The 172,811-nt window shown below is 39.9% G+C and carries 161 protein-coding genes, 3 tRNA genes, 1 other RNA gene and 2 other annotated features (1 of these 167 running past the window's edge); of the genes, 138 read left to right on the forward strand and 27 right to left on the reverse strand.

Annotation, left to right across the window (positions count from 1 at the left end; translation table 11 throughout):
• Positions 1-96, forward strand: a binding site (T-box leader); it begins 129 nt to the left of the window's first position.
• 220 nt (positions 97-316) lie between these two features.
• A complete protein-coding gene (gene ileS / locus IW510_RS01850; RefSeq protein ID WP_202056183.1) occupies positions 317-3,100 on the forward strand; it encodes an isoleucine--tRNA ligase in 2,784 nt (927 codons plus the stop codon).
• A gap of 70 nt (positions 3,101-3,170) precedes the next feature.
• Here the strand turns inward: ileS and zwf are convergent, their stop codons facing one another.
• Together zwf and IW510_RS01860 are read right to left on the reverse strand one after the other, a co-directional pair.
• A complete protein-coding gene (gene zwf / locus IW510_RS01855; RefSeq protein WP_202056184.1) occupies positions 3,171-4,691 on the reverse strand; it encodes a glucose-6-phosphate dehydrogenase in 1,521 nt (506 codons plus the stop codon).
• Positions 4,692-4,706: 15 nt separating this feature from the next.
• Positions 4,707-5,354 (reverse strand): metal-dependent transcriptional regulator, encoded by a 648-nt coding sequence (locus tag IW510_RS01860; protein WP_202056185.1) that lies wholly within the window; start codon positions 5,352-5,354, stop codon positions 4,707-4,709.
• Positions 5,355-5,607: 253 nt separating this feature from the next.
• On the opposite strand from IW510_RS01860, the gene gltB reads away from it, so the two are divergent.
• From gltB to hisE, 16 genes are all read left to right on the forward strand, one after another.
• Positions 5,608-10,116 carry a glutamate synthase large subunit gene (gene gltB, locus IW510_RS01865; protein ID WP_202056186.1) on the forward strand — a complete coding sequence of 1,503 codons (4,509 nt, stop codon included), beginning with the start codon at positions 5,608-5,610 and terminating at the stop codon, positions 10,114-10,116.
• A gap of 1 nt (position 10,117) precedes the next feature.
• Positions 10,118-11,563 carry a glutamate synthase subunit beta gene (locus IW510_RS01870; RefSeq protein ID WP_202056187.1) on the forward strand — a complete coding sequence of 482 codons (1,446 nt, stop codon included), beginning with the start codon at positions 10,118-10,120 and terminating at the stop codon, positions 11,561-11,563.
• Positions 11,564-11,851: 288 nt separating this feature from the next.
• A complete protein-coding gene (locus IW510_RS01875) occupies positions 11,852-12,160 on the forward strand; it encodes a TIGR04197 family type VII secretion effector (protein WP_202056189.1) in 309 nt (102 codons plus the stop codon).
• Entirely contained in the window at positions 12,157-12,507 is a 351-nt protein-coding gene (locus tag IW510_RS01880) for a DUF3958 family protein (RefSeq protein WP_202056191.1), read from the forward strand. Before IW510_RS01875 ends, IW510_RS01880 begins: the two co-directional genes overlap by 4 nt.
• Entirely contained in the window at positions 12,508-14,196 is a 1,689-nt protein-coding gene (locus tag IW510_RS01885) for an EndoU domain-containing protein (protein WP_202056193.1), read from the forward strand. It abuts the gene before it with no gap.
• Between the two features lie 10 nt (positions 14,197-14,206).
• Entirely contained in the window at positions 14,207-14,575 is a 369-nt protein-coding gene (locus IW510_RS01890; RefSeq protein ID WP_202056195.1) for a hypothetical protein, read from the forward strand.
• Positions 14,576-14,948: 373 nt separating this feature from the next.
• Positions 14,949-15,233: a hypothetical protein gene (locus IW510_RS01895; protein WP_202056197.1), complete on the forward strand. Its 285-nt coding sequence runs from the start codon at positions 14,949-14,951 to the stop codon at positions 15,231-15,233.
• A 275-nt stretch (positions 15,234-15,508) separates the two neighbouring features.
• Positions 15,509-15,746, forward strand: a binding site (T-box leader).
• Positions 15,747-15,833: 87 nt separating this feature from the next.
• Positions 15,834-17,027 carry an ATP phosphoribosyltransferase regulatory subunit gene (hisZ, locus tag IW510_RS01900; RefSeq protein ID WP_202056200.1) on the forward strand — a complete coding sequence of 398 codons (1,194 nt, stop codon included), beginning with the start codon at positions 15,834-15,836 and terminating at the stop codon, positions 17,025-17,027.
• The gene (gene hisG / locus IW510_RS01905) at positions 17,017-17,655 is read left to right on the forward strand and encodes an ATP phosphoribosyltransferase (protein WP_202056206.1); all 639 of its coding nucleotides are present in this window, start codon (positions 17,017-17,019) and stop codon (positions 17,653-17,655) included. The genes hisZ and hisG overlap by 11 nt, the downstream gene beginning before the upstream one ends.
• Before the next feature lie 3 nt (positions 17,656-17,658).
• Positions 17,659-18,951 (forward strand): histidinol dehydrogenase, encoded by a 1,293-nt coding sequence (gene hisD, locus IW510_RS01910; RefSeq protein ID WP_202056210.1) that lies wholly within the window; start codon positions 17,659-17,661, stop codon positions 18,949-18,951.
• Positions 18,948-19,532 carry an imidazoleglycerol-phosphate dehydratase HisB gene (gene hisB / locus IW510_RS01915; RefSeq protein ID WP_202056211.1) on the forward strand — a complete coding sequence of 195 codons (585 nt, stop codon included), beginning with the start codon at positions 18,948-18,950 and terminating at the stop codon, positions 19,530-19,532. The genes hisD and hisB overlap by 4 nt, the downstream gene beginning before the upstream one ends.
• On the forward strand, positions 19,533-20,159 hold the full coding sequence (gene hisH / locus IW510_RS01920; RefSeq protein WP_202056212.1) for an imidazole glycerol phosphate synthase subunit HisH: 627 nt from the start codon (positions 19,533-19,535) through the stop codon (positions 20,157-20,159).
• On the forward strand, positions 20,137-20,859 hold the full coding sequence (hisA, locus tag IW510_RS01925) for a 1-(5-phosphoribosyl)-5-[(5-phosphoribosylamino)methylideneamino]imidazole-4-carboxamide isomerase (protein ID WP_202056218.1): 723 nt from the start codon (positions 20,137-20,139) through the stop codon (positions 20,857-20,859). Before hisH ends, hisA begins: the two co-directional genes overlap by 23 nt.
• Positions 20,853-21,611, forward strand: coding sequence for an imidazole glycerol phosphate synthase subunit HisF (gene hisF, locus IW510_RS01930; RefSeq protein ID WP_202056220.1), 759 nt, complete (start codon positions 20,853-20,855; stop codon positions 21,609-21,611). The genes hisA and hisF overlap by 7 nt, the downstream gene beginning before the upstream one ends.
• Positions 21,608-21,934, forward strand: coding sequence for a phosphoribosyl-AMP cyclohydrolase (gene hisI, locus IW510_RS01935; protein WP_202056224.1), 327 nt, complete (start codon positions 21,608-21,610; stop codon positions 21,932-21,934). Before hisF ends, hisI begins: the two co-directional genes overlap by 4 nt.
• Entirely contained in the window at positions 21,927-22,238 is a 312-nt protein-coding gene (gene hisE / locus IW510_RS01940) for a phosphoribosyl-ATP diphosphatase (protein ID WP_202056226.1), read from the forward strand. Before hisI ends, hisE begins: the two co-directional genes overlap by 8 nt.
• A gap of 94 nt (positions 22,239-22,332) precedes the next feature.
• On the opposite strand, the gene IW510_RS01945 is transcribed toward hisE, so the two are convergent.
• Entirely contained in the window at positions 22,333-22,734 is a 402-nt protein-coding gene (locus IW510_RS01945; protein ID WP_202056228.1) for a DUF4828 domain-containing protein, read from the reverse strand.
• Between the two features lie 227 nt (positions 22,735-22,961).
• Between IW510_RS01945 and IW510_RS01950 the strand changes: the two genes are divergently transcribed.
• From IW510_RS01950 to IW510_RS02005, 12 genes are all read left to right on the forward strand, one after another.
• On the forward strand, positions 22,962-23,426 hold the full coding sequence (locus IW510_RS01950) for a helix-turn-helix transcriptional regulator (protein ID WP_202056230.1): 465 nt from the start codon (positions 22,962-22,964) through the stop codon (positions 23,424-23,426).
• A gap of 750 nt (positions 23,427-24,176) precedes the next feature.
• Positions 24,177-24,902 carry a DNA/RNA nuclease SfsA gene (gene sfsA, locus IW510_RS01955; protein WP_202056595.1) on the forward strand — a complete coding sequence of 242 codons (726 nt, stop codon included), beginning with the start codon at positions 24,177-24,179 and terminating at the stop codon, positions 24,900-24,902.
• Positions 24,903-25,085: 183 nt separating this feature from the next.
• Positions 25,086-26,087, forward strand: a complete 1,002-nt coding sequence (locus tag IW510_RS01960) for a Gfo/Idh/MocA family protein (RefSeq protein ID WP_202056231.1) — start codon at positions 25,086-25,088, stop codon at positions 26,085-26,087.
• 173 nt (positions 26,088-26,260) lie between these two features.
• Positions 26,261-27,421 carry a DEAD/DEAH box helicase gene (locus tag IW510_RS01965; RefSeq protein ID WP_202056232.1) on the forward strand — a complete coding sequence of 387 codons (1,161 nt, stop codon included), beginning with the start codon at positions 26,261-26,263 and terminating at the stop codon, positions 27,419-27,421.
• A gap of 47 nt (positions 27,422-27,468) precedes the next feature.
• Positions 27,469-30,171 carry a sigma 54-interacting transcriptional regulator gene (locus IW510_RS01970; RefSeq protein ID WP_202056236.1) on the forward strand — a complete coding sequence of 901 codons (2,703 nt, stop codon included), beginning with the start codon at positions 27,469-27,471 and terminating at the stop codon, positions 30,169-30,171.
• 160 nt (positions 30,172-30,331) lie between these two features.
• The gene (locus IW510_RS01975; RefSeq protein ID WP_202056237.1) at positions 30,332-30,649 is read left to right on the forward strand and encodes a PTS sugar transporter subunit IIB; all 318 of its coding nucleotides are present in this window, start codon (positions 30,332-30,334) and stop codon (positions 30,647-30,649) included.
• A 48-nt stretch (positions 30,650-30,697) separates the two neighbouring features.
• Positions 30,698-31,015: a PTS lactose/cellobiose transporter subunit IIA gene (locus IW510_RS01980; protein WP_202056238.1), complete on the forward strand. Its 318-nt coding sequence runs from the start codon at positions 30,698-30,700 to the stop codon at positions 31,013-31,015.
• Between the two features lie 132 nt (positions 31,016-31,147).
• On the forward strand, positions 31,148-32,548 hold the full coding sequence (locus IW510_RS01985) for a PTS sugar transporter subunit IIC (RefSeq protein WP_202056239.1): 1,401 nt from the start codon (positions 31,148-31,150) through the stop codon (positions 32,546-32,548).
• 223 nt (positions 32,549-32,771) lie between these two features.
• Complete coding sequence (locus IW510_RS01990; RefSeq protein WP_202056241.1) at positions 32,772-32,990, forward strand: hypothetical protein; 219 nt, start codon at positions 32,772-32,774, stop codon at positions 32,988-32,990.
• Between the two features lie 27 nt (positions 32,991-33,017).
• Entirely contained in the window at positions 33,018-33,221 is a 204-nt protein-coding gene (locus tag IW510_RS01995) for a DUF3188 domain-containing protein (RefSeq protein ID WP_394701585.1), read from the forward strand.
• Positions 33,208-33,621, forward strand: a complete 414-nt coding sequence (locus IW510_RS02000) for a DUF3284 domain-containing protein (RefSeq protein ID WP_202056247.1) — start codon at positions 33,208-33,210, stop codon at positions 33,619-33,621. The genes IW510_RS01995 and IW510_RS02000 overlap by 14 nt, the downstream gene beginning before the upstream one ends.
• Before the next feature lie 82 nt (positions 33,622-33,703).
• Positions 33,704-34,885, forward strand: coding sequence for a GNAT family N-acetyltransferase (locus IW510_RS02005; RefSeq protein WP_442896385.1), 1,182 nt, complete (start codon positions 33,704-33,706; stop codon positions 34,883-34,885).
• Between the two features lie 48 nt (positions 34,886-34,933).
• Here IW510_RS02005 and IW510_RS21430 read toward each other — a convergent pair whose 3' ends face one another.
• The gene (locus tag IW510_RS21430) at positions 34,934-35,065 is read right to left on the reverse strand and encodes a hypothetical protein (RefSeq protein WP_269091991.1); all 132 of its coding nucleotides are present in this window, start codon (positions 35,063-35,065) and stop codon (positions 34,934-34,936) included.
• Between the two features lie 250 nt (positions 35,066-35,315).
• On the opposite strand from IW510_RS21430, the gene IW510_RS02010 reads away from it, so the two are divergent.
• Positions 35,316-35,387 (forward strand) — tRNA-Arg (locus IW510_RS02010).
• 156 nt (positions 35,388-35,543) lie between these two features.
• Here the strand turns inward: IW510_RS02010 and IW510_RS02015 are convergent.
• Complete coding sequence (locus IW510_RS02015; RefSeq protein WP_202056249.1) at positions 35,544-36,113, reverse strand: NAD-dependent epimerase/dehydratase family protein; 570 nt, start codon at positions 36,111-36,113, stop codon at positions 35,544-35,546.
• Between the two features lie 274 nt (positions 36,114-36,387).
• On the opposite strand from IW510_RS02015, the gene IW510_RS02020 reads away from it, so the two are divergent.
• Positions 36,388-36,753, forward strand: a complete 366-nt coding sequence (locus IW510_RS02020) for a winged helix-turn-helix transcriptional regulator (RefSeq protein WP_202056252.1) — start codon at positions 36,388-36,390, stop codon at positions 36,751-36,753.
• 188 nt (positions 36,754-36,941) lie between these two features.
• On the opposite strand, the gene IW510_RS02025 is transcribed toward IW510_RS02020, so the two are convergent.
• Positions 36,942-38,423: an aspartyl protease family protein gene (locus tag IW510_RS02025; RefSeq protein WP_202056254.1), complete on the reverse strand. Its 1,482-nt coding sequence runs from the start codon at positions 38,421-38,423 to the stop codon at positions 36,942-36,944.
• Positions 38,424-38,553: 130 nt separating this feature from the next.
• On the opposite strand from IW510_RS02025, the gene IW510_RS02030 reads away from it, so the two are divergent.
• The 3 genes from IW510_RS02030 (at position 38,554) to IW510_RS02040 (ending at position 41,031) form a co-directional block, all read left to right on the forward strand.
• On the forward strand, positions 38,554-39,315 hold the full coding sequence (locus tag IW510_RS02030) for a response regulator transcription factor (protein WP_202056257.1): 762 nt from the start codon (positions 38,554-38,556) through the stop codon (positions 39,313-39,315).
• Positions 39,316-39,428: 113 nt separating this feature from the next.
• On the forward strand, positions 39,429-40,385 hold the full coding sequence (locus IW510_RS02035; RefSeq protein WP_202056259.1) for a sensor histidine kinase: 957 nt from the start codon (positions 39,429-39,431) through the stop codon (positions 40,383-40,385).
• Positions 40,386-40,551: 166 nt separating this feature from the next.
• Positions 40,552-41,031 (forward strand): hypothetical protein, encoded by a 480-nt coding sequence (locus IW510_RS02040; protein ID WP_202056262.1) that lies wholly within the window; start codon positions 40,552-40,554, stop codon positions 41,029-41,031.
• Positions 41,032-41,081: 50 nt separating this feature from the next.
• Here IW510_RS02040 and IW510_RS02045 read toward each other — a convergent pair whose 3' ends face one another.
• From IW510_RS02045 to IW510_RS02065, 5 genes are all read right to left on the reverse strand, one after another.
• Positions 41,082-41,378 (reverse strand): GyrI-like domain-containing protein, encoded by a 297-nt coding sequence (locus IW510_RS02045; protein ID WP_202056602.1) that lies wholly within the window; start codon positions 41,376-41,378, stop codon positions 41,082-41,084.
• Positions 41,372-41,932 carry an AraC family transcriptional regulator gene (locus IW510_RS02050; protein ID WP_202056264.1) on the reverse strand — a complete coding sequence of 187 codons (561 nt, stop codon included), beginning with the start codon at positions 41,930-41,932 and terminating at the stop codon, positions 41,372-41,374. The genes IW510_RS02045 and IW510_RS02050 overlap by 7 nt, the downstream gene beginning before the upstream one ends.
• Before the next feature lie 11 nt (positions 41,933-41,943).
• Positions 41,944-42,441: a GyrI-like domain-containing protein gene (locus IW510_RS02055; protein WP_202056265.1), complete on the reverse strand. Its 498-nt coding sequence runs from the start codon at positions 42,439-42,441 to the stop codon at positions 41,944-41,946.
• Positions 42,442-42,626: 185 nt separating this feature from the next.
• On the reverse strand, positions 42,627-43,385 hold the full coding sequence (locus IW510_RS02060) for an alpha/beta fold hydrolase (RefSeq protein ID WP_202056266.1): 759 nt from the start codon (positions 43,383-43,385) through the stop codon (positions 42,627-42,629).
• 263 nt (positions 43,386-43,648) lie between these two features.
• On the reverse strand, positions 43,649-44,887 hold the full coding sequence (locus tag IW510_RS02065; RefSeq protein ID WP_202056269.1) for an aminopeptidase: 1,239 nt from the start codon (positions 44,885-44,887) through the stop codon (positions 43,649-43,651).
• Between the two features lie 360 nt (positions 44,888-45,247).
• On the opposite strand from IW510_RS02065, the gene IW510_RS02070 reads away from it, so the two are divergent.
• Positions 45,248-45,817: a TetR/AcrR family transcriptional regulator gene (locus IW510_RS02070; RefSeq protein ID WP_202056274.1), complete on the forward strand. Its 570-nt coding sequence runs from the start codon at positions 45,248-45,250 to the stop codon at positions 45,815-45,817.
• Positions 45,818-45,982: 165 nt separating this feature from the next.
• Here the strand turns inward: IW510_RS02070 and IW510_RS02075 are convergent, their stop codons facing one another.
• The gene (locus IW510_RS02075) at positions 45,983-46,426 is read right to left on the reverse strand and encodes a flavodoxin (protein ID WP_202056276.1); all 444 of its coding nucleotides are present in this window, start codon (positions 46,424-46,426) and stop codon (positions 45,983-45,985) included.
• Between the two features lie 253 nt (positions 46,427-46,679).
• Entirely contained in the window at positions 46,680-48,704 is a 2,025-nt protein-coding gene (locus IW510_RS02080) for an alkaline phosphatase family protein (RefSeq protein ID WP_202056281.1), read from the reverse strand.
• A gap of 184 nt (positions 48,705-48,888) precedes the next feature.
• Here IW510_RS02080 and map point away from each other — a divergent pair, with 184 nt between their 5' ends.
• The 38 genes from map to IW510_RS02270 all read left to right on the forward strand — a co-directional run bounded on the left by map (position 48,889) and on the right by IW510_RS02270 (position 97,698).
• On the forward strand, positions 48,889-49,653 hold the full coding sequence (gene map, locus IW510_RS02085; protein ID WP_202056286.1) for a type I methionyl aminopeptidase: 765 nt from the start codon (positions 48,889-48,891) through the stop codon (positions 49,651-49,653).
• A gap of 116 nt (positions 49,654-49,769) precedes the next feature.
• A complete protein-coding gene (locus IW510_RS02090) occupies positions 49,770-50,684 on the forward strand; it encodes a YihY/virulence factor BrkB family protein (RefSeq protein WP_202056604.1) in 915 nt (304 codons plus the stop codon).
• Positions 50,685-50,817: 133 nt separating this feature from the next.
• Positions 50,818-51,960 carry a glycosyltransferase family 4 protein gene (locus tag IW510_RS02095; RefSeq protein WP_202056287.1) on the forward strand — a complete coding sequence of 381 codons (1,143 nt, stop codon included), beginning with the start codon at positions 50,818-50,820 and terminating at the stop codon, positions 51,958-51,960.
• Positions 51,961-52,257: 297 nt separating this feature from the next.
• On the forward strand, positions 52,258-53,040 hold the full coding sequence (locus tag IW510_RS02100; protein ID WP_202056289.1) for a glycosyltransferase family 2 protein: 783 nt from the start codon (positions 52,258-52,260) through the stop codon (positions 53,038-53,040).
• Complete coding sequence (locus IW510_RS02105; RefSeq protein ID WP_202056293.1) at positions 53,040-53,876, forward strand: glycosyltransferase; 837 nt, start codon at positions 53,040-53,042, stop codon at positions 53,874-53,876. Before IW510_RS02100 ends, IW510_RS02105 begins: the two co-directional genes overlap by 1 nt.
• Complete coding sequence (locus IW510_RS02110) at positions 53,873-54,574, forward strand: glycosyltransferase family 2 protein (RefSeq protein ID WP_202056294.1); 702 nt, start codon at positions 53,873-53,875, stop codon at positions 54,572-54,574. Before IW510_RS02105 ends, IW510_RS02110 begins: the two co-directional genes overlap by 4 nt.
• Positions 54,575-54,695: 121 nt before the next feature.
• The gene (rfbA, locus tag IW510_RS02115; RefSeq protein ID WP_202056300.1) at positions 54,696-55,562 is read left to right on the forward strand and encodes a glucose-1-phosphate thymidylyltransferase RfbA; all 867 of its coding nucleotides are present in this window, start codon (positions 54,696-54,698) and stop codon (positions 55,560-55,562) included.
• Between the two features lie 22 nt (positions 55,563-55,584).
• The gene (gene rfbC, locus IW510_RS02120; protein ID WP_202056302.1) at positions 55,585-56,157 is read left to right on the forward strand and encodes a dTDP-4-dehydrorhamnose 3,5-epimerase; all 573 of its coding nucleotides are present in this window, start codon (positions 55,585-55,587) and stop codon (positions 56,155-56,157) included.
• 87 nt (positions 56,158-56,244) lie between these two features.
• On the forward strand, positions 56,245-57,273 hold the full coding sequence (gene rfbB / locus IW510_RS02125; protein WP_202056305.1) for a dTDP-glucose 4,6-dehydratase: 1,029 nt from the start codon (positions 56,245-56,247) through the stop codon (positions 57,271-57,273).
• 387 nt (positions 57,274-57,660) lie between these two features.
• Positions 57,661-58,500: a dTDP-4-dehydrorhamnose reductase gene (rfbD, locus tag IW510_RS02130; protein WP_202056307.1), complete on the forward strand. Its 840-nt coding sequence runs from the start codon at positions 57,661-57,663 to the stop codon at positions 58,498-58,500.
• Between the two features lie 126 nt (positions 58,501-58,626).
• On the forward strand, positions 58,627-59,001 hold the full coding sequence (locus IW510_RS02135; RefSeq protein WP_202056308.1) for a GtrA family protein: 375 nt from the start codon (positions 58,627-58,629) through the stop codon (positions 58,999-59,001).
• Positions 59,002-59,151: 150 nt separating this feature from the next.
• Positions 59,152-60,543 carry a phospholipid carrier-dependent glycosyltransferase gene (locus tag IW510_RS02140; protein WP_202056313.1) on the forward strand — a complete coding sequence of 464 codons (1,392 nt, stop codon included), beginning with the start codon at positions 59,152-59,154 and terminating at the stop codon, positions 60,541-60,543.
• A gap of 134 nt (positions 60,544-60,677) precedes the next feature.
• Positions 60,678-63,521, forward strand: coding sequence for a GBS Bsp-like repeat-containing protein (locus IW510_RS02145; RefSeq protein WP_202056322.1), 2,844 nt, complete (start codon positions 60,678-60,680; stop codon positions 63,519-63,521).
• Positions 63,522-63,824: 303 nt separating this feature from the next.
• Entirely contained in the window at positions 63,825-64,640 is an 816-nt protein-coding gene (locus tag IW510_RS02150; protein WP_202056325.1) for an ABC transporter permease, read from the forward strand.
• A 13-nt stretch (positions 64,641-64,653) separates the two neighbouring features.
• Positions 64,654-65,934, forward strand: a complete 1,281-nt coding sequence (locus tag IW510_RS02155; RefSeq protein ID WP_202056327.1) for an ABC transporter ATP-binding protein — start codon at positions 64,654-64,656, stop codon at positions 65,932-65,934.
• Entirely contained in the window at positions 65,931-66,875 is a 945-nt protein-coding gene (locus IW510_RS02160) for a class I SAM-dependent methyltransferase (protein ID WP_202056333.1), read from the forward strand. The genes IW510_RS02155 and IW510_RS02160 overlap by 4 nt, the downstream gene beginning before the upstream one ends.
• Position 66,876: 1 nt before the next feature.
• On the forward strand, positions 66,877-68,253 hold the full coding sequence (locus tag IW510_RS02165) for a hypothetical protein (RefSeq protein ID WP_202056334.1): 1,377 nt from the start codon (positions 66,877-66,879) through the stop codon (positions 68,251-68,253).
• A 34-nt stretch (positions 68,254-68,287) separates the two neighbouring features.
• On the forward strand, positions 68,288-70,711 hold the full coding sequence (locus tag IW510_RS02170) for a glycosyltransferase family 2 protein (RefSeq protein ID WP_202056335.1): 2,424 nt from the start codon (positions 68,288-68,290) through the stop codon (positions 70,709-70,711).
• 270 nt (positions 70,712-70,981) lie between these two features.
• A complete protein-coding gene (locus tag IW510_RS02175; protein ID WP_202056337.1) occupies positions 70,982-71,128 on the forward strand; it encodes a hypothetical protein in 147 nt (48 codons plus the stop codon).
• Positions 71,129-71,496: 368 nt separating this feature from the next.
• On the forward strand, positions 71,497-72,942 hold the full coding sequence (locus IW510_RS02180; RefSeq protein ID WP_202056340.1) for a YfhO family protein: 1,446 nt from the start codon (positions 71,497-71,499) through the stop codon (positions 72,940-72,942).
• Positions 72,943-73,436: 494 nt separating this feature from the next.
• Complete coding sequence (locus IW510_RS02185; RefSeq protein ID WP_202056343.1) at positions 73,437-75,575, forward strand: glycosyltransferase family 2 protein; 2,139 nt, start codon at positions 73,437-73,439, stop codon at positions 75,573-75,575.
• Between the two features lie 199 nt (positions 75,576-75,774).
• A complete protein-coding gene (locus tag IW510_RS02190; protein ID WP_202056345.1) occupies positions 75,775-75,927 on the forward strand; it encodes a hypothetical protein in 153 nt (50 codons plus the stop codon).
• 147 nt (positions 75,928-76,074) lie between these two features.
• On the forward strand, positions 76,075-76,992 hold the full coding sequence (miaA, locus tag IW510_RS02195) for a tRNA (adenosine(37)-N6)-dimethylallyltransferase MiaA (RefSeq protein WP_202056347.1): 918 nt from the start codon (positions 76,075-76,077) through the stop codon (positions 76,990-76,992).
• Between the two features lie 14 nt (positions 76,993-77,006).
• Positions 77,007-78,248: a GTPase HflX gene (gene hflX / locus IW510_RS02200; RefSeq protein WP_202056607.1), complete on the forward strand. Its 1,242-nt coding sequence runs from the start codon at positions 77,007-77,009 to the stop codon at positions 78,246-78,248.
• The gene (locus IW510_RS02205) at positions 78,245-79,498 is read left to right on the forward strand and encodes a methionine gamma-lyase family protein (protein ID WP_202056351.1); all 1,254 of its coding nucleotides are present in this window, start codon (positions 78,245-78,247) and stop codon (positions 79,496-79,498) included. Before hflX ends, IW510_RS02205 begins: the two co-directional genes overlap by 4 nt.
• 273 nt (positions 79,499-79,771) lie before the next feature.
• Positions 79,772-80,155 (forward strand): MerR family transcriptional regulator, encoded by a 384-nt coding sequence (locus tag IW510_RS02210; RefSeq protein WP_202056354.1) that lies wholly within the window; start codon positions 79,772-79,774, stop codon positions 80,153-80,155.
• Between the two features lie 35 nt (positions 80,156-80,190).
• Entirely contained in the window at positions 80,191-81,531 is a 1,341-nt protein-coding gene (gene glnA, locus IW510_RS02215; protein WP_202056358.1) for a type I glutamate--ammonia ligase, read from the forward strand.
• 384 nt (positions 81,532-81,915) lie between these two features.
• Positions 81,916-85,596 carry a pyruvate:ferredoxin (flavodoxin) oxidoreductase gene (gene nifJ, locus IW510_RS02220; protein WP_202056365.1) on the forward strand — a complete coding sequence of 1,227 codons (3,681 nt, stop codon included), beginning with the start codon at positions 81,916-81,918 and terminating at the stop codon, positions 85,594-85,596.
• 181 nt (positions 85,597-85,777) lie between these two features.
• Positions 85,778-86,668, forward strand: a complete 891-nt coding sequence (gene cdaA / locus IW510_RS02225) for a diadenylate cyclase CdaA (protein ID WP_202056366.1) — start codon at positions 85,778-85,780, stop codon at positions 86,666-86,668.
• Positions 86,665-87,777 (forward strand): CdaR family protein, encoded by a 1,113-nt coding sequence (locus tag IW510_RS02230; RefSeq protein ID WP_202056367.1) that lies wholly within the window; start codon positions 86,665-86,667, stop codon positions 87,775-87,777. The genes cdaA and IW510_RS02230 overlap by 4 nt, the downstream gene beginning before the upstream one ends.
• Positions 87,778-87,809: 32 nt before the next feature.
• Positions 87,810-89,168, forward strand: a complete 1,359-nt coding sequence (gene glmM / locus IW510_RS02235) for a phosphoglucosamine mutase (RefSeq protein WP_202056369.1) — start codon at positions 87,810-87,812, stop codon at positions 89,166-89,168.
• A 487-nt stretch (positions 89,169-89,655) separates the two neighbouring features.
• The gene (locus IW510_RS02240) at positions 89,656-90,513 is read left to right on the forward strand and encodes an SAM hydrolase/SAM-dependent halogenase family protein (RefSeq protein ID WP_202056370.1); all 858 of its coding nucleotides are present in this window, start codon (positions 89,656-89,658) and stop codon (positions 90,511-90,513) included.
• A gap of 17 nt (positions 90,514-90,530) precedes the next feature.
• Positions 90,531-91,082 (forward strand): ECF-type riboflavin transporter substrate-binding protein, encoded by a 552-nt coding sequence (locus IW510_RS02245; protein ID WP_202056371.1) that lies wholly within the window; start codon positions 90,531-90,533, stop codon positions 91,080-91,082.
• Positions 91,083-91,268: 186 nt separating this feature from the next.
• Complete coding sequence (locus IW510_RS02250; RefSeq protein ID WP_202056608.1) at positions 91,269-92,978, forward strand: ABC transporter ATP-binding protein; 1,710 nt, start codon at positions 91,269-91,271, stop codon at positions 92,976-92,978.
• On the forward strand, positions 92,975-93,808 hold the full coding sequence (locus IW510_RS02255) for an energy-coupling factor transporter transmembrane component T family protein (RefSeq protein ID WP_202056373.1): 834 nt from the start codon (positions 92,975-92,977) through the stop codon (positions 93,806-93,808). The genes IW510_RS02250 and IW510_RS02255 overlap by 4 nt, the downstream gene beginning before the upstream one ends.
• Positions 93,809-94,188: 380 nt before the next feature.
• Positions 94,189-96,000, forward strand: a complete 1,812-nt coding sequence (gene glmS / locus IW510_RS02260; RefSeq protein WP_202056377.1) for a glutamine--fructose-6-phosphate transaminase (isomerizing) — start codon at positions 94,189-94,191, stop codon at positions 95,998-96,000.
• Positions 96,001-96,218: 218 nt separating this feature from the next.
• Complete coding sequence (locus IW510_RS02265) at positions 96,219-96,509, forward strand: hypothetical protein (RefSeq protein ID WP_202056378.1); 291 nt, start codon at positions 96,219-96,221, stop codon at positions 96,507-96,509.
• Positions 96,510-96,729: 220 nt separating this feature from the next.
• Positions 96,730-97,698 carry a hypothetical protein gene (locus tag IW510_RS02270; RefSeq protein WP_202056380.1) on the forward strand — a complete coding sequence of 323 codons (969 nt, stop codon included), beginning with the start codon at positions 96,730-96,732 and terminating at the stop codon, positions 97,696-97,698.
• 424 nt (positions 97,699-98,122) lie between these two features.
• Here the strand turns inward: IW510_RS02270 and IW510_RS02275 are convergent.
• Positions 98,123-98,194: transfer RNA gene (locus IW510_RS02275), tRNA-Arg, on the reverse strand.
• A 59-nt stretch (positions 98,195-98,253) separates the two neighbouring features.
• Here IW510_RS02275 and rpoN point away from each other — a divergent pair.
• Together rpoN and IW510_RS02285 are read left to right on the forward strand one after the other, a co-directional pair.
• Positions 98,254-99,579 carry an RNA polymerase factor sigma-54 gene (gene rpoN / locus IW510_RS02280; RefSeq protein ID WP_202056382.1) on the forward strand — a complete coding sequence of 442 codons (1,326 nt, stop codon included), beginning with the start codon at positions 98,254-98,256 and terminating at the stop codon, positions 99,577-99,579.
• An 88-nt stretch (positions 99,580-99,667) separates the two neighbouring features.
• The gene (locus IW510_RS02285) at positions 99,668-100,450 is read left to right on the forward strand and encodes an LPXTG cell wall anchor domain-containing protein (RefSeq protein ID WP_202056384.1); all 783 of its coding nucleotides are present in this window, start codon (positions 99,668-99,670) and stop codon (positions 100,448-100,450) included.
• A gap of 292 nt (positions 100,451-100,742) precedes the next feature.
• Here IW510_RS02285 and IW510_RS02290 read toward each other — a convergent pair whose 3' ends face one another.
• Positions 100,743-101,249: a helix-turn-helix domain-containing protein gene (locus IW510_RS02290; protein WP_202056386.1), complete on the reverse strand. Its 507-nt coding sequence runs from the start codon at positions 101,247-101,249 to the stop codon at positions 100,743-100,745.
• 166 nt (positions 101,250-101,415) lie between these two features.
• Between IW510_RS02290 and IW510_RS02295 the strand changes: the two genes are divergently transcribed.
• From IW510_RS02295 to IW510_RS02370, 16 genes are all read left to right on the forward strand, one after another.
• The gene (locus tag IW510_RS02295; protein ID WP_202056389.1) at positions 101,416-101,745 is read left to right on the forward strand and encodes a DUF771 domain-containing protein; all 330 of its coding nucleotides are present in this window, start codon (positions 101,416-101,418) and stop codon (positions 101,743-101,745) included.
• A 114-nt stretch (positions 101,746-101,859) separates the two neighbouring features.
• Positions 101,860-102,024, forward strand: coding sequence for a hypothetical protein (locus IW510_RS02300; protein WP_202056391.1), 165 nt, complete (start codon positions 101,860-101,862; stop codon positions 102,022-102,024).
• Positions 102,021-102,230: a hypothetical protein gene (locus IW510_RS02305; protein WP_202056393.1), complete on the forward strand. Its 210-nt coding sequence runs from the start codon at positions 102,021-102,023 to the stop codon at positions 102,228-102,230. The genes IW510_RS02300 and IW510_RS02305 overlap by 4 nt, the downstream gene beginning before the upstream one ends.
• Before the next feature lie 36 nt (positions 102,231-102,266).
• Positions 102,267-102,527 carry a hypothetical protein gene (locus IW510_RS02310; protein WP_202056396.1) on the forward strand — a complete coding sequence of 87 codons (261 nt, stop codon included), beginning with the start codon at positions 102,267-102,269 and terminating at the stop codon, positions 102,525-102,527.
• Positions 102,527-102,769 (forward strand): hypothetical protein, encoded by a 243-nt coding sequence (locus IW510_RS02315; RefSeq protein ID WP_202056398.1) that lies wholly within the window; start codon positions 102,527-102,529, stop codon positions 102,767-102,769. The genes IW510_RS02310 and IW510_RS02315 overlap by 1 nt, the downstream gene beginning before the upstream one ends.
• The gene (locus IW510_RS02320) at positions 102,770-103,201 is read left to right on the forward strand and encodes a hypothetical protein (RefSeq protein WP_202056399.1); all 432 of its coding nucleotides are present in this window, start codon (positions 102,770-102,772) and stop codon (positions 103,199-103,201) included.
• 14 nt (positions 103,202-103,215) lie between these two features.
• On the forward strand, positions 103,216-103,569 hold the full coding sequence (locus IW510_RS02325) for a hypothetical protein (RefSeq protein WP_202056401.1): 354 nt from the start codon (positions 103,216-103,218) through the stop codon (positions 103,567-103,569).
• 340 nt (positions 103,570-103,909) lie between these two features.
• Positions 103,910-105,229 carry a Rep family protein gene (locus tag IW510_RS02330; protein ID WP_202056402.1) on the forward strand — a complete coding sequence of 440 codons (1,320 nt, stop codon included), beginning with the start codon at positions 103,910-103,912 and terminating at the stop codon, positions 105,227-105,229.
• Positions 105,230-105,234: 5 nt separating this feature from the next.
• Positions 105,235-105,450 (forward strand): hypothetical protein, encoded by a 216-nt coding sequence (locus IW510_RS02335; protein ID WP_202056403.1) that lies wholly within the window; start codon positions 105,235-105,237, stop codon positions 105,448-105,450.
• Positions 105,451-105,462: 12 nt separating this feature from the next.
• Positions 105,463-107,457, forward strand: a complete 1,995-nt coding sequence (locus IW510_RS02340; protein WP_202056404.1) for an oligosaccharide repeat unit polymerase — start codon at positions 105,463-105,465, stop codon at positions 107,455-107,457.
• Positions 107,457-108,590, forward strand: coding sequence for a site-specific integrase (locus IW510_RS02345; RefSeq protein WP_202056406.1), 1,134 nt, complete (start codon positions 107,457-107,459; stop codon positions 108,588-108,590). Before IW510_RS02340 ends, IW510_RS02345 begins: the two co-directional genes overlap by 1 nt.
• 173 nt (positions 108,591-108,763) lie before the next feature.
• Positions 108,764-109,072 carry a TIGR04197 family type VII secretion effector gene (locus IW510_RS02350; RefSeq protein ID WP_202056408.1) on the forward strand — a complete coding sequence of 103 codons (309 nt, stop codon included), beginning with the start codon at positions 108,764-108,766 and terminating at the stop codon, positions 109,070-109,072.
• Complete coding sequence (locus tag IW510_RS02355) at positions 109,073-109,435, forward strand: DUF3958 family protein (RefSeq protein WP_202056410.1); 363 nt, start codon at positions 109,073-109,075, stop codon at positions 109,433-109,435.
• Entirely contained in the window at positions 109,425-111,035 is a 1,611-nt protein-coding gene (locus IW510_RS02360; protein WP_202056413.1) for a hypothetical protein, read from the forward strand. Before IW510_RS02355 ends, IW510_RS02360 begins: the two co-directional genes overlap by 11 nt.
• Before the next feature lie 13 nt (positions 111,036-111,048).
• Positions 111,049-111,432, forward strand: coding sequence for a hypothetical protein (locus IW510_RS02365; RefSeq protein WP_202056416.1), 384 nt, complete (start codon positions 111,049-111,051; stop codon positions 111,430-111,432).
• A 75-nt stretch (positions 111,433-111,507) separates the two neighbouring features.
• Complete coding sequence (locus tag IW510_RS02370) at positions 111,508-111,870, forward strand: hypothetical protein (RefSeq protein WP_202056419.1); 363 nt, start codon at positions 111,508-111,510, stop codon at positions 111,868-111,870.
• A 157-nt stretch (positions 111,871-112,027) separates the two neighbouring features.
• Here IW510_RS02370 and IW510_RS02375 read toward each other — a convergent pair.
• The 3 genes from IW510_RS02375 to IW510_RS02385 all read right to left on the reverse strand — a co-directional run bounded on the left by IW510_RS02375 (position 112,028) and on the right by IW510_RS02385 (position 115,768).
• Positions 112,028-112,100 (reverse strand) — tRNA-Thr (locus IW510_RS02375).
• A gap of 166 nt (positions 112,101-112,266) precedes the next feature.
• Positions 112,267-113,772: a helix-turn-helix domain-containing protein gene (locus IW510_RS02380; protein ID WP_202056421.1), complete on the reverse strand. Its 1,506-nt coding sequence runs from the start codon at positions 113,770-113,772 to the stop codon at positions 112,267-112,269.
• Between the two features lie 481 nt (positions 113,773-114,253).
• Positions 114,254-115,768, reverse strand: coding sequence for a helix-turn-helix domain-containing protein (locus IW510_RS02385; RefSeq protein ID WP_202056429.1), 1,515 nt, complete (start codon positions 115,766-115,768; stop codon positions 114,254-114,256).
• 225 nt (positions 115,769-115,993) lie between these two features.
• Here IW510_RS02385 and IW510_RS02390 point away from each other — a divergent pair, with 225 nt between their 5' ends.
• The 18 genes from IW510_RS02390 to IW510_RS02475 all read left to right on the forward strand — a co-directional run bounded on the left by IW510_RS02390 (position 115,994) and on the right by IW510_RS02475 (position 136,775).
• Positions 115,994-117,004 (forward strand): sortase domain-containing protein, encoded by a 1,011-nt coding sequence (locus IW510_RS02390; protein WP_202056431.1) that lies wholly within the window; start codon positions 115,994-115,996, stop codon positions 117,002-117,004.
• Between the two features lie 497 nt (positions 117,005-117,501).
• Positions 117,502-118,467 (forward strand): ribose-phosphate diphosphokinase, encoded by a 966-nt coding sequence (locus tag IW510_RS02395; protein WP_202056434.1) that lies wholly within the window; start codon positions 117,502-117,504, stop codon positions 118,465-118,467.
• 142 nt (positions 118,468-118,609) lie between these two features.
• Positions 118,610-119,509 carry an EamA family transporter RarD gene (rarD, locus tag IW510_RS02400; RefSeq protein ID WP_202056443.1) on the forward strand — a complete coding sequence of 300 codons (900 nt, stop codon included), beginning with the start codon at positions 118,610-118,612 and terminating at the stop codon, positions 119,507-119,509.
• A gap of 74 nt (positions 119,510-119,583) precedes the next feature.
• Complete coding sequence (locus IW510_RS02405) at positions 119,584-120,729, forward strand: cysteine desulfurase family protein (RefSeq protein ID WP_202056444.1); 1,146 nt, start codon at positions 119,584-119,586, stop codon at positions 120,727-120,729.
• Between the two features lie 82 nt (positions 120,730-120,811).
• On the forward strand, positions 120,812-121,153 hold the full coding sequence (locus IW510_RS02410) for a DUF1831 domain-containing protein (protein ID WP_202056447.1): 342 nt from the start codon (positions 120,812-120,814) through the stop codon (positions 121,151-121,153).
• Positions 121,154-121,361: 208 nt separating this feature from the next.
• Positions 121,362-121,742 carry a helix-turn-helix transcriptional regulator gene (locus IW510_RS02415; RefSeq protein ID WP_202056449.1) on the forward strand — a complete coding sequence of 127 codons (381 nt, stop codon included), beginning with the start codon at positions 121,362-121,364 and terminating at the stop codon, positions 121,740-121,742.
• 43 nt (positions 121,743-121,785) lie between these two features.
• On the forward strand, positions 121,786-122,277 hold the full coding sequence (locus IW510_RS02420; protein ID WP_202056454.1) for an AraC family transcriptional regulator: 492 nt from the start codon (positions 121,786-121,788) through the stop codon (positions 122,275-122,277).
• A 536-nt stretch (positions 122,278-122,813) separates the two neighbouring features.
• Positions 122,814-124,202: an extracellular solute-binding protein gene (locus IW510_RS02425; RefSeq protein WP_202056457.1), complete on the forward strand. Its 1,389-nt coding sequence runs from the start codon at positions 122,814-122,816 to the stop codon at positions 124,200-124,202.
• A gap of 67 nt (positions 124,203-124,269) precedes the next feature.
• Entirely contained in the window at positions 124,270-125,148 is an 879-nt protein-coding gene (locus tag IW510_RS02430; protein WP_202056459.1) for a carbohydrate ABC transporter permease, read from the forward strand.
• Positions 125,145-125,957 carry a carbohydrate ABC transporter permease gene (locus IW510_RS02435; protein WP_202056461.1) on the forward strand — a complete coding sequence of 271 codons (813 nt, stop codon included), beginning with the start codon at positions 125,145-125,147 and terminating at the stop codon, positions 125,955-125,957. The genes IW510_RS02430 and IW510_RS02435 overlap by 4 nt, the downstream gene beginning before the upstream one ends.
• A gap of 73 nt (positions 125,958-126,030) precedes the next feature.
• Positions 126,031-127,056, forward strand: a complete 1,026-nt coding sequence (locus tag IW510_RS02440) for a LacI family DNA-binding transcriptional regulator (RefSeq protein ID WP_202056464.1) — start codon at positions 126,031-126,033, stop codon at positions 127,054-127,056.
• Positions 127,057-127,153: 97 nt separating this feature from the next.
• A complete protein-coding gene (locus IW510_RS02445; RefSeq protein ID WP_202056466.1) occupies positions 127,154-129,472 on the forward strand; it encodes a glycoside hydrolase family 65 protein in 2,319 nt (772 codons plus the stop codon).
• Positions 129,451-129,648, forward strand: coding sequence for a hypothetical protein (locus tag IW510_RS02450; RefSeq protein ID WP_202056468.1), 198 nt, complete (start codon positions 129,451-129,453; stop codon positions 129,646-129,648). The genes IW510_RS02445 and IW510_RS02450 overlap by 22 nt, the downstream gene beginning before the upstream one ends.
• Positions 129,649-129,691: 43 nt before the next feature.
• Positions 129,692-131,875 (forward strand): glycoside hydrolase family 65 protein, encoded by a 2,184-nt coding sequence (locus IW510_RS02455; protein ID WP_202056471.1) that lies wholly within the window; start codon positions 129,692-129,694, stop codon positions 131,873-131,875.
• Positions 131,863-132,495 (forward strand): beta-phosphoglucomutase, encoded by a 633-nt coding sequence (gene pgmB / locus IW510_RS02460; RefSeq protein ID WP_202056472.1) that lies wholly within the window; start codon positions 131,863-131,865, stop codon positions 132,493-132,495. Before IW510_RS02455 ends, pgmB begins: the two co-directional genes overlap by 13 nt.
• Positions 132,496-132,707: 212 nt before the next feature.
• Positions 132,708-133,829: a tRNA 2-thiouridine(34) synthase MnmA gene (gene mnmA / locus IW510_RS02465; RefSeq protein WP_202056476.1), complete on the forward strand. Its 1,122-nt coding sequence runs from the start codon at positions 132,708-132,710 to the stop codon at positions 133,827-133,829.
• Positions 133,830-134,033: 204 nt separating this feature from the next.
• A complete protein-coding gene (locus IW510_RS02470; protein WP_202056478.1) occupies positions 134,034-134,405 on the forward strand; it encodes a DUF1033 family protein in 372 nt (123 codons plus the stop codon).
• 282 nt (positions 134,406-134,687) lie between these two features.
• Complete coding sequence (locus IW510_RS02475; RefSeq protein WP_202056482.1) at positions 134,688-136,775, forward strand: DNA topoisomerase III; 2,088 nt, start codon at positions 134,688-134,690, stop codon at positions 136,773-136,775.
• 225 nt (positions 136,776-137,000) lie between these two features.
• On the opposite strand, the gene IW510_RS02480 is transcribed toward IW510_RS02475, so the two are convergent.
• On the reverse strand, positions 137,001-137,822 hold the full coding sequence (locus IW510_RS02480; RefSeq protein WP_202056484.1) for a VanW family protein: 822 nt from the start codon (positions 137,820-137,822) through the stop codon (positions 137,001-137,003).
• A 649-nt stretch (positions 137,823-138,471) separates the two neighbouring features.
• On the opposite strand from IW510_RS02480, the gene IW510_RS02485 reads away from it, so the two are divergent.
• From IW510_RS02485 to rlmN, 6 genes are all read left to right on the forward strand, one after another.
• A complete protein-coding gene (locus IW510_RS02485; protein ID WP_202056485.1) occupies positions 138,472-140,871 on the forward strand; it encodes an FtsK/SpoIIIE family DNA translocase in 2,400 nt (799 codons plus the stop codon).
• Between the two features lie 459 nt (positions 140,872-141,330).
• On the forward strand, positions 141,331-141,747 hold the full coding sequence (locus IW510_RS02490) for a YjdF family protein (protein WP_202056486.1): 417 nt from the start codon (positions 141,331-141,333) through the stop codon (positions 141,745-141,747).
• A gap of 139 nt (positions 141,748-141,886) precedes the next feature.
• On the forward strand, positions 141,887-142,588 hold the full coding sequence (locus IW510_RS02495) for a GntR family transcriptional regulator (protein WP_202056487.1): 702 nt from the start codon (positions 141,887-141,889) through the stop codon (positions 142,586-142,588).
• Between the two features lie 257 nt (positions 142,589-142,845).
• Positions 142,846-143,595, forward strand: a complete 750-nt coding sequence (locus IW510_RS02500) for an ABC transporter ATP-binding protein (protein ID WP_202056489.1) — start codon at positions 142,846-142,848, stop codon at positions 143,593-143,595.
• Positions 143,585-145,414, forward strand: a complete 1,830-nt coding sequence (locus IW510_RS02505) for an FtsX-like permease family protein (RefSeq protein ID WP_202056490.1) — start codon at positions 143,585-143,587, stop codon at positions 145,412-145,414. The genes IW510_RS02500 and IW510_RS02505 overlap by 11 nt, the downstream gene beginning before the upstream one ends.
• Before the next feature lie 384 nt (positions 145,415-145,798).
• On the forward strand, positions 145,799-146,875 hold the full coding sequence (gene rlmN, locus IW510_RS02510; RefSeq protein ID WP_202056492.1) for a 23S rRNA (adenine(2503)-C(2))-methyltransferase RlmN: 1,077 nt from the start codon (positions 145,799-145,801) through the stop codon (positions 146,873-146,875).
• 69 nt (positions 146,876-146,944) lie between these two features.
• On the opposite strand, the gene IW510_RS02515 is transcribed toward rlmN, so the two are convergent.
• The 3 genes from IW510_RS02515 to IW510_RS02525 form a co-directional block, all read right to left on the reverse strand.
• Positions 146,945-147,481 (reverse strand): GNAT family N-acetyltransferase, encoded by a 537-nt coding sequence (locus IW510_RS02515; RefSeq protein WP_202056494.1) that lies wholly within the window; start codon positions 147,479-147,481, stop codon positions 146,945-146,947.
• Positions 147,482-147,729: 248 nt separating this feature from the next.
• A complete protein-coding gene (locus IW510_RS02520) occupies positions 147,730-148,497 on the reverse strand; it encodes a DeoR/GlpR family DNA-binding transcription regulator (RefSeq protein WP_202056496.1) in 768 nt (255 codons plus the stop codon).
• Between the two features lie 18 nt (positions 148,498-148,515).
• Positions 148,516-149,277: a hypothetical protein gene (locus IW510_RS02525; protein WP_202056498.1), complete on the reverse strand. Its 762-nt coding sequence runs from the start codon at positions 149,275-149,277 to the stop codon at positions 148,516-148,518.
• A 205-nt stretch (positions 149,278-149,482) separates the two neighbouring features.
• Between IW510_RS02525 and ulaG the strand changes: the two genes are divergently transcribed.
• The 16 genes from ulaG to IW510_RS02605 all read left to right on the forward strand — a co-directional run bounded on the left by ulaG (position 149,483) and on the right by IW510_RS02605 (position 162,048).
• The gene (gene ulaG, locus IW510_RS02530; RefSeq protein ID WP_202056499.1) at positions 149,483-150,547 is read left to right on the forward strand and encodes an L-ascorbate 6-phosphate lactonase; all 1,065 of its coding nucleotides are present in this window, start codon (positions 149,483-149,485) and stop codon (positions 150,545-150,547) included.
• Between the two features lie 110 nt (positions 150,548-150,657).
• Positions 150,658-151,116 (forward strand): PTS sugar transporter subunit IIA, encoded by a 459-nt coding sequence (locus IW510_RS02535; RefSeq protein WP_202056500.1) that lies wholly within the window; start codon positions 150,658-150,660, stop codon positions 151,114-151,116.
• A 15-nt stretch (positions 151,117-151,131) separates the two neighbouring features.
• On the forward strand, positions 151,132-152,601 hold the full coding sequence (locus tag IW510_RS02540; protein WP_202056501.1) for a PTS ascorbate transporter subunit IIC: 1,470 nt from the start codon (positions 151,132-151,134) through the stop codon (positions 152,599-152,601).
• A gap of 43 nt (positions 152,602-152,644) precedes the next feature.
• Positions 152,645-152,944: a PTS sugar transporter subunit IIB gene (locus tag IW510_RS02545; protein WP_202056502.1), complete on the forward strand. Its 300-nt coding sequence runs from the start codon at positions 152,645-152,647 to the stop codon at positions 152,942-152,944.
• A gap of 134 nt (positions 152,945-153,078) precedes the next feature.
• Positions 153,079-153,717, forward strand: a complete 639-nt coding sequence (locus IW510_RS02550) for a 3-keto-L-gulonate-6-phosphate decarboxylase UlaD (protein ID WP_202056504.1) — start codon at positions 153,079-153,081, stop codon at positions 153,715-153,717.
• A gap of 4 nt (positions 153,718-153,721) precedes the next feature.
• Positions 153,722-154,579, forward strand: a complete 858-nt coding sequence (locus IW510_RS02555) for an L-ribulose-5-phosphate 3-epimerase (RefSeq protein WP_202056505.1) — start codon at positions 153,722-153,724, stop codon at positions 154,577-154,579.
• A complete protein-coding gene (locus tag IW510_RS02560; RefSeq protein ID WP_269091993.1) occupies positions 154,572-155,276 on the forward strand; it encodes an L-ribulose-5-phosphate 4-epimerase in 705 nt (234 codons plus the stop codon). Before IW510_RS02555 ends, IW510_RS02560 begins: the two co-directional genes overlap by 8 nt.
• A gap of 528 nt (positions 155,277-155,804) precedes the next feature.
• Entirely contained in the window at positions 155,805-156,764 is a 960-nt protein-coding gene (gene comGA, locus IW510_RS02565; protein WP_202056508.1) for a competence type IV pilus ATPase ComGA, read from the forward strand.
• Positions 156,718-157,761, forward strand: coding sequence for a competence type IV pilus assembly protein ComGB (comGB, locus tag IW510_RS02570; RefSeq protein ID WP_202056512.1), 1,044 nt, complete (start codon positions 156,718-156,720; stop codon positions 157,759-157,761). Before comGA ends, comGB begins: the two co-directional genes overlap by 47 nt.
• Before the next feature lie 17 nt (positions 157,762-157,778).
• Positions 157,779-158,078, forward strand: coding sequence for a competence type IV pilus major pilin ComGC (gene comGC / locus IW510_RS02575; protein ID WP_202056611.1), 300 nt, complete (start codon positions 157,779-157,781; stop codon positions 158,076-158,078).
• Positions 158,053-158,502 (forward strand): competence type IV pilus minor pilin ComGD, encoded by a 450-nt coding sequence (gene comGD, locus IW510_RS02580; protein WP_202056514.1) that lies wholly within the window; start codon positions 158,053-158,055, stop codon positions 158,500-158,502. The genes comGC and comGD overlap by 26 nt, the downstream gene beginning before the upstream one ends.
• A complete protein-coding gene (locus tag IW510_RS02585; protein WP_202056516.1) occupies positions 158,477-158,800 on the forward strand; it encodes a hypothetical protein in 324 nt (107 codons plus the stop codon). Before comGD ends, IW510_RS02585 begins: the two co-directional genes overlap by 26 nt.
• Positions 158,766-159,218, forward strand: coding sequence for a competence type IV pilus minor pilin ComGF (gene comGF / locus IW510_RS02590; RefSeq protein WP_202056523.1), 453 nt, complete (start codon positions 158,766-158,768; stop codon positions 159,216-159,218). The genes IW510_RS02585 and comGF overlap by 35 nt, the downstream gene beginning before the upstream one ends.
• A gap of 46 nt (positions 159,219-159,264) precedes the next feature.
• A complete protein-coding gene (comGG, locus tag IW510_RS02595; protein WP_202056524.1) occupies positions 159,265-159,597 on the forward strand; it encodes a competence type IV pilus minor pilin ComGG in 333 nt (110 codons plus the stop codon).
• A gap of 221 nt (positions 159,598-159,818) precedes the next feature.
• Positions 159,819-160,826, forward strand: a complete 1,008-nt coding sequence (locus IW510_RS02600) for a class I SAM-dependent methyltransferase (RefSeq protein ID WP_202056526.1) — start codon at positions 159,819-159,821, stop codon at positions 160,824-160,826.
• 34 nt (positions 160,827-160,860) lie between these two features.
• Positions 160,861-162,048, forward strand: coding sequence for an acetate/propionate family kinase (locus IW510_RS02605; RefSeq protein WP_202056527.1), 1,188 nt, complete (start codon positions 160,861-160,863; stop codon positions 162,046-162,048).
• A 52-nt stretch (positions 162,049-162,100) separates the two neighbouring features.
• On the opposite strand, the gene IW510_RS02610 is transcribed toward IW510_RS02605, so the two are convergent.
• The 5 genes from IW510_RS02610 to IW510_RS02630 all read right to left on the reverse strand — a co-directional run bounded on the left by IW510_RS02610 (position 162,101) and on the right by IW510_RS02630 (position 165,540).
• Positions 162,101-162,898 carry a DUF2785 domain-containing protein gene (locus IW510_RS02610; protein WP_202056528.1) on the reverse strand — a complete coding sequence of 266 codons (798 nt, stop codon included), beginning with the start codon at positions 162,896-162,898 and terminating at the stop codon, positions 162,101-162,103.
• Positions 162,899-163,102: 204 nt separating this feature from the next.
• Positions 163,103-163,576 carry a universal stress protein gene (locus tag IW510_RS02615; protein ID WP_202056531.1) on the reverse strand — a complete coding sequence of 158 codons (474 nt, stop codon included), beginning with the start codon at positions 163,574-163,576 and terminating at the stop codon, positions 163,103-163,105.
• 87 nt (positions 163,577-163,663) lie between these two features.
• Positions 163,664-163,933: a hypothetical protein gene (locus tag IW510_RS02620; RefSeq protein ID WP_202056534.1), complete on the reverse strand. Its 270-nt coding sequence runs from the start codon at positions 163,931-163,933 to the stop codon at positions 163,664-163,666.
• A gap of 81 nt (positions 163,934-164,014) precedes the next feature.
• A non-coding RNA gene (gene ssrS / locus IW510_RS02625) (6S RNA) lies at positions 164,015-164,206 on the reverse strand.
• 56 nt (positions 164,207-164,262) lie between these two features.
• On the reverse strand, positions 164,263-165,540 hold the full coding sequence (locus tag IW510_RS02630) for a replication-associated recombination protein A (RefSeq protein WP_202056535.1): 1,278 nt from the start codon (positions 165,538-165,540) through the stop codon (positions 164,263-164,265).
• A gap of 450 nt (positions 165,541-165,990) precedes the next feature.
• Between IW510_RS02630 and IW510_RS02635 the strand changes: the two genes are divergently transcribed.
• The 7 genes from IW510_RS02635 (at position 165,991) to dtd (ending at position 172,668) form a co-directional block, all read left to right on the forward strand.
• On the forward strand, positions 165,991-166,623 hold the full coding sequence (locus IW510_RS02635; protein WP_202056536.1) for a DNA-3-methyladenine glycosylase: 633 nt from the start codon (positions 165,991-165,993) through the stop codon (positions 166,621-166,623).
• Positions 166,624-166,626: 3 nt separating this feature from the next.
• Positions 166,627-167,115 carry a DUF3013 family protein gene (locus IW510_RS02640; RefSeq protein WP_202056537.1) on the forward strand — a complete coding sequence of 163 codons (489 nt, stop codon included), beginning with the start codon at positions 166,627-166,629 and terminating at the stop codon, positions 167,113-167,115.
• Between the two features lie 16 nt (positions 167,116-167,131).
• Positions 167,132-168,079, forward strand: coding sequence for a 50S ribosomal protein L11 methyltransferase (prmA, locus tag IW510_RS02645; protein WP_202056539.1), 948 nt, complete (start codon positions 167,132-167,134; stop codon positions 168,077-168,079).
• A 1-nt stretch (position 168,080) separates the two neighbouring features.
• Positions 168,081-168,833, forward strand: a complete 753-nt coding sequence (locus tag IW510_RS02650) for a 16S rRNA (uracil(1498)-N(3))-methyltransferase (protein WP_202056541.1) — start codon at positions 168,081-168,083, stop codon at positions 168,831-168,833.
• A 9-nt stretch (positions 168,834-168,842) separates the two neighbouring features.
• Positions 168,843-169,478: a deoxyribose-phosphate aldolase gene (locus tag IW510_RS02655; protein WP_202056542.1), complete on the forward strand. Its 636-nt coding sequence runs from the start codon at positions 168,843-168,845 to the stop codon at positions 169,476-169,478.
• Between the two features lie 518 nt (positions 169,479-169,996).
• Entirely contained in the window at positions 169,997-172,210 is a 2,214-nt protein-coding gene (locus tag IW510_RS02660; RefSeq protein ID WP_202056544.1) for a RelA/SpoT family protein, read from the forward strand.
• Between the two features lie 11 nt (positions 172,211-172,221).
• Positions 172,222-172,668, forward strand: a complete 447-nt coding sequence (gene dtd, locus IW510_RS02665; RefSeq protein ID WP_202056545.1) for a D-aminoacyl-tRNA deacylase — start codon at positions 172,222-172,224, stop codon at positions 172,666-172,668.
• Positions 172,669-172,811: the final 143 nt, after the last annotated feature.

Below are 172,811 nucleotides of genomic sequence, written 5' to 3' on the forward strand. Positions count from 1 at the left end.
TTGACGTGTGATTACGATAGCAATCATCAGAGGGAATCATTTACTGAATAAGTGATTCTAAATTTGGGTGGTAACGCGAGCACTTTCGTCCCTTGGGATGGAAGTGCTTTTTTGTTTTTTCCTGATGTATCAGGAAAAAATTTTTATGTTTCTCAAAGAAGCAGAATTTGGAATATGTATAGATACTGTAAAGACCTTATGCACGAAAACTAACTGTTGTTTTAAGTGCAAACAAAGGAATCATTGGTTAAAACTATTTCTTTAACAGAATTTATATACAACGAAGAGATATTTATTTGAAAGTGAGGAAATACGAATGAAAATGAAAGAAACACTGCAGCTTGGAAAAACAGCATTTCCAATGCGTGGTAATCTTCCGAACAGAGAAGTCGAATGGCAGAAGGATTGGGAAGAAAAACAAATCTATGAAAAAAGACAACAATTAAATGAAGGAAAGCCTTCTTTTATTCTTCATGATGGACCGCCCTATGCGAATGGGAATATCCACCTTGGACATGCATTGAATAAAATCAGTAAGGATATCATCATCCGTTCAAAATCAATGTCAGGTTTTCGCTCTCCTTATGTTCCTGGTTGGGATACGCATGGACTGCCAATTGAGCAGGTTTTGACAAATAAAGGTGTGAAGCGCAAAGAAATGACTTTGGCTGAATACCGCAAGAAATGTGAAGAATATGCACGCTCTCAGGTAGATACTCAGCGCGCTGATTTTAAACGTTTAGGTATCGGTGGCGATTGGGAGAATCCATATATCACGCTTGAACCTTCTTATGAAGCAGCAGAGATTCGTGTATTTGGTAAAATGGCAGAAAAAGGCTATATCTACAAAGGCCTGAAGCCTATTTACTGGTCACCATCCAGTGAGTCTTCTTTAGCAGAAGCAGAAATCGAATACCATGATGTGAAATCACCATCAATCTATGTAGCCTTCAAGATTGTAGATGGAAAAGGGGTTTTGGATACAGATACGTCATTAGTCATCTGGACAACCACGCCTTGGACCTTGCCTGCAAACTTAGGTATCTCTGTTAATGCGGATTACCAGTATGTCGTTGTAAAGGCTTATGGTAAAAAATATGTTGTAGCAAAAGATTTGCTGGATCAGGTCAAAGAAGCAATCGGCTGGGATGACGTGGAAATCGTTGAAACAATCAGCGGAAAAGACATGGAATACATGACTGTGCAGCATCCTTTCTATGACCGCACTTCTCTAGTAATGCTAGGCGATCACGTGACACTTGAAGCGGGTACCGGGCTCGTTCATACGGCTCCCGGCCATGGTGAAGACGATTATATCGTAAGTAAAAAGTATGGTCTTGAGGTTCTATCACCAGTTGATAACCGTGGGGTATTCACTGATGAAGCACCTGGATTTGAAGGAGTATTCTATGATAAAGCGAATCCGATGATTACTGCTTTACTGGATGAAAAAGATGCATTATTGAAGCTGGACTTCTTTACGCATAGTTATCCTCATGACTGGCGTACGAAAAAGCCGGTTATCTATCGTGCAACACCACAATGGTTTGCCTCAATCGATAAATTCCGTCAGGATATCCTTGATGAAGTTGAAAAAGTTGATTGGATTATTCCATGGGGAAAAACTCGTCTATACAATATGATTCGTGACCGTGGCGATTGGGTAATCTCTCGTCAACGTGCTTGGGGCGTACCATTACCAATTTTCTATGCTGAAAATGGAGAAGCAATCATCACACCTGAAACGATTGAGCATGTAGCAAATCTATTTGCTGAGCATGGATCAAATATCTGGTATGAAAAAGAAGCAGAAGAATTATTACCAGCTGGCTTTGCCCATGAAGGCTCACCAAATGGTAAGTTTACAAAAGAAACAGATATCATGGATGTATGGTTTGATTCAGGGTCATCACATGAAGCTGTTCTTCGTCAACGACCTGAGCTGACTTTCCCTGCTGATATGTACCTTGAAGGCTCTGATCAGTATCGCGGTTGGTTCAACTCAAGTATTACAACCAGCGTAGCAATCAATGGTGTTGCGCCGTATAAAGCAGTCCTATCACAAGGCTTTACGCTGGACGGTGAAGGACGTAAGATGAGTAAATCATTGGGCAATACAATTGTTCCTGAGAAAGTAATCAAGCAGATGGGTGCAGATATCTTGAGACTATGGGTCAGCAGTGTTGATTCTGAGTCTGATGTACGTGTATCAATGGACATCTTAAATCAAGTATCAGAAGTGTACAGAAAAATCAGAAATACGATGCGTTTCCTGTTGGCAAATACAAGTGATTTTGAACCGGCAGAGCATACCGTACCATTTGAAGAGCTGCGTTCTGTTGATAAATATATGACCGTGAAGCTCAATCAAGTCATTAAAGAAATTCGTGAAAAAGGGTATGAGAAGTATAACTTCATGCAGATTTATCGTTCTGTCATGAACTTCCTAACGGTTGACCTTTCTGCCTTCTATCTGGATTTTGCTAAAGATGTGGTTTATATTGAAGCAGAAAATGACTACCAACGTCGTTGTATGCAGACAGTATTCTATCAAACGGCTGTAGCGTTGACTAAACTGTTGACACCAGTCATCCCTCATACTTCAGAAGAAATCTGGAGTTTCTTGAAGGAAGAAGAAGAGTATGTTCAGCTTTCTGAATTCCCAGGCTATGAAGAATTTCCAAATCAATCTGAGTTGATGGATACTTGGGAAGCGTTCATGGATTTCCGTGACAATGTATTAAAAGCTTTGGAAGAAGCGCGTAACTCTAAGCTAATCGGTAAATCACTGGAAGCCAAAGTTACTGTTTATCCAAATGAACAGGTTCGTGCATTATTAACGGCAGCAGATGCAGATATTGCACAATTGCTAATTGTATCAGCCTTTGAACTGGTTGAAGGGGATGCACCTGCAGAAGCTGTAGCATTTGAGGATATGAAGGTTCTTGTTGAGGCTGCGCCGGGTGAAACCTGTGACCGTTGCCGTTCAGTAAGAACAGATGTAGGTTCAGATGAAAAACTGCCTACCCTGTGTGGACGTTGTGCGAAAATTGTTGAAGAGAACTATCCTGAAGCAGTAGCAGAAGGATTTGAAAGCTAATTATTTTGTGAACTAAAAAGAAACGACGCATCGCTCAAGCTTGAGTGATGCGCCTTTTTTTATCTTTAGTTTAGTCCAGCTGACCGCGTTCACGGTACCAAACATCCGGCTCCCAGGTCCATTCGAAGCCATCAGCTTCTAAAAGCTTAAAGGCTGCTTCCGGTCCCATTGTACCTGCTGCATAGTTAGGGAAATCAACAGTAGTTTTATCCCATGCGTGGCGAATAATATCAACGATTCTCCATGATTGCGCAACCTCATCCCAATGAGAGAAGTTTGTCCCATCGCCATTCAAGCTATCAAGTAATAGCTTTTCATAAGCTTCAGGGCTGTTCTCCGTCATTTCTGCACTATGGCGGAAATCCAGCTTCACAGGTGCTGTTGTAAAGCCCTGACCAATTTCTTTACCATTTAGGGTCATTGAAAAGCCTTCAGTTGGTTGAATATAGATAGTCAGAACATTTGGCGGTAAATCTGTTTTCTCTGCACATTCTTCAATATTGTCCTTGAATACATTGACAGGTACTTGCTTGAAGACGATATTGATTCGAGTACCTTTTTCTGTCAAGCGTTTCCCTGTACGGATGTAGAAAGGAACACCGGACCAACGGAAATTGTCGATATAGAATTTACCGGCAGCGAAAGTCTCAGTTTGTGAGTTTTCCGAAACATTCGGCTCCTCACGATAACCTGCAAAAGAAGAATCATCCAGCTCTCCGGGACCATACTGGCCACGAACAAAGTTCTTCAACGCTTCTTCCTCTGTATAAAGTCTGATTGCTTTTAACGCCTTTACCTTTTCAGAACGAATCTCTTTTTCAGAAAATGTAACAGGCGGCTCCATTGCCAGTAAAGCCAATACTTGAAGAATATGGTTTTGTACCATGTCTTTCAATGCACCGCTTTCTTCATAATAGCCGCCGCGATCTTCCACACCAAGGCTTTCAGCGAAAGTAATCTGTACGTTATCAATGTAACGGTTGTTCCATTGTGATTCAAAAATATTGTTGGCAAAACGAATGGCTGAGATGTTTTGAATCATTTCTTTTCCTAAGTAATGGTCGATACGGAAAATATCTTCCTCGGGAAAGACAGCTCGAATCTCATTGTTCAACTGATGCGCACTTTCGTAGTCTGTTCCAAAAGGCTTTTCAATAATTAGTCGGTCAAAGCCGTTATCGGTTAGTATATTTTGAGATTTCAAGTGATTCACAATCGTTCCGAAGAACTGCGGAGCCATTGCAAGATAATAAATTCTATTGCCTTGAAGCTGATATTTTTCGTCCAGCTCATCTGATAAGCTTTTCAATGTATCATAGTGCTCTGTATCATTCACATTATGAGATTGATAGTAGAAATGACTGACGAAGGCTGCAATCTCCTCCTCGGTTGGCTTCAAATCAGTGATTGTATCACGGACAATTTCACGATAATAGTCATTAGACCATTCTCTTCTCGCTGTTCCAATCACAGCAAAGTGTTCACCTAGATTTCCTTTTCGATAGAGTCTAAAAAGAGAAGGATAGAGCTTTCTCTTTGCGAGGTCTCCCGTGCCTCCAAATATTGTAAACAATGCTGTCTTTTCGTTCATACTTTTCCTCCCCTTCTATAATGGATCAACAAATATGGTGCTGGCGGCCTTATAGCTGACAGCCAGTTTCTTTTCAGAATTACTGATGGTAATTGGTCCTTCGTAAGCAGCAATTTCATCAATTGAAAATTCATCATGGATATTCAAATTGATGGAAACCAGATAATCCAGTAAATCCTTTTCATCCAAAACACGAGCAATCCGGATGTTGGTTCCTACCGGATAATCAACCAGTGTTTCATGACGTTCTTCATGAACCGGCTCTCCTGCTTTGGGAATCACTCCGCCATGGGGACAAAATTTCGGATTCCCCAGATAATCTGACAGACGGTCTGCCAGTGTTGGTGAAGTCACGTGCTCCAAGACCTCCGCATCATCATGAACTTCATTCCAAGAGTAATTCAGATGTTCTACTAGAAAAACTTCCCAGAGCCGATGCTTACGAATAAGCGTGCTCGCTTTTGTCAGTCCCAATTCAGTAAGCTGAACCCCTTGGTAAGGGGAATGGTGGACAAGTTTCTCCTTGACCAGCTTTGAAATCATCTCACTGACTGAAGCTGCCGACACATTTAATCCCGAAACAATGTGCTTGTTGTTGATTTTATTCTCATCTCCGCCTAATTCGAAGATAAGCTTGAGGTAATCCTCACGATTTGGTGTCATATTTTTCATCCTTTCTCAGGAGTCATCAAAAACAGTTTATCAGAAAAGAGTCTATTTGACTATTTAATAAGATACTAATATGAAAACTTTAGCTTCATTTTCTGTTCTTTTCAAAAATTCATTGAATTGATAATGTTACGCGCGTTATTTTTTCTGAAATTTTCACGTTAGTATTGTAAAATTTACTAGAACCATGTAAACTATTAAAAATAAATTAGAATTTTCAAACTATTTAAAAAGAGGAATGATGTGAATGGGAACACAGACCACGAGTAGAAAGAATTTGATGTATGATCCTTCTTTTGAAAAAGATGCCTGCGGAATGGGATTTATCGCGCAAATAGATGGAATAGCTTCCCATCAGCTGATTGATCACGCACTGACGATGCTGGAAAGAATGAACCATCGAGGAGGGACTGGTGCAGAGCCGGATACTGGAGATGGTGCTGGAATTTTGATGGCTATGCCGGATACCTTCTTTCAGAAGAAAGCCGCTGCTGAGAAAATTACACTGCCTGATAAAGGAAATTATGCGGTTGCCATGTTGTTTTTACCGGAAGAAGAAACTGAGAAACGTGCATTGCTGAAATCTGTAACAGGAGAAATCGGTGCTGCCGGTTATCGGGTACTTTGGGAAAGAGACGTTCCCTTTGCTTTTGAATACTGTGGACCTGGCGCACAAAAGGTTATGCCGGGATTTGTTCAGCTTTTTATTGAAAAGCCAATTGATGTAAAAGCAGGAAGAGCGTTTGAGGACTGTCTTTTTCAGCTGCGCAGAGACATCGAAAAAATTTATTCTCCTGATGAACTGGCTATCTGCAGCCTATCCTCAAAAACGATTGTCTATAAAGGAATGCTTCATGCGTACCAAGTTCGTTTATTTTATCCGGATTTACAGGATAAGACAATGGAAAGTCATATCGCACTGATCCACTCACGTTTTTCAACCAATACCTTCCCAAGCTGGGATCGCGCACAGCCTTTTCGCTTTTTAGCACATAACGGTGAAATCAATACGCTTCGTGGTGCTGAAAATTGGATGCATAGCCACCATGTCGAGGTTTACAATGAAGAAAACTCTGATTCTGCCAAACTGGAAAATTGTATGGAGCACCTGTACCGCAATGGTCGGGATATTCCCCATGCTTTGATGATGATGATTCCTGAGGCATGGTCCAAGGAAGCAAATCTAAAGGATGAAACAGCAGCCTTTTATGAATACAACTCCAGTTTTACAGCACCATGGGATGGTCCGGCAGCTTTATGCTTCACGGATGGAGACATGGTTGGTGCTGCATTGGATCGAAATGGTTTGCGCCCATCGCGCTATTCAATTACTAAAGATAATTTCATCGTGGCTGCTTCTGAGTCTGGAGTAGTTGACTTAGAACCATCAAGAGTTGTTGAAAAGGGTGTATTGGGCCCTGCAAATATGATCGTCGTCGATACCGTTGCCGGGAAATTTTACCGTAACGAAGAAATCAAGGAGCGCTATGCTTCAAAGTACCCTTATCGAGAATGGTTGAATGACCAGCTGTTGACTATCGACCAGCTGAAAGCACCGAAAAAGGAGTCGAAAAATCAGTTTTCCGAAGCTGAGCTGAACCGCTTGTGGAAATTGAACGGCTATACGGATGAAATCATCCGTATGACCATCCTGCCAATGGCAGAAAAAGGCGAAGAGCCGGTTATTTCGATGGGCTATGATTCGCCTTTAGCGGTACTGAGCGAAAAGCCTCAGTCGCTATTTACCTATTTTAAACAGCAGTTTGCACAGGTAACGAATCCGCCAATTGATGCAATTCGGGAAAAGCTGGTCATTGGAACGGAAATGTTTTTAGGTCGAGATGGTAATCTTTTAATCGACCAGCCGGAAAACTGTAACAAATTAAAAATAGAAAGCCCTGTTTTATCCACAGAGGACTTCCTGAAAATAAAAAAACTGAATGTTCGTGGTCAGAAAAGTGCGGTGCAATCGATTAACTATCCTCTAACACCGGAGGTTCCAAATCGTTTACAGCGAGCGCTGGATAATATGTTCAAAGAAGCAGAAGAGAAAATTGATAGCGGAGCAACAATCATTATTCTCTCAGACAGAGACTGTGGTGAAGGTAGAATGGCTATCCCGATTTTGTTAGCTGTTTCCGGTTTGCACAACTATCTTGTTGAACAAGGAAAACGAGGACTGGTATCGATTGTTGTCGATTCAGCAGAGGTCTGCGAGGTTCATCATTATGCGATGCTGATTGGGTATGGGGCAAGCGGTATCCATCCTTACGGTACTTATGAAACCTTAAAGGATTACCATTTAGCGGATAATGTGGAAAAATATCGTCAGGCTGCTGAAAAGGGCATTGTGAAGGTGATGTCTCGTATGGGAATCTCAACGATTGCCGGTTATCATGGTGCACAGTTATTTGAAGCGGTTGGTCTTTCCGAGAAAGTCATTGAGCAGTTCTTTACAGGAACGGCAAGTCGTATTGGCGGATTATCTCTAAATCAGATTGAGCAAGAATACCTTGCACGCTATGAATCGGCTTATGGAGAGAAGGAGCAAGACTTCCTGCCATCAGGGGGCAGCTTCCAATATAAAGCAGATGGTGAGCATCATTTGTTTAATCCGCAAACCATCTATAATTTCCAGCAGGCAGTTCGCCAAGGAGATTATGCACTGTACAAAAAATACGCGCAGGAGCTGAACAAGGAAGAGTTGGAAACACCAACGACTCTAAGAGCCATGTGGGCGTTCAATAGCGAGCGTCAGCCGGTAAAACTAACTGAAGTAGAGCCTGCCGAAACCATCGTCAAGCGTTTCAAGGTGGGCGCGATGAGCTATGGTTCCTTAAGCCAAGAAGCGCATGAATGTATCGCTGAAGCAATGAACCGAATCGGCGCCAAGTCAAATAGTGGTGAGGGCGGCGAAAACCGCAATCGTTTCAAGCCAAGGGTGAATGGTGTCAATTTGAATAGTAAAATTAAGCAGGTTGCCTCAGGGCGCTTCGGTGTAAATGCTGAGTACCTGATGAGTGCAGAAGAGCTTCAGATTAAGGTAGCGCAAGGTGCAAAACCGGGTGAAGGCGGACAGCTGCCTGGGAATAAAGTCTTTCCATGGGTAGCAGAAATTCGCGGCTCAACACCAGGTGTTCGTTTGATTTCTCCACCACCACATCATGATATTTATTCTATCGAAGATTTGGCCCAGTTGATTTATGATTTAAAAACAATCAATCCGTATGCGAAAATCAACGTCAAGCTGGTATCAAGTACAGGAGTCGGTACGATTGCTACAGGAGTAGTCAAAGCAGGAGCAGATGTTGTTGTGATTTCCGGCTATGATGGCGGAACAGGAGCATCACCTAGAAATTCTGTTAGAGATGCAGGGCTTCCATGGGAAATGGGGCTGGCGGAAGCACATCAGACACTATCGTTAAATGAGTTACGCCAACGTATGACACTGGAAACCGATGGGAAACTGATGACTGGTAGAGATGTTGCAGTTGCTGCTTTATTAGGGGCAGAAGAGTACAGCTTTGCCTCATTGGCGCTGGTTGCAGTTGGCTGTGTGATGATGCGGGTTTGCAGCTTGAATACTTGCCCGGTTGGTGTAGCAACCCAAAATCCGGAGCTGCGGAAGTTCTTTGCCGGAAAGCCTGAGCACATTATTAATGCGATGATGTTTATCGCTGAGGATCTTAGAGAGATTATGGCAGAGCTAGGCTTCAGAACAATCGATGAAATGATTGGTCACACCGAACTTTTGAAGCCAAAATTTGTAGCAAAAGGCAAAGCAAAATCGTTGGATTTCTCAAGAATTTTGGGACATACATTTGGCATCGAACGGAAGTGTGAGGATCCGTTTCAGGAGAAGCGCCAATGGAAAGAGCTGGATGCATTTGCCGGCGCAGCAGTTAAAAATAATCAAAAAATCTATGTAGAAGAAACAATCAATAATGTCAATCGTTCAGTTGGTGCTCGTATGGGCGGCTGGATTGCAGAACGCTTTGGTAATTATGAGTTGGAACCTGGCTTGATTAACTATCACTACAAAGGTATTGCCGGTCAGAGCTTCGGAGCATTCATCACCCAAGGAATGGCATTGAAGCTGACAGGAGAAGCCAATGACTATGTAGGAAAAGGGCTGAGTGGTGGCCGCTTGGTTATTGTGCCCCCTGAGGATGCTGGCTATCAGGCTGAATCCTCACCGATTGTGGGAAATGTCGCTTGTTTTGGTGCGAACAAAGGCGAGGCGTATTTTAGAGGACGCGGCGGCGAACGTTTCTGTGTCCGTAACAGTGGAGCAAAAGTGGTCGTTGAAGGTGTCGGTGACCATGGCTGTGAATATATGACTGGCGGTGTGGCAGTGATTCTAGGGGAAACAGGTCGCAACTTTGGCGCCGGAATGTCCGGCGGTGTTGCCTACATTTATGATCCAAACGAACAATTTGCACATCGTTGTAACATGGAAATGGTCGAACTGTTCCGTTTGGGTGAATCAGGTGACGACCTTATATTGAAGGAACTGTTGGAAAATCATTATCAGTATACCCAGTCAGAGAAGGCTGAAAGTATTTTGGCTGATTGGGAAAATCAACAGCAGCATTTCATCAAGGTCTATCCAAAGGAATACCATGAAATGGTGACTGTTACTGAAAAGCTTCGTAAAGAAGGCTTGTCTGGAGAACAACTAGTAGAAACGGCATTTGAAGCTGTCATTGGTGCCCAAAATGCACCGCAGAAACCAACAGTAAAGGAGCGTGGCTAACATGGCCGATCCATTCGGATTTTTAAAATATGCTCGTAAGGAAAACCCTTATCGTCCAATTGCAGAGCGTATCAATGATTGGGAAGAGCTGCAGGTTCCATTAAAAGAAGATGAACGCCAAGAACAAGCAGCTAGATGTATGAACTGCGGGATTCCTTTCTGTCACACCGGTGTCTTTTATGGTGGAAAACGCGCTGTATCTGGCTGTCCAAATGATAATTTGATTCCTGAATGGAATGACCTCGTTTATCGTGGTGAGTTCAAAAAGGCTTGGGAACGTCTAAGCAGAACAAATCCAATACCTGAAATGACTGGGCGTGTCTGCCCGGCGCCATGTGAAAAATCTTGTACAGAGGCGCTGAATGGCTCCGGTGTGTCTATCCATGACAATGAGCGCTTCATTATTGATACCGCATTTGAGAATGACTGGGTAAAACCAACAGGACTTCCAAAGGAAAAGACAGGCTTTAAAATTGCTGTTATTGGAAGTGGACCGGCGGGGCTTTCTGCCGCTTGGCGATTGAACCAGCTTGGTCATGAGGTCACTGTGTATGAACGTTCTGACCGCTTTGGCGGCTTGCTGATGTATGGGATTCCTAATATGAAGCTGGATAAAAAGGTTGTTCAGCGCCGCATTGATGTCATGATGGAGGTCGGTATCCGTTTTGTCGGAAATACAGAGATTGGTGTCGATATTACGGTAGAAGAATTGTATCAACTGTTTGATCGGGTAATTGTCGCTACAGGTGCGGGTGTGCCGAGAGACTTGAAGGTTAATGGAAGAGAAGTTCAGGGTGTTCAATTTGCTGTGGATTACTTAACAGAAGCAACGAAAGACGTACTGAAGCATGGAACGGAAGCAACCAGTAAAAAACTGGCAGGCAAGCATGTGGTAGTGATTGGCGGCGGTGATACAGGGAATGACTGTATCGGTTCAGCAATCCGTCAAGGCTGCGCTTCTGTGAGACAGCTGGAGATTACACCGAAGATGCCAACAGATAGAACATCGACGAACCCATGGCCTGAATATCCCTTTACAGATAAAGAAGGCTACGGACAGGCAGAGGCACATCATGTGCAGGAAGAAGAACTGACCCTGTATCAAACCTCCACTACCGCTTTTATTGGCGCAGAACGAGGGCAGGTCATCGGCTTGGAAACTGTTCAGGTCGATCAAAGCTTCCAACCAATCGAGGGAACAGAGAAGACTTTGAAAGCTGATTTAGTTTTATTGGCGATGGGCTTTATTGGTCCGGAAAAAAATCTGCTTGACCAATTAGAGGTAGCAGAAGTCTATGATGACTATACAACCAACAATGAACGTGTGTATGTAGCCGGTGATGCCAAAAGAGGGCCAAGCTTGGTTATCTGGGCAATCCGAGAAGGGCGCTTGGCAGCAGAAAATGTCGATCAATCACTACGTGCTCTTGTGGCGCAGGCACAATAAGAATTCCGGTTCTTCAAAAAAGCTGGATGAAGAGTACCTCGTTGCTATAGTTGAGTGGGTATAAAAATAAGCCTTTAAATCCTTTGTTTTTCAAGGGTTTAAAGGCTTTTCCTTTACTTGTGATAACATGTTGATAGTAGTTTGCACAATAACTAATAACCCCCTAATTTTTAAACTTGTTTAAGTAAGCAATAAATTCTTATCTCAAAAAAATATTATTTATATCATTGTTTGCCTATCTGCACTTATGGTAAAGTTTTTATGTACCATTAAAAAGGGAGGTTTACTATGAGTGGAATAGCAGAAGTGAAAAGTAGTTCAGTGGTTGCTGGACAGGTTGCGACAAAGATTGCGAATTCCTTGGACAGCGCTGCCGATGGCGGGGCGATTTTAAGCGATACGCAAACAACGGTTGGTGGAAATATGAACGCACAGGAAGCCATTCAAGCCATGTTGGGTGGTCAGAATAACATTGTGCAGGCCATCGGACAGGCATCAAATAATTTACAAAGTATTGCGAATGAATTTGAAGCCGCAGATCAAGCGGTAAGAAAATTGATATCCATTCCTTCACCTATAGGAGGGGGAGGCAGATGACGCAGTCGTTGGAGGATATTCAACAGGATGAGCGGTTGTTGGAGGAAGAACTGGATCAGGTGACGGAAGGAAGAAAGCATCTGAGACAGCTTGAAGAAGAATACGAAGAATTTTTCCATTACACCTCGACCTTGTTTTCAGAGATGCAGGAGCAGTTCCGACAGACTGATTTCACTTGGTATTTAAGCGAGCAACTAGATGGCTTACAGCATCGTGAGACTCATATTTTCGGCGAGTTGGATGAGGAACGGCAACAGTGGGATAGGAAACAACGAGATATTGAGGATACCCAAAGTGAGCTTTCTTATGCGCGCGAAAGCATACTTGCTAACGAGGAGTATCTATGAATGAGTGTTAACATGTTTGTAGGAGCTTCCCAAAGTCAGGCAGCCAGTGTCTTAGCCAAAAGCCAACAAGATCAGCAGGCCTATGAAAATATGTTACAGGCACTACAGCATTTCATTGGTGAGGATCGATTGAATTCTACGGCCTATAGAAATGCAAAAGGATTTTATAGTGCTGTGTTGATGCCGCTGGCAAAAGCGGGTATTCTACTCTCGGAAGCGGTCGGAGAAGCCTGCCAGAAATTCGTACAGGACTATCAAGGAACCGTGGATAGTGGTGACTTGAAGTCAGAGGAACTCGAAGAAAAGATTCAACAGTTGAACGGGCAAATTAGCCATTTGGATGCTATTCGTGCAACGATTGAAGGCAAGGATTTAGCGGACAATTTCAAAATCCGACAATTAAATCAAAATAGTCAGGCGAAAGGCCTGTTAGAAGATGCCAGAGATATGCTGCAGAAAAAATTGGATAAGCTATTGGACTTCCATGGGACTTCTCCGGCTATTTTTTCAGCTATTTCAGAATTGGAAGCAATGGTAAGTCAAGGAGCCGCTCAAGCGGGTACTTCATTTACCGGCAGTGGGTTCTCGATTCCAACAGACTTAGGCTGGACAGCAACAATTGCAGAGAAGTGGCAAACCAGAGCGGAGAACATCAAGAAAAAAGAAAAAGAATACCACGAGAAGAAAATCAAGGAACTTGAAAAGCATAATGTATATGCATGGCCGTATGAAGACCCGGAAACCAAAGAAATAAAAATCATGTGGTTTATCGATAAAGACGGCGTGAGGGTGTTTGATAAAGAATTACAGGAGTATGTTGAAAGATACGGCAAGAACTTAGAAGGCATTTATGAAGTGGTCGACTGGGAGAAAATCTATGAACTGGACCTAGCCGCACGAAGAAGAGGTGATGGCAAGAATTACCTTAACTCGAACCAGCTTCCTAAAGGTTGGGAATGGTCCGGTCAAGCAAATGCACATATAGAATCTGCCTATTGGATGGCAAATAAAACAGGACTGTTAGATTTAGCCTTAATGGCCGGCTTGGTTTATTTGAATAAAAAGACAAAGGTTTCAACTTCTAAAAATGTAGCGAATGTGTTGGATGATGCCGCAGATACTAAGCATGCCAGCGGGTCTAATGATGTATTATCAGGTAGCAAAAATGGAAAGAATTATACATTAGACAAAAGCAAGAGTACTGGAAATGTTGCTTACAAGAAAGTTAGTCAGCCTAACAACTTTACTATTGGTCCTGATGCTAAAGATCACTTAGTTAATTCGCAAGGACTTGTTCGTAAAAAAGGAAAAGGGGTTATAGGAGGGCATAATATGGATGCTTTTTATGGAGAGCTAAGGGCGCAAGGGTTTAACGTTGACGACTGCATTATAAATAAAAAGCCACATCCTACAGTAGAAGGGATTTATGAAATTGAATATAGAGTACCAAAAGAAGTGAAGGGAAAATTAGTTCTTGATGAGTACAAAAAAATTCCTGAACCAAAAACAGTTTATGATCCTAATGTATTTTCTAATGATCAAATATATCAATGGGGTTCAGAAGCAATGCAAAGTGGGACAATAAATGGAAGAATAGTAAAAGGTTCTTCTAATGATATAGGGTTTACAGGGTACTTAGATGCTGTAACGGGTGAGCTGACAAATTTTCATCCATCAATGAAGAGATAGGAGAATTAGTATGTATAAATTAGTAGAAGATAAGTTAGAAAAAGAAAATTTGATTCGTCAGTATTTTGTTTTAATCGGAGACTATATTGAAGATTTTATGTTCAGATTTTTGAACAATGAATCTTTCAGAATAGATGCTATGGCTATTCTATTTAAAGAAGATTTGGATGAAGAAGATGATGAGGAAGAGCTACAAGAAATAAAAGATAATCAAGTTTTACTTGTCTCTGAATATCCTGCATCACCTCAAGATGAAAAAGCATATTATTCTTATGAAGAAATTGGAGATCATATAGAAACCTGTCTTAATGAAAATTATAAGGAAAATATTAAATTTCAAGAAATCTTTAAAGAGCTTAAAGCCAAGTTAGAGTCATAAAAGAGAAAATCACATTCAGTTAAAATGATAAATTGCTAAAACGATATTAGTGGAGGGATACTCCAAAATATTGTTTTTTAATCCAAAAATTGAATGACAGGTAGCTAAGTGCCAGTAGATTTTTTCAATTCCTACTTACCTAGGTCAGGTAATAATTATTGTTGATGTCAAAGTTGCTGGTTTAATTTACGTAGATAAAAGGCTGAAGGTCTCAACTTCTAAAAATGTTCAGTGGAAGCCAGCATCACTTGAGGATATCATCTCTAGCCCTGAAAGACTATATAAAAGTACAGAAAATGAGATTAAATCAATTTTAGTACTTGAGAGGAACAGCAATACAAATTGACTAAATGAGAAGAGAGGTAAGAATAGTATGATAAGAGTTGGAGAATCATTTGACTTGTTTCTAGAAACATTGAAGCATTCTAATTCGGAAGTTTTAAATCTATCAGATGAATTGATTGAATATTATCTGCTTGAAGAATTTGCTATAGAAGCTCCTTCTTTTCTTAGTGAAATTACATTGAGTAGATTATTGAATGAAGGTATTATAGATAACAATATTTTAGAAAAAGGCAAGACTTTACAAAAGATGTATCTTTCAATGGATCAAATGAAAAATTGGGATAGTTCTTCTATAAAAGAAAGTTCAGAATGAAGAAAAATAACTACTCTTTCAACACAGATTTTTGAGCTAGTTCGTCAAAAATGGACAGAAGAAGAAATAGAATATTTAAAAACATTATAAAAAGATACTTTACTGTCTGATTTTAATAACCAATACTCATTTTCGAGCAGGTATAGTCACCCTGTTTACTTGTTTCTCGAAGCTAGATACTTTTATCAAACTTTTTTTGCCAGATTCTTTGGGAAAGCTGTTGACTATTTTGGCTATCCATGATAAAGTTTTTAGAAATAAATGAGAATACGATGAAAAAAATAATGATCAGAATAGTAAGTGATTTTTGCTGCTTCAGAGAGTTTCCGGTTGGTGCAAGGAAATAGCCGCTTGTCATTGAACACGCCTGTAAATTGTTTTTCTGAATAATTATTGTAGGAAAAATCGGTACTGCCCGTTATCGCTTTTAGTCTTAGACTAACAGAGTTTTTCGCTGAGAGGCGGAAATGAATCTGAGGTGGGACCACGTGAAAAAAGTTTCTCGTCCTCTTGGCTTATTTGCCAAGAGGACTTTTTGTTTTTTTAGAGTTAAGGAAATGAACTGAGGATTACGAAAATGAGCAAAAGGAGTTGTTATACATGAAATGGAATCGAAGTTTACCTTCCGGCACTAGAGATAAGCTGTTTCGTGAAGCAAACGGCGCATATCAGCTGGAACAGCAGGTCAATACAATTGTTCGAAATCGAGGCTATCAGAGGGTGGATACGCCATTGATTGAGTTTGAAGATGTGTTTCAAGTAGATGAGATTGAAGGCGTGCTTTATCGCTTTTTTGACAAGCAAGGGCGTTTGCTTGTGTTGCGTCCTGATATGACGATGCCTATTGGTCGTGTTGCTGCAACGGCGGGTATTCAGCCTCCTTTAAAGCTGTCCTATAGCGGTAGAGTCTTTCGGTTTAATAATGAAATGACTGGCGAGCAAAATGAATTGACGCAGGCTGGCATTGAGCTGATTGGTTTTTCATCTGCTAAGGCTGAACTGGAATGTATTTCCTGTGCTGTAGAAATTCTAAAGGAGCTGAATATTCCTAATTTTCATTTTGAGTTAGGTCATGCGGGAATTTTCAATGAGGTTGCTTCTTATTTGCAACTGAATGCAGAGGAAAAAAGAAGTCTGAGAGAACTGTTAAGTAACAAAAATTTAAGCGCATTGGATGAATTTGTTAAACAGCATCCAAGTGAGCTGAATGAGTTCATCAGTGCATTACCTAAGCTGTTTGGTGAAGTAACACCTGTTTTAAACGAGGCAATGGACTTGCTGCCTGAGGGCGTGGCATTTGCTTCAGTTCTTGAAGAAATCAGCGGGATGGCACGATTGATTGAAGAGACACTTCCGGATATTTCTTTGACAGTGGATCTTGGCTCAGTTGCATTGATGGATTACTATACAGGGATTTTGTTTAATGGCTACGCAGATTTGATACCGGAAGTATTCTTGAGGGGCGGACGCTACGATCATCTGGTGGAGCAGTTTGGTCATACTCGAATTCCGGCAGTTGGATTTGGAATCAATCTCGACACACTGGTTTCTTTACAGTATCGGTTAGATATTTTAGCAGAGTTAAAAAATCCTAAAATATTGGTACATGCTTCATTAAATGAACTCGCTGCAGCTCAGGACTTTGTCCGTCAGACAGAAAATAGTGAGCTTTCTCTTTTTGATACATGGGAAGAAGCTTTGGCCTATGGAGAAAAGTGGTTTTATGATGAAATTATTCTGATTCAAGGAGAAGAGCAGATTCGAGTAAAGGTGGGTGCGCAGGATGAAAAATAATTTGACGATTGCCCTCACGAAGGGCAGACTGGAGAAGCAGACATTGGCATTGTTTGAGCAGGCAGGCATCGATGTGTCTTTTATGAAGGACAAACAACGAAAACTTGTTTTTCAAAATGCTGACCAGACCTTGACTTTTCTACTGGTAAAAGCTGCAGATGTGACCACCTATGTTCGCCATGGTGTTGCTGATTTGGGTGTTGTTGGCAAGGATGTGCTATTGGAGCACCCGCACGGCTACTACGAAATGCTGGATTTATCGATTGGAGAATGCAAATTTTCAGTAGCTTCTACCGAGGATTATCAGCCAAACGACCATAAACGAAAACGGATTGCAACCAAGTACCCAACGATAGCTTCAACACATTTCAGAAGCAAAGGTGAAGATGTCGATATCATTAAGATTGAAGGTTCGGTAGAAATTGCGCCGGTTCTCGGCTTAGCTGATGCGATTGTTGATATTGTTGAAACAGGTACGACATTGAAGGAAAATGGTTTGCAGATTTATGAAGATATTTGCCGCATATCTGCTCGGATGATTGTTAATAAGGCTACATTGAAGCGAAAACGTCAGGAAATTTTTGAGCTGTTTGAACAGCTTGAAGCTGTAATTGGAAAAGAGGGATAAGCAATGAGATGGCTATCAGGAACAAAACAAGACATACTTTCTGAACTGGATAAGGAAAAGTATACAAGACAGTCAGACAATCAGCAGATTGAGGCTGCTGTGAAAGAAATCATCGAGACAGTTGTCGCATCCGGGGATCAGGCGTTGATTGAGTATTCTAAAAAATTTGACCGAGCAGTTTTAACAGAATTGGAAATATCACAGGAACAGCTTGAGCAAGCCTACTTACAACTTGATGAAGATGTGAAGCAGGCGTTGGAAAAGGCCAAAGAGAATATTATCAGCTACCACAAAAAGCAAAAGCAAAATGATTTCATGGATAGCGAAAAAAGTGGAGTGTTTCGTGGACAGTTAGTGCGTCCTCTGCAACGAGTAGGGGTTTATGTTCCGGGAGGCACAGCGGCATACCCTTCTTCGGTGTTGATGAATGTTCTGCCGGCGAAGATTGCCGGCGTTGAAGAGGTTATCATGGTTACGCCGCCATCAGTGGAAGGAGTACCTGCAATTATCCTCGCAGCCGCAAAAATCGCCGGAGTGGATCGAGTATTTCAGATTGGCGGTGCACAAGCAGTTGCTGCATTGGCTTACGGAACAGCGACTATTCCCAAAGTAGATAAAATTGTTGGACCTGGAAACATCTATGTTGCGACAGCGAAGAAGCAGGTGTTTGGTATCGTTGGTATCGACATGATTGCCGGACCATCGGAAATTGGCGTTTTGGCTGATAAAGAGGCGAATCCTGCTTTTATTGCAGCGGATTTACTTTCACAGGCAGAGCATGATGTATTGGCTAGAACCTTTTTGGTCACTGATTCCAAAGCACTTGCTGAAGAAGTGGAGAGAGAGCTTGCCGAACAACTGATTACTCTTCCGAGAAAAGAAATTGCTGAGCGTTCGATTGTCGATCACAGCTGGATTATTTTAGCGGAGACTGAAGCAGATATGTTTGCTATTATGAATGAGATTGCGCCGGAGCATTTAGAAGTTCAGATGAATGATCCGATGAGTCGGCTGTATGAAATCAGAAATGCCGGTTCGATTTTCTTGGGTGCTTATACTTCCGAGCCGGTTGGCGACTATCTATCAGGAACGAACCATGTCTTGCCGACAAGTGGGACGGCCAAGTTCTATTCACCGTTGGGAGTTTATGATTTTATCAAATATAGTCAGGTCAGTTATTATACAAAAGCTGCTTTAGCAGAGGTTCAGGCAGATATTGCGTTACTTGCAAGAAAAGAAGGTCTTGAAGCACATGCACGAGCTGTTGAATATCGTTTTAAGGAGGAGAACCAATGAGAGAAGCAAGCTTAACAAGAAAAACAGCAGAAACATCTATTGAACTATCATTGAATTTGGATGTACAGGAGCCGGTTCTAATTGATACGGGCGTTGGTTTTTTTGATCATATGCTGACATTGTTTGCTCGTCACAGTAGAATGTCATTAGATGTTAAAGTAGACGGAGACTTGGATGTAGACAGCCATCATACAGTCGAGGATGTTGGGATTGTTTTAGGTCTGTGTTTGAAGGAAGCACTGGGAGATAAGGCAGGGATTAATCGCTATGGCACCAGCTTTGTTCCGATGGATGAAACATTAGGGATGGCTTCTCTTGATTTAAGCGGCAGAGCCTACTTAGTTTTTGATGCCGATTTTGACAACCCCAAGCTTGGTGCGTTCGATACAGAGTTGACAGAGGAGTTCTTCCAAGCCCTGGCATTTAATACTCAAATGAATCTGCATTTAAAAATTCTACATGGAAAAAATACGCATCATAAAATTGAATCACTATTTAAAGCAACTGGCAGAGCACTGAGGGAAGCAGTCACCTTCAATCCCGATATACATGGGATTAATTCCACGAAAGGAACGTTATAGATGATCGTCATTATTGATTACGATACCGGAAATACACGAAACGTCCAAAAAGCGTTGGATTACGTTGGGCTGGAGAATAAATTATCAGCGGATACAGATGAGATTGCTCAAGCAGATGGCTTGATTTTACCTGGTGTGGGCGCATTTTCTTTGGCGATGGAAGCGTTGAATGAACGAGGCTTGACTGAAGCAATTAAGCAGGCGGCAAAAAATGGTACGCCTATCCTAGGTGTTTGCTTGGGCATGCAGCTGCTGCTTGAGGGAAGTATGGAAAACGGGTTTACCCGAGGCTTGGAGCTGATTGAGGGAATCTGTGAACAGCTGCCGGCTGAAAAAGGCTTCCCTGTGCCTCATATGGGCTGGAATGAGCTGATAATTACAAACGAAACGCCACTGACAAAGGAGCTGTCAGGTGAATATGTTTATTTTGTCCATTCCTATTATGCCGACTGTGACCCAGATACTATTGATGCCCTTGCACAATATTCATTGAAAGTGCCTGCAATGATTTCAAAGGGGAATATCTTTGGTACACAATTTCATCCGGAAAAGAGCGGCGAGGCAGGACTCAAAATACTGAAAGGATTCAAGGAGGTCGTGGATCATGTACGTATTACCGGCAATTGATATTCGAGAGGGCGCAGCAGTTCGATTAGTGAAGGGAGACTTCTCACAAAAGACCATTGTTAATGAGGACCCGTTGGCACAGGCTCATATCTTTAAGGCAGCAGGCATTAAGTTTCTTCATATTGTTGACTTAGATGGAGCGTTGGACGGGACAACGACCAATGCACCTTTGATTGAAAAAATAAAAAAAGAAACAGGCTTGATGATTGAGGTTGGCGGCGGTATCCGTTCGATGGAGCAGGTGGAACAATATGTGGCGATCGGTGTTGATCGAATCATTATCGGCTCAGCAGCATTGAAAAATCCTGAGCTGGTCAAAGAAGCGGTTGAAAAGTATCAGGAAAAAATTGCTGTGGGAATTGATGCCAAAGACGGCAAGGTTGCTGTGAGCGGCTGGTTGGAAGTCAGTGAAACCGATTATCTGACGATGGCAAAAGAAATGGCGGCAATTGGCGTGCAGACGTTGATTTATACAGATATTTCTAAAGATGGTACGCTGACAGGACCAAGTGTGGCACATTATCAAGCGTTGCAGCAGGCTGTCCCAACAATTGATATTATCGCTTCAGGAGGAGTTAGTAACAAAAAGGATTTAGAAGAGCTCGCTGCAATTGGTGTCTATGGCGCGATTGTTGGCAAGGCTTATTATGATGAACGAGTAACACTGGAAGAACTGTTGGAGGTGGAAGCCTCATGCTGACAAAACGAATTATTCCCTGTCTGGATGTGACAGATGGTCAGGTGGTTAAAGGGGTTAACTTTGTTAATCTGCAAAGCATCGGTGATCCTGTAGCCATTGCACGCGCCTATAACGATCAGGGGGCAGATGAGCTGGTTTTTCTGGATATTACCGCGACCAGTGATGAACGGGAAACGATGGTTGATGTTATTGAACGAACGGCTTCAGAAGTATTTATTCCTCTGACTGTAGGTGGTGGTATCCGCTCTGTTGAGGATATGAAGAAGATGCTGCAGGCGGGAGCAGATAAAATTTCATTGAATTCGGCAGCAATCCAAAACCCGCTTTTGATTAAAGAGGGGGCTGAGAAATTTGGGTCCCAATGTATCGTCGTGGCAGTTGATGCTAAACGAACAGATTCGGGCAGCTGGCATGTGTTTGTCAAAGGTGGTCGAGAAGATACCGGTTTGGATGTTATTGAGTGGGTCAAGCAGGCGGTTGAGCTAGGAGCAGGCGAGATTTTGCTGACAAGTATGGATGCAGATGGCACGAAGCAGGGCTATGATTTGGCATTGAATCAGGCAGTCTGTGAGGCAGTGACTGTTCCGGTTATTGCTTCCGGCGGCTGCGGCAATCAAGAAGATATTTTAGAAGTTTTTGAGCAAACAGAAGTTACAGCAGCTTTAGCAGCAAGTATTTTCCATTATGGCGAAGTGAAAATTCCTGATTTAAAAGAATTTTTACAGGATAAAGGAGTGACAGTACGCAGATGAAACTAGATTTTTCAAAGGGCTTAGTTCCGGCAATCATTATTGAGCACCAGACGAATGACGTGCTGATGCTGGCCTATATGAACGAGGAGAGCTACAATAAAACACTTGAAACTAAAACGACGTGGTTCTATTCCCGTTCCCGCAACTCATTATGGAACAAAGGCGAAACTAGCGGACATGTCCAGCACGTGAAAAGTATAACTACAGATTGCGACAAAGATACGTTGCTGATTCGTGTCGAGCAGGTCGGTCCGGCTTGCCATACAGGGGCTCATAGCTGTTTTTTCAATGTCATTCTTGAGGAGGAAACAAACAATGCTTGAATCACTATATAATGAAATTCTCGAAAGAAAAGAGCAGCCGAAGGAAGGCTCATATACCAACTACTTATTTGATAAAGGATTGGATAAAATTCTGAAAAAAGTTGGAGAAGAAGCCACCGAGGTCGTTATCGCAGCAAAAAACGATCAAGAAGAGCTTATTTCTGAGACCGCTGATCTTGTGTACCATATGCTGGTTTTACTGGCGGAAAAAAATATTCCGCTATCAGAAGTGGAAAAAGAGCTTGAAAAGCGACAAGGCAAGCTAAGCGTGACTAAAGACAGAAAAGAAATTGAAGAGTTATAAAAAACGTCAGGAATCTGAAATGATTCCTGACGTTTTTTATAGTTGTAACTGACATACGCCTGTTTTTCCTGTTTTATAAACAGTCGTTGACAGTTTAATCTTCCTTCATTAATTTCTCTACAGGCACAACAGCTTCTAATAGATAGGTACTATCATCCGCTTCATCATAGAGTGTTGTTGGAACATCAGATTTCGTCTCGATAATCAAATGGAAACCGAAGGAATCCTGAATGGCTAACCGTTTCATATTCCACTCGATGAGCGCAAACTCCAATTCCTTTCCATCCAGACGAATAAGCAGCTTATCGTCGATTGTCAGCTGATGCTGTGTCGCCTTTTTCTTATCAACAAACCACCACTGTCCTTGGTATACCTTTATCAAATCAGCTGTTGACCGATTCTCATCCAACTTCTTTTTACCGTGCTTAAAAAGTAATGAACTGGCAATACCTGTAACGACAGAAGCCCCAAGCAAAAATGACCAATGCTTTTTCAATTTTTCAACCTCCGGCTTTTCTTTTTATGATAGCATGAATGAAGAAAAAATGATGAGAACAATAACGCATCATTAACAAAATTTAAGAATGTTGAGAAAAATCAGAGAAATTGTCTATGGTACTGATGAAACGGAAGAATTTATGTGAATTGCCTGCGCAACAGCAACTGTTGCGTGCCTTTTTGGAGGCAGGAAGGTAAAGTCGAAGCAGGAGGGAAAACGAAAAAATGGATTTAGGTCAAAAAATGAAACGTAAAAGAAATGAATTGGGCTTGACCCAGCAAGAGGTTGCAGATAAGGTTTTTGTCACTCGCCAAACCATCTCAAAATGGGAATTGGGGAAAAGCAGACCGGACCTTATCTCACTAAAATTATTAGAAGAGCTGTTGCAGGAAACATTCTTGGATCAGCCGGAAAAGAGGGAATTTAAGATGAAAGTAACAAAGAAAGATATTTTGATGACGTTGCTGTTTGGTGTGGTATTTTTACCAGTGCGGTTTTTAGTTACATGGCTCAGACCGAAGATTAGTACCCCGCTGATGAAGTTCATTATAGTACCAATTCTTTTGGTAGCAGGAACGTTGTATTTACGTTCGTTAAATACACAGGCATTTTCTGTGATTTGGGTATTTATCTTGTGTTTCTATTATTCAATCGTGAGCTATTACACAGGATCAAAATCATCTGATTGAGCAACAGGTAAGAGGTTAATACAAAGAGAAGGAGCTGAGGCATTTTTATGTCATAGCTTCTTTTTTGCATCGTATGAAGGGATTATAAAAATTTTATGGCTGTGAATTCGGTGATACCTAGGATTGGGAAGGGAACCATCGGAATATTGTCTAGCTTTACGAGCAGCTACCGTATTTAAGAGGAGCACAAAACTTTTTAGGAAAAAGTTTTGTGTGATTGACGTCACGCATACCATTCGACTAAAGTAACAGACAAGTCGAACTGGCATAGCTTCTCTCAACAATAAGCCAAAACGTGTCTCATGGTAAAGAACACTATGTTTCAATTTTGTCTTATTGTTCGGAAGCTGGACAAGCTCGTTCAGCTTTTCTGTTTGTCTAGCTTCACGAGTCAGCTCACTTGACGATAAGATAAACTGCCTTCAGTGAACATAATACAAAATTTATAATGTGTATCTACGGTTCTCATTTTACTGCGATCCTCGATACAAAACGTTACACTTGGTCCGTTTTCCTATATCGCGCATGAGCTAAGCGACTCGTTCAGCTTTTCTGGTTTGTCTAGCTTCACGAGCTAGCTTCTCTCAACAATAAGGCAAAATGTGTCTCATGGTAAAGAACACCATGTGTCAATTTTGTCTTATTGTTCGGAAGCTGGACAAGCTCGTTCAGCTTTTCTTAATCTGCTACAACTTAGTTGTCCAAAGTCTGTAAAATGTGGTATTGTGATGAGGAAAGGGTGTTCGTATGATTGTTTATCCAGAGGTTCATTTGGCCCGTTTTTTGAGTAGACCCAATCGCTTTATTGCTGAGTGTGAGTTGATAGAAACTAATGAGCAGGTAACGGTTCATGTAAAAAATACCGGCAGAGGGAAAGAAGTGCTGTTATATGGTGCTGAGGTGGCGCTGAGTCATCAACCTTCGCCAAAAAGAAAAACAGCGTATGACTTAGTGGCTGTAAAAAAGGCAGAGCAATGGTTCAATATTGACAGCCAAGTGCCTAATGCACTGGCAGCGCAAGGACTGTTAGATGGAGAGATTATTTTGCCGGAGCTGAATGGTCAAATCAGCTTTTTAAAGCGTGAACAACGATATGGTGATTCGAAATTCGATATTTACATCGAAACAGATACTGGACAGAAGGCATTCGTAGAGGTAAAGGGGATGACTCTGGAAAATGATAGAATCGGGGCCTTTCCTGATGCACCAACGCTTAGAGGCTTAAAGCATGTCAAAGAATTAACGAAGGCTATTGCTGAGGGTTATCAGTGTTACATACTGTTCATTGCTCAATTTGAACAGATTCGTGTAGCGACAATCAATAAAGAGATGCAGCAGGCACTGGCGGAAGCAATTTTTGTCGGACAGCAAACTGGATTAAAGGTGCTTGCCTACAATTGTAGGGTGCAACCGGAATCGATTCAGGTGTTGCGACCCATCGCTTTTGATTTGAATCAGGCATTTATTCAGCAGTAGCTGATGTTCGAGCTCTGAAATCAGAAGCATGAAACGTAAATGCAGTATATTTTATGGTTTTATCATTCTCAGATACTAAATAGTTGTGGAGTCAGTCGTTTCTGAGAGTGAAACTATGCAGCAGCGATGCGGTATAGGAAAATAGATGTAGTACATGAGTGTTAAAAGAAAGGTGAGGATAACATGATTCATTTAGGCGTAATTGGAACAAATTGGATTAGCGACCAGTTTGTACAGGCAGCATTGGAGACAGGAAAATATGATTTGGCAGCTGTCTATTCAAGAAAACTGGAAAGTGCACAGAAATTTGGCGAGAAATATGGAGATGTGGAATATGCAATTGATTTGAACACATTTTTTGATATTGCGCACATGAGCACCGTCTATATTGCTTCACCAAATGCGTTGCATTTTGAACAGGCAAAGCAGGCAATCTTAGCAGGAAAAAATGTTATTGTAGAGAAACCGGCATTTTCAACACCTGCTGAAATGGATGAAATTATCACATTGGCCAATCAACAGCGTGTGTTCTTTTTTGAAGCAGCTCGAAATATTCATGAAAAAAGCTTCAAAAAGATTGGCGATTTGTTGCCATTGAAGAATGAGATTATCGGGGCAAACTTTACCTATATGAAGTATTCTTCCCGTTATGACCAAGTACTGGATGGACAGGAACCAAATATTTTTTCTCCACGCTTCTCCGGCGGCGCTTTGATGGATTTGGGTGTATACCTAATCTATGCAGCAGTTGCTTGGTTTGGTGTCCCGAATGAAAGCCATTATTTTGCGCGGAAAATTCGCACAGGAGTTGATGGATTGGGAACAGCAATTTTACGCTATGATCGGTTTGATGTAACAATCCAAGCTGGGAAAATCGGTGATTCTTCTCTGGATTCAGAAATTTATTTTGATAACGGCACATTACTTTTAGATGGAATCAATGCAATTTCAAAAGCCGAATTTCATGATAGAAACCAGCAACGGACAGAGGTCATTTCATTGACAACAGAAGAAAATCCAATGGTTGAAGAAGCGGCAGATTTTGCTCATGTCATTGAAAACCCGGAAGATAAAAACTGGGGTATCGCTTATGAAGAATGGGTTGAGCTGGCTCGCAATGTTAATCAGGTAGTAACCGATTTAAGAGCTAGTGCGGGTATTGTATTTGATGCTGATAAAAAGTAAAATAGGAATAGGCTATTAGTGCGTAAAACATGAGATAATGCAGAAAAGTCTGCTTGCTCATGGATGTTCATAGCAGCTAAAACTAATAAATGACAGGGTTGTGACTTGATTCGAAAGGGATACATGTATTTCTTGGATGATTGTCACAGCCTTGCTCTTGAAAGAGGATACATATGGATTTATTTAAACAGCTGCCAGAAGGCTGGCAGAAGCAATGGCAGGATTCTGGTTTTGATGAACCTTCAGCGATACAACAGCTGAGCTTCACACCCTTGTCAGAAGGGAAAAACGTCAGAGGTATTTCACCTACAGGCACAGGGAAAACCCTGGCTTATTTATTGCCGCTTTTATTGAATGTAGAAAAACAGGCAGGGAGTCAATTGCTGATTCTTGCGCCTTCTCAGGAGCTGGCTGTACAAATTGGACAGGTCGCACAGGAATGGGGTAAAACACTGGAGCTGAAAACCCAGACGTTAATTGGCGGAGCCAATGTGAAACGTCAGGTGGAGAAGCTGAAGAAAAAACCGGAAGTTTTGATTGGAACGCCGGGAAGAATTCTGGAGCTGATTCGCTCGAAAAAAATCAAAAGTCACCAGCTGAAAACAATTGTTATGGACGAGGCAGATTTACTGCTTCAAAAAAGTGAGCTGGATTTGACGAGACAGATTTTACAAAGTGCACCAGTAGATTACCAGCTGGTGTTTTATTCTGCAACTGCCGATACAATTGAAAAAGAGGTAAGTGAGCTGGCAGCAGAGGTCTTGACTGTTGATGCAGTAAATGAGGATAATTCCGCCGGTAAGATTCAACATTTTTACATAGAAGTGCCTTTTAGAAAGCGAAAGGACTTTCTTCAAAAGATGCTTCATATCCCATCTTTCTATGGTATGGTATTTTTCAATCAGTTAGCTGATTTAGGGGCAATTGAGGAGAAGCTGACCTATGAAGCTCTTCCAGTGGTGGGGCTTGCCTCGGACCAGAACAAACAAATGAGAAAGCTGGCGATCACTCAATTTTCTCAGAGGCGGGCAAAAATGCTTCTGACGACAGATGTCGGAGCGAGAGGACTGGATTTTCCTGCAATTGATTTTGTAGTTAATGCAGATGTTCCTCAAGATAGTGTCAGCTACGCCCATCGTGCCGGCCGAACAGGACGAATGGGTGCTGAAGGCGCAGTTGTGACCTTTATCAATGAGCGGACGAAACGAGACTTCCAGCGTTTGATGAAGGCTGTCGGGCAAACGGCGGAGGAGCTGTTTGTTTACGATGCCGGGTTCCATAAGGAGAAGAAAGAGGATCGACGGCCGACAGGAAAAGAGAAAAAAGGGAAATGATTGTTGACTGTTGTGTTTGGATTCATCGGGCATAAGGGAGGCTAAGCATGAAATCCAGAAAAGAAGAAATTTTAACCTTGCTGCAAAAGAAGAAAATTGGTATGACAGCAGCCGATATTGCAGAGAAGCTGCAAATTGATCGAAGCAATGCAAGTCGATACTTGAGTGAGCTTTCAAAAGAGAAAAGAATTCTTAAAGGAGAAGGCAGACCTGTCATCTATTCTGCAACCCTTGAAGAGGACGAAGAAAAGATTCATGTAGACAATTCGAGTGAGGTTTCCTTTGAAAATCTTGTGGGTGCGAACGATTCATTGAAAGTCAGTATCCAACAAGCAAAGGCAGCGATTCTTTACCCGCCAAGAGGGCTCCATACGATTATTTTCGGAGAAACAGGAACAGGGAAATCCTTGTTTGCGGAATGTATGTATCACTTTGCGGTGGATTCCAAGACATTGCCGCAGAATGCACCATTTATTTCCTTTAACTGTGCAGACTATGCACAAAATCCGCAATTGCTTTTTGGGCATATTTTTGGCGTGAAAAAAGGCGCCTACACGGGAGCTGAGAATGACAGTCCGGGCTTAATCTCTGAGGCAGATGGCGGCGTGCTGTTTCTTGATGAGATTCATCGCCTGCCTCCGGAAGGACAGGAAATGCTGTTTACGTTTATCGATAAAGGTATTTATCGTCCCCTTGGAGAAAGTGGGAAGACCTATAATGCTTCGGTGCAGATTATTGGTGCAACGACAGAATCCTCCGAGAGCTTTCTGACCACATTTAATCGACGAATTCCGATGGCTATCACCTTGCCAAACCTGGAGGCACGTTCTCTTGATGAACGCTACGACATTATTGCTCTGTTTATTAAACAGGAAGCGAACCGACTGAATCAGCGGATTAACATTGAGAGAGAAGCTGTGCTTGCTTTCATGCTGTATGACGCAGAAGGAAATATCGGACAGGTAAAACGAGATTTGAAGCTGGTGTGTGCAAAGTCTTTCCTGCACTATCGGACGCACAACTCTGCATCTTTAATGATTCGTAAAAAAGATTTGCCACTGCAGGTGCAAAAAGGCTTGCTCAAGATAAAAGAGGTTGCCGATCGATTGGATCGTTTTGTCGATGCAAAAAATAATTATCTGACCTTTGAACCGGGAACAAATGAAGTTGTCTGGTCTAGGGACCCGGCACGAGATATGCAGGTTTATAACGAAATTGAAGAAAAAGTATCAACACTTTCTCAAAACGATTTAGAAAATGTAGACTTGGAAGAGCTGATTTCTACAGATATGGATGCGTATTTCCAAACCTATGTAGAGGAATTGACACAAAGCTCCATTCATAAAGAGCTGCTGCCTGAAAGTATCTGGAAGCTGACTAATCGTCTCTATGACATTGCTGAGAAACGCTTGTCCCGAACCTACAATGAGAACGCTCGCTTTGCGTTTGCTTTGCATCTGCAGAGCACGATTGATCGAGTGCGAGAAGGGCATATGATTGTCCATCCGAATTTGAACAATATACGCAAGCAAATGAAGGATGAATTCCAAGTAGCCATCGACCTGTCAGCAATTATTGAAGAAGAAAATGATATTGAGATACCTTTCGATGAGATTGGCTTCATCAGTATGTTTCTTTCTATAGATGTAGGAAACAAGGAAACCATCGAAGTGAATAATGTTGGAGTCGTTGTTTTGATGCATGGGGATTCCACTGCATCCAGTATGTTGAAAACAGCACAGGAGCTGTTGGGTATATCTACAGGGAAAGCGATGAATATGCCGCTGACAATGGAAGTTCAGACGATGTACGAAAAGCTGCGCAGCTATGTTTCTGAGCATCAGGAAGCACTGAGCAACGGAATGCTGCTTTTGACTGATATGGGTTCATTGAACTCCTTTGGTAATATGATTTACGAGGAAACCGGGATTCGAACAAAAGCGATTTCGATGACGAGTACGATGATTGTTTTGGAAGCGATTCGGATGGCCAGTGTCGGCAGAAGCTTGGAGGATATCTACCAGAATATCCAGATGTCCTTTGAAGGAATTATTCGTGAGCAATTCCGCAGCAGTCTGAAGAATCCTAACCAAGTGAAGAAGGCGGTTGTAGTCACCTGCTTTACAGGAGAAGGAGTTGCAGCTAGGCTGTATCAAAGAATTCTTCCGGTTATTGATGAGGATAAGGTGGAAATCATCCAAATGCAGTTTTTGGAGAGAGAAGCCTTCAAGAAGCACATTGACAGCTTGATGGAAGAGTATGAAATCAAAGCAATTGCGGGAACCGTTGATGTGGAATATCAAAACATTCCGTTTTTCTCTGCGTATGATATTTTTGATGACGAGAAGTTGAATGTGCTGAAGCGAATTGCCGGAGATGAGGTACCAACAGAGAAAATTGTTAAGTCCCTGAGTGATACAATCACAGCGGTAGATTCCTTGCATAAGCTGATTGTGATGCTGCAAAAGACAGTTCATCAAATTCAGACCGATATGCACATTATCGTTGAGCCGGGTGTAGATGCCGGGATTGTGATTCATCTGGCCTTTCTAGTAGATTCGATTCTAAAGGGCGAAGAATCGAAATCTTTTGATGGCTTGACGGAATTTGTGAAGAAGAACCGTTTGGAAACAGATGTTGCCAGGACGAATCTGATGGTCATTGAAAAGGCTTATCGTATTTCAATACCGGAAACCGAAGTGGCTCATCTGACAAAAATGTTTTTAGAGAATAAAATCAGGAAATCATGATTTTACACACAAAAATTAGTGTGTAAGTGTGAAAAAAGAGTGTGTACCTACAAGTGATATAGACCAAATCCTTGCTATTAAAGGGTTTGGTCTATATCTTTTTTTGGCACGCTTCTTGCTTATATAAATGTGTAATTAAAAATTTTAAGGAGTGAACAACATGTCAAAAAAAACGATAATGCTGGTTTGTTCAGCAGGAATGAGCACAAGCTTACTAGTAACAAAAATGCAAAAAGCCGCTGAAGCGCGTGGAATGGATGCAGACATCTTTGCAGTATCAGCTTCAGATGCAGATAACAACTTGGAAGCGAAAGATGTAAATGTATTGCTTTTAGGCCCACAAGTACGTTTCATGAAAGCTCAATTCGAACAAAAACTTGAACCAAAAGGAATTCCTTTAGACGTAATCAACATGGCTGACTACGGCATGATGAACGGTGAAAAAGTTCTGGATCAAGCAATCGCTTTGATGAAATAATTAACAAATAAAGACCAAAAAATATCAATAATCGAAGGAGAAATGAAAATGGAAGAACAAAACTTAGAAGCTATCATGGGTCTGATTATGTATGGCGGAAACGCGAAAAGTGACGCAATGGAAGCAATTGCTGCAGCAAAAGAAGGAAACTTCGAAGAAGCTGACCAAAAAATTGCAGATGCGGAAGCTTCTCTTGTTGAAGCACATCATTCTCAAACAGGTCTATTGACTCAAGAAGCACAAGGAAACAACATGACAGTGACATTATTGACAGTTCACAGTCAAGATCACCTAATGACTTCAATTGCTTTCACAGATTTAGCAAAAGAAATCATTGACGTTTACCGTCGTATGGACAGTAAATAATCGCTACATTCTTTTTTGAACGGAAGAGTGATAGAAAACAGATGAAAACTTTTTGAACGGAGTTTTATCTAATGGCTTGATTTAAAGGGGAAAATCTCTTTAGATAAATAATTGTTTATAGGAGGAAATAAAATGAACGGATTAGTAAGCTGGATGGAGAAATACATCCTGCCGGTTGCTGCTAAGATTGGGTCAGAGAAACATTTGGTTGCCTTACGTGATGCTTTTATCACAATGATGCCTGCAACTATGGCCGGTGCAGTCGCAACTCTTTTAAATGCCTTTATGCGTGATTTTCCAAATACGTATATCGGAGCAGATAATGCAATCACAAAATTCTTCACACCTGTGATTTCAATCAACGGTTTGGTATGGACGGGGACACTAGCTATTATGGCGGTGGTATTCTCAGTTTCATTTGGTTACAACTTAGCTAAAGCCTATGGAGTTGATACATTATCAGGAGCAATCGTTTCTCTTGTTGCTTTCATTATGGGGATTCCACAAACTGCAACAGCTACTTTGGCTTTGACTGGTGAATTATCAAAAGATGCTGCTGACATGATTACTGAAGCAGGTGGTACAATTACTACTGCTGATGGTGTTTCAAGTATTGCAGCAGGTGCGTGGGGCTACTTCCCATTCAGTAAATACATGGGTGGTACTGGATTATTTACAGCAATGATTTTCGGCTTTATTTCAGTTATTATTTTCGCTAAATTGATGCAAAAAAATGTTATTATCAAAATGCCGGATTCAGTTCCACCAGCAGTATCAAAAGCATTTGCCGCTATTATTCCAGGGGTTGCTGCTTTGTATGTTTCAGGTTTGATTTATTACTTGTTCGAACGTTTCGTTGGTATGCCTTTGATTGACTGGATTTCTGAATCTATCCAGGCTCCGTTACTTGGTCTATCTCAAGGTTACGGTGCAGTATTCATTATTGTGTTACTTGTACACGTTCTTTGGTTCTTTGGTTTGCATGGTACAAACATCATGGGACCAGTATTACAATCTATCTATGGTGTAGCAATGGTAGAAAATTCAAATGCTTACCAAACTGGCGAAGCAATTCCTTACAAATGGGTTGCAGGTTCATTTGAAGCATTTGTATGGCCTGGTGGAGCAGGGGTAACATTAGTACTCTTGATCACTATCCTGATTTTCTCTAAACGTGCAGATTACAAAACAATCGGTACTTTAGGTATCGGACCTGGTTTGTTCAACATCAACGAGCCAGTAATGTTCGGTTTACCAGTAGTATTGAACCCATTATTGGGTATTCCATTCATTCTTGCACCAATCGCAACAGCAACAATTGCTTACTTTGCGACAATGGCTGGTTTGGTTAATCCAGTAGTAGTAAACGTTATCTGGGTAATGCCAACAGCATTGAGCGGATTCTTAGCTACTGCAGGTGACTGGAGAGCAATCGTATTGACATTAGTCAATCTAGCTGTTGCTTTCGCTATCTGGGCACCATTCGTTATTGCAGCGAATAAAATGGATCCAGCTTTAGGTGAAAAAGAATAATCACTTAAAACATTGAGCATGGGACAATCGTCTTGGTAGATGGTTGTCCCACTCTTAAAATTTTAGTATCATGACTTTAAAAGAAATTGAAAAACTGACTTTCTTTTGAGATATCGTATCCAGAAGTTTGTTTTCTGCTTGAAGAGTCGTAATGTATAGAAAGAGCTTCGGCTACTTCTATCTTGATTTAATCTTACATAAATTTTGAAAGGGGAACATACAAATGATCGGAATTAGTTCAGCAATGCAACAGGACGCAATCAAAGAGTTATTGAACAACTATGATGGAGGAGACTTCACATATACTTTTAAAGAAAAACAAGGAATCAAATTGGTTTTTGACGTAACTGGGGATGCAGCAGCAGCAGCAACAAAAGCAAAAGAAATGATTAAAGCACAACCTTGGGGGAATGTTCTTTACTTCCAAGCAGCAGTTGTGTAAGCTATTAATTAGATAGGACTGGTAATCATGTTAAAAAATGGACTGTTCTTGATGAGTATAGGGTTGTTGATTTTTGTATACAGTGCAAATGCAAGGACCGGAAGTTATGATTTTCTAAGCATTATCACTGCAGCATCATTTTTTGGGGCTGGATTATTTTTCTTCTTAAAAGGAAGAAAACGAGAGAAACAGGAACAACATACTGAGGTGAAAAAGAATGGAAATCGTTAAAAAATTGAATGTACCAGCCACCTATTTTTATGACAAAGTAATTGAATCTATTTTATTTGATGTCAATCGAAGTACTGGTAAGAAGTTGAAGCCTATGCAGCTAAATAATTTTGAATATGTGAAGGAATTTTCTAAAAACAGCCGAGCAAAAATCAAAATTGAAAAATTGGTGGAAAATGAAGCCTATGCTTATAAAACATCTACAGTGAAAAATGAGTATTATGCTGAGTATAAGATAAAGCCTGTAGATGATAAGTCGTGCGAGATTCACTATACAGAAAAAATGGAATCTTTTGGTACAATGCAGAAAATGAATGATGCAGCTGTTGGATTACTGATGGGCTTTCTTAAGAAAAGACAGTTCAAAAAAATGCTTCAGCAAATAGAAAATTCTTACTAAATGAAATAGTTGGGGAATGGAACAGTGCGCGTAGCTCAGTGTTCCTTCCTTTTTTGTTCTTTTGGAAAGGGGCCGATTAACGGTGGAAAACTTACGGAAAATGACAGCAGAAGACACACAACAAATGTTTGAGCTTGCAGCATATGCGTTCAATTCAGAAACAACAGAGGATCGAAAAAAGCGATTTGATTGGGTCACGGAGCATTCTGAATGCTATGGTTCGTTTGACGGCAACCAGCTTACCAGTCAATTGCTGGCGACGCCATTTATAACAAACTTCCATGGTGTAGAGTATAAAATGGCAGGGATTGGTTGTGTATCTTCTTATCCGGAATATAGAGGGCAAGGCGGAATTACTGCTTTGATGAAAAAAATGCTTGCAGATTTGGCAGAGGAAAAGACAGCATTATCTTATCTGGCACCATTTTCTTACCCCTTTTATCGCCGTTATGGCTACGAGCAGATTTTTGAACAAATTGAATATACGATTGAGCCACGAAATTGGCCGAATATTCGTGCGGTAGCTGGAAGTGTTCAGCGTGTCGATTGGTCTCAGGCGAAGGCGACGATTCAATCGATTTATAGCCAAGTCGCAGAGGTACAACGTGGTGGACTCAAGCGCGAAGAGTGGTGGCAGGAATACAAGTTCGCTTTAGGGAAAGAGCATCGCTTTGCGATCTATAAAAATGAAGAGGGACAGGCAGAAGGATACCTTGTCTATCAAACCAATGTTGAACGATTTACGATTGTTGAATGGCAGTCGTTGAGTAAAAATGGTTATTCTGCGCTGGCAAGATTTGTTGGTTCCCATAATGGTGCGACGCATCAGTTTTACTTCAAAAAAGGCTTTGCAGGTGAAGACCTAAGCTGGTTGATTCCATCACCGTTATTGGATATGCAGCTTAAGCCATATATGATGGGACGGATTGTGGATGTTCAAACATTCCTTTCTGCTTACCCATTCCACCTGCCTGACGGGGAAAAGGTCTTTTATTTAGAAGTGGCTGATGAATTTGGTCCTTGGAATGAAGGCGTCTGGGAGCTTAAGATGTTAGATGGAAAAGTAGCGCTGAGCAAAACAGAAACGCCGGATGAGGAAGCAGTCTTAAAAGCTTCGATTCAAACCTGGACACAGCTATTTATGGGGTATCGTTCCGGAGAGACCCTTCATTTTCATCAACAAATTTTCGGTAAGGAAGAACAGCTTCAAGAATTGGCAGAATTATTGCCGACAGGGAAACCAATTTTAGAAGATTATTTCTGATAAGAAAACCGCTTGACCCATTGTGTTGTAATGGGTCAAGCGGTTCTTTTATTTCTCAGTTTTCTTTTCGTCATTTTTTTCTTTTTCTTCTTTTAATGCTTGCTTGAATATCTCTTCTTTTTCCTGCTTGTAGTTGTCTTGACGTTCAGCAAAAATCTTTTCTTTTGATTTATCAGTCATGATGTATCACTCCTTTGATTGCTCTTTCCCCAATCATAGCACTGGGAATGAGGCTTTGCGATTTTTTTGCTTGAGGAGCAGAGAGAAAGACGGATTTTCACCTATCTCTAATTGACAGAAGTTGTTTCGCCAAGTAAAATATAACTTGCAGGATTTTTCTTGCTTTTGCTGAAATAACTGTTAATAGTAGTAAGTAAAACAGCCATTTTCTTGGCACTATATCGTTATTTCGAAAACTGAATAACAAAATGCCCCCGTAGTTAAATGGATATAACGGACCCCTCCTAAGGGTCAATTATCAGTTCGATTCTGGTCGGGGGTGTTGCCAAATGTATGCCGAAAATCTTCGCTTGAGAAGGTTTTCGGCATTTTCCTGCTTTAATGGTTAGATTCTTTGAAATGATTGAATCAGCTATGGTTATGCAGTTCATTAATCATTTGTCAGTATTTTACATTCTTATTCCATTCTGTTCAATTTCTAGCTAGTCAGCTGATCGACTAATTCTTTCGCAAGGTCTTCAACCCGTACAGGGCGCAGACTCTTCATAAATAGTCCAAAGAATTTTAGAATAGGAGCCATTTTTGCCATACTGTCATTGCGATCTTTACCGTATACAAGCGTGGGTTCAACATAAGCAATTTTTTTGCCACTGTCCTTTAGCATTGAAAGTGTGTCTGATTTGATAGCAGTGAATGATTTTGGTCCCAAGGTTCCGCCGATAAATCCGATGGTTTCAATATTTAGGTCTACTGAAAGCTTAAGCATGACTTCTGCCGGGAGCTTATTGATTCGTATCAGTTCATCGGGATCTTTCTCCGGACGACCGACAAAATCGACGATACAGTCTACGTCCTTAGGTAATACTCGCTTAACAGAATCAAAATTAGTGACATCTGCCCGTACATTTTTTATGCGTGGGTGCACCAATTCATTTTTGCCTGAGCGTGATACGACATAGAATACAGCTTCACTGTCTCTACTAATCCATTCCTCTGTAACGGCTCTTCCAATGTATCCATTTCCTCCTAATAAAACGATGTTTTTCATGTTATCCTCCTTGTAGACTTATGGTCTTAATAATAATTTTTTGTGATGCGTTTTTCATCGACTGCTTTAGTCTTTGTTAGAGTAATTTTCTATCAATACTAGCGGTAACCGTTCACTATACTGTTGTTTGTAAATACAGTTATGACAATCGATCTTCTTTTGTATGACCTGTCTTTACTTCCTTCAGTATAAATATTATACTTAGTATGAAAATCGATAACAAGTACGCAGATTAAATGTACCAAGTATCATAGAGTGTACTAAGGAGGCTATTATGGATAGTGTAGAAGAAAAATTTATCCAATCATTGATTGATTTACCCGCGAATGAAAACTGCCCCATAAGAAAATCATTAGAGTTATTCAGTGGGAAATGGCGGACATGGGTTTTATTCGAACTCTGTAAAAAACCAGCTTATCGCTTTGGAGAACTAAGAAAAGCAATCCCTAAAATCACTAATACAATGTTAACGACAACCTTGAGAGATTTGGAGCACATGGGAATAATTGAAAGAAAGCAATTTAACGAAATACCTCCACATGTAGAATATTCCCTAACTGAAAGTGGCTACGCATTAGCACCGGTATTTATTGAAATAGCGAAGTGGGCTGATAAGTATTTGCCTGAAGAAACGGACTAAGCTGTACAATATACTTAGAATGATAGTGCTGTATTATCAGTGGATTATACAGGAGCCGAAGCATTGATAAGCTTCAGCTATTAAAGTTGAAATAGAAGTTTACAGAAGTCATAGATAATACCTCGACGGGCTGAAATCATTCCAGCTCTTCGAGGTATTTTTTGGTTGATCGAATAATTTGCACTAATTTATTTTGAGAAAGTCATAGTCATTGCATCAAAATCAATGGTCCATTTATATTGCTTCAAATAGTTGTGGCTAATCAAGGCATCTGTGACAAAGCCAGTCTCATCAAACATATCTAGTGTATCACCGGTAAAGTAGTAGCCGCGTCCGTTTTCCTGTTGCAAATCTCCAAGTCCATAGGAATCAACATCATAGGAAGCCTCTTGGAAATCATTGCCGCCCATACCGCCGCCAACTGCATCTCCCAGTTCAGGCATCGGAATACCGGTAAGATTCATTGTTTCTTCGGGTAAAATCATTCCTGCACCATCGCCCGCTGCAAGCCCTGAATCAACAAACATGTTCAAATCGCTGTAACCGTTGATAGCGCCCTTTGCAAACATAAAGTGTGTGTTGGCGAGAGTAAAGGGAATGGTTTCGGCAATGTTCTCTGATTTTTGCTCTTTTTCCAATTGACTCTTACCAGCTTCATCTCTTGGACGTAACACAAGCTCACCGGTGGTATAATCCATTGTTGGAATGAATTGCTGCAGTACATTTGTACCGATGATGGCATGGATATTTTCCACCTCAGGGATGACATCAGCAAATCCATCAAATGGACCAAGCATGACAGGAACATTTGTGATATCTATACCGCCCATTTTTAAGGACTCAGCTTTACCTAAACCGATGTCAGCAGTATTTCCACCGGCAAATGTTCCTGTATCCTGTGACAAAGTCTCAATACCTAAGTCGGCTGCTTTGTCTTGATCAATGACCAAGCTGCTGCCTCCTGTATCGATGACAGCATTCATTTTTACACCATTGACTTCGATTGGAATGACCGGTAATGGGTCAGTGATAGTAAAGGGAATAGAGGTCTGCTCTTTTCCATTCCAATCCATATCATACGGTGTGCTGGTACCAAAAGCCTGCATCATATCAAGAAGTGATTTATTCGGATCATCGTCTTCCAAAGAAAGTTCTTGGGATTTACTATATTGGTTTGTCTGGTAATAGACCATCAGCAAACCGCTTTGTGCTTTTTGCCCAAAGGTATCTGGAGCGGTATCAAGAAGCTCGTTGTACTGTTTTTCTGCTTGTTCGTATTCACCATTCAAATAGCTAAGCTGTGCGGCCAGATAAAGGACTCTAGGATCAGGAGAGCTTTCCTTCATAAGGGTTTCAACCAGCGCTTCTGCTTCTGAAAACTCACCCAAAGCAAATAATGCTTCTGCGTAGTTTATCGCTGCAGCCTCATTATCCGGCGCTTCTTTGTATTTCTTTTCTAATGTATGTACTTGCTTTGAATAGTAGTTTCGAGTATGTTCGATAGTCTCTGTATCGAAAGCAGTACTGCTTGTTGTTTCTTCCGTTTTGTTTTCCTTCGCTGAAATCTGTTGTGAAGAAGCATTTTGTGAATCGCAAGCAGTTAGAGTACTGGTCAAAAAGCCTGCACATAAAAGGGAGCACATTACTTTGGCTGTTAATTGTTTGTTCATGTTATTCCTCCGTTTCTTTAAGTTAGCCTTAGTATAGAGAATCAAATCAAAATATAAGTAAAGTGAAAGTTAAATGTAAAAAACACTTTGCTTTCGTTTTATTGGTATGATAGTATGAGTAAAAATTTGGATGGAGGATAAAACAATTAAAGAGAATCAATTAGCGACCTCTGAAAAAATTCTGCTTGTTGATGATGAACAAGGATTGTTAACGCTGGTAAAAATTACCTTGAATAAGGAAGGCTATCGGGATATTACCACTGTTGAGACAGGAGCAGAGGCACTTCAGGCGATAGAAAGAACCCACTATGACCTTATTCTTTTAGATGTGATGCTGCCGGATTATTCGGGGTTTGATCTATGTACAGAAATTCGACGATATACCACTGCGCCGATTATCTTTTTGACTGCACGAACGAGCGATTATGACAAGCTGTCCGGATTTGCGATCGGCGGCGATGACTATATAACAAAGCCTTTTAACACGATGGAGCTGGTTGCACGAGTCAAAGCTGTTTTTCGTCGTCGTTTGTTGGATATTGCTTCTGTAAAAGAATCGATTGGCGCAAAAGAGGTGTATCAGTATGGTTCGATTGCATTGGATATGTCCGGCGCAGTTCTTAGAGTCGGTGAGACTGAGGTAACTTGTACAGCGAAGGAGCTTGAGCTGATGGCTTTTTTCTGTGCGCATCCCAATAAGGTGTTTACGACAGCGCATCTGTATGAAGCTGTCTGGGGAATATCAGAATTCGGCGATGAAAAAACAGTGACGATTCACATTTCTAAGCTAAGAAAGAAATTGAATGATGAAAAGAAGCCTTATCAAATCATTACAAACCTGCGAGGAATTGGCTATAAGTTTGTCCCGCCAACAGGAGCTGTTGAAGAATGAAGAGTCTGCATGTACGGTTCGTCTTATACTGCACAGTCGGTTTGCTGCTTTTCTTAGTATATTTTATTTTTTTATTTACCTTTCTCAATAATTTGGTTTATCCTGAGGGATTTATGTTGCTGTCTTATGAAAACATTTCAGGAATGACGTTCTTCATTTTCCTTGTTTGTTTTGCATCCGGCGGGCTTCTCTTCAGTCTTCTTATTGTTCAACCACTTTCACGAATCATTCGTGTTATTAGTGAACAGTCAAAGGGAAAATACGAGACAGCTGCCGCCGCTTTTATGAAAAATGGGAAGGTAAAATGGTATTACTTTCTTTATCAAGAGGTCATGTTAAATTTAGTAAGCTTAGGGAGCCATCTTCAAAAAGCGGACTTAGAACAGAAAGAAATGGAGCAGGCTAAAAATGAATGGCTTGCAGGCGTCTCCCATGACTTGAAAACACCTCTTTCTTATATAAACGGCTACTCATCCCTATTGTTAAATCAAACGCTTTACTTCTCAGAGCAGGAAAAAGCAACCTATCTGAATGAAATATACCAGAAAGGAAGCTATATAGAGTCGTTGATTAATGATTTGAATCTTTCCTTCTTTTTCGATGGCGCTGAAAAAATGCAGCTGAGGTATTCTCAGATAGAACTGGTGGCTTTTCTGCAGCGCACCTTAGTGGATGCAGCGAATGATCCAAGAGCAGAAAAATTTTTATTTGAATATAACACCCCGTTGGAAAGAAGAGACGTTGTACTTGATGAACGCTTGATGTATCGAGCGCTTTATAATTTACTGATGAATGCTGTCGAGCACAATCCTGAAGGAACAACGATAGCTATCAATTTTGAGGAGATAGCGGATGGCTTAGTCATTCAAGTTTCCGATAACGGTATTGGGATGGATACAGCTACCTACAGCCGTATCTTCGACAAATATTTCAGTAGTACGAAGCAGAAGCAAGGGAAGGGCCTGGGATTATTTGTAGTGAAGCAGATTGTTGAAGCATTGGGAGGAACACTATCCGTTGTCAGTGAGGTAGGAAAAGGAACGACTTTCTGTATTGAGCTTAAAAGCTGATTCACACCGTTGTAAAAAAATTTGCTCTGTTCGAAGAATGCGACCTTGAAGGAGCGGTTAATTTAGTTACTCTAAAAAGATTGCTTTTTCTATCTTATTCTTATCATGGTATAATTGCAGTAATGTTAAAAAATGGACATTGATTTACAGAAAGGGAGGATTTGTGGTGGACACCCAAGTTAATCCGATATTGGCGCAGCAGCTAAAAGATTTGCTGACTGTTGCGTATGATGAATATTATAGTAAGAATGCTGATTATTTGAAGCTTAGTGAAAAAATCAGCTCTGAGATGGGCAGTTTTTACATGAAAGAATTTGCTAATCTGACGTTCAGAGATACCAGGGTTTTTCCATTTGAGCTTGGTAACGGGTCATTTATCGGCTATCTTTTATGGTCGAAAGAGTTGGAAGTCTATGGGACAGATTCCAGTCGTTTTTTCATATTGCTGACGGGCTTTGGCTTTATTTCCGGAATTGAGATTTTTGATAAAGGGGAAGTGAAATCAACCCAATGGCAGGATCTTATAGGAGCAAAGACAGTGAATGAGTTGTTGAACAGTTTGAAAGAAATCAACGAGAAGGCTGATTTTACAGCCGAGAGTCCGTTGATTCAAAAATATGTTGAACTATTAGAAGAGAGACAATAATAAGAAAACCGCCTTTTTATGATAAGGCGGTTTTTATTATTTTTACTTAACTAACTACCGGTAACCGGAATCCATGTTTCCAATGAATTGTCTTGACCATAGACTTCTAAATCCGGTCCAAAGGCGAACTGATAGCCGCTTGAGGGCAGCCAATCCATAACGATTTGGTGCTGGAATTTCTGCATTTCTTCAGGGCTTGCCATCCTATGAGGAAAAGCAGCCCAAGTCGCTGCCGGAATAATCAGCTCTTCATAATCATCTGGTGTTGGAGCGGTTGTTGCCACGGCAATATAATAATCAAACTCACTTTTGTTGAGATTTGGATTATAGTCACTGACCCCTAACAGCCTAACGGTTCAGTATTCATAAGCGCGAGGATATCAGGGATTTCACCACTTTGCTGAACCTGCTGCCAGAAAGCGGGTAATTCTCTATAGCTTGCGCCATTTTCCATTGTTGTAGGCAGCTTCTTCCCGGCAATCTTAAAGGCTTCCGTGTGGACAATACGATAATCCAGGCTGTTGGCTCCTTTAATGGATAGTTCGAAGGAGAGAGGAGGGTACGCTTTAATCAAGACACTGTTTTTTTTCAACTCTTTAGGTGTAACACCGTGAAACGCTTTAAATGCTCGATTAAAAGAGGTTGGTGAGCTATAGCCGTAATTGTAAGCAAGGTCGGTAATTTTGCTGTTTTGACTAATCAGCTCTTGTGCGGCCTTTGATAAACGACGGCAGCGTATATATTCAGAAAGAGACACACCGGCAACCATCAAAAATAAGCGCTGGAGATGATAGGTAGAATAGCCCATCCTTTTCCCCAATTCATCATATGAGATTTCCTCTTCAAGATTATTTTCAATAAAAAGAACAAGTTCATTTAAACTGTCAAACCAATTTTTCATGTATTCTCTCCTTAGATTTTTTCTTTTACCGGAACCCAGATTTCCACATCGTCGCCTTGACCGTAGACTTCCAAGTCAGGTGCTGCAGAGATCATTCGACCAGACGCGTAACCTGTATTAAGTAATGTATAGTTCGAGTTCGGCGCCCATTTTTTGACGATGGCCATTTGTGTTTTTCCTGAGGTCTTTCTTGTGCAGGGGAAGACAGCCCAAGTCATTGCCGGAACCGTGTAGGTATCCATCTCTTGCGGTGCTTTCTGAGTTGTTGCAGCAGCAATATAATAATCAAATTTTTTCGGGTCCGTGCTATCTACATTATACACACTGGCACCAATCAAACCAAAGGGCTTTTTATCAATCAGCGGAACCAGCTGTTCATTTTTACCTTCTTTGATAATTTTTTTCCAGAAGGCCGGGCAATCCCTCATTCCTTTCATCCACGCATTGGTTGAGTGGATAGCGTAGCCTGCGAGGGTAAATGCTTCTAATTTTTCAATTCTATAATTCATAATTACTCGCTCCTTTTCTGTTTGTCTTTGTTGTATACAGTGTAACAAAGGAGAAAAGAGAAAACTTTACATTTTCTGTGAAGCGATGTAATGTTTTGTATAAAAAACGGCAGGCAAGACATTGAATCTGTCTTGCCTGCCTCTAGTGCGTAAGCTTGTTTTATTTTGCTAATCGTCTGCCTTGTTCAGCTTTTCTTATCAAGAAATTCCTTAACCAGTTTAGCTGTTTCTTCGGCATTTGTTGCCATTGATGGATGTCCACCTTTAGGGAATAGATGATAGCTGCCATCAGCTATAAGGGAGCACATTTCTTTGTATTCTGCTTCCAAATTATCTCTGAGTAACGCATCCTCCAGACTGCCTATCAGTAATGTCGGAACCTGTAATTGTTCAATCGGATGGTGGAAGGGTGGGATATTCTCATTTTGATAGCTGAATAAACAGGCTGTGTCTAAGTCCACAATTTGTTCCCAGTCATCTCCCTGACACCATTCGTAGAATTGTCGACTCATGGGGTCTTGTCTGGCGAAGGTTCGATCTTCCATTAGATTTTTAAAGAAGTTTTTGTTTAATGTTCGCCCGTCAAAGCTGTCTGCAATTACCTTTTCAATTACATCAGGCCGTTCCAGTGCAGCATTGATTGCTGTCCACGCACCGCCGCTGGTGCCCAGTAAATTCACTTTCTCATAGCCTAGGTGGTCAATCAAGGCAAGTACTTGAAGTGATTGGGTGTACCACAAATCTTTTGGAAACTGAGCGATTCGCTCAGAGCGTCCATTGCCGAGAAAATCAAGGAGGATGACATGAAAGTGTTCTGTGTAGAGGGGCAGCAGTAAATCGAACATTTTAGCCGATGCTGTGTTTCCGTGTAGGAGAATCAGCGGCGGACCGTTTCCGATTTCCTCGAAATAAATTTGTTTTGATTGATACGTAAAGTACGTCATGGTTTTGCCTCCTAATTTTTATTAGTTATCAGGTATTAGTAAGGCACAAATGGTTATTGCCTCACTGTTAGGCGTTTATCCAAATTCCCATGATGAATCCCTCCTCCTGTAGCGTCATCCTTATTATAACGTGAGTCTGGATAGAAGGGTACAATACATGCGTATCTTTTTAAAAGCAGAAGTTTCTCTATCTTGATTTCAATAAAGAAAAAACACCGAAAAGTCTCAGAAGAGAAGCTTTCCGGCGTTTCTAAATTTTTGAATTATGCCCAGTCGCCGTTGCGGAAGACTGGTACTGTCGTGCCGTCTTTTTTGATACCATCAATATTCATTTGAGCAGAGCCTACCATGAAGTCTACGTGTGTTTGACTGCGGTTTAGTCCGGCAGCAACCAGCTCTTCTTCACTCATGGAGGTTCCATTCTGAATATTGAACGCGTAGGCAGAGCCAAGCGCCAAATGATTTGATGCATTTTCATCAAATAATGTGTTGTAGAATACTAAGCCTGATTGTGAAATAGGAGAGGGGTCAGGAACTAAGGCAACCTCGCCTAAGCGTTTTGCTCCATCATCTGTGGCTAGTAACCGTTCAAGAACTTCCTGCCCTTTTTCAGCAGAGAAGTCTATTACCTGACCGTCTTTAAACGTAAATTTCATACCGGAAATGGTTGTTCCTGCATAGCTTAATGGTCTTGTGCTGGAGATGTAACCATCAACACGACGAGAATCAGGTGCAGTAAATACTTCCTCAGTCGGCATGTTTGCCATGAAAAGATCCCCATGGGCGTTGTGACTCCCCGGACCTTCCCAGATATGATTTTCCGGTAATCCTATTGTTAGGTCTGTTCCCGGAGCAGTGTAGTGTAATGCTGTAAACTGTTCCTTATTCAGCTCACCAGCTTTGGATGTTAGAAGCTTGTCATGTTTTTCCCAAGCTGCAACAGGGTCTTCCTCGTAAACTCTGGTTGTTTTGAATATTTGATCCCATAGCGCATCCACTTGCTCTTCTTTTGAAGCCAGGTCAGGAAAGACCATAGCAGCCCAGTCAGCGCCGGAAGCAGCTGCAACAACCCAGCTGATTTTATTTGCCTGAGTCATTTTTCTCAGCTCTAGCATAGATTTTCCTGAAACAGCTTGATATAGCGCTACTCGTTCAGGATTGACACCGGCAAGAGCATTAGGGTTGGAAGAAACGATATTGATTCTGCTCACTTCTCGTTCAATCCAATCATTGATTTGGTCTACTTTATATGAGGGGATAGCTTCCAGATATTTTTGCTCCGCGTGAGTAAGGAATTGTTTTTGAAGGGCATCATCAGTCCATTGAACAATTACTTCACCAGCACCTAACTTATAAGCTTCCTCGGTGATTGCCCGAGCTAACGGCGCCTGATCGACAGCGATTTGAAGAACGATTGTCTGTCCCTTTTGAACATTCACACCGGTTTCTGTAATCAGACGAGCATATTTTTGTAATAAATTATCAAAGTTTGGTAAAGTCATAAAGCATCCTCCTTGTTGAATATAGGTTGAAAAATTTTCGTATTCAAGAAGTAGAAACAGTCGTTAATACTTTCTCATTGAAAGAGGAAGTTTGCCACTTGATTTTTGTTGCTCGTTTCCTTTTTCTGTTTGAAAATACTGGTCGTTTCTATCTCTAATCTAAAATATCATAACATGTATAAAAAACAAACTCAATTGAATTGAAAGAGGAATCATTGTAGGCTCTAAATGAGAAAGAAGGAATATAAAATAATGAGAAAACAATAGTAGTATTTTGCAGAAATCTGTAATCGTGTTACAATAACGTTAGGTGTAGAATCAGGAAGCTTTGTTAGAGAATAGGTAGAGAGGATTGAGAATATGGCAAGAAAAAAGACGATCACAAAAGACCAAATACTGAATGCTGCCTATGAAGTAGTAGCGACTGAAGGTTTTTCTAAGTTTACTGCCAGAAATATTGCAGCAAAAATGAAATGTTCAACTCAACCAATTTATTTAGAATTTGAAAATATGGACGATTTAAAAGAAGCGTTATTTGATAAGATTCATCATTATCTTTCTACAGAAGTGTTTCCTGTGGAGCACACTGGAAACTTGATTGTTGACTTAGCTTTAAACTATGTTCATTTCGCAAAAAATGAAAGTAAGCTGTATCGTGCACTCTATTTGGAGGAGTATGGCGGCGGGCAACGCATGCAGGAGTTTTCGTATAATTATTTTTCAAGTGCAGTAAAGCAAGATCCTGAATATAGTGCACTTAACGAGGTTCAGATCAATTCTTTACATATGGGGACATGGATTGTGGCGACTGGAATCGGCTCGTTAATGACATCAGGGATTATTACTCCAACAGATGAACAAATAGAAGATATCTTGAAGGAAAGTATCCGAACAATCATGGAGCGGGAAAAACCGATTGATATCAGATAAAATAGATTAGTCAAATGTACTGAGTGGGATTCATTAGGGTCTCGCTCTTTTTATGTCCAACTATAAAGAAGAGATAACAAAAAAGAAGACAGCTCCACTGACAATTGTCAGTGGAGCTGTCTTTTAGTTTGATAGAATAAAAGAACAAGTATAGCTTAATAAAAATTAAGAAGCTGCTTCAACTAGTTTTTTAGCAAAAGCTTCTAGATTTTGGATATCTTCTTCTTCGGCAGCTAAGTCGACTTTTACACTGTCAGCTCCTTTTACCGCACCGATTTTGGCAAAGACAGCATCAAAATCATCAATTGATTTACAGAATTCTTCATAGAATGTATCACCTGAACCGCAGACACCGTAAATTTTTCCCTTTAGGTCTACTTCCTGTAAATCTTCATAAAAGTCAACGATTTCATCAGGCAGCTCGCCGTCTCCATAAGTATATGTCGCAACAACACAGATATCTGCCGCAGTAAAATCTTCTGCGTCCACTTGAGTGCACTCATCGATTTCTACATCAATATTTAAATTTTCAAATGCTTCTGCTACGATATCAGCAATTTCTTCTGTATTTCCAGTCATACTTGCATAAACGATTTTAGCTAAGGTCATTTTGCTCCTCCTTAAAATTAGTACAGTGTTGATTATAACAGAAAGGCATTCAAGATGTAAATTGGAAAAACTGTTTGTAGAGGTTTAGTTATGAATCAATAGTGGGAGAAACGCTTAGTTACCAACTATTTTCAGATGAAAATTCAGTAAAAATTTATTTACATAAAGTATGCTTTTGTAAGGTATGTTTTTGCTAATTAGGTACAGATAAAAAACACAGGAAATCATTATAAGATTTCCTGTGTTTTGTTGATTAGTTAATTGCGCCATCTGTAACAGTGGTTTCGTTTGTCTCGACAACTGACTCAGAGCTGGCTTCTTCCGCTTTATTTGCTTCGGCGGAAACTTCTTCCGTCGCTTCGGAGCTCTCAGCACTGCTGGTCGAGGAATTTTCCGCCTCTTTTTTAGACTTATAATCATTTGGATCGAAATTCAAAATGTGGTCATTATAGAAATCTGATTGTTGTGAAAGCTGATCACGAACGCTTTGTAATGTATTCGTTTCAACAACAGTCTCTCTATCTGAAAACAGATTCGTTCCGATTCCAAGACGTTCTCCAAGTATATTGGCACCAAGGCTGGCCAATGTTGTTGGAAATAGGTCAAAGCTGGCGAATTCTCGATTGGTGCGTCTGCTTTCCTCAGCCTCAATCGGAGAATTGACATAAAGATTAAAGATGGTACGTGCATACCCATTCAGGTATTCTTCAGTAAATTTCTGATCCATCGTTAAATGGTCTCCGGTGATAACAATCGTCGTATTTTCATAGAACGGCTGCTCTTTACACCAATTAACAAAATCAGCAACTTGTTTACTAGTATAAGAAATAACATTTGCATACTGACTGTCATATGGTGTTGGCTTGTTCTCAACAAAGCCGTCTGGAAAATGAGTATCTGCTGTCAGCATTGTCAGGTTGAACGGTGCTCCCTGTTCAGAGAGCTTGGTTGCTTCATCTTTAGCAAAGGTAAATAGTTTTTCATCCTCGAAGCCCCACCATTTTGCATAGCCAACTGGTAAGAGGCCAAGCTCAATTGATTTTGGATAATCAAGAATATTGTAATTACCATGCTGTTCAAGATAAGTTCTGCGACCGCCAAAGCTTGCATCCGATCCCATGACAAATGTTTGATTGTATCCTTGTTCATTAAGGATATCACCTAATGAGGTGATTCCCGGAAGAAATGATTCACCGTCACTGTAGGAATCTTGATCCCCAAAATTATTTTTATCAGAAGTAGGTGCCTTAAGAGGGACCCCTGATGTTTGAGAAACGATACCGGCAGCCGTGTAGTCAGTTCCCGGTACTTGATATGCACCACCGACTTGATCGGTGTTAGAGAAGTTGATGCCGCCTTCATCAATCAGCTCAGTCAACTCTTCCAGCAAATCATGCTCCTGTGTTCCACCACGCTCAGTACTTGTATAGCTGCCCTCCAATGATTCCACAAAGATATAAATCAGATTTCGCTTTTGTTCAGGAAAGGTTATTGAAACATCCTTTGCATCGACATATTCTTTTTCGAAAAGCGCTGATTTCTCAAAATACAGCTTAATTTGTGCAAAACCGACATTATTGATACTCAATAAGACTGAGCCGGCAAATAAAGTAAAGACTGCAGCAGGTACAAGAAATTTTTTGACCCATTTTCGTTCTTTCCCAACTTCTCTCTTTCCAGTTGTACGACCAAAGCGTAAGGTATAAGAAGAAAAGAAGTGAACAAGACGAACGAATAAGTAAGTAGAGACGCCGGAAATAATCAGCGGCTTATCAATAAATGTGAATACTTGATCGGTATTCGTACCGGAAAGTGTCTGCATGGTATAAAGCAGCTGATCGATACTGACCGGACCAAACACATTAATCAGCCAAGCACTACTTGTATAAAGCAGTAACGACAGAAAGATAATTGCAGCATAAAAGCCAATGAGAAATTTTGCTGCTTTTGTCTTTTTCATGTATTTTTTCTTTTCCAATGTTATAGGAAGTGTTGATTTATCAGATTGAACATAGGCGATAACCAACAAGAAAACAACCGTCAGGAATAAGCTTACAAAAAGGTAAAGGGATCGACTTAATGAAGCAAGGAGAGCTGTTGTTTTACCAAAAATGACTGTATAACAGAACAGTGAAACACTCCAAACGATGAACGTGTTGTCCAAAGTATGTAAAATCCAAGTTGATACCTTACTTTCTTCAAATAGTAATTTTCTAAACAATAGAATAGTAGTGAATATCAGCAAAAATGCGAATATTATAGTAAATATGGTGCTCAACGCTAAACTCCTCCAATCCCTAAAATAGTACCATAAATTGATTAAAAAATCTTTTATTAATTTTTACAAAAGCGTTACAAATTAATTGTTTCAAATTCATCATAAAGTTCACGTATTTCCCAATTTTGTGCTAAACTTACACATGGTATAGATTATTTTTAAAAGTAGGAGACGAGAATTAACTATGATTACACTAAAATCAGCTAGAGAAATTGATAGAATGGACGAATCCGGAGAACTATTGGCAGATGTTCATCGTCATTTGAGAGATTTTATCAAACCCGGAATTACCAGTTGGGATATTGAAGTATTTGTGAAAGACTTTATTGAAAAAAATGGCGGTATTGCTGCGCAAATCGGTTATGAAGGCTATAAGTATGCAACTTGCTGCAGTATCAATGATGAAATTTGTCATGGATTTCCAAGAAAAAAAGTTTTAAAAAGCGGTGACTTAATCAAGGTGGACATGTGTATTGATTTGAAAGGTGCAATGTCGGATTCTTGTTGGTCTTATGTTGTTGGAGAATCTACACCTGAATTGGATCACTTGATGGAAGTAACGAAAAAGGCACTTTACATAGGGATTGAACAGGCTCAGGTTGGTAATCGAATCGGAGACATTGGTCATGCGATTCAAACTTACGTAGAAGGAGAAGGTCTGGCAGTTGTCCGCGATTTTGTAGGTCACGGAATTGGACCGACGATTCATGAAAGTCCTTCTGTTCCTCACTATGGTGAAGCCGGTAAAGGACTTCGCTTAAAGGAAGGGATGGTTATCACCATCGAACCAATGGTAAATACAGGGACATGGAGAATGAAAATGGACCCAAATGGTTGGACTGCATATACTCAGGATGGCGGTTTAAGCTGTCAGTTTGAACATACTTTAGCTATTACTAAAGAAGGTCCGCGAATCCTTACTTCTCAAGGCGAAGAGTTGACTTATTAAGAGTTGGAAAATGTTACATCCGTTTGCGTGGGTCTGGTCTATCATTGGATGATGATGGCTCCGGACCCTGATTTTTTCGATAGTGACCATTACTGAATCGACAAGAGAGTGGGGAGATAAAAATGTTGGATAAATTGAAGAACAACCAGAAGCTTCATCGGTTTATTCAGACAACGCAGGATCGGATGATTGATTCTGAGATAGGGAATACCTCCGTGGTCGTCGCATATTATTTATTACTGTCATTATTTCCGTTATTGATTGCTGTAGGGAATGTTTTGCCTTATCTACGTATCGATCCTAATAGTGTCTTGCCTTATTTGGCGGAGATTATTCCTGAGACGATTTTTAACGATTTGAAGCCGGCGATTAAATCATTATTGACACAAAGCTCAGGCGGTTTGCTTTCTATATCCGCAGTTGCCACACTATGGAGCTCCAGTCAGAGTATCAATGCCCTACAAACAGCGATGAACAAAGCGTTTGGTGTAGAGCAGAGAAAAAATTTCATTGTTGTACGTCTGGTGTCCTTGTTTGTAATTGTCCTTTTTTTAATTGCGCTGGTTGGTGTTGTATTAATCTTAGGGGTCGGACAAAATATTATGGACCTTGTAGAAACGATGGTTCATATCCCAACTGATTTTGTGAATACATTTGAAACATTGAAATGGCCAGTCACTGCGTTAGGACTGTTTCTTGCATTGAGCTTGATTTATTTTGTTGTTCCTAATGTGAAGCTGAAAAGCCGCTCGGTTTTTCCGGGAGCTATTTTTGCGACGGTTGGCTGGTTGCTGCTGTCTCAAGCGTTTGGTATCTACGTCACTTACTTTAGTTCAAGAGTGTCAGGGTATCAAATCATTGGAAGCTTTATTGTTTTGATGCTTTGGTTGAACTTCGCTTCAACGATCATTGTGCTTGGCGGCATTATTAACGCAGTGGTGGAGGACTATCTCTCTCATGGTCAAATCGAAGACCGTCATGGAATGTTTCGGCAGACGTTTCGAAAATTAAAAAACAAGATAAAGAAATAATTTTTTTTATGGTAAAAGGATAGTGGGGCAAGGAGCTTCGCCATCAATTGACTTCACTGCTTTCTGATGAAACTTGTAAAACGGCAACGATTCTGTATAATATACGATGAACCTTAAGAAAGTAGGACTTTTTATGTCTATGTTTATTTATGAGGTCATGCTACGTCTCTTGTTGACATTCATGATTTCCTTGATTATAACACCTATCGTGAAATTGCTTGCTTTTCGGATTGGCGCTTACGATGCTCCTGGGGAACGAAGAATTAATAAAAAGATTATGCCGACAGCCGGTGGGCTGGCCATTTATTTTTCATTCAGCTTCTCTTGCCTGTTTATTTTTCAATCCGTCATTCCTTTTGAATATATCGGACCAATTCTTCTTGCCAGTGGTATTGTTGTGGCGACAGGATTGATCGACGATATTTGGGAGCTTTCTCCTTCAAAGAAGACACTGGGAATTATTTTGGCATCGTTAGTTATTTACTTTGTCGCTGAGATTCGCATTGATTTTGTGACATTGCCATTTTTCAACCAAATCGATTTGCGCTGGTTTAGTTTGCCATTGACGATTCTGTGGATTGTTGCAATTACAAATGCAATCAACCTGATTGATGGTCTGGATGGTCTGGCTTCCGGCGTCTCAATTATCAGTTTGACAACGATTGGGCTTGTAGGGTATTTCTTTTTACACGCAAAAACAATCTACGTGCCGATTGTTATCTTTATCCTGGTAGCAAGTATTGTTGGGTTTTTCCCCTATAATTTTTATCCGGCCAAAATTTTCCTTGGAGATACAGGCGCATTGTTCCTTGGGTTCATGATTGCCGTAATGTCGCTTCAAGGACTAAAAAATGCAACCTTTATCTCGGTGATTACACCGCTGATTATTCTAGGTGTGCCAATTACAGACACCGTCTATGCCATTATTCGTCGACTGCTGAACAAACGACCGATTTCTTCAGCGGATAAGATGCACTTGCATCATCGACTGCTTTCTCTTGGCTTCAGCCACAAAGGTGCTGTGATGACGATTTACGGCTTGGCACTAGTCTTTTCATTTGTTGCTTTACTATTCAGCTATGCCAGTCAATTAGCCTCTATTTTGCTGATTGTGTTCAGCTTGGTTGGGCTTGAGCTATTCATTGAATTGATTGGCCTGGTTGGCGAAAATCATCAGCCGTTGATGTACATTTTACGAGTATTTGGTAATAAGGAATTTCGTCAGCAGCAGCTGGACAAACATGCTGGGAAACATTCGAAGAAAAAGAAGCGCTGATTTTCGTTAATCAGGTGCATATGGTATACTTTATAAGGCAGAAGCGTGATTGAGACAGAGTGTTCAGCTCTGAAAGAGCCGCTTCTGTCTTCATGTGTTTTATGGCCTGTTTTTTGTTTGGTGCAGACTGCATGAACTATTTTATGGCAGTTGAAATAGATAGCAAAGAATAGACCTAGGGTAAATAAATAGAACGAGTTGATTTCAACATTGCTTCAGCAGCTTTTTGCAGCTGTTGGTTTCTTAGTATATTTTTAATAATTGACAGGATTTCATGATTAAGGGGTTTCCAAACAAATGAATGAAAAAATTGCAATTTCTATTGTAACTTATAACAGCAGACATATATTCAAAGTACTGGATAATCTTAAAGCTGAGTTGGCAGATTCTTCAGAATATGAGATTCATATTTTTGATAATCATTCCGATGACGACTACATAAAACAGTTAAAAAGCTATGAGCCTTTTATTATTCTGCATCACTATGGGGAAAATAAGGGGTTTGGTTTCGGGCACAATCTAATTTTTCAACAGTTATCGACAAAATATGGCATTGTGTTCAATCCGGATGTCCTTGTAACCAAGGATGCCTTGGACAAAATGGTAGAGCGGATTAAAGAGAATAAAGAGCTGGCTATGGTTTGCCCTAAGGTGCTGAATACAGATGGAACAACACAATATTTAGTCAGACAAAAGCTGGATGTATTTGACTATATGCTCCGCTTTGTTCCGTTTGGTTTCGTTAAGCGGCTCTTTGATAAACGCTTGAGCTATTATGAATGCAGAGACTTACCGGATGATCAAACAAGCTTTATTAAGATGGGGTCCGGCTGCTTCATGCTGATTGACGTGGAGAAATATAAAGAAATTGGCGGCTTTGATGAGCGCTTCTTCATGTATTTCGAGGACAACGATTTATGCCTGCGTTTTGGTCAGGCGGGCTACAAAATTCTGTATACACCGTTTGAGCCTGTCACCCATATTTATGAGAAGGCTGCCCATAAGAGCTTTTCATCATTCAAGGTTTTCATGCAATCAATGTACAAATTTTTCAATAAATGGGGCTGGAGGTTTTTCTGATGGAGCAAAGGCTGGTAATCGTTCTTGTTTTGTATAAGAAAAGCTTGAGTGACTGTCCAAGCTATAACGCCCTGTATTACGCAGTCAGCAAACGAAAAAATATGCACGTAGTAGTTTACGACAACAGTCCGGAAGAACACGGGGATGTGCTTTATAAAAATAATCAGGTACATTATATCCATAACCCTGCCAATCCGGGGTTGGCAACGGCCTATAACGAAGGACTGTCATTATTCCAAAAACTTTCTGCACAGCTCATGCTGCTGCTGGATCAAGATACAGAGATAGATTTTCCCTATTTAGATAAGATTGCGTCGCAAACGGATGGAGAGTCAGTTGGCGCGTTTGTTCCGCTTGTTTATTCCGGAAATCAGAAAATTTCACCGGTTTTTAGCGATAACTATGTAGGTGGGGGACTTAGTTTTCCTGAGATTGGAAAAACCAGTCACCGGTTGATGGCTGTGAATTCAGGAACTGTTTTGACTGCGTCCGGTCTGGCTGCAATTGAACGATTTAATGAAGAGTTTCCGTTAGATTTTCTGGATCACTGGCTGTTTTGGAAGCTGTATCAGGAGAAACAGGAAATTGAGGTATTGGATGTGACCTTGGCGCATGATCTTTCTGTATTGGATTACAGTCAGGTCAGTCTAACTCGATACGAATCGATTATCACCGCAGAGCGACGTTTTTATCAAAACTATGATACAGCTATGCTCACTGTTCATGAAAAGCATTTGCTAAAACGAATGGTTAAGCAGTTTCTTACAGTGAAAAATAGAAAAATATGGCGGCGTACTTGGCAAGAGTATCGTCTGTTAGCGAGGGAAGGACAATGATTTCAGTATGTGTAGCGGCGTATAATGGAGAAAAATATATTGCTCAGCAACTGGATAGTATTTTGATTCAGTTGGCAGAGGAAGATGAAGTCATTGTATCAGATGACGGCTCTGTGGATGGAACGCTTGAAATCCTAGAAGAGTACGCTGGAAAAGACTCGCGTGTTCGATTAATAGAAGGTCCTCGAAATGGGGTTATTGCAAATTTTGAACAGGCAATTACGGAAGCACAGGGAGACTTTATTTTTCTTGCGGATCAGGATGATGTCTGGCTTCCTGAAAAAGTATCAGAGACAGTGGCCTTTTTCAATGCACATTTGGCTCTGGATGTGGTGGTGAGTGACCTAATTATTGTGAATGAAAAGCTGGAGCCGATTACGTCCTCTTACTTTGAGTATCGGAAAGTAAAGACTGGCTTTTTTGCCAATGTTTTGAAAAACGGATATATCGGAGCTGGAATGTGCTTTAGAAAGCGAATGAAGGAACGAATACTACCTATTCCTCACAATGTTCCAATGCATGACATGTGGATTGGCCTGCTTGGTGAGACAGGCTTTTTGCAAAAGCCGTTAACGTATTACCGCAGACATGATGAGAATGTCAGTGAAATTGCAACAAGCGCCAGCTTACTTCAACAATTAAACTGGCGTACCACGCTACTGTATCTTCTTTTCAAAAGAAAAATCTTAAAAAGATAGTTTTTTTACAATTTCGTAATAAATTGTGAAAATACATGACAAGCTTCTAGGATAATGAGATAATGTACGATGGTATACTGTAGAAGAAAGACTAAATATTAAATTATGAAGGAGTTTTTCCATGAAAGGAATTATCTTAGCCGGAGGAAGCGGAACAAGACTATATCCGTTAACAAAGGCGACATCTAAACAATTGATGCCAGTTTATGACAAACCAATGATTTACTACCCAATGTCAACATTGATGTTGGCAGGTATCAAGGAGATTCTGATCATTTCCACACCGGAAGACACACCAAGATTCGAAAACCTTTTTGGTGATGGCTCAGATTTAGGCATCCATATTGAATATGCTGTTCAGGAGAGTCCGGATGGATTGGCTCAGGCGTTTATTATCGGTGAATCATTTATCGGTGACGACAGCGTGTGTCTTGTACTTGGAGATAATATCTATTATGGCGGCGGATTATCTAAAATGCTGCAAAGAGCTGCTGCTAAAGAAAGCGGAGCAACAGTGTTTGGCTATCATGTGAATGATCCGGAGCGTTTTGGTGTTGTGGAGTTTGATGACAATATGACTGCTCTTTCTATTGAAGAAAAGCCTGAAAAGCCAAAATCCAACTATGCGGTGACCGGCTTGTATTTCTATGATAACGATGTCGTTGATATCGCCAAAAACATTAAGCCATCTGATCGTGGAGAGCTTGAAATTACCGATGTAAATAAAGTGTATCTTGAAAGAAATAAACTATCTGTGGAAGTGATGGGAAGAGGATTTGCCTGGTTAGATACTGGTACTCATGAATCATTGCTGGAAGCTTCTACTTTTATTGAAACAATTGAAAAACGCCAAAACCTGAAAGTTGCCTGCTTGGAAGAAATTGCGTACCGTATGGGCTATATTACAAAAGAACAGTTGGTTGAACTGGCTCAGCCGTTGAAGAAAAATGGGTACGGTCAGTATTTATTAAGATTAGCAGAAGCTTAACAGGACAGGAGCATAATAGGATATGAAAGTAATCGAAACGAAATTAACCGATGTAAAGATTATTGAAATGGATGTCTTTGGCGACCATCGCGGCTTTTTTACTGAAAGCTACTCAAAGGAAAAATTTGCAGCCCATGGCTTGGATTTTGATTTTGTTCAGGACAACCATTCTCTTTCCAGCGAAGCTGGAGTTTTGAGAGGCTTGCACTTTCAAAAAGGAGAAGCAGCTCAAACAAAGCTGATTCGTGTAGTAACAGGAGCGGTATTAGACGTTATCGTAGATATCAGAAAAGGGAGTCCAACCTATGGCGAATGGGAAGGCTACATTCTTTCTGAGCATAATCATCGTCAATTATTGGTTCCGAAAGGGTATGCTCATGGCTTTGTTACCTTGACCCCTGATGTGAATTTCCTTTACAAGTGCGATAATTACTATAATGCTGAGGCTGACGGAGGAATTGCATTTGATGATCCTGAGTTGGCAATTGATTGGCCAATTGATATCAAAAAGGCCATCACCTCTGAGAAGGATCAAAAGCATCCGACGCTAAAAGAGTTTGAAGCGGTAAATCCATTTGTTTATGGTGAAATCTAAAGAACTACATCGCGCTTTTTTTGCTGAGTAACGGATATAATCGATTCACCAAAATGAGCGATTGAATAGTAAGGAGAGAACATAATAATGAAAAACATTATTGTTACCGGAGGAGCTGGCTTTATTGGCTCTAACTTTGTCCACTACGTTGTGAACAACCATCCGGAAGTACATGTAACAGTATTAGATAAACTGACCTATGCGGGAAATAAGGAAAATCTTGCCGGCTTACCTGCTGACAGAGTAGAGCTTGTCATTGGTGATATTGCCGATGCAGAATTGGTTGACCGTCTGGTGAAGGATACAGATGCTGTCGTTCATTATGCTGCCGAGTCTCATAATGACAACTCACTGAATGATCCGTTCCCATTCGTGCAAACCAATATCATTGGTACTTATACATTGATTGAAGCTTGCCGCAAGCATAACGTTCGCTATCACCATGTTTCAACAGATGAAGTATATGGAGACTTGCCGCTTCGTGAGGACCTTCCGGAGCATGGCGAAGGACCGGGAGAGAAATTTACAGCAGAAACGCCGTATAATCCATCAAGTCCATATTCATCAACGAAAGCTGGATCAGACCTTTTAGTAAAGGCGTGGGTTCGTTCGTTTGACTTGCAGGCAACAATCTCTAATTGTTCAAACAATTATGGACCTTACCAGCACATTGAAAAGTTCATTCCACGCCAGATTACAAATATCCTGAGTGGAATCAGACCTAAGCTATATGGAGCCGGCAAAAATGTTCGTGACTGGATTCATACAAATGATCATTCATCAGCTGTATGGGCAATTTTGACAAAAGGCCGTATTGGGGAAACTTATTTAATTGGTGCAGATGGCGAAGAAGACAACAAAACCGTTATTGAGCTGATTTTAGAATTAATGGGACAGCCTAAGGATGCTTATGACCACGTAAATGATCGTACCGGACATGATTTGCGCTATGCGATTGATTCAGCAAAATTACGTGAAGAGCTTGGATGGACACCTGAATTTACAGATTTCCGTACAGGATTGGCTGATACAATCAAATGGTATACAGAAAATGAAAACTGGTGGAAAGCAGAAAAAGAAGCTGTTGAAGCAAACTACGCGAAAAGTGGACAGTAATCTTTGACTGACACAACCATCACAGGCTTATCACTGTTTATCCTTCAATCAGGATAGACAGTTGCTTAGTGGATTAATTGGAAATAGACAACGAGACAGAGGTAGCGTTATCGACAGTAAGTTGAAAGTTTTCTTGTGTCGATAAGAGGGGGAGCAAGTGACAAACGAATATGGCAGTGCTAATCAACTTAGAAAATGAGCTTGATTAACAGACATAGTTGTTTCACATGAATCGCTTAACGCAGCAGACTTCTGTCTCTACCTATTTTAGTAGTGAATGACTGGAAATTCTATGTTGAGGAGTGTTACATCAAGATAGGGTGCAGTAAGAGCATTGAACCATCTGTGAGTTAAGGATGGCGTATCAAAGGTGAAGGAGAGAATAGCATGATTTTAATTACAGGTGGAAATGGACAATTGGGAACAGAATTGCGCCATTTATTGGATGAGCAGGGCTTGTCTTATGTTTCGACGGATGCCGCAGAGATGGATATTACCAACCCGGAAGCGACAAAAGCCTTTATTGCTGGGCTTAAGCCGGAAGTTATCTATCATTGTGCAGCCTATACTGCTGTTGATAAAGCGGAGGATGAAGGCAAAGAATTAGATGAAAAAATCAATGTTGATGGTACGCGAAATGTTGCGGCTGCAGCTGAGGCAATTGGCGCAACGTTGATTTATATCAGCACAGATTATATTTTCGATGGCACGAAAAAGGATGGTGTCTATCAAACGGATGATCAGACAAATCCGCAAAATGAATACGGCCGTACAAAATTGCTCGGCGAACAGATTGTGGAAGAAACCATGAGTAAGTACTATATTGTTCGAACTTCTTGGGTATTCGGAAAGTATGGTCATAACTTTGTCTTCACGATGCAGAAGCTGGCAGAAACAAGAGATCAGCTGACTGTTGTAAATGATCAGTTTGGTCGTCCAACTTGGACAAGAACACTGGCGGAGTTCATGCTGTTTGTAGTAAAAGAGAATGCGCCATACGGTGTTTATCATCTGTCTAATGAAAATAGCTGCAGCTGGTATGAATTTGCGAAAGAAATTTTGAAGGATACAGCGGTGGAAGTGCTACCTGTAGATTCCACACAATTTCCACAAAAGGCGAAACGCCCTCAGTACTCTGTGATGGACTTAAGCAAGGCGGAGGCATTAGGCTTTGTGATTCCAACTTGGCAGGATGCTTTAAAACAAATGCTGGCAAGTTTAGACTAGGATTTACTACTGAAAAATGAAAGAGTGCAGATAAAAGGTTGAGCTGTGAAGCTGTTTCATACAGAATGCTTTCTATCTGCTGCTCTCTCTTTAAGAGGATTCTTTTGAAAGGAAATCGTTATATCTATGTTAAATAAAATAATAGGATTTGGGATAGTTGGAATTATTGCTACAGCAATCGATTTCGCCAGTCTGTTTCTTTTGAAATCTGTATTGGGCGTTGATGTATATATTGCTACAACAATCGCGTTCTCATTGTCCTTGATTTTCAATTATATAGCCAGCATGAAATATGTATTCGTTGCAAAAGAAGGACTGTCAGTGAAAAAGCAGATGGTGATTTTTCTGGTAACGTCGGTTATTGGCTTATTGATTAATCAAGCGGTAATGTATGTTGGAATAGAATGGCTGCATGTCTATTATATGTTGGCGAAATTCCTAGCAACAGCTGTAACAATGGTCTTTAACTTTGTCGCAAGACATCTGCTGCTTGAGAAATAGGCGCAGCTTAATAGATAGATGGTAGAGAATCATTGATGCTCTGTTTTATGAAGCGCTTTTGGGAAGCGAGAGAATCGGAGCATCTGCTTGCTTTGTCGATTTAGTGAAGCGGGCTTGATGAAGTGTTTATTTGGAAGGGAGAATATGTTAATGGAGAACTCTGTCTCTGATGCATCGAGAAGGAAAAGAACGAATACTCATTCCTATTTCGAAGGCAAAGGAAAATTTTTTACTATACAATTGGGGTTAGTCTTGATGATGTGCGTGTGGTTTGCTTTTTGGGCATATAAACTACCGTTCAATCAAGGTCCGGATGAATACATGCGTTATCAAATCCCGGCGTACATATATAATAACTGGTCATTACCAACAGGGTATGAACCGGAGGTCATCCATACAGTCGGTAACTGGTCTTATGCTTTTTATCCACAAATGCTGGGTGCTATCATAAGTGCGTTTTTCATGCATGTGATGAATTTATTTTATTCAACAGATCATTCATTGTTGGTGGCAGCAAGAGGTGCAAGTGTTTTGTTTGGCGCATTAGGTGTTCTATTTACCGGAAAAAGTGTGTATAAATTAACCGGGAAAAAGGCAGTCAGTCTACTAAGTATGGTTGCTCTCGGATTTTTACCGCAGTATACATTTTTATCATGTTACGTGAATAATGATATTATTGCCGTTGCAGGAGCAAGCATGATTGTATATGCAATGATTGCTGCTTATGACGAAGCATGGAACTACAAGCACAGTCTAATTTTTTCAGCAGGTGTTATTGTCTGCGGACTGGGCTATTCCAATTCGTATGGCTTTATACTATTTGGCGGATTATTCTTTGTTATTGTCAATATCATGAATATAAAGAATGGTATCACTCAAAAGAAAGACTTCTATAAAAACTTTTTGTTAGTTTTTGTTATTTGCGCAGTAGTCATTTTCCCATTCTTTATCAGAAACTATATTCTTCATAAAGATATTTTAGGATTGACCGTGTTCAACAAAGAATATACACGTTGGCTAGATGAAGGCGGCGCTGTATTACAGGTTCCCTTTGCAGGCAATTGGTTTGAGCTAATTAGAAACAAGGATTTTATTGGTACGGTTTTTCGTTCCTTTGTAGGTTTGTTCGGTTATATGGCCTTTCCTATGACGATGGGCTACTATTTATTTTATATGTGGATATTTGGTTTAGGCATCGTGGGCTTCATTCTTCGTTCTGTAAAAAACAGGACGGCACTGGAAGAGTCAGCTGATGTAAAATGGAAAAAGAGATGGCTGGTTTTCTTTGTGATTGCCGCATGTGTTACAACAGTTATTTTGCACCTTTACTATGTTTTATACATTGATTATCAGGCACAGGGAAGATACATCATGGCGATTGTTTCCCCGTTGATGGTCATTGTTGTAGCCGGTTTTTCTTACTATGTTGATGGACTGATTAAACCTGAAAAAAGAATGTTAGTATATTTTATTTTAGGCATAGTCTATATCCTTATCAATTACTTAGTCTATAAAAACTTTGTCACATTGTCATTTGTTTAAGCTGCAGAAGCCGAATATATTATTGGAAGCTAGAAAATAACCGTTCTTAAGGATATGAAAAAGTGAAGTATTGGGAATAAAAATGATTGTAGAAGCGTTGCTTTTGCAAGTCAGACAATATCAGGAGGAACAAAATGAAAAAAAAGAATCTTTTCTCTGTTTTAGTGGGTGCCGGTCTAACATTAAATAGCATGGCGCCACTGATGACAGTCTATGCTGAACAGGAAAATGCTGTTCAGGATTCAAGTGAACAAGTGGAAGGAATCACAGGTGCTCAGCAAAACGAAGACCTAGGATTGACAGAACCGTCTACTTCAACAACTACGCAGACAGAGGAAACGATGGCAGAAACCGAGGATACAGCTTCTGAAGAGACTGTTGAATCGGATGAAGCAACAGATGAAGTGGAAGGAAACGATGAATACACAGAGCCTGCACCATCCAGCCGCTCCGATTTAGCTGTTGCCAGCAGAAGCTTGGCAAGAGCAACAATTGACAAGGTAACGGCAGGAGAAACAAATCGACCAACCTTGAGCTTTATCGATGTTTCTTCTCATAATGGAACAATCACAACCAGTCAGTACCAGATGATGAAAACATATGGCGTTGGCGGTGTGGTGGTTAAACTAACTGAGGGTACAACTTATTTTAATCCCTATGCACAATCACAAATAGCAAATGCGAAAGCTGCCGGATTGAAGGTGTCTGTTTATCACTACAGTCACTATACATCTGCTGATGGAGCAAGAGCAGAGGCAGCCTATTTTGCAAGTAAAGCGGCGTCATTGTCTCTTGCTAAAGATACAGTAATGGTTAATGATATTGAAGAAACCGCAATGAGAACCTCTGCGTTGAACAACAATACGTTAGCCTTCAAACAGCAATTGAACAGCTCGGGCTACAATACCGTTGCCTACTATCTATCAAGAAGCTGGCTGGACGTGGACGGTGGTGTGTTCAGCACCAGTACATTTGGAAAAAATGTAACCTGGGTAGCACAATATCCGTATACACCAACAGCGTCACAAAATTGGAATAGTGATTATTCCTCTTGGCAATGGTCTTCCAATTTCTATTTCCCCGGTATTTCTCATCCATTTGATGTGAACACGGATTATACCGGACTTTTCACAGGAGATGCAGGAGATCGATGGGATGAAAGTATTCCGGTAACAGGCTCCTTATCAATTACTGATCCTACAAGTAAAGAAACAACATTTAAAGCAACCGCAACAGTAGAAGCTGGCGGCTATGCCCCTTATCGTGTCATGTTCCCGACTTGGTCAAATGCAAACGGTCAGGATGATATCATCTGGTATGAAGGAACACGAAATAGTGACGGTACTTGGAGTGCGGACATTGACATTTCGAAGCACAATTCTACTGGTGGGTACACGACTCATGCTTATGTTCAAATGCTTCCTTATTCATCAGCAAGAATGTATCTAAGTGCGGGAAGTTTTAGTGTTTCTCCGATAGATATGACAGCTGCAATCAGTAACTACAGTAAAGAAAAAGGAACCTTTGATGTGACGGTTACAGCGAATCATGTGTCTGGAACCAGCAAAGTACGTGTCGCTGCTTGGAGTGAAAGCAACCAAGGAGATATCTATTGGTACGATGCAATCAGGCAATCAGACGGTTCGTATAAAGTGGTTGTGGATGTAAAAAATCATAAATATAACTCTGGCAAATACTTTGTCCATTCGTTTGCTTATGCTGGAAATGGATTAAGCAGAGGTGTTGCCTTAGATCAGCAAGTAGAAGTTAATGGTCCAAGCGCATCTGTAACCTTTACGGATACTAAGAAAACAGAAACAACTTACCTTGCTTCTTCCACTGTTTCTCCGGGTTCTCTTGGTTCAATCAAGGAAGTAAGATATGCTGTGTGGAGTGTCGCCGGTGGTCAGGATGATATTCAGTGGTATACAGCGAAACTCACTAATGGAAAATACGAAGCGACAATTGATATTAACAAGCATAAGACAGCGGGAGCATACACAGTCCACACGTATGTTGTATCATCAGCAGGACTTTTGAAATGGGCCTCTGCAGACAGCTTTACGGTGAGCACACCAACTGCTTCGGTAACCTCTGCAAACTATGTTCAAAATAAAGGCACCTTTGATATCATTGTTACAGCTTCTGCGCCGGCAGGAATCAAAGAAGTAGATGTACCTGTTTGGAGTAAGAGTAATCAATCAGATATTAAATGGTATCGCGCTGCTAAACAATCAGATGGTACCTACAAGGTCACTGTAAATATCAAGGATCACCAATATAATGCAGGAAGCTATCAGGCTCATGCCTATGTCAGAACCAATAACAGCTTAACGCGAGTGGTTGGGATGGCTTCTCTGAATGTAACTGCGCCGGCAATCACAGGAACCCTGAACGTGATCCCGAACAGCACAGAGACAACTTATACAGCAAAACTAAATGCCGATATGGGCATTTATGGTACACCGAAAGAAGTCCAGTTCGCCGTGTGGAGTCAGAAAAATGGTCAGGACGACATTCAATGGTATTCAGCGAAGAAAAACAGCGATGGCACGTATAGCTTTGATATAAGTATTGCGAAGCATAAGGATGCCGGTGTGTATTCGATTCATGCGTATGCAACGTTATCCAATGGTACGAAGAAGATTGTAACAGCTTCAACCTTCACTGTAACTGATCCGACAATCACGACGTCTGTGAGTGCGTATGATAAAACAAGTAAATCATTTACTGTCACAGTCAATGGCAGCAGTAAATCCGGTATCAGCAAGGTTCGAGTACCAGTTTGGAGTAAGAGCGACCAATCAGATATTCAATGGTATGATGCTGTGAAGCAGTCAGATGGTACGTATAAGGTTACTGTAAATATAAGTAAGCACGGCAACAATACAGGAAACTACAATATTCATGTATATCTTTATGCCGGAAACGGTATTACGAAGGTTGCTGGAGCACCGTCAGTGAACGTGACGAACTAGTTTTAATCGCCGATACCTTTTAACGGCAAATGATAAGAAATACTTCAGACAGCCCATCAGGCTTTCTGAAGTATTTTTTCTGTCAGGGAACCAACTGTCACGGTTTTTTTTAAGAAGGCAGCTGACAAGGTTCTTGCTATAGATTACTTTTTTTTCGGCTATTTATAGGAAGGAAAATGTTAAAAATTTATTTACGGATTTGAGAGAAAATTGCTTGCTTCTAAAATAAGTGATATAATTCATTGATGTTTTAATGGATGAAATATAAATAAAAGAACGCAGTGTAGGAGATTGAATGATTATATGTTGAAAAAGTTGATGAGTTTACCAACCGAATTATATCAGAATAGAAAATTGGTTCTGTCGCTTGCAAAAAATGATTTTAAAACGAAATATGCTGGCTCCTATTTAGGTATTTTTTGGGCATTTATCCAGCCAATTGTTACAATTTTTGTCTACTGGTTTGTATTTGGGAATATTTTCCAAAATGGAACAGATCGAGGGGCACCCTATGTTTTATGGCTGGTTACCGGGTTAGTTCCATGGTTTTTCCTTCAAGATGGTCTTGTCTCAGGGACGAGTACCTTTCTAGAATATAATTACCTGGTCAAAAAAGTTGTGTTCAAAATCAGTATTCTACCAATGGTTAAAATACTGTCGGCCTTTTTTGTTCATGTTTTCTTTTTAGTGTTCGTTTTACTTCTATATGTATTCTATGGCATGCAGGTAGACTTTTACTATCTTCAAGTAATTTATTATAGCTTCTGTATGTTCTGCTTTATGTTGGCTGTCTCCTATATTACCAGTTCAATCGTTGTGTTTTTCCGAGATTTGACACAAATTATCAATATTGTACTGCAAGTTGGAATTTGGATGACACCGATTATGTGGGATTTTCCTGATTTAGGATTGGCAGAAAACGGTTTGGTTGCTTCTCTTGTAAAACTGAACCCTATGTATTACGTGGTAAATGGGTATCGGACAACCTTAATCGATAAAATCGGTTTTTGGGAATATCCAAGCTTGACGCTTTATTTCTGGGCAGTGACAGCAATCCTGTTTGTCATCGGTATTCTATTGTTCAGAAAACTAAAAATCCATTTCGCGGATGTATTGTAGAAGGGGATAAACAATGTCAGAAAATGCAATTACTGTAGAAAATTTAAATAAAGTATATCGCTTATATGATAAGCCTGTTGACCGTTTGAAAGAGGCACTGGGAATGAAGGTTCATTCCAGTGAGCACTATGCCTTGAGAGATGTCAGCTTTGATGTGAAAAAAGGTGAGACGATTGGAATTATTGGAACAAACGGCTCCGGAAAATCTACCTGTCTGAAAATCATTACAGGTGTTTTAAATCCAACCAGCGGGAATGTACAGGTCAATGGTCGGATTTCAGCCTTGCTTGAATTAGGGGCTGGATTTAACCCTGAATATTCCGGATTGGAAAATGTATATTTGAACGGGACGATGATTGGCTTTAGCAGGGAAGAAGTCGATGCAAAATTGGAATCCATTCTTGAGTTTGCAGATATCGGTGATTACATTCATCAGCCGGTCAAATCCTATTCCAGCGGGATGTTTGTCCGCTTGGCATTTGCCATTTCAATCAATATTGAACCGGAAATATTAATCGTTGATGAAGCATTGTCTGTAGGGGATGTATTCTTTCAGGCGAAGTGCTATAAGAAATTTGAAGAGTTTAAAGAAAATGGCAAAACAATTTTACTGGTAAGTCATGACTTAGGAAGTATCTCTAAATACTGTGACCGAGTGGTACTATTGAATAATGGGGAAAAGCTTGACGAAGGCAGTCCCAAAGAAATGGTTGATTTATTCAAAAAGGTTCTTGTTAAGCAAGAAGGAACCCAAGCCTATGAAGTACCAGAGGGAGTAAATGATGTGGATGTTCCTTCCGTGAGTGAGACTGATAGCTGGGATAAACCATTTAGCTTAAATCCGGATGTTTTGGAATATGGAAATAAGATGGCAGAAATCATTGATTTTACAATCATCGATTCTGATGGAACACCAACAAACACGATTGAGAAGTTCAGTGAGTTTATGATTAAGATGAAAATCAAGTTTCATCAAGATTTGGAGGATGCAATTTATGCCTTCACAATTAAGGATTTAAAAGGAACAGAAATTACCGGAACCAACAGCCTTTTTGAAAAGGTCGAAATGAGCGATCGTAAAAAAGGGGCGATAGTGGAAGTCTCCTTTGTTCAAAAGATGCCGATTCAAGGTGGAGAGTACTTACTTTCGTTAGGATGTACCGGTTATCCGAAAGGTGATTTTGATGTTTACCACAGACTTTATGATGTGTGTAACATTACGGTTGTTTCTTCTAAAAATACTGTAGGTTATTTTGATATGGATTCGAAGGTTCAAGTTGAAGTAGTTCAATGATAAGCGAAAGGGGTCTTGGCGTGGATACATATGTAGGAAAAGTCAAACTGGATGAAACGCATTATCCTGGTGAAGATTATTATAGCGATGGTGTAATTGAGGATAGACTTTTGGAAATTGTGTCAACCTATTCAGAGGATGAGTACAATGAAGTCATCGCTGAAAATGAAGATTGGGCAATTCTCTATCACTTGTCGCATATACGTACAAACATTGTTGAGTGGCTGCCAATCGAAAAAACAGAAACGGTTCTTGAAATCGGTGCAGGTTGCGGTGCAATCACAGGTATTTTAAGTGAAAAAGCCCAAAAGGTTGATTGCATTGATTTGTCGAAAAAGCGCAGCTTAATTAATGCAACAAGAAACAAAGACAAAGAGAATATCGTTATCAAATTGGGGAATTTTCAGGATGTGGAAGAATCGCTGACTGAAAAATATGATTGGATTACGTTAATCGGTGTTTTTGAGTACGGAAAAGGATACATAAATTCGGAAGATCCCTATGTTGATTTCTTGAAAATCATCAAAAAACATTTGAAGCCGAATGGAAAGATTGTCATTGCTATTGAAAATAGACTGGGCTTAAAATATTTCGCCGGCTGTGTAGAGGATCATTCCGGCATTCTTTATGATGGCATCGAAGGATACCACCATGAAGGAATCGCAGCAACCTTTTCGAAGCCTGAATTACAGAATATTTTTACTAAAAGCGGCTTTTCTAAAGTTGATTTTTATTACCCATATCCTGATTATAAGCTGCCGTTGTACATTTTTTCAGATGATTACCTACCGCAGTCAGGAGACCTGCATATTCATCAAAACTATGACCGATTGAGAGTCAACGCATTCGATGAAACACAAGCCTATGACACATTGATTAAAAGCGGATTATTTCCTCTTTTTTCAAACTCGTTTTTAACCGTGTTGGAAGGAGATGAATGAGATGCAGAAGATAGTATTTAGCAAGTATTCAAATGAAAGAGCTCGCCGTTTTGCGATTCGTACGGATATTGTTTCTGATGAAGCAAAGCAGCTGACTGTTTTTAAACGTGGCCTTTATCCTGAAGGACAACAGCATATTGAAAATATTTTTAAATGGTATCAGAAGTTAAGTGCAAGCTATAGTGAGACACAGATAGAAATGAATCATTGTGAGCTTCAAGGGGATAAGGTTGCGTTGGAATACCTGACACAATTTACCTTGGAGCATGAGCTGAACCAGCTGCTGAGAAAGAGAAATACTGAGCAGTTTACAGCCTTGTTGTTTTCTTATATCAATGAAGTACGCAAAGGTGAAGCCGTTCATCCTTTTGTTAAAACAGAAGCATTCATTGAAACCTTCGGTGATGTTGAGATAGAAGAAGCCTTATCAGCTGAAGTAACGAATATTGATATGGTCTTGAACAATGTTATCTTGGGAGAAAAATGGACAATCATTGATTACGAATGGACCTTTGATTTCCCTATTCCGGCAAACTTTGTCATCTATCGTATTCTTCACTATTTCATTAATAGTAGTCCGTTCAAGAGTTTATTGGATGAAATGGAGCTGTACGAGCAAGCGGGTATTTCTGATACCGAGCAAGCGGTCTTTGCTGATATGGAACGTCATTTCCAAAGTAGTTTTTTGTTAAAAGAAAAACAGCAGGATAAGATGATTGTGCCAATCAGAGAAATGCACGAAGCCATTTCTCCCGGCAGTATTGATTTGAAGAGTATCTATAGTGAAGAAAAGCAGAAGCGAGAAACACCTGTCCAAGTATTTATGAGTAAAGAGTATTCTTTTTCAGAAGAAGGGTCTCTTGTTATTCTGTGCAACATCGAGAAAAAGGTATCCTTGACCATTGATTTGGCTGAGGAAACAGATTTTTTACGTCTTGACCCGCATGAGGATGCTTGCTACTTGACTGATTTGGAAATCAAAGATGAGTCTGGACAGAAGCTGTCAATCTTTGCGTCAAACGGTAAGCAAATCAGTGAGAATCAAATGGTGTTTATCGAACATGATCCTCAAATTATTTTGAGTCAGCTGAAAGAGATAAAACGACTTGAAATAAGCTATGAGATTCATTTAATCAGTGCACAGGAGCAAGTTGTATTTAAAGATATGCTGATGGATAAACAAGCGGCTGATGAGCAGGTGGCAGTTCTTGCTGCTCAAGCAGAAGAAGCGAAACAGGCTGAGCAAGAATACCAACAGCAGCTGAAGGAGAAAGAAGACAGAATTGCTTACCAGAATCAGGTAATTTCCAATATGGAAAATACCAAAATCTGGAAGGCCTATGAAAAATATAAAAAGACCTTTAAAAAGAACAATTAGGGAATACTGTCTGTAGAACGAGGAGAATAAAAAAGTGGATAACAATTTTTGGATAAGAAATGATCGATTCCATTTAAAAGATCGAACAAAATATATCATAGATGCTTGGTTGAAAACCGGTCAGACAATAACGGTTAAGCTTGATGATCAACAAATGACTCATACGCTTGAAGAACCGAAAGAGATTCAAGATAATTCTATTGGCCGCTTTGTAAAGATTACGATTGTTCTTCCGGAAGATTTAGATGCATACCGTAGCTTGCAGATATTCAGTATAGAAAAAGGGGCGGAGAAGCTTTGCTGTGAGCTCCCTGTTTCTGCCATATTGCAAAAAAGAAATCCAATTCAAGTGTATTATGATGACACTGAAGTAGATTTTGCAACACAAACCTGTCGGATGGAAGGTTGGGTAATTTCCAATCAGCAAGTAGAAGTGAAGGTTTTAGACAATAAAAATAGACCCATCGATTTTGAAATAGAGCGGGTTAAGCGCAGAGATATCTTGGCGCTTTTTCCTGAGTATGATTTGGATCAAGAGAATGGATTTATCATTACTTTTTCTTATGGTTCAAGCAGCACAGGGACTGTAACGTTTTACAACGATAGCTTTGAAGTAAGCAGAGAGATTCATTTGAGCCAGGCGCATTACCGCAAAGAGAATTTTCGAGAGTTAGTTGAAAAGGCGAAAAATGTGGTGAAAAACGAAGGCTTTGGTAAGCTGATTCGTGCCGTGTTACGAAAAGTGAAACGGAAAATTACTTCTGCCCCCCCAATTCCTAAAAATTATCAGGAATGGATTGCGCAAAAGCTGCCGAATAAGCGGGAGCTGGCAAAGCAAAGAAAGATTGTATTTAAAAATCAGCCGCTAATCAGTATTGTTATTCCGCTGTATAAAACGCCTGAGTTTTATTTAAATCAGCTTGTGGACTCAATCAAAGCACAATCCTATGAAAACTGGGAGCTGTGTCTGTCAGATGGCAGTGGAGAGAATTCTCCAATTAGAGGGATGCTGGAAAAAATTGAGAAGAGCGACGCAAGAATTAAAGTTGTTCATAATGAAAAACAGCTGCATATCTCTGATAATACGAACGAAGCAATCAAGGTGGCTACAGGTGATTACATTGCCTTTGCGGATCATGATGATGTATTGACTGCCAATGCTCTTTTTGAGAACGTTTTGCTGATTAATAAGCATCCGGATGCTGAAATGATTTATTCAGATGAGGATAAGGTAGACGCGGAAAACAAATATGTTCAACCGCATTTCAAACCGGATTTTAGTATTGATATGCTTTGCTCGGTCAATTATGTCTGTCACTTTTTAGTGGTAAAACGGAATATCATCGAGCAAGTTGGGATGCTTCAGTCAGAATATGACGGCGCGCAGGATCATGATTTTGTTTTGAGATGTTCAGAAGTGACGGAGCATATCTATCATATTCCTAAAATTCTGTATCATTGGCGTATTTCAGAGGATTCTACTGCTGAGAACCCTGACAGTAAGAGATATGCTGTTGAAGCTGGGAGAAAAGCCGTACAGGCACACTATGATCGAATCGGTGTACCGGCTGTTGTCGAAGAAGGAAAATATTTCGGATTGTATCGTTCTCACCTGAAAAGAACAACTGATCCGCTTGTCTCCATCATTATTCCGACAAAGGATCATGTGGAGGATTTGAAGCAGTGTATTGATTCCATCGAAGAGAAGAGCACGTACAAGAATATTGAATACATCATTGTGGAAAATAACAGTGTAGAGGATCGAACCTTTGATTACTATAAAGAGCTGGAAAAGAACAGCCGTGTGAAAATTGTAACCTATGAAGGACCATTCAATTATTCTGCCATCAACAATCATGGCGCATCTTTTGCGAAAGGTGATTATTACCTCTTCATGAATAATGACGTGGAAATTATCAATCCGGACATGATTGAAGAGCTGTTGAATTATGCGATGCGTAAGGATGTAGGTGTCGTTGGCGCAAGAATGTACTATCCAGACGGAACAATTCAGCATGCCGGCGTAGTTGTTGGTCTTGGCGGTGTAGCCGGCCATTCATTCACAAACTTTAAACCAACAGAAAATGGGTATTTCAATCGAATTATCGTGACACAGAACTATAGTGCTGTAACAGCAGCCTGTATGATGGTTCAAGCGCAACTGTTCAACGAAGTCAACGGCTTTTCTGAAGAGCTGGCGGTGGCCTTTAACGATATCGATTTCTGTCTGAAAATTAGAGCTATTGGCAAGCTAGTGGTTTATAACCCATATGCAGAGCTTTATCACTATGAGTCAAAATCCAGAGGCGCCGAAGATACGCCTGAGAAGGTGCAACGCTTCCAAAATGAAATAGCTGTTTTCCAGAAAAAATGGCCTGATATTTTAGAAGATGGCGACCCGTACTATAACGTTAATCTGTCCTTAGATACACAGGATTTCTCATTGAAATTGATTTAATCAGTGTCGATTCACTGGCTGCTGCAAGTAGAAAGTAAATAGCTGATGTAGAAGCATTGCATTCCTAAATGGCAAGGAACGCTCGAAGATTCTAATGATGATTTGAGCGTTTCCTGCCTGTAAATAGGAAGCAGGCTTCTTTTTGCGTATTGCGTTGAGTTAGGAAGCATGGAGCAGCAACCGGACTGATGAGAAGAGCTGGCTAGTTCTAAGCGAGAGATAGAAAAAATTCTTGGTTTTTAGTAGCCATTAGAGTAAGATAGAAGCATAGTGAAAACTGAGGATGGCGACCGGAAGGAAGTACAGAAGCTAGAGGCTAAGGCGCAGGTTGATACTGGTCACTCTGATAGTTGGGTTGAGAGCGGCTGGAAAAGAAAAACTGCTGATTTTTGTACGAACTTCTTTTTTGATGTGTAATAAAGCATGAACATCCTACTATAGGGGAGAAAAAATAAAGGTTTTGGAGGTGGCTGAAAATTAGCCAGAAAGTATTTGTAAAAGTTTCGAGGGTTATTTTTTTAGGATTAGCGTTTTTTGTTATTTCGTATCTTAGCTTGTCTCCCTTCCTGTTCGAAAAAGAAATATTACAACAGCACGATGTATTATTTCATTTCAGTCGGATGGAGAGCTATTTTGAATCAGTAAAACAATTTGAATTTTTTCCAAAAATTTTCTATGCATTTGTTAACGGCGGCGGATATGCTACGGATCTTTTTTATCCGTCTATTTTATTGCTGCCATATGCTATATTTAGATTGATAGGGCTTAGTACAGCGGCCTCTTTCATGGCCTATCTTTTTCTAATTACTTATATAACAACAATCACAACCTATGCCCTTGGAAAAGTGGTTTTTGGAAAGAGAAAAACAGCGCTTCTTTTAGCCGCAATCTATGTTTTATCGGGGTATCGGTTTCAAGTAATGATTCTCCGTGGTGCGTTGGGAGAGCTGTTGGGATTTGCCTTTTTCCCATTGGCCTTGATTGGGTTGTACAGTATCCTGTTTAAGGATAAAAAGGATTGGTATTTTCTTGTTATCGGCATGTCATTAATGATTATGAGTCATATGCTCTCAGCGTATATGTTCTTTGCTTTTATCTTGGTTGCCTGTGTCTATAAAATAATTATTTGCAGGAATAAATCAGAGCTGTTAAAAAGCGGCAGCCTGCTTGTTGTAAGTGGTGTTCTGACATTTTTCTTGATGCTGTGGCAGCTATTACCAATGCTGGAGCAAACGCTGCATATGAAGTTCAATTTCATGAAGACCTTTCTAAATGTTCCTACGGTAGACTTAGGCTCGATGCTTAAGCTGTCTTTGTTAGGGAATTTTACAGATGAAGCAATTGGCATGCGTAATTTCGGCACGACCCTTACAATTGCCCTAATTCTACTTTGGCCGCTTGTTTTCAAGATGGGCAGAACTGCGAGAGTGGTGCTCGTCTCGGCAACATTTTTATTTATCGCAACGACAACTGCAATTCCTTGGGAAGCACTCACGGACACACCTATAAAAATGATTCAATTTCCGTTTCGTCTATTTCTATTTTGTACGGTGCTGGTTTCTTTACTGGTGGCCTATGCGTATAAAAATATTGCAAAGGAAAATAACATTGTACTGATTGTTCTGTTGGTAGTAATCGGTGGACTTTCCTGGCATGTGAATCATACTTATCAGCCTAAGTTCTTCTCTCTTCACAGTGTGGAAGATGTACCAAATCATTTTTCAGTGATTGGCGGTGGACAGGAATATCTCAAGGAGGGAATGGTGTACGAAAAGGTAGTACCAGGTATTCCAACAGAGGTTTTACCTGAAACACCGGATCAATTCACCTTGCAGAATGTTCAAAGAGATGGTGGCGTCTTAACAATCACGGCGGATGCTCAAAGCAGTATGCTAGTGAAAACACCATTTGTCTATTACTACGGGTATCGTGCAGAAACTGCAGATGGAACAAAAATAGAAACAGTCGAAAAAGACGACCGAGTGGCTTTTGAGTTTCCGGCAGGCACGCATGAAATAAAAATCTTCTACCAAAAAACATTGATTCAACGAGTTACGGCAGTCATTTCGTTGATTTCGATTGTGGTCTTTCTTGTGATTATTATACTTTTCCAAAATCATATAAGAAAACAAGAGCGGGAAAAGAGTAGAGCGAGCAAAAAGGAACAGCCGACTGTTGCTGAATCTGAACCGATGATTGGCAGTCGAGTGAATCGAAGAAGTAGCAGATAAAAATGGAAAAGTCTCTAAAAGAACAAGATGGTTTTCAAAAATCATCTTGTTCTTTTTTATTGTAATAAGACACTAAAAATGTTTGATAGTAAAGAGTAAAGGCTGTCATTTGTTAGGAAAATTGTCACGTTTAGCTTTCAGATTCACATTTTTTTCCTGATTGTATGCAATAAAAAAATTTATAGATAGAACAAAAGGCAGATTGATGATAAAATGTAGCAGTCACGTGTTGAATTATAAATGAAAAAAGGTTATCTGTTTTATAAGCTAGGTATCCTAAAAAGTTACAGTTCAGTATGTTTGAAATAGTCATCTGAGCTGAGGTAGCTGTTTTACGGAAAAAAATTCAAAATGACATAGACTATCAATCGCAAGCACATCAAAGAATAGGAGCGAATAAGTATTCGTTTTTGTACATTGCACTGCGAGTGGACTTTAGAGAGAAAAAAATGTACTCTAGAAATAGGAAAAAAATGCAGAAAAGGAACGGATCAATGGCAAACGAACAGAAGATTCTCGTGAATATCGATAATATTTATAAAGATAAAAAGAAAAAGGAACTCACTGTTATGGGGTGGGCAGTGGATATGACACATAAAAAGAACCCAAATATTGAGGTACAGCAGTCAGCGTCAGTTGCTTCAAGTCGTGTTGGCTTGGCGCCAAGAGGAGATGTAATAGAAGTCTATGACTTGCCTCCTTATGTCTCTGTCGGCTTCAGTGTGACACTATCTGTAAATGCATTTGATGGTGAGGCAACGATACTTTTTTCAAATGAAGAAGAATCGACTACTCAAATAATTGATTTGGGGAAAAGCTACCCTGATGTGAATCAGAATGCCAGCAAAGAAAAGTGGAAGCAATATTTTAGAAAATTTAAAAAAGGTCTAGGCTATCTGAAACGGAATGGTATCTTAAACACCTATCGTCGAGTACGGATTGACCAGAAAAAAACAAACGACAAGTATCTGGAATGGATTGAGAAAAATGAACGTCCTTTTGATACGTCGGTAGAAATCGAGAAAGATATCTTAGTTTCTATTGTAGTGCCGGTTTATAATGTTGAAGTCAAGTGGCTGGATAAGTGTATCCAATCGGTTAAGGATCAGACGTATACAAACTGGGAGCTTTGTATCGCAGACGATGCCTCCACTCATCAAGAGCTTTTAAATGCTTTGGCCAAGTATGAAAAGGAAGACCCTAGAATTAAAGTAGTGTTCCGTAAAGAAAATGGTCATATTTGTCGAGCAACGAATTCAGCGCTAGAGGTGGCGACAGGAGAGTTTGTCGCGCTTTTAGATAATGATGATGAGTTAGCGCCTAATGCAATCTATGAAGTTGTTCGTTTATTAAACGAGCGCCCGGAGCTTAATTTGCTTTATAGCGATGAGGATAAAATTGACGAAGTCGGAACACGTTCGGACCCGGCATTCAAGCCACAGTGGTCTCCTGACCTTCTAATGAGTACGAATTACATCTCTCATTTAGGTGTTTATCGTCGCTCAATTATCGAAGAAATTGGCGGGCTGCGTGTCGGTTTTGAGGGGGCACAGGACTATGATTTGGTGCTCCGCTTTACGGAGATGATTTCATCTAAAACTATTGCTCATATTCCCAAGGTCCTTTACCATTGGCGTATGCTGGAAACGTCGACAGCGGCTAACCAAGGTTCGAAGAATTATGCGTTTCAGGCTGGTCAAAAGGCTTTGCAGGAAGCATTGGAGAGAAGAAGTATTGATGGTACCGTTGAAGCCGGTCCTGCCAATGGGTTATACCGAGTGAACTATGCCATTCCTGAAAAGGAATTAGTTTCAATTATCATTCCAACGCGAAATGGGTATAAGGATTTGAAACGATGCATTGATTCAATCATCGAGTTGACGACTTATCCAAATTATGAAGTGATTGTTGCGGATAATGGTAGTGACGAGCCGCAAATGGAGGAGCTGTATAATCAATACAGCACAGAGTTGGGTGAGCGATTTATCAAGCATTCGATTGATATTCCGTTTAACTTTTCAAAAATTAATAATATTGCAGCCAAGGATGCGAAAGGCAAGTATCTGTTATTCCTTAACAATGATACCAAGGTCATCACTCCTGATTGGTTGACAAATATGGTTTCTCTGGCTCAATTGGATCATGTGGGAACAGTTGGGGCAAAGCTCTATTATGAAAACAACACAATTCAGCATGCCGGAGTCATTGTCGGTCTTGGAGGCGTTGCCGGACATGGACACCATACGTATCCTAAAGGAGATTTTGGTTACTTTGGACGTTTGGTTGCCAATACAGACTATCTGGCTGTTACAGCTGCCTGTGTCATGATTAAGAAAACGGATTTCGAGCAGCTAGATGGCTTTGATGAAGATTTCGTTGTTGCTTACAATGATGTAGACCTTTGTTTGAGAGTTTACGAAGAGTTAGGCAAGTATAACGTCTATTCAGCGGATACAGAATTGTATCATTATGAATCTCAGTCAAGAGGATATGAAGATACACCGGAAAAACAAGAACGCTTCCTGAAAGAAGCCGAACGCTTCCGTGGAAAATGGCTGTCTTACGTAGAAGACGACCCGTTTTATAATCCAAACCTGACAAGAAACGGCGGAGACTTTAGTGTACGATTATAAAGGCTACGAAGTAGCCTTTATAATCGTATGCGACGAGAATCGAAAGCCAGTCAGTTCTTGATGGCTTGAGACTCGTAGGAGCACCTTTCCAAAAGGTAGGATGAAGGCCTAAAGTCTTATGCGCCGAAGATCGCAGTGCAAGCCTTCAATTCTTAATGGCTGTGCCATTTAGAGATTGATGAGATCGGAACGAAGTGTAGTGAGAACCGTAGAAGCACATTTCCCAGAAGTAGCCTTTATAATCGTATGCGACGAGAATCGAAGAGAAGTGCCTGAGCTTGAACACTTTGCATCGAGAATCGAAAGCCAATCAAGTCTTGATGGCTTGAGACTCGTAGATGCAGCAGGCTAAAGAAAAAAGACTTGAGCTACGGTGAAGTTCTAAGTGTTTCTACAAAGTAAGTAAAAATATTAAAATCGAAAGGCAGGACGGAGACTCAGCGAGTAGTGACGAGTATATCCACCTGCCTTTTTAGAAAATGCAAAAGGATAAAAACAAATGGATAAAGTTTTAGTAATCGTTGGTCCTACAGCAGTAGGAAAGACTGCATTAAGCATTCATTTAGCAAAACAGTTGGATGGTGAAATTATCAGTGGGGACTCCATGCAGGTCTATCGCCAGCTAGATATTGGCACTGCAAAGGTTAAGCCGGAAGAACAAGAAGGGGTTCCTCATTATCTAATTGATTGTCGTGAATTGACAGAAAGCTACTCCGCTGCAGATTTCCAGTATGAAGGAAGAAAAAGAATCGCCGACATCATTGAAAGAGGCAAGCTGCCGATTATTGTTGGTGGTACAGGATTGTACATACAGTCTTTGCTCTATGATTATCAATTGGGTGGAAAAAAAGAAGAGGTAGCACCGGAAATAAGAGAAAAATATGAAGCATTTGCTGAGACTCATGGCAATGAAGCGTTATGGCAGCTGTTGCTGGACAAAGACCCGCAAGCCGCAGCAACTATTCATTTTAATAATAAAAAGAAGGTTGTTCGAGCGCTGGAAGTTTTTGAAGCGACTGGTTACAGCATCTTGACTCCAAAGGAAGAACCAGCGCTCTTGTATGATTATTTTATGATTGGCTTGGAGACTGAGCGCAGTTTTCTTTATGAACGAATCAATCAACGTGTGGATTTAATGTTGGAAGAGGGACTTTTGGCAGAAGCGAAGTTAATGTATGATAATAGGGACGTTCAAGCAGCTCAGGGGATTGGTTACAAAGAGTTTTTCCCTTACTTTGACAAGGTTATCGATTTAGAAGAAGCTGTTACACAAGTAAAACAGAATTCCAGACGATATGCGAAACGCCAACTAACCTGGTTTCGAAATCGGCTGGAAGCAGAGTGGTTTGATTTGCTTCGACAGCCTGATGAATTGAAACGACTTGAACAGGATGTTGCCCGGTGGCTGGAGCGATAGAAAGGAACAAAGATATGGCGAACGAAAAAGAAAAAGTAATCTTAGTCGGTGTAGAGACAGAAGAGAACAGTGCTCAATTTGAGGATTCTATGAAAGAGTTGAAGAATCTGACAGAAACAGCACAGGGCGAAGTCGTTTTTTGCCTAACTCAGAAACGACCGAGAGTGGATCGGCAAACACTTATTGGTAAAGGAAAACTACAAGAACTGATTGATTTTGCCGATGCCTATGAAGCAGATGTGGTTATCTTTAATCACGAAATGACGCCCAGACAGAATCAGCTGGTTGGAGAAGCTTTGGGAATTCGTGTGATTGATCGCGTACAGTTGATTTTGGATATTTTTGCTTTACGAGCTCGTTCAAGAGAAGGAAAGCTGCAGGTCGAGCTGGCACAGCTGAATTATCTGCTGCCGCGACTGGTTGGACAAGGAAAACATTTGTCCCGTTTAGGTGGGGGAATTGGAACAAGAGGACCAGGAGAAACGAAGCTGGAATCTGATCGGAGACATATTCGTAACAAGATTACTGTAATAAAACGAGAACTGAAGGAAGTGGCGGCTCATAGAGAGCGCAGCCGTCAAAAACGACAAACGGCAGATGTTTTTCAGATTGGTTTAGTTGGTTATACGAATGCCGGAAAATCAACCATTATTAACTTATTGACAGCGGCTAAAACTTATTCAGAGGACCAGCTTTTTGCAACATTGGACCCTCTGACAAAGAAATGGCAGATGCCTAATGGAATGGTCGTAACAATTACCGATACGGTTGGTTTTATTCAGGATTTACCCACACAGCTGATCGAAGCCTTTCAATCAACCTTGGAAGAAAGTCGGGAGATGGATTTGCTGCTGCATGTTGTTGATGCCAGTGCTTCTAACCGACTACAACATGAGGTGACTGTGACAACATTGATGGAGGAGCTGGATTTCAGTACCATACCGGTTCTAACGGTTTACAACAAAAAGGATTTAATCGATGAGAATGAGTTTACGCCAACACTGTTTCCCAATGTGCTTGTTTCAGCGAAGGAAAGCAAGGACAAGGAGAAGCTGATTAGTAGAATCCGCGAGAAAATGATGGAGCTGTTAGTACCTTACGAACTAACGTTAGCTGCTGATCAGGGGCAGGCGTTAAGTGAGCTCAAAAGACAGACGATTGTTCTCTCAGAAGAGTTTTTGGAGGAGCAGAATAGTTATCAGGTGCGAGGGTTTGCGAAGAACGAGTCAAAATGGGTAGGGAGAACAGAAGAATGAGCTGGACGGAAAGTCTTCATCCGGAGCTGATTGCTAAAATTGAACTAGTTGAACAGAAAATTGCTCCGAGACTAAAAGAGCTGCAGACAGTTGCTCTGAACAATCAAGGAAAAGTGTTACAAGCTTTTCGGAATCAGAAGGTATCGGAAACACACTTTATGCCGGTAACAGGCTATGGCTATGATGATATGGGGCGTGATGCCTTGGAACAAGTTTATGCGGAAGCCTTTGGCGCAGAACAAGCCTTGGTTCGACCGCAAATTATATCCGGTACGCATGCCATTGCGACTGCTCTTTTTGGTGTTTTGCGTCCCGGAGATGAGCTTCTTTATATAACAGGTACACCTTATGATACATTGTTAGAAGTAATCGGACTGGCAGGAAACGGCATCGGTTCAATGAAAGAATACAATATTCATTATAATCAAGTCGACCTTCTCGCATCCGGTGATATTGATTTTGAAACAGTGAAAAAGAAGATGAAGCCTCAAACTAAAGTTATTGGTATTCAACGCTCTAGAGGCTATGCTGCAAGACCCTCTTTTACTATTGAAAAGATTCGTGAGATGGTTGCATTTGTGAAAGCAATTGATCCGAATGTGATTGTTTTCGTGGACAACTGTTATGGAGAGTTTGCTGAGGAGCTGGAGCCGACGGTAGTAGGGGCAGATTTGATGGCCGGCTCATTAATCAAAAATCCGGGCGGCGGAATAGCCAAGACAGGTGGTTATTTGGCTGGCAAGCAGACACTTGTTGAACGTTGTGCCTATCGGCTGACAACACCTGGTGTAGGAAGTGAAGGCGGAGCAATGCTTTCTTCCGTTCATGAAATGCTACAGGGCTTCTTTTTAGCTCCACACGTGGTTAGTCAGGCGATTCAAGGGGCTGTTTTTACAGCTGCTTTATTGGAAACCTTCAACATTACTTCTACGCCTAAATGGAATGAGCCCCGCACGGATTTGATTCAAATGGTGGAGCTGAAGGAGAAGGATGCGATGATTACCTTTTGTCAGGCCATTCAAAAATTTTCTCCAATTGATGCATTCGTTGCACCGATTCCAGCCTATATGCCGGGCTATGAAGATGATATCATCATGGCGGCAGGAACCTTTGTCCAAGGAGCCAGTATTGAATTAAGTGCAGATGGACCCATTCGACCACCTTATATTCTTTATGTACAGGGTGGGCTGACAGCAGAGCACGTGAAGATTGCTGTGGTTCATGCGGTGAACGAAGTGTTCTATTCATAGCAGTATCGGCATTATTGCTGTTAATAAGCGAAGCTGCAGTTACTAGTTTAAAAGCAAGGATATCTTACTATCTGAAGGATTCAATTATTTCACGATAATCGAATCCTTCAGATATTTTTTTATAGTTGGTCTAATAAAAAAGCAACATTGTCATGTTACAAAATTCCTAAATCCGAACAAAATAAATTTTTATGTTAGAAAAGCTAACATTAATGATTGACAAGAGAAAAAAGTGCTGTTATTCTTATAGGCAACTAAGAGAGGGGGGTGGATATGAGAGAAAAAGAGCTAAGAAGATCAATGTCGGTTTTTCCGATTGGTACAGTTATGAAATTGACAGATTTATCAGCACGTCAGATTCGATATTATGAGGAGCAGGACCTGATTCATCCGGAAAGAAGCGAAGGAAATCGTAGAATGTATTCGTTAAATGATATTGATACTTTACTGGAAATCAAGGATTATCTGTCAGACGGCTTGAACATGGCGGGAATTAAACGTGTCTACACAATGAAGCTGGAAGAACAGAAAATCAATAGCGAGTCCGGTAAACCTCTGACAGATGAAGATGTTCGGAAAATTTTATACGACGAAATTCTTTCTCAAGGAGGACTTACTCAACAAAATCCATTCCAATCGCAAGGCCCGAAATTATAGTTTCGGATAAAAAATGAAGGACGTGAAGGGAACTTATGACAAAAAAAGAAAAGACAGTAGAAGATATCAAGCGTATTGCTGAGGAAGAGAATGTTCGATTTTTACGACTGATGTTTACAGATATCATGGGGACAATCAAAAATGTTGAAGTACCCGTAAGTCAGCTGGAAAAAGTACTCAGCAATAAAATGATGTTTGATGGTTCTTCTATCGAAGGATTTGTGAGAATCGAAGAAAGCGATATGTATCTGTATCCGGATTTATCGACTTGGATGATTTTCCCTTGGGAAAGTGAGCACGGGAAAGTTGCTCGTCTCATCTGTGATATCTATAATCCAAATGGCCAGCCTTTCGCCGGCGACCCTAGAGGAAACCTGAAGCGTGCGCTCGCAGATATGAAGGAACTGGGCTTTTCTTCTTTCAACTTAGGACCGGAGCCGGAATTCTTCCTGTTCAAGCTAGATGAAGATGGTGAAATTACGACTGATTTAAATGATAAAGGTGGCTATTTTGATTTTGCTCCAACGGACTTAGGAGAAAACTGCCGTAGAGATATCGTTTTGGAGTTGGAAAGTCTTGGCTTTGAAGTAGAGGCTTCTCACCATGAAGTTGCTCCGGGACAACACGAGATTGATTTCAAATACGCAGATGTAGTAGAAGCTTGCGACAACATCCAAACCTTTAAACTGGTTGTAAAAACTATTGCTAGAAAACATGGACTGCACGCAACATTCATGCCAAAACCGTTATTCGGGATTAACGGTTCAGGGATGCACTGTAATATGTCATTATTTACGGAAGAGGGCAATGCGTTCTTTGATGAAGAAGGACCAATGCAATTAAGCCAAACAGCGTATCACTTTTTAGGTGGTCTGTTGAAACATGCTCGTGCGTATACAGCGGTATGTAATCCAACAGTGAACTCATACAAACGTCTGGTTCCAGGCTATGAAGCACCTGTTTATGTTGCATGGAGCGGAAGAAATCGTTCGCCATTGGTACGTGTACCGGAATCAAGAGGAATGTCTACTCGTTTAGAGCTGCGTTCTGTTGATCCATCGGCTAACCCATACCTGACAATGGCTGTTCTATTGCAAGCCGGCTTAGACGGAATCAGAAATGAAATTGTACCACCGAAAGCTGTAGATAGAAATATCTACATCATGAATGAAGAAGAAAGAAAAGAAGCTCAGATTGAAGACTTGCCATCAACCATCCATAATGCAATCAAAGAATTGCGCAAAGACGAGGTAATGAAGGATGCGTTAGGCGAACACATCTATGCAAACTTTGTTGAAGCGAAGCGTATGGAGTGGGCTGCTTTCCGTCAAACTGTTTCTGAATGGGAAAGAGAACAGTATCTGGAGCTTTACTAATTTTAATAAACAACCTATCGAACACTATTGGCTTTGGCCAATAGTGTTTTTTTTATGTGAGGGAGCGAAAACCGGAAGGGGGCTAAAAAATATTGACATTTTCATTGAAATTATCAGGAAATGAAGCTTAAATTATGCGAAATGAATTTTTTTCACAGATTTTTATGAAAATATTAAAAAAAGAAAATGCTTGATAAAGTAGAGTGAAAGTGCGATTTATAAGACGCTATAAGTGTTTTTGTGAAAATAGAAGAGAATGAATTGTTGAAAGTTTGTGAAAAAAATCAATAAAATGTTTCATTGTTTGCAGCTATCCGTTATAATAGATTAGGAATAGATGTTTAAATAACTTTACTTTTGATAGATAGAAGGATGATTATTAACATGCGTAAAATGAAAACGATGGACGGAAATACAGCTGCAGCATATATCTCATATGCTTTTACGGAGTTAGCTGCAATTTACCCGATTACACCAAGCTCAACAATGGCTGAATTAGTAGATCAATGGTCAGCAGAAGGAAAATTGAACCTGTTTGGTCAACCAGTGAAAATTGTTGAGATGCAATCCGAAGCCGGTGCCGCCGGAGTCGTTCATGGCTCCTTGAAAACTGGTGCGATGACTACGACATATACAGCCTCTCAAGGGTTGCTGCTGATGATACCAAATATGTACAAAATTGCCGGTGAATTGCTGCCGACGGTTTTTCATGTTGCCAGTAGAGCCGTAACAACCGGTGCATTAAATATTTTTGGCGACCATGGTGATGTGATGGCAGCACGTCAAACAGGTTTTGCAATGCTATGCGAAAGTAGTGTTCAAGAAGTCATGGACCTGTCTCCTGTTGCTCACTTAGCTTCATTAGAAGCCAAAGTACCATTTATGAACTTTTTTGATGGGTTTAGAACCAGTCATGAAATACAGAAAATTGAAGTAATTGATTATGACGAACTCCTTCCTCTAATGAATCAGGAGGCTCTAGCGGAGTTCAGAGAACGAAGTATGAACCCGAACCATCCGTCTGTCAGCGGAACGAATCAAAACCCGGATATCCATTTCCAACAGCGTGAAACAGTCAATCAGTATTATGACAAGTTGCCGGAAATCGTTCAATCTTATATGAAGAAGATTAATGAGCTGCGGGGCACGAACTATGATTTAGTGACGTATTATGGTGCAGAGGATGCAGAAGAAGTTATTGTCTCTATGGGGTCTGTGGCACAGACAATTGAACAGACTGTCGATTTCCTAACTGCTCAGGGAAGAAAAGTTGGTTTCTTGAATATTCATCTGTATCGCCCATTCCCAATCGAAACATTTTTAGAAAAAATGCCTAAGACTGTTAAGTCCGTGGCAGTCCTTGATCGTACAAAGGAACCTGGAGCCGGTGGTGACCCATTACTATTAGATGTTCAGAGTGCTTTGTATGAATCAGAGCTGCGTCCTGCGATTGTGGGCGGACGTTATGGGCTGGGCTCTAAGGATGTATTGCCGAATCAAATCATTGCAGTTTATAACGAATTGTTAAAAGATAAAAGTGCTCGTAAGTCTCGGTTTACACTGGGAATCGTCGATGATGTGACAGAAACCTCCTTAGATTCCGGAGCAGCTGTTGATTTGACAGATGCACAAACCTATCAAGCGAAATTCTGGGGCTTCGGTTCTGATGGTACAGTGGGTGCAAATAAATCAGCAATCAAAATTATTGGAGATCACACCAATAAATATGCTCAGGGGTATTTCCATTATGACTCGAAAAAATCAGGAGGACTGACTGTTTCTCATCTTCGATTTGGTGAGACACCGATTCGTTCCACTTACTTAATCGAACATGCGGATTTTATCGCTTGTCATACTGCGGCATACTTGAACACATATGATCTGCTGAAGGGGTTGAAAAAGGGCGGCACATTCCTGCTGAATACTGTCTGGAATGATGAACAGCTGGAACGTTTTCTTCCTGCAAAAATCAAAAAATATCTTGCGGAAAATGAGATTCGTTTCTATACAATCAACGCAGTGAAGCTGGCGACAGAGGTTGGTTTAGGCGGAAGAATTAATACCGCAATGGAAACGGCGTTCTTCAAGCTTGCAGACATTATGCCATTCGAAGAAGTACTGCCTATTTTGAAGGATGAAGCCTTGAAAAGCTATGGCCACAAATCGATAGCTGTTGTTGAAAAAAATATTGAGGCCATCGATCGGACTGTAGAGCTGCTGCATGAAGTAGCTGTTCCAAAAGAGTGGAAAGACTGCGAAATTAAGATTGCCGCACCGAATATGGATGTTTCAGCGTATATTCGTGAAATTGTAGAGCCTATCAATCGTCAGGAAGGAAATGACCTTTCTGTTGGGGCTTTGGTAAGCAACGGCATGACGGATGGCCGTATGCCATTAGGAACTACGGCTGTGGAAAAACGTGGGATTGCGTTAGAAGTCCCTGAATGGATTAGTGATCGTTGTACGATGTGTAATGAATGTTCCTTTGTTTGTCCGCATGCAGCCATTCGTCCGTTTTTGGCAGATGATGAAGAAATGGAAGCTGCACCGGAAGGCTATATTGTACGCGAAATGCGTGGAGCAGATGGTCTGAAATATCGTATTCAAGTCTCTGTAGAAGATTGTACTGGCTGTGGGCTATGTGTGGATGCATGTCCTGCTAAAGGAAAAGCTTTGGTGATGAAGCCATACAACGAACAGAAAGAACAAGCGATGAACTGGGCATTCTCCATGACCTTGAGACAAAAAGAAAATCCGGCGAAGCCAAACACCGTTCTTGGTTCTCAGTTCAACAAACCGCTGCTTGAATTTTCCGGAGCTTGCTCTGGTTGCGGCGAAACACCATATGTTAAATTGTTGACACAAATGTTTGGGGATCGCATGATGATTGCCAATGCAACAGGCTGTTCATCCATCTGGGGAGCAGCAGCACCAGTATCGCCATATACAACAAATGACGAAGGACAAGGACCAGCATGGTCAAACTCTTTATTGGAAGATAATGCAGAATTTGGTTACGGCATGTTCTTGGCTGCTCAAACAAGAAGAGAGTATTTAGCTGTTGCTATGAGTGATGCGATGTCAGAAGCTTCTGCTGAATTGAAATTACTAATGGAAGACTGGCAAGAACACATGAATGATAGCGAAGGCACTCAACAGCGAGCGGCGAAGCTGACAGCGGCTTTAGAGGTCGAAAAAACCGGTAAGCCGTTACTAGAAGCTGTTTATGAAAAACGTGATCTCTTTGTGAAGCAGAGTCAATGGATGATTGGGGGAGACGGCTGGGCCTATGATATCGGTTACGGCGGTATCGATCATGTATTGGCAAGCGGCGCAGATGTCAACATGCTTGTGTTGGATAATGAAGTGTATTCCAATACTGGTGGACAGACATCGAAGGCGACACCGGCCTCAGCAATTGCCAAGTTTTCTGCAAGTGGAAAATATGTTTCTAAAAAGGATTTAGGCATGATGGCGATGACGTATGGCAATGTCTATGTTGCGCAAATTGCTTCAGGAGCAAATCAGATGCAGACAATCAAAGCCTTTGAAGAAGCAGAAAAATTCCCTGGACCATCAATCATTATCGCCTATACACCGTGTATTGCTCATGGGCTAAAAGGCGGAATGAGTCAGACCTTGCAAGAAGCAAAAGAAGCTGTCCAGTCTGGTTATTGGTCACTTTATCGTTATAATCCTGAACTCAGAGAAAAAGGGAAAATCCCAATGACCTTAGATTATAAGAAGCCTGATTTTAATGAAATGAAAGGCTTTATGAGAAAGCAGGTTCGTTTCTCTGCCTTGGAATCAACACAGGCTGAATATGCAGGAAAGTTATTCGAAAAGACCGTCGATGATGCGAAAAATCGTTTCTATAGTTATGCTCGCTTGGCAGGTCAGGAAGAAAAGATTCGTGCAAAATTAGAAAAAGTTGAAACAGAGCCAACGGAACAACCGATTGAAAAACCGACACGAGAGAGAAAAGAACGTGTCAAAGACCCGGAAGCAGAAGCACGCAGAGCAGCACGTCGTGCAGAACGGGCTGCTCGTAGAGAGAAAGAATAGAACAAAGCTATGGGAGCAGTGATGCAGACAGGAAGGAGTCTTGTCTGCAGCTGCTTTTCTTTATAGTATGTGACGAGCGCCCTAATTTATAAAAGTTTCTTTTGATTTTCAGTATTCTGTAATCCCCAAAAAATTTATGCTATACTAAAAAGGAAATCTTCAGAGAGAAGTGATAACTTATATGACAGCTTTTCAGATTAGTCAATTTTTTGATGTAAGTTATTGGCAGAAATTTATTTCCAATGACTTGTTGTCCAGCAATTTTATTATAAATATTATTGATGTTTTAGTGGTATGGTACCTCGTGTACAAATTAATCATGCTTGTAAAAGGAACAAAGGCCGTTCAATTGTTAAAAGGTGTGGCCGTCTTTATCATCATTCGAATAGTCAGCGAAATCATCGGTCTGCATACCTTATCTTGGCTGATGAATCAGGTTATTATGTATGGTGTGATTGCAGCGGTAGTCATCTTTCAGCCGGAAGTTCGAAGAGGACTGGAGCATCTAGGTCGAAGCTCATTTTTCAAAGCCTCCAAGAGCGAACAGCAGCAAGATGAAAAAATGATTTTAGCCTTTGATAAAGCCATTCAGTACATGTCCAAACGGAAAATAGGGGCGTTAATCACCGTAGCAAGAAATACTGGTTTAGAAGAATATATTGAAACAGGTATTGATTTGGATGCGGATATCACCGGGGAGCTCCTGATAAATATTTTTATTCCCAACACCCCACTTCATGATGGTGCTGTAATTATTGATGAAGGAAAGATTGCTGTTGCCTCAGCGTATCTACCATTGTCAGAAAGCAATTTGATTCCTAAAGAATTTGGTACGCGCCATAGAGCAGCGGTTGGAATCAGTGAAGTTAGTGATGCAGTAACTATTATCGTGTCGGAAGAGACCGGCGATGTTAGTCTGACCTTGAACAATGAGTTGATCCCAAGATTGACTCAAGAAGAGTATTTGAAGATTCTCAGAGAGGAACTAGTTCCTGATGAGGAGAAGAAAAGTCGTAAAAACCTCCTACAGCACTTTATTGACGGTGTGACCAAAGGAGGGAAAAAGAAATGAAAAAGGCTTATCAAAGCAACTGGTTTTCCGGCTTGCTCGCCCTATTGTTTGCTTTACTGCTCTTCTTTAATGCAAATTCTGAAGGAAACTCAGGAAATACAGTAAATACCAGCCAGGTTTATGATGAAATGGTTTATAATGTGCCGGTCCAATTGAAATATGATGAGGATCAATATTTTGTCTCCGGTTATGAGGACACGGTGGCCGTCCATTTAAGCAGTGCGAACCGAATACAGCTGAACCTAGAAACAAATGAAGATACGCGAAATTTTCAGGTAGTGGCAGACCTGACAAATACTTCGCTTGGAACAACAGAAGTACCCCTACGTGTAACGGGCTTGAGTTCAGCAGTTACAGCAGAGCTTGAAACCAAAACAATTACTGTAACGATAGAAAAAAAGGTAACGAAAAAATTTGAGGTTGAAGCAAAAATTCCCGAAAGCTTTGATGCGGAAGGCTATAAGGTAGATACTGTCTCTATCAGCCCGAAAACAGTAGAAATTACCACCGGAGAAGAAACGATGGCAGAAATCGTTCAGGTGGCCGCACCATTAACAAATGTTACACAATCAACAGATACTATCAATCAGACAGTCAATGTACAGGCGTTGGATAGCAAAGGTCAAGTACTCAGTATTGAGAATCCTGCACCTCAGGTTAAGGTTACAGTCAAGCTGTCATTGCCGAAGAAGGAAGTTGCTTTGCGATTTACAGCTACAGGAACACCACCCTCGGATGTCAGCAGCTATTCTTTTGATGCGGCTACAACTGTTGTAGAAATCAGCGGGTCGAATTCTGTGTTGGAAACGATTGACACATTAGAAGTACCGATTGATGTCAGCGGTATTCGAACCTCAGTTAAACAGACAATCACGATTCCAAATAGTGGGGAATACTCGATTGATCCTGCGCAAGTAGAGGTCACTATTAATCCAATTTATTCTAGGTCAACAAGCAGCGGATTGAATACTTGGACTGGCAGCGACAGCTCTAGCAGTACATCAGAGAAAAGTAATGGGTCAAAGACAACTGATACAAGCACAGACAGTAAAAGCTCAGGAGAGACTTCTGAAACAAGTCAGGAGCAAACCGAACAGAGTACAAATTAACCAAACTAATTAGTGATTAAGGAGATAAAATGATGGGTAAATATTTTGGAACAGATGGCGTCAGAGGGATTGCAAACAAGGAACTGACACCGGAAATGGCATTTAAGTTGGGACGTTGCGGCGGCTATGTGTTGAGCCAGCATGCAGCAGATGAATCACGTAAACCGAGAGTTCTTGTCGGCAGAGATACAAGAGTTTCCGGTCAGATGCTGGAGCAAGCGCTAATTGCCGGATTGCTATCTGTTGGTATTGAGGTCTTTCAATTGGGGGTAATTGCTACTCCGGGCGTTGCCTATCTCACTCGTTTGCAGAAAGCATCGGCAGGGGTTATGATTTCTGCTTCTCATAATCCGGCAGAAGATAACGGAATCAAATTTTTTGGTTCTGATGGATTCAAGCTGGATGATGATCAGGAATTTGAAATTGAAGCATTATTGGATGCTGAAGAGGACAAACTACCTCGACCATCTGCCGAAGGATTGGGAACAGTTGAGGAATTCCCAGAAGGTTTACTGAAATACTCTCAATTTTTGGTACAAACAATTCCTGGAGATTTGTCCGATTTGACTGTTTGTATTGACGCTGCGAATGGGGCAACAGCTACATCTGTGAACCGTCTATTTGCCGATTTAGATACGGACTTCTTCACCATGGGAACCAGTCCGAATGGATTGAATATCAATGATGGCGTTGGTTCAACTCATCCGGAAAAGCTGGCAGAGTTGGTTCTTGAAAAAGGTGCGGATGTAGGACTTGCTTTTGATGGAGACGGTGACCGTCTGATTGCTGTTGACGAGCTTGGAAATATTGTTGACGGTGACAAAATCATGTTCATCTGTGCCAAATATCTATCCGAAAAGAAACGCTTAAAGAAAAATACGATTGTGACAACTGTTATGAGCAATCTTGGTTTCCGTAAAGCTGTAGAAGCAGAAGGAATGTCTGATGTGATTACTCAAGTTGGTGACCGCTATGTTGTAGAAGAAATGAAGAAAAATGATTATAATTTTGGTGGGGAACAATCGGGTCATATGATCTTTTTAGACTACAATACAACAGGTGATGGTATGCTTTCAGGGGTGCAGCTGTTGAATGTTATGAAGCAAACAGGAAAGAGACTTTCTGAGCTTGCTGCTGAAATTACTGTTTATCCGCAAAAACTGGTAAATATTCGTGTGACGGATAAAAACAATGCGATGGATGTTCCTGCAATTAAAACGATTGTTGAGTTGATGGAACAGGAAATGAATGGTGACGGACGGATTCTCGTTCGACCATCCGGAACGGAACCACTGCTGCGTGTGATGGCAGAGGCACCGACTAAAGAAAAAGTAGATTACTATGTTGATACAATTGCAGAGGTTGTTCAAGCTGAAATTGGTATGAACTAATTTTCTAACTTCGAATAAACGACGAGTCAAAAGCTAATCCGAGGGAGCAGCTTTTGACTCTTTTTTTGTGAAGGAGGTATAAATGTTTTATAGTAGTGTATTCAGAGGTACCAAGAAGCTATAAAGGATTATTTTGAAAAAATATTTAGCTGTATAGAGACTAGCTCTTCTCGACACTAAGTCAAAATATGTCTCATGGTAAAGAACACTGCGAATTCTACTTGTGTAGGAACTGCTGGTAGAATGGGGTACGAAGCGAGGCTGAGAGTAACTGCTTCACTTAAGGAGCAGTCACACCATTAAAAGGAGCTAACCAATTCGATGTCTGACTCGGGCTTAGTGTTCGGGAGGTTAGTGATTCTGTTCCGCTTACCCAATTCATTCCGAATGATTTCTGTATTTCTAGTTTGATTGTACGTTAATCTTATGATACGATGGGAGCTGAATTTATACTATTATTTTATTGATTAATGAAGGAGCTGACAGGATGGGGAAATATTTGGTATTACAGACAGATTTTGGTCTGGGAGATGGTGCGGTTAGCGCAATGTATGGTGTTGCTCATATGGTCAGTGACGAAATCGTAGTCGAGGATTTGACGCATGAAATTCCTCCTTATGACATTTGGGTCGCTTCTTACCGTCTGTATCAGACAGTAAAATATTGGCCGAAGGGCACCGTTTTTGTCTCTGTAGTAGACCCGGGTGTAGGAAGCACAAGAAGAAGTATTGCAGCGAAAACAGCTTCCGGACACTACATTATTACACCGGATAATGGATCGTTGACACACATTCATCATTATCAGGGAATTGAGGAAATTCGAGCGATTGATGAGGTGAAAAGCAGACTGCCTCATTCAGAGGAAAGTCATACTTTCCACGGTCGGGATATCTATGCGTATAATGGCGCTCGTTTGGCTCATGGTGAAATTGATTTCACTGATTTAGGCAGTGTTGTAACAACAGACAGTTTGGCGCTTCTTCCTTTGATTGAAGCAAAGAGAACCGGCGGAATCCTAGAGGGCAGTATCGATGTGTTAGATGTTCGTTTTGGCTCTTTATGGACAAATATTCCACTGGATTATATGAAAGAGGAGCAGATTGTTCATGGAGATAATCTGCAGGTAACGATTTTCCATCAAGGAAAAAAGGTTTATCAGAATATTATGCAGTTTGCTAAATCATTTGCAGATGTCAATGTCGGTGAGCCGTTGGTATATGTCAATTCATTAGTAAATATCGGTGTTGCTGTCAATCAAGATTCTTTCTCTGATTTATACCATATTGGAACAGGAACCGAATGGACAATCCAATTGAGAAAAGCGCCAAAAATTATCTTTGAATAGAAATAGGAGTGGAAAAGATGAAAAAAGATTTTTCAGTGAAAACAATTGTTGCTATAGGAATCGGCTCTGCTGTGTTTGTTATTTTAGGACGTTTTGCGGTTATTCCTACGGGCTTTCCCAATACAAACTTAGAAACTGCCTATCCGTTTCTTGCATTAATGTCAGCATTATTTGGTCCAGTCGCAGGCGGCTTGATTGGGTTAATCGGTCATACATTAAAAGACTTCACAACATATGGAAGTGCATGGTGGAGCTGGATTATTTGTTCCGGACTTATTGGTGTAATTTATGGGTTTGCCGGAAGAAAAATGGATTTGGAGCATGGAGAATTCACAAAGAAGGATATGATTACCTTCAATATCTATCAGGTACTTGGTAATGCGGTTGTCTGGGGTTTGATTGCACCAACCTTAGATGTATTGATTTACAGTGAACCGGCGAACAAGGTCTACACACAAGGGGTAATTGCTGTGGCATCCAATGCTATAGCAGTGGGTGTTATTGGAACCCTGCTGATGAAAGCATATGCAGCAACACGAACCAAAAAAGGAAGTCTGTCAAAAGACTGATTGTGTGGTAAAATGTTTTATGAAAGAAGTCGGGACAGTAGCAGTCTTTTTCTGTGGTAACTCTCACAGAAGCAGCTTCTGTCCCGTTATTTATAGTGCTGAAGGCAAAGAATACGATAGACCGATAGGTTGGGGCTATCAATGCTTAGAGGCGACTAGATGTTTAGAAATAAAGGAGAGAAGCCGATGAAGCAACCGCTCATTCAATTTAAACATTTTACTTTCCAATACCATAGTCAGGCAGAGCCTACTCTTCATGATATCGACTTGACGATTTATAAAGGAGAAAAGGTTCTGATTGTCGGACCAAGCGGCAGCGGAAAATCAACATTTGCTCAGTGTATCAATGGGCTGATTCCAAATACTTACGAGGGTGAGATACAAGGAAGCGTGACTATTAACGGTAAAGAGCTGACGGAGACAAGTCTGTTTGATTTGTCTTTTGATGTCGGAACCGTTCTTCAGGATACAGATGGTCAGTTTGTAGGACTAACAGTAGGAGAAGACATTGCTTTTGCCCTTGAAAATGATGAGGTTCCTCTGGATAAAATGAGAGCTGAGGTCGAGCGTTGGGCGAAAACCGTTGAGCTGGATCAATTTCTGGCTCATCGACCACAGGATTTGTCGGGAGGCCAAAAGCAGCGTGTATCAATGGCCGGTGTGTTAATTGATGAAGCGCCGATTTTACTTTTTGATGAGCCGTTAGCCAATCTTGATCCGGCAACTGGTAAAGAGACAGTTGCTCTAATTGATCAGCTGCATAAACAGACAGAAACGACAGTTGTCATCATTGAACACCGTTTGGAGGATGTTTTGTATCGTCCGGTTGATCGGATTATCGTGTTTAATGAAGGGCGAGTGATTGCCGACATGCTTCCAGATGAACTGCTGCGGACAGAGATATTGAGTGAGCAGGGGATTCGTGAACCTCTTTATGTTACGGCGATGAAGTACGCCGGTGTAGATTTATCCACCGTTGCTCATCTTGCGGACATTGAACAGGTTTCCAGTCCTGATTTAAAGGAAAAGATATCCGTTTGGATGAAGAACATTCCTGAAACAACGATAAACAGTCACAAGCATTCGCAGTTGCGGATAGAAGAGCTCAGCTATCGTTATGCTAAAAATGGACGAAAGGTTCTGGATTCAGTTACTGCTACTCTGAATAAAGGGGAAATGATTAGTATCGTCGGTAAAAACGGTGCTGGGAAGTCCACGCTATGTAAAGCGATTTGTGGCTTTATCACACCCTCTACGGGACAGCTAAGCTGGGAAGGACAGCCGTTTGACCAATTTTCAATTAAAGAACGTGCCGATAAAATCGGTTTCGTCATGCAAAACCCCAATCAGATGATTTCTAAAAAAATGATTTGGGAGGAGGTTGCACTGGGACTTGAGTTAAGAGGTGTTGCTGAGGAAGAAATCAATCACAGAGTGGAAAATGCCTTGAAGGTTTGCGGGTTGTATTCTTTTAGAAAATGGCCGATTTCCGCTTTAAGCTTTGGACAGAAGAAGCGGGTGACGATTGCCTCCATTCTAGTTTTAGAGCCGGAGATGATTATTTTAGATGAACCGACTGCGGGACAGGACTTCAAGCATTATACTGAAATGATGACCTTTTTGAAGACACTAAACCAATCTGGTATGACAGTAGTCATGATTACCCACGATATGCATTTGATGCTGGAATACACCGAGCGTGCATTGGTTGTGTTTGACGGGCGAATCATCGCTGATACAAGACCTGTTGAGGTGCTGACAAATGAGGAGCTGATACACAAAGCGTCACTGAAGGAAACTAGTCTCTTTACCTTTGCCAAACATTTGTCTTTACCTGATCCCTATTTGTTTACAGAGAATTTCATGACGTATGATCAGGAGGTGCGGTTAAAATGAGTGAACATCAAATGTTAGGCTATACACCGGACAACACGCTGATTCATAAGCTCAACGGAACAACGAAGCTGCTTTTTCTGATTTTGCTTTCCGTCGCTTGCATGACGACATATGATACACGTTTTTTATTGGTAATGAGTATAGCTTCTGTTATTTTATTCAAGCTTTCTCATATTAAATGGCATCAAATTTCTTTTGTAATCAAATTTATTTTTGTTTTTTCTGTGTTGAATATTTTAGCTGTATACCTTTTTTCTCCTGAATACGGTGTGGAGCTGTATGGATCAAGAACCGTTCTCTGGGAAGGAATTGGCCGCTTTACAATCACCTCAGAGCAATTATTTTATGAATTCAATTTGATTTTGAAATATTTCTGTACAATTCCGTTAGCATTGATTTTTTTGCTGACTACTAATCCAAGTGAGTTTGCTTCAAGCTTAAATCGCCTGGGCGTGAGCTATAAAATTAGTTATGCTGTTGCTTTGGCAATTCGCTATATCCCTGATATTCAAGAGGATTATTTCGATATTTCGCTGGCACAGCAGGCTCGTGGGTACGAACTGTCTAAAAAAGGAAAGTTCAGTCAGCGAATCAAAGGGATGGCTCAAATTGTTTTTCCATTGATTTTGTCGAGCCTTGATCGAATTGAGACGATTAGCACTGCTATGGAGCTTCGTCGCTTTGGGGAAAAGAAGAAACGAACGTGGTATTCACAACAGCCGTTTCACAAGAGTGACATTGCAGTTATGTGTTTAGGTGTCTTTTTAACTGTGCTAAGCTTCTCTTTATTCAAGGTGAATGGCGGACGTTTTTATAATCCATTTCAATAATAGTTTTTGTAAAATAGACGGCTTCTTTGTTGAAGCGGTCTTTTTTTTATGTTTATTCGAGTATACCAATTTATGTTTTTGGATAATTTTTTATTGACAACTTATATTTAATATTATAATATTTAATATGTTTCTATGGATAATACATGAGAGGAGTCGTATATACCAATTTAAGGAGAGCGCCAGCTCTGGATGAATAGTTCAGAGGACGAGGGAGAAGCTTATCGAATCATCGGCGGGTAGCTTCAGGGACTGCACTCTACAGGTCAGTACAAAACATGGCTGTGAAGTCATAACAAAGCACTGACCACGCAGATAGAAACATGTAATGGATAATTTTGTTGCAGATAAATTGATGTGAGAAAGTAGGAAAAGACATTATGTGTGGAATCGTTGGAATTATTGGAAAAGAGAACGCTGCAGATATTTTGCTGCAGGGGTTGGAGAAATTAGAATATAGAGGCTATGATTCAGCAGGAATTTATGTGACAAATGGTCAAGGAGAGAACCATCTGATTAAGTCACAAGGTCGTATTGCTGATTTACAGAAAAAAATGAATGGTGATGTGAACGGAACCATTGGAATTGGACATACACGTTGGGCGACACATGGCAGACCAAGCGAAAGAAATGCGCATCCTCATACCTCAGAGAATGGTCGATTTACGCTGGTTCACAATGGCGTCATTGAGAATTTTGAAGAAATTAAACAGGAATTTCTTCAAGATAATCTGATGGAGGGAGAAACCGATACGGAAATTGTTGTTCACCTGATTGCCTATTTTTCTGAAAGGACTGAAACAACAAAGGATGCTTTCAGACAGGCTTTGAGTGTCATTCAAGGTTCTTATGCTTTTGCTTTGATTGATACGCAAGAGCCGGAGGTCATTTATGTAGCGAAAAACAAGAGTCCGTTATTGATTGGTCTGGGGGATGATTTTAATGTTATTTGCAGCGACGCAATGGCAATGCTGCAGGAGACAAGTCGTTTTGTAGAAATTGCAGACGGAGAGCTGGTCATTGTTCGAGCGGATGCCATTCGTATCGAGGACCAAGTGGGAAATTTGGTTTTTCGTGAATCTTATGAAGCCCAGCTGGATCTCAATGATATTGAAAAGGGGACCTATCCTTATTACATGCTTAAGGAAATTGATGAACAGCCGAGTGTTATGCGTCGAATCCTTGCCCACTATACGAATGAAGCCGGAGAAACTTCCGTTGATCCAGCTGTTATTGATGAAGCTGTTCACTGTGATCGAATCTATATTGTTGCTTGCGGAACAAGCTATCATGCGGGCTGGGCCGGCAAACGACTTTTGGAAGAGCTGGCAGGAATTCCGACGGAGGTTCATCTTTCCAGTGAGTTCAGCTATAACATGCCGCTTTTATCTGAAAAGCCATTGTTCATTTTTCTAAGTCAAAGTGGAGAAACAGCAGATAGCCGACAAGTGTTAGTTAAAATTAATGAGCTGGATCTTCCGTCATTGACCTTAACAAATGTTCCCGGCTCCACGCTATCCAGGGAAGCAAAGCATACGTTGTTATTACATGCGGGTCCTGAAATTGCGGTAGCCTCCACAAAAGCTTATACAGCTCAAATCGCTGTGCTTGCTGTTCTAGCCTCAGCAATCGGTCGTGCAAAGCATGAACCGGCAGCTGCTGCATTTGACTTGTCTACAGAATTAAGTTTGGCAGCGGCAGCGATGGAAACAATTGTAAATGAAAAAATGATGATTGGTCAGCTGATTGAAGCATTTCTTGCTGATACTCGCAACGCTTTCTATATTGGTCGAGGAATGGACTACTTTGTTTCGATGGAAGCGGCACTGAAATTGAAGGAAATCTCTTATATTCAAGCAGAGGGCTTTGCCGCAGGAGAGCTGAAGCATGGAACAATTGCGCTGATTGAAGAAGGCACACCGGTCATTGGTATTATTACAGATAAAAAGACCGCAGCACATACAAGAGGAAACTTGAAAGAGGTGGAAAGCAGAGGCGCTGAAACCTTAAGAATCGTGAGTGATTCTTTGGCTGGAAAAGGCGATCAGCTAGTCATTCCCGAGGTACACCCATTGTTGAGCGCGTTGGTCAGCGTTATCCCCACCCAATTGATTGCTTATTTTGCTACACTGCATCGGGGATATGATGTAGATAAGCCTAGAAATTTAGCAAAGAGTGTGACGGTGGAATAACAGGAGCACTGCCGCATTACTTTGTTAAGAGATAAATTATAGACTGCGAAGGGAATCTTTAAGGATTGTTTCGCAGTCTATTTTTAGTCAGCTTAAGTATTTTAAGAATACTTTTATAGATTATTTTTTATGATTTAATCCTATGGCTACCTATCTATTAGCCGTCGAATATGATAGAATCAAAAGCATCACTTGAACAGATACAGGAGGATGATTCAATGGAACATCAAGTAAGAGCAATGACATTTGGCGAGCTGAAAAAAATCATTTCTGATTTAGAAAAGAATGATCAAGTTTCTGAAAATACAAAGATTTTTATCGATACCGGCTGGGATAGTGTACAGGAATTGGAGCCGGAGTCTGTGCATGTTGAAGCAGTCAAAGAGTTTAAAGTAGAAGATGAATTAACGAAAGAATGGTATGCTGGTTTTTCTTTAGTAGAAAAAGCGGAAAAAATGAATGCCAATGGAGCGGAAGAGCCGGCCATCATCTTGAGAAACCTTTATTGATCGTACAAAAGAGAACTGTAAAACACATGAAAGTCCATTTTTTTGTGGTATACACTGTTTTCTTTTTTTGTTATGATTTACTTAGTATGTAATTCTTGTTAAATGATTAGGCAATAATTTTGCGCATGGAATACAAACCATAACTGTTCTCGTATAAATTATGCAAAAACAAGAGTTACATAGATAAATCGTAAGGTTTTTAGAAGGGTGGTTATTTCTTGTGAATAATAAAGTACAATTTCCTAAAAATTATGATCGGTTTATTGAGCTTGGTAAAGAAGCAGCTGCTCAGAAAAATATGGAGGAAGCTATTTCTTATTATGAAGAAGCATACAGCATTCGTCAGGAATTTCCCTTAAACTATCTGCTTGTTAGTGCATATATAGCAGTTGGAGAGAATCAGGAGGCTTTAACACTTGCTGAAGAAATGCGGAAGCAATATCTTTCGTGTATCGAGTATATGGAGACCTATATACAGGTATTGATACTTAATCATCGGTTTCTGTCCGCTCATGGGATTATCAACGAACGTATTTTAATGGAAAATAGCGGAGAAATGAGAGCATTAGTTGGTTTGAAGAAAAAGGTCCGTCAATCTGAGCTGTTGTATCAGCAGTTTGAAGTGAAAAAGATTGAGGAGCTGAAGAAAGAACTCAGCGGCTTAAATCATTATGACTATTATCAGCAATTATCAATCATTAGAAATTCTGTTCAGCTGCCGCAAGATGAATTTTTTGAGGTAGCAAAGGAGCTGCTGATTGATGCTAATATCCACAATCTTGTTCGTTCATGGGTACTTGAAGAGATGTCTCGTCTTCATTATAAAAAAGAAGTTGAATTTTTATGGAGAGATAATCAGCTATACAAAGTGATTCCGGCTTCTTTGGCACGACCATTGGAAACATCTTCTTATCAACGAATCGTTTTGTATCTGGAAAAGGAATTAATGCATAACAACCATATTCTATACTTGGATTTATTGGAGGAAATTCGGATGCATTTTGCACTCATCTATCCGTTCTCTGACCGATTAATTAAAGACCCTAAGCTCTGGGCCATCTGCTATATTGTATCTTACAATGATGAGTTGGCAGCTAAGTATAGAAATGAATTGACTACTGAGGAAGCATTTCAGGTTCAAGAGCTACAGCACAAAATTCGCTGTGAACTGGCAAGCTTGACGATATAAGTACTTGGGAAGTAAAGCACTACAAGAAAACGACTTAAAACACTTTTGTTTTCCTTTAGCTAAGGAGGATAGGGGTGTTTTTACTATTTAAAAATATCGACTGCTGCTCTTTCTTTGAGATGAACAGTTTTTACACATCTCATAAAACCACCTTTAGAGATTGCATGAGGGAATGTTTTGTTTATCTAGACTGAGATACTTTTCGAGAAGAACAAAAAAGCCTATCTCTTTATAAGACAGGCTAAAAATGTTATTTTATTTCTCCGTTAAGATTGACCGATTAATAATTTTGAATCATGAATCCACTCAAATCCACCCCAAAAGAGAAATACAAAAGAGAGATAAAAGTGTGTTATAATCCTTTATGAAGCTATCAATAGTAGCGTTTTTGTGATAGAAGGACTATATAATACGTTTAAAATGACGCGCCCTGAGGGAATCGAACCCCCGTCTCAAGAACCGGAATCTTACGTGATATCCACTACACTAAGGGCGCAAGCACGAATACTAGTTTATCGGATATTACGAAAAAAAACAAGTGGGAGATTGAAATTTATGAAATTTGAGCAGCACTTGTCTCAGCAGCAAAAGCAAGTACAGAAACTTGCGATGACCCAGCAGCTTCAGCAGTCGATACAAGTACTGCAGTATAATGCGGAAGAGCTTCAGACCTTTATTGAAAACAAGGCACTGGAAAATCCGTTGATTGAGTTGCAGAACAATGTGAATGACTATACCTATTCAGGAAGTTCATCAGGACAGTATAACAATGATAAAGAGTCCAATTTGATGAATCAAATTCCTGATAGCTCGCTTTCTCTGTTTGAATATATGATTGAACAAATCCATCTAAATTATCGCGATACATTTTTACGAAAATTAGTTCTATTTTTAGCAGAGTTTATTGATCTGAACGGCTATTTGACCATTTCTTTGGAAAAAGCAGCTGAGCAGACAGGAGCTGACTCGGTTCAAATTTTGGATGCACTGGTGTTACTGCAGCAGCTTGATCCGGCAGGTGTTGGAGCAAGAGACCTAAAGGAATGCCTGCTGCTTCAAATCGAGCGAGATGACTATTCTCCTGCTCTTGCCTATATCATTCTTGAGGAGGAGTTTGAGGCATTTGCAAATAAGAAATGGGCTGTAATTAGTAAAAAGTTTGATATTGCGTTAACTGAGGTACAGGAGGTTTTTGACTACGTACAGACCCTGACACCTTCTCCCGGTAGTGTGTTTGGCTCAACTGCTGGTTTGTATGTCCGTCCGGATTTAAAAGTAAAAATCGTTGATGGTCATCCATTCGTTGTATCGAATAAAGAAGGAGCTCCAACGATTCGTTTTCAGCAAGCTTACTTTAGCAGAATGGAGAAAACTGCTGATCCCGAAGTACAAGAGTATATTTCTGAAAAGAAGAAAGAGTTTGAGTGGCTGCAAAAGACAATTGTGCAACGTGGGGATACGATTTTGAGAGTAGGTACAGAAATTGTTGAACGGCAACAGGACTTCTTTTTGAAACCGGAACGTCCATTAAAGCCCATGACATTGAAAGAGATTGCCCAAACGCTGGATATTCATGAATCTACAGTCAGTAGGAGCGTGAATGGAAAATATTTGGAAACAGAGTTTGGCTCATTTGAGCTTCGTTCCTTCTTTTCACAGGGCTTAGCCAGCTCTGATGATGGAGAAGACACTTCGGCAAATGATGTGAAGCGTCAAATTAAGCAATTGATTGAGCAAGAAGATAAGGCAAAACCAATCTCTGATCAAAAGCTAGTGGAGAAGCTAAAAGAAAACAATATAGAAATTGCACGTAGAACAGTGGCAAAATATCGAGAGGCACTAAATATTCCATCTTCTTCTAAACGGAAGAGATATGATTGAGAAATAGTAGGACTAATTAAAAATATTACTAACATTGCTATTATATTTCATTTGTGTTACGATTCTCTTATTAAAAGGAGGAGTTAAAATGAAAAAGTTAGTAGTGTTGGGTACTGGATTAGTATTATGTGGAGTGATTAGCGAAAGCAGTTCTGTATTTGCAGAAGAAATGCCGGCGAGTTCTGTCGCCCCTACTGAGACTATCTTGGAAGAAAGTACAACTGCTGCAGAAGAAACTGATTTAAGTGAGGAACCGGTAGAAGAGGAAGCAAAGGTAGAAAGCCTAAGAGACACATTGTTGAGTCTTGGGGGTGTTTCTAAGGAGTTGCTTGATACTCTTTCGGATGGTCAAATTCAAGAAGTCAATGATATAGCGGTGAGCTTTGGAGCACAAGATATCAGTCTGCTTGAGAAGCTTCTCGTAAAAATTTATGGTGCAAACCCAATTTCAGAAGAAGCATATTCAATCAATTACAGTAACCTGTATTTGGACGGCTTAAAAACCTATACTTCACAAATAAGAAGTACGCTTATTCATATTTTTGATTTGGATGCTCAATTGGTTAATTCAGTGACTGATGAAGAAATGGCTGAGATTATTGATACATTGGAGGATACACCAGGCACTCTATACATTGTTACTATTGCCAATAAAATCAGCAGTGGTGGTTATGGTCTAACAAGTGACGATAGCTCAGCTAAGGAATCTACAGATAGCACAACAGCTTCATCTGAGCAAGATAAAAAAGACACGAGTGAAAAAAAGAAGGGCTTTCCAATGACTGGCGAGCGTTCATCCGGCTTTTTGCTTGTTGCAGGTCTGATGGCAACACTTGCAGGAGTAGGAATTTTGTTTAAGAAATTTTACTAAAATAGCTGCTAAATAAAAAGAGCCTTGAAATGGAACAGCCCCTCAGCATTAGACCAAAAATCTAACGTTGAGGGGCTGTTCCATATACCAAGATTCCATTGTGTCCTATAAGCCACCTGCCAACTATAATTTTACAAATCAACGTTAATATAAAAAGACAATCCTTATAATACAGGTATTGTCTTTTTTTGATTGAGCAAGTTTTTAAAATCAGTCTGGACAAAATCTGGACACATATTATCTTCCCACCACAAAATCAAAAGAGTGAACTGTTGGATCAAAAAATGTTAGATTACGATTCAGAGCGTTTTTTAGAAATCATTTTTAATCTCAGATTTTCAAATTCAGCGTTATTTTCGTTATCTACAGAAATATTATCCGCTACAAAAATGCCTTTTTCAGCTATTTCTTTATCATCATATTTTTCATTTTGAAGTAGTTGATACATGAATTTGACTGTGGATTCAATATCTTCTTTATCTAAAATACCTAAAAAAAGTAGGGCTTGAAATTCTTGCCAGCTATTCACAGTATATTCAAGAGGTTCTATGTTTTTTATAAAAGTATCTGCATCTTGAAAAGGCGATTCAATATAATCGCTGGGTTTACTTGTCAATCCCATAAGATATGGAACGCTAACATTAAAATAATCGGCTAATTCTTGCCAGATTTGTTCATTTCTAGGAACGCTACTGCCATTTTCATAGTTTGTAAGCATGCTTTGTGAAATGTTAAATTTTTCTCCCAACTCTTTTACTGTTGCACCTCTAGCTTTTCTCAACTCTTTTATACGATTCATTATTGTTACCTCCAAAAATTATTAATACAACTGGCTTTATTATAAGCTCTTTTTTTAGTTTTTTCAATTCTTTTATCTGATATTACGATTTAGCGCTTGACATTCTTTAAATCTGATATTAAGATATTGTTATATCTGATATTCAGATTTAGAAGGAGGTGAAAACATGAAACAGAATCTTGAAATATTAGCTCAGATTGTTGTACCTGAAAAATTTGTGATTCTTGAAAGAGAAGAATATGAGAATCTAAAAGAGTTTGAGAGCGTTGGTCGTTGGTGGACACTGGAAGATGTATTGAAACATATTTCTATGTCTCGAAAATGGCTAGCTGATAATATCCTCAATAATCCAAAATTCAAAACTGAATTGGACGTAAATTCAGGAGGATTTGTCAAATATCCTATCGCACAAGGAGGGAAGTACTTATTTTTGAGAAGTAGAACAATGCAATGGCTCGAAGAAAATTTCTCAGAAATCATGAAGGAAATTGCATAAAAAAAGACCAACCAAACAAAAGTTCAGCTAGTCTTATGCAGACGTCCAAGAATGCTACTTTATTGTAGCATAGTTTTGCATGAGACTCCTAAAAAAATGTCAGGAGGAAAAAATATGTCTACACCAACTACTGAAAACGTTTCTGAACAACGCGCATCGCTAGATATCTACCGTGGGGTAATACATTCTCTAGTTGATCGTTTAGAGGAATTGACTTCTTTAGAAGAACTCAGTGAGATAGCCTGTTTCTATCTTAGGAAAGAGGTTGGCGAAATATGACCGAAAAATCTAGAGAGCATTCAAATACTATTGAACAAAATGAGGGATTGACTGAGCATGGCGTACTTTCGCTAAAAACAGGAAAAGAGCAGGTATCAAAGGAAAACTTAAAAAAGAGCATTTCTATTGTAGTTAATCTAATAGAAGACACAAAAGTTCTGGAATTTTTAGATAAATTTGCTCGTCATTGTTATCTCAATGAATGAGTTTTCGCTCTCATAAACAAGAAAGAGGTAAAAAAAATGAAACAATCAAAAAGCAACAACATGGGTACATGGGGGCTTGGCATCCTAGTGATTGTATTTCTATATGCATTAGGGAGTGTGTTTACGGTACTCAAAATAGGCTTATTACTTACGTTTAATCTGCTGATAGTGGTATCAACCGTAATCTTACCATTTGTGGTTGGAAAGCTCACAAAGGCAATCTGTCGTCTGTCAGCGCCAATCATTCAGAAATCAAAAATGAAGCTACAAAAGAAAATGACAAAGGAGGACAAGTAATGAAAGACGATATTTGTACAGTTGGTCATCGGGATTTGGGAAATCCAAAAAATGATTTCTCGGTGGCGGTCGTTGGTCATAGTGATATGGCTAGTAACAACGATCTAGTGATTCGAGCAGCAATTTTATTGATTCGGACATGTGACGTCAAACATTTTGAAGAAAAAAAGGATTTCGACACCTTTATAGCACTCACTGAGAAGTTAACAGAAGCAACAGAAACGTTTTGTATGGGCGGCTAAATGAATTATCAGGAATTAGCGACAACATTAAACCGACCACTCTCTACAGTTCGGAAATGGCGTGCAGATATCGCCAAAATAAGAGGGTATGACTTCGAACAAATGAAAGTGTGGACTGGAAGAGGGCGGAAATGTCGCATTGCCTATTACTTCTCTTTGGAACAGGTAGAAAAATTCAAAGAATTGAATAAGCTGCTTCAATCAGGAGAAGGAAAAGAACAAGCGATCACTCAGGTTTTTGGAAGCAAGGAACAGGAAGAGAAAACCCTTGAAGAAAAAATGAGTACCCTCGCAAAAGTTCTTCAATCTCAACTAAAGAAGAATGAGGAAATGGAAAAACAACTTATAGCACTGACAAGAAAAAACAATGATTTAACTGACCGAGTGGAAGCCCTCGAAAACAAAGGCTTAAAAAGTATATTTAAAAAATAGGAGGAACAACAAACATGGCTATTAAAACAACGGATTTAGAATTGAAGAATTGGAAAGATGAAAAAAATCAATATCAGGTAACACAAGTCAAGGAATGGACAGACTTTAACAACAATTCGGCACACTTAGGCTGGCAGTATGAAATTGTCTTACCAAACCTACGGTTTGAAAAAGTATTCATCAAGGTAGAAAGTGTTGAGCCAATCTTTACCAATGCTGAGGTAATTGCTGCTGGAACAAAACTTGTTACATTTGAGAATTTGGATGTTGGTTTCTATGCACGTTCAAATAAAGGAAATGAGTTTGTGGAGATGTTACTGACAGGAAAAGCAGAAGAAATCAAGTTAGTTCCACCTAAAGCAAAATAGGCGAAAAAAGAGCAAGTGTTCTAGTGGGTGGTTGGCGGTCTGAGGGTGTGGGCGGTGCCCTGTGGCATTAAGCCCGCACCTTCAGAAACCTGTTAGCCTAACGACCACGAATAAGAATGCTTGCTCTTTTTGTTGAAATTAAAGATTGTGAAAAAAGGGAAACACAAGTTGTTTTCTATATTGCTTGTGCCATGTGCCAAAATGAGATGTGACTGCAACGCAGTCCTTAAACTCCGTCTGGGACTGCGTTTAGCACAAGAAAATTAAAAGAAAAAAATTGGCACATTTTGGCACAGGGGTAAAGTTTGTGCCAAAAAAACACGAAAAAGGGGAGGAGATTGTGAAAAATAAAAAAGAAGAGAAGGAGAAAAAATATAGAAGTTGGGCTGTGCAATTATCCTATTATTATGAAACTCATGATAACGAGGGAAGAAAGAAATCTGACATAACAGAAACAGAATGGAAAGCCAGTATCAGACGGCGAATAGAAAAAATGATTTCTGATAAAGATTGTGCTGCTTATTGTTTTCATGATAAAGACACACTATCCGACGGTATGCCTAAAGGGTTACATTGCCATATATTATTGATGTTTGCTAATGCAAGATATCAAAGAGCCATAATGAAAGCTCTGAGTATCACACGTGAGGAGAATTGCGAGCCTGTACGAGCTAAAAGCTCTGTAGCAAGGTATTTAACCCATAGAACCAGTCAAGCAATGGACGACGGTAAATATCCCTATAATGCAGATGAAGTCATTTGTATCAATTGTGAGTATCGAGAGCTGATAAAGCAAACAAGTGAGAAAAAACAGGAATTAATAGATATTGACGAATTCATCGGAGAATGTTCACAAGATATTCGAGCGGGTAAATATTGGGAAGACGTTCGGGACCTCTTGAAACAAAATTTTGGTATTTCAAAAGGGGAAAAGCTCTGGAAAAAATACCGTAAAGACTTTGAAATTGATTTTCATGAGTATTTGTCAATCAAAGCGAGGGAATATTCCAAATATGGGCGACCGTTAGTCACAATATTTATTACTGCGAATGAAAGTGGTGTAGGTAAATCCCAACTGGCAAAGGCGATTTCTTATCATATTACAGACCGAGTTCACTTTGTACCCGCTAAAGGAAAAGGGAAAACATTTGATTTTGCTGGACTATATAAAGGCGAGCTTGTCTCAGTATTTAACGAGGTAGGCGGTTCAGAGTTTGGGAATAAAGCATTTAACGAAATCTTTGACCCATACCAGTATTCAGCAATTAATTCACGTGGAAAGGATAAGCACTGGTTAGCCTTGTATGCGATATTGACGACAACGGAAAGTCGGGAACAATTTATTATGAATGCCATGCCCTGTATTGATGAACGGTATCAAAATAGAGCCTTGAAACGGCAAGAAATTAACCGACGTTTGCCCTATGAAATCATCTGTACAGGGCTAGGAGACAACAAGGCACAATATGAGCTAAGAAAACTCTGTGATGAAAAGACAATGGAAACAGTCGGTACAGTGTATTGTAATGATGTTCGAGATATGGAAAAAATGACAAAAACAGCTCTGAATGCATTAATCATGCTAGGACTGAAAGAAAACGATCAAACAGAAGAGGATTATGATTTCCTCGAAGAAAAAATAACTTATACGGAGGATTAAGAATAATGTATTTAAAGAAAGTAAGTAAGAAAGACATTGAAAATTATGGATTAAACAATAGAATTGACCTTTTAGCAATTGGCGGTGTGTGGTATCACAAAATGAATGAAAATGGAACGAAAGCGAGAAATATCAGAAACCAATTACTATTTGCTTTTTTGGCACCAGAAGCATTGAAAGATGCACTGGAATCAGGAGAGTTTACAAGGGTAGAACAATAAAAAAAGAAAGGAGTGATACCCATTAATAAGAAAATTATCGGCTTGATTATGCTGTTGCTTGTCGGTTGCTCTATATTTATAGGGCAATCTTCGGCACAGGCTGAAACGTTACAATTTGCGCCGGATTCCCCTGAAAGTTTGACTGTAGGTGACTATCATATTGATTCGTATAAAAGCTATATTAGCGGAAATACAAAGGTTGGATTTTTGACAGACGAAGGACGTTCTGCTGGATTAAATGCTGCTGCAAACATCGTATTTGATTTTAATAAAATCATCTATAGCATGTTTGATTATGGCTTGGAGATATTTTCAGATAACAATATTCTCTATAAGTATGTAGACCAGTTTACTGTCTATTCTAAGCGGATATATGACAATCTTTATTCAAAATACATGACAACAATTATAGTGATTGTGGCGGTTTATTGTTTCTATCTGTATACAGTAAAAAGTGAGCAACAGGCAATTAGAAAGTTTCTGCTATTTGTAACAGTGTTTATTGTTGGCTTCGTCTGGAATGAACGAGCTGCTGATATCATAAAGTACGTTGATACCTTAGCTGTAGAGCTTCAAGCGGACTTAATGGCTGTTACCTCAGAAAATCAATCAAACACAACTAACCCAACTGTAAAGGTCAGAAACACATTGTTTGAAATGACGATTGAAGAGCCGTTTTACTTGTTGAATTACGGGGTAACATCAAAAGGTGATGTTAACACCAAAGAACAACCAAAACGAGCAACGAGCCTATTATCAGCTAAAAATACGAAAGAGGAATACGATGCAATTGACAACTACATCAAAACAAACGAACAGGAAAACGATTTTTTGTCACTGGATAAAGTCGGCTGGAAGCTCTCCATTTCGCTTATCTCGCTACCTATGACTATTCTTATAGGGGCACCCATGTTTCTCATTCAAATGTTCAATTTCCTGTTACAGATGCTTACACTGCTAATTTCATCAGTGATTGGTTTATCATTGTTTATCAGTTTGATTCCGTCATTAAGTAGTGCTACCAAAAATACATTTAAATACTTGTTCGGTTTGATAACGTTTAGAGCTGGAACAGGGATAGTATTTAGCTTGTTAATACTGATTATTCAACTTGGGCGTACCATCGTTCCGGCGACTGACAGTAAAAGCTACATGACCCAAGTGTTCACAATATTTTTCGTTTTATTTGTTTGTTGGAAATTCAAAGATAAAATTATTACGATGGTAACAGGCGGAATGATTACAAGTATCGGTGGTGGAATCGGTGCACAAGTGGACGGAACACGCAAAAAAACAACCGAAAAAATACGGAATTTGTTTAGCAAAAAACAGTCTAAACCTAGTTTTTCAGATGATGAAGAGGATTCAGACGAAAAAACGGATACTTCTACCAATAACTCAACCAAGCGCAAAGAGGAGCCGTCAGTTGACCCAAACGATTTACAGGACAACAACAAGCCATATGATGCACCGAACAATGCTGATTCAACTGGTGGAAACCTTGAGGAACAACTGGAAAATGCCAGAAATGATATTCAAAGCGACATCTCATCATTAGGGCAAGAAACGAAAAAAGGCTTCTCGGATATTGGCGACCAAGAAGAAATAAATGGGGAAATGATTGAAGAGATGCACAATCAATTTGATATTCCTGAGGCACCTGAAGCCTATGACAATCAATCAGATTATTCAATCAATCAGGAGATGGCAAAAGAAAGTCAAGGATACTCTACGACTGAATTCAACGAGCCGGATATCAATTATTCAGAATACACAACAAATCATGAGAACATGTTAAATGATTCCTATGATATAGACATGATGAATGATTATGGTAGTGACTTACAGGAATCACAAGAAGATAGAATACCTAAGGAATTAGGACAGGTGGAACAAGAAGCCTATAGAACTCAAATGTATGAAAAGATAGTGGAACTTCCAATAGAGAAAGACAAAGAAGCTATAGCAAGGTACCAAGAAGAGCTGGCAGAAGCGAGGGGAGAATAATGGCTAGTTATCGTAAACGTGGGAAAACGTGGCAATATACTATTTCATACACTGATAAGGAGACTGGAAAACCAGAACAAATTTATAAAGGAGGGTTCAGAACAAAAACGGAGGCGATTGGTGAAGCAGAAGAACTAGAACAGTCAATAAAAAAAGGTGTACAAATCAAAAATAATATTACACTGGCGGAGCATTTTGAATCTTGGATATCAATGTATAAAGAAAGACAAGTAACTCCTACAACTGTTTTGAAATATAAACAATCCTTATCACACATAAAGGAGCTATTTCCTGATATCCCCTTGTCACAAGTGAACAGAAGCATCTATCAGACGTTTTTGAACAATTATGCCGATAAACATGTAAAGGAAAGTACATTGCGTATACATGGGCACATAAAACAAAGCATACAGGTTGCAATTGATGATAAAATAATTACAGATGATTTTACCAGAAGAGCGATCATAAGCGGGAAGAAAGAATCAAAGCCAGCCAATCAAAAATTCATAAGCTACAGCGATACTAAGAAACTCCTTAAGTATTTAGTTTCACATCGGGAACCTAGTCTGCCAAATAATTACTTGCTGATGCTGGCATTCACAACTGGTCTAAGATATGGCGAATTAACTGGATTAACGTGGAATGATATTGATTTTGAAAATCAAAGAATATCGGTAAATAAGAGTTATGATTATCTCTACCATACAGGGTTTAAGCCAACAAAGACAGAAACTTCAAAAAGAACTGTTGATATTGATGAATTCATGACAACACTTTTACGAGAGCTTAGAGACAATCAAAAAAAGGAATTTAAAAGTTTGGAAGTAAAAAATCCTTTAAATCTTGTATTCTATCACTTTTCAGATGGTGTGCCGTCAAATAGTGGAACAAATAAGCTGTTAAAAACATTGTTGCAGCGTTTGGAAATTTCTCCACTCATCAGCGTTCATGGCGCAAGGCATACTTATGGTAGTATCTTGATTTACAAAGGCGTGGATATAGGAATTGTATCAGAGGTATTAGGGCACAAGGATGTTACCATAACAAATGAAGTATACCGACATGTAATTAAAGAACTAAGAGAAGAAAACAGAGAGAGGCTGCTAGGAATACAGAATGAGTTGTTTATGTAGAAAATATGGTCTAAACATATTTTGGAAAAGTTGTATTGGAAAAATGTGATATATAAGTTATGGTAGCTTATTCTTGCTTTAACTTTTGTAAAAACATTTCTGAATATTAGCTTTATATATATACCTTCTTGTGTTACCATTTTTGGTAAGTTAAACAAGGAGGTTTTTTACATATGAATATGGAGGTTGTAAAAAGTGATTCGGCTGTTGCTGGTAAAATTGCCACAGCGATTGCGAGTTCACTAGATGGCTCTGCAAATGGTGGTGCTATTCTTACAGATACGCAAACAACAGTTGCGGGAAATACTAACGCCCAAGAAGCGATTCAAGCCATGCTTAACGGTCAGAACAAAATTGTTCAGGCAATCGGTAAAGCGTCTTCAAATCTACAAAGTGTTGCCCATGAATTTGAGGCAGCCGACCAAGCAACCAGACAATTAATATCTGCAATTTCTATTCCTTCGCCAACTGGAGGAAAGTAAATGACAGATACTAATGAAAAAATTCGATCAGAAGAATTGAAATTAGAACACGAATTAGACCAAGTAGAAGACGACAAAAAGCAGATAGCTCATATTAGTAAAGAATATGAAGAATTTTTTCATCATACTTCATCATTATTTGTTGGGCTAGAAGAACAGTTTTCACAGAATGATTTTAATTGGTATATAAATGACCATTCAGAAGATTTACGTAATCGAAAGCAACACATTTTTGGAGATATTGAGGAAGAAAGCCAGCAATTACATAAACGGAAGTTATCTATTGAAGATGAACAAAATGAGCTATTTTATAAGAAGAAAAAGCTGTTTATGAATAAGGAGAGTGAAATGAATGGGTGTTGATATGTATGTCGGAGCTTCTCAAAATCAGGCTAGTAGTGCTTTTGCTAAAAGTCAATCCGATGGGCAGTCTTATCAAACAATGATTCAAGCATTACAACAATTTATCAATGAAGGACGACTTAATTCTACCGCCTATAATAACGGCAAAAGCTTTTATAATACAATTTTAATTCCATTGGTCAAAGCTGGCATTTTGTTATCTGAAGCAGTTGGTGAAGCGTGCCAAAAGTTTACACAAGATTACCAATCGACGGTAGATAGTGGAGATTTGAAGTCTGATGAGCTAAGAGAAAAAATCAGTCAGCTAAATGTACAAATCAGCCATTTAGACTCTATTCGTGCGACGATTGAAAGCAAGGATTTAGCAGATAACTTTAAACTAAGACAGCTCAATCAGAACAGCCGTATGAGAGATACATTGGATGATACTAAAACTGTTGTACAGGAAAAATTAGATAAACTATTGGATTTCCATGCTAAATCTCCTGATATTTTTTCTAACATTTCAGAATTAGAATCAATCATTGATAAAGGTGCAAGCCAAGCTGATAGCTCGTGGACTGGCAATAGCTTCTCAATTCCAACCGACCTTGGGTGGACAACAACCGTTGCCGACAAATGGCACATTAGGACTGACAATATCAAGAAAAAGGAAAAAGAGTTTCACGAAGCAAAAATTAAAGAACTTGAGAAACATAATGTATATGCTATGCCCTATCAAGACCCAATCACGAAAGAAGTTAAAATTTTGTGGTTTATTGACAAAAACGGCGTGCGTGTTTTTGATGAAGAGTTGCAAAATTATGTAGAAAGATATGGAAAGAACCTTAAAGGCATTTATGAAGTTGTTAGTTGGGAGAAAATCTATGAATTAGATATTGCTGCTAGACAACGAGGAGATGGCAAGAATTATCTAAATGACAATCAACTTCCCGAAAGTTGGCAAGATTTTGGGCGACATGGTGCAGATTGGGATTCTTTCATTTGGTCGGCTCAAAAATCTGGACTGTTTGACCTAGCCATGATGGCTGGATTAACATATATGGGGAGTAAAACAAAAGTCTCTACCTCTAGTAATGTAGCCAATGTGATGGATGATATTGATGATATCTCAAGGACTAAAACACCGGAACAAGTGATTGCCGATCGTACGCAAGGCTTCGACTTAAATTCTTATCCGCAGAAATACCCACAACTTAGCGCTAAGAAAATGAAGGAACTAAAAACTAAAGTGAATAATCGAACGATTACGCAAGCGGAGTATAAGCAATATACTTGGAATCAAGATATTAATAAAAATCGCAAACTAGCAGTTGACGATTTTTGGTACGAAGAGCGAATCCGAGTTTTACAAAGTAATCCCACTAGAGAATGGCTTCCAGAGCAAACCACGAGTATTCTTAAAGGTGAAGCAGCAAAATTTGATGGGAAATCACTACAAGGACATCATACCTATAGCGTATCTAAGTATCCGCATTTATCAGGCGCTCATGAAGTTATTTATCCAGCTACATTTAATGAGCATTTCCGCGGATGGCATGATGGGAATTGGAAGAATAGTGTACCTGGGCAAATGATTAATCCATTGAAAGATTTTTAAGGAGGAATATTAAATGTCAGCAAAGCAATCCAGAACGCCAAATACTATCTCTATAATAATACTTGATAAAGAAAATGTAGTAAAATATGTCCCTCCAATTAGACGATGGACAAAAGAACCCATATCAGAGATTAGGAGAAAAATTTTAAACAGTGAGTTTATCTTAATCTCCGAACAATCTAAAGACCCACAAAGTTTAATTGATTTAAAATCACATATATTAGATTTGGAAGCGATGGGAGCAAATCTTAGAATTATTATGAATACTTCTGGCTATATAGAAGAGATATCTTTAGAAATGATTACTACTTTTATTAAACGTCGGAAAGAAATAGATAAAGAAGTAGATGAAATTTGGGACTTAGAAGCACGAGCTATGGAAGAGGATGAAAAATAGAAGTTTAAAAATATTAACCTTTTATAATGAACGATGGTCAATCCGTTGAAAGATTTTTAGAAAGGTGATGCAAGTATGGCATATACAATTAATGTAAAAATAGTTGATAAAGAAAATGCAGTAAAATATATTCCGTCTATCAGAAGATGGACAAAAGAATCTATTGCAGAAATTAAGAGAAAGATATTGGATAGTGAGTATGTTCTTGTTTCTGAACATACTAAAAATCTTCAAAGCTTAATTGATCTCAAAGCACATATATTAGACTTGAAAGCAATGGGAGCAAAAATTAGAATCATCATGGACACTTCTGGGTATATAGAAGAAATTTCTTTAGAAATGATTAATAATTTTATTGAAAGTGGAAAGGATACAGAAAGAGAAGTTGCTGAACTAATGGACTTGGAAGCAAGAGCAATGGAGGAGGATGAAAATTGAAATTGAGTCTATTACGTAATTAAATAGCTAAGAGAAGGTGGGAGAGAGACTGATAAGCTTACAAAACTAGCTGTCTCTATAGAAAAAAATGGTCTGGACAAAATCTGGACAAAAAAAAAAGAACCTTGAATTATCAGGGTTCTTTCTTTATCTCAAGAGCCACCTGCCGGGCTTGAACCGGCGACCCCCACCTTACCATGGTGGTGCTCTACCAACTGAGCTAAGGCGGCATTCTGTCTCACACAAGTTATAGAATAGCGTAAAGCAGGTAGACTGTCAACTTGTTTTCGACAAAAATTAGAAATAAACAGAGAAGCTGCGTACGCTAAATAAACCGGTAAAGATGAACATGTACGACGGCTCATATCTGTGTGAAAAAAGCGATAATCTCCGTGGCTATTTGGAGATCATCGCTTCTCTTTTTTCTCTTTTAAATGCTCGCAGCTGGTTTTGCTCGATGATTTTTCGAAGCTCAATAATGTTTCTTTGAGATAGAATATCCTCTACGACAACGACACGTTCTCCAGCTAAGTATTGAATGCGATGGTTGCTAACGTACAAATCACTTTTTTCCACTAACTCTTTTTTTGGTGTATTTAAGAGTGAGGTATTTTGTGTTGTAACAATAACATTGTTGGTAAAGACCATTTTAATGATGGAACTCATTACCTCTGCATGTTCTCTGCCTAAATCACTTAAGACGGTGATAGAGACCTTGCTTCTCTTTTTGAAAAGCTGTGCAGGTAATCCTTGCCAATAGAGCATTAGACAATGAAGAATTTCATTTAGGTACATCGTTTTCCACGGGAAACCGCTCTCTTTTTCAAGCCTAGCCAATGCTTTAGAGGTAAAAGCTGAAAATAGGATAAAATTTTGCTTAATTGATTTTCCGGAGTAGAAAAATCGTGAATAAATAATATGTTTCTTGTGTGGATAAATTTGATGCAGGCAATAAATATTTTGAATACCCTTTTTTATTTTTACGAGGCTTTGGTCGTCAATTGTAACATGCAAACTGCTTTGGATTTCATCAATTAGAAAATCCATTGATTGTTGAATTTGTTTTTCATCTGTGTTTTTCCGGCATGGGAGCCACCAAAAAATGGTGTTGCTGAAATCGTTGTACCAGTCAGATGGTAATGTCAAACCAAGCTCATCAATGAAAGGAAGCAATTCATTTGTATATTCTTCAGCAGTAACTGCACCAACACTTGTTCGGAGAACAGCGACTGTTTCTGCTTCGTGTGGAGAAGTATAGCCTTGTTCGATTCTGGTAAGTGTTACTGCGATAGAGAAAGCCAGATGAATGACACGAATATCGCTGAGGTAAAGCTGGAAGTCTTTGTTTAGTTTTTTGACAAGCCTAAGAATTGCTTCTTTTTTGAATTTGAAAGGCCAACGATGGACGCCATAAACCTCTACGAAGTAATAAGAGAAGAAATAGCGGATTTCTCGCTCGTCTTCTCCGTATAAAAAGAAAGGATTTCTTTCAAGTCGCAAATTTCTTTCTTTCAAAGGAAGGTTTATTTTTCGATAAAGACGATACAATGTAGAGGCGCTCATAAAGCATTTTTTTTCTAATTCTTCTGAGCCTTGATTGGGATGAAAAAAGACCGCTTCCAATAAGGTAAAGGCATCTGAACTTTTGAGGATATCTGCATAGATATCATGAACTGAATGATTGGAGGATAGAGACATTTTTAAACCGTTTCTCTTTGAAACATCAATAGTCAGATAATTTTTCCAGTTGGCTTCTATGTAGTCACAATCCTTGAACACAGTTTTGACAGAACAATGGAGCTTTGTTGCCAGTCGCTCAGCTGTAATCCAGTCTTCTGCACCATAGAGCCAATTCAGCAACAGGATTCTTCGGGCTATTTTGGTTGAAAGCAATCGTTCCATAGTCAGTTTTCCTCCTTATTTCAAAAAGTTCCTATCAAATGAAAAAATAGAAATATCTCACTTATACCAAGGATTATATCATTTTTTTTGTTCCATTTTAACTTTTTTTATAAAATTAATTCTAGTTGTTTTTCAAAAAACAGTATATGATAATAGTGTAAACAAAAACAGATTTAACTTATTGATGAACAAAAAAATCGTTTGCTAATTACTTCTACGAGTATGTGTCAAAATATTTAGGGATTAACTGCTTCTAAATATATGCGTGGTGACAGTGTTTACTATGAAAAATTTTTAGTGTATCCTTTGAGAAAATGGACAAAGGCAAGTGGAGATTCGTGTATATACCAATGAGGCTATAAGAGATAGCTGTCATTGTATATAAATAATTATCGAAAAATACTAAGAGTATGTAGATTTTCCCCAAAAATTTACGTAAATATTCAGGCTTGAAGTGTATCCTGCTTCAAGCCTGATTTTTTTATGATTGTTTTGCAGTTGCTGCTTTCTTTTTTGCATTGGTAAAGGCAAAAAGTTGATTTTGTTCAATAATTTTTCTTAACTCAACAATGTTTTTAGAGGATAGAATATCCTCAACCACTACGACTTTTTCTTGAGACACATGTTCAATATGGTGATTGCTTACATAAAGGTCACGCTTACTGCCAGACTGCTTTTTTGGAGAGTCAAAGAGGGAGGCATTTTGTGTAGTCACACTTACGTTGTTCAAAAAAGTCATCCTCAAAATAGTTCCCATCACCTCCGCATGTTCTTTTCCAAGATCACTTAATACAGCGATAGAGACTTTCCCACGATTATTGAACAGCTGTGTGGGTAAATCCTCCCAATAAAGCATAAAATCATGAAGGACTTCGTTTAAGTAAAACGTATTCCATGGCAATCCATCACTCTTTTCAACCTCTGTAAGGACCTTTGAGATACGTGTTGAGAATAATATAAAGTTCTGTTTAATTGATTTCCCGGAATAGAAAAAGCGAGAGTAAATAATATGCTTTTTATAGGGATATATCCGATGATAGCAGTAGAGATTCCGAATGATTTGATTGATTTTTTTACGGCTTAAATCATCGATTGAAGTATTCAATTCATTATTAACAGCCAGAATCAGTTGATCAGCAAGTATTTGTGTCTTTTCTTCTGTTTCTGAAGAGTCATTTCCGAATATCCACCAGAAGACGCTGTAGCAGAAGTCATTTTTCCAGTTAGGCTGGGTAGAAACATTCAAGTCGCTCACCAGAGAAGTCAAGTCCTGTTGATAGTCTTCCATGTTGCACTTCAGCAAATTTTCAGCGAGATTTTCTTCTTTCCGCATCTCATCTTCAGCAGTAAATCCTTGATCAAGTCTGGTAAGTGTAACCGCAATAGAAAAAGCCATTTGTATAATCCGGAAATCACTAAGATAAAGCTGGAAATCTTTATTGATTTTTCTTGCCAGGTTAAGTACCTTTGTTTTGTCCAAGTGAAAAGGCCATTTATGAACGCCATACACTTCAATGAAATAAGAAATGAAGAAGTAACGAATCTGTCTTTCGCTTGTTCCTGAAAAGGTGAAGGGATTGCTTTCAATGGATAAATGCCGCTCCTTCAATGCTTTATTCAACTTTCTGGATAAGCGGTAAAGTGAAGAGCTGCTTAGAAAAATGCGATTCGCCATCTCATCTGAGCTGTCTCTGGGATGGAAGAAGATTGCCTCCATAAGCGTAAACGAATCGGAACGTTTAATGATATCAACATAGATATCATGAATGGAGTGGTAGGTTGATATTGTCAATTTGATACCGCTCTTTTTTGAAGTTTCTATTGTCAACTGATCGGGCCAGCGTTCTTCTATATAACGGCAATCAGCAAAAACGGTTTTAGTTGAGCAATGAAGTCGAGCGGCGAGTTTTTCAGTTGTCAGCCAATCGTCTGCTCCATACAGAAGGTTCAATAGTAGAATTCTTCGAGTCATCTCTGTGGTGATAAGTTGTTCCATAATCTGTTCTCCTCTAGTTTCAAATTGTTCTCATGATTGAGAAGATTTTGAAATAATCCTGTTACAACAAGGATTATACCATGTTTTTTAATGAAAATTAACTGATATAGATTTCTTATCGTTAGCTGTTTCAGACGATTAGCTATATGATGAAAATGTAGAAAGCAAACAGATTTTGGTTTATCGATAAATGTAAATCTCATCATGAAACAGGAGGGATTTATTATGAAAGCCAATGTATTGAAATTCGCTGTAGCTATCGGATTGTTGACGATTGCAGGTGGTACAACTTACGCAGAAATACGGAATCAGGCAGATAACGAAAATACTGTAGAACAAGTCGCAAAAGTAAATAAAGAAGACACCACAGCCCCTGTTGTTTCAGCAAAAAATGTGACAGTTACAGTCGGGCAGAAGGTAAATGTACTAGATGGCGTTACTGCTGAAGATGCTGAAGATGGCGATATTTCCGGTCGAGTTGTCGCAGATAAAAGTGTAGATACATCAAGGGCCGGAAAACAAGTAGTACGTTATTCTGCTACTGATAATAGTGGGAATATCGGCTGGACAGATCGTACATACACAGTTGTCAAAGCAAAAGAGGAGAAGAAAGCCGAAACTGCTGACAGTAGTCAAGCGCCGGCTGTTGTAGAAGAAGCACCAGCTGTTGAAGCAGATCCGGCAACAGTGGAGGTTCCTGCTATGGAAGCTGAAACCCCGACAGTTGAAGCGGCACAGCCTGCTGAGGCAGCTAACGAAGCATCTGCACCGGCAAACAATACGATTGACCAGACTCCGGCAGCACAGCCAAGTGCACCAACCTATCAAGCGATGACAATGTATATCAACGGTGCGGCGATTCCTTATCAAAATGGTGGTTCAGCAGGACAAAGTATTATTGATGGAAACCCGAACGGTACTGTTTCTACATGGGGCGGTGCAGCCGTACAATCAGGAAATGATGGGTTGAATTCACACTTCATTGGTCATAATCCTGGAATCTTCAGTGCCATTTTTGGTCTTGGCGGTGGCAGCCAAATCATTGTGACAGATAGCGCCGGTACACCAACGACGTATACAGTCAGCAGTGTCACCAAGGTTGATGATTACGCTACTGAAATCGGCACAGGAAATAATATCTGGGATATGATTACCGGCACTGGCGGTGGCGAACGAATCACGTTACAAACCTGTATTGATGATGCAACCAACTTAATTGTTTTCGCCTATAAATAGTCGTATAAATTCTGTAAAACTTTTTACAGTCATTTATAAAAGAGAGTTTGTAGATTTCCCCAAATTTACTTAAGCTTTTAACCAAAGAACGCACTCAGCGGATGAGTGCGTTTTTTGGTGGGGTTAACATAGTTCAATTGATTTTTTTATTTTTGCAGCTATTGTGTTCTTCATACTTTTTACAGTGTATCCCTTTTTTATTAAACGTTTTCATTCGCTCTGTTTTTATACTTAGTGTAACATATATTGATGAAGAGCAAATCGGTTAAATCAAAGATGTCTGTCATGTGAATTTCTCGAACTTTTAGAAGCATGAAAGGAGGATGTTAGCGCAACACTTCACAGACTTTCTATAAGGTTTTCTGTATCAAAACAGCAGATTTCAGCTTTTCAAAAGATTTTTGTCGTCTTTTGACAATACTTGTGAAAGTTTCATGATTTTTCAGGCGATCAATGGTAAAATGAATAAAGTAAAATGAGGAAAAGTGGAGGGAATCATGGGCAGCAAATATAAAGATGATACATTGCGAATTTTTAGTTTGAATGCCAATAAACCTTTAGCAGAAAAGATTGCTAAGGTCGTTGGAACAAAATTAGGAGAGAGCACTGTTCGCCAATTTAGCGATGGTGAAATTCAAATCAACATCGAAGAAAGTATTCGAGGGGATCATGTTTATTTGATTCAGGCAACGAATGCACCTGTTAATGACCATTTAATGGAGCTGTTGATTATGATTGATGCGTTGAAGCGGGCAAGTGCCAAAACGATCAATGTCATATTACCTTATTATGGGTATGCCCGTCAGGACCGTACAGCGAAGCCAAGAGAGCCGATTACGGCGAAATTGGTGGCTAATATGCTGGTGGAGGCAGGAGCAACACGTCTGCTGACTTTGGACTTACATACGGTACAGGTACAGGGATTTTTCGATATTCCTGTGGATAACCTATTTACGATGCCATTGTTTGCCCAGCATTATCAGGACAAAAAGCTTACGGGTGAAAATATTGTTGTTGTATCGCCTAAAAATAGCGGTGTACAACGTGCACGGAGCCTTTCCGAATATTTAGACGCTTCTCTGGCGATAGTCGATCAGGAAGAAGTAGACGGCGTTCGTTCCGGGTATGTGATTGGTGAAATCAAAGGAAAAACATGTATCTTGGTAGATGACATCATCAATACCGGAGAAACACTGACTGTTGCTGCTGAAATACTGGCGGAGAACGGAGCAGCTGAAGTTTATGCCTGCGGTTCTCATGGACTTTTGTCAGCAGGTGGCAAAGAACGAATTGATGCCTCGCCAATCAAACAGCTGTGTATCACTGATTCAGTTGTTGTATCGGAAGATCGCAGTCCCGAGTGTTTAGCTATTGTTTCCTGTGCACCACTTATGGGAGAAGCACTTAAGAGAATTCATGAAAACACACCGATGAGTCCGCTATTTCATTTGAAGAAAAAGTGATTGACCATTAAAAAAATTAGAAAAAAACGGCTGGTTGAAGCATCTTCTAGCCGTTTTAACTATTCTCAAGCGCAGCATTTTTCGGGTTTGCTTGGAGAATAGGCGACTAGTTATAAATTTGGAGGATATGGAAGGAGAACGTATGAAAGAACAGAAAAAAGGGATTATATTAGGCTTGACTGCTTATGTGTTATGGGGAATCATTCCTCTTTATTGGAAACTTTTACCAACCGTTCAGTCAATGGATATTTTGAGCTACCGTATTGTTTGGTCATTCTTATTTATGGGCATTTATATTCTTATTACAAAGCGTGGAGCAGCATTTATACAGGAAGTAAAATCTGTGATAAAGGATAAAAAGAAGCTTGTCGGTATCATTGCCGCCGCTATTTTGATTTCAATTAATTGGTTTACCTTTATCTACTCAGTGGGACAGGGAAGAGTAACGGAAGCTAGTCTAGGTTATTATATGAATCCGTTGGTTAATGTATTGCTGGGAACCATCATCCTGAAGGAAAAATTGAATAGAGCGGGGATTATTGCCTGTCTTTTGGCCTTGACTGGTGTCTTGTTACTGACAATTCAAACCGGTGTTGTCCCTTATGCTTCTCTTATTATGGCTTTTTCATTCAGTTTTTATGGCTTGTTGAAGAAGAAAATTGAAATCAGCTCGTATACCGGATTGACGCTGGAAACCTTCGTTATCTTGCCGATTGCTTTAATCTATCTCTTCTTTTTCTCGGAAAAGGGCTTTATGGCTTATGATATAAACATCAACCTGTTATTAATGGGAGCGGGAATTGTGACGGCTATTCCGCTGTTATTGTTTGCAGAAGCAGCTAAAAGGATTTCCTATATTATTGTTGGCTTCATTCAATATATCAATCCGACAATTATGCTGCTGTTCGCAGTATTCCTATTCAAAGAACCCTATACAACGGCTCAATTTACAGCGTTTGGTTTTATTTGGTTGGGTATAGCGGTATTTACTTACAGCAGCTACTTAACGTTCAAAAAAGAACAGCAGATTTTAGGAGAATAAAGATACTTTGAGGAATCTGGTACTCTATGCTAGAATGACTCAATGAAGAAGAGCATTAAGAAAGGACGAACCCGATGAAATACATTTATTTAGATCATGCAGCAACTACGCCGATGCATCCGGATGTGATCGAAGAAATGACAACAGTGATGAACAGTATCTTTGGCAACCCATCCAGTATCCATGGTGTTGGACGAGAGGCACATCAGAAGTTGGAAGCGGTTCGTCAGGTAATCGCTGACAGCTTAAAGGTCAAGCCTCATGAAATTATTTTTACAAGCGGTGGAACAGAGGGCGATAATACAGCGATTATTGAAACAGCAGAGGTAATGAAAAAGCAGGGCAAGCACATTATCACGACAGCGGTGGAACACCCTGCTGTTTTGCAGCCGCTGCGCTATTTGGAAAGCAAAGGCTACGACGTGACCTATCTCCCCGTGGATGAATCTGGACGAATTATATTGAAGGATTTTAAATCAGCGTTGAGAGAAGATACGATTTTGGTTTCAATTGTTTATGGAAATAGTGAGACGGGCCAGTTGATGCCTATCAAGGAAATTGGTGAAATACTACAGGAGCATCCAGCCGTGTTCCATACAGACGCGGTACAAGCTTATGGTTCTGAAGAGATTTCTCCAAAGGAAATGGGTATAGACCTTCTGAGTGCTTCAGGTCATAAAATCAACGGTCCCAAAGGTGTAGGTTTCTTATATAAAAGAGATGGCCTAGTTTTTCAACCTTTGTTGCGTGGTGGAGAGCAGGAAGAAAAAAGACGTGCTGGAACAGAAAATATTGCTGGAATAGCGGGAATGGGGAAAGCTGTTGAATGGCTGACACCAGCAGAGAAAGCCGCTCATAAAGCTAAAAATAAGGATTTCCAAGAAATCATCTTAGATAAGCTGAGTGAGGCTGGGATTGATTATCAGATTAATGGGGATTGCGAAAATAAGTTATCTCATATTTTGAATATTTGGTTCAAAGGTGTCTCCGGTGATTTATTGTTAATGCATTTGGATCTTAATGGTGTGGCTGTCTCGATTGGTTCTGCTTGTACAGCAGGAACGGTTGATCCTTCTCATGTGTTGGAAGCTATTTATGGGAAAGGTCACCCAGCCGTAAAGGAATCGCTTAGAATCAGCTTTGGCTATGGAAATACAGAAGAAGAGATGATACGCTTTGCTGATTTGTTGATTAAGACTGTTCAACGACTAAAGAATTAGTATAGATTTTATAGAATTTGACTAGAAAAAGTGACACTTTCCTACTATAATAAAAGATGAAATGAAATAAAGAGGTGAGAAGATGGCATTTAAGGAAACAGCAGCAGTAGAAGGATCAGACGTATTTTACAAAGTGAATCCTGCAGCAAAACGTTATACACTAAGAGATAACGGCTTTACAGAAACGAATTCCGGTAATTTCCAATTGATTCGCTCATTGGATGCAACACCGCAAAGCAAGGAAGGCTTTAAGCTGAAAATTACAGTTTCTAAGGACTTACAAACATTGAAAATGTCTGTAACGACTGCAAACGGCTTGAAGTCTATGAATATTTTCAAAAATGAAAAGCATATCATGAGTCAGGAGAAATTTTATTTTCTGATGGATGGAATGATTAGCCGTGGTGTGTTTGAAAAAGTATAAAGGTGGGAACTGAAAGTTTCGTAAAAACTGTTTTGAGTAAGCTGCTTAAAATAGAAGGAACAGAAGAGTTATTCGCTTATCATAGGAAGGCTTGCAGCCAATGAGCTGCAAGCTTCTTTTTTGTCTTATACACTAACAATAAATTATTCTGCTATACTTAGATTCAAATAGGTAAACATTTAAGGACTTTGAGTGAGGGAGAATAAAAATGGCAATAACTAATTCCAAACAAGTATATCTCCGTCTAATTAATAAAGCGGAGGACTATATTGAACAAAACTTAAAAAGGCCTATATTTCTATCTGATTTGGCAAAGAACGCCCACTTATCGGAGTTCCATTTTCATCGAATCTTCAAAAAATATTCGACTGAGACAGTCAACGAATTTGTGCTACGAGTCAAATTGGAAAGGGCTGCTATTTTCCTTTGTGTAAATCCCCATATCTCTATAACAACTATTGCTTTGGACTATGGATATAGTGACTCTAGCTCGTTTAGCCGAAGCTTTAAGAAACATTTTGGAATCAGTCCATTGAAGTATAGAAAACAGCAAGAATTGTCAAGAAGTGTTGCCGGATTCATGAAATAATGACTACTGTAAAGAATGTTATAGACTAATGAGGAGGGGCACCATGATTGAACCGGTTACTATTACTACAGAAGAATGGAAGGAGCAAAGGATTATCTACATTCGCTTTAGAGGAAGCTACACTGAGTTTCGAAAACAAAGCAAGATATTGTTTAAAGAGCTGTTTGCTTTTGCAACTGAAAATAATCTTATTATTCCTGATGAAACAAAAGTTTTAACAATGTACAACGATAATCCATTTATTACGGATGAAAAAAATCTTCGTACAAGTGTCGCAATGACAATTCCTGATAATGTAGAAATTATTGAGAGCGGTACTATTTGTGTATCCAGCATCACAGGAAAATTTGGCGTAGGACATTTTGAGTTGTCTGCTAATCAATATGGAGAGGCGTGGCAGTACATGTATAAAGAGTGGCTTTTTAAAGGGAAGGCTGAGCCTAGAGATGCGATTCCCTTTGAACTGTATGTTACTGAACCCCCGAAGAATATGAAAGATAAGAGCTTCACTGATATTTATATGCCGATTGTTTAGCACGGATTCGTATAGCTTGAAAACAAAAAATTTATTTAATGTTAAGAAGGACGGGGAAACCCATCCTTTTTTGTGATTAAGGCTGGTCAAGTGCTTCTACTCAGTTTAGTCTATTGAACGGTGTGGCTGTAACTGAGACATTAGTCTATTTATAAAATGAGTATTTATCATGTTCTCGTGTTTTATAGAAATAAGAGAGAACTAAAAATAGTATTGAAAGAAATTCAATAACATAAGAGCTTGCAACAGAAATATGTTTAAGAAATAAACTGAAAGAGCATATTCTGCAACGAAGCAGTCTTCAGTTATCAAAGTAGTCAGAGTTTGAAAGCTCGTTACTATTCTATAAGGAATGGATAAGCAAATACTGTGGATTATGAAAACCAGTACAATTGAATAACAAAAATGAGTATTATTTTGCAATAAAATCTAAAATATCTATATGAAAGCGCTTGACATAATTTAAGTTTAACGTTAAACTTTGTTTGTAAGATTAAGTTTAACGTTAAACCTTATAAATTCTAGGAGGGCTTACAATGAAGAAGAAGTTCATCACAGCGTTGTTTTCAGTATTATTAGTCGGTGGGTTGGCTGCCTGTTCCTCATCCGGTAAAGATGAGGGAGCAAGCTCAGGTACAAAGGATACGACGGAAGATAAGGGCATGGATGTCATTGGTCAAACGGTTCAGTTCGATCCAAACAAACTGGTGAATGATGGAGAGCCTATCAAGATTGACTATTGGACATGGAACGAAGGTGATCCGGCAATCGAGATGGCGAAAGAATATGAAAAAATTTATCCGAATGTAGAAATTAAAATCGTTAATCAACCGTGGGAAGACTATTGGACCAAGCTCCCATTGTCATTAAAAGGGAAAGATGGACCGGCAATTTTTAATATTCATAATTCTCAACATGATATTTTGATTCCCTATTTAGCACCATATGACATTCCAGTAGATGACTTAAAAGCGGATTTCACCTCTGTTGACCCGCATGTGATTGACGGTAAGGTTTATTACACAGACAGCTTGATTAATACAGGGAATATTTACTATAACAAAGCGATGTGGAAAGAAGCTGGATTGACCGATGCAGATATTCCGAAGACTTGGGATCAGTTCAGAGAGGTTGCGAAGAAGCTGACGAAGACCGAGGGAGATCAAATCACGCAGGCCGGTTTCAACTATAACTTTGAAAATTATAGTGCAATTTATGAAGGCTTAAACTATCAAAAAGGCACACTGCTATTTAAGGATGATGGTACAAAAGTCAATTATGATAACAAAACAACCCTTGAAAACATGCAGTTCCTGATTGATTTGTATGAAAAGGATAAGGTTGGTTCAAAAGACTTTGGTAAGGAAGCAAAACAAAGCTTTGGTAATGGTCAATCAGCAATGGTCTACATGTGGGGCTGGTATTTGAACGAGTTGAATACGAACTATCCGGATATCGATTTCGGGGTGTTTCCGACACCAACACCAACAGAAGAAACGCCGTTTGCCTATGACCGTTATAATGGCGAAAGTACACCGGGAATCAATAAAAACCAATCTGAAGAACAGCAGGCTGTTGCACAGGATTTCTTGAAGTATTGCTTGGCGAACGATGACTATTCTAAAAAGGGTGCATTGTCACTTGCTTCTTTCCCAACGAAAAAATCCTTGGCGGATGATGCTGAAATTTTAGAAAATCCGGTATTGAGTGCAATTGCACCTCGTGTGGATCGTCTCATTTGGCCGGGTGCATTCCCTGCAACTGTTGAGAAAACTGCCGATCAAACGTTGGATGATGTATTATACAACGGTAAAGATATAAAGCAGGCAATCAAAGACGGTCAAGAGAAGATGGAATCTGAGATGAAGGATACTGACTTTACTTCTCTGGAATCCAGCTATGAGTTTTTTGACGAAGCAAAATAGATAGAGTTTGAAAGGTCGTCGGGGATTTCCCCGACCTCCCTTTCAAAAGAATGAAGGGGGAGTAATCATGGAACAAAAAACAATAAAACCTGCATTCATCAATCTAAGGAATGTGACAATCACACTACTGGTCCTCTATTTTGCCGTCTTTCTGGTTTATCCGATTTATAAAGCTTTTGCAGGAAGTCTGCATGACTGGAATCCTTTAATCGACAAATATGATTATGTGGGTTTGGAAAACTTTAAAAATGTGCTGACGAATAAACTGTTTTGGCAGTCGATGAGCAATACATTCATCTTTTCATTTTTCTCCGTGCTGTTTCGAGTGGTTCTTGGGTTAGGCTTGGCAACCTTGTTGTATTCAAAGCTAGCACGCTTCAAGACATTTTTCAGAGGCATGTTTTACATGCCGACAATCACGCCATTAGTAGCAGTTTCCTTTGTCTGGATGTGGATGTTCAATCCCCAGTTTGGCTTGATTAATAAGATTTTTGGCTTAGATATTAATTGGCTGATGAATTCAAAATGGGCGATGCCTGCGATTATTATCATGACAATCTGGAAGGATTTTGGTTATGCGACAGTTATTTTCCTAGGCGGCTTGATGGGATTACCGGAAGATGTATTTGAAGCTGCTGATATGGATGGTGCCAATAAATGGCAGAGATTCAGCCGTATTACTTGGCCGCTCTTGAGACCAACAACATTGTTTGTTGTCATCACATCTCTGATTACCTACTTGCAGGCATACATTCAAATATTGATTATGACTAAGGGTGGACCGGGAACAAGTACCTATGTCATTTCTTATCTAATCTTTGACGAAGCATTTGAGAAATATAACTTTGGGACAGCTTCGGCAATGGCAATTATTCTATTTGTGATTATTGGGTTTTTGACAATTCTCATGTTCAAAATCACAGGGGAAGGGAAGTTGGATAAATGAAAACGAAAAAGATTGTCTTCAACCTATTCTTATTGTTTTTAGCATTGATAACCGTAGTGCCATTTATTTGGATGCTTTTGTCTTCCTTTGCGACCAATCAAGAGATTGTCAGAGTAGATGGTGGCCTTTTTCCAACACCGACAACCTTTCAAAATTATGTGGATGTTCAGGAAAAATTTAATTTCATGCGGATGTTCTTTAACAGCTTGCTCATCTCTGTAGCGATTACTGCAATCACAATTTATTCCAGCGCCCTTGTTGGTTTCGTGTTTGCCAAGTTTCGATTTAAAGGAAGAAATTTACTGTTTGGTGTCGTGTTGAGTACAATGATGCTGCCATGGGCGGTAACAATCATTCCTAAATATGAGATGATGATGGATTTTGGGTGGCTGGATTCGTATAAGGCATTGATTATTCCGGCAATGGTCAGCGGTTTTGGTATCTTTATGTTTCGCCAATCCATTTCACAGATATCCGATGAAATGCTTGAAGCTGCCCGTGTTGACGGTGCATCAGACTTCTTCATTTTTCACAAAATTATTCTGCCGATGTCTCGTAACACCATTGCAAGTCTGGCGATTTTTCAATTTCTGTGGAGCTGGGAAGACTTTCTATGGCCGTTCTTAGTAATTAATGATGAGAAAAAGCAGTTAATCTCTGTCGGGCTTCGAATGTTTAACGGGCAGTACGGTACAGATTATGGTGGTTTGTTTGCAGCAACTTCCATCTCAATCATACCGGTAATTATCGTTTATATTATTTTCCAAAAGCAATTTATTGCTGGAGTTGCCAGCGGTTCAGGAAAATAAAAAAAGAAAGTTTGCATACTATTTTGACTTATAGATATAATAGTTGTAAATAAACAAGAAGACGGTGAAGAATATGCGGGTAACAATCAAACAGATTGCCAAAGAAGCAGGAGTTAGTGTTACAACTGTTTCAAATGTCATCAATAAAAAGGCTCATCGAGTTTCTAAAGATAAAATTGAACTAATCGAAGAAATCATCAAGAAATATAATTATACACCGAATATGAATGCGCGTGCATTGGTACAGTCTTCCTCCAAGCTGATAGGTTTGCTGTACTACTCGGACAAAGTCGATGTTGATTTTTCGGATCCCTTCGTTACTGAGGTGTTGGAGGGAATTGAACGCAAGGCCAAAGAGGCTGGTATGTTTACCTTAATCCACAATGTTACTTCTGTCGAAGACGTGGAAGCGGTTCAAAGAAACTGGAAATTCGAAGGGTTTATCGCTGTTGGTGTTTCTCCGCAGTTCTATAGCGAGATTAACAAGATTATTCAGTCGCCCATTGTATTTGTCGATACACATCTGGCAAAAAAACAAGAGTACTTGGCTGAACATAGTCATGACCGCATATTTATTAATTCGGATGACTTTGAAGCCGGAATGATTGCGACAAACTTTTTAATTGAAAATGGACATAAGAAATTTGCTTTCCTGACGTATCCGTTTGATGAAGATACAACAGGGGTTATTGAGCAGCGTTATCAAGGCTTTAAGAAGGCCTTGAAGGATCATCAGCTTAGCTTTGAACGGAAGCATCTGTTTCGACGAGGCGAGTTTGATAAAATGACTGAGCACTTACAAGAATTTACGGCGGTTGTTGTAACTGCGGACTTCTTAGCAGCCTCTTTTATCCATTTCTTAAAAGAGCAGGGCATTTATGATAAAGAGAAAATATCAATTATTGGTTTTGATGATATTCGTTACGCGGAAATCAATGATCCGCCGCTAACAACGATTCGTTTGGATCATGTCAAGAAAGGCGAGATGGCGTTAATCAAACTGATTGCAATTATTGATAAATCTGATCAAGAGGTTCAGCCTCTGTACTTGCTTTCGGGTGAGCTGATTGTCCGCCAATCCGTAACAAAAATCAATTAGACGATAACAAAGAATATAGATAAGGATGTTTTTATGTACATCCTCGGATTTTGTTTCAAAAAACGTACTATAAAAGAAAAATGGTGGTGTGTATTTTATGGCAAAGACTGCAGATGATTATTTTAAACTGGACCCTTGGAAAATTGTTGAGGAAGGCTTTAATCCAGGCTATGAACGGGTATCAGAATCAATTTTTTCTTTAGGAAATGAATATATGGGGGTTCGAGGTTATTTTGAAGAGGGAACTTCCGGAGATAGTCTTTTAGGCAGCTATTTCAATGGGATTTATGAGTTCAGCCGTAAGGAAGCATTGTCTCACTATAAAGGAATTGTGACGAAACCGCATTTTATGCTGAATGCAGTGAACTGGCTGGATACGGCAATTTGGTTAGATGATGAAAGATTGGATATGAATACTGCGGATGTGAAAGCCTTTTATCGTGAACTAGATTTGCGTACAGGAGTGTTAACTCGTTCCTTCATCTGGACTACAAAAACTAAAAAACAAGTGAAAATAATCTTTGAACGGTTTCTACATATGGAAAAATCGACGAATGGGTATCAAAAAATTTCTTTTGAGCCACTCAATTTTTCCGGAGATATTCAGGTACAAACGGGAATCGATTTCAATACCAAACATGGTGAAGAGCCAATTTCTTTTTGGGAAGAGCAGCAGAAGGGGGAACTAGAGGAGCTTGAAGCACTTGCCATTGTCGGGCAGACAGTTACGACGAAGCAGCAAATATTTTCAGGGTTCCACTTGGTAATCAATCAGGATTATAAGAAAAAACGTATAGAAGCAGAGAAGAAAATCGGCTACAGCTTGGTTGTTCCGCTGACACAAAATAGGGAAACAATTATTGAAAAGCTAGTCGTCAACGTGATAAAGAAAGAGGAGGTCTCCAAAGACGTTCTTTGGCTGGAAGGCACTAAAGCACTAGCTGATTCAGTAAGTTTGGGCTATGAGCAGGCACAAAAGGAACAGCAGGATTATTGGGCGTATATTTGGGATCAGTTTGATATTCAAATTGAAGGAGATGAGAAGAATCAACAGGGTATCCGCTTTTGTATTTTCCAACTTCAACAGACCTACCATGGACAAAATCCTTCCAATAATATTGGGGCAAAGGGATTGACTGGTGAAGCATACAGCGGCCATGCTTTTTGGGATACAGAAACTTGTTGTTTGCCTTACTATTTATTCAATAATCCCAAGGCAGCAAAAAATTTGCTGGAGTTTCGTTATTCAACGTTGGATGCAGCAAGAAGCAGGGCTCAGGATTTAGATTGCAGAGGGGCTTGTTATCCGATAGCAACGTTGAACGGAGAAGAGGCCTGTGACTTATGGCAGCATGCCAGTACACAGTTTCAACCAAGTACCGGAGTTGCTTATGGTATTTGGCACTATGTCCATCTGACAGACGATCAAGCATTCTTATATGGTCATGGAATTGAAATGCTGGTGGAAATCTCACGCTTTTTAGAGTCTCGAGGGGACTGGAGTCAGCTAACGAAAAAATTTGGTTTTTATGGTGTGATGGGTCCGGATGAGTTTCAGGTCATGGTGAATCACAATGCGTATACCAACTATATGGCCCAGCAGACATTTGACTATACAATCAAAGTGCTTGAACGGATGAGTGTAGCAATGCCGGAACAACTGGAGCAGCTAATGACTAGAACCGGACTTTCTGAAGAAGAGTGGAATAACTGGCAGCATTGTGCAGAAGAAACACTGTTTTTCGAAAGAGAAGATGGCGTAATTGAACAGCATGAAGGGTACTTCGACTTGCCTCATATTGATATAGACAATATTCCAATTTCAGATTTTCCATTGTATAGTCACTGGTCCTATGACCGTATTTATCGAAACGATATGATTAAGCAGCCGGATGTGCTGATGTTCCAATTCTTGTATAATCAACGCTTTTCAAAGGATTCAAAACAGGCAAACTATGATTATTATGAACCAAGAACAATCCATGAATCGTCTCTTTCTCCATCTATTCATTCCGTATTGGCGGCAGAATTAGGGAAGTTTGATGAAGCCTTTGACTTTTTCAGCTTTGCGACACGAATGGATTTGGATAATTACAATCGAAACACTAATGAGGGACTTCACACGACATCAATTGCAGCGGCATGGATGAATATTGTTTATGGCTTTGGCGGCTTACGCAGCGATGGCGAGCAGCTGGTATTGAATCCTGTTGTACCCAAGCAATGGACAGGCTATTCATTCCGTATTGAATATCGAAATCGGATTATCGAAGTGAAGACGTCTACGACAACCGTTGCATTGCGAATCGTGAAAGGTGACAGTATTCTTTTGTCCATTTATGGCGAAGAACGACTGATTGATGGAAAAGGAAGCGAGTTGTCAACTCCTGAGGAATGGCAGTTACAACGTTCATAACTGGACAGGAGAGTAAGAGATTAAATGAAAGTAAGAGTACACAGCTGATAAGCGCACCAGCTATGGCTGACAGCAGGAGATGGAACGTTGGAAATCAGCAGCCATCTCCTTTTTTACAGCTTTCCATCATCAACAATGATGAATGGGGCAAAGCTGAAGGCGCAGTATCAGTCTAGTCAAAGACTTGATAGAAGTGGGAACGATGAAGGAGGGAAAACGATGAGTTGGCATGTTATAGAGACGGGCAGACAGCTTGAAAAGACCGTTGATTTTGGCAATAAGTTTCTTATAGGTAATGGTTATCTAGGGTATCGAGGAACAATGGAGGAATATGGGAAGGAAGAGCTTGTAGCCTGTAATTTAGCTGGTATCTATGATCAGCGGGGTTCGGCATGGCGTGAGCCGATTAATGCGCCAAATGGTTTTTATACACAGCTGTTTATAGATAATCAAGCGATGGATCTTCGGACAAGTGAGGTTATTACTCATTCACAGGAGTTGGATATGCAACGAGCAGTGCATCAGCGTAAAACAGTTTTCGCTGAAAAGGTTGGGGAGGTTACGATTGAAAGCGAGCGTTTTGCCAGTAGTACCGATAATCATTTGTTGCATATGAGGTATTCCTTTTCTTTGGAGAAAACGGCAAGGGTTCGGCTAGTCACTGGAATCGATGGCGATATCTGGGATATTAATGGTCCCCACCTGTTTGATTATGACGAGTATTCAGAAGGGCAGACAATCGCGGTATCCGCTGTAAGCGGTGAGCTGAAGCATAAGATAGCAGTCGCTGACACAATCAGTCGAACATTTGAAGCAGAGGAACAGCTTTTAGAAACAGAGAAGGGGGTATTTCGACAGCTTGACTTCACTGCTCAAGCGGGTGTTGTTTACCAGCTGACGAAGTCAGTGGCAATTTATACCTCTCAAGATACGAAAGAGCCTTTAGACGAAGCTGTGAAGGCCAGCTTCTCAGCAAACCAGTTCGGCTATGAGGTGTTAAAGCAAGCGCATGAAGCCGAGTGGCAAAATCGCTGGTCACTGTCAGATGTAGAAATTGAAGGAGATGATGAAGCACAATTAGCGTTGCGCTATAGTATCTATCAGCTGCTGCTTACAGCTCCTTATCATGGACAGACGACTTCTATTCCGGCAAGAGGATTATCTGGTCAGACCTATAAGGGCGCGATATTCTGGGATACAGAGATGTTCATGCTGCCGTTCTTTCTATATACTGCACCGGAAACTGCTAAAAATTTGATTGATTATCGGATAAAGACATTGAACGGAGCACGAGATAAAGCAAAGGAATATGGCTTTCGTGGCGCATTTTATGCGTGGGAGAGTCAGGAGAGTGGTCAGGATGCCTGCTCTGATTATAACGTGACTGATGTGTTTACCAATCGCCCTATGCGTACGTATTTCAGGGATAAGCAAATTCATATCAGCGCAGCCGTTGCGTGTGGTATCTGGCAGACCTATTTGATGACAGAGGATTTGAACCTGTTAATCAACGGTGGGGCAGAGGTAATTTTAGAGTGTGCACGCTTCTATAACTCCTATGCATATTATCGACCGGAGAAAGAACGATTTGAATTGATTGATGTGATTGGTCCGGATGAGTACCATGAACGTGTATACAATAATGCGTATACCAACAAAATGGCAGCTTATACAATTGATATTGCTATCCAGGCGTTGGAACGCCTGGAAGCAGATCCAACTAAACGTGAAGAATTGATTCGAAAGCTTGATTATCAAAGGGACATGGAGCAGCTGCAGACCTTGAAGGAAGGTTTGTACGTGCCTAAACCAAACGAGCAGACAGGGCTAATCGAACAGTTTGATGGGTATTTTGATTTGGAGGATACGACAGTAGAAACGGTCCGCTCTCGTCTGCTTGATCCTAAGGAATACTGGGGTGGTGCATATGGTGTTGCTGCCGATACACAAATATTGAAACAGGCAGATGTCGTTTTGTTGCTGACCTTATTTAAGGACGAGTATTCAAAAGAAGTGAAAAAAAGAAATTGGCAATATTATGAACCTCGGACAGAGCATGGTTCTTCATTAAGCCCGTGTATTTATGCGTTACTGGCTTGTGATATAGGCGATCCGGAATGGGCCTACCCGTATTTTATGAAAACAGCATCTGTTGATTTGACAGGCGCGTCTAAACAGTTTGCCGGTACGATTTATATTGGCGGAACCCACCCGGCGGCGAATGGCGGTGCATGGATGGCCGCAGTTTTAGGCTTTGCGGGATTGGAAATCAAGGACGGTGAGATTTCAGTGAATCCTAAGCTGCCGGAAAAATGGCAGAAAATGAGCTTTAGTATTCAACTGAAACAAGAGATTTATCGAATAGAAGTAACGAAAGAAGGCGGAAGTGTATGGAAGCAATGAAGGGAGCAATCTTTGATTTAGATGGCGTACTGGTAGACACGGCAAAATACCATTATCTAGCATGGAAAAAACTGGCAGACCAGCTGGGAATCGACTTTACAGAGGCTGACAATGAACAGTTGAAAGGAGTCAGTCGTGTTCGTTCATTAGAGATTTTGTTGGGGCTTGGTGGTATCGAAAAGGACGAATTAGAGCAGAGCCGTCTTAGAGAGCTGAAAAACAATTGGTATCTGGCATTTATCAAGGATATGACAGAAAAGGAGCTTTTAGCCGGAGCGAAGGAGTATCTTCTTCAATTGAGAGAGGAAGGCGTAAAAATTTCTTTAGGCTCAGCCAGTAAAAATGCAGTATCCATTCTGAAAAGCCTAAATATCTATGAGTTGTTTGATGAAATTATTGATGGAACGAAGGTAGTAAATGCCAAACCAGATCCGGAGGTCTTTTTGAAGGCGGCAGAGGGGCTTGGTTTGAAGTCAAATGAGTGTGTCGTTTTTGAGGATGCACAGGCCGGTGTGCAGGCAGGAAAATCAGCGGGCATGTATGTAGTAGGGATTGGAACAAAAGAAAATCTCCCTGAGGCAGATGAGGTCGTAGCCGGGCTGTATCAACTAGTGAAATAATAGATAGAAACGGTAGAAGACAACAAATCTTCTGCCGTTTTTTGATTCAAAAAACGAAAGAGAAAGGTTGATTTTCGAATAAATAAGGAGTCCATTAAGCTTGCGGCTAACAGCTTTACATCTTGAAAAATCCTAGTATAATTGGTATCACTGGAAACAGCGACCTTCAAATCGTGGATATTTCAGAATCTAAATGAAATGATGGTGATACAATGAAAGATAACAGCGAAACACGTGTTGTTGTCGGAATGAGTGGCGGTGTCGATTCATCGGTAACAGCGCTCTTGTTGAAAGAGCAGGGCTATGATGTAGTCGGTATCTTCATGAAAAACTGGGATGATACAGACGAAAATGGTGTCTGTACAGCTACCGAGGATTATAAGGATGTGGCAAAGGTTGCCGATCAAATAGGTATTCCTTATTATTCTGTCAATTTTGAAAAGGAATACTGGGATCGTGTCTTTGAATACTTTTTGGCGGAATACCGTCGAGGCAGAACCCCTAATCCTGATGTGATGTGTAACAAGGAAATCAAGTTCAAAGCATTTTTGGACTATGCCATGCAGCTAGGCGCAGATTATGTAGCGACTGGTCATTATGCTCAAGTGAGCAGAGATGAAGATGGTACAGTTCATATGCTTAGAGGGATAGATAATAATAAGGATCAAACATATTTCCTGAGCCAACTGTCACAAGAACAACTGGCTAAAACGATGTTTCCTCTTGGCGGCATGGAAAAATCCGAAGTACGGGCGATTGCTGAACGTGCCGGTTTGGCGACTGCTAAGAAAAAGGATTCGACTGGCGTTTGCTTTATCGGAGAAAAGAATTTTAAATCTTTCTTAAGCAACTATCTGCCTGCTCAAAAAGGAAACATGGTTACAGAAGACGGTGAAATCAAAGGCCAACATGACGGATTGATGTATTATACGATTGGTCAGCGTCAAGGTCTGGGCATTGGCGGCGGTGGAAAAACACAAGAACCTTGGTTTGTGATTGGTAAGGATTTGGCAACCAATACATTGTATGTTGGACAAGGCTTCCATCATCCAACACTTTACGCAACACATTTAGATGCCAGTGAGATTCATTTCACAACGAATTCAGAAAGACCAAAAGAGTTCCGTTGTACAGCGAAATTCCGTTACCGTCAACAAGATGTACCGGTGACTGTTCGTTTATTGGATAATCAACGAGCAGAAGTGATTTTTGATGAACCAGTTCGTGCGATTACGCCGGGACAAGCAGTCGTGTTTTACGATGGCATGGAATGTCTGGGCGGAGGTCTGATTGACCATGCGTACAAAGAAGAAAAAACACTTCAATATATTTAACTCAAAAAAAGCGGACTAACCCGTTGTCAAAAGGCACGGGCAGTCATTGAATAGACTGAACTAAACTAGCTTCTACACCATGTTTAGTTCAGCTATTCATTGTTATTTAATAAATAACTGTCGTTTTTTAACAGTTCAATTACTTGCATCTTCCGATGGAACTGACTACAATAGCACTTGTATGACTTTAAAGAGGTGAAAAATGTGTATCAAGTGATAACAATGTACGGTGATAATGAACCATGGTGGTTTTTCGAAGACTGGCGCGAAGATATCATAGAAGAACGCAAATTTGATTGTTTGGATGAAGCAGCTACATACTACCTGCAAAAGTGGCAGGAAATTTCTTCAGAATATACATATACAAATGCTAAACCAAATTATCTTTCTGCCTTTTGGAATGATGGAGATGAACGCTGGTGTGATGAATGCGATGAAGACCTTCAACAATATAAGGGCTTGGCCCTATTGCAAAATGACGAGCAAGTGAGCTTTGAAAGTGTGAAGGATCTTTATGTAACAGCAAATGAATGTGCAAAACCGCGATGTTGTAAAAGCAATTTGGTTTCACAATAAAATAAGTAGATGAGGTATGGCTGAGGTGTGTTTTCCCTCGGCTATTTCTTTATCTCAAGGGAAAGATGAGTGTTATTCATTCCTCTGTCGGTTTTACCCATTATATTAGATTTATAAAAAGATAGATTAATTTGGCTCAGGATTTGTTATAATCAAACGTATGTATAGATTTGGTAGGAGGCTGGTTAACTAGCAGCTTTCTATATATCCCATAACCAGGTGTTTGTTTGTCTGAGTGCTGGATTTCTAGGGATGGATACAGAAAAAACAAAGGAGAAATATATGTCTAAAAAACAATTGATTATCGCTGAAAAGCCCAGTGTTGCGAAGGATTTGAGCCGGGTGTTAAAAGCGAATAATAAGAATAAAAGCTACTATGAAGGGCCGACAGCCATTGTTACTTGGGCTTTAGGTCACTTACTTGGGCTGAAAATGCCTGAGGATATTAATAAAGAATGGCAAAGCTGGCAGATGGATACTTTGCCGATGCTGCCTAAACAATTAGGAATCAAACCTCTTCCGAAGACTGGTCATCAATTGAAGGCCATTAAACAGCTGGCAAATCGAAAAGATGTCGGGGAAGTAGTGATTGCAACTGATGCCGGACGTGAGGGTGAGCTTATTGCTCGTTGGATTTTAGAGTATATTCGTTTCGACAAGCCCGTAAAACGGTTATGGATATCTTCTCAAACCGATAAAGCGATTAAAGAAGGGTTTAAGCAGCTGAAACCGGCGAAGGAATACGATAATCTTTATTATTCTGCTTTAGCAAGAGCTAAGGCGGATTGGCTGGTAGGGTTGAATGTTACGCGAGCATTGACTGTAAAGTATCAGGATAGCCTGTCTGCCGGACGTGTCCAGACCCCTACTTTGGCTCTGGTTCGCGACCAAGAGAAGAAAATCGAAGCATTTCGTCCGCAAACCTATTTTACTGTGGACTTGCTCCACGAAAAGGAAAAAGGTCGTTTGGTTCAGAAAAACCAGTTTGCTTTCAAGGAACGGAACGAAGTTGAAGCCTTTGTGAAGGAGTTAAGCAAACAAAAAGGTAAAGTCACTGATATTCAAGATAAAATAAAAACGGAGCATGCGCCGTTGCCATATGACTTGACTGAGGTTCAGAGGGACGCCAATCAGCGCTATCAATTCTCTGCTAAAAAGACGTTGTCTCTCGTTCAAAGTCTCTACGAATTTCATAAAATCGTGACCTATCCAAGAACGGACAGCAAGTACTTGACGACGGATATGAAGGAAACGATGAAGGAACGTCTACAGGCGATAAGCACTAGCTTCCCGGAAGCAAAAGCCTACTTGAAAAACGGCGGTAAAGTCGTTCAAGATAAGGTCTTCAACAATACTAAAGTCAGCGATCACCATGCATTGATACCAACAGAGCAGTCACCAAGATTTGAAAAGCTGAGTAATGACGAACAAAAAATTTATTTGATGATTGTTAACCGTTTCTTAGGCTTGTTTGCGAAACCACATCGGGCCAATCAGCGAAAAATCACTGTTCAATTTGGCAAGGAACAGTTTGTCTTCCGCCAAAATAAGGTTGAGGAAGCCGGCTGGAAGCAAGAGAAGGAAGAAGCTGTTATCAGTGCTGACTGGAAGATTGGCATGGTCATTCCGGCAAACTTCACTATTAACAAAGAGTTAACCTCTCCGCCAAAGCCATTGAATGAAGGCACATTGCTTGGTGCCATGGAGAAGCATAGCTTGGGAACCCCGGCTACCAGAGCTGAAATCATTGAGAAGCTGATAAAATCTGAGCTGATGGAGCGGACCAACCAAGGCCTCTTGGTTTCACCAAAAGGCAAACAGCTGCTTCAGCTGGTCAACCCATCACTTGTGACACCTGAGTTGACGGAAACATGGGAGAAAACACTTGAGGATATTGCGAAGGGCAGAAAAAACAGTACGTCCTTCCTGAAGGAAATTGAAGAAGATACGAAACGCTTGGTCAGTGAAATTAAGCAAAGCGAAAGCAAGTATCAAGATTTTTCAATTACTCAAAAGAAATGTCCGGAGTGCGGTGAAAACCTACGGGAAAAGAATACCAGAGACGGAAAAATCTATGTATGCTCCAGCCAAGATTGTAATTACAGAAGAAGAAAGGACCCTAAAACAACTAACCATCGTTGTCCTCAATGCCATAAAAAAATGGTGATTATTGAAGGGAAGAACGGTGCTTACTTCAAGTGTAATACGTGCTCAATCAGCGAAAAAATCGAGGATAAAAAGCAACGGAGCAAGAAAATGACCAAGCATGAGGAACGTCGTCTGATGAAGAAGTATTCGCAGAAGGATGAGCCGGAGGAAAGTCCATTAGCAGCAGCATTACGTGCAGCAATGGGAGATGACAATGAATAATAAAAGAGTTTGAGACAATAATCGAGACGAAAATTTATCCATACATTAAAGATGAACAAGCGGTGGAATAAAGCTGCGTTATGTGGGTGCGATAATAACAAGTCCTTGAAAGTCTTCATAAATAAGCCGTAATATACTGAAATGACTTTTCGCATTTCCAGTATATTACGGCTTATTGTTTTCTCATATAAAAGATACGTTAGACAAAGGCTGGAGCTCATAAAGTTATCGTTCAACGATAGTTAAATTTGCGGTATCGTAAACAACTTTTGCATGATTGGTTTTAATTAATTCTTTCTTTATTACATTTCCAGTTCTTTTTTCGATGATGTTGCGGTAGACTTTGCCATTACGGTAGACAATTCCCTGTTCACGACTGAAATGCTCATCCTCCACCTTGATATGGTAGCTATAAGGTTGTTCCTTTTCAGCATAGAGCTCACCATGCAAGTAGACTTCATCTGTATAGGTAATCAATTGATAGGTTTGGTCTGTTGTGTTTTTAAAACGATAATCCAAATAGTTATAAACAATGGATGTTCCAGTACCAAAAGGAATCACACGTCCAAAATCAGGAAAAAGGTCTAAGCCATCATGGTGATGATGTTCAACAATCTCAAACGGTGTATGTAGGATAATCCAATGGATAAGATTAGTAAACTGACACATACCGCCGCCTATTCCGCTAATAGATTCTTCCTTTCCTATCATTAAACCTTCTTTGTAGCCATCCTTTTCTTTACAAGGACCGACAAGCTGCCAGAAAGAAAAAACTTCACCGGGCTTGATTACTATTCCAGAAATCTTTGGTGTAGCTATCGCCAGATTTTCTGCTTTGTTATTTTGTAAATGTAAATCGACATTTCCAAGCTTCCTTCGAATCAATGAGCGATGCTTATAGATAGACACAGGAAGTCTGAGTTTTCTTTTTTCAGAAGCAAAGGCTTGACGACTTAATGTGTCGCGTATAGTTCTACCTGCTCTGTTCTTTAAAATTGAAATCTGATACGTGGTTGGCGAAATCTCGCAAAATAATTTTCTACCCAATATAAACCCTCCAATATTTCTTCCCCTTTTCTACTGAATTATTACACAACATTACAAATAAGTCAAATATGTTTCGTTAATATTTCTTAGCATGTAACATTAAAGCGATAATTATTTCATAAGCTGTAGTAAATTCATAATATAGCTACTTTTTGCTGATGAAAAACAGAACAGATAATTGAAATTTTTTTAATTGAACACTAAAACGAATGGGGGTACTTTTGTTCGTCTTCTTTTTTAGGTATAATGGAGGTTATCGGAAAGAGAAGAATTTTACTCTTATATGAATAAGCACCCAGATGCAGTGCTGGCAAAATTCCAAAGGGAAGAGGAACTATTATTCTTATGCATGACCCTCTAGAATAATAGATATCGAACCACTAAAAAGAAAGAACTACGAAATCACTTGAGTAGTTCTCACAAAAAGGAAGAGGAGAGCCATTATTCTTTTGTAGGAACATCTAGAAATAATGGCCATCGGACCACTAAAAAGAAAGAACTACGAAATTATTTGAGTAGTTCTGTCAAAAAGGAAGAGGAGAACTATTATTCTTATGTATGACCTACTAGAATAATAGATATCGAACCTCCAAAATAAAGAAACAGGGAAGTTACCTGACCTGTTTCCTCAAAAAGGAAGAGGAGAGCAATGGCGCAGAAAAAGAAAACCAAAAAACAGCAAAAGCAGCAGGAACAGCTGCGTTATATTTTTATAGGTATTTTCTTCGTATTTTTTGGTTTATTCGGGGTATTAAAATTAGGTTTCTTGGGTGTATTGATTGCTAATGGATTACGTCTGGTTGTGGGCAACACCTACTCAGCAGCGGCGATTCTATTAATGCTTTATGGTTTTTCTTTGATTTTATTTGGCGATAATTTCCCTATAAAATCAACTCGAAAGATTATGGGCGGCAGTTTGGTTTATATAGGAATCTTACTGTTCATACATGCGTATTGGTTCAGAAATATTGGCAGTAGTAATCCTGATATTTTTAATACAACATGGGACTTTTTAAAGATGGATTTGACTAGAAATGTTGTGAAGGAGAATGTGGGCGGAGGAATGATTGGTGCGACGCTTTACTCGATAACCCATTTTCTTGTTGCTCAGCCGGGAAGCTATCTCGTTGCAATAATCTTGATTGCACTAGGTGGTTTTATGGTGAGCATGCTGGACTTTCAACAGATACTCGACGGCATTCAGAAGTTCCGTCAAATGATGGGAAATCTATTTGCCAAAAGCGATGAGCGCTTATCAGCACAATCTGAAAAGCGGGCTGAGAAAAAGAAGCTGAAAGAAGTGGAAAAACAAGAGCGCGCGAAAGAAATGGCCGAGCAATGGCTAGAGAAAAATCAAGTCAGAGAGCATACACCGGGAGAGCAGCTTGCAAAAGCAGAGATGGAGCAATATGAAGTTCCTGAACAGGAGCCGGAACAGCTGACACTTGTACCAATTGATAGTTTCCAAAATCAAGAATCGGGCTACTATGATGAGTATTATGATGAAGAACAGCCAGCTGTGGACATGGATGAACCTGTTGAATATGAAGATGGAGCAGATTTAGAATTTGAGATTGCTGCTGAGACAGAAGATAGAGATTATCAGCTGCCATCACCATCCTTACTGGATTCTATTCCGGCAACAGACCAAAGTGATGAATACCAAAAAATTGAGCAAAATATTACGGTACTGGAACAAACCTTCCGCAGCTTTAGTGTAGATGCCAAAGTAGTTAAGGCTAGTCTCGGACCTTCTGTTACGAAGTTTGAAGTTCAGCCGGCAGTTGGTGTCAAGGTTAGTAAGATTGTTGGATTAACAGATGATATTGCCCTTGCATTAGCTGCGAAGGATGTACGGATGGAGGCACCGATTCCAGGTAAATCATTAATAGGAATTGAAGTGCCTAACAGTACCGTGAGCACTGTTTCGTTCAGAGATATTGTTGAAGCGCAACCGAGTCATCCTGATAAGCTGCTGGAGGTTCCTTTAGGAAGAGATATTTCAGGTATGGTACAATCCGCAGATTTGACGAAGATGCCTCACATGCTGATAGCCGGTTCTACAGGTAGTGGGAAGTCAGTCGCAATCAATGGAATCATTACAAGTATTTTGATGCGGGCGAAGCCGCATGAAGTAAAAATGATGATGATTGATCCAAAAATGGTTGAACTAAATGTTTATAACGGTATTCCGCATTTGTTGACTCCGGTTGTAACGAACCCTCGTAAAGCGGCTCAGGCACTACAAAAGGTCGTTCAGGAAATGGAATTTCGTTATGAAAAATTCGCAGCAGCAGGTGTTCGAAATATCTCTGGGTACAATAACTTGGTGATTCAGAAGAATTTGGAGGATGGTGAAAATCGTCCGATTCTACCATTTATCGTGGTTATTGTAGATGAGCTGGCAGATTTGATGATGGTTGCCAGCAATGAAGTTGAGGATGCAATTATTCGTCTGGCGCAAATGGCGCGAGCGGCTGGTATCCACATGATTCTTGCGACACAACGACCAAGTGTGGATGTTATTACAGGGATTATTAAAGCAAACGTTCCTTCTCGAATGGCTTTTGCTGTTTCCAGCGGAACGGATTCTCGAACAATTATCGACAGCAATGGTGCAGAAAAGCTGCTTGGACGAGGCGATATGCTATTCTTGCCGATGGGAGAGAATAAACCAATTCGTGTGCAAGGAGCGTTCATTTCGGATCAAGAGGTTGAACGTGTTGTTGCTTTTGTGACCGAACAGCAAGGTGCGGATTATCAGGAAGACATGATGCCAACTGAGGAGGTTTCCAGCAGTGGCGGTGGAGAAAATCCGCAGGATGAGCTTTACGGAGAAGCGAAAGCGCTGGTAATTGAAATGCAGACAGCCAGTATTTCTTTACTGCAGCGTAGATTTAGAATCGGCTATAACCGTGCCGCTCGTTTGATTGATGAGCTGGAAGAGAATCATGTGATTGGACCGTCTGAAGGCAGTAAGCCAAGAAAAGTTTTTATGGAGGCTGAGCCGGAGGAAGAACTGCCGGAGCATGATATGGAGCAGCCATAAATAATAGAATAAAACAGGAAATGAAAAACATTAGAAATGACTGAGAGCTACAGCAATGCTCTCAGTCATTTTTTTCGTTATTGCTGAAAAAATGAGTAGAAAAAAATAATTTATTTTTCCTGTTAAATTAGGAGTAAGAGGCTAAATTTTTTGCGATGTATTTTATTTGTTACTTTTGGGTTGCTGGAAAGAGCTCTTGCTCACAAATTACAAAGAAAATATATTTAATGGAATTGCAATCCTTCTCTTTTATTGTATGATTAGTATGAGAGCAAAAAAACACATTTTGGTTGGTAGTCCAAAAGCAGTTCTTGTCAGTAACCTTCCCTCCTGGGTCGTCCATTGTTCTTTTTCTATTTATATAAATCCTGTCAAAGATTTCATTACAAGAAAAATGACGTTTGTTCATCGTTCATGTACACGAATTCCTGCTGGATTTATACACAAGGAGGAAGCAGTATGGAGCTAACGATTTATTTTGATGGACAGTATTGGAGCGGGTTGGTAAAGTATCAAGATACAGAAGGGCGATTGAGAGTTCATCGTCATGTATTTGGTGCTGAGCCGAATGACCAGGAAGTTTATCGGTTCGTTTATGAGCAATTACCTGAGATTATAGAGACAGACTGGCATGGAACTATCACGCTTGAGGAGCAAGGAAATAGAAAAATTAGTCCCAAGCGAATGCAAAGGATGCTTCAAAGACAGAAGAGTAAGCCGATTTTGTCAACCAAGGCGCAGCTGGCAATGGCTGAGCAGAGAGAAGCACAAAAGCAGGAAAGAAAGCATAAAAGCAGAGACAAAAAATTAGAGAAAAAGCAGCTTGTGTTTGAAAAGAAGCAGCAGAAGCGATTGGAAAAAAGAAAAGGCCATTAAGAAGTTATTACTGAGTCTTGCTGCTGAAGCTCTGAGTTTGTCAGTGGTAGAATGCGTATGAAAAAGATTGGTTTCATGGGGATAAAGGGTATGAGACTACAATGAGTGGTTCATCAAGTAAAAATTGAGGTGGAAGATAGTGAGAAGAAAAAGCGTGTTGTATATGGATGTGGCGGAACAAATCAAGGCTGATATTTTGAACGGAAAATATCCGGTTGGTTCATTACTGCCGACAGAATCTGAGCTGGAAGAACTTTTTGATGTCAGTAAAATTACTGTACGTCGAGCGATAGAAATATTAGCAGACGAAGAGCTGCTGGAAAAGAAAAGCGGCAAAGGGACGACGGTTTTGAGTAATCGTCCATATAATAAGCTATCCAAGGCTGGTACATTTACAGAGTATCTGCATGAGTCAGGTCTTGATATCGTGAAGAAAAGCTTGCATTTGGAGACAGTTGATTTACCGAAGGAATCAGCTGCTTATAAGTGCCTTGGGGAACAGGCAGTAAAGTTCTCCAGACTGTATTTGTTGGATGAAAAGCCGTATATCTATTTTAATTATTATCTTCCAAAAGAGCTTTCGGATGTATCAATCGAGCAATTCGATAAGGAATCCTTGTATCGAATCCTTGATCAACACAGCATTGAAATTTTTCGTTTTGAGGACAGCTTCCAAATTGTTACATTAACGCCTGAACAGCAGAAGCTGCTTGATACAACTGAGAAAATGGCCATGAAACGAATTCGTCGTTCATTTGGGAAAAAGAACCAAGTTGTTGAATTCTCAGAAGCAATCTATAATACAGAGATGCATCCTTATGTTATCGAATATGAGGCGTGATGTCTGTAAATGATAGAAAATAGGATAGTATAACAAAAATGAGTGGATATAGTCGTCTATCCACTCATTTTTTGTTTGGAGTCGGGAGAATATCTGCGCGTTTCAGTTGGCGCTATTGTTCATCAACTTGCGTCGCTGATTCCTTATCAAGAAAATAAGGGACGTGACAAAATTGTAAGTCATCTGTTATCCATATCAATTGTCTGTACACTTGGTTTCTTTTAGAATGAACGAGAAAAGAAATGGAGTGGAAATCAATGTTAAAAATCAATAATCTAACAAAAACCTATGGGGATGAAATTAAATATCAGGCCTTGAAAGGTCTTGACCTTACAGTAGAAGACGGCGAATTTATTGGGATTATGGGTCCTTCAGGAAGCGGAAAAAGTACCTTCTTAAATTTAGTCGCAACGATTGACCAACCGACATCAGGAGAAATCGTACTGAATGATAAAAATCCGCACAAGATGGATCAGGAATCCATTGCAAAATTTCGTCGAAGAGAGCTGGGCTTTGTTTTCCAAAACTTCAACCTGATGCCCACATTAACCGTAGAAGAAAATATTATTTTGCCATTGACGCTAGATGGTGAAAAAATCTCAGTCATGAAACGTAAGCTTCAATCACTAGCTGAGCGTTTGGGGATTGAGTCATTATTGAAAAAAAGAATCGCTGAAATTTCCGGTGGTCAGGCACAACGTGTGGCTGTTGCTCGTGCGATGATTCATCAACCACAGCTGTTGTTAGCGGATGAACCAACAGGGAATTTGGATACAAAATCGTCGAAAGATGTTATGGGGCTTTTGCAACAGCTGAATAGAGGAGAGCAAGCAACGATATTAATGGTTACCCATGATCCTTTAGCAGCAAGCTATTGCCAACGTATTGTTTTCATCAAGGACGGTCAACTGGTTAAAGAAATCAAACAGACGAATGGCCAAAAACAGTTTTATGATGAAATCATGGTGAATCTGGCAGAGATTGAAGGTGTTGGCAATGAATTTTAGACAGTTTGTTATTCGAAATACGATGAGGAATAAGCGTCTGTATATGGCGTACTTTCTTAGTACACTGTTTTCGGTCATGGTATTCTTCACCTTTACAGGGTTTGCTTTTCATCCGGCATTATCAGATGGCTTAAATGCCAGCGCACAAAAAGGGATGCTCGCAGCAGCAATCATCATTTATGGCTTTTCCTTCTTCTTTGTTCTTTATTCGATGGATGTGTTTATCCAGTCACGGAAAAAGGAATTTGGCTTATTAATGATTCAGGGAATGAGTCCTAAGCAATTAAAACGGATGGTTTTTATTGAAAACTTAGTAATTGGCTTTTTTGCCACGTTTGTTGGCAGTATCGCTGGTATCTTCTTCTCTCAATTTATTCTATTTGTCAGCAACAAACTGATTCATGTGAACTTGGCTTTCTATTTCCCATTGCAGGCATTATTGATTACAATCGGCTCGTTTACTGTTCTTTTTCTGGCAATTTCATTCTTCATCCAGTTCCGATTACCAAAGCTGAGCTTACAGACGCTACTAAAAGCCGGAGATATGGGAAAAGGCTCGCTTAAGGGTTCATTTGTCAAAGGTGTACTCGCTATTCTTTTGATTGGTGCGGGTTATGGTGTTGCTTTGTTAGTACCGGGACAATTGGTACCAATCGTTATGATTCCTGTTATCTTTTTGGTTGTAGTTGGAACAAGATTTTTATTCAATCAATTAAGTGTATGGAGTATAGAAAAGTTAAAAAGTCGTCAAAAGATTTTCTGGAAAAAAACCAATATGGTTGTCTTTTCTGATTTGGCGTTTCGAATGAAAGACAATGCTCGCTCTTTCTTTTTAGTATCCATCATTTCTACTGTTGCCTTTGCGGCAATTGGTACACTTTATAGCTTCCAGCAAATGATTCTTGAATCTACAGATACGATGCCGTATGAGTTCCAATTGTCAGGAGATGAAGCAGAGGTAGCGCCGATTCTTAATGATTTTTCCGGATTATTGGAGCAAAAAGGAGTCCAAGCCGAGCGTGGTGACTACAGAATTTACACGGATCAAAATCAAGTAAGCTATATCAAAGAAAGCGAGTTTAATCGTTTAGCGGAAATAGCAGAACAGCCAACTGTACAAACGAATGGGCAGGCGATTCAATTGATTTTTGATACGCAGTATAGTGCAGGAAATGAGACGGCGGCTATCCAACAAATTACACTGCCGGATCAACAGACGCTGCCTGTTGCCAAATCTGAAAAAGAGAAGGTTCTCTCTGTTTTTGGAACAACAATTGTCGTACCTGATACAGTAAATCTGGAGGGCGTTCCCTATACAGTTGGTACTGTCTGGGAGCCGAAGGATGTATCACGTGAGGAACTGATTGCACTTGGGAAATCACAAGAAGCGAATTATCAGTTTTCCGGAAAAACCTACATGACACAAACAATTATAGACAGCTATAAGCCTATCCTCTTTGTTGGGGTATTCATCGGTATTGTCTTCTTCGTTTCAGCAGGCAGCTTCTTGTATTTCCGTTTATACAGCGATATGGATGTCGATGTAGAGAAGTTCAAGATGATTTATAAGCTTGGGTTGACGAAAAAAGAATTGAAGAAAATGATTAATCAGCAGGTCGGAATTCTGTTCTTTACACCAATCGTTGTATCTGTCATTCATGGTATCGTTGCACTGACAGCTATGTACCATATATTCAATCAGTCAATGCAGCTGGCAGGCTGGCAGGTACTAGGTGCTTTCATTCTGATTCAGGTGGTTTACTATCTGATTGCTCGCATTTTCTACTTCAAGAAAGTCTATCAAATGGTTCAAGCCTAATAATTAATAAAATCGGAAGAAGTGCAGAATAACAGGCGCTTCTTCCGATTTTTCTACTTGGTTGGGAGCTGTTAGTAAAATAAAATACGAAGGACAGTATAGACAGAAAATTCAGAGGAAAATCAACTTGGTTAAAAGGAACTGGTCGATTCAAAGTCAGATAGTCTACTTACACTAAGGAACTGTCCAAGCTGATTCCGCTTCTTTAATTTATATCCAGTCTGAAAATTTGAAAAGGCGGTAGTAAAAGTGTGAAAATTGCTTCTGGTTTTAGGGGTTCTATTACATGAAAACTCTATGAAAATTTAATCGGACTCCTGTTGCATTGCCTAAGAGAATGCGTTATAGTAATGAAACGAAGACTTGAGGAAAAGAGGAAAACAAGTGGAAAAGATATCCATCTATGGATTTACAAAGGAAGAATTAATCAACTGGTTTATCGAACATGGTGAAAAGAAGTTTCGTGCGACACAGGTTTGGGAGTGGCTATACATTCAACGCGTTCGCAGCTTTAGTGAAATGACGAATCTATCAAAACAGCTGATCGCAGTATTGGAAGAAAACTTCATCATCAATCCATTGAAGCAGGTGATTATCCAGGAATCACAGGATGGAACAGTGAAGTATCTTTTTGAACTGCCGGACAAGAATATGATTGAAACTGTGCTGATGCGTCAGGAATACGGACTGTCAGTCTGTGTGACGACACAGGTCGGCTGTAATATCGGCTGTACCTTCTGTGCCAGCGGTCTGCTAACGAAACAACGCGACTTAACAGCAGGAGAGATTGTTGCTCAAATCATGGAGGTTCAGCATTACTTTGATGAACGTCAAGAGGATGAGCGTGTCAGCCATGTTGTTGTTATGGGGATTGGAGAACCATTTGACAATTATGACAACCTGATGGACTTCTTGCATGTCATCAATGACGCTAAAGGCTTGGCAATAGGTGCTCGTCATATCACTGTCTCAACAAGTGGACTAGTTCCGAAAATCAATGAATTCGCAGAAAATGGTTTACAGGTAAACTTGGCGATTTCTCTTCATGCACCGAATAATGATGTCAGAACATCGATTATGCGAATCAACCGCAGTTTCCCAATTGAAAAGCTGATGGGGGCTGTCGACAACTATATTGAGAAAACGAATCGTCGAATCACGTTTGAATATATTATGCTGAATGGTGTTAACGATCGACCGGAGCATGCACAGCAGTTAGCGGATCTTTTGAAAGACAAGAAAAAGCTGACGTATGTCAATTTGATTCCTTATAATCCTGTCAGTGAACATGACCAATACAGCCGCAGCACAAAAGCAGATGTATTGAGGTTCTATGATGTACTGAAGAAAAATGGCATCAACTGTGTCATCCGTAAAGAGCATGGTACTGATATCGATGCTGCTTGCGGGCAGCTGAGAAGTAAGCAGATTAAAAAAGAAAAGAAAGTTGCTGCTAAGTAAATGTTTAAAAAAGTAAAACTGTTGATGGTTTTTGAGAATGAATCTCGAAATCCGTCAACAGCTTTTCTTTTAAAGAGATAAAAAATTTTTTTCATAGAGCTTGAAGTAGTCCAAGCCATAGTCACTCAACCCTAAGTCAACAGTGTCAACGTAGCTGAATCCACATTTTTCATAAAGACGGATTGCAGGCGCATTTCCTCTGAAAACATCTAATCGAATGGCTTTCATTTGTTTTTCCAGAGCCAATTCACAGGCTGCCAGTAGTATTTCTTCACCGATTCTCTGTTTTGAAAAATTAGGGTGAACCACGAAGGTGTGGACAACCATGATTTCTTTATCATCTGCATCAATTGACCAGTTCGCTTGTTGATAGGCAGGTTCAGTCTTGTGGTTGAGGATGATTGAACCAACGATTTGGTTCTCTTGGCGAACAACATAAAGGTTTTTTTCATTAATACCGGTGACAGCTGTCTCTCTGACTGGATAAACATCTTTTTGCCAACCGGGATGATTGGTATACTGGTTTAAATAGTCAATGGTTGTGGTATATAGCTTATCCAGTTCATCAATATCTAACTGAGTAGCCAGTTCCAGAGTAATAGCCATGGTAGTTGTTCTCCTTTCAAAGTATGAGTCCAGCATTATGTGCGAATATAACATGTGCTGTTTCTTTTAAAATAGTATACAGGAAACGAGAAAGCTTGGATATTATAAATTTATAGAAATATCGATTATAAAAGCGAGAAAAACAGAGGGAGTTTCCCAGTTTTTCTCGCTTTTTGATAGTAATGGATACTATGTGTTATTTTCGTTTTATTGTTTGGGAGCTGATTAAGCTCGTGCAGCTTTTCTTGCTAAATCTCAATTTGAATCACTCGTACACCTGCTTTTTCGAACGCTTTGATAGCTTCCGGCGGTGCAAAGCTGTCTGTAATCAGGTAATCAATATCCTTGATATTTCCGCTGGTAAAGTTTGAAGAGAACCCAATTTTGCGATAGTCAGCAACAACAACAACAGGTCCTTTGGTTCGTTCAATGATTAAGGAATTGATTTTTGCCTCATGTAATACAGGAGTGGTAATACCATTTTCAAGGCTTAAGCCGGAGCAGCCAATGATAGAGATATCCGAAGACATTTTTGAGAAAGATTCAATCGCAATATCACCAACAAGTGCCTCCTTTGGAAAACGAATTTCTCCACCGGAAAGAATGACTGTCGAGTTTGGATGATGATCGATATTTGCAACCTTCACATTATTTGTAACAATAGTCACTCGTTTTTCTTCAAGCTTTTTGATTGCTGCCAGAGCAGTGGAGCTGGTATTGATAAACAGCGTATCTCCTTCTTTGACGAATGCTGCTGCTCGTTGAGCTATGGTACATTTCAGAGCTTCCAGTTCTTTGTTGTAAATTTCGCCATTCTCTTTTTGGATGATTTGGGCTTTGCCGTGTTCTCGTACAATCAAGCCCATTTTTTCCAAGGCGGTTAAATCACGACGAACAGTAATCTCAGAAACCTTTAGAAACTCACTGATTTCTTTTACCGAAACAGTTAATTTTTCCTTTAAAAGATCCATTATTTGTTCACGCCTGTCCTGTATGACTTTATAAGAGCTTTTCATAGTTCTCTCTCCTTATATTTAAACTGTTTTTATATAGAGGGTTTTCCCAAGTGTACGGGCTTTCTTTATTAGTCTGTTTCCTTCAGTATGGTTATCAGCATGGTGCTGACTGCATCCCATCATATAGTATAAATACGCTTGTTCTCGATTATTTAAAAGCGCTGTATCGACTTTTTCAAAGGCTTCAAGACTTTTTTTGTTTCTTCCTTGAAGCGAGAATTTAATTCCTTCAATTTCATGCCAAGAGTATAATCCGCTTAGCTGTTTTTTCTTTAGCTTTTTCAACTTAACAATAGCTTCCAAGACTTGAAGTGCCTGTTCGTTCTTATTTAGAAAATAGTAGCAATGAAGCTGGGTGTGGTAGTAAATAAATAGGTAATCATAGGTTGAACGGAAGAATGCTTCGTGAGCAGCCAAATGCTCGAGACAGGCTTGGTACTCACCTTTATCCAGCAATAAGAGCGCATCAAAAATATAAATGGAGCGTGTAAATCCATGAAAGATATCTTTTTTCAACAGCTGCTGTTTTAAGGCTTCTGCCTGTGGAATGGAGCAATCAATTGTTAATGCGTAAATCATATGATCATATGTTCGTTTCAAATATTCAAACAATAAGATAATAGTTAGAACAATTCCTCCAATGATTGCAAAAATAATCTTCGCACCTATTTGCTCTGTTGTAATGATTAAGTTACCAATATACACAGCGAAAATCAAATAAACACACCACAATAAAAGTTTTTTTCCACTATAAATACTTGTCCAGAATATTTTTTTCATTTTCCTCACCTCAAGGGTAATAATAGCATAAAACGTTCTTAAAATATATTATAAAAAGTTAAACAATCGATAAATGGACTTAAAAATATATAAACGTTCTTAAAAAGAAGAAATAATCGTAAAAAGAGATTGAAAACGGTTAAATTTATTGTAGAATAAAGCTGTAAACGAAAACTGAACAGAATCAAACTAATGGAGGTAGCATATGGCAACGATTCATGATGTAACAAAAGAGAGTTGGATTTTAAGTACATTTCCGGAGTGGGGCACATACCTGAACGAAGAAATAGAACGTGAAGAGGTAAAACAGGGAACAGTTGCAATGTGGTGGCTAGGCTGTACAGGTATTTGGCTAAAATCTCACGAAGGAACAAATATTCTTTGTGACCTTTGGTGCGGAACCGGGAAGCAAAGCCATGGAAACGGCAAGATGAAAAAAGGGCATCAGATGATGCGGATGAGCGGTTGTGAAAACATGCAGCCAAATCTACGCACACAGCCATTTGTCATTGATCCATTTGCTGTAAAGGATGTTGATGCGCTGGTTGTGACACATATCCATTCAGATCATTTGGACATTAACACAGCAGCAGCCGTTCATCAAAATTGTCCACAGGCTCGTTTTATCGGTCCCAAGGAAGTTGTAAATACTTGGCTGAAATGGGGAATTCCTGAAGAGAAGACCCTAATCGTAAAACCTGGGGATCGTGTAGCTGTAAAGGATATTGAAATTGTTGCATTAGAAGCCTTTGATCGAACTGCTTTGGTGACTTGTGAAGATCCGGAAGTAACATTAAAAGGAAAAATGCCTCAGGATATGGATGAAATTGCAGTGAACTATTTATTTGAAACATCTGGCGGAAATATTTATCATGCCGGAGACTCTCATTACTCAAATATGTTTGCGAAGCATGGCAACGAGCACACGATTGATGTCTGCCTCGGCGCCTACGGAGAAAACCCTCGTGGAATTACAGATAAGGTCACTTCTGTTGATATGCTGAGGATGGCAGAATCACTAAATGCAAAGGTTGTCATTCCGGTGCATTATGATATCTGGGCAAATTTCATGGCAGATCCAAAGGAAATCACTGAAATTTGGAAGTTTAAAAAAGATCGTTTGAACTATCAGTTTAAACCATTCATCTGGCAAGTGGGCGGTAAATTCACCTATCCAAATGACAAGGATAAAATGGAATTCAATTTCTACAGAGGCTTTGATGATGTCTTTACAGTAGAAAACGATACGCCATTCCCATCATTCCTATAAAAGGTTCGAGACGTAATCGTTGTAAGTTAGTTTGTTGTTGGAAATCAGAATGACTGTTGTTCATGCAGTACGTTCTGATTTCCAATAGAAAAAATGGAAGGGGATTCACAATGCTGAAATATTTTTATGAAAATGATTTAGTCCGTTTTAGTGACAGAGTACCGAAAAATTGGGAAGAAGCAGTGAAGATCAGCTGTGAAAATTTTTTAGAAAAAAAGATTATCAATCAGACATATGTAGACGAGATTATCTCTTGTGTAAATGAGTTTGGCCCATACATCGTAATCGTTCCGGGAGTTGCGATGCCGCATTCTTCTGAGAAAAGTGAAGGAGTGTTTGGTACAGGGATTGCATTTACTAAAATGCCGGAAGATGTTGTTTTTGAAGAAGGAAATCCTGAAAAAAATGCCAAGCTGTTTTTTACTTTAGCAGCGAAGAATAGCGAAGAGCATATGCAGAACATCGCAAACCTTTCTGAAATGCTGATGGTAGATGGACTGATTGAAGACTTATCTGCAATTGAGTCGATGGAGGATTATAAGCAGGTTATGGGGAAATATCAACTATAAGAAAGAAGGGGTAAAATGGATCAGGTTTTAGACTTTTTATTAGGTATTTGGGATTATTTTGCTGCGAATATCTTAACGCAGCCGGCATTTTTGATTGGATTTATTGTGTTATTGGGTTATATGTTGTTGAAAAAACCTTTTTATGAAAGTGTTGCTGGATTTTTAAAAGCGACTGTCGGCTACTTGATTTTGAGTGTCGGGTCGGGTGGACTTGTTAATAATTTTCGACCGATTTTAGTTGGTCTGAAAGAACGTTTCAATCTGGATGCAATGGTTATCGACCCATATTTTGGTCAAAACGCGGTAACAGCAGGGATTGAAGAAACATTTGGCAGAACCTTCAGTGATACGATGATTTTACTGCTGATTGCTTTCGTCATGAATATTCTATTGGTTCGCTTCAAAAAATATACTAAGCTGCGGGCTGTCTTTACAACTGGGAATGTACAAATCCAGCAGGCGGCAACGGCATTTTGGCTGCTGCTGTTCTGCTTCCCTGATTTAGGAAGAGTAGAAATTCTATTGGTAATGGGTCTGGTATTAGGCTGCTACTGGGCTGTTGGCTCAAACCTTACTGTTGGTATTACTCAGGAGCTGACAGAAGGGGCCGGCTTTGCGATTGCCCATCAACAGATGTTTGGTATTTACATTTTCGCACGTTTAGCTGAAAAAATGAAAAAAGGGAAGAACAATAAGCGAATTGAAGATATCAACTTCCCGGGATTCTTGTCAATATTCAATGAGAACATGGTTTCTACATCCATTCTGATGCTGTTCTTCTTTGGTGTGATTATGGTTGTTTTAGGACAGGATTATTTGATTAGTGCTGGCTTCATGGTAGAAGGACAAAGCTTCTTCTTCTATATTTTGCAAACGTCACTTTACTTTGCTGTATATCTGGCAATTCTGCAGTTAGGTGTTCGGACCTTCGTTGATGAGCTGACGGCTTCCTTCCAAGGGATTTCCAATACATTGCTGCCGGGAGCTGTACCGGGGATTGACGTTTCTGCTTCTCTAGCCTTTGGTTCTTCTAATGCGGTAACTATCGGCTTCCTGTTTGGTGCACTAGGACAGTTCCTAACAATAGGGTTACTGATACTGCTTAAATCACCGGTTATCGTCATTGCCGGATTTATCCCGTTATTCTTTGATAATGCAGCAATTGCGTTATTTGCAAATAATCGGGGCGGCGTGAAGGCTGCTTGTATTTTCCCATTCCTTTCAGGAATTATTCAGGTTATTGGTTCAGCTTTGATTGCATCATTTGTAGGACTGGCTCAATATGGCGGTTATCTGGGAATGTTTGACTGGGCGACTGTCTGGCCGTTGGCAACCGTTGTCATGAAGTTCTTAGGATATGCAGGTATTGCCGTGGTAGTAGTAGCATTCCTTGCCATTCCTCAGCTTCAATATCGAGCAAATCCGGAAGGCTATTTCCTGATTGTAGATGATTATGATGAGTACGTTAAGAAAATGGCTGCCTGAGACAGCCAACAAATAAAAAATAATTTTTAGGAGGATTTTTATAATGAGAGTATTAGTATCATGTGCGAATGGATCTGGAACAAGCTTAATGATGATGAGAAGTGTCGAAAAAGGTCTGACGGAAATGGGCTTCAAGATTACCAAAATCCACCATTGCTCAATTGCAGAAGGAAAAAGCTCTGCTGCGCAATATGATGTAGTATTTACACCGATGAACTTCTTGAATATGTTTGATGCAGTAAAGGAAAAAGGAATCACGGTTATCGGTATTCGTAATGTTATGTCAGCCAAAGAGGTACAGGAGAAAGTGAAAGAAACAAGCTTGGAAGAAAAATATAAATAGAAAAAAATTGGTGAGTGGATGGTAAATATCCACTCACCAAGCTTTATAACAAAGAGATGCAGTAGAAAAAATTTTAGAGCACTCAATCGAATCAGCCCACTTGGGAGAGAGAGTGAAGCTAGGAGGAAAATTAGATGGGAATACCCAATTTACAAGTAGCATTAGACCATTCAGATTTGCCAAGTGCTTTGGCAGACGTGAAGAATGTCGGAGAAATTGTTGATATTTTAGAAGTAGGAACAATCCTTTGTCTACAAGCAGGGGAGGAAGCAATCCGTTGTGTACGAGCACTTTATCCAAATAAGAAGATTATTGCAGATACAAAATGTGCAGATGCCGGGGGAACTGTAGCTAAGAATTGTGCAGATGCCGGAGCGGATTGGATGACAGTCATTTGCTGTGCCACAATTCCTACTATGGCAGCTGCGGCCAAGGAAGTAGAGGAGGTTCAGGTCGAATTGTATGGTGATTGGACCTACGAACAAGCACAAAAATGGCTGGACGCCGGCATTTCTCAGGCAATTTATCATCAAAGCCGTGATGCACTATTTGCCGGAGAAACGTGGGGCGAAAAAGACCTATCAAAGGTTAAAAAGCTGATTGAAATGGGCTTTAGAGTTTCTGTAACAGGTGGTTTGGATGTTGACACATTGAAGCTGTTTGAGGGTGTAGAGGTTTACACGTTTATTACAGGTAGAGGAATCACAGCTGCAGATGACCCCAAAGCTGCTGCCGAAGCATTCAAATCTGAAATTAACCGTATTTGGGGGTGACTGAATGGCAACAATAGGAATTTATGAAAAGGCATTGCCAAAGGGAATCAGTTGGCACGAACGATTAACCATGGCTAAAAAGCTTGGCTTTGACTTTGTCGAAATGTCTGTAGATGAAACGGATGAGCGCCTATCCAGACTTGAGTGGACAAAAGAAGAACGGAAGCAGGTAATTGATGCGATTCATGAAACAGGGGTGAAAATCCTATCGATTTGCCTGAGTGGTCACCGTCGTTTTCCGTTCGGCTCAAAGGACAAAGCAACACGAGAGCATGCGCTGAAAATCATGGGGCAGGCGATTGATTTAGCTTCAGATTTAGGTGTCCGTACCATTCAACTAGCAGGATATGATGTCTATTATGAGGAAAAGACAATTGCTTCTAGGAATTATTTTGTTGAAAATTTGAAGAAGGCGGTAGGAATGGCAGCGTCAAAAGAAGTCGTGCTTTCTATTGAAATCATGGATGATGCCTTTATCAACTCCATTTCAAAGTTCTTGAAAATAAAGGAACAAATCCCTTCTCCTTATTTACAGGTGTACCCTGATTTAGGTAATTTATCTGCTTGGCCTGAAAATGATATCGGCTATGAGCTTGAAAAGGGAATTAGTCAGATATCAGCGATTCACTTGAAGGATACATTAGCTGTAACTGATGAATTTAGCGGAAAATTTAAGGAAGTACCGTTTGGTGATGGCTGTGTTGATTTCTTCGGCTGCTTGAAAACCTTAAAACGACTAGACTACAATGGTCCGTTTTTAATCGAAATGTGGAGCGAGACCAGTCAAACACCTGAAGAAGAGATTGAAAGAGCAAAGGACTTTCTTTTTCCTTACTTAAAGGAGGCAGGATATCTTGAATAATGAACAACTAAAAAAAATGAAGGAACGCGTTTTTATTGCGAATCTGGCATTGCCTAAAGCCGGGCTTGTAAAGCTGACATGGGGGAATGTCAGCGAAATTAATCGGGAGCTGGGGGTTATTGTTATTAAACCAAGCGGCGTACCCTACAGTAAAATGAAAGCTGATGATATGGTTGTGACTGATTTAGATGGAAAAGTGCTGGAGGAAGGAATGAAGCCTTCTTCTGATTTGGCAACACATGTCATTCTATATAAAGCCTTTCCGGAAATTCACTCCGTTGTGCACACCCACTCGAAACATGCAGTAATGTGGGCTCAGGCAGGAAGAGAGCTGCCTGCTTATGGAACGACGCACGCCGATACCTTCTATGGTGCTGTCCCATGTACACGACAGCTGACAGAAGAGGAAGTTAAGACTTCGTATGAAGTGGAGACAGGGCAAGTGATTGTTGAAACCTTTAAAGAGCTGTCTATTGATCCTGAAGCGGTTCCAGGTGTCCTTGTCTATGGCCATGGACCGTTTACTTGGGGAGCAAATCCGCAAAAAGCAGTTGAGAATAGTGTTGTTTTAGATGAGATAGCAGAAATGGCTTTACAAACAGAAGGGATTAATCGTACAATTAAACCGATTCCTCAGTACCTTTTAGACAAGCATTATTTTAGAAAACATGGGAAAAATGCTTATTACGGTCAATAAAATCCAATTAATTAGTTTTCATTTTATCAAAAAAATGTTACTTCGGACGAAAATTTTGAGAAAATGGTCTGTACTTATTTACTACAAATGTAGGAAACATAAGGGTTTCTCTTGGTAAACGACTTGAGCTTTTATCTACTTTATTCAGATAAAAGCTCTTTTCTCAAAAATTTCAACAAATTAGACAATTTTTGAAAGTTACAAATATAAAATTTTTAGTATAATATACATATAAAAGCAATAAACTATTTTGGGGAAGATAGTGCATTAAAACTCTTAGTAATATGGCAGACGTTATTTCGATAACGTCTGCCATATTACTTTATGCAAGATATTTACTATTTAGATTGAAATAATATGCATTTTTTTTTATAAATGAATGAAAGATTACTTTTCAATATAGATAAAGCTAGATGGTCTATCCAGAATAAAAAGTAGAATAGATAAGCAGCCAAAGCCAAGAGAATTTCTTGGCTTTTTTTGTTGCATTCCTTTCTTTTTGCGTAGCTTATATATGAGGAGGATATCATGGATATAAAAGACTTTTCTAAAAAATTGATTGAATGGGGAGTTCGCAATGGAGCGCAGGATCTTTACATTCTACCGAACCAGGATCGTTACGATGTTTTATTCAGAATAGCTCAGCAGAAGAAAAAGTACAGACAACTGTCAAAGGAATACGGAGAAAAGCTGATTTTTCATTTTAAGTTTATTGGACAGATGGATGTAGGAGAAAAAAGAAAAGCACAGGTTGGCGCAGTCAGCTATTTGATAGATGAACAGGAACGAAGGCTGCGGCTGTCAACAGTTGGTGATTTCAAGCAACGAGAGAGCATTGTTATCCGTTTTTTGCATTATTTTGGAGACAGTCAGGAAAGTTACTTGCTACCCCACCAGCTGACAAAAATCAGAGGCGGTGTCAAAAAGGATGGACTTCACTTATTTTGTGGACCGGTAGGCTCTGGAAAGACCACCTTGATGTACAAATTGGCAAAAGAAAATCGAAGAAACAGCCAGATAATCTGCATTGAAGACCCTGTTGAAATCGAAGAGGAATCATTTCTCCAGCTTCAGACCAACACGAAGATTGAGTTGACCTATGATGTTTTAATAAAGGCTTGCTTGAGGCATCGTCCAGATATATTGATTATTGGAGAAATTAGAGACTCACTGACAGCAAAGGCAGCAATCAGAGCCGCTTTGACCGGACACACGGTTTTCGCTACCGTTCACAGTAGGGGAATAGCCGGTGTAACAGAGCGTTTGATTGAGCTTGGCGTACAGGAACGGGAGCTAAAGGAATGTTTGAGAAGCGTTATCTATCAGCGCTTGATTCCAGTAATGACTGTGAGTGGCGAGCAGCCAGCGTTGCTGATGGAATATTCATTGTTTGAAGAAAGGAGCAGTAGCTGGAATCAACTGCTTAGGAAGGTATGGGCGTATGGGTTTATTGACAAAAACGTATTTTTTAAAGAGCAAAGACATTAGTCTGTCAAAGAAGCAATCAGCAGATTTCTTTAAGCTTCTGGCAGAGCTCCTTAACAATGGTTTTTCAGTTAATCAAAGCTTTTCTTTTATGAAGAAGACAAGAGTTCTTCCGGAAAAGATAATTGATTTTTTACTTGAGGAGCTGAATCGTGGGGAAGAGCTGACGAAATCCTTGTCTGAGCTGGGCATTTCAACGGAAATTATCACACAAATTGAATTTGCTCAAAGTCATGGCAACCTTTCCGGAACATTGGCGGGAATAGAACGACATCTAGCTACTATACAAAAGCAGAGAGAAAACATGAGAAAGATTTTACTTTACCCGATGATTTTGCTGGTTTTTCTTTTTTCCGCCTTGATTGGTATGAGGCAGTTTCTGTTGCCGCAGCTACAAATGAGCGGCTTGACTGCGACAGATAATCTAGGTGTACAGCTTGTACAGACAAGCCCATATTTTATTGGCGGTTTTATTTTAGTCAGCGGAGTCACATATTTTAGTGCAGCTCAATTTTTAAAAAGGAGATCAGCACTGGGCAGAGCAACCATTATTTCTCGGATACCCGGAATAAAATCTTATTACGTACAATATATTTCCGGCTATTTTGCGTTGGAATGGGGGAAGCTTTTTGATCAGGGAATGGAGATTAAGCATATCATTACAGTAATGAGCCAATTAGTAAATGAATCCTTGATGAAGGAGTTGTCAAAGCAAATGGAAGCGAGGCTGCTTGAAGGAGAAGCGTTTTCTCAGCAGCTTGAGGAGTATCCGTTCTTTGCTGACGAATTGGCACTAATTATTCAACAGGGAGAGGTAAAAGGAAACTTAGGGAAAGAGCTATTAATATATAGTGAACTATGTCGAAATCATTTTTTTGTAAGACTTGAAAAGCTGATTCAATGGTTTCAACCAATTATTTTTTTAGTTATTGCAGCGGCTGTGGTAGGTATCTATGCGGCGATGCTATTACCAATATATGGAGGGATAGAAAATCTATGAATAAAAAAAGAGTCGAAATGAAGTGGCGGGCGTTAGAAACAACAAGAGTACTTAAGCGGCCATTGAAGGCCTTCACACTATTAGAAATGCTGATTGTCTTACTGATTATCTCAGTATTGATTCTACTATTTGCCCCAAACCTATCGAAGCAAAAGGATAGTATTGATAAAAAGGGAAATGAAGCAATCATCAAAGTTGTTGAAACACAGATGGATGTTTATCGTTTGGAAAACGATCAGATACCAACGGTTGATACCTTACTTTCCGAAGGTTATATCACACAGGAGCAATATGATAAGTATAAAGCGAATAAATAGGTCTGCCGGCTTTACATTGATTGAAACGCTTTTAGTTTTGTTTGTCATTACATTGTTGATTGGCCTCCCTTCTATTTTGATGGAAAGAAGCCAGGAAAACATCCTTATTGGTCAATTCTTTGGGAGCTTTGAAAGGCATCTGCTGCAAACACAACAGCTGGCTGTTACGGGGAGTGAGGATACAATGATTCATTTTGCTGAAGCGGATTGCTTGGTGTTTACCTCGGCTTATGGAAAGGAAGTATTGACCATCCCAACGACATTGGAGGCTGTTGGACCGGAAAAAATTGTCTTCAAGCAGAGGACTGGAAATAATGGGAAATTATCCAAATATAGTTTTATATGGAAAAAACAGGGACGACGGATTGATTATCAATTTCAAATGGGAAGTGGGCGCTATGTTAAAAAAATCAGTGAACTTTAAAGGCTATGTTTTTGCAGAGAGTCTTATTGCTTTATCGATGATGACTGCGGTGATTAGCGGACTCCTTTCAGTCAATCATATTCTTTTCAGTAAAACCTTAAATCTAAACAACGAACTTTTGATGCAGCGGGTACTCTATGAAGAAATGATGTATGTTGATAAATACGGACAGGTCGATGCGCAAGAGATTCACCGAAATGGAAAGAATTACTATGTCACGATTGTTCAAGAGGAAGAAAAATGGATAAAGGCGGAGATTAGACATGAAAAGGCTATTTTTTCCATCGAGCGTCGATGACAAAAGGAGCCGCTTTATCGGCTTTACTCTCTTGGAGTGTTTGTTGGCATTATTTCTTTTTTCGGTCATCTGTCTATTGGGTTCCGGATACATCAAAAATGTACAGGTACTAAGCAGACACCTGCAAAATACTTCCGAAAAGGAATGGCATATATTTTTGATTCAGCTTGAAAATGAGCTAGAAGGGTGTGAGCTTGTTTCAGTTGAATCCGATTCTTTAACTTTCTATGATTCAATCCGTGAATATACTGTAAGAATCGAACACAAGAAACAAAAAATCATCAAAACTGTGAATGGCGGTTATCAACCGATGCTGACTAAGGTAGATTCAGCTGTATTTAAACAGACTGATCGAAAAATTGAACTTCAGTTGCATTTTGAAGATGGTCAATATAGAGAAGCTCTATTACCTATATAAATGATAGGAGCATCTTTATTGAGTAAGAGAGGGAAGGAGATGACGAATGCTGACGAGAAAGTATGAGGGGAGCGTAATGATGGCTGTGCTCCTCTTTTTTTATTTATTTACACAACTATTCCTATTAATGGTCACGGACTATCGATTGACGCATTCGTACACAGAGAGTACACAGAATTTTTATACTGCCCAAATCATGAAAGCGATGTTTCTGGCTGAAATCAAGAGTGTCAGCCAGCTGGAAGACAAAGGCAGGCAGGAGTTTTCAACGGGTGTCTTAGAGTATCAGAAAACAGAAGAGGCTGTAGAAATCGTTGTAATTATCTCAGGAAAAAGTTATTCGTTTCATGAGGAGCTGTCGAAAAAAGCATTGAAATGATAGTTTGTGAAATGTGTATCAAACAGGATGAGAATTTTACTAATACAGAGTAGTAAAAAATACTAAAACAATAAGAATTCTTCTACAAAACCCATATTTTTAAGGCGGAAAAAGTGAATTTACAAATATTGCCATAAAATTGATTGATTATTATGCGTTTTTTAGATAAAATAGAACAGGTATAAAAGTTGTTATATTTTTCTAGAAGTTGAGGTGTTTTTTTGTTTTCTGAGAAAATGGAAAAGGCTTTCGAGTTAATGGAGCAGGCAGTGCAGTTATTGAAGAAATCTTTGGATACTTCTTTTCTGGACGCTTATATCGAAAATGGAGATAATCTACTGGATAATTTCCAAGTGCGTGTTCTTGACGGGAAACCTGATGAAGAAACAATTTTTGAATTGAAAGAGCTTTATAAAGAGCTTAAGCAAATTGATTTGGAGCCAGAGGAATTTCGTCGTCTGACTCAGCTTGTCCTGTTGAAAGGAAATAAAGATGAGCCTGTACAGGCGAACCATCAGCTTACACCGGACAGTATCGGCTTTTTATTTGTCTTTTTGATGGAGCAATTCTACGCAGAAACGAGTGACCTGCAAATTCTGGATATTTCGTCTGGTATGGGCAATTTGTTACTGACAGTGCTGCTGAATTTGAAGCTTTCCAAAAAGACTGTAACCGGATATGGTGTTGATGTCGATGATACATTGCTGTCAGTTGCTTCTGTGAATGGCGGACTGACTGGTACGGATATCAAGCTATTTCATCAAGATGGGCTTCAAGAGCTGTTGATTGATCCTGTTGATGCAGCTATCAGCGACTTGCCAATTGGCTATTATCCAAATGATGAAAAGGCGGCAGGCTTTACTGTTGCAGCTCAAGAGGGGCATACCTATGCTCACCATTTACTGATGGAGCAGGCGATGAAATATGTGAAATTAAATGGCTTTGGTTTCTTTCTTGTTCCTGCGAATATTTTTGAGTCTGAACAAAGTGAACAGCTTAAAAAATGGATTCAGGAAAATGTATACTTACAAGGTGTAATTCAATTGCCGGATGCCATGTTCCAAACTGAGCATTCAAGAAAAAGCATTCTGATTGTTCAGAATAAAGGGGAACGCAGCAGTCAGGCGAAGGAAGTTCTTCTTGTTAAGCTTGCATCACTGAAGGAACCTGAAAAAGTCACTCAATTTTTTCAACAATTTGAAGCTTGGAAATCTTCAAATTTGAAATAAACTACTTACAATAAACTTAAAAGAGGAGAGTATCATGTCTAAAACAATTGCAATCAATGCCGGAAGTTCAAGTTTAAAATGGCAATTATATGTTATGCCTAGCGAAGAGGTTATCGCAAAAGGGATCGTTGAACGAATTGGCTTGAACGACTCTATTTTTACAATCAAATATGGTGAAGATCAAAAATACGAAGAAATCGTTGATATCAATGACCATGATGTAGCTGTAAAAATGTTATTGGATAAGCTAATCGAACTGAACATCCTGTCTTCTTATGACGAAATTACCGGCGTAGGTCACCGTGTTGTAGCTGGTGGAGAAGATTTCAAAGATTCAGCGATTATCGATGATGAAGCATTAGCAAAAATTGAAGCACTGGCTGATTTGGCTCCTCTTCATAACCCTGCCAATGCAATGGGAATCAAAGCGTTCAAAAAAATCTTACCTGATATTATCAGTGTAGCTGTATTTGATACTGCGTTCCATACAACAATGCCTAAGCACAATTACCTGTACAGCATTCCAACTGAATACTATGAAAAATACTCAGCACGTAAATATGGTGCACATGGAACAAGCCATATGTATGTTTCTCAGCGCGCTGCTGAAATGTTGGGTAAACCAATTGAAGAGTTGAAAATCATTACTTGTCACTTAGGAAACGGTGCATCAATCACTGCCGTTGATGGTGGAAAATCTGTTGATACTTCTATGGGCTTCACTCCATTAGCAGGTGTTACAATGGGTACTCGCTCCGGTGATATCGATCCTTCATTGCTGCCATACTTGATGGAGAAATTAGGATTAACTGATATCAAAGAAATGATCGATATTCTAAACAAGAAATCAGGCTTGCTGGGCTTGTCTGGTATTTCAAGTGATATGCGTGACTTGGAAGCAAACATGGACAAGGAAGAAGTTCAAATTGCCTATGACGTGTTTACCGACCGTATCCGTAAATATATCGGAAGCTATGTAACGGTATTGAATGGTGTAGATGCAATCGTATTTACAGCTGGTATCGGCGAAAATGACTCTCACGTTCGTAGCGAAGTAATCAAAGGCATGACTTGGTTCGGCTGTGAAATCGATGCAGAGAAAAACAATGTGCGTGGAAAAGAAACAGTAATTTCAACTGACGATTCAAAAGTGAAAGTATTGTTGATTCCAACAGATGAAGAATTAGTGATTGCGCGCGACGTAGAACGTTTACGTGGATAATAACTAAAAAAACAAGGCGACTGCTTCTGAAGCAGTCGCCTTGTTCTTTTAGTTAAATGATTCCTCTTTTCTTATAACAGCTATGAAGAAAATGAAAAATCGACTCTTGAACAAGCTCAAAATCAAGCAATTCAAATCTTAATACCCAAGAGAGGGAAGTTAAAAAACGATTCCAACAAATGTTACGATTATTTTGATTTAAGATTGTTTGATTATTTTGATTAATCCAATGGTTCAGCTCATCTTGAGATAGGAGCTCTCTTTTTATTAATACGATAATAACAGGAACCATTCGACTTTCCTCTTCCCAAAGAAAATCATCGATATCGAATATGGCGCGTGTGAGGATGCTCAGGATTTGTTGGGCTATCGTTTCTGTTGCTTGCTTAGAGCGTGCGACAGCTGCCAGTAAATCAGCACCGTGGGCAAAAGCATGTGCCCAGCCTTTGACAGGCACTAATCCACGATTATCCTTCTCTATCTCCATGTAATTCAATGATTCTGCAATGAGCTGTTTCTCCATCTCAATTTCCAGCCAGTTGTTCTTATAATGATCATCCAATAGCTGTACAAGAAGTAGTGAGGTGAAGCTTCTCGTAAATGTATCATCTGTCTGTTCCTGTTCAATTCCTTGGTAAAGAAGTTTTCTAGCAAAAATTTCATCTAGCAGCCACTGCTTTTGATTGTTCGTCAATCGATTATTCTCTAAGAGTATGCACCACCCGCTATAGATAGTTTCTCGCAGCTCCTCAGAGAGTGAGCCTATATGCTGAAGCATTAAGTGAATTAATTCATCAGAAGCAGGTTGATTACTTTCCAATTGTTTAGTGACAAAAATCTGTTCGTCCATGTGTGTTCCTCCGTCATTCTTACTACTGATAGTATACCAAATGAAAAACAGTAAAGGGACTGAATAATGAGGAAAAAGCGGCTAAAAGTACTTGAATTTCGATAATAAGCCAGTTTTGAATACCTGTTTAAAAGTGTATTACAGAATAAAGCACAAAAAAAGAAGGTCCCTATTTCAGAAACCTTCTTTTTCAAATAAATCAGATTATTCTTTTTCTTCTTTAGGTACATCATTTTCTAAGTCTGTTCGAACCACTAAGACATCACAGCTCGAATTTCGAATGACATACTCAGAAACAGAACCAATGAATAAGCGTTCTACAGCATTCAGACCTGTTGCGCCAATCATGATTAAATCGACATTGTTGTCTTCAGGCAAATGCTTAGCGATGATCACTTTGGGTGAACCGTATTCAATAACAGTGGATACTTTTTCACAACCATGTTCTTCTGCCTGTTTTTTATACTCAGCCAGTGTTTGTTTTGCCATTTCAGTTGCTTGTTCAGCCAACATACCATCAAATGAAGAAATGGACTGGAACGCACGAGTATCAATGACATGGGCAAGTAACAGCTCTGCATCATTTCTTATTGCAACGTTTACAGCTTTTTGATACGCTAGTTCCGCTTCGGCAGAACCATCAACAGCGACCATGATTTTACTATAATTTTGTAACAAAGGGATCACTCCTTTTCTATAAAAAATTATTCACACTTTTATTGTAGAACAAAACCTCAAAAATTTAAATCAAAAAGGGAAAAACAATTAGATTTTTTTTGCGAAAGTTAGTCCAAACACCGTTGAAAGGACTAATAATAACAAAATGTAAATAAAAGAAAGATAGAACTGACCTAAAATAGCGATCGGAATTCCAATAATACCAAGGATTAGAAAACTACGACTATAGCGATTAAAAAAATCAGCCGGAATCTCTTTGCTGAACCCCTTCATCAGCTGTGGGAATTTTCTTTTAATGTATAGTCCAACAAAAATCGCCAGTAAAGCAGCGATAAAAATTAATAATTGAATAACCATAATCAACCTCCAAAAGAATAATAAAAAGGACGTGACATTAATCGTCTGATAAATGTCACGTCCCTAACTATTTCAAAAAAAGGATAATCCGTCGATGCCGTTATTTGTCCTATAGTATTGATCCCGCACTTAGCAGGTGGGTTCCACGATCTACAACTTCGAGCTACCAAAAGAAAAGGCTTGCTACCTGTCTAGATACTAGTCGGATCCCGAGATATCAATAAAATGTTCGGTCAACACACAAAAAAGACAACACGCACATCACAGATTAACCATCTTTATAATAGCACAGCTTTTTGTAATCGGCAATGAGATTGCCTTTATAAAAACTAGGAATTTTTCTTCAAGTTTTCCAGCTTATTGTATTGATGATGCAGCGCTTGCTCATACTTCCCAGTATCAATTGGTTCATAGTAATGGGCATGCTTCAGCTTATCAGGAAGATATTGCTGGTTCACCCAAGCGTTCTCAAAATCATGAGGGTACTGATAGCCAATCCCGCGCCCTAAATCCTTTGCCCCTGAATAATGGCTGTCTCTTAAGTGATCAGGAACCTCACCGGCATTCCCAGCTTCAATATCTGCGATGGCACGGCTTAATGCAGAATTTGCTGAATTAGATTTGGGGGAGAGGCAAAGCTCTACCACCGTCATCGAGAGAGGCATGATAGCTTCGGGAAATCCTAGTTTTTCAGCCGCCTGTACCGCGGTGACTGCTCGGGCAGCTGCAGCAGGGTTGCCTAAGCCGATATCTTCATATGCAACGACCATCAGCCGCCGACAAATGATAGGTAAATCACCAGCTACGACTAGTCTGCCGAGATAGTGAAGAGCGGCATCGACATCACTGCCTCGAATCGATTTCTGAAAGGCAGAGATAACATCATAGTGAGCATCACCATTTTTATCATGAGTCAGTGCTTTTCTTTGTACGCATTCTTCAATAATTGTAAGGGTGAGGACAATTTGTCCCTCTTGATTTTCTTTCGTTGAGCGGACAGCCAGCTCCAGCCCATTCAATGCGCTTCTTAAATCCCCATTTGTTGCTCTGGAAAGGTGCTGCAAGGCTTCAGGCTCAAGTATGACAGGATATTCTCCCAGTCCTCGTTCTTTATCTGTCAGTGCTACGTCAATCGCTGCTTGGATATCCGTCTCACTCAAAGGCTTTACTTCAAAAATTTGTGTTCGACTGCGAATCGCCGGATTGATTGTGATATAGGGATTTTCAGTCGTAGCACCAATCATGATGATTCTCCCGCTTTCCAGATGCGGAAGAAGAAAATCTTGTTTGGTTTTATCTAAACGATGGACCTCATCCAATAAAAGAATGACTGTACCGCTCATTTTGGCCTCTTCAGCAACAATCTGTAAATCTTTTTTTGTATCTGTTGCGGCGTTCAACATACGGAAGGCATAGTTGGTAGAACCTGCGATAGCACTGGCAATACTTGTTTTTCCGGTGCCGGGAGGTCCATATAAAATCATCGAGGACAGCATACGGGCTTCGACCATTCGGCGAATAATCTTTCCTTCGCCAACCAAATGAGTTTGACCAACGACTTCGTCTATGTTTCTAGGGCGCATTCGATAAGCAAGTGGCTTTTGCATAGATAAACTTCCTTTCCAGGGCATAATTAATTATTTCAACTATTCGTCTATGAATAAGTAGTAAGTCGGTATTTACTATGTATACTGACTGATAAATGTGGCATATTTTTCTGCTGTTTCTTTGAGCTAAGAAAGCACCGACTGATAGTAAGAGAAACCTAAGGAGTAGGCAGTTTCCTAAAATATATATTTTTTAAATCAAAGCGTACGAACAGTTCATGTCATTTGTAAAAGAGTTGTATGTAAATTCCTTTCTTTAGTATAACATGATTTTGTAAAAGAACATATATTCGTATCTGTAAATATGATACAATGTAAAAGAAAAATTAGTGATTCGTCAGACAATTGTCTGTCATGAAGTATCATGCTGTAAATGATTTATTCTTTGATAGCTATGCTGTTTTCATGGCTTATTTGCTGCGGATTGTGTATGATAGAGAGTGGTATAAAATGAATAAACTGATGGAATATTTCAATAATCATAAGACAGAAGATATTGCCCGATATTTGTTGGGGATGTATTTAGAGCATCAGACTGAAGCAGGCATACTCGCGGGTTATATTGTTGATGCGGAGGCTTATTTAGGACCTGACGATGAGGCTGCTCACAGCTTTGGCATGCGGGATACACCACGTTTGCGTGCAATGTATGATGTTCCGGGAACAATTTACCTTTATACGATGCACACGCATTTAATTTTGAACATGGTGACAGGGGACAAAGGACATCCGCAAGGGGTAATGATTCGCGGCATTCAACCTGCAGAGGGACTTGAGGAGATGAGTCGAAGACGAGGCGGCAAAGAGGGACCTGATTTATCTAATGGACCTGGGAAGCTTGTTGCAGCGCTGGGGATTGAAAGAGAGCTGTATGGTCAATCGATTTTTAACAGTTCGTTACACCTGGTACCGGAAAAGCGAAAGTACCCGAAAAAAATTCTTGCATTACCGCGGATTGGCATTCCTAATAAAGGAATCTGGACGGATAAGCCATTGCGATATGCGGTAGCAGGAAATCCATATATATCGTTACAGAAAAAAAGTGAGATTGATAAGAAAACATTCGGTTGGAAGGAAGTATAAACGATGAAAAAAGAAACAATGCTGGATTATCTTGATAAAGAGCTGAATGAAAAAATCAGAGATTTTGATACGGCGATTGATTGGGATACACGAAATCATACAATAGAAGTCGTTGTGCGACTATTTGCAGAAAATAAAGACGGTGAGACAATTGATGATGCTCAGGGTGTGCTATCAGAAGAAGAAGTCATAGAATTTGAAGATGGCGTAATTTTTTATAATGAGCAAAAAACTAAGCAAAAGCCGGATTCACAAGATTATTTGGCTGTTATTCCCTTCGATGGGAAAAAAGGAATACAACAATCAACAATTGATGGATTTTTAGTTTATTTGAATGAGGTGTTGATTGACGGTCAAGATGACCTTTTGGAATTTTTGACAAATCCGGAAAAAGAAAGCTTTGAGCTTGTTTGGGATATGGAACAATTCAATAAAGCGGTGGAGCAGGCAGAAAAAGAGACTAATAGCTATCTGCCTTATCCGAGCTACTAAAAAGGATGGTATAAGAATGAAGTGGACTGAGGTAAAAGTTGAAACGGCAAGTGAAGCAGTAGAAGCAATCTCCAACATCATGATGGAGGCCGGTGCCAGTGGTGTAGCAATTGAAGATGCATTGGATGTAGAGAATTTTGAGAGTGATTTGTATGGTGAAATTCTTGATAGAGAGCAATTCACCCACATCAAAGAAGGTGCGTTGGTCATGGCCTATTTTCCTGAAACGACTTTTCTACCCGAAATTCTTCCGTTCATTAAAGAAAACATTGCTCGTCTGCCGGAGTTTGGTTTGATGATTGGAAAGAATGAACTGACAGTCAGTGAGGTTGCTGAAAGTGATTGGGCAACTGCATGGAAAAAGTATTACCATCCTGTACGAGTGACGAGATATTTAACGATTGTACCTAGCTGGGAAAAGTACGAAACAGCAGATGATAAAGAAAGTATCATTACACTAGATCCTGGGATGGCGTTTGGAACAGGCACACATCCGACCACACGTCTGACACTTCAAGCGATGGAGACCGTGTTAAGAGGCGGAGAGACATTACTTGATGTTGGGACAGGCTCAGGTGTACTAAGTATTGCCGGGAAGTATCTTGGAGCAAAATCAGTCCATGCCTTTGATTTAGACGAAGTTGCGGTGACTGCTGCGAAAGAAAATATGGCGATGAATCCTGTTGCGGCTGATGTGAAAGTAGCAGCAAATAATTTGTTAACAGGAATCGATATTGAAGCCGATGTCATTGTTGCCAACATTTTAGCCGACATCATTTTGTTGATGATTGAAGATGCTTATCGTTTATTGAAAGAGAATGGAACGTTGATTGTCTCTGGAATTATCCATGAGAAAAAAGAAATGGTTCTTGCGAAAATGACAGAAGCTGGATTTCTTATCGATCAGGTCTTTCAGCAAGGGGACTGGTACGCAATTATTCTAAAAAAATCAGAGGAAGAGTAAGATGCAACGCTATTTTATAAATGAATCATATGAGAATCAATCAGAATTTTCTATTACAGGTGAGAATTATCATCACATTGTTCGAGTGATGCGCATGAAGCCGGAGGATCAGTTATTTTTGGCTTTTACAAACAAGGTAGTGATTCAAGGGGAAATTACAGCTGTTACTGAAGAAAAGGTGCTTGTTCGTGAACTATCTAAAGAAGAGTCCGATAAAGAGCTGCCAATCCATGTGACGATTGCCTGTGGCCTGCCTAAAGGAGATAAGCTTGAGTGGATTGTTCAAAAAGGAACGGAACTTGGCGGACATCGCTTTATCGGTTTTCCCGCTAAAAATTCAATTGTGAAATGGGACCACAAGAAACGTGGAAACAAGGCCAAACGTCTAGGGAAAATTGCTCAGGAAGCGGCAGAACAGTCTCACCGTCAGCTGATGCCTGAGGTGCTTTTGTTGGAAAAGGAACAAGAGCTGATAGACAGTTTTTCTAACTATGACAAGGTTCTCATTGCGTATGAAGAATCAGCAAAGCAGGGAGAACGCAGTGTGCTTGCCGACAGCTTATCAAAAATGAAGCATGGAGAAAGTCTTCTGATTCTGTTTGGACCGGAAGGCGGCTTTTCGCCTGATGAAATAGAAGCATTCAATGAACAAGGAGGAGTCAGCTGTGGTCTTGGACCGCGTATTTTACGTGCAGAGACGGCACCACTCTACGCTTTGAGTGCAATTAGCTATCAATTGGAAATGTTGTTATAGGGGGTTGTTATGGGGATAGATTTGAATCGAATATCTGTGATGCTGTTAGATTCAACCATGACAGATCAACAGCTGAAAGAAGAGATATTATTTATACGAAATTATAAGGTGAAAATGGTTATTGTGCTTCCCAACTATGTTGCCAGAGCGAAGCAATTGTTAGATGGAACTGCCATTCATGTAGGCAGTGTTGCAGACTATCCCTTGGGGGCAGGAACATTGGGAAAACAAGCTTTTGAAACCGGAGAGCTATACAAAAATGGTGCGACAGAGGTTCATATCGCCGCAACCTTGGAAAACTTGGCTGTGAGCAAACAGACCTACCAAATGCTTGCTCCTTTAGCTTTCGGTAAGGGAGCTCTAGGCTTCTTTATTGATATTGATGAGCTATCGGAAGAAGAACGTGGTAAAATCGCATTTCAAATGAGCAGAGTGAATGTCAAGGTTATTTCTTTGGGCTATGCACTTTCTGTAGAAAAGGCGTTATTCTATACGGGAATGTTCAGAGCAGTAAAAGAGAGGCCACTCCATATACAAGTCAATGTTGATTCTCCGACGCTATTGGAAATGGAGATTTTGCTGCAGGGCGGGGCAAACACTATAGGTGTAAATAACCCGAGAGAAATCCTGCCTCTGTTTGATTAATCAATGAAAATCAAGGAATTGAAAATCTGAGGATTTCAGGTATAATAAGAGTGTTGAAAGTGCTGCTGCTTCAAGTAGTACTTTTCTTTTTTATCAAAAAACAGTTTTTTAAAGATTGTTTATACATAAACTATTGATGGCTGGGTGAAGCTGAAAAAAACTATTCAATTAGAACAGATGAAAAAATCAGACAATTGCCTTTTATCAAGAATACTAGGGGATTGGACATCAGAGCATTAGAAAAATGGAGAAATTTGTCAGTAACCTGACAGATTTCCTCCACAGAACCAAAGGAGTACCATTCCCTCTTATGAAGGAACAACTAGAGGAATGTGATAACGGACCACAAGAAAGGAGAAATTTGTCAGTAACCTGACAGATTTCCTCCACAGAACCAAAGGAGTACCATTTCCTCTTTTATAGGAACAACTAGAGGAATGCGATAACGGACCACAAGAAAGGAGAAATCAGTCAGTTATCTGACCGATTTCCTCCACAGAAACAAAGGAGTGAGGATTTTGCCAAAGGAAGAGATTGTAACGGGACCTGAAGTCATTGGGATCGTATCGAAGTATATGTCAAAGGAGCATACTGCTTTTGTTGAGAAAGCATACAAATATGCAGAAGAAGCTCATGAAGGACAGATTAGAAAATCGGGTGAGCCGTACATTATTCATCCAATACAGGTAGCTGGAATTCTTGCTGAGCTGCACATGGACCCTCACACAGTAGCTACTGGTTTTCTACATGATGTTGTAGAAGATACAGATGTGACACTGGACGATTTGAAAAATGAGTTCGGCGAAGATGTCGCAATGCTAGTGGATGGTGTAACGAAACTTGGGAAAATCAAGTATAAATCTCACGAAGAACAGCTAGCTGAAAACCATCGGAAAATGTTATTGGCGATGGCTCAGGATTTGCGTGTCATCATGGTTAAGCTTGCTGACAGATTGCATAATATGCGCACGTTGAAACATTTACGTGATGATAAGCAACGACGAATTGCACAGGAAACTTTGGAAATCTATGCACCGCTTGCACATCGCTTAGGGATGAGTCGTATCAAGTGGGAGCTGGAGGATACAGCACTCAGATACATCAATCCAAAACAATATTATCGAATTGTACATTTGATGCAGACAAAGCGTGAAGAACGGGAAGAATACATCACAGAAGCAGTAGAGGATATTAAAAAAGCTACTGAGGATCTGGAAATATACGCGGAAATTTACGGCAGACCCAAACATATCTATTCTATCTATAGAAAAATGAAGGATCAGAAGAAGCAGTTTACAGAGATTTATGATTTACTCGCTATCCGAGTAATCGTAGATTCCATCAAGGACTGTTACGCTGTTCTTGGGGCGATTCATACCAAGTGGACACCAATGCCGGGTCGATTCAAAGACTATATTGCCATGCCAAAGGCAAATATGTATCAATCGATTCATACAACAGTTATCGGACCAAAAGGAAATCCTGTAGAAGTGCAAATCAGAACACATGAAATGCATCAAATTGCAGAGTTCGGAGTTGCGGCTCACTGGGCATACAAAGAGGGTAAAACCGATAAAGTTGAAGAAGATGAGGACAGCAGACAATTGAGCTGGTTCCATGAAATTTTGGAGCTTCAAGATGAAAGCTATGATGCCTCTGATTTTATGGAAAGTGTTAAAGGAGATATCTTTAGCGATAAAGTTTATGTATTTACGCCGACAGGGGATGTTACAGAGCTGCCAAAAGGCTCTGGCCCGTTGGATTTTGCCTATAGTGTGCATACGGAAATCGGTAATAAAACGACAGGTGCCAAAGTCAATGGTAAGATGGTACAGCTAGATTACACATTGAAGAATGGTGATATTATTGAAGTACTTACGTCGCCGAATTCCTTTGGACCAAGCCGTGACTGGCTAAAAATGGTGAAAACCAGCAAAGCCAGAAATAAAATCAAACGTTTCTTCAAGGTTCAGGATAGAGAAGTCAATATTATCAAAGGACATGATGCGATTAGTAAATTCTTAACAGAACATGGATTTGTGCCGAAAGAATTTCTGAGTAAGACAAAAATTGCAGAAGCCATTGAACGCTTCAATTACCAGACTGAGGATGATCTATATGCTGCTGTCGGCTATGGTGAAATCAGTGCACAGGTTGTTTCTAACCGTTTGACTGAAAAAGAACGAAAAGAACAAGAAAAGGAACGCCAAAAACAAGAAGCCGAAGAGCTGATGAACCAACCTGTTAAAAAAGAATCTGACAAAATGAAGGTTCGTCACGAAGGCGGTATTGTGATTCAAGGTATTGAGAATCTATTGATTCGCTTGAGTCGCTGCTGTAATCCGGTGCCTGGGGATAAAATCGTCGGCTACATCACGAAAGGGCGAGGTGTTTCTATTCACCGAGCGGATTGTCCAAATGTTCAGCATCAGGAAGAGTTAGCTGAACGGATGATTGAGGTTGAGTGGGAAGACACGAACAATATTCGTCAGGAATATGATGCAGACCTTGAGATTTATGGATACAATCGCAGTGGTTTACTTAATGATGTGTTGATGGCCGTTAGTACAATGACGAAAAATCTTGTGAGCGTAGAAGCGAAGCCAACAAAAGATAAGATGGCTGTGATTCATATCACTGTGAAGATTCAGAACTTGTCTCATTTGAAGACAATTGTTGATAAAATTAAGAATGTTCCGGACATCCATAGTGTCCGTCGAACAAATGGCTAGGGGGAAACAGCATGAAAGCAGTCATTCAGCGAGTTTCTCAAGCGCAGGTTGAAATTGACGGACAGCTGATTGGTAAAATTGGGACAGGCTTTATGATTTTACTTGGTATTCATACAGAGGATACAAGTGAGGATGTTGCATATCTTGTTCGAAAAATCAGCAAACTACGTGTATTTGAAGACGCAGAAGGAAAGATGAATCTGGATATTCAAGCAGCTGGCGGAGCTATATTGAGTATTTCTCAATTCACCTTATATGCAGACACGAAAAAAGGAAATCGTCCAAGCTTTGTAACCGCAGCAAGACCTGAACAGGCAATCCCTTTATACGAAGCATTCAATCAACAGCTTCGAGAAGTGGGAATAGCTGTTGAAACAGGTGAGTTTGGCGGAGATATGGACGTTACACTAACCAATGATGGTCCGGTAACGATTGTGATCGATACAAGAGAGAAATAGGTGACTGCCTTCTATTTACGGGTTCTACGTCAAATTGTGTTGGTAGGACAAAAAACTGAATAAAATGATAGAGCTTGGAACAAAAGAACAGAGAAACCTCTGATTTTGTTTCAAGTTCTTTTTTAGAGAAAAGGGAAACAGCG

The organism is Enterococcus sp. BWR-S5, assembly GCF_016745255.1.
Classification (GTDB): domain Bacteria; phylum Bacillota; class Bacilli; order Lactobacillales; family Enterococcaceae; genus Enterococcus_L.

Bases quoted from the DNA above. Each gene is read 5' to 3' on its own strand.
- ileS (WP_202056183.1), top strand. From the start codon at position 317: ATGAAAATGAAAGAAACACTGCAGCTTGGAAAAACAGCATTTCCAATG.
- zwf (WP_202056184.1), bottom strand. From the start codon at position 4,691: ATGAACGAAAAGACAGCATTGTTTACAATATTTGGAGGCACGGGAGAC.
- IW510_RS01860 (WP_202056185.1), bottom strand. From the start codon at position 5,354: ATGACACCAAATCGTGAGGATTACCTCAAGCTTATCTTCGAATTAGGC.
- gltB (WP_202056186.1), top strand. From the start codon at position 5,608: ATGGGAACACAGACCACGAGTAGAAAGAATTTGATGTATGATCCTTCT.
- IW510_RS01870 (WP_202056187.1), top strand. From the start codon at position 10,118: ATGGCCGATCCATTCGGATTTTTAAAATATGCTCGTAAGGAAAACCCT.
- IW510_RS01875 (WP_202056189.1), top strand. From the start codon at position 11,852: ATGAGTGGAATAGCAGAAGTGAAAAGTAGTTCAGTGGTTGCTGGACAG.
- IW510_RS01880 (WP_202056191.1), top strand. From the start codon at position 12,157: ATGACGCAGTCGTTGGAGGATATTCAACAGGATGAGCGGTTGTTGGAG.
- IW510_RS01885 (WP_202056193.1), top strand. From the start codon at position 12,508: ATGAGTGTTAACATGTTTGTAGGAGCTTCCCAAAGTCAGGCAGCCAGT.
- IW510_RS01890 (WP_202056195.1), top strand. From the start codon at position 14,207: ATGTATAAATTAGTAGAAGATAAGTTAGAAAAAGAAAATTTGATTCGT.
- IW510_RS01895 (WP_202056197.1), top strand. From the start codon at position 14,949: ATGATAAGAGTTGGAGAATCATTTGACTTGTTTCTAGAAACATTGAAG.
- hisZ (WP_202056200.1), top strand. From the start codon at position 15,834: ATGAAATGGAATCGAAGTTTACCTTCCGGCACTAGAGATAAGCTGTTT.
- hisG (WP_202056206.1), top strand. From the start codon at position 17,017: ATGAAAAATAATTTGACGATTGCCCTCACGAAGGGCAGACTGGAGAAG.
- hisD (WP_202056210.1), top strand. From the start codon at position 17,659: ATGAGATGGCTATCAGGAACAAAACAAGACATACTTTCTGAACTGGAT.
- hisB (WP_202056211.1), top strand. From the start codon at position 18,948: ATGAGAGAAGCAAGCTTAACAAGAAAAACAGCAGAAACATCTATTGAA.
- hisH (WP_202056212.1), top strand. From the start codon at position 19,533: ATGATCGTCATTATTGATTACGATACCGGAAATACACGAAACGTCCAA.
- hisA (WP_202056218.1), top strand. From the start codon at position 20,137: ATGTACGTATTACCGGCAATTGATATTCGAGAGGGCGCAGCAGTTCGA.
- hisF (WP_202056220.1), top strand. From the start codon at position 20,853: ATGCTGACAAAACGAATTATTCCCTGTCTGGATGTGACAGATGGTCAG.
- hisI (WP_202056224.1), top strand. From the start codon at position 21,608: ATGAAACTAGATTTTTCAAAGGGCTTAGTTCCGGCAATCATTATTGAG.
- hisE (WP_202056226.1), top strand. From the start codon at position 21,927: ATGCTTGAATCACTATATAATGAAATTCTCGAAAGAAAAGAGCAGCCG.
- IW510_RS01950 (WP_202056230.1), top strand. From the start codon at position 22,962: ATGGATTTAGGTCAAAAAATGAAACGTAAAAGAAATGAATTGGGCTTG.
- IW510_RS01960 (WP_202056231.1), top strand. From the start codon at position 25,086: ATGATTCATTTAGGCGTAATTGGAACAAATTGGATTAGCGACCAGTTT.
- IW510_RS01965 (WP_202056232.1), top strand. From the start codon at position 26,261: ATGGATTTATTTAAACAGCTGCCAGAAGGCTGGCAGAAGCAATGGCAG.
- IW510_RS01970 (WP_202056236.1), top strand. From the start codon at position 27,469: ATGAAATCCAGAAAAGAAGAAATTTTAACCTTGCTGCAAAAGAAGAAA.
- IW510_RS01975 (WP_202056237.1), top strand. From the start codon at position 30,332: ATGTCAAAAAAAACGATAATGCTGGTTTGTTCAGCAGGAATGAGCACA.
- IW510_RS01980 (WP_202056238.1), top strand. From the start codon at position 30,698: ATGGAAGAACAAAACTTAGAAGCTATCATGGGTCTGATTATGTATGGC.
- IW510_RS01985 (WP_202056239.1), top strand. From the start codon at position 31,148: ATGAACGGATTAGTAAGCTGGATGGAGAAATACATCCTGCCGGTTGCT.
- IW510_RS01990 (WP_202056241.1), top strand. From the start codon at position 32,772: ATGATCGGAATTAGTTCAGCAATGCAACAGGACGCAATCAAAGAGTTA.
- IW510_RS01995 (WP_394701585.1), top strand. From the start codon at position 33,018: ATGTTAAAAAATGGACTGTTCTTGATGAGTATAGGGTTGTTGATTTTT.
- IW510_RS02000 (WP_202056247.1), top strand. From the start codon at position 33,208: ATGGAAATCGTTAAAAAATTGAATGTACCAGCCACCTATTTTTATGAC.
- IW510_RS21430 (WP_269091991.1), bottom strand. From the start codon at position 35,065: ATGACTGATAAATCAAAAGAAAAGATTTTTGCTGAACGTCAAGACAAC.
- IW510_RS02015 (WP_202056249.1), bottom strand. From the start codon at position 36,113: ATGAAAAACATCGTTTTATTAGGAGGAAATGGATACATTGGAAGAGCC.
- IW510_RS02020 (WP_202056252.1), top strand. From the start codon at position 36,388: ATGGATAGTGTAGAAGAAAAATTTATCCAATCATTGATTGATTTACCC.
- IW510_RS02025 (WP_202056254.1), bottom strand. From the start codon at position 38,423: ATGAACAAACAATTAACAGCCAAAGTAATGTGCTCCCTTTTATGTGCA.
- IW510_RS02030 (WP_202056257.1), top strand. From the start codon at position 38,554: ATGGAGGATAAAACAATTAAAGAGAATCAATTAGCGACCTCTGAAAAA.
- IW510_RS02035 (WP_202056259.1), top strand. From the start codon at position 39,429: ATGTTGCTGTCTTATGAAAACATTTCAGGAATGACGTTCTTCATTTTC.
- IW510_RS02050 (WP_202056264.1), bottom strand. From the start codon at position 41,932: ATGAAAAATTGGTTTGACAGTTTAAATGAACTTGTTCTTTTTATTGAA.
- IW510_RS02055 (WP_202056265.1), bottom strand. From the start codon at position 42,441: ATGAATTATAGAATTGAAAAATTAGAAGCATTTACCCTCGCAGGCTAC.
- IW510_RS02060 (WP_202056266.1), bottom strand. From the start codon at position 43,385: ATGACGTACTTTACGTATCAATCAAAACAAATTTATTTCGAGGAAATC.
- IW510_RS02065 (WP_202056269.1), bottom strand. From the start codon at position 44,887: ATGACTTTACCAAACTTTGATAATTTATTACAAAAATATGCTCGTCTG.
- IW510_RS02070 (WP_202056274.1), top strand. From the start codon at position 45,248: ATGGCAAGAAAAAAGACGATCACAAAAGACCAAATACTGAATGCTGCC.
- IW510_RS02075 (WP_202056276.1), bottom strand. From the start codon at position 46,426: ATGACCTTAGCTAAAATCGTTTATGCAAGTATGACTGGAAATACAGAA.
- map (WP_202056286.1), top strand. From the start codon at position 48,889: ATGATTACACTAAAATCAGCTAGAGAAATTGATAGAATGGACGAATCC.
- IW510_RS02095 (WP_202056287.1), top strand. From the start codon at position 50,818: ATGTCTATGTTTATTTATGAGGTCATGCTACGTCTCTTGTTGACATTC.
- IW510_RS02100 (WP_202056289.1), top strand. From the start codon at position 52,258: ATGAATGAAAAAATTGCAATTTCTATTGTAACTTATAACAGCAGACAT.
- IW510_RS02105 (WP_202056293.1), top strand. From the start codon at position 53,040: ATGGAGCAAAGGCTGGTAATCGTTCTTGTTTTGTATAAGAAAAGCTTG.
- IW510_RS02110 (WP_202056294.1), top strand. From the start codon at position 53,873: ATGATTTCAGTATGTGTAGCGGCGTATAATGGAGAAAAATATATTGCT.
- rfbA (WP_202056300.1), top strand. From the start codon at position 54,696: ATGAAAGGAATTATCTTAGCCGGAGGAAGCGGAACAAGACTATATCCG.
- rfbC (WP_202056302.1), top strand. From the start codon at position 55,585: ATGAAAGTAATCGAAACGAAATTAACCGATGTAAAGATTATTGAAATG.
- rfbB (WP_202056305.1), top strand. From the start codon at position 56,245: ATGAAAAACATTATTGTTACCGGAGGAGCTGGCTTTATTGGCTCTAAC.
- rfbD (WP_202056307.1), top strand. From the start codon at position 57,661: ATGATTTTAATTACAGGTGGAAATGGACAATTGGGAACAGAATTGCGC.
- IW510_RS02135 (WP_202056308.1), top strand. From the start codon at position 58,627: ATGTTAAATAAAATAATAGGATTTGGGATAGTTGGAATTATTGCTACA.
- IW510_RS02140 (WP_202056313.1), top strand. From the start codon at position 59,152: ATGGAGAACTCTGTCTCTGATGCATCGAGAAGGAAAAGAACGAATACT.
- IW510_RS02145 (WP_202056322.1), top strand. From the start codon at position 60,678: ATGAAAAAAAAGAATCTTTTCTCTGTTTTAGTGGGTGCCGGTCTAACA.
- IW510_RS02150 (WP_202056325.1), top strand. From the start codon at position 63,825: ATGTTGAAAAAGTTGATGAGTTTACCAACCGAATTATATCAGAATAGA.
- IW510_RS02155 (WP_202056327.1), top strand. From the start codon at position 64,654: ATGTCAGAAAATGCAATTACTGTAGAAAATTTAAATAAAGTATATCGC.
- IW510_RS02160 (WP_202056333.1), top strand. From the start codon at position 65,931: ATGATAAGCGAAAGGGGTCTTGGCGTGGATACATATGTAGGAAAAGTC.
- IW510_RS02165 (WP_202056334.1), top strand. From the start codon at position 66,877: ATGCAGAAGATAGTATTTAGCAAGTATTCAAATGAAAGAGCTCGCCGT.
- IW510_RS02180 (WP_202056340.1), top strand. From the start codon at position 71,497: ATGGCCTATCTTTTTCTAATTACTTATATAACAACAATCACAACCTAT.
- IW510_RS02185 (WP_202056343.1), top strand. From the start codon at position 73,437: ATGGCAAACGAACAGAAGATTCTCGTGAATATCGATAATATTTATAAA.
- miaA (WP_202056347.1), top strand. From the start codon at position 76,075: ATGGATAAAGTTTTAGTAATCGTTGGTCCTACAGCAGTAGGAAAGACT.
- hflX (WP_202056607.1), top strand. From the start codon at position 77,007: ATGGCGAACGAAAAAGAAAAAGTAATCTTAGTCGGTGTAGAGACAGAA.
- IW510_RS02205 (WP_202056351.1), top strand. From the start codon at position 78,245: ATGAGCTGGACGGAAAGTCTTCATCCGGAGCTGATTGCTAAAATTGAA.
- IW510_RS02210 (WP_202056354.1), top strand. From the start codon at position 79,772: ATGAGAGAAAAAGAGCTAAGAAGATCAATGTCGGTTTTTCCGATTGGT.
- glnA (WP_202056358.1), top strand. From the start codon at position 80,191: ATGACAAAAAAAGAAAAGACAGTAGAAGATATCAAGCGTATTGCTGAG.
- nifJ (WP_202056365.1), top strand. From the start codon at position 81,916: ATGCGTAAAATGAAAACGATGGACGGAAATACAGCTGCAGCATATATC.
- cdaA (WP_202056366.1), top strand. From the start codon at position 85,778: ATGACAGCTTTTCAGATTAGTCAATTTTTTGATGTAAGTTATTGGCAG.
- IW510_RS02230 (WP_202056367.1), top strand. From the start codon at position 86,665: ATGAAAAAGGCTTATCAAAGCAACTGGTTTTCCGGCTTGCTCGCCCTA.
- glmM (WP_202056369.1), top strand. From the start codon at position 87,810: ATGGGTAAATATTTTGGAACAGATGGCGTCAGAGGGATTGCAAACAAG.
- IW510_RS02240 (WP_202056370.1), top strand. From the start codon at position 89,656: ATGGGGAAATATTTGGTATTACAGACAGATTTTGGTCTGGGAGATGGT.
- IW510_RS02245 (WP_202056371.1), top strand. From the start codon at position 90,531: ATGAAAAAAGATTTTTCAGTGAAAACAATTGTTGCTATAGGAATCGGC.
- IW510_RS02250 (WP_202056608.1), top strand. From the start codon at position 91,269: ATGAAGCAACCGCTCATTCAATTTAAACATTTTACTTTCCAATACCAT.
- IW510_RS02255 (WP_202056373.1), top strand. From the start codon at position 92,975: ATGAGTGAACATCAAATGTTAGGCTATACACCGGACAACACGCTGATT.
- glmS (WP_202056377.1), top strand. From the start codon at position 94,189: ATGTGTGGAATCGTTGGAATTATTGGAAAAGAGAACGCTGCAGATATT.
- IW510_RS02265 (WP_202056378.1), top strand. From the start codon at position 96,219: ATGGAACATCAAGTAAGAGCAATGACATTTGGCGAGCTGAAAAAAATC.
- rpoN (WP_202056382.1), top strand. From the start codon at position 98,254: ATGAAATTTGAGCAGCACTTGTCTCAGCAGCAAAAGCAAGTACAGAAA.
- IW510_RS02285 (WP_202056384.1), top strand. From the start codon at position 99,668: ATGAAAAAGTTAGTAGTGTTGGGTACTGGATTAGTATTATGTGGAGTG.
- IW510_RS02290 (WP_202056386.1), bottom strand. From the start codon at position 101,249: ATGAATCGTATAAAAGAGTTGAGAAAAGCTAGAGGTGCAACAGTAAAA.
- IW510_RS02295 (WP_202056389.1), top strand. From the start codon at position 101,416: ATGAAACAGAATCTTGAAATATTAGCTCAGATTGTTGTACCTGAAAAA.
- IW510_RS02300 (WP_202056391.1), top strand. From the start codon at position 101,860: ATGTCTACACCAACTACTGAAAACGTTTCTGAACAACGCGCATCGCTA.
- IW510_RS02305 (WP_202056393.1), top strand. From the start codon at position 102,021: ATGACCGAAAAATCTAGAGAGCATTCAAATACTATTGAACAAAATGAG.
- IW510_RS02310 (WP_202056396.1), top strand. From the start codon at position 102,267: ATGAAACAATCAAAAAGCAACAACATGGGTACATGGGGGCTTGGCATC.
- IW510_RS02315 (WP_202056398.1), top strand. From the start codon at position 102,527: ATGAAAGACGATATTTGTACAGTTGGTCATCGGGATTTGGGAAATCCA.
- IW510_RS02320 (WP_202056399.1), top strand. From the start codon at position 102,770: ATGAATTATCAGGAATTAGCGACAACATTAAACCGACCACTCTCTACA.
- IW510_RS02325 (WP_202056401.1), top strand. From the start codon at position 103,216: ATGGCTATTAAAACAACGGATTTAGAATTGAAGAATTGGAAAGATGAA.
- IW510_RS02335 (WP_202056403.1), top strand. From the start codon at position 105,235: ATGTATTTAAAGAAAGTAAGTAAGAAAGACATTGAAAATTATGGATTA.
- IW510_RS02345 (WP_202056406.1), top strand. From the start codon at position 107,457: ATGGCTAGTTATCGTAAACGTGGGAAAACGTGGCAATATACTATTTCA.
- IW510_RS02350 (WP_202056408.1), top strand. From the start codon at position 108,764: ATGAATATGGAGGTTGTAAAAAGTGATTCGGCTGTTGCTGGTAAAATT.
- IW510_RS02355 (WP_202056410.1), top strand. From the start codon at position 109,073: ATGACAGATACTAATGAAAAAATTCGATCAGAAGAATTGAAATTAGAA.
- IW510_RS02360 (WP_202056413.1), top strand. From the start codon at position 109,425: ATGGGTGTTGATATGTATGTCGGAGCTTCTCAAAATCAGGCTAGTAGT.
- IW510_RS02365 (WP_202056416.1), top strand. From the start codon at position 111,049: ATGTCAGCAAAGCAATCCAGAACGCCAAATACTATCTCTATAATAATA.
- IW510_RS02370 (WP_202056419.1), top strand. From the start codon at position 111,508: ATGGCATATACAATTAATGTAAAAATAGTTGATAAAGAAAATGCAGTA.
- IW510_RS02380 (WP_202056421.1), bottom strand. From the start codon at position 113,772: ATGGAACGATTGCTTTCAACCAAAATAGCCCGAAGAATCCTGTTGCTG.
- IW510_RS02385 (WP_202056429.1), bottom strand. From the start codon at position 115,768: ATGGAACAACTTATCACCACAGAGATGACTCGAAGAATTCTACTATTG.
- IW510_RS02390 (WP_202056431.1), top strand. From the start codon at position 115,994: ATGAAAGCCAATGTATTGAAATTCGCTGTAGCTATCGGATTGTTGACG.
- IW510_RS02395 (WP_202056434.1), top strand. From the start codon at position 117,502: ATGGGCAGCAAATATAAAGATGATACATTGCGAATTTTTAGTTTGAAT.
- rarD (WP_202056443.1), top strand. From the start codon at position 118,610: ATGAAAGAACAGAAAAAAGGGATTATATTAGGCTTGACTGCTTATGTG.
- IW510_RS02405 (WP_202056444.1), top strand. From the start codon at position 119,584: ATGAAATACATTTATTTAGATCATGCAGCAACTACGCCGATGCATCCG.
- IW510_RS02410 (WP_202056447.1), top strand. From the start codon at position 120,812: ATGGCATTTAAGGAAACAGCAGCAGTAGAAGGATCAGACGTATTTTAC.
- IW510_RS02415 (WP_202056449.1), top strand. From the start codon at position 121,362: ATGGCAATAACTAATTCCAAACAAGTATATCTCCGTCTAATTAATAAA.
- IW510_RS02420 (WP_202056454.1), top strand. From the start codon at position 121,786: ATGATTGAACCGGTTACTATTACTACAGAAGAATGGAAGGAGCAAAGG.
- IW510_RS02425 (WP_202056457.1), top strand. From the start codon at position 122,814: ATGAAGAAGAAGTTCATCACAGCGTTGTTTTCAGTATTATTAGTCGGT.
- IW510_RS02430 (WP_202056459.1), top strand. From the start codon at position 124,270: ATGGAACAAAAAACAATAAAACCTGCATTCATCAATCTAAGGAATGTG.
- IW510_RS02435 (WP_202056461.1), top strand. From the start codon at position 125,145: ATGAAAACGAAAAAGATTGTCTTCAACCTATTCTTATTGTTTTTAGCA.
- IW510_RS02440 (WP_202056464.1), top strand. From the start codon at position 126,031: ATGCGGGTAACAATCAAACAGATTGCCAAAGAAGCAGGAGTTAGTGTT.
- IW510_RS02445 (WP_202056466.1), top strand. From the start codon at position 127,154: ATGGCAAAGACTGCAGATGATTATTTTAAACTGGACCCTTGGAAAATT.
- IW510_RS02450 (WP_202056468.1), top strand. From the start codon at position 129,451: ATGGCAGTTACAACGTTCATAACTGGACAGGAGAGTAAGAGATTAAAT.
- IW510_RS02455 (WP_202056471.1), top strand. From the start codon at position 129,692: ATGAGTTGGCATGTTATAGAGACGGGCAGACAGCTTGAAAAGACCGTT.
- pgmB (WP_202056472.1), top strand. From the start codon at position 131,863: ATGGAAGCAATGAAGGGAGCAATCTTTGATTTAGATGGCGTACTGGTA.
- mnmA (WP_202056476.1), top strand. From the start codon at position 132,708: ATGAAAGATAACAGCGAAACACGTGTTGTTGTCGGAATGAGTGGCGGT.
- IW510_RS02475 (WP_202056482.1), top strand. From the start codon at position 134,688: ATGTCTAAAAAACAATTGATTATCGCTGAAAAGCCCAGTGTTGCGAAG.
- IW510_RS02485 (WP_202056485.1), top strand. From the start codon at position 138,472: ATGGCGCAGAAAAAGAAAACCAAAAAACAGCAAAAGCAGCAGGAACAG.
- IW510_RS02490 (WP_202056486.1), top strand. From the start codon at position 141,331: ATGGAGCTAACGATTTATTTTGATGGACAGTATTGGAGCGGGTTGGTA.
- IW510_RS02500 (WP_202056489.1), top strand. From the start codon at position 142,846: ATGTTAAAAATCAATAATCTAACAAAAACCTATGGGGATGAAATTAAA.
- IW510_RS02505 (WP_202056490.1), top strand. From the start codon at position 143,585: ATGAATTTTAGACAGTTTGTTATTCGAAATACGATGAGGAATAAGCGT.
- IW510_RS02515 (WP_202056494.1), bottom strand. From the start codon at position 147,481: ATGGCTATTACTCTGGAACTGGCTACTCAGTTAGATATTGATGAACTG.
- IW510_RS02520 (WP_202056496.1), bottom strand. From the start codon at position 148,497: ATGAAAAGCTCTTATAAAGTCATACAGGACAGGCGTGAACAAATAATG.
- IW510_RS02525 (WP_202056498.1), bottom strand. From the start codon at position 149,277: ATGAAAAAAATATTCTGGACAAGTATTTATAGTGGAAAAAAACTTTTA.
- ulaG (WP_202056499.1), top strand. From the start codon at position 149,483: ATGGCAACGATTCATGATGTAACAAAAGAGAGTTGGATTTTAAGTACA.
- IW510_RS02535 (WP_202056500.1), top strand. From the start codon at position 150,658: ATGCTGAAATATTTTTATGAAAATGATTTAGTCCGTTTTAGTGACAGA.
- IW510_RS02540 (WP_202056501.1), top strand. From the start codon at position 151,132: ATGGATCAGGTTTTAGACTTTTTATTAGGTATTTGGGATTATTTTGCT.
- IW510_RS02545 (WP_202056502.1), top strand. From the start codon at position 152,645: ATGAGAGTATTAGTATCATGTGCGAATGGATCTGGAACAAGCTTAATG.
- IW510_RS02550 (WP_202056504.1), top strand. From the start codon at position 153,079: ATGGGAATACCCAATTTACAAGTAGCATTAGACCATTCAGATTTGCCA.
- IW510_RS02555 (WP_202056505.1), top strand. From the start codon at position 153,722: ATGGCAACAATAGGAATTTATGAAAAGGCATTGCCAAAGGGAATCAGT.
- comGA (WP_202056508.1), top strand. From the start codon at position 155,805: ATGGATATAAAAGACTTTTCTAAAAAATTGATTGAATGGGGAGTTCGC.
- comGB (WP_202056512.1), top strand. From the start codon at position 156,718: ATGGGTTTATTGACAAAAACGTATTTTTTAAAGAGCAAAGACATTAGT.
- comGC (WP_202056611.1), top strand. From the start codon at position 157,779: ATGAAGTGGCGGGCGTTAGAAACAACAAGAGTACTTAAGCGGCCATTG.
- comGD (WP_202056514.1), top strand. From the start codon at position 158,053: ATGATAAGTATAAAGCGAATAAATAGGTCTGCCGGCTTTACATTGATT.
- IW510_RS02585 (WP_202056516.1), top strand. From the start codon at position 158,477: ATGTTAAAAAAATCAGTGAACTTTAAAGGCTATGTTTTTGCAGAGAGT.
- comGF (WP_202056523.1), top strand. From the start codon at position 158,766: ATGAAAAGGCTATTTTTTCCATCGAGCGTCGATGACAAAAGGAGCCGC.
- comGG (WP_202056524.1), top strand. From the start codon at position 159,265: ATGCTGACGAGAAAGTATGAGGGGAGCGTAATGATGGCTGTGCTCCTC.
- IW510_RS02605 (WP_202056527.1), top strand. From the start codon at position 160,861: ATGTCTAAAACAATTGCAATCAATGCCGGAAGTTCAAGTTTAAAATGG.
- IW510_RS02610 (WP_202056528.1), bottom strand. From the start codon at position 162,898: ATGGACGAACAGATTTTTGTCACTAAACAATTGGAAAGTAATCAACCT.
- IW510_RS02620 (WP_202056534.1), bottom strand. From the start codon at position 163,933: ATGGTTATTCAATTATTAATTTTTATCGCTGCTTTACTGGCGATTTTT.
- IW510_RS02630 (WP_202056535.1), bottom strand. From the start codon at position 165,540: ATGCAAAAGCCACTTGCTTATCGAATGCGCCCTAGAAACATAGACGAA.
- IW510_RS02635 (WP_202056536.1), top strand. From the start codon at position 165,991: ATGAATAAACTGATGGAATATTTCAATAATCATAAGACAGAAGATATT.
- IW510_RS02640 (WP_202056537.1), top strand. From the start codon at position 166,627: ATGAAAAAAGAAACAATGCTGGATTATCTTGATAAAGAGCTGAATGAA.
- prmA (WP_202056539.1), top strand. From the start codon at position 167,132: ATGAAGTGGACTGAGGTAAAAGTTGAAACGGCAAGTGAAGCAGTAGAA.
- IW510_RS02650 (WP_202056541.1), top strand. From the start codon at position 168,081: ATGCAACGCTATTTTATAAATGAATCATATGAGAATCAATCAGAATTT.
- IW510_RS02655 (WP_202056542.1), top strand. From the start codon at position 168,843: ATGGGGATAGATTTGAATCGAATATCTGTGATGCTGTTAGATTCAACC.
- dtd (WP_202056545.1), top strand. From the start codon at position 172,222: ATGAAAGCAGTCATTCAGCGAGTTTCTCAAGCGCAGGTTGAAATTGAC.